The sequence below is a fragment of the Nonomuraea sp. NPDC050451 genome, from assembly GCF_044458585.1.
In genome coordinates, this window is record NZ_JBITHZ010000003.1 from 624,808 (window position 1) to 790,806 (window position 165,999).

Genomic DNA, 165,999 nt, shown 5'->3' on the forward strand with positions numbered 1-165,999 from the left:
GCGGCAGGAGCGGGCGCGCCCCCAGGGCCCGCAGCAGGAGTGGGCGCGTCCGCCGGTGGCGTTGTCGCGGGGGGCGCTGGGCGTGGGGCTGGGGTGCCGGCGGGGCCGTCGGTGGGCAGCCCGTTCGTCAGGATGATCGGGGGTGCGGTCGTCGGGGTGCTGGTCGGGTTCATGACCGGCCTGTTCGCCGCCGTGCTCGTCAGCGTGGCCGTCAGCGACGGGATGGCCCTCGTCACGCTCGTCATGTGCACCGCGCTCATGGGCGCGGTCGGCGCGGGGATGGGGGCCGGGTCCGGACGCCGGGCGGCCGTGGCGGCCTACCAGTCGGCGCAGGTCGCGGCGTACCAGTCGGCGGCCCAAGCGGCGGCGGGCTATCCACCGGCGGCTCAGGGCGCGGGCGAACCGCATGCGGCCCGGGCGACAGGCGGCGCGCCCATGGCTCCGACGATGGGCGGCCCGTCCGCGGGCCAGGCGGGCAGTCCGGCTGCGGGCCAGGCAGCGGGCAGTCCGGCCGCGGGCCAGGCAGCGGGCAGTCCGGCCGCGGCCCACACCACGGGCAATCACCCGGGTGCGGGGAGCCCGCCGGTTCCGGCGCCGTACCGGAATCAGGGAGGGCCGCCGCCCTACGTGCCGCCGCCCCTCTTCCCCAGGCCCGAGCTGCCCGACTCGCCCCGCTGGCTGCTGCCCGCGGCGGCCGGGGCCGGGGTGTTCGCGGCGGTGGCGTTGCCCGAGGCACAGGTCGGCCTGGGGATCGTGCTGGTCGCCATGGTCCTGGGCGCGGCGGCGCTGCCTGCCGTGTTGCGGCGGATGACGCCGTGGACGGTGGCGTTCGGGCTGACGGCGTACTTCCTGATCTCGATGGCGGCGGTGCGCGACGCCGACTGGCTGGTCGCGATCCTGCTCGTGGCGGGGGCCGGTCTGGGCGCGCTGGCCGTGTCGGGAGCCGGGGCCGGGTGGCTCGGCGTGATCAGGGGCGGCGTGTCCGTGATGCTCGCGCTCGGCCCGGTGCCGTGGTTCCTGGCCCAGCCGCTGAAGAAGCTGTCCGCCAAGCGGCGCGTCCTGCCGATGCTGGCCGCGCTGGGCATCACGGCTGTGCTCCTCCTGGTGTTCGGGCTGCTGTTCGCCTCGGCGGACGCGGTGTTCGCCTCCTTCCTGGAACGGCTGACGACCGCGCCGGACTGGGCGGAGTCGGCGCCGGTGCGGATCTTCCTGTTCGCGCTGTTCGCCGTGCTGCTGGCCGCCGTGGTGCTGGTCGCGCTCAGGCCGGTGGTCGACCCCGTGGGGCCGGAGCCGAAGTTCAGTGTGAGCAGGAGCGTCTGGATCGTGCCTCTCACGGCGGTGAACCTGCTGTTCGCCTCGTTCGTGGCGGTGCAGATCACGGCGCTGTTCGGCGGCAACACCTGGGTGCTGAAGACGGCCGGGCTCACCTATGCCGAGTACGCCAGGCAGGGGTTCTTCCAGCTCGTGGTGGTCAGCGTGTTCGTGCTGGGCATCGTGGCGGTCGCCAGCGGGATGCTCAAGGTCGAGCGGCGCGAACGCTGGCTGCTGGCCGTGCTGCTCGGCGTGCTGTGCGGGCTGACCATGGTGGTGCTGGCTTCTGCCCTGCACCGCATGAACCTCTACACCGAGGCGTACGGCCTGTCCAGGCTGCGCCTGTCCGTGCAGGCCACGGTGTGGTGGCTGGGCACGCTGTTCGCGCTGGTGCTGCTGGCGGGGGCGGCGCGGCTCCTGGGCCGGGGTTCCGGCTGGCTGCCGCGTACGGTCGTGCTGGTGACCGGGCTGGGCCTGGGCGCGTTCGCCATCGTGAACCCCGACCTCCAGGTCGCCCACACGCAGGTCGAGGTGCGCGGCGTGACCAAGCTGGACTCCGACTACCTGGGCGACCTCGGCGCGGAGGCCGTACCGGCGCTGGACAAGCTGCCGGAGCCGCAGCGCAGCTGCGTGCTGGCCGACGTGGTCGCGGCCAACGGCCTGGCCCGCCCCGACCCCTGGAACGGCTGGAACCTCGACCGGGCACGGGCCCGGGCCGTGCTGGCCGCCCGGCCGATCGACAAGTCCGTGCAATGCCCTCCGGCGTATTCGCGCGGCTCTGATTGAATCTTGGTGTGAGGTTCGACGTAGTCATCAACGGCGGCCGGGTGCTCGACGGGACGGGTGCCCCGCCGTACCGGGCGGACGTCGCGGTCGCGGGCGGCAAGATCGCGGCGATCGGGAGGCTGGGCGGCGCCGAGGCGGAGACCGTGATCGACGCGACGGGGCGGTTCGTCGCGCCCGGCTTCGTCGACTGTCACGCCCACGGTGACGCGGCCGTGTTCGACCCTGCGGTCCAGCGGGCGGCGCTCCGGCAGGGGGTGACCACGTTCGTGCTGGGGCAGGACGGTTTGTCCTTCGCCCCCGGCTCGGCCGCCACCGTCGCCTACGCCTCCCGCTACTTCGCCGCCGTCAACGGCCCGCTGACCGTCAACGGCCGGGTCGCCGCCGACGGGCCGCTGACCGTCGGCGAGCTGCTCGGCGGCTACGACCGCGCCGTGGCGCTGAACAGCGCGTACCTCCTCCCGCACGGCACCATCCGCTACGACGTCATGGGGCCCTCGCCCGAGCCGCCCTCCCGCGACGAGCTGGCGGCCATGCTGCGGCACGTCGAGCGGGGCCTGTCGGAGGGGGCGGTCGGCCTGTCGACCGGCCTCGAATACCTCCCCGGCCGCTACGCCACCGCCGAGGAGCTGGCCGCCCTGTGCGCCCCGCTCGGTGGCCTCCCGTACGTCACCCACATGCGCGCGTACGGCCCCCAGGCCGGCGTGGGCATGACCGAGGTCATGGACATCGCCGAGCGCTCCGGCGCCGCCGTGCACGTCTCCCACCTGCACGGCCCCGCGGACGTGCTGCTCCCGCTGGTCGAGGAGGCGCTCGGCAAGGGCGTGGACCTCACCTTCGACACCTACCCCTACCTGCGCGGCAACACGATCCTGGCCATGGTCGTGCTGCCCGGCTCCGTGCCGGGCGCCGAGACCGACCGGGCGCTGGAGATGATCGCGTCGGACGAGCTGGACGGCTGGTGGCCGACGCTCGACGCCGTCTGGCCGCGGCTGACCGTCTCGCACGCCCCGGGGATGGAGTGGGCCGAGGGCCTGACCATCGTGGCGGCGGCCGAGCGGGACGGGGCGGCGCCCGCCGAGTTCTGCCGCCGTCTCCTGACGGAGACGCGGCTGGAGGCGGGCGTCGTGTCCGCGCGCCCCGACGAGGGCCCGGAAGGGGAGGAGTCGGTACGCAGGATGCTCCGGCATCCCGCACACACCGGCGGCTCCGACGGCATCTATGTGGGCGGCCATCCGCATCCGCGGGGGTTCGGGGCGTTCGCCAGGTTCCTCGGCCGGCACGTGCGGGAGCTGGCCGACTGGACCTGGGAGCAGGCCGTGGTGCACCTGGCCTCCCACCCGGCCAGGCGCTTCGGGCTGACGGACCGGGGGCTGGTGAGGAGCGGGTTCGCGGCCGACGTGGTGGTGTTCGACCCGGCGGCGGTGGGCGACCGGGCGACCTACGAGGCGCCGCGCACGCTCGCGGCCGGGGTCGACGACGTGCTCGTGTCGGGGGTACGCGTGCTGGCCGGGGGAGAGCTGACCGGCGCCACTCCGGGGCGTGCGCTTCGTCCATGATTGGGGCGAAGGTCTGAGATAGGGTCGGACGCGGATGAAAGGGGTGTTGTGCTCGGGCAGCAGATCTTCGCGGGTGGGCTCGAACTCCCCCTCATGGTCGTGCACCGGGACGCGCTGGAGCACAACATCGAGACGATGGCGGCCTTCGTCCGCGATCACGGCATGGAGCTGGCGCCGCACGCCAAGACGCACATGTCCGCTGAGATCGCCGCACTCCAGCTCGAAGCGGGCGCCTGGGGGCTCACCGTCGCGACGCCGCGCCAGGCGCGGGTGGTCCGCGGGTTCGGGGTGGGCCGGATCCTGGTGGCCAACCAGCTCGTGGACCCCGCGGGGCTCGACTGGGCCGCGGGCGAGCTGGAGCGGGATCCCGCGTTCGAGTTCCTGAGCTTCGTGGACTCCGAGGCCGGGGTGGACATTCTCGCTCGGCATGCCACGTCCCGGCCGTTCCGGGTGTTGGTGGAGCTGGGGCACGAAGGCGGACGAGCCGGGTGCCGGTCGCTGGAGCAGCTGCTGAGCCTGGTGGCGTACGTGCAGCAGAATCCCGGCGTCGAGCTGGCCGGGGTCGCCGGGTACGAGGGCGCGCTGAAGACCGCCGACGATGTCCGGAAATATCTGGACTTGCTGCAGGAGGCCGTCGAGTACGTCCGCCTCAAGAGCCCGATCCTGACCGTGGGCGGCAGCCAGTGGTTCGACGTGATCGGCCGCGAACTCGTCACCACCCAGGCCAGGATCCTGCTGCGCAGCGGCGCGTACGTCACCCACGACGACGGCTACTACCGCGAGCGCACCCCGTTCAACCGCATCGACGGGGAGCTGCGCCCGGCGCTGGAGGTCTGGGCGCACGTGCTGTCCACGCCCGAGCCCGGGCTGGCGATCGTGGGCATGGGCAAGCGGGACGCGCCCTACGACGAGGGGCTGCCCATCCCGCGCCGCGACGGCGTCACGATCGTGAAGATGCAGGACCAGCAGACGGTCGTGCGCGCCGACGGGCTCAAGCCCGGTGACCTGCTGGCCTTCGGCATCTCCCATCCCTGCACCGCGTTCGACAAGTGGCGCGTGCTGCCCCTGGTGGACCAGGACTACCGTGTCGTTGGCCAGATAACCACCAACTTCTAGGGAGACACGGTGAAAAAGGAGCTCAGGACCACCGAAGGCGCGGCCCCGATCGGCGCCTACTCGCAGGGCCTCGTGGTGGGGGACTTCGTCTACACCTCTGGCATGGGCCCGCTCGACCCGCAGACCGGTGAGATCGTCGGCGACGACGTGGCCACCCAGACGCACCAGGTCATGCGCAACCTCGGCGCCATCCTGGCCGCCCACGGCCTCGGCTTCGACGATGTGATCAAGTCCACGGTCCACTTGCAGCACCTCAAGCGCGACTTCGCCGCCTACAACGAGGTTTACAAGTCCTATTTCAGCCAGCCGTACCCCGTTCGCACCACCGTAGGATCCGAGCTGATGAACATCCTGGTGGAGATCGACTTCGTCGCTCACAAGAGCGCTTAAGGTCTGGTTGTGGACAGTTCGGTGTACGTCTTCGTCGAGGACCTGCGCGGCGAGGGCGTCGAGCGGGTGCTCGACAGGATCAGCGCGTACGGCGTGAGCGGCATCACCGTCGGCGCCGTGCACCACGCCTCCCGCGACGTCACCCCGCACGGACTGTCCCGGCTGACCATCCGCCACGACGGGGCGCACTTCCCCCCGCCGTCCGATTTGTTCGCCGGGCTCCGCCTGTCTCCCGTGCCCGGCTATCTGAACGCCCTCGACGGGCTTCGCGAGGCTTGTGCGAAGCGGTCCATGAAGCTCCACGGATGGACGGTCTTCCTGCGCAACGCCACGCTCGGCACGAAGCATCCGGACGTGACCGTACGCGACTGCTTCGGCGACCGCGGCTCGCTCACCGACCTGTGCCCCGCCCACCCCGACGTGCGCGAGTACGCGGTGGCGCTGGCCAGGGCGGTGGCCAGGCTCGGGGTCGACAGCGTGGTGGCGGAGTCGCTGCACTTCAGGCCGCTCAAACCGCAGCGCTCGTTCGTGCCGCTGGGGCCGATGGACGCGTACCTGTTCGGGCTCTGCTTCTGCGACTACTGCATGCGTCGCGCCACCGACCTGGGCGTGAACGCCGAAGTGGCGCGCGACGAGTGCGCCAGGATCGTGGGCGGCGTGTTCGACGGCGACCCGCCCGCGCAGGGGGAGGTGACCCGCGCCGCGCTCACCGCGTACGCGGGGCCCGAGGTCGTGGCCTACGCGCGGGCCCGGTCCGAGACCGTCACCACGCTGGTGTCCGAGGTGGCCTCCGCGGTGGCCGACGAGGGCTCCAAGCTGGTGTTCATCGACTCGACCGGCGCGGTCAAGGGCTACACGGACGGGCTGCCCACGCCCGGGCTCGCGGCGCACGACGCCTGGCAGCTCGGGGTCGACCTGGTGGCGCTGGGCGACCTCGTCCCGGCCTTCGGGGTGCTCGCGTACGCGCGGGACGCGGCTCGGGTGGCCGACGACGTGGGCGCCTACCTGCGGTCCGTGGGCAAGGACCGGGAGGTGCGGGCGGTGCTGCGGCCCGGCTACCCGGACAGCGACTCGACGGACCGGCTGGTGGCCAAGGCCCGGGGCGCGAAGGCGGCCGGCGCCCTCGCCGTGGACTTCTACGCGTACGGGCTGGTACCCCACCCGGTGCTGGACCGCATCCCAGCCGCCCTCTCAGAAGCCGGCGTTCATGGCCTCACTTCGTGAGGCGGCTCGGTCGCTGGGGCGCCGTCGCCTTCCCTCGTCGCTCTGGTCGCTACGCTCCCGCCGCTCCTCAGTCCAGGCGACGGCGCTCCCTCGCGAGCCCGTCGAGCAAGGCAGAGACCGCCGCGGTGGGGAAGTCGTCGGCGACGGGCAGGCCGCGGAAGACCGCCCGCATCCACACGGCCCCGGCCAGCAGGTCGACGATCAGCATCGGGTCGACCGACTCCTTCAGCTCGCCCCGCCGTACCGCACGCTCGAAGATCTCCCGCTCCCGCGCGAAGCGGTCGGCGAAGAAGCGGCGGGCGTCCAGCTCGGGGTGGCGGACGGCGGCGGCCAGCGCGGCGACGGCGATGTCGCTGGACGGCGGCTCGGTGAGCAGCCGCTTCACCCCCTCGACCAGCGCGACCAGGTCACCGCGTAGGCTCCCCGTGTCCGGCGCCTCGAACCCCAGCACGTCGGCCTCCACCAGCGCCGCCCCCAGCAGCGCGGCCTTGGACGGCCACCAGCGGTAGATCGTCGTCTTGTTGACGCCCGAGTGCTCGGCGACCCCCTCGACGGTCAGGCCGTCGTAGCCCTTCTCCGCCACCAGCCGCAACGTCGCATCGAAGATCTCCTGCTGTTTCCTCGGCGCCATGGGGTCATTTTCTCCCGGCGAACGCCGTGGCCACTCCCAGTCCCAGGTAGACGAAGCCGCTGACGTACCGGAGGGTCCTGGCCCGGGCGGTGAGCCGGGTGCCGAGGGCGCCGGCGGTGCACGCGTACACGATGTCGGAGATCAGCCCCAGGAGCAGCAGCGTCAGGCCGAACAGCACCACCTGGAGCGCCGGCGAGCCCGCCTCCGGGTGCACGAACTGCGGCAGGAACGCCAGGAAGAACAGCGCCACCTTGGGGTTCAGCACGTTGACCAGCACGCCTTCGAGGAAGACCTTGCGCAGCGGCTGGGGCGGCGGCGCCACGCCCTCCGTCTCCTTGCCGGTGAACGCGCGGATGCCGAGATAGACAAGGTACGCGACCCCGGCCCACTTGACGACCGCGAACAGCGTCGCCGACTGCGAGATCACGTACGAGAGGCCCGCGGCGGCGGCCGCGATGTGCACGAGCGTGCCGGCCTCCACGCCGAACGCGCTGGCCAGGCCCGCCGCCCGGCCCTGGGAGAGGCCCCTGGCGGTGATGTAGAGGTGATTCGGGCCGGGGATGAGCACCAGGGCGAGCGAGGCCGTGACGAAGAGGGCAAAAGTCGTTGGATGGATCACGAAACAGCAGCGTAAAATGCCTTTGGTATGTAGATGAGGACCAATCTTGGTCCGGTTTCCTGGACCAATGGGATGTCAGTGGCGCGTGGCATAGTTTCTGGCGTGAACGGTCTTCTCGTCGGGCGCTCTGCGGAGTTGTCCGGACTTGTGCGGGTGCTGCGGTCGGCAGCCGAGGGCACGGCCGGGGTGGCGCTCGTCGGCGGAGACGCGGGCATCGGCAAGACCCGGCTGATCTCGGAGCTGGTGTCCGAGGCCCGCAAGCGCGGTTTCCACGTGCTGGTCGGCCAGTGCGCCGAGCTGGGCGACGCGCTGCCCTACCTGCCGCTGGCCGACGCGCTGCGCGGCGCGGAGCCCGCCGTGCGCGAGGCCGCCGCCGCCCATCCCATGCTGGGCCAGCTGCTGCCGGGCATGGAGAGCGCCCCTTCGGCGGGGCTCACCCAGCAGCGGCTGTTCGGCTCGCTGCTGGGTCTGCTGGCCGACGTGCAGCCGGTGGTGTTCGTGATCGAGGACCTGCACTGGGCCGACCGGTCCACCCGCGACCTGCTGGTCTTCCTCAGCCGCATGGTGCAGAGCGAGCGGGTCTGCGTGGTCGGCACCTACCGCACCGACGACCTCCACCGGCGCCACCCGCTCCGCTCGGTGCTGGCCGAGCTGCGGCGGCTGCCCACGGTGATGGGCGTCGAGCTGGGGCCGCTGGGCTCCGGTGACATGTCCGACTATGTCGCCACCATGGGGGAGGTGGGCGCTCAGGAGCTCGGCCTCATCGTGACCCGCGCCGACGGCAACCCGTTCTACGCGGAGGAGCTGTTCGCGGCGATGGCCGAGGGCGACAGCCTGCCCGACGGGCTGGCCAGCCTGCTGATGTCCAGGGTCGAGCTGCTGTCGGAGGCCGGGCAGCGGGTGCTGCGAGCCGCCGCCGTGGCGGGCCGGCGGGTGGAGGACGAGCTGCTGCGGGAGGTGTCGGGGCTGCCGCTGGCGGAGTTCGAGGAGGCGGTCAGGGAGATCGTCTCGCGCGGGCTGCTCAGGGTCGACGGCTACGGCTACACCTTCCGCCACGCCCTGCTGCAGGAGGCGGTCTACACCGATCTGCTGCCCGGCGAGCGCACGCGGCTGCACGCCGCCTTCGCCAAGCTGCTGACCTCACCCGCCGAGCTGGCCCACCACCACCTCGCCGGTCATGACCTGGCCGGGGCGCTGGCGGCCTCCGCCGAGGCGGGGCGCCTGGCCGAGCGGCTCGGGGCTCCGGCCGAGGCGCACAGCCACTACGACCAGGTGCTCGGCCTGTGGGACCGGGTCGAGGGCGCGGCGGAGCTGGCCGGGGAGAGCCGGTTCGCGCTGGCGCTCCGCAGCGCCGTGTCGGCGGCCGACAGCGGCGACAACCATCGCGCGATCACCCAGCTCAAGGCCCTGCCGCCGACGTCCGAGGTCAGCGAACGCCTGGCCTATTACCTCTACGAAGCCGACGACCAGCCGGGCGCCATCGCGGCGGCGGAGCGCGCGGTGGAGAGCGCCGAGGATCAGCCCGCGCTGGCCCGCGCCCTGGCCACGCATGCCCGCACCCTGCTGTGGAGCCCGCGCCACCGCGACATCGAGGCCCTGACCACGCGGGCGCTGGAGACCGCGCGCGCGTCCGGCGCCAGGGACGCCGAGGTGGGCGCCCTCCTCACGCTGGCCGTCTACGTGGAGCACCAGGGCGACGTGGCCAGGGCCCACGAGCTGGTCGAGAGCGCCTCCGCCGAGGGCACCGGCGACCTGGCGATGGACCTGCGCGCCCATTTCCAGCACGCCCGCATCCACTACGAGCAGGGCCTGCTGGCCAAGGCCGCCGAGGTGGCCGACGCCGGTGTCCGCATGGCGTCCGAGACCGGGCTCAAGTGGAGCACGTACGGCACCGACCTGCGCTTCCTGCGGTTCCTGATCCACTACGTGGCCGGTGAGTGGGACCAGGCCGAGGCGGTCGCGGCCGGCTTCGGCGCGCGGGTGGGCACGCTGCCGGAGGCGACCCTGTCGTCGTTCGCGCTGTTCATCGAGGTGGCGCGGGGTCTGCCCGCGGTCGAGGCGCGGCTGAGCTGGGTGCGGCCGTTCTGGTACGACGAGCTGCCCGCGTACATCTCCCGTGGCCTGGCCGCCGAGCACGCGCTCTGGCAAGGCGACCCCGCGACGGCGCTCGACCACGTGCGGGCGGTCATGGCGCCGATGGTCGATGGCTACGCGTGGGTGCTGCGGGTGGCCGCCGTCGGGCTGTGGGCGCTGGCTGAGCTCGGCACCACAGAGGGGGCCGACGAGCTGCGCGCCCGCGCCCGCCTCGCCGTCGACTCCGGGCCCACCGGCGTGCCCGGCCACCTGGGGCCCGAGGGGCTGGCCTGGGCCGCGCGGGTGGAGGCCGAGTGGCATCGCGTGCACGGGCGGCTCGACGTGGAGCTGTGGCGCCGGGTCGTGGACGCGTTCGACTACGGGTTCGTCTACGAGGTGGCGCGGGCCCGCTGGCGGCTGGCCGAGGCGCTGCTGGCGGCCGGCGACCGGGAGGAGGCGCAGGCGGAGTGGGCCCTGGCGCGGGAGACGGCGGAGCGGCTGCGGGCCACGCCGCTGGCGAACGCGCTGCTGGAGTTCGGGCGGCGGGCCCGGTTCGTGCAGACCGGCGGGCACGGCGGCGGTCAGGGTGACGGCGGGCTGACGGCCCGGGAGGCGGAGGTGCTGCGGCTGGTCGCCGAGGGCCTGACCAACCGGGAGATCGCGGAACGGCTGTTCATCGCGCAGAAGACGGTCAGCGTGCACGTGTCCAACATCCTGGGGAAGCTGGAGGTCTCCACCCGCACGCAGGCGGCCGCGGCCGGACGGCGGCTGGGGCTGCTGTCTTAGCGCTGGGTCAGGCGGGCCGGGTGAGGGCGACGGCGTCGAGGGCGTGCAGGGCGCCGTTGACCCGTACGGGGTCGGTGTAATACTCCCGGAACGCCGCCTCCGCCTCGCCTGCCGGAGGGAGTGGACTGGTCCACAGGCGGAGAAGATCGTCGACGTCGAATGCCATGCCGCCGGTGTGCGCCCGCCGTCCGGATCCGCCCAGAGGGGTCCGTTCAGGCGGGGCGGGTGAGGTGGTCGATGAGGAGGTCGATCCTGATCCCCTGATGCTCGGCCGGGATCCGCCGGTCGTGGGCCAGGGTGGCCTGGCCGTGCAGGGCGGCCCACACCACCTCGGCGAAGACGCCCGGGTGGTGCTCACCGGCCACCGGCTCCAGCGCGAGCACGAACTCGCCGAACGCCGCCCGCAGCACCTCCTTGGGCTCGCCGCCCGCCGTTCGCGCCGCTCGGAGCTTGCTCGTCAGCTCCGTGAACCCCTCGATCGCCACCTCCCGCACGATGGCGTCCTTGCCCTTGAAGTGGCTGTAGAGCACCGGCCGGCTGTATTCGACGCGCTCCGACAGGCGCCGGGTCGTCACGGCGTCCCGGCCCTCGGACTCGGCCAGTTCGCGGGCGGCGGTGACGATCAGCTGGTGATGGTGAGGTCGCGGAAGAGGAAGTAGTTCGCGATATCGCTCTGCAGGTACTGGTGGTAGTACGTGGCCATGGGCTTGGCGGCCTTGTCCGCGGTGAGGACCGTGATGACCAGGTACTTCTTGGACACGCCCGAGCGCATCTTTCCGTAGGCGTAGGTCTTGTGCGTCTTGTCCGTGTGCCACTTGACCGCGTCCGAGGTGAGCGACGCCAGGCGCGTGGCCGTCGTCTTGGCGGCACCCTCGCTGGGGAAGGACAGCACGAGTTGGACCGCCTTGATGTGCCCGCCGTACGCCGAGTACGCGAGCTGGACGGCGCGCTGACAGTCGTTCTTGGCCAGCACGCCCTTGCCGTCCACCGGGTCGCAGCTGTCGTAGGTCCAGCCGGCGACCTTCTTGGCCTGGAGCTTCACGTCTCCCAGCTTGAAGTCCCAGTCCTCGAACTCGTCGTCGGTGAGCGGCGAGCCGGGATCCGCGCGCTTCGAGGTGCTGGACGGCGTGTCGCTGGGGGCCGGTGAGGGCTCGGCGGGCTCGGAGGCGGGCGGGTCCGACGGGGAGTGGGACGGCGGTGCGGTTGTGGTCGTGGGGACGGGCTCGGCGGTCGGCAGCGCGACGGGCGGTTTCTGGCCGCTGTCGCGCATGTAGAGGAACGCGACGACGCCGCCACCGATCAGGAGGACCGAGACCAGGCCCACGACCAGGCCGATGACCAGGGCGTTGGTGCTCTTCGCCGGTGGGGCCGGGGGAGGGGGCGGCCCTGGGACGGGGCCTGGGGCGGGGAGCAGCAGCGTCCCTTGGGGCCCAGTCGGGTTACCGTACGGCGGCACGCCCGGTCCGGGCGGCTGCCCCTGGCCGGCCCCGTAGCCGCCCTGCCCGCTCTGCGGGCCGTATCCGGATGGAGGGGACCCCTGTCCAGGCCCGTACCCGGGAGATCCCTGCCCAGGGGGCGGGCCGTAGCCAGGTTGCGGGGCGCCCTGCCCGGGTGGAGCCGGGTGTCCGGGTTGGCCGTATCCCGGTTGTCCCTGACCGGAGCCGGGCTGCGGGGGGCCGTACTGCTGCTGTTGCTGCGGGCCGTACCCCTGCGGCGCTCCTTGCGCGCCCCACGGGCCTTCCGGCTGGGGCTGGGGCGGGGGAGGCTGCGGAGGGTATGCCATTGCTCCATTGTGGGGTAGCTGATCCCCATGTGCCCCAGCCACCCCCCAAATCACATCTGGCGCGCTCAGGAGGCCGTACGCGCCTCTTCGCACACTTGGCGGCGGTACTTCCCGGGCGCCAGACCGTACTGCCGCTTGAAGGCGTTCCCGAACGCGAACTCCGACCCGTACCCGACCCGCCGCGCCACCTCCGCCACCGAGACGTCGGACTCGCGCAGGATGCGGGCCGCCGTGGCCAGGCGCCACCACGTGAGGTACGCCAGCGGCGGCTGCCCGACGAGGGCGGTGAAGCGGCGGGCGAAGCCGGCGCGTGAGAGCCCGGCGTGGGCGCCGAGCGACTCGACCGTCCAGTGGCGGGCGGGGGCGCGGTGGATGGCGTCCAGCGCGCGGCCGATGGCAGGGTCGACCAGCGCGGCGGCCCAGCCTGAGTCCCTGCACGCCTCGGACTCCAGGTCGAACCAGGCCCGCAGGATGTAGAGCTGGAGGACGTCGAGCAGGGACGTGACGACGGTGTCGGCGCCCGGCCGGGGGTTGTCGATCTCGCCGGCGAGCAGCTCGACGGCGGCCCGGAGCTCGGGGTGGTGGCCGAGCGTCGTCGGCAGGTGGATCACGTCGGGCAGCGCGCCCAGGATCGGGTGGGTCCTGGTGGGGTCGAGCTGGTAGCCGCAGCAGAGGGTGACCGTCTCGGCCCCGTCGCCGCCCATGATGGTCGAGGCGAACAGCTCGGTGTCCAGGTACGGGTTGCAGGTCGGCGCGGCGAGCGGCGTACCGGGGCTGTCGGCCAGGCCGTACCCGTCGCCGTGCGGGAAGAAGACCACGTCGCCCACGCTCAGCGGCACGGGGTCGCCGCCGGGCGGGATGAGCCAGCAGGACCCGCGCAGCACCATCTGGAAACCGGCGGACCCGGGCACCTTCGGGAACTCCTTGCCCCAGGGGGCCCGCCAGGAGACGCGGACGGAGGTCGGGCGGCCGGTACGCATGAGGGCGACGACGTCGCTCAGCACGTCCATGCCCCCAGTCTAAGGCAGGAGACTCTCGCGTATAAAAAGTAGCTTTTGAAGCATTGGATATCTCAACCTCGGCTCCTACTGTGGGTCAGGCATTTCCTGACCCTCTGAGAGGACCGATTGACATGATCAGGGTTGGCATCATCATGGGGAGCACCCGTCCCGGCCGCAACGGCGAGGCGGTGGCGCAGTGGGCCCACGAGCTGGCGGCCAAGCGCGGCGACGCCGAGTACGAACTGGTGGACCTGAAGGACTACGACCTGCGCCACCTGGACGAGCCGAACGTCCCCGCCATGGGCGACTACGCGCACGACCACACCAAGCGGTGGTCCGAGAAGATCGCCTCCTTCGACGCGTTCGTCTTCGTGACGCCCGAGTACAACCACTCGATCCCGGGCGCGCTCAAGGACGGCGTCGACTTCCTGTTCGCCGAGTGGCAGAACAAGGCGGCCGGTTTCGTCGGGTACGGGGTGGACGGCGCGCCCCGGGCCGTCGAGCACCTGCGCTCGATCCTGTCCCTGGTCGGCGTGGCCACCGTGTCGCAGCAGGTGTCGCTCTCACTCTTCACGGACTTCGAGAACATGGCTCACTTCAAGCCCGCCGCCGTCCACGAGGACAAGCTGGGCGCGGTGCTCGACCAGGTCCTCGCCTGGGGCGGCGCCCTCCGTCCCCTGCGGGCGGCCTGACGGACCAGGCCCCCGCGATCCAGCCGGCCCGCCCCGCCTCGCCACTGTTCGGGCGGCCTTCGGCGGTACGGCAAGCTCGCCGCCCACCTACGGGCCGCACTCGCCCCCCTCGCCGCGGGGGGCGGGTGCTTTGGCGTGCGCCGTTCGCGGGGCTGGTCGGCAGGCTGAGGCGACGGGGTGGACGAGCACTGAGAGGCCGCCTCGGGGCTACACCGGACGCCGACGCGGGGGTGGCGGTGCGAGGACGGCGGTGTCGGGGACGGCGCGGGGCGGACGGCGCTGGGGCTACGGCTGGGCGCCTGGATTCGCGGCGACGGCTTCGCGGTGACCGCTTGGCAGGTCGGCGGCCGGCCGCCGCGCTGGAGGCGTTGGTGCCGCGGGCGTCCCGCTGGAGTCGCGTGCCGCGACTCCGAAGTGGCCGCCGCACTGCGCGCCGCCACCGGCGATCCGGACCCCGACGTACGGGCTTGTGCACGAAGAGCAGTCCATGACTTGACTCGATCTTGAAACTAATAAATCCTTAACCCTACTTGGATAGTAGGAAAGATAGGGAAAGGGGCGGTTGTGCGAGCGCTCATCCTGCTCGGGCTGGTCGGTTTCGCGGCCCAGCTCGTCGACGGAAGCCTGGGCATGGCCTACGGCGTCACGTCGACCACGCTTCTGCTGGCCATCGGCACCAATGCGGCGGCCGCCTCGGCGACCGTCCACCTCGCGGAAATCGGCACCACTCTCGCCTCGGGCATCTCCCACTGGCGCTTCGGCAACGTCGACTGGAAGGTCGTCGCCAAGATCGGCGTCCCGGGAGCGATCGGCGCCTTCGCCGGCGCGACGTTCCTGTCCAGCCTCTCCACCGAGGTCGCCGCCCCGGTCATGTCGCTCATCCTGCTCACGCTGGGCGTCTACATCCTCATCCGCTTCACCGCCTTCGGCCTGCCGCGCGGCAACCTGGGCAAGCCGCTGCGCAGGCGCTTCCTCGCCCCCCTCGGCCTGCTGGCCGGTTTCGTCGACGCGACCGGCGGTGGCGGCTGGGGCCCCGTCGGCACCCCCGCCATCCTGGCCAGCGGCCGCCTGGCCCCGCGCAAGGTGGTCGGCTCGGTCGACGCGAGCGAGTTCCTCGTCGCCATCGCCGCCAGCATCGGCTTCTTCGTCGGCATCGGCTCCGAGAACATCGACTTCGCCTGGGTGGCCGTGCTGCTGCTCGGCGGCGTCATCGCCGCGCCGATCGCCGCCTGGCTCGTCCGGCACATCCCGCCGCGCATCCTCGGCTCGGCCGTGGGCGGCGTCATCGTGCTGACCAACGTGCGCAGCCTGCTGCGCAGTGACTGGATCAAGGCCTCCGGCGGCGTCCAGGCGGTCGCGTACATCGTCATCGCCGTCATCTGGGCGGCCGCCATCGCCTGGTCGGTCCGCGAGTACCGCCGTGACAAGGCCAACGAGTCGGTCGAAGCGGTCGAGTCCGAGCTGCAGGTCCGTGCGGCGGCAGAGGAGGAGACGGCCTCCGCCTGAGGCCGCGCGCGCAGGCTCGGCTTCCCATGGGGGAGCCGAGCCCGACGCATTGATGCCTATGAGAATCTCTGCCCGCACCCAGTACGCTCTCGGCGCCATGCTCGCCCTGGCCGCGGCGGACGGCCCTTTGCACGCGGAATGGATCGCCGCCACCCAGGAAATCCCGCGCCGCTTCTGTGACAACATCCTGCTCCAGCTCCGCAGGGCTGGCCTCATCCACAGCCAGCGCGGCCCCGACGGAGGCTACTGGCTCGCCCGCCCGGCCAAGGAGATCGCCCTGGCCGACATCATCCGCGTCACCGAAGGGGTGGAGCAGGCGACCCGGCCCTTCCCGAAGGCCGCCGCGCCGCTGGCCGTGATCTGGGCCCAGCTGCGCAGCCACGAGGACGCCCTGCTGGGCGAGATCACGCTCGCCGACATCGTGGACTCCGCCGAACCCGCATAGCGCTCCCAAGGCGGATATGCCCGGCTGCGTGTCTATTTCCTGCTTTGTAGGTAGGTTATAGTGGTTTACGCCGATGGCTCCCGTACAACGAAGGGCAGATCCCCCATGTCATCCTCCAGACTGCGCACCACAGCCACGGCGAGCACCGCGATGCTCGCCGTCGTGGGGCTTCTCGGCGCCTGTGGCGGTGGCGGAGCTGCCCAGTCGGCCAGGAGCGGCGGGCAGCCGGTCTACGGCGGCACGCTCACCTACCTCGAGCACCAGCCCCCGACCTGCCTCTACCTGCCGGCTGCCGGGTTCTATCCCAACGGCGGCATCCTCAACCAGATCACCGACAAGCTCACCTGGCAGAACCCGAAGACGCTCGAGATCGAGCCGTGGATCGCCACCAAGTGGGAGGTGAACAAGGACGCCACCGAGTACACGTTCCACCTGCGCGACGGCGTGACGTTCAGCGACGGCAGCCCGCTGGACGCCTCCACCGTGGCGGCCAACTTCGACGTGTACGGCCTGGGCGACGAGAAGCTCAAGCTGCCCGTCGCCGAGTTCGTCAACAACTACGAGCGCAGCGAGGTCGTCGACCCGCTGACCGTGCGCTTCCACTTCGACAAGCCGTCGCCCGGCTTCCTCCAGGGCACCTCGGTCATCGGCGCCGGGCTGGTGTCCAAGAAGACGATCTCGCTGCCGTACGAGCAGCAGTGCCAGCTCAAGAACATCGTCGGCTCCGGCCCCTTCACGCTGAAGAACCAGGTCGTCGACAAGGAGGTGGACCTGGTCGCGCGCAGGGACTACAACTGGGCGCCGCCGGCGTCGAAGCACCAGGGCCGCGCGTATCTGGACGAAATCAAGATCATCGTGACGCCCGAGGACAACGTGCGCGTCGGCGCCCTCACCTCCGGCCAGGCCGACTTCGTCAGGTACGTCCAGGCGTACGACGAGAAGACCGTCAAGGACGCGGGCTTCCAGATCTACGCCGAGCCCACGCGAGGCGTCAACAACGGCCTCTACCTGCGGCCGCGCAACAGCATCCTGAAGGACATCAAGGTCCGCAAGGCGCTCCAGGCCGGCACGAACGCCAAGGAGGTCGTCGACACCCTCTTCACCTCCAGTTACCCGCCGGCCACCTCGGTGCTCAGCCACCTGGCGCAGGGCTACGTGGACCTGTCGAAGGACCTCGCCTACGACCCCGACAGGGCCAACCGGCTCCTCGACGAGGCCGGCTGGGCCAGGGGCGCCGACGGCATCCGGGCCAAGGACGGCGTGCGGTTGCAACTCGGCGTGTTCGTCTCCGGCCCGCAGCCGCTGTCGAAGCAGACGCTCGAACTCGTCGGCCAGCAGTGGGCCAAGCTCGGCGTGAAGCTGGAGATCCGCCCCGCCGACGCGGGCACCCAGGCCGTGGACATCAAGAACGCCGAGAAGACCGCCATCCAGCACGGCATGGTCGGGCGCGCCGACCAGGACGTGATCAAGAGCCACTTCCACAGCAAGAACCGCGACGTCATCCTGTCCGACGACACCAAGCTGGACAAGCTGCTGGAGGAGGAGTCGGCCGAGCCCGACGTCGCCAAGCGCAACGCCAAGGTCGCCGAGATCCAGCGGTACGTGCTCGACCAGGGCTACGCGATCCCGCTCTTCGAGGAGCCGCAGGTCTACGGCGGGGCCCCGTACGTCCAGGGGGTGGCCTTCGAGGCGGTCGCCAGGCCGTGGTTCTACTCGGTGTGGAAGTCGCAGCAGTGACCAGGTACCTGCTCGGCCGGGTCGGGCAGGCGGCGCTCGTGCTCTGGATCGCCTTCACGGCGAGCTACGTGCTGCTGCAGCTGCTGCCCGGCGACTCGGTCCTGATCAAGTTCCAGAACCCCGAGCTGGGCCTGTCGCCGCAGCAGATCGCCGAGATCCGGGCCTACTACGGCGCCGGGGACCCCCCGCTCCTCGACTACCTGAACACCCTGCTCGGCTTCCTGCGTGGCTCGTTCGGCTACTCGATCGACACCGGCACGCCGGTCGTCGAGCGGCTGGGCGAGGCGCTGCCGGAGACGGCGAAGCTGGCCTCGGCCGCGTTCGTGCTGGCGGTGCTGATCGCCGTGCTGATCGCGTTCGCGGCCGGCTACAGCAGGACCTCCTGGCTCAGGAACGCGCTGCTGTCGGTGCCGTCGGTGTTCGTGTCGGTCCCGGCGTTCTGGCTGGGCATCCTGCTCATCCAGGTGTTCTCGTTCCGGCTCAAGCTGGTGCCCGTCATCGGCGGCGGGCCGGTGCAGCAGCTCGTCCTGCCGGTGCTCACGCTGGCGGTGCCCATCTCCGCGCCGATCGCCCAGGTGCTGGCGCGCAGCATGGACCAGGTCTCCACGCAGGCGTTCGTGCCCGTGGTGGCGGCCAAGGGCGCCTCGCGGTGGTGGATCCTGTGGCGGCACGTGGCCCGCAACGCCGTGCTGCCGACGCTGACCGTGGCGGGGCTGACGCTGGGCGAGCTGATCGCCGGGTCGGTCGTGACCGAGACGGTCTTCGGGCGCGGCGGCATCGGGCGGCTGACCGAGCAGGCCGTCAACGCCCAGGACACGCCGGTGATGCTGGCGATCGTGGTGCTCGCGGCGGCCGTGTTCGTGCTGGTCAACCTGGTGGTGGACGTGCTGTTCCCGGTGCTCGACCCGCGGCTCAAGGCGGCCTCGTGAAGCGCGGGGGCGGGCTGGTGCTGGCGTGGGCGGTGATCGGCCTGGCCGTGCTCTGGGCGGTCCTGCCGGGCCTGTTCACCGGGTACGACCCGATCGCGGGCGTCCCGGCCGAGAAGCTGCAGGCGCCGAGCGCGTACCACCTGTTCGGCACCGACGCGGTGGGACGCGACCTGTTCGCGCGGGTGGTGCACGGGGCCGTGCACTCGCTGTCGGGCGCGTTCGTGGCCGTGGCGGTGGGCCTGGTGCTGGGCACGCTGCTCGGGCTGCTGGCCGGATCCGTCGGCGGGGTGCTGGACGAGGCCGTCATGCGGATCGTGGACGTGCTGCTGTCGGTGCCCGGCCTGCTCCTGGCCCTGACCGTGATCATCCTGCTCGGCCCCGGCACCGTGAACGTGGCCATCGCGGTCGGCGTGGGCTCGGTCGCGGCCTTCGCCCGGCTGTCGCGCTCGGAGGTGGTCCGGGTGCGGCGCACCGACTACGTGGAGGCCGCGTTCGGCAGCGGCGGCCGGTTCCTGGCCGTGCTGTGGCGGCACGTGCTGCCCAACTCGCTCGGCCCGGTCATCGCGCTCGCGGCGCTGCAGTTCGGGATGGCCATCCTGGCGATCTCGACGCTCGGCTTCCTCGGGTACGGCGCCGAGCCGCCCACGCCCGAGTGGGGCCTGCTCATCTCGGAGGGGCGCAACTACCTGGCCACGTCGTGGTGGCTGACCACCCTGCCGGGCGCCGTCGTGGTCACGGTGGTGCTCGCCGCCGGCCGCATCAGCCGTTCGATCGGGAGGCCGGAGTGAGCCTGCTGGAGGTCCGTGACCTGGCCGTCTCCTACGGCGGCAGGCACGCGGTCGAGGGCGTCTCCTTCACCGTGGAGCCCGGCGAGGTCGTCGCCGTCGTCGGCGAGTCGGGATCGGGCAAGTCCACCACCGCGCACGCCGTCATCGGCCTGCTGCCCTCGAACGGCGCCGTGGAGGCGGGCCGGATCCTGCTGGGCGACGCCGACCTGGCGTCCTGGTCGTCGAAGCGCATGGAGTCGGTACGCGGCGCGCAGATCGGCCTGATCCCCCAGGACCCGTCCAGCTCGCTGGACCCGGTCAAGACCGTCGGAGCGCAGATCGCCGAGGTGCTGCGCATCCACAAGCGCGGCGACCGGCGGGCGATCCGGAGCCGGGTCGTCGACCTGCTGGCCCGCGTGGGGCTGCCGGACCCGGAGGCGCGGGCCCGCCAGTACCCGCACGAGCTGTCCGGCGGCATGCGGCAGCGCGTGCTCATCGCCATCGCGATCGCGCTCGAACCCCGCCTGATCATCGCCGACGAGCCCACCAGCGCCCTGGACGTCACCGTGCAGCGGCGCATCCTGGACCTCATCGACGACCTTCGCGCGGAGTCCGGCACCGCGCTGCTGCTGGTGACCCACGACCTGGGCGTGGCCGCCGCCCGCTCCGACCGGCTGGTCGTCATGAAGGGCGGCCGGATCGAGGAACAGGGCCGGACGGCGGAGGTGCTGGCGTCCCCGGCGGCCGACTACACCAAGCGCCTGCTGAACGACGCCCCGTCGCTGTCGGCGTCCCCGTTCCGCGACCCCCCTCCCGAGGGCGAGCCCGCGATCGTGGTGCGCGACCTGGTCAAGGAGTTCAAGGGGTTCAGGGCGGTGGACGGGGTCTCGTTCGAGGTGGCCCGCGGCACCACGCACGCGCTCGTGGGCGAGTCCGGCTCGGGCAAGACGACCACGGCCCGGATGGTGGTGCGGTTCGCCGAGCCCACCTCGGGAACGGTGACCATCGCCGGGGCCGGGGAGGGCCGCGGGTTCCGCCGGCACGTGCAGCTCGTCCACCAGAACCCGTACGGCTCGCTGGACCCCCGGCAGCCGATCGGCGACATCGTGGAGGAGCCGTTGCGCAACTTCCGGCTGGGGGACCGGGCCGAGCGGCGGGCCCGCGTGCTCGACCTGCTGGACCGGGTCGCGCTGCCGCGGGACGTGCTCACCCGCAGGCCGCGCGAGCTGTCCGGCGGCCAGCGGCAGCGGGTGGCCATCGCCCGCGCGCTGGCGGCCGGGCCCGAGGTCGTCGTGCTCGACGAGGCCGTCTCCGCCCTCGACGTCACCGTGCAGGCGCAGATCCTCGACCTGCTCGAACAGCTCCAGCGCGACCTGGGGCTGACGTACCTCTTCATCTCGCACGACCTGGCGGTGGTGCGGCAGATCTCGCACACCGTCTCCGTCATGAACAAGGGAAGAATCGTGGAATCAGGAACGACCCGGCGGGTCTTCACCGACCCCCGGCACGAATACACCCGCGAGCTCCTGGCCGCCATCCCGGAGCCCGCGATATGAGGCTCGGCTTCTTCACCCGGCTGCTGGACGACGTGCCCGCGGGCGAGCGCTACCGGCTGGCCACCGAGCAGATCGCCCACGCCGAGGCGTACGGGTTCGACACGGCCTGGGTCGCGCAGCACCACTTCGACGGCGCGGAGGGCGGCCTGCCGGCGCCGCTGGTGTTCCTCGCCCACGTGGCCGCCCGTACCAGCCGCATCAGGCTCGGCACCGGGATCATCACGCTCCCGCTGGAGCAGCCGGTGCGGGTGGCCGAGGACACCGCCGTGCTCGACCTGCTCACCGGCGGGCGGCTGGAGGTCGGCGTGGGCAGCGGCGGGACGCCCGCGTCGTTCGCGCCGTTCGGGCACGACAGCGCGGAGCGCTCGGCCGTCTACGCCGAGCACCTGGAGGTGCTGCTCAACGCCTGGTCCGGAGGTGACCTCGGCGGTAACAACCGGCTCTACCCGCCCGCGCCGAGGCTGCTGGAGGCGGTCTGGCAGGCGACGTTCTCGGTCGGCGGCGGCGTACGCGCGGGGCGGGCGGGCCACGGGCTCATGCTGTCGCGCACCCAGCCCCGCCCGGCCGACGACCCGCAGGCCACGCTGGCCCAGATCCAGCGGCCCATCGTGGACGCCTACCTCGAACACCTGCCGCCCGGCGCGGCCCCGCGGATCATGGCCTCCCGGACCGCGTTCGTGGCCGACAGCCGGCCCGAGGCGCTGTGTTACGCCGAGCTCGGGCTGGGGCGGGGGCGGCTGCCGTTCGAGCTGCCGGACAGCGACCTCGACCGGCGCATCGCCGCGTTCGACGTGCACGTGGGCACGCCGCAGGACGTCATCGAGAGCCTCAAGGCCGACCCCACCCTCGAACGGGTCACCGACCTGGTCCTCCAGGTGCACTCGGTGGACCCGCCGCACCCGCTCATCCTCCGCTCGATCGAGCTGCTGGCGACCGAGGTCGCGCCCGCGCTCGGATGGGTTCCCTCCACAGAATTGAGCTCCACATGATCGCTGACGTCATCGACCACCTGGCGGGCATCCAGCCCGGCTCGCCGCTCGACCGGTTGCGCGGCCGCCGGCCCGCCGCCCGCGAGCACGCCCAGCGCAGCTACGACGCGCTGTTCAGCCCCGAGACGGAGGAGGAGATCACGCTCGTCGAGCGGGACGCGGTCGCCGCCTTCGTGGCCGGGCTGCACGACGACCCCGGCATCGCCCGCTTCTACGCCGACCGGCTGGCCGAGCTCTCGCCCGGACTGCTCGAGGCCGTCGAGTCGGAGGTCTCGGCCGGGGCCACGACCGGGCCGTACGGGGTCTACCCGGGCGAGGGCCCGCTGTCGGTGGAGAGCGACGAAGGGCTGCGCTACCGGGCGCGCCGCCCGGGTGACGTGGGCGTACGGCTCGCCGCCGCGTTCGAGCACGCCCACCTGCTCGTGTTCCGCCCCAGGGAGGCCGGCCGCGAGTCCCTGGACGCGCTGGCCCGGGCGGGCTGGAGCGCCACGGGCGTCGTGACGCTGTCGCAGCTCGTCGCCTTCCTCACCTTCCAGATCCGCGTGGTGGCCGGGCTGCGCCACCTGCAGAACGGAGCGACCTCATGACCCGACTGGCGTTCACGCGGGAGCAGCTCGGGTGGAAGCCCTGGCTGGCGCCCCTGGAGACGGACGAGCTGACCGACGAGCACTACGAGGCGCTGGTCGACAAGGCCCGCGCGAAGTCGCCGTACTTCCTGCTCCTGGCCAGGGACCCGGCGATCCTGCAGGCCAGGACGAAGACCGACAACGACATCTTCTACAACACCGACGGCGGGCTGCCGCGGGCCGAGCGCGAGCTGGCCGCGACGGCGACCTCGCGCCGCAACGGGTGCGTGTTCTGCGCCTCGGTGCACGCCCGCTTCGCCGCCCACTACTCCAAGCGGGCCGACGACGTGCAGCGGCTGCTCGACGAGGGGGTCAACGCGCCCCAGGACGGGGAGTGGCAGGCGATCATCGACGCCTCGGTGGCCCTGGCCGCCACCCCGGCCGAGTTCGGCGCGAACCACGTCGAGGCGCTGCGCGCGGCCGGGCTCGACGACCTGGCGATCAGCGACGTCATCCACGCGGCCGCGTTCTTCAACTGGGCCAACCGCCTCATGCTCTCGCTCGGCGAGCCCGTCGAGGAGCCGGCGTCATGACGGCGGAACTCGACCACCTCGTCTACGCGGTGCCCGACCTGGCCGCGGGTGTCATCGCGTTCGCCGAGGCCACCGGGGTGACCCCCGTGGCGGGCGGCAGCCACCCGGGCGGCACCGCCAACTACCTGATCGGCCTGGGCCCGGCCGCGTACCTGGAGATCATCGGGCCGGACCCGGCGGCGCCGGGCGCGCGGCCACGCGCGTTCGGCCTGGAAACCCTCACGGCGCCCCGGCTCGCCGGGTGGGCGGTGCGGCCCGACGACATCGACGAGACGGTACGGCGGGCCCGCGCGCTCGGCGTCGACCCCGGCGAGGTCCAGCCCCTCTCGCGCCGCACGCCCGCGGGAACGCTGCTGGAGTGGCGCCTGACCAGGTGGGCCGACCCGGCGGCGATCAACGCGGTGCCGTTCCTCATCGACTGGGGCCAGACAGTGCACCCGGCAGCCTCCGGGCTGCCGCAACTGGGCCTGGCCTCCTTCACCGCCATCCACCCCGACCCCGACGCGCTGCGACGTCAGCTGGCCGCGATCGACGCGGAGCTGGAGGTATCGAAGGGGCCGGAAGCGGTGCTGAGGGCGGTGCTGGACACCCCCCGCGGCCTCGTGACGCTGAGCTGAAGAGTGCCCGTGCCCGTCCCCGCGCGGACGGGCACGGGGCGTCCCACGGCTCAGGGCGCCTTGTACTCGGCGGCCCTGCCGCAGTAGCTGATCCCGATCGGGGTGCTGCTGAACCGGCACACCTGCACGACCACGCGATCGATGGCCGTGACCCCCGCCGGGTCGGACAGCGCGAGGGCGATCGCGACCTTGCCGTCGTCCGCCTTGACGGCCTGGGAGTCTACGAGGGTGGCGCCCTTGTAGGCGGAGAAGGTGGCCTGGGAGTACATCCCGTCCGGGGCGCACGACGAGACGGGCGCGTCGTCGGCCAGGGAGCCGTCGACCCTGACCGTGGGCCGGACGACGGGCCCTTCGACCCATTCCAGGGTTCCCTCCGTGACCCCGCGCAGGCACTGGTCCCCGGAGTCGGCGTGGAAGGTGACCGCGGCCTGGGCCGCGAGCGCGGGTTGAGCCGTCAGCAGGCCGGCGGCGAGCACCGCCCCTGACGCGAGCCAAGCACGTAATCGCATGGCGTCGACCTTTCGGGTGATGGATGGTTGTGCCGGGTCACGCGCCCACGAGGGTGACCAGGACGCGCGAGGGGTCGTTCCCGATGAGGGGGACGGCGAAGACCGCCGTCCGCTCGCGGGCCCCGAAGACGACGAACCGCAGGCCGTCCTCGTCCCAGGTGTCCTGGACGTCGGAGGTGATCTGCGCGGACGCCGAGCAGTAGGCGGGGCTGCGGTAGAGCAGGTGCAGCGAGGCGCCCAGCGGGACATGCTCTGACGGCGCCATGGCGAGCGGGCCGCGCAGCCGTACGCGCAGCCGCCGCAAGGGGGTCAGCCAGTAGCGGTCCAGCTCCGCCGAAAGCGCCATCAAAGCCACGGCCTCCGCCAGGCCGAGCGCCACCAGCGGCGGACCCGGGTCCGCCACGACGGCCAGCAGGCTCGCGGCCAGCAGGAGCCCCGCGCGGGCGAAGGCCCGCACGTCCACCGGCTTGGAGTGGGCGCCGAGGCAGCCGCACGACGCGGTGGGCGCGGCCACGTACGAATAGGTGAGATACGCCAGGAACCCGGCGGAGAGCAGCGCGGCGAGCAGCGCAGTGACAGGGCCCTCCCACGGAGAGATGGGCGGCAGCAGCAGGGCGGCGGCCACCGCGACCTCGGCCACTCCGACGACCCGGAGCGCCGGGACCGCGCGCGCCGCGCCGACCAATCGGGCCAGTGCGGTCTGCCCCGCCCGCGCCCGCATCCGCCGGCTGAACAGCTTCATCAGGCCTGCCCAGGCGAGGAACAGGGCGATCACGTACGGCTGCGTCGCGGCGATCCCGTGCATGCCAGGGCTCCTTGCTAGTGCGGGGAGAAGACGGTGGCGATGTCGACCTCGTTCGTGTCAGGCCGCCAGGCGCCGAGGATCTGCACGTGCTGGGCGACCTTCAGCATCGACAGGTCCGCGGTGGCCGGCGCCTCGGAGTGGATCGCGACCGACTTGCCGGCCACGACGTGGCACAGCACCTCTTTGCCGTTGTGGTCGAGGTGGATGGTCTGGTCGGTGATGTTCTTGATGTGGCCCTTGATGTTGACGATGTTGAGCCAGACCGACTCGGCGGCGAGGGTGCCGTCCGGCATCCGCACGCCGCGGGCGTAGAGGCCGTCGCCGGGCTTGGCCGCGTCGAACGCCACGGGGCCGAGCTTCCACAGGCTCGTGCCGTCCACGACCCTGATGTTGTGGATGACCATGTTCGAGCCGAGGACGAGCAGGGTGTTGTCCTTGATCGAACGGATCCTGCCCTCGGCGAAGTTGGGGTCGGGGGCGCCCGGCTCGACGTCGGGCGCCGAGTTGGCGAAGGCCGCCTCGGGGCCGAGCGAGCCCATCGCGGTCGCGGCCACGACGGTGGCACCGCCGCCGAGCAGGGCGGACTTGAGCATGTCTCTTCTGCTGGTCATCGTCGCCCCCTCACGCCGCGTCGATCGAGCAGGGACGCAGGCCGGTGGAGAGGCTGGCGATCTTGCTGTACGCCGCGGGCGTGAGGTCGATGATCCGGTCGGTGGCGCAGGTCGCGCCGCAGCAGCTGCGCTCGCCGCAGAACAGGTCGGTCTGCGGGCCGCAGTCGGCGATGGAGGTGACGACGCTGACGCCGCTGCACAGGTTGGTGGTGCGGTGCTGGAAACCGCAGGTCCGGCGGGAGAGGTTGAAGCCGCAGGTGTCGGGGTGGGTGATGGCCCAGCAGGCGTCGGAGGTGTTGGGCCAGGCGTGCTGCAGGCTGCCGGAGTTGCAGGTGCCGCAGGCGCCCTTGCCTGTGGTGCTGCACGGTCCCCAGGCGGTGCCGCAGCAGAACCAGGAGACCTCTCCTTGGACGGCGGCGTTTAAGTCGATGGGGGTTTCGGGGGGCTGGGTGCGCGCCATGCGCGTCCTCCTCGGGTGAGCTCTGGACGGTCTCGGTGGGGGGTCCTGAAACTTTCCGACTCGATCTATGAGTACCATGTAAGGATTTTTCGTCAATGCCCCTATTTTTCGGCCTTTATCCGATCATTGGGTCGTCCCATGATCTACTGAGCGCATGATGACGACGGGCGTGGCGCAGGTGGACGGAATCCGGTTGCACTACACGCGGGCCGGCGACGGGCCGCTGGTGGTGCTGCTGCACGGCTGGCCGCAGACCGGCCACTGCTGGCGGCACATCATCGAGCCGCTGACGGCCGAGTTCACGGTGGTGGCCCCCGACCTGCGGGGATACGGGCTGAGCGACAAGCCGGTCGGCGGCTACGACAAGCGGCGGATGGCCGCGGACATGGCGGAGCTGGTGGACACGCTCGGGTTCGGGCGGGCCGCGGTCGTCGGCCATGATCGCGGTGCCCGGGTGGCCCACCGCTGGGGGCTTGACCGTCCCGACCAGGTCGGCAAGGTCGCGGTGCTGGACATCGTTCCCACGCGCGAGATGTTCCGCCGCCTGGACGCGTCCGTGGCCGCGGGCTACTGGCACTGGCTCTTCCACCTGCAGCCCGACCTGCCCGAACGCCTGGTGGGGCACGACGTCCGGGGCTATCTGGAGTACTTCTTCGAGCGCTGGACGTACAACCGGCACGGCCTGCCCGCCGAGGCGGTCGACGTCTACGTCCGGGCGTTCGGCCGTCCGGGGGCCCTGCGCGCCGGGTTCGACGACTACCGGGCGCACGAGCGCGACCTCGCGCTCGACGACGAGGACGCCGCCGCGGGGCGCCGCCTGACCATGCCGGTGCTGGCCCTGTGGGGGTCGGTGGGGCTGCCGGCGCGGTTGCCGTCAGAGGAGATCTGGCGGGAGTACGCGGACGACGTCACCGCCGCCGAGATCCCCGAGTGCGGCCACTTCATCGCCGAGGAACGCCCGGAGGCCCTGCTCGCTCACCTGCGGGAGTTCCTGCGCCGCTGACCGGGATGCGGCCCGGGCGTGGCGTTCGCGATCGTGATGAGTTAGGTTAGCCTCACCTAATGGTTGCGGCGGGAGGCTGGCGCTGGTGGAGCCCTATCGCATGTTCGATGTGCGTGTGGCCAGGTTGGAACGGTTGAGCCCATCGTTCCTCCGGGTCACCTTCACAGGGGAGGACCTGGGCATATTCGCCGACAACGGCTACGACCAGCGGATCAAGCTCATCCTCCCCCTCCCCGGCCACGGCCTCGCCCACCTACCCACCGGCTCCGACTGGTTCCCCCGATGGCGGGAGCTGGACGACGACAAGCGCAACCCCATGCGCACGTATACGGCCAGGCTGGTCAGGCAGGCCGAGTGTGAGGTGGACGTCGACGTGGTCATGCACCCGGGCGGCGACGGGCCGGTCGCGCAGTGGGCGCAGGCGGTGCGGCCCGATGACGTCGCGGTGCTGTTCGGCGGCGACGCGCGGCACCCCGAAGCGCACGGGAACGTGGTGTTCCAGCCGCCGGACGGCACCAGCACGGTGCTGATCGCCGGCGACGAGACGGCGGTCCCCGCGATCTGCTCCATCCTCGAAAGGCTCCCGGACGGCTTCACGGGCACGGCGCTCATGGAGGTGCCCTGCGAGCAGGACTTCCTGGAGATCCGGACGGCCAGCCAGGTGAAGATCGAGTGGCTGGCCAGGGACGGCGCCGAGCGCGGCGCCCTGCTGGAGCCGGCCCTGCGCTCGGCCGCCGGCCGGCTGCTGCCGCCGCTGCCCGTGCCCGACACGTTCGACGACGTGGACGTCGACGTGGAGGAGCTGTGGGAAGTGCCGGAGGAGGAGAGCACGGAGCCGCTGTACGCCTGGCTGGCCGGCGAGGCGGCGGTGATCAGGTCCCTGCGGCGATACCTGGTCGCCGAGCGCGGCATGGACCGGCGCGCGGTGGCCTTCATGGGCTACTGGCGCCAGGGCCGCGCCGAGCACAACGAGTGAGGAGCGTTCCATGACCCGCACACTCGCCCTCGTGGCACTCGTCCTGATCACCAGCGCGGGCTGCGGCTCGACGGCCCCCGCCGCTCAGCAGGCACCCGCTGCCGCCTCGTCTTCCGCCGCCGCCGTCAAGATGGCGCACAAGTACGGCGAGACCACCGTCCCCGCCGCGCCCAAGCGCATCGTCACCGTCGGCCTGCTCGAACAGGACGCCCTGCTGGCCCTCGGCGTCACCCCGGTCGCGGCCACGACGTGGATCGGCGACTACCCGGGCGCGATCGGCCCCTGGGCCAAGGACGAGCTGGGCGGCGCGCCCCTTCCGCAGGTCCTCAAGGACACCGGCAGCGGCCCCCAGTTCGAGAAGATCGCGGCACTCAAGCCCGACCTGATCCTGGGCCTCTACTCGGGCCTCACCCAGGAGCAGTACACGACGCTGTCGAAGATCGCGCCGACCGTGGCCCAGCCCAAGGAGTACATCGACTACGGCATCCCCTGGCAGGAGCTCACCAGGAAGGTCGGCGTCGCCGTCGGCCGCGCCGCCGAGGCGGACAAGCTGGTCACGCAGGTCGAGGACCGGTTCGCCCAGGTGCGCAAGGAGCATCCGGAGTTCCAGGGCAAGGCCGCGCTGATGGCCACCGTCTATGAGGGCTACTTCGTCTTCGGCAGTCAGGACCCGCGCTCCCGCCTGCTCGCCTCGCTCGGGTTCAAGCTGCCCGACGGCCTCGACCAGGCGATCGGCGACAAGTTCGGCGCGAACATCAGCCGCGAGCGCCTCGACCTGGTCGACACCGGCGTGATCGTCTGGAGCGTCGCCGACGTCGCCAAGGACCAGGGCACGCTGCACGCCGACAGCGTCTACAAGGGGCTCGGCGTGGTGAAGGAGGGCCGGGAGGTCTTCCTGCAGGAGAACACCGACCAGGGCAACGCCGTCTCCTTCGTGACCGTGCTGAGCCTGCCGTACGTGCTCGACGGCCTGGTGCCGCGGCTCGCCGCGGCCGCCGACGGCGACCCTGCAACCAAGGCGTGAGACCCCTCGCACTGGCGGCCGGCGCGCTCGTCGTGGTCTGCCTGCTGTCGCTCTCGCTGGGCGCCCGCCAGATCCCGCCCGACCAGGTGGTGGGCGCGTTGGCGGGAACGGTGACCGACCGCGACGTCCTCGACGTGATCTGGTCCGTACGGGTGCCGCGCACGCTGGTCGGCGTGCTGGCGGGCGCGGCGCTCGGCCTGTCGGGCGCCCTGATGCAGGCGCTGACCCGCAACCCGCTCGCGGACCCGGGCGTGCTCGGCGTCAGCGCCGGGGCCGCGTTCGCGGTCGTCGTGTCCATCGGCGTGCTGGGCATCTCGGCGCTCGCCGGATTCGTCTGGTTCGCCTTCGCGGGGGCGCTGGTCGCGAGCGTGCTCGTCTACGCGCTGGCCGGGCTGGGGCGCGACGGGAGCACGCCGGTCAAGCTGGCCCTCGCCGGGGTCGCGGTGACGTTCCTGCTGAGCTCGGTGACCAGCGCGTTCGTGCTCGTGGACCCGGAGTCGCTGAGCCGCTACCGGTTCTGGTCGGCGGGGTCGCTGTCCGGCGCGGGCGCGGACGTGCTGCCGCAGCTCCTGCCGTTCGTGCTGGCCGGGTCGGCGCTCGCCCTGGCCTGCGGGACCGCGCTCAACAGCCTCGCGCTCGGCGACGACGTGGCCAGAGGGCTGGGCCGCCGGGTGGGACTGGTCCGGGCGCGGGCCGCGGCGGCCGTGATGCTGCTCACCGGGGCCGCCGTGGCGGCCATCGGGCCCGTGGTCTTCGTCGGGCTCGTCGTGCCGCACCTGGCCCGGTTCGTCGCCCGGCGCGGCGGCTCCGAGACCGACCACCGGCTGCTGCTGCCGCTGGCCGCGCTGCTCGGGCCCTGCCTGCTGATCGCGGCCGACGTGGTGGGCCGGGTGGTGGCGCCGCCGATCGAGGTGCAGGCGGGGCTGCTGGTGGCGTTCATCGGCGGCCCGTTCTTCGTCATGCTGGCCCGCCGCAGGCACCTGGCGGAGCTATGACCCAGCTGACCTTCAGGCTGTCGGTGCCGCCCGTCTCCGGGGTGCTGCGCCCGCGCGTCATCGTGGTCTGCCTGGGGCTGGCCGGGGCCGCATTCCTGGCCTTCTGTCTGGGCATCGGGCTCGGCGAGGTCCCGCTCGGCCTCGGCGAGGTGATCCAGGCGCTCGTCGGCGCGGGCGACCCGGGCACCGCGTTCGTCGTGGGCGAGCTGCGCCTGCCCAGGGCGCTGACCGGGCTGCTGGCCGGCGCCGCCTTCGGCGTGTCCGGCGCGCTGTTCCAGACGATGACGCGCAACCCGCTCGCCAGCCCCGACATGATCGGCGTCACCCAGGGGGCGGGCCTGGCCGTGGTCGCGGGGATCGTCATGGGTGCCGGGGGGCTGCAGGTGCTGGGGTTCGCGGGCGCGGTGGTCGTGGCGCTGCTGACGTACCTGCTGGCCTGGCGGCGCGGCGCGAGCGGCTACCGGATCGTGCTCGTCGGGGTGGGCGTGTCGTGGATGTGCACGAGCGCCACCGAGTACCTCATGGTGACCACCGGGAACTTCCAGGCGCAGCAGGCGCTGGGCTGGCTGTTCGGCAACCTGAACGGGCGCGACTGGGGTCACGTGGCGCCGCTCGCGCTCGCCCTGGCCGTCCTCGTGCCCGCCGCGCTCCTCCTCGGCCGCTGGACGCGGGCGCTGCAGCTCGGTGACGAGGTGGCCGTCGTGCTCGGGGCCCCGGTGCAGGCGGCGCGGCTGACGCTGCTGCTGACCGGGGTGGCGCTGGTCGCGTTCGGCACCGCGGCGGCCGGTCCCGTCGCGTTCGTGGCGCTGGCCGCGCCGCAGATCGCGCAGCGGCTGGCACGCACCGCCTGGCCGCCGCCGCTGGCCGCCGGGCTTGCCGGGGCGTTCATCGTGCTGGCCGCCGACGTCGTCGCGCGGCTGCTGATCCCGGACGTGGAGCTGCCGGTCGGCGTGGTCACCGGCGTGCTGGGGGCGCCCCTCCTGCTGTGGCTCCTGGCCCGCGCCCGCCGCCGCTAGATCGCTACCGCACCGGGGTTAGCAGTACGTGTCCACCAAGACACTCTACGGATTGTGTCAGCCTGACTACGTTCAGTGGTGAATGCCTCACGGACATCTGCTGTCACAGGCGAGCGATTGCGAGGGAACATGTCGACGGAGCCCCGGTTGAGCCTGGACACCCGGGCCGCGCGCAACCTGGCCACCACCACCAAGACACGCCCGCAGATGCAGGCCATCACCTCCCGCTGGCTCCTGCGCAGGCTGCCGTGGGTCGACGTGCGCGGAGGCACGTACCGGGTCAACCGCCGGCTGACGCACCACATCGGGCGCGGCCGGGTGAGCGTGGTGCTCAACGGGGCGGACGACGTGCTCATCGTCCCGCAGACGCTCCAGGAGCTCCCCTTGCTGCGCGGGTTGGACGACCTCGACGCGCTGGCGGCGATCGCCTCGACCTTCGCGCCGCGGGAGTTCCAGGCGGGGGAGGTCATCGCCGAGGCCGGCACGCCGGTCACCGACACGTACGTGATCGCCCACGGCCGGCTCGAACGACTGGCCTCAGGCAAGTACGGCGACGCGCAGGTCCTCGGCGTCCTCACCGACGGCGCGCACCTGGGCGACGACGCGCTCGTGCAGGAGGGCCCCCGGTGGCCGTTCACGGTCAGGGCCGCCACCTCAGGCACGATCCTGGTGGCGCCGCGACACGAGATCCAGCAGCTGCTCGGCGGCATCCCCACCCTGCGCGAGCACGTCGTCAGCTATCTGGAGGAGACGCGCAAGCCGGTCAACCGCCGCGGCGAGGCGGCCGTCGCGCTCGCGTCGGGGCACGTGGGCGAGCCGGTCATCGACGGCACGTTCGTCGACTACGACATCCGGCCCCGCGAGTACGAGCTCAGCGTCACGCAGACCATCCTGCGGGTCCACACGCGCGTGGCCGACCTGTTCAACGACCCCATGAGCCAGCTCGAACAGCAACTGCGCCTGACGGTCCACGAGATCCGCGAGCGCCAGGAGTGGGAGCTGGTCAACAACCGCGAGTTCGGCCTGCTGCACAACACTGAGTACGACCAGCGGATCAGCACCTGGTCCGGCCCGCCGACCCCCGATGACCTGGACGACCTGATCAGCATGCGCCGCAAGACCAAGATGCTGCTCGCCCACCCCAAGGCGATCGCCGCGTTCTTCAGGGAGTGCAACAAGCGCGGGCTGGTGCCGGGCAGCGCGGACGTGGACGGCCACGAGATCCCGGCCTGGCGCGGCATCCCGATCTTCCCCTGCGGCAAGATCCCGATCTCCGACCACCAGACCACCTCCATCCTGGCCCTGCGCACGGGGGAGGAGGACCAGGGCGTCGTCGGCCTCTACCAGACCGGCCTCCCGGAGGAGCACGAGCCGGGGCTCAACGCCCGCTTCATGGGCATCAACTCCCAGGCCGTGATGTCGTACCTGGTCAGCGCCTACTACTCGGCGGCGATCCTGGTGCCCGACGCCATCGGCATCCTCGAGAACGTCGACATCGCGACGCCGCGTTCCTGACCGCTCGACTCCGGCTCGACTCCAGGAAGGGGCGCGTCATGCCCGAGATCGCAGCAGGTCCCACCGGTCTGGGCACCTCCGCGCTGCGTTTCCCGCTCTTCGACCGCCATCCCGTGCCACGGCCCGACACAAGGGACGGGCACCAGCCGCCCCGGCCCGCCCCGATGGATCCCGCGCAGGCGGCGCGCGGCGCCGCGTACCGCCACAGTCTCGCCCCGCTGCCCTACCGGGAACGGCAGTGGGGTGACGGGTCCTATCCGCCGCTCTACTGCCCCGAGCTCGTCAGGAACGACCAGGAGCTGGCCGACGAGGTGGACCGGCGGCTGCTGGCGTGGGCGGAGCGGATCGGCCTGCACGAGGGGCGCATGGAGGAGTTCGGCGCGACCGGCTACGGGCGGCTGGCCATGCTCGCCCACCCCGACGCCGACGACCCCGACATGCTGCTGATCGCGGCGCAGATGAACGCCGCCTGGTGGGCGGCCGACGACTACTACGCCGACGAGACCGAGCTGGGGGCGACGCCGACGGAGCTGCCGCCGCGGCTCGCCCTCGTGACGTCGGCCATGGACCCGCCTCCGCCCGCGGGCGACTACACGCGCCAGCTCGAGGAGGCGATCGAGGCCGACCCCGTCCTGGTCTCCCTGAGGTCGTCCGTCAGCCACATCACCCGCCACGCCACCCCGTCGCAGGTCATGCGGATCTGCAACATCACCTCCCAGATGTACGTGAGCTGGGCCGCCTACGCCGCCTGGCGCTACCTGGAGACGCCGCCGCCCGTGTGGCGTTACCTCGCGGCCCGGCAGCACGACAGCTTCTACACGTCCATGACGCTCATCGACATCGTGGGCGCGTACGAACTGCCCGCCAATCTCTTCGCCGACAGGAGGTTCCACACTGCGCTCATGCAGGCGGGCACCGCCAGCGTCCTCGTCAACGACCTGCACTCCGTCGCCAAGGAGGCGGCCGACGAACTCCCCGACTCCAACGTGATCCTGCTGATCGCCGCCGAGGAGGGCTGCCCCATCCGTGAGGCGACCGAACGCGCCGTGTCCATGCACAACGACTTCGTCAGAGGTTTCGAGGCCAGCCGACGAGCGCTCGACACCATACCGTCCGTCGAGCTGAAGCGGTTCCTGCGCGGGGCGCAGGGCTGGATGGCCGGCTGCGTCGAATGGCACGACACCACCAGCCGCTACAAGTCCTAGAGAAAGGAGCATTGCCGATGACGGCCAGTCCCGTACTCAGCACCTACTACCAGCACTCCGTCGCCGACTACTGGAACACCGAGAAAAACCCGGTCAACCTCCGCCTGGGTGAGGTCGACGGGATCTACCACCACCACTATGGCGTCGGCGAGGTGGACTGGTCGGTCCTTGAAGGCCCGGAGGACACCCGCGAGAAACGCATCATCGAGGAGCTCCACCGGCTGGAGCACGCGCAGGCCGACCTTCTCATCGGCCAGCTCGGCGCCCTGCGCCCCGAGCACCGGGTCATGGACGCCGGCTGCGGCCGCGGCGGCTCCAGCCTTCTGGTCAACCTCAGGTACGGCTGCCAGGTCGATGGCGTGTCCATTTCCGAGTCCCAGGTGGCCTTCGCCAACGCGCAGGCCGAGAAGCGCGGTGTGTCCGACAAGGTGCGCTTCCATTTCCGCAACATGCTCGACACCGGCTTCGAGCCTGGATCGTTCCAGGCGATCTGGAACAACGAGAGCACGATGTACGTCGAGCTGTCGCTGCTGTTCGCCGCGCACGCCCGCCTCCTGAGCCGGGGCGGCCGGTACGTGTGCATCACCGGCTGCTACAACGACGCCTACGGCCTGCCCTCGCGTGCCGTCAGCCAGATCAACGCCCACTACATCTGCGACATCCACCCCCGCAGCACCTACTTCAAGGAAATGGCGGCCAACCGCCTCGTCCCCATCGACGTCATCGACCTCACCGCCGCGACCATCCCCTATTGGGAGCTGCGCGCCAAGACCCACCTCGCGACGGGGATCGAGCAGGCGTTCCTCGACGCGTACAAGGACGGCAGCTTCCAGTACCTGCTCATCGCCGCCGACCGCGTCTGACGATGGTAGTTCCCCCTCCATTCAACAAATCCAGCGCCAGGTCCGTCTGAGGGGAGACGGATCACGGAAAGGCGATGGTAAGTGGAAGACGACCCCCGGTTCGCGGAGTTCGTCGCCGAACGCGCCAACGCGCTGCTGCGCTACGGCTACGCCCTGAGCGGCAATCCGCACGACGCGGCGGATCTGACGCAGGAGGCGCTGGTCAGGCTGCACCGGGCGTGGGCGCGCGTGCGAAGGAAGGAGGACCCGGAGCGCTACACCAAGGCGATCATGGCCAGGCTGCACATCAGCGCCTGGCGGCGCCGCCGCCGCGAGCAGCTCGCCTGGGCCCTCCCGGAGACGCCGATCGAGGACGTGCTGCCCTCCGACGCCGACCAGGAGCTCTGGCAGGCGCTCGAAGGGCTGCCACGCAAGCAGCGTGCCGTCCTCGTCCTGCGCTTCTACGAGCAGCTCCACGACGCGGAGATCGCCGGCGTGCTCGGCATCTCCCAGGGGACCGTGCGCAGCCACGCCTCGCTCGGCCTGGCCAAGCTCCGTTCCGCGATCGCCCACCGTACCCCTGCGAGGAGGAGCGCCCCATGAGCACGGATCTGGAAGACGACCTGAGCCGGGTTCTCGGCCGCGCCGCCGAGGGGGCGCCGCAGGCCCCGACCGGCTTCCCCGGCCGGATCGCGGCCCGCTCCCGCCGCCGCAGGACGCGGACGCAGGCGCTGGTGGCGGCGATCGCCATGGTGATCGTCGGCGTGACGGTACGCGGCACCGTCGGGGCGCAGGTGGCGCAGACCAAGCTGCCCGAACCCGTCGAGACAGTCTGGCCCGACGCGGTCTGGAAGATCCCGCGGCAGCTCCCGGGCCTCCCGGATTTCCACCCGGCGATCTTCATCGACAGCCGCACGCTGCTCCTGGAGACGTCGAAGAGCGACGAGCGGGCCGACGCCGTTTACGCCTACGATCTCGGCAGCGGCCGGACCCGTAAGATCGCGGACATACCCTCCGCGAAGTGGGAGTACGCCTTCGCCTACACGGTCGGCGAAGGCCGGATCGTCTGGCAGACGATCGACAAGAACGATCACACGAGGTTCTGGTCGGTGCCGGTCTCCGGCGGGAAGCCCGCCGCCATCGACACCGGCGGCCCGGTCAAGGGGCGCGGCGAGGAGCTGACCGTGGTCGGCGACCGGGTGGCGTTCTCACTCGTCGAAGGCGGGGTCTTCACGTTCCCTTTGAGGGGCGGGCGCGTGACCCCCGTCGCGGGTGCGGAACGGCACCACATCCTGCGCTGGCCGTGGGTGGGGACCCCGAGCGATGACACGCAGGACCGCGAGCCCAGCTTCCGGGAGTTGCTCAACGCCGAGACCGGGCAGGCGAGCCGGGCGGTCGTCCGGCCGGGGGAGAGCTACGTCAGGTGCGGCGTGACGACGTGCGTCGGCCTGAGGCCCGACGGCACGCGCTTCTACCGGCTGCGCGACGGCTCGCGGGAACGGGATCTGCCGGGCTCGCCGGTGCTCGGACTGGGCGACGACCGGTTCATGGCCGTCGATCCGCCTGGTCCCGCAGCCGGTCAGGCGCTGCTGGATCTGGCCACCGGCAAGCAGGGCGACCTGGGCCTGCGGCCCAGCGCCGAGGGCCGGATGAGCGGGGTGGAGCCGGGGATCCTCCATGGCGGCCTGGTGTCCTACCAGCTCAAGGACCAGTACGTGATCATCGACCTCGCCAGGATCCGCTGATCTCCGTCGCAGGCGAGGGCGAGACAGGTCTCGCCCTCGCGGCTACTTCCCGCCGGCGGTTCCGGGCAGGATCAGGTTGTTCATGCGCCCGGAAGCATAGTCGGCCAGGTGCCGGGCCTTTCCGGTTTCGATGTCGACCGCGTAGGTGCCGGCCTTCTTGCCGTCGCTGAGGATCACGACCTCGGAGGGGCTCTGCCAGACGGAGGCGCCGTGGAAGCCGCCGCCCTTCGGCAGGCCGCGGATCGGCACCTTCCGCACGATCCGTCCGGTCTTGGCGTCGAGGACGGTGAGCGCCGGGGTTTTGTCCTTGAAGTCGTCGGCGACCAGCGTGCGGCCGTCCGGTGCGATCTCGCTGAAGTTGATGAACGTGCCGTTGAATCGCACCGGCTTGCCTCCGCCGGTGACGGGCATCAGCCACATGTCGGTCTTGACGTAGCGGACCAGCTCGGCGACGCCCCCCTTGATGCTGATGATCTCGAACTTGTCGGGGACCCGCACCGTCTTGCCGGTGCGCATGTCGATCAGCAGCCCGGTGTCCTTCTTGCTCCCCACGCGCGGATCGAAGCCCACGTACCGGCCGTCGTCGGAGACGACGAGCTGGCTGCCGATCTGGATCTGCTCCTCCTTCACCTTGAAGGGGGAGGTCGTCACGGTGCCGGTCACCAGGTCGCGGACCACGTGGGCCTGGGCCTCGCGGCTGTAGTAGGCCAGCATGCGCCCGTCCCGGCTGATCGCGACGGGGCCGTAATAGCCCTTGCGGGTGGCGGTCAGCGCCTGCGGCACCCGGTACGTCGTGTCGGCACGGGTGACCACCCGCCACTCCTGGACGCGGCAGTTGATGACCTGATGGTCCTCGGACACGTCGCAGGGCGTCTTGTACGCGTACCCGAGCGCCCCCACCTTGCCGTCGGGAAGGTCGGCCACCGTGTCCGCACTCTGCGGGGCGGCCGGGTAGGCCCCACGGGGCCAGACCACCGTCGCGACCGCCGCCGACGCCACCAGCGCCGCGACCGTCACGACGGTGGTCGCCGCCATCGTGACGCGCTGCCTGCGCCGGTGGCCGGCGATGGCCACGTCGGCCAGGCTCACCAGCGGCGCTTCCTCCGCGAGACCGCTCAGCGCCTCGCGCAGCCTGGTCATCGAACTACCTCCTGCAGATACGGGTCCGCCAGCTCGGGCGCGAGCGCGCGCAGGCGGGCAAGGGCATGATGGGTCTGGCTCTTGACGTTGCCGATCGAGCAGCCGAGCGCTTCGGCCGTCTGCGCCTCGGTGAGGTCCTCCCAGTAGCGCAGCACGATCACTGCCCGCTGCTTGCGGGTCAGCTTGGCCAGCGCCTGGCGCAGGACGATCCGGTCGAGCGTGGCGTTGTCATGCGAGGCGGCCTGCTCGGGTGGTGCGGCGCTCAGCACCTCGGGCCGTGGACGGCGCCGCCAGGCCAGGTACTGGTTGACCAGGGCCTTGCGCGTGTATGCCTCGGGATTGCCCTCCTTGGCGAGTTTGGGCCAGTGCTTCACGATCTTGGTCAAGACGCTCTGCAGCAGGTCCTCGGCGAGGTGGGCGTCCCCCACGAGCAGGTACGCGGTCCGCATCAGCGCTTGCTGGCGGGCGAGCACGAACTCGCGGAAGCCGTCGTGACGATCCAATGTGCTCTCTCCTCTCGCCCCTTACCAATGCGGCCCATGGGGCGAAAGGTTGCACATCCGTCTCTGTTTTTCACATGGTGAGGGGGCCCCGCTCTGGAGCCCCCTCGCATCTGATAGATCGCGTTTACGCGGGTGCGTAGACGCGGTGGACGAACTCGGCGAGCTTGTTGTCCGGCAGCTCCTTCGCCAGATCGGCCTCGGAGACCATGCCCACGATCCGGTGGTTGTCGATCACGGGCAGCCGCTTGATCTGGTGCTGCTCCATCTTCTGCAGCGCCTCCTCGACGCTGCTGCGGGCTTCCACCCAGACCAGCCCGTGAGCCAGCTCGCTCGCGGTGGTCTGGTCGATGTCCTTGCCCTCGGCGCAACACTTGATCACGATGTCGCGGTCGGTGATGATCCCTTTGAGCCGGTCGTCGTCTCCGCAGATCGGCAATGCGCCGACCGACAGATCACGCATCATCTGCGCGGCCGTGCGGAGGCTGTCGTGTTCGCCGACGCACTGCGCTCCGCGGTGCATCACGTCCTGGACTGTCTTTTCGACTCCCGATGTGCCCATTTCTACCTCCTCCGAGAGGGGACGAAGGAATCTTCAATCGGAGCCCTACCCCGCCTGCGGGAGATCGCACGAGGTTTGGCGAGGGCTCTGGGCGGTATGGTCCCATCAGGGGAAATATGAAAAAGATCGCCGCTGTCGCAGGGCTCGTGGTCATGGCCACGTCCGGCGTGACCGCCGCCTTCGGTGACGGTACCGCCCAACACGAAGTGAGTCAGCAACAGTACGACACCCTCATCTCCCAGTGCCGCTACGCCGACCAGGGCAAGGCGAAGTGCCGTGAGGCGGTCAAGGAGATGTACCGCATCGGCAAATACGACAAGACGCTCGACTGTCGCACGTATTCCGGCGTGACCGTATGCGGCACGCTCAAGCTCGGTAAGGCCGAACGCCAGTGCGTTCGCGAGGCCGTCTCCGCGGGGCTGACGTACCGCCGCGCCGAGGTGGAGTGCTACGCCTTCGCCTGAGGAGCCAGTTCCATGATCATCGTGGGCGTCGACGGCTCGAGAACCGGGCTGGACGCCGCCGGCTGGGCCGCCACGGAGGCGGCGCTGAGACAGGTGCCGCTTACCGTGGCGCACGCCGTTCCGAAGTGGGTGTGCGAGGAGACCGGCGGACACTACGCCGAGGTCGGCCGGTGGCTGCGCGAGGGCGCGAAATCGGTGCTGATCTCCGCGCGGGACCGCGCCCTGCGGGAGCGGCCGGCGATCACGGTGGAGACCGTCCTGCTGCCGGGCGATCCCCGCTCCGCCCTGGTCAGGATCTCGGAGAACGCCGAGCTGCTGGTCGCCGGCAGCCGGGGCGTCGGCGGCGTGCGCGGGCTGCTGGTGGGGTCCGTCGCGTACGGCGTGGCCGCGCACGCGGTCACGGACGTCGTCCTGGTACGCGCCCGTCCCTCGACCGCGCGCGGCGAGATCGTGGTGGGGGTCGACGGTTCGCCCGGGGGCGTGCGGGCGCTCGGCTTCGCGTTCGCCGAGGCCGAATTGCGCGGTACGAAACTGCGCGCCGTACACGCATGGGCCTGGCCGCATCCGAGCGGGTTCGAGCCGGCCGACCGCGACAGCGAGCTGGACCGGTCGCATGAGCTGAACGAGCTCCTGGCGGGGCACCGGGAGCGGCATCCGGGGGTGGAGGTGGTGGCGGAGGTCGTGCACGGCCACCCCGTCGAGGTGCTGCGGGAGGCGGCGGCCGGCGCGGACCTGCTGGTGCTCGGCACACACGGGCGCAGCCAGCTGGCCGGGATGCTCATGGGCTCGATCAGCCAGGCCATGCTCCACCATGCCCCCTGCCCGCTCGCCGTGATCCGCAGGGGCGAGGTCTGAAAGTTACACGCCGATCCCCGTGTTCCCGCAGGTCGCCGCCTTGTGCGTGGCTCGCCGCCTTCCCGCCGTACCTGAGCCGTCCTTACGATCTGCGCAGGCTACGACGGGAGAGCAGACGATGCGCAGGACCAGCACCTTGCTGGCGGCGATGCTGGCGTTCGCCGCGGCGGTGTTATTCGCGACGACCACGCAGGCCAGCGGTGCCGCCGCCACCCGGATCATGCCCCTGGGTGACTCGATCACCGGCTCTCCGGGCTGCTGGCGGGCCCTGCTGTGGAACCGGCTCCAGAGCACCGGCTACACCAACATCGACTTCGTCGGCACCCTCCCGCCTCAGGGCTGCGGCGTCTCGTACGACGGCGACAACGAGGGCCACGGCGGCTTCCTGGCCACCAACATCGCCAACCAGAACCAGCTGCCCGGCTGGCTCTCGGCGACCAAGCCCGACATCGTGCTGATGCACCTCGGCACGAACGACGTGTGGAGCAACATCGCGCCGGCGACGATCCTCAGCGCGTTCACCACGCTCGTGAACCAGATGCGGGCCAGCAACCCCAACATGAAGATCCTCGTGGCCAAGATCATCCCCATGAACCCGTCCACCTGCGCCGACTGCGGCCAGCGCGCCGTGAACTTCAACAACGCCATCCCCGCCTGGGCGGCCGCGACCACCACGCAGCAGTCGCCGATCACGGTGGTCGACCAGTGGACGGGGTTCAGCACGAGTACGGACACCTATGACGGCGTGCACCCGAACTCGGCCGGTGACCAGAAGATGTCCGACAAGTGGTACCCGCCCCTGGTGAACGCCCTGTCGGGGATCACCCCCACCTCGACGCCCACCGTCACCCCCACGGTGACCCCCACGGTGACCCCCACGGTGACCCCCACGGTGACTCCCACCACAGGTGGCGGATGCACGGCGACGTACAAGAACGCCAATCAGTGGCAGGACGGCTTCCAGGGCGAGGTCACCGTCAAGAACACCGGCGCCTCGGCCATGAGCGCATGGACGGTGCAGTGGACGTTCGCGAACGGGCAGCGGATCAGCCAGCTCTGGAACGGCACGCTGAGCGCGAACGGCTCCGCGGTGACCGTGCGCAACGTGGCCTGGAACGGCTCGCTCGCGCCGGGCGCCTCCACCACGTTCGGCTTCATCGCCTCGTGGAGCGGCATGAACACCGCCCCCACGCCCACCTGCTCCTAGTTGAGGGTGATGGGGGCCACTCTGGGCTCGGCCAGCCGTACGTAGTCGTCGGTGGCCAGCGCGACGGACCGGTCGAGCCTGGCGGCGTTGAAGTACAGCTCGGGCTGGTCGAGCAGCGTCGGGTCCGCGATCAGCTCGAGCCGGGGGTCGTAGCTGAACGGCAGCACGGTCCCGCTCATGCTGCCGGCCAGCTCCTCGGCCTTGTCCTTGGCGGCGAAGGCCACGTACGTGCCGGCCAGCAGCGACTTGACCGCCTGCAGATCGAGCCGGGCGTTGCCGGGCACGACAGCCAGCACGTGACGCGTCTGCTTCTTGCCGATCTTGACCATCACGACGAGGCACTTGGCGGCCTGCGCGGCGTCGTGCCCGCGCAGGGCGCTGACCTCGTCGGTCCGCCCCTCCGGCGCATGCTCGATCACCCGGTAGCGGGCGCCGGCGGCGTCCATGTCGGAGATCAGACGCTCGTACAGCTCACCAGCCACTGCTCAACAACTCCTTCGCCGCGGCGATCCGGTCCTCGTCGCGCTGATAGAACACCCACTGCTTGATCTTCTTGCCGCGGATCAGGCCCGCCTTGGCGAGCACCTTGAGGTGCTCGCCGCAGGTGGGCTGGCTCACGCCGAGCTTCTCGGCGATGAAGAGCGAGCAGACTCCGTCGCGTACGAGGTCGCCGTCGCGCTGTCGCGGGAAGTGGCGCTCGGGATCGCGCAGCCAATCGAGGATCAGCAGCCGCTTGTCATTGGCCAGCGCCTTGACCAGGTCGACGTCCAGCACAAAGGCATTATGGCAATTAGCTAATTACCTGTCTAGCTCTGGGTGACGATGGGCGCCCCTTCGCTGGCCTGCACCAGCACGAACCCCTGCCCGCTGAACGCCAGCTGCATGGCCTCCCCGCTGCCCCGCCCGATCAGCGCCCCCACCTTCATCGTCCGGTGGACGCCGACGTGCAGGCCGGTGCTCCAGCACACGGCCGACTGGCCGTCGGCGTACGTGGGCATGCGGGCGGCATCGAGCAGCACCGGCGTGCCGTGCGTGGTCACCGCCACCCACCCGGTCCCGGTGACCGTCGTGTTGAACAGCCCGCCCGCGGCGATCCCGGCCCCCTGCACGCGCTGGATGTCCCAGGTGAGCTGCGGCTGGAACGCCAGCAGGTTGCGCCCGTTGACGGTGATCCCCTCGTTCTCCAGGTAGAACAGGTGGATGTCGTCGGCGTTGTCGGCGAGGTAGAGCAGCCCTTCGCCGCGTACGCGCATGAGGGACGCGCCCTCGCCCGTCACGGCCTTCTTGAACAGTTTGCCGAGCCCGCCGCCCTCGTAGTCGAAGTCCATCTTCCCCTGGAAGGCGACCATGGAGCCCTGCTTGGCCAGGACCTCGTGCGGCAGCTGCACGCGCAGCATCTTGCCGTTCTGGAGCGCGAAGCCGGGTGGCAACTGCTGGGACTCGAGATTGCCGAAAATGGAGCTACGCACGGTTGACCTTCCTAGGTTCGGAGGGGACGCTACGGCCCACCGTACGCAAAGATTTCACAAAAGAAGCTGCCGGCTACAACCGCCCTCGGGCCTCTTCCACCCACCCCACGACGGCCGCCGCTCCCTCGGCCTTCGCGAGCTCAGCGGCCTCGTCGAGCATCGCCGCGGCGTCCTCCCGCCGCCCTTCGGCCACGGCGATATAAGTCAGCCCCACCAGATTGGCCGCCACCCCGGCCATGAACCCGAGCTCCCCGCGCAGCCGTACGGACTCCTCCAGCCGTTCGCGCGCTTCCGGCAGCCGTCCGGCCATGTGCTCGGCGATACCCAGGTGACGCAGGACGTAGGAGAGCGTCAGCTTGTCACCGGCCTGCGTCGCCAGCTCCTGGGCCCGCCCGAAAGCCGCCGCCGCGGGCGCTTCATCCCCCCGCACAACCTGATGAAAGATCCCCACCCAGAACAGCGCCTCACCCTCGCCCCGGACATCCCCGACGAGCCGGTAAAGCTCCACCGCCCTCTCGAACAGCCTCAGCTCTTCCGCGCCTTGGCCTTCCCCACCCTGCCCTTCTCGCCCGCCCTGCCCATCGACAAAACGCGCATGCAGCACCCGCCCACGCGCCAGCGCCAGATCAGCCTCCACGCCATCCAGCTCCCGATCGGCGGCCTCCAACCCAGCCACATCCCCGCCGAAAACGGCCCGCTCATAGAGCTCCCTGGCCCGCTCAAGCCGCCCGTCCACGCCCACCACCCCCATCGGATCCGGGGAGCGAGAACTCTCGGGCCGCCCTATCCCTTACCGGCCGCCGTCGCCAGATCCCGTACGACCTGGATCAACTCGGCCGGATCGAACGGCTTGGTCAGATAAGCGTCGACCCCGATCCCCAACCCCCGCCGCTTATCATCGTCCTGCGCCCGCGCCGTGATCAACACCACCTTGATATGACTGGTGGCCTCCTCGGTCCGCAACTTCTGCGCCGTCGTCCATCCATCCAGACACGGCATCATCACGTCCAACGTGATGACGTCCGGCATGACGTCGAGCACTCGATCAAGGCAATCCTGCCCATCGGTGGCGGTCGCGACCTCGAACCCCTCCAGGTTCAGGTTGACCGCGATGAGCTGCCGGATGACCTCGTCGTCGTCCACGACCAGTACTTTCCCAAGAACCTCGCCCACGGGCGCCAAGGTAACCTGTAGCGGGGTCGTCACGGGTGGTTTTCGCTGGATGTGTTCAAGGACCTTTATCCTGTGCCGAGTGGTGCCGGGATGCTGATAGCCTTATCACTCGTCGAGCCCCCTTAGCTCAGGGGATAGAGCACCGGCCTCCGGAGCCGGGTGCGCAGGTTCGAATCCTGCAGGGGGCACTCGCGATCTCCATCGCAAGATGGGCAAGGACCTGCGGAAACGCAGGTCCTTCTGCGTTCCGGGTGTGCCACCCGCTGCCGCCGATGGCAAGCATGTGCCCATGATCACGTACCAGATGTCCACTGATCATGGGCGGACCAGCCGGGGCCCTTCTGCCGCAACAAGTTGCAAGCCTCCTAGTGGCAGGCACGCGTTAGCTTGGGCGTCGAGCCGATGGCCACCATCTGCGCCCCCGTCCCCTGTACGGCAGTCCGAGATCGTGATCTGTGCGAGCGTCTTGATCGCGACACCGGTCCCCTACGTGCCCCCCTCAGTAAAGCCGGCGGGATCCGCCATCTGGCGTCACGGTCTGCTCAGGGGAGCAGTGCCGGCTTGCCCACGGTGGCCCATGCTGCCGGCTCCGCGAGCGCTTTCAGTCCCTCGGCCAGCTCATAGAGGGTGGGCTGGCCCGGGGGCCGAGCATTTCCCCTCGCTTACGAGCTGACGGGTGCTAGTTGCGCGATCTGGCGCTCGAGTACCTTGGCTGCGCCGTCGCGCCACAGGGCGGCCAAGGGCGCTGAGGCGGGATCGGGGAAGATTTCCTCCTCCCCGTTGTCGATCGCGTCGAAGATGGCCAGCGCGACCGATTCCGGGGATGCCTTTGGTATGTCGGCGCCTCGGGTCATATCGGTATCGACCGGGCCGGGCAGGACCGCGTGAACCCTTACCCCCTGCCCGGCCACCTGGGCGCGAAGCGACTGGGTCAAGGAGAACGCGGCCGCCTTCGAGGCGGAGTAGGCCGGGATTATGAACGGCTGGCGCCCCTGGCCAGGGCTTCGGCTGTCAGTGCCTGCCCGATGCCGCGGTTCGCCCCGGTCACCAGGATCGTCTTGTCCTTTATGGTCATGCCTGTTGCTCCTGTTGTTTCGGTGTGATCGGGCGGAAATCAGGGCAGCAGCGCCAGTTTGCCGATGGTGGCCCGCGCTTCCAGTTCCGCGAGCGCCTTCGGCCCCTCGGCCAGTTCGTACGCGGTGGGCTGGCTGGGGCCGAGCACCCCGGCGGCGAGGAGCTCGAACAACTGGCCCATGACCTCGCCGAACGTCTGCGGTGCGGCCTGGATCAGGATGCCGAGGTTCAGGCCGATGAGGTGGACCTGGTGCTTGTAGACGAGCTCCCAGTTGCTGATCGTGGCTTCGCCGCCGGCCAGGCCGTAGACGATGACCCGGCCGGTGACCCGCTTGGTTGCGGCCAGGCTGGCGTCGAGGGTGGCGCCGCCGACCGACTCCAGTACCAGGTCGGCGCCCGTGCCGCCGGTCAGTCGCAGGACCTCGGCGGCGAGGTCGCCGCGGCGGGAGTCGAAGACGTGGTCGGCGCCCAGCGCGTGTACCACCGCGTGCTTGCCTGGCGAGGCCGTGGCGATCACCGTCGGCCAGTTCACGACCAGGCCCAGCGCTTGCCCGTCGGTCCAGCCCGTCGGCACCGGGACCGCGGCGGCCGCGGGCAGCACCATGTACTCGGCGAAGGCGCCGCCTCCCATGCCGACGCCGATGACATGGGCGCCGGGCTCCAGGGCGGTCACTCCCTCGCCGATGGCGGTGACTTCACCGGCGCCCTCGATGCCCGCCAGATACGGCGGCTGCGGACCGCCTGCGAACGTGCCGCGGGCCTGCGAGATGTCGACGAAGTTGACCCCGGCGGCGGCGACCCGGATCAGGACCTCGCCTGGGCCTGGGCTCGGTACCGGCGCGTCGGTGATCAGGCGCAGGTCCTGCGGGCCGTTGAGTGACGTCTGCTGCAGGGCGCGCATGGTTGCCGGAATGCTCATGACGATCGGCTTCCTTTTTATTTTTCGAACGACCAACAAATCGTGGCAGGGCCGTGCGGTGCAGGTCAAGGTAAACTTGATCGAACGACAAACAAGTACGGAGACGCATCCCGATGGTTACTCGCGGCAGGCCGCGCACATTCGACCCGGACACCGCCCTGCGCCAGGCCCTGGACCTGTTCTGGGAGCGGGGCTACGAAGGCACCTCGCTCAACGACCTGGCCCAGGCCATGGGAATCGCCTCGGCCAGCATCTACGCCTGCTTCGGCAGCAAGGAGGACCTGTTCCGCAAGGTCATGGCGCTCTACGGCACGACCTCAGGCGAGCCGCCCAGGCGCGCGCTGCGCGAACAATCGACCACACGCGCTGCGATCCACGCCATGCTGCGCGCCACCGCCGATGAGATCACCCGTCCCGACACCCCGCACTACTGCATGCTCATCCTCGCCGCGCCCACCGGCGCCGTGGAAAACCACGCGGTCCGGGAATTCCTGGCTGGCCTCCGGCACGACATGCACACCTCCATCAAAGACCGGCTCGCCCGCGGCGTCACCGACGGTGACCTCAACGCGCCGCCCGCCAGCCTCGACGCCATCGCCCGCTACTACACCACCGTGGTGCAAGGCCTCTCCATACAAGCCCGCGACGGCGCCACCCGCGCCGAGTTGGAAGCGGTCATCACCTGCGCGATGGCCGCCTGGGACACGCTTACGTCCGCGCCGTCACACATCGGCGGTTGAGCCGTGTTGGAAGGTGGAACAGCGGGCGCGGGCTTGCTGGCGTCGTCGCCACATATGCCGGTGCAGGTGGTGCTGCAGGCCATGCCAGCTGCGGGTGCGTAGGTTGATCAGGCGGTTGACCTCGGACACGGGCTCGGTGCCGAAAGCGTCTCCGGAAGAGGTGGATGGCCGAGTGGCGGCGAGGCTGAAGCGCCGGGAACTGCGAGGGTTGCCGCAACCGAGGCTGGCGCGCAGCGCACCCTCAGGCACGTCGCCGACATCGGTATAGGCGGCAGCGCCGAAGCACCCGTCAGTGAAGGTGTCGGCTTCGCAGTCCAGCGGCGCGCCCCCGGCCAGTGCCAGTCGGGCCAGGCCGGAGTAGCGCTGGACGGTGGCCTGGCGCCGGTCCGCGGACTCGTTCATCAGGCGCCTCTGGGCGGGGGAGTACAGGCAGGTGGGGAGGGGGCCGGGCGGCCCATGACGAGGTCGGCCGCGCTGGGAAAGCACTCGACGCACGCCGTGTTGATCCGGTAGAAGGCCGAGGTGCCGACGCGGTCAACCAGCACGAACCGCACCTCGGACAGGACTTTCAGGTGGGCTGAGACGGTGGACTGGCCCACCTCTACAGCCTCGACGATCTCGCCGACGCTCATCGGCGCACCCCGGCGGGCCAGCAGCGAGACGATCTGCACCCGCGTGGCGTCGGCCAGAGCCTTGAACCAGGAAGCGTACGTGGCCGCGGTAGGCCGATCGAGCGGCCCCTTCTCGTCATTCATCGTTAATCGACGAGGCGTCGGCCGTGGTAAGGGCTGATCCTGGGGATGTCAGGCGATTACGGGGCTGCGGCGCTCGATCAGCACCACGTCCCGCCAGGTGCCGTGATGGCGGCCGATGCGCTCGCGAACGCCGATCACCCGAAAACCGGCGTGAGCGTGTAGGGCCAGGCTCGCGGTGTTCTCGGGGAAGATTCCCGACTGGATGGTCCAGATGCCGGCGGCCTCGGTGGAGCTGATCAGTGCCCGCAGCAGCGACAGGCCCACGCCGCGACGGCGGGCGCCGGGGTGTACGTAAACCGAGTGCTCCACCACCCCCGCGTACGCGCAGCGTTCCGAGACGGCCGACGCCGCGACCCAGCCGAGCACCCGGCCAGGAGCGCCGTCGAGGGAGCCGATGGCGACGTGGCGGTGCGCGGGCAGCTTGGCCGCGTCGAACCGTTGCCAGGTCGGGGCCGCGGTCTCAAAGGTGGCCTGACCTGCGTCGATGCCGAGCTGGTAGATGGCCAGCACCTGGTCGGCCTGCTCGGCACGCATGGGCTCGATCAGCGCTTTGCCGGCCGTCACGTCCATGTTCACCTGGTCGTGCCGCTTGCTGGAGCAAGGCCGGCGATCAGCGCGCGTACCCGGGCCTCGATCGCGTCCCTGATCGGCCGTACGGCCTCGATGTTCTGCCGGGCCGGGTCGTCCAGCACCCAGTCCTCATAGCGTTTTCCGGGGAAGACCGGGCAGGCGTCACCGCAGCCCATGGTGATGACCACGTCGCTGGCTTGGACGGCGTCGATCGTGAGCACCTTGGGGATCTCGGCGGAGATGTCGATGCCGATCTCTGCCATCGCCTCCACCACGGCGGGATTCACCTGATCGGCGGGTGCCGATCCGGCCGAGCGCACGCGGACGCGGTCGCCTGCCAGGTGGGTCAGGAAGGCTGCGGCCATCTGGGAGCGGCCGGCGTTGTGGACACACACGAACAACACCTGCGGCGGTACGTCGAGCTGATCGGGCACCGGTATCTCTCCTGTCAAGCAAGGTCGGCGGAGGCGGCCTGCCGTACGGGGTCAGGGGTGGGCTTCACATCAGGCTCCTGAGCCTTCGGGTAGAGCATGACCAGGAGCAGACCCCCGAGCGCGGCCCCTGCCAGCTGGGCGGCGATGAAGCTGGGCACCGAGGCAGGAGCGATCCCGGCGAAGGTGTCGGTGACGGCCCTGCCGAGGGTGACGGCCGGGTTGGCGAAGCTGGTGCTGCTGGTGAACCAGTAGGCAGCGCCGATGTAGCCGCCAACCACGACCGGTGCCAGGGCGGCGCGGCCCTGTCTCATCAGGGCGAAAATGACGACGATGAGCCCAGCAGTGGCCACCACCTCGCCAAGGAGAAGATGAGGTGCCGACCGGTCATGGACCGAGATCTCGACGGCAGGCAGAGCGAACATCGCGTTCGCCAACGCCGCCCCTGCGACGGCCCCGAGGGACTGGGCGGGTAGGTACGCGGCCAGGTCCCGTCCATGGACGGCCGGGGTGGCGTCGCGGCGGGTGAGGATCCAGGCGGCAATCGAGACAACCGGGTTGAAGTGGGCTCCGCTGACAGGCGCGAAAACCACGATCAGCACTGCCAGCCCCGCGGCTGTAGCCAGGCTGTTGGCCAGCAGTTGCACGCCGATGTCGCGTGAAAGGCCGGCGGCCATGATGCCGGAGCCGACCACCACGGCCACCAAAGCCGCGGTTCCCGCGAACTCGGCCAGCGCCCGGCGTGCCAGGCTCACGGGGCGTCCGCGGTCAGCGTCTCGGGCAGAGCGAGTACGCCGGTCAGACGCTTGAGCGTGGCCGGGATGATCCAGTAGTAGACCCAGGTGCCGCGCCGCTGACTGTCGATCAGCCCGGCTTCGCGTAGCACTTTGAGGTGGTGGGAGATCGTCGGCGCGGTCACCGCGAACGCGCCGGTCAGCTCGCACACGCATACCCCCTCGCCGACCTGGCGACCGCCCTCGTGTGCGCCGATCAGCGACAGAAGCCGCAACCGGATCGGGTCGCCCAGGGCTTTGAACACCCGTGCGAGCTCGGCGGCTTCATCCTCCGTGACCGGCTCCGCGACCAGCGGCGCGCAGCACTCAGAGGAGAGAACTGGCAGCTCTTGCTTCGACATATCCCTAATTTGACAGACTTCTAAGCAGTAGTGCAAACTCGGGACTGATTAGACATCCGTCGAAACAACGAGATGGGAGATCGTCATGTCTCGCGTCCAGCTCGCCCTGCGCGTCGCCGACCTGGAAGGCTCGATCACCTTCTATTCCAAGCTCTTCGGCACCGAACCGGCCAAGCGCCGCCCCGGCTACGCCAACTTCGCCATCGCCGAACCGCCGCTCAAGCTGGTGCTCATCGAGGGGGAGGAGGGGGAAGCGACCCGCATGGATCACCTCGGAGTCGAGGTCGAGGACACCGCCCAGGTCAACGCCGCCACTCAGCGGCTCAAGGACGCCGGCCTGGCCACTTTCGAGGAGAACGACACCTCCTGCTGCTACGCCCTCCAGGACAAGGTCTGGGTCCACGGCCCTGGAGCGGAGCCATGGGAGGTGTATGTGGTCAAGGGCGACGCCGACACCTTGACCAAGGAAACCGATTCGGTGTGCTGCGACCCGGCCACCGCATGGGATGGGAAGGAGGCCGCCGAGCCGGTCGGCGCGTCGGGTGGCTGTTGCTGACCCGCAGGCCTTGTCCCTTGCTGCGGCCCGCGCGCCCACCCGTGCGGGCCGTTCCCTGATCAGACGGCCGCATCGCGCCAACACGGGGCGCTGAAGTACGCGTAGAGCGGGGAGCCGGCGAGAGGGATCGTCCGGCTACTGCGACCGATCCCTGCTCCGCTCTCCAGCGCGTGGGGGCGGCAGCCGGATGACCAGCTTCTTGTCGCGCGAAAGCCGGTGCGCCACCTCGTTGAGCCGGGCGCAGACGTCCTTGATGTTCTGGTGGGCCTTGTTGCGCTCGGCGATGATCGCGGCGAGCAGCAGCGCGGTCAGCGCCGCGGAGCCGTTGAAGGCCTGGAGGGCGACCATGTTGAGGAGGAGGTCGTGCTGGGCGAACGGGCCGGAGTGGTGCGCGGCGGCAACGATCGCCACCGTCGACGCGATCAGCGCGCACGCCGCGGCCCCGAGGAGTTGGAAACGCAGCGCGGACCAGATCAGGAAGGGGAAGACGAGGAAGAGCAGGTTGATGGGGCCCACGGTCGCCACCAGCGTGACGAGGAAGGTGCCCAGCAGCAGCGCCGCCCCTTCGACCCAGCGGAGCGGGTGGGCGTTCCGCGGCATCCGGGTCGTGCGGCTCGCGAGCAGGAGCGGCGTGACCACGAGCACGCCCATCGCGTCGCCCGTCCACCACACCGACCACGCGGGCCAGAACTCGCTGGGCCGCAACCCGCCGGCGAGCGCCAGTGAGCCGGCGCCCACGGTCGCGCTGACCAGCATCCCGGCGAAGGCGCCGAGGAACACCAGGGCGAGCGCGTCACGCAGCCGGTCCAGTTCGATGCGGAAGCCCACGCGCTCGAGCAGGAGGTAGGCGCAGACCGGCGCGAGCGTGTTCCCCACGGAGATGCCCGCGACGGCGGCCAACGTCGGGCCGATCGACACGTTGATCAGGAAGGCGCCGAGGGTGATGCCCGGCCAGGTCCGGAGGCCGAGGAGGAGCAGGGCGGCCAGCCCGATTCCCGTCGAGGGCCACAGCGGCGTCACCTGCCCTCGGACCAGCTGTTGTTGCAGCCCCAGCTTGGCGGCCACGAAATAGGCGATCGCGACGGCGAGGATTTTCACGGCCGTCATGGCATGATCCCGTAGCCCAAAGTGGACGGCGACAGCCTTCATGGGAACACCTCCGGCCTGACCGAATCGGCGCCCGGTCTAGCGCGTACCGCGGCAACAGTCGTCTCTGCCCCCACCTGCCCGTTCAGTCTCGGATTCCGGCCTTTGGCGTGGCATGACCAGCCCTGCTTCGAAACTAGTCATAATCCCGCCAGGTGGGATCCAACGCCGGGTAATCGACATATAGGTCAAAGGCGATATCGCCATAGAAAAAGGAAAGGATGCCCTGTCGCGGCGATGTGGACGCGTGGCTTGGCGCCGGATTCGATTTCGATGTATCCAGCGTCCACTTGCTCCCGGACTCGGCGGGGATGGCGAAGACGGGTCCACATGTCGTGGGGCCGCGCCGCTGTCCGCTGCGTGGCCCCACCCATGGGTGCTTTCAGGCGTTGTGCTTGCCGAGGAAGTCGGTGATGAGCTGCAGCCACTCGTCGGTTCGCTCCAGCATCGGCAGGTGGCCGCCGGCGATTTCGGCGAGTCGGGCGCCGGGGATGGTCTCGGCGAGCTGGCGGTGCAGGGCGGTGGAGGTGACCCAGTCGTCGGTGGTCGAGATGACCAAGGTGGGGGCCTCGATGCCGGCCAGGTCGTCTCGGACGTCGACCTGGCCGACCAGGTCGACTTGCTCGGGGGAGCCGTCGGCTGCGGTGGCGGCGGCGAAGCCGAGGGTCTCCTGCAGTTGCTCGTACGACATCAACTCCAGCGCCTGGGTGCCGAGGGCCATCATGAGCAGGAATTCGGCGAGCATCTCGCGGTCGCCGGACGCGGCGATCTTTCTCCAGACAGAGGAGGCAAGAGCGAGCCGGTTGTCGCGGTGCGGGAAGGTGGCGGTCAGGACAAGTGCGGTGACGCGCTCGGGGTGGCGGGCAGCAGCGCGGATGGCGACCGAGCCGCCGAGGGAGAAGCCGGACAGAGCGAAGCGGTCGAGACCCTCTGCATCGGCGGCGGCGACGAGTTGGTCGGCAAGGTCGTCGACGGACAGCGGGGTGGTGGAGCGGGGAGTGTCGCCGCTGCCGGGGTAGTCGATGCCGACGACGGTGTGGCGGGCGGCGAGACCTTCCAGGATGGGGCCGTAGGTGTTGGCCAGGCTGCTGCCGGCGCCGTGGGCGAGGAGCAGGCCGGGGCCAGAGCCGAGGCGAGTGCGAGCGAACGTGGGTTCGGGCAGGGTGCGAGGTGACATGGTCATCCAGCTTTCGGATACGTCGGTCGGCGAGGATCTTGGTGCTGACGGGGGGGCGTGGCGAGGGCGTGCAGGATGATTCCGTTCCACTTTCTGGCGCAGGACCTTGAATGCGGTGGCGAGGTCCGCGTCCGCAATCGGCCGTGGGATCGTGCAGGCGGCGGCCTCGTCGAGCTCGGGCGGGGCGGTGGCTGGGGATCAGGGCAGGAGGACGACCTTGCCCTGGTTGCGGCGGGCTTCGATGTCGACGTGGGCCTGGGCGGCTTCGCCGAGCGGGTACGCCCGCCAGACCGAGAAATCGAACGCGGCGGTGGCGATCAGGTCGGCCAGCTGCGGCAGCGCCTCGGGGAAGCGGTCCTTGGGGTCCATGCCGGTGAACCGCACGCCGTGCTGGGCGAAGGACGGGTCGGCGATGGTGATGACCTTGCCCGCATCGCCGACCAGGGTGACGGATTCGGCGAGCACGCCCGCGCCGCAGGCATCGAAGACGAAGTCCACACCGCTCAAGGCCGCGCCCTTGACCCGCTCGACCCAGCCCTCGCCATAGCGCACGGCGGTCGCGCCGAGGCGGTTGATCCGCTCGATGTCCTGCTCGGCGACCGTGCCGATCACGGCGATGCCGCGGGCGGCGGCCAGTTGCGCCGCGATGGTGCCGACGCTGCCGCCTGCGCCGTGGATCAGCAAGGTCTGGCCCTTCTCGATCCCCAGGTGCTCCAAGGCCCGGTAGGCGGCCTCGCCGACCGTGACCAGGCCGGCCGCGGTCTCGAACGACAGCTGCTCCGGCTTGGCGAACGGCCTGTCCAGCAGTGCATACTCGCTGTAGCCGCCCACCGAAGCGACGCCGAAGACCTCGTCGCCGACCGCGAAGCCCGCGCCCTCGCCGACCTTGTCGACCACGCCTGCCACGTCCCACCCGGGCAGGTGCGGGAACTCGACGGGGAAGGCGTCCCGCATGATCCCGGCGCGGATCCGCACATCGATCGGGTTGACGGCGGCCGCCCGTACCCGGACACGGATCTGACCCGGAGCCGGCTCCGGCGCCGGAACCTCCGACAGGGTGAGGACCTCCGGCCCGCCGTACTCGGAGAAGGTGATCGCAGTGGACATCAGGCACTCCCTGAGGAGGGAACCGCACACGCAAGAATCATCCAGTGCGTGTGATTACCCTGCCTGTGTATCACACACGGTGTGTGATTTGGGATGTGATGTCAATCACACATAGTGTGTGATTGACTGTTAGGGTGGTGGCATGAAGCAGCCGGTCCACCGCCGTCAGCCGACCCCGAGCAACCCGCGCGTCCAGCGCACCCGCAACCGTGTGCTGGCCATCGCGCGAGAACTGCTGCCTGAGGTCGGACCGGCCGGGTTGACCTATGCCCTGCTGGCCGAGCGGGCAGACGTCACCCGCCAGACCCTCTACCGGCACTGGCCGAACCGAGCCGCACTGCTCTTCGATCTCATCCTCGAAGGCCCCGACCTCGGCACGTATCCCGAACCGGGCAGCGACGTGCGCGCCGTGGCCACCGCCTGGCTGAAGAGCCTGCGCGCCGGCGTCAGCGTCCCCGCCATGCGCACCGCGGTGCTGGCCGTCACTTCCCAGGCTGACCACGACCCCGACAGCGCCCAGGCGCTCGTCCGCATCGGCGAAGACCGCCACGCCGCCTTGAACAAGCTGCTGGAGCCTTCGGGCGTCCGGATCAGCGACGACGAATACACCCTGCTGTACGGGCCCGTCCTCGCCAGGCTCTTCCTCGACCGCGGCCAGGTCACCGACGCCTTCATAGACGCCGTCGTGGCCCAGTGGCTCACCACCCTGCAGCGCGCGGGCGCACCGCAGGCGAACGACGGCAGCGGCCCGATGGAGGACTGACCGTCTCGTGCAGGGGCGTGACGGGCGCTGGTCGCACGAACCCGGGCGCAGGGACCGGAACGGCCCCGGTCCACATGGATGGACCGGGGCCGTTCGTCGTCACCGGGCTTGGTCTGCCTCTCTTTCGGAGGCTGCGGGTCACAGGCTGCGGGCGGTGATGTCGCCGCTGGAGGTGGTGGCGTGGATGTCGAGTTCGGTGGTGCCGTCGTTCTTGAGGGCGTTGGTGATGCGGCCGTGGCTGGTGCCGGCGTCCAGGGCGGCCGAGACGCCGGCGGCGGCGGCGATCGAGATGTCGCCGGACTGGGTGCTGAGCACGACCTTGCCGCCAGTGGCCTCGGCGATCCGGATGTCGCCCCGTGCGGTGCTGATCTCCGCGGGGCCGCCCAGCCGGCCGACCTCGACGTCGCCGTCGGTCGCGGTGAGGCGCAGGCTCGCGGTCTCCTCCAGCTTGATCTGGCTGTACGCGCCTTCGAAGGAGACGTCGCCGAGGCGGCCGACGGCCCGGAGTTCGGCGCTGGCCGTCTTGGCCTCGATGCGGGAACCGGTGGGCAGGTTGACCGTCACGTCGATGGATCCGGACGGGCCGAGGTACTGGTTCTTCGCCGTGGCGGTCTCGATCCGCAGGACGCCGCCGGCGTATGCGACCGTGGTCTGCTCGGCCGCCTTCACGTCGCGGCTCTTGGAGGCGTTCGTGGGCCGCACCTCGACCGTGGTGTCGGCCTGGTCGGCGGCGATGAACTGGACGCGTCCCGCGGGGATGTCAAGGACGGCGGAGATCGCGGCGGGGGTGTCGAACTTCTGCATGGTGTGCTCCTTGTGCGGCGTTTCTTTCGATGCCCCTACGATCGCCAACCGCTCTGATACCGGGCTGTCGCCGTCCTGACACCGCCGCTGACATACGGCGGAGAGCAGCCAGCTCCTGGAGACCCTGCCTCGTCGCCGACGCCCTTGGCCACCACGACGGGACCACTGCCGGTCTCCTCAAAGAAGGAGCCGATACGCCGCCGGTGAACACGGAAGGCCACCATCACGTCCTACGCGCAACTCCGGCTGCTGCACACGCTCGCCCCGGGCGGCGGTCCTGCCCAGCTGCCCGGGGCCTTCGCGGTTCGGGTCCTCGGGTTGCCAGGGGGATGACCACCGGTCTCAGCCGACGCAGTCCTTTCGGTCGGTCTGGGTGGGGGCGGGGCACCCCTCGGGAAGCTGAGCGGGGGTATCGGTCCAGGTGGCTCGCTGGTAGACGAGTGCGTGGTAGACGGTTCCCGCGGGCAGCCCCGCGAGCCCTTCGATGCCCGCCGCATCCTGCGACCAGGGCTTCACGACGACGTTCTGCAGCGTGAGTAGCCGGCCGCTGGATTCCTCCACGATGAGTTGCTGCTCGCTCTGCCCGTCCCCTACAGCCTGGGTCCATCCGATGCCGACCCCTAGGCGTCCCTCGGCATCGGGGATCTGGCCGAGGGCGCGGGAGCCGGGCAGGTTGGCCACCATCCGATAGAGGGCCCCGCGGGTGCCCGCTGAGATCGGGGCGTGCTGGAGCAGTTCCAGGGAGATGCCGAGGAGCCAGGAGTCCTTCGTGGGCAGCGAGCTTCCCTCGGGCGGTGACGGCCAGTCCTTCATGGACTCGCTGTAGGCGGGCCAGAACGCCAGCAGGCGCTCGCGCAGCGCGTCCGGCTCCTTGGGCAGATCGAGCAGCTCAGCGGCGGGAAGCGTGATCCCGCCATCTCCGTAGGGCCAGGTGCCGGGCATGAACATGAACCTCGTGCGTCCGAGCGGAGCCGTGTCGTTCCTGCAGTCGGTGTCGTTCCCGCACAGCTTGGGCTTCCCTGCTCGCCGCCACGCCTGCTCCTCTTGTCCGGACGCCGGCACGGTGGGCATGCCGCGTTCGGTGAGCACGGTCAGCGTCGCCGGGTCGCGCGGGGACCATCGGCCAGTCTGGACCCGAGTCTTGATCCGGTACCGGTTGCCCGGCGCGCCGATGATCTCCTCACCCAGGATCAGGCCCTCGGTGTACCAGAACCGCCCGGGCGTCTGCTGCTGCGCGGCCGCGTTGCGGGCCGCCGTGTCCAGCGCGTTCCCGGCTGGACCGGTGGACACGTGCCCCGTGGAGACGCCGGGGTCGAGCAGGCGGGGGAAGGCCAGCACCCCGATCACGGAGGCCGTGGCCAGCGACGCGGCGACTGCCCCGACCCACCGTGCGCGGCCCCGCCGCACCGGCGTGGGCAGCTCTTCCATCCGCGGACGGGGTGAACCCGGCAGGTCGAGGTCGGCGGGCCGGGCCGCTGCCAGCAGATCGAGCGCGTTCTTCCGCTTCACTTGTCCTCCTCCGGGATGAATGCGGGCCGGGGGTCGGCCGCCGTCACGTTGTTCATGGCGGCCTCCAGTCGCCGGCGGGCCCGATGCAACCGGACGAAGAACGCCGACCGCGAACTTCCCACCACCGCGGCCGCCTGCGCCGAGGTCAGCCCATGCCACGAGACCAAGGTCAGCACCTCTTTGTCCGCGTCGCTCAACGTGGACAGGGCTTTCATCGCGGTGGCCCGCTCGGCCACCTGGTCGGCCACGTCCCCCTCCAGCTCCTCGGTCCAGATGCGCAGCGCCTCGTCCAGCGCCGCCCGCCGGAACTCGTCGCGATAGAGCTCGCGGATCACGTTGTGCGCCACACCAAGTAACCAGGGCAAGGGCGCCTTGGCCGGGATGACGTCCCGCCGTCGCCACACGACCACGAACGTCTCGCTGACCACCTCCTCGGCCAGACCGCGACCACATCTGCTCACCGCGTACGCGTACACCCGGGGGCGGTACGCATCGAACAAAGCGGCGAACTCCTCATCATTCAGCACGCAGGCTCCTTCTATGACCCTTACACCAGGTAATGGTCAATGGCGGGCCGGTCTTACATCCGACGCGAGAGACCGTTTCCTCGCAGCTGTACCGCGGGGTCCGCTCGGGCCGGCCCGGAGTCCTGCAAGCACTGCGCGGCGGCTGGCCCTCCGGGTGCGCTCCACCGCCGCGGTGTCGAAGATGCCGCCGAGGGGAGCGCTCACCACACCGACCCGAGCAGAGCTTCTCAGAACCGGCCTTCCACAGTCACCGAAAAAGTGATATCACTTTGCTAGCAGGATGAAGTCACGTAGAAGGGACGGACGATGGCGAACACATCGGGCGAGGCCGCACTTGAGGCCGCCGTCGTGGACATGCCCGCACCGCGCACGAGCGAGCACCCGGTGCGGGCGGCCAACGGGTTCGTGATGCTGGGGGTGGCGATGGCGCTGGACCTGGCCGGGATCGCGCTGCTCGTCGTGGGAATCGTCATGCTCGCCTCGGGGGCCGGGCAGGGCGGCATGTGGGTGCTCATCGTGAGCATCCTGATGATCCTGCTCGGGTTCTTCATGTACTTCGGCCTCACCGCGGTGGCGCCGGGCGAGGCCAGGGTGGTGCAGCTGCTCGGCCGGTACGTCGGCACCCTGCGTACCCCCGGCTTCCAGTGGGTCAACCCGATCACGGCGCGCCGGCGGGTGTCCACGCGGATCCGCAACCACGAGACGGACGTGACGAAGGTCAACGACGCCGACGGCAACCCGATCCAGATCGCGACCGTGGTGGTCTGGCAGGTGCGGGACACGGCGCAGGCGGTGTTCGAGGTGGACGACTTCATGGAGTTCGTCGCGATCCAGGCGGAGACGGCCGTGCGGCACATCGCGGGCACCTACCCGTACGACTCGCACGGCGAGCCGCGGCTGTCGCTGCGGGACAACGCCGACGAGATCAACGAGCGGCTGTCCGCGGAGATCGCGGCCAGGGTGGCCTCGGCCGGGGTGAAGGTCATCGAGTCGCGCATCATCCACCTGGCGTACGCGCCGGAGATCGCCCACGCCATGCTCCGCCGCCAGCAGGCCGGGGCGGTGGTGGCGGCCCGGCAGCGGATCGTCGAGGGGGCGGTCGGCATGGTGGAGATGGCCCTGGCCAGGCTCGCCGAGCACGACGTGGTCGAGCTGGACGAGGAGCGCAAGGCGGCCATGGTCAGCAACCTGCTCGTGGTGCTGGTCGGCGACCGCGACACCCAGCCCGTGGTCAACGCGGGCACGCTCTACCAGTAATCACCGTGGAGCGGAAGAAGATCCTGCTGCGGCTCGACCCGGTGGTTCACGACGCGCTGGCCAGGTGGGCGTCCGACGAGCTGCGCAGCACGAACTCCCAGATCGAGTTCCTGCTGCGCAGGGCCCTTTCCGAGGCCGGGCGTCTGCCTGACGGGGTGGGGCGGATGCGCCCACGCGGACGGCCGAGGAAGGCGCCAGAGGACGGCACAGATCAGGGAGAAGAAGAGGAGCGGGCGGATGGAGACGCGAGTGAAGCAGGGTGAGTCACTGACCCGATCGGCCTTCCTGCTGGCCTTCGACCTGCGGAAGGAGAAGCTGGCCCACCGGAGCGAGCTGGGCTACCTGCTGCGCGCGGCCACCCTCGCCGAGCTGCTGCTGGCGGGCAACCTGGCGGACGAGTCAGGCAAGGCGCGAGCTCTCGTCGCCCCGGCCGCCGAGCCGGGTTCCCTGCAGGCCTTGGTCTGGGAGCAGATCTCGAGCTCGCCGCCCCGCTCGTGGCAGCGGTGGGTGCAGAAGGACAACTGCAAGGCCGTCCGCGTGGTACGCGACGAGCTGGTGGCCGCCCGGATGATCAGTGTGGAGCGGCGCCGGATCCTGCTGTTCCCGGTCGAGCGGATCACGCCGCGCAAGGCGTACCTGTCGCGCAGGCTGGCCGAGCGCGTCGGCCAGGCCATCCTCGGCGGCCAGCCGGTCGGGCGCCTGGACGAGGACGTCCGCGTCCTGGCGGCGCTGGCCACGGCGGCCCAGCTCAAAACGGTGGTTCCCTCCTGGCGGGAGACGCGTCTGCGCCGGGACCGGATCCAGCAGCTGTCCGCGCCCGTCGAGCCGATCGCGACCGCATTGCGCAAGAGCGTCGAGGCGGCCAGGTCGGCGGCGGCGGGTTAGGGCGGCTGACACGACGAATCACGGCGGCTCCCACCGCCGGCTCTCGGGGGAGATCACTTGACCACGTCAATCGAAGCACCGGCCCGGCGCGCCAAGGCGAACGGCTCGGAAACCTCGATTGACCCATGACGAAGGAGAGGACCTGATGCTCGAGATCAGCGAGCTGCGCAAGCGCTTCGCGGGCGGTCCCGACGCTCCCGACGGCAAGCTCGCCCTGGACGGGATCAGTTTCGTCGTACGGCCGGGGGAGATGTTCGGGTTCGTCGGCGCGAACGGCGCGGGCAAGACGACGACCATGCGCATCGCGATGGGTGTGCTCCAGGCCGACTCGGGCTCGGTGAGCTGGCAGGGCCACTCGCTCGGCTACGACGACCGGCGCCGCTTCGGCTACATGCCGGAAGAGCGTGGCCTCTACCAGAAGATGCGGGTCGCCGAGCAGATCGAATACTTCGGCCGCCTGCACGGCATGAGCGCCGCCGCCGCCAAGAAGGCCACCGAGGACCTCATGGAGCGCTTAGGCGTGGCCGAGCGCAGGAACGACCCGGTGCAGGCGCTCTCGCTGGGCAACCAGCAGCGCGTGCAGCTCGCGGTGGCGCTGGTGCACGACCCCGAGGTGCTGGTGCTGGACGAGCCGTTCTCCGGGCTCGACCCGATCGCGGTGGACGCGCTGGCCACGGCGCTGCAGGAACGGTGCAGGGGCGGCGTGCCGGTGATCTTCTCCAGCCACCAGCTCGAGCTGGTCGAGCGGCTGTGCGACTCGGTCGGCATCGTGGCCGCCGGGCGGATGGTGGCCACGGGCACGGTGGCCGACCTGCGCTCGGCCGAGAACGACACGTTGCGGGTGGTCGTCCGCGATCCGTCCCCCGGCTGGGCGGACGGCCTGCCCGGCACGGTCACCGTGTCCGGCGAACGGCACATTCTGCGTACGACGAACGGCGACGACCAGGAGATCCTGCGCCGCGCCAGCAAGGCCGGGCACGTCGAGCACTTCGGCCACGAGCGCCCGACCCTCACCGAGATCTTCAAGGAGGCCGTGGCGTGAACAGGTTGATGCTGGTCGCCCGCAGGGAGATCGTGACGCAGATCCGCACGAAGTCGTTCGTCATCGGCCTGATCATCACGGCCGTGGTGGTGGCGGCCGTCTCCTTCGCGCCGAAGCTGTTCGACGGGCCGAAGTCCTACACCCTCGGCACCGTCAACTCCCAGCGGCTCCCGCTGGAGGCCGCCGCCCCGGACGCGGAGTTTACCTGGCGCGCGTTCCCCGACGAGGCCGCCGCCAAGCAGGCCGTGCTCGCAGGGGACGTGGACGCGGTGCTGGTCAACGGCACCAAGGTGTTGACGGACGGGGGGATCGACGACCAGCTCGGCGTGCTCCTGCAGAGCGTCAACCGCGAGGTGAAGCTCGGTGCCGCCGGCGTGTCGATCCCGCCGCTGCAGGTGGTGTCCGTGGGCGCCGACACCCGCTATCAGGCCGCGCGCACCGGGCTCGCCGTGGTGCTGGTGATCGTGCTCTTCATGCTGCTCATCGGCCAGGTGGGGATGGTCGCCGGCGGCGTGGTGGAGGAGAAGGGCAGCAGGATCGTGGAGATCCTGCTGGCCACGCTGCGGCCGTGGCAGCTGTTCGGCGGCAAGATCGTCGGACTGGGCGTGGTCGGCCTGATCAACCTGGTCACGATCCTGGCGGTCGGCCTGGCCGCGTCCACGGCCTCGGGGGCCGTCGGCGACTTCCCGCCCGGCATGCCCGGGCTGGTGGCCGGGGTGCTGGTGTGGTTCGTGCTCGGGTACGCCTTCTTCGCCACGCTGGCGGGGGCGATGGCCTCGCTGGTCTCGCGCCTGGAGGAGGTCAACAGCGTGCTGATGCCGGTCATCATGGTGATCATGGCGAGCTACTTCGTGGGCTTCTACGCCACCGGCGACCCCACGGGCACGCTGGCCACGGTCATGTCGTACGTGCCGCCGTTCTCCTCGATCGTCATGCCGGTGCGGACGGCCGCGACCGAGGTGCCGCTGTGGCAGGTGGGGCTCTCCATGGCGGCGATGGTGGCGGCGGTGCCCGCGGTGCTGGCCTTCGGCGCCAAGGTGTACCAGCGGGCGGTGCTGCGGACGGGCGCCCGGGTCAAGCTCGGCGACGTGGTCCGCGTGCGCTGAGCGGACGATCTCAACGCCGTCGCATGGAGTGTTTCCATGGACCAGCCGCCCGCACCGGGTCGGCTCAAAATCCGGTTCTCCCTGGACAAGGCCGTTCAGTAGGGTCGGGTCATGACGATCTTCGGTCCGGTCATCGACGTACGTCCCCTGTTCCCACGTGAGCGGCAGGCCATGCTGGACCTGCTGCGTGCCCTGGAGCCGGCGGACTGGGCCGAACCGACGGTCTGTCCAGGCTGGGACGTGCACGACGTCGCCAGTCACGTCCTCAACGACTACATGCGGCGCCTGTCGGGCAGCCGCGACGGGTACGGGGGCGCCGTCTTCGCCGACGACGAGACGCTTCCCGCCTATCTCGCACGGACCAACGACGAGTTCGTCCAGGCCGGCCGCCAGCTCAGCCCGCACCTGCTGATCCACCTGCTGGAGCACCTGGGATCACAGCTGGACGCCCTCTGGGCGGCACGCGACCTGCAAGCGCCCGCCGACCTGAACGTGTCCTGGGCCGCCACGGACGTCGACAGCCCCGCCTGGCTCGACATCGGCCGCGAATACACCGAGTTCTGGGTCCACCAGCAGCAGATCCGCGACGCGGTCTCCCTGCCCGGAGCCACGCAGCCCGATCTCATGGCGCCGGTGCTCGGCGTCTTCGCCCGCGCCCTGCCGCAGACCTTGAGGACGTACGAACGCCCCGACGGCACAGTGGCTCACCTGGAGGTGCTCGGACCGGCCGGCGGACAGTGGAGCGTGGCCTGGCAGGGCGGCCGATGGCGGATGGCGACGCCCGGCGACCGGCCGGCCGCGCGGGTCTCGATGGACCAGGACACCTTCTGGCGGCTGGCGACCAGGGGCATCACCGTCGAGGAGGCCCGCGCACGCTCGACCCGGAGCGGCGACCAGGAGCTCACCGCGGCCATGACGACCTTGCTCGCGGTCGTCGCCTAGAACACCTGGTGTGCTCGCTGTCATTGGCCGAGCGTCCAGTGCTCCGGGTCGGTGGCCGCTTCGTTCACCCTGGGGAGCGATCTGTGTTTCTGGGGGCGGTGTCACGCAGAAGAAAACTGATTGCCTCGGGTACAGGGCTCATGTTGGCTGGGCAGCATGGCTGAACTGCGTACCGATCGCCTCATCTTGCGCCGATGGCGTGACTCCGACCTTGAACCGTGGGCGGCGATGAATGCCGATCCCGAGGTCCGGGAGCACTTGGGCGACCTGCTTACCCGCGAACAGAGCGATGCCTCCGTGTCGCGATTTCAGGCCGAGTTCGACCAGCGAGGCTACGGGTGGTGGGCGGTTGAGGTGGAGGCCACGGGCGAGTTCATCGGCTTCGCAGGCTTGGATGAAGTGGACGACCACATGCCGTTCACAGGAGTGGAGATCGGCTGGCGGCTCGCCCGCTCGGCCTGGGGCCAGGGCTACGCTACCGAGGCTGCGCTGACAGTCCTGGCCCACGGCTTTGACGCTCTCGAGCTTCCTGAGATCCTGGCTGTCACAACGGCCACCAACCTTCGTTCCCAGGCGGTGATGCGCCGGATCGGCATGACCCGGGACCCGGCCGACGACTTCGACGACCCCACCGAGCCCGAAGGGCCACTGCGTCCGAACGTGCTGTACCGCATCGCCCGTGGTGCGAGGATCTGACGTTCTCCGCTGGGGTCGTTTGATCAGGTCCGGACCGCCAAGGTCCCGTTCGGTGCCGGGCGGCAGGCCCAGTTCACCGAGTGGAAGACGCCGGGGCTCGGAGACATCCTCGGCAAGGCCGTCTGGAAGTAGGGCCGGCGGGTTCTGGAACCCGTCCGGGACGCGGCGGCCCAGGAACCCGTCCAGAGTGCCACCCGCCCCCGCCCCCGCCCCCGACCGCCGACCGGCGTCGACGTGAATGGGATCGTCGCCTGCCCGGTCGCACGGCCCCGTTGACTTTGTCGCAAGTTATGACGCAACATGTTGATACAAAGCTTGTGACAAAAGGAGGACGCATGGCGAACAGCTCCATGACGGGCTCCGGCCCACGGTCGTTGGGCGGCCAGTGGGCGGCGACCTGGCTGGTGCGGCACGGTCTCGGTGACGGCGTGCCGACGCCGTTGCTCACCGCGCGACTGGCCGCGCGCTGGCGGGCCCGGCTTCTCGGCAATGTCCTGCTGGCCGTGCTGTTCGTCGCGGCCGCGCTGGTGCAGGTCACCGACCGCCTGGCTACTGCCGCATCCGGCGGGGTCGGGCCGGGCATGTCGACGCCGGTGCTGGTCCTGAGCGCGTCGATCGTCGCGTTGCTGCTGGTCCGTACGTTGATCGACGCCTGGGTACGGCGCGTCGACCGGGAGGCCGGGGCGGCGCTGGCGCGGCGGGTGGCCCATCCGGTGCAGCCCGGCTGGCGGGACCTGCTCGGCCAGCCTTACGCGGTCTTGGTGGTGGGCACCTTCGCGGGTGCGTTCGCGCTGGGGGCCGGCGCACTGGCCGTCGGCGAGGGCGCCGCGCGGCAGGCAGCCGTCGTGCTGCTGGTCGCCGTGGCCGGGGTCGGCGTGGGCGCGGTGCTGCAGTTGCGCGAGCTGCTGGCCCGGCCGGTCGTGGCCGAGGACGAGGTCTCCCTGACGGCCGACGTCATCATGCGCATCGAGGACGCGCGAGAGAGCACCGCGCCGAGCGTGCTGTGGGCGCTGCCAGTGGTGTTGCTGTCCGGGTACGCGCCCGGCTGGTGGGTCGCCGCCTCCTTCGGCTTCCTGGTGGTGGGCGTGGCCGCCTACATCGCCGTCCATGTCAGGACACCGTGTGTCGCGGCCATGGCGCGACACATGGTGGGCGTCCGATGATCGTCATCGACGCGGGCTCGCCGGTGCCGCCGTTCGAGCAGCTGCGGGCCCAGCTCGCCCGGCAGATCCAGGACCGTACGCTGACCGTGGGCTCCCGGCTGCCCACCATCCGCCGGCTGGCGGCCGACCTGGGCCTGGCCGTCAACACGGTTGGCCGGGCCTACCGGGAGCTGGAGGAGGCCGGGCTGATCGAGACCCGCGGGCGGGCGGGCTCGTTCGTGTCGGCGTCCGGCGAGGAGGCCCGCGAACGAGCTCGCCAGGCGGCCGCCGACTATGCCGCCGTCGTGGCGAGTGTCGGCATCGACAGGAACGAGGCGCTCAGCATCGTCGAGGCGGCCCTGAGGTCCGGCTTCGCGGCGGCGCCCGCCTCGTCGTGAGGTCCTCGTATCCTCATCCGTGAGCCTCCGGCAGGGCCTCGCGGACGAGCCAGGTCAGCCCCGCGAGGAGATGGACGCGCCACCAGTAGGGGTCGTGGCCGCCGACCCATTCCTCGTGCCGATGGGGTATCCCGGCCTCGGCCAGCGCCGAGGCCAGCCAGCGTGCGCATTCGCGGAAGCCGGGGCCGCCCTCCAGCGTGCCGGCGGCCAGATAACGGGGGATGCGGACGCCGGCGGCGGCAGGTTGGTGGCTGAGCGCCACAGCCGCCGCGATGAGGTCCGGCCGCCGGTCGGCGGCGGCCAGCGCGAAGCTCGCGCCGTTGGAGAACCCGGCGTTGATCACGTACGTGACCTCGTCAAAAGTGGGCAGGACCTCCTCCACGGCGAAGGCCAGATGCACGGTGAAGCGGTCCGGGTCCATTCCCGGCAGGTACTCCCTCGTCCGGCCGTCGGGCCATGGATCGGGGGTCGTGTCGCAGTGCAGGCCGGCCAGTACGAGGGGCGGCAACGCCCCGGAGGCGATCGCCGGCTCCAGCACGCGGGCGTACTCGGGCACGGCCTGCCCATCGGCGAACAGGCACACAGGCATCGGCCCCGCGGGGGCGGATCCGGACCGAAAGCTGCCACAGGTCGTCGGCGCCCTTCACCGGCCACATCGGCAGTTGGACGCCCGCGACCAGGCGCGGCTCGGGGCCCTGCCAGAGCACGACGTCGATCCCGGTGGGGTCCTCAACCCCGGGGCCGGTACAGCCGCGCGAGCTGACGGTCGTGCAGGCGGGTGAGGAGCAGGAGGGACGTGACGGCGCCGATGAGGGCGCAGGCCATGTCCCATCAAGTCGAAGGCAGGGGACCGCTCCCTTCAGGGGAGCGGGGGAATGCCGAGCGGGAAGGCGCTCTAGCGCCTGAGCGTGCGTTAACCTGCGGATTTCGGCTTTCAGAAACCGCTGCTCCTATAGGAGCGCAGATCTTAAAATGATCGAGTGTCTCGTCAGGTGCGCACTTCTCCCGGTGCGGCGTACGACCTGGGCTACCACGTGGTGTGCCCCCAGTACCGGCGCCGTGTCCTGAACGGCCAGGTCAAAGCCCGGCTGGAGGAGTTGATCCGCGCCAAGGCCGCAGAGCCCGACTGGGAAATCATCGCCTTGGAGGTGATGCCCGACCACGTGCACCTGTTTGTGGGGCCGCACCAGAAGCACTCGCCCTCGTACGTGGCCAACCAGTTCAAGGGATTCGCCTCTCACCACCTGCGCCGAGTTCCCGCACCTGCGCGCCCGGCTTCCGACGCTGTGGTCACGCTCGTGCTTTGTGGCGAGCGTGGGAGCGGTCAGCGCGGCGAGCGTGCAGCGCTACATCGAGACCCAGGACGGGCGTGTCCCCGACAACAGCGGGGCCGCTGATGCGTAGGTCGTTCAAGTTCCTGCTGCGTCCCACGGTCAAGCAGCAGATCATGCTGACGGCGATGCTGGACGATCACCGGGCGCTGTACAACGCGGCGCTGCAAGAGCGTCGCGAAGCCTACCGCCGGGTGAAGATCTCGATCCGGTACGGGGAGCAGTCCGCGCAGCTGACGGAGATCCGCGCCGATGACCCGGCAGGCCAAGGCCGCTGGTCGTTCACCAGCCAGCAGCAGACGCTACGCCGGTTGAACAAGGCGTTCGAGGCGTTCTTCCGCCGTGTCAAAGCGGGTCAGAGGCCTGGCTACCCGCGGTTCAAGGGGCGGGGCTGGTTCGACACGGTCACCTTTGTGGAGGGTGACGGCGCGAAGTGGGACTCCGAGCCCCGCCACCCCGGTGCGACGTTCGTGAAGCTGCATGGGATCGGGCAGGTGCGGGCGCATCAGCATCGTCCGGTGCGCGGCCGGGTCAAGCAGATCGAGGTCAAGCGGGAAGGCTCCCGCTGGTTCGTGGTCGTCTCCTGCGACGATGTGCCCGCTGTGCCACTGCCCGCGACCAGCCGCGAGATCGGCGTGGACATGGGCGTGGTTCACTTCGCCACCGCCAGCGAGCCGATTGCCGGGGTGACCGACGAACACGGCCACATCCCCAACCCGCGCCACCTCAGGACCGCGCAGGAAGAGCTGGCGGCCGCACAGCGCGCCTACGCGGGCACGACACGCGGTTCGCAGCGTCGCCGCAAGGCAGCGCAGAAGATCGGCCGGATTCACCGTGCGGTGGCCCGGCAGCGAGCCGACCACGCGCACAAGACCGCGCTGGCACTGGTCCGGAACGCGGACGTGATCGTGGTGGAGGACCTGCGGATCGCCAACATGACCAAGAGCCCCAAGGCCAAGCCCGACCCTGAACAGGCGGGCGTGTTCCTGGCCAACGGGGCAGCCGCCAAGGCCGCACTGAACAAGAGCATTCTGGACGCGGGTTGGGGGGTGTTCCTGGGCATCCTCGCGCACAAGGCTGAAAGCGCCGGTCGAGAGCTGATCCCGGTGAACCTCGCCAACACCTCCCGCACCTGCCCCCAGTGCGGGCACGCGAGTGGAGAGAACCGCAAGGTCCAAACCCATTTCGCCTGCGTGGCATGCGGGTATGCCGCCAACGCGGACGTGGTCGGGGCGAGCAACATCAAGAGGGCCGGGCTGGCCCTCCGCGACGCCAGCGCGGTGTAGCGAGAAGCCCCCTCGTTTACGAGGGGGAGGAGTCACTGGGTGTCCCACTGGTCGCCCTGGACGGCGAGGAAGGCGTCGGCCGCCTCCCCGGCCGCGAGCGCCGACCACCACTCCAGCATCTCGAAGAAGGCGCTGAAGGCCAGGCAGACGCAGACGGTCAGCGGGGCCAGCCACGCGCTGCCGCGCAGGGGAGACGTCCGCGCCAGCACCTCACGGAACAGGATCGCGGGCACGAATCCCTGCATCAGATGGCCGATGCGGTCATAGGGGTTGCGCGACAGCGCCAGCACGTCCTGCAGCCAGTGCCCGAACGGGACCCGCGCATAGGTGTAGTACCCGCCGACGATCAGAACCAGCGCGTGCACGGCCAGCAGGCAGCACAGCAGCGTGGTGAGCGGGAAGCGCCGCCAGAGCACCACCAGGAGCGGCAGACCGCCGATCACCCAGAAGGTCTCCAGGAGCCAGGTGAGCCGGTCGTAGGGCCGCACGCCCGAGACGACCAGAGCGATGAGCACCACGGCGGCCAGGACCAAGGGCAGCCGCCGGGCGGCGGAAGCAGGAGTCATGCGATCAGCCTCGAAAGCGGTGGGGGTGAGAGCACGGCACAGTACCGGAAGCGACAACCTCGCGGTCAGACGGCACCGCGGCCCGCGCAGGCGAAAACGACCAAACGCGCCCCTATGTCCGGATCCGTGGAATAGGCGTCCTTGTGGACATTCGTTGTGCGCCACAGACTACCCATGTGATGACGAATCGGTCCGACGAAGTGGTCTTCGCTGTGTCCGACGGAGTGCTGCTGCTCGATGTGGCCGGCCCCGTTCAGGTCTTCAACGACGCCGGTGGGTATCGGGTGCGGCTGGCTTCGCCGGACGGGCAGCCTGTTCGCAGCGACGTCGGCATCTCGCTGAGCGTGGATCGCGCGCTGTCGGATCCGGACCTCGCCGTGGACACGCTGGTCGTGCCGGGCTATCCGAGGGGGTCGTCAGGAGTCCTCGGGTCCGCGCTGGTCGACAGGCTGCGGGAGCTGGCGCCGCGGGCCTGGCGGGTGGTGTCCGTCTGTACGGGCGCGTTGCTGCTCGCCGAAGCCGGGCTGCTCGACGGCCGGCGGGCCACCACGCACTGGGATGCCTGTGCCGAGTTCGCGGCGCGGTTCCCGAGCGTCACGGTGGAGCCGAACGCCATCTACGTACGCGACGGCTCGATCGTCACGTCAGCGGGTGTCACCGCCGGGATCGACCTCGCGCTGGCGCTCGTCGGGGAGGACCACGGCGAGGAACGGGCCCGTGCGGTGGCCAAGCACCTCGTCGTGTTCCTGCAGCGGCCCGGCGGGCAGCGCCAGTTCAGCGTCCCGGGCGCCGCTCCCGCACCGCGCAACCCGACCGTACGCCGGGCGCTCGACCTGGTCGCCGCGGACCTGTCCGCGGACCATCGCCTCACCACGATGGCCGCCGTCCTCGCCGTCAGCGAGCGTCACCTGACCCGCCTGTTCCGCCGTGAGCTGGGGTCGACGCCGGCCCAGTTCGTGGAGCGGCTGCGGGTGGAGGCGGCGCAGGCGCGGCTGGAGTCCGGGGACGCCGTCGTGAGGGAAATCGCCAGGGCGTGCGGCTTCGGCTCGCAGGAGACGATGCGCAAGGCGTTCCTGCGGGTGCTCGGTGTGGCGCCGTCGGCGTACCGGCACCGGTTCCGGCTGTCCGGCCACCGGCCCGTAGCGGATCCTCAAGCCAGAGGAGTGTGATCACGCCCCCGCCCGCGCCGGTCGACGGGATCGTCGCCCATGCGAAGTCCGATCCGCGCAAGGCTCCGCCGATGACCCCGCCCGGCGAGATCCTGCACCAGCGGCGCCCGTCCCCGCCGTACGAGAGACTCCGGCGGGACGACACCCGCGTTCAGTACATCTTCGTGGTGGTGCGCTGGACGGCGGCGGGAGTCAGGCGGACGCCGTTGGCGGTGACCCGGTGGCCGCGGGTGTCGGTGACCCGCACGGAGAAGGGGCCCTGGCCGGCGCCGGACTCGGCGACCCAGTAGTTGTAGTCGGCCCGGGCCAGCTTGCGCCACGCGCCGCCGGCGGACTTCACCTCGACCGAGGTGAGCGGGTTGCCGTGGTCGATGACCAGCAGGGCCAGCCACCACTGCGACGAGCCCTCCTTGACGCGGAAGGCGAGCGGTTTGGCGAGCTTCGGGTTGGCGGCAGGGCTGTAGGTGACCCCCACCATGCCCTTGCCGGGGTCCGCGACGCGGGCGAAGGCCTTACGGCTCAGGTCGATGTGCCCGGCAGGGCATTCCGGACACTGGTCGACAACCTTGACCTGCACGGAGCCCTTCGGGCCCTTGACGTTCAGGTAGCCGCCGCAGGCTCTCGCGGCGGCGTACTCGCTGCGGGAGAGCGCGACGTAGAGGTCGCCGGCGGGAGGCGACGGATAGGAGCAGTTGCCGCCCCCGGAGCGAAGTTCGTAGAAGGTCGCCTTACCGCTGATCGCCTTCGCCCGCGCACTGGTGGCCGCGTTGCTCTCCCCGCTCCGGCCGGATCGGGCCAGGGCGGAGGCAGGGAGGAGCGAGGTCGCGGCGAGCGCGGCGGCGAGAATGGCAGTTAAGCGTCGCATCCACGTGTTTCCTCTCGTATGTGATGGATGTGACAGTAGCGAAATCGGTATATCTCGGTACGGTAAAGCGTCAGATCTTCCGTGATATGTCCGGGAAATAGCCGGTTATTGCCCTGGATGTTCGGGCGGTGGCAATCGACACTCGCGTCATGAAATCGATGACGAAAGCACTGCTCGCCGGATCGGCGCTGGCCTGCCTGACGCTGGCGGGCACGACAGGCACGGCGCAGGCGGCCACCGGACGGCTGACGTTGATCAGCGGGACCGCCAGCGTCAGTTTCGTCTACGGGACCTGCCAGCCGCCCCGGGACTACCCGGTGGAGCTGTTCCAGGTCGACACGTTCGACAACCAGCCGGTTCCCGGCTGCCAGGCCGTGCTCACCGGCCGTTCGGGCGCGAGCCTGGTGCTCTGCGTGGGGCGCGGGAGCGTGCCACCCGAGCTCCGCCAGGTGCTCGGCGTCCGGATCCAGCCGGGCACGGCCCCGCCGTGCGCTTACGGGCCGGCCGCGGGCAACTGATACGAATCGGCCGACGCCAGGTGGGCGCGGATGCTCTCGGCGTCCACCCCCGCCTCCTCGGTCCGGTCGATGCCGAGGGCGGACAGGATGGCCAGGGCCTCGGTCCAGTGGCGCCGGGCGTGGTCGTGCCGGCCGAGCGCGGCGTGGGCGTGGGCGAGGCCGTCGTGGGCGCGGGCCTGGTCGCTCGGCTGGCGCAGGTCCGAGGCCAGGTCCAGCGCCTGGCGGTGGCAGTCGAGCGCCTGGCCGGCCTGGCCGCGTACATGCTGAAGCCGGCCCATGCCGTGGAGGGCTTCGAACTGCCAGTTGCTGTTGCCGATCTCGCACGCCAGACGGAGGGCCTGGTCGTAGCAGTCGTACGCCTGCTCGTACCGCCCTTGGACGCGGTGCAGGTGGCCCAGGCCGTTGAGGCTGTCGAGCTCGCCGAGCCGATGCCCGGTGCCGCGGGCCAGGCCCAGGGCCCGCGTGAAGTAGTCGGTGGCCGGGTCGTGGGCGTCCTGCCCGAGGTGGATGAAGCCGATGCCGAGCAGCGCGCGTAACTCGCCGGTGCGGTGGCCGATCGAGCGGGCGATGACGAGAGCCCGCGCCAGCTCGTCGGCGCTCTTCTCGTACCATCCCATGATCCGGTGGACGTTGCCCGCGGCGATCAACGCGTCCAGCTCACCCGTACGGTGACCGATCGCCCGGGCGATGTCCAGCGCCTGCGCGAAGTGCTCGGAGGCCCGCGCGTACTCCCCCTGGAACCCGCGGACCATGCCGATGCCGTTCAGCGCCCGTAACTCGCCCGCTCGATGGCCGATGGCGCAGGCGATGGCCAGGGCGCGGGAGCTGTCCTCCAGAGCCGCCTCGTACCGGCATTGCATCTGACGGATCTCGCCCAGCCCGAGGAGGGCCTCCAGCTCGCCCGTACGGTATTCGGCGGCCCGGGCCGCTGACAGCGCCCGCTCCAGGAGCGTCTCGGCCTCGGCGTACCGGCCGCGGGTGCGCAGGCACCGGTGCAGGGTGGCCGACAGGTGCCGGACGTGTTCGGAGAACCCGTGCTCCGTGGCCAGCTGCGCGAGGCTGAGCAGGTTGGACAGCTCGGCCTCGAGCCACGCGCCGGGGTCGGCCACCGCGGGCGGCGCCACCTCGCCCGGCGCGAGCCGCGGCCGCATGTCCGCCTCGTAGGGATAGAGGAGGTCCATCGCCGCCGACGCCGCGCGGCTGTAGTGGTTCAGCAGTCGCGCCGACGCGGCGCGCCGGTCGGACTCGGGCTCTTCGCCGGCGGCCCGTTCGGCGGCATGTGTCCTGATCAGGTCGTGGAATCGGTAGCGGCCCGGGACCGGTTCCTGCAGCAGGTGGACCTCCAGCAGCCGATCCAGCAGCGTCGAGGCCTGCTTGACGGTGGTGGCCAGCAGCGCGGCGGCCGCGTCGGGCGCGAGGTCCACGCCGGGATGCAGCCCCAGCAGCCGGTACGCCCGCCGCTCGGCGGTGGTGAGCTCCTCGTAGGACAGGTCGAGCGCGGCGGTGACGCTGTGCTGCCCGGCCCGCAGCTCGTTCAGCAGGTGCTGATGCTCTTCCAGCCGCTGCAGCAGGTGCCGAACGCTCCAGGCCGGATGGGCCTTCAACCGGGCCGCGGCCAGGCGGATGGCCAGCGGTAACAGCCCGCACCGCCGTACCACCGAGGCCAGCACCTCCCGCGGCACGCCCGCGACCCGCTCCTCGCCGGCAGTGCCGGTGAACAGCGCGATCGCGTCCGCGAGCGGCAACACGTCGACCGACACCGTACGGGCGTCGTCCAGCCCGACCAGCCGCCGCCGGCTCGTCACCAGCACCAGGCAGCCGCCCGCCCCCGGCAGCAGCGGCCGCACCTGGGCCTCGTCGGCGGCGTTGTCCAGGACGATCAGCATCTTCCGGCCGGCCAGCACGCTGCGATAGAGCGCGGCCCGGTCGTCGAGGTGCTGCGGAATCGACTCCCCGGGCACGCCCAGCACCCCCAGCACGCGGGCGAGCGCGTCGGCCGGGTCGGCCGCGGCCATGCCCCGCGTGTGGCCGTGCAGGTCGACGAACAGATCACCGTCGGGAAAGCGCGGAGCCAGCTGGTACGCGGCATGCACGACCAGCGCGGTCTTGCCCACCCCCGCCATGCCGTCGATGGCGGTGACCACCACCGTGGCCACGTCACCGACGTCGTCGAGAACGGCCAGCTCCCGCGCCCGGCCGACGAACGCCGCCGCGTCGGCGGGCAACTGCCGGGGTGTCGGCCGCGCGCTCTCCTGGAAGCCGTTCGCGGCGCGCGTCAGAACGGACACCTCCGCGGCGTCCAGGCCCAGTGCCTTGGCCAGCGACCGCACCGACGCGCTGCGTGGCCGCCGCAACTCATCCGCCTCCAACCGGCGAACGGTGCGGACGTTGAGCCCGGCACGCGCCGCCACCTGCTCCTGAGTCAGCAGCGCCCGCTCACGCCAGCCCCGTAACAACGCGCCCAGGCCCGGCCCCCCGACCGGACGGCCCGCCTCGGCACCGTCGCGTACTCCTGACGGCATGAACCCATCTCCCCATGGTCAGCTGTCCGGATCAAGAACGAGCCTATGTCATTCTTCATCGGCCTGCTGGCCCAGGCGGAGGCGCTACAGCAGGTTGTCGCGCGCGTACGCGGCGGCCTCCGTGCGGTTGCGGACGCCGATCTTGGCGAAGGCGTTGTTGATGTGCGTCTTGACGGTCGTCTCCGCGATGAAGAGCGCCGAGCCGATCTCCGCGTTGCTCAGACCCCCGGCGACGAGCCTCAGCACCTCGACTTCCCGTACGGTCAGCCCGTCGGGACACACCGAGACCGGCGGCGGCGCGGCGCGGGACAGCGCCTCGACCAGCCGGCGGGACACCGCGGCCGAGAACGTCGACTGCCCGGCGGCGGCCGAGCGCAGGGCGGCGGCGATCTGCGCGCGCCCGGCGTCCTTGGTGAGGTAGCCGCAGGCCCCGGCCAGCAGGGCGGAGTCCACGGACCGGTCGTCGTCGTACGTCGTCAGCACCACGACGGCCACCTCCGGATGCTCGCGGGCGATCCGCCGGGTGGCCTCGACACCGTCCATCACGGGCATGCGCAGGTCCATGAGCACCACGTCGGGGCGCAACTCGGCCACCAGGCGCAGGGCCTGCTCGCCGTCCCCGGCGTCGCCCACCACGTCCACGTCGTCGACCAGGTCCAGCAGCGCCACCAGGCCCTCGCGCATGAGCTGCTGGTCGTCCACGACCAGGACCTTCACTCCGGCACCTCCGCCCGTACCTCCCACAGGCCCTCCGACGGTCCCGCGTTCAGGGTCCCGCCCGCGAGCGCCAGCCGCTCGCGCATGCCCTGCAGACCGTGCCCGGATGACGGCGCCGCGCCCGCGGCCGCGTACGGATTGCGCACCATCAGCCGGACGGCGCCCTCACCGTAGCCGATCTCGACCGTGACCGGCTCGCCCGGCGCGTGCTTGGCGGCGTTGGTCAGCGCCTCGCGTGCCGTACGCAGCAGGCAGACCTCCGCCGCCGGGGTGATCGGCCGCCGCGTGCCGGTCGTACGCAGCTCGGCGGGCACGTCGTGGTCCCTGCGGTGCTCGGTGACCAGCAGGCTCAGCGCGTCGGGCAGCGGCGGCACGTCCTCGCGCAGCGCCGCCACCGCCGAGCGGGCCTCGACCAGCCCTTCCCTGGCCAGCGCCCGCGCTCTGCGGACGCGCGCCACCGCCCCCGCCACGTCGCCCCGCTCGGTGAGCATGGCCTCGGCCACCTCCAGCTGCACCCCCAGGGCGCCGAGGGAGTGCGCGAGCACGTCGTGGAGCTCCCTGGCGATGCGGGTCCGCTCGTCGAGCGCCATGGCCCTGGCACGATCGTGCTGGGCCTGCCGGTACTGGCGCCGCTGCAACGCGAAGAGGACGGTGAGCATCACGACCGTCCCGCGGACCACGATCGCCGATCGCGGCTGCTCCCACCACAGCAGGCTGCCGGCCATGAGCGCCAGGTCGGTCACGGTGACCGCGACGATCGCGCCCATGCTCGGCGTCATGTGCGCCGCGAACAGCAGCAACATCGCGAACACGAACACCGTGGGCGCCGACTCGGCCGACCCCGACACCGACGCCGCGACCGCCGAACCCGCCGCCAGCAGAGCCACGGCCACGCGCGGGAACCGGCCGTCGAGCAGGACGAAGGCCAGCCAGCACGCCATCGACACGCCGAGCGCAGACCACATCAGCGCGGGGAAGCGATCCGGCTCGGCGACCACGAGCGACCAGGCGAGGACCAGGCTCAGCAGCAGCCTGACCAGGCGGCCCGTCTCGGGGTCGTCGGCCGCCAGGAGCCGTACGACCCGCGCCCACACCTCTCGCATCGCCTAGCGCGAGTCCTTCAAGGTCAGAATCATGTCCACCAAGATAAGCCGGAAGGCCACGAATCCGACGACCACCAGCAGTGCCACGACGACGATCGCGAGCAGGAACTTTCCGTTCATCTTTCCCCCGTTGGCGTCCAGGAGCCGGCGCAGCAGTTCGAGCCAGAGGCTGCCCGGCTGTCCAGAGTGCTTGTCCATACCTGGGACGGTAGGGACGGGGCGGGGTGGAGCGGCACCTCCGAAGGGTGGAGCGCGGGGTGGAGCGCGGGGAACTCGCCCGTGACGGATGTCGCCGCAGGTGCCGTCGCGGTCAGACGGCCACGGGGGTGAGCTTGCGGGACGGGGTGAGCCGGTTGCGGACCCATGAGGCGGCGGCCGCGGCCGGCCAGAACCGGCTCGCCAGGTTGCGCGCGACGATCCCGGCGCGGGTGGCGGGGACCATCATGGCCGCGGCCGTCGCGACGTTCCCCTGACGCGGGTTCACCAGGGTGCGGTGCTGGGCCTCGTACCGCGCGAAGGCCGACTGCGGGTCGGCGGGGGTGGCGGCGAGTTCCTCGGCGAGGGTGTGGGCGCCGGCCATGGCCAGGGTGGAACCGTCGCCGAACAGTGACACCGACGAGGCGGCGTCGCCCAGCAGCGCGACGCGCCCCTTGGCCCAGGAGTCGAGGCGCACCTGGCTGACGGAGTCGAACCAGAGGTCGTCGGTGGCGCGGGCCTGCTCCAGCAGCTCGGGCACGCGCCATCCGTCGCCGGCGTAGGCGTCGGTCAGGATCCGCTTGTGCTGCGCGAGGTCGCGGTGGTTGAAGCCCCGCACCTCCGGGTGACGGAAGATGAAGGCCGCCAGGGCACGGCCGTGGACGGGGTGGACGGAGGCCAGCCGGCCGGGGGCGTTGTGCAGGACGACGTCCTGCTGGTTGTCGGCCGGGCCGTCGAGCTGCATCGTCGCGACGTAGAGCCCCATGTGGCGGACGAACTCGGACTCGGAGCCGAAGGCCAGCCGCCGGGTCATCGAGTGGAGCCCGTCGGCTCCGATGACGAGGTCGAACCGGCGCGGCGCGGCCTTGTCGAAGGTGACGTCCACGCCGTCGCCGTCCTGGCTCAGCGCGGTCATCGTGTCGCCGAACAGCACCTCGGCCGAGTCGCGGCTCGCCTCGTACAGGATCGCCGCCAGATCGGTACGCGTCACCTCCACCTCCCGGCTGCCGGACGCCTGCTGCAGCGCCCGCATGTTGACCCGCCCGACCTGGCGGCCGGAGGCGTTGACGAAGCTCATCGCCGTCACTTGCGTGGCCGCCTGGCGCAGTCGTGGCATCACGCCCATGCGGTCGGCCACATTCACGGCGGGGCCGCGGACGTCCACGGGGTTGCCGCTGGAGCGCAGGCCCGCGGCGCGTTCGACGATGGTGGGCCGGAAGCCGTGCCGCGCCAGCCAGTACGCCAGCGTGGTGCCGCCGATGCCGGCTCCGGAGATCAGGACTGTCGGGTTGGCCTTCATGACTCACTCCTTGGGTTGCCGTGGTTCGACGTGACCATATGACGAGATTCGAAAGTTAGTCAATCGCCAGTTAGTGAGTTGACCAGATTTCGCATTTGGTCATATGGTCTGCGTGTGAGTGCCGAACGACTCCGAGACCCGCGGCAACGAGCCGAGCGGGCCGCACGGATCCTCGACGTGGCGGCGGACCTGCTGCTGCGCCACGGCTACCGGCGGGTGACCATCGACGACGTGGCCGCCGGGGCCGGCATCGGCAAGGGGACCGTCTACCTGCACTGGAAGACCCGGGAGCAGCTGTTCAGCGCGGTCTTCGCGCGTGAGGTGCTCCGGGCGATGGACGAGCTGCGGCAGGCGCTCCGGGAGGACCCGGGGGCATGTCTGCTGCACAGGTTCGCGCGTACCTACTTCCTGGCCATCGCGGACCGGCCGCTGCTGCTCAGCTTCCTCCTGGCCGACCCCGACCTGGTCGGCAAGCTGACCAGCTCGCCCGACCCCGCCCGCGACGAGCGCCACGGCGCCATGGCCCGCGACTACCTGGGGCTGCTCGCCGGGCACGGCCTGCTGCGTGACGACATGAGCGTCGAAGAGCTCGGGTACGCCTACCAGGCGACGTTCGAGGGGTTCCTGCGGGCCGGAGGCGCCTCGGACGGCAGGGAACAGCAGGCGGACCTGCTCGCGCGGACCGTCCGGCGGGCATTCGAGACAGAGTCGGCGGCCCCTGAAGGCACCCTGCGGGACGTCGCCGCGGCCGTGGTCACCTTGCTCGGCGATCTGATCGACGCCGACCGCGCCGAGTCCGGCATCCCCGAGGGGTAGACCGCCGGCGCGCTGGTCACGGTTGGGAGATGAGCTGGACGCGGATGCCGTTGTCGTACGGGACCACGATCGTCTGGTCGCGGCCGAGCTTCCACTCCGGGTTGACCAGGAACAGCCGGCCGCCGGAGGCGAGGAGGAGCCGGAAGCCGCGGTAGCGGTGCGCGAAGCTCGGGTCCTTGCCGGTGGTCTTCAGCCGGATGTGGGTGATGCCGACAGGTACGTCCTGCAGCGGCTCCTTCACGTCGAGGATGACCTCGGCGCGTTTGGGCAGTTCGCGCGCGTCCTGCTCGCCCCGGCCGGTGCCGTAGGCCCACGCGACTGTGGTCGAGGCCCAGAACAGGCCGGCGACGGCCAGGCCCAGCACGCTCACCACGCCGTTCCTGGCCAGGCGGGGTGACATGAGCGGGCGGCCGCGGTTCTTGCCGTGGACGTGGATCCCGTACGCCACGGTGGCCGGGCCGGACGCCAGCGCGAGCGGCGTCGTGCCGATGACGACGCTGGTGCTGGCGTCCTCGAGGAAGATGCCGATCACGGCGCGGCCGACCAGGAGCAGGCCGACGAGCGTGATGCCGGCGGCCAGGAAGGTGTTGACCAGGTCGCCGGGGCGGCGGGCGAGCTGCCGGGAGACGGCGGCGTGGACGCAGATGACCAGCAGGGCGCCGAGGCAGATCAGGGCGGCCGGGACGTACACGACTTCGAGGCCGTCGAGGAGCAGGCTCTGGTTGGACAGGCCCGTCATGTCGAGGGATATGCCGAAGTAGTCGAAGCGGGCGCGGGTCGCCACGTAGCCGAAGTAGATCAGCAGCGCGGTCGCCAGCGTGGTGGGGCCTATGGCTTCGGCGAGCTGCCTCACCCGCGCCGAGACCGCCTCCTGCCCGCCGGCCGCCTCCTCCTGCCCGGTCGCCGTCTCCTCCTGCCCGGATGCGCTCTCCTGCCCGGTCGGCGTCTCCTGCGCGGTTTCCGTTTCCTGCCCGGTTTTCGTCTCCTGCCCGGTTTTCGTTTCCTGCGCGCCCGCTGCCTCCTGCGCGCCCGCCGTCTCTCGCTTGGGCGCCGTCCTCTGGGCGCCCGGCGCGTCCCGCCTGGTTGCGGTGTCGCTCGCGGGCTCGTGCGTGGTGGTCACTCTCCCTCCGGAGCCGCAGTCGTGCCGTCATCCGACGGGTCCGGCTCGTCGTCCTGCGATCCGGGGTCCGAGTCCTCCTGCGATCCAGAGTCCGAATCCCCCTGAGAGCTGCCCGAGTCGTCGGTGGAGGGGCCGGTGTCGTCGTCCGGCGACGGCGTCGGGGACTCCTCAGGGGAGGTGCCCGAGTCGCCGATGTAGTAGTCGAACCGCGGGACGTTGTTGGAGGTCTGCCCGCTCACCTCCACCGGCGCCTCCGCCGTCGGCGGCGGGCCGCCCCAGTCGCGGACCTCGTCGCAGGGCGCGTCCTCGACGTTGACGCACAGGTACCGGAAGCGGACCACCGCCTGGATGACGTACGGGCGGTCGGAGGCGTCACCCGTGATGATCGCCCCCGCGAGGCACTGGGAACCGGCCCTCAGCAGAACCCCCTGGCACAAGGGGTCGCCGGTGGGGTCGCAGTGGCCGGGGGCCGATCGGGCGGTGGCGCGGCCGGGGCCCGACTGCACGGTGAAGGAGACGGACTCGATCGTCCCGACGGTGGAGGTCTTGTTGATGATGGTGACGCAACCGTCGTCGCCGGGGGAGCCGTCGAGGTGCACGCCGTTCCAGTGGACGCTGCGGCGGTTGTTGCGCGTTCCCGGCGGCGGCGTGGACCTGTCGCCGGTCGGCTGCCCGCCGTCGGCGTCCTTGCCCTGGCCGGTCGAGTCGCCGGGCACGCCGGTCGCCGAGCCGTCGTCGTCGGGCGCATCCGTCGAGCCGTCAGCGTCGGGCGCGTCCGCCGAGCCGTCCGGGGCGTCCGCAGGGGCGTTCGTCCCGGTTCCGGCCAGCGGCTCCGCGCCGTTGCCCGTGGCGACGCCCGCCAGCCAGGCGATCCCGAGGACCGCCACGAGGCCGAGGATTCCGGCCATGATGAGCACGCGTGACCGCGATGGCGCCATGGATCCCCCTGGAGTACGCCGCAGATCCCTCATGTAGCTCCAGAATCGGCTCCTCCGGCTGGGATCGCATGAGTACCCCCTTACTCAAAGCGCCGGTCACCTTCTCCGCGGGTATCTCGGAGTCGCGGCTCTCCCCGTGACTCTCGCCGGCATCACTGACAGTAGGTGTCACGAGCCGTCCTTAGCTTCTGCCCATGAACACCAACACCTTCGACTTCTTCGTCGGCACCTGGACCTCCAAGCAGCGCCGCCTGCGAGAGGCGCTCGCCGGCAGCGACGACCCGGTCCGGTGTCGCCGCGCGACCTGCAGCGCCGTTCGGCCACGGTCAGCGGCTTCTGGCTGATGAACGCCCTCGCCTACCCGGAGCCTCGGCAAGGCGTACCTGGAGATGTCCGGGCAGGTCGTGGCGGGTGAGCTGCGCGTGGTCCACGGCGGCGACCGTCCGATGCCGGAGGTACGGTGCGCGCACGCGGACCTGCGTGGCCCGCCGGACCGTCGGCAAGCTCGTCCTCGACCCGACGAGATAGAACCGATAGGTTCGATCTCTGTTAGGATCCAGACTTATGGCGACATTTGTCTTGATTCCCGGTATGTGTCATGGCGGCTGGTACTTCGACGAGCTCGCCGAGCAACTGCGGAGCCGAGGGCATCGCGCGTACCCGCTGACCCTGACCGGCGTCGCCGAGCGCAGCCACCTGCTGACCGGCGGGGTGAACCTCGACACGCACATCCAGGACGTGACCGCCGTCCTGGCCGCCGAGAACATCACCGAAGCGATCCTGGTCGGCCACAGCTACGGCGGGATGGTGATCACCGGGGCCGCCGACCGCGCGCCCGAGCGGGTGCGTGACCTGGTCTACCTCGACGCCGTCGTCCCGGGGCACGGGGACTCCTGCTGGAGCCTCGTCACCGAGCAGGAGCGGGGCTGGTACGTGGACGTGGTGGACAGCGGCTACGCGACCCGGCCGCTGCCGTTCTTCGACCCGCGCGCCACGGCCCATCCGCTCGCCTCGCTGCTCCAGCCGCTACGGCCCACCGGAGACCTCGCGCACGTGCGTCGCAGGGAGTACGTGTACGCGGCGGGGTGGGAGGGGGAGTCGCCGTTCACCCCCGTCTACGAGCGGCTGCGCCGCGACCCCTCGTGGACGACCCACGCGTTGGACAGTGCGCACAACCTCCTGCGCGACGCGCCGGACGACCTGCTGAAGATCCTGCTCGGCGTCGCCTGACGGCTCGGACGATGGCCGTCGGCGCCCTCACCACCGCCAACGCCAGAACCTGCGCTGCCGCCGGACGAGCAGCCGGCCGGCCCACTGCTTGCCCCGTACCACGAAATGCCGCTCACCTGCCGGGACGGGTGACGCCCGCACCCCCTTCACCCGGGCGGGGCTCGCGACCAGCTCGACGTCGTCGATGTCCACGGTGGCGCCGGGCGGCAGGACGAGCGTGGTGGAGCCCGCGTACACGTCCAGCTCGATCTCCACGACCTGATGGGGGATGACGGCGTCGGTGAAGTCCAGCTTCACCGACCCCGCCTTGGCGGACGCCCGCAACACCCGGGGCACCACCCAGCGCCCGCGCCGCTTCAGGGAGGCCGCCACGCTGCGCAGCTCGGTGCGCTCCGGCGCCCGCGCGGCCAGGGGAGCTCCGGGGAGGTCTTCGACGTACGGCGCGGCCTCGCCGAACGTGCGAGCTCCGAGCACCCCGCTCAGCCGCTGCTCGAACTCCTCCAACGTCAGCCGCCCGTCGCCGACCGCCGACCGCAGCCGGGCGGCGACCCGTTCGCGATCGGCGTCCGACATCCGCGACTCGGGCGGCTGCGGGACTAAGTCTCCGCTCACACCCGCAACTCTAAGTCGGGAATCCGACGTCAGGGAGTCGAGGTCAGGGAGTCCACGAAGCGCGACATTCCGGCCAGCCACCGGTCAGGGTTCTCGGCCTTGCGGTGGACGAACTCGGCCACCTCCGGGTGCGGGAAGATGTGGAAGCGCTCGGCTTCCAGGCCCTCGACGACCGCGGTGGCCACGTCCGACGGGTCGAGGATGGTGCCCGAGGCGGCCACGGCCCTCGCCGTCAGATGGTCTTCCTCCAGGCCCTGCTCCAGCATGCCGGTACGCACGCCCTGCGGGCACAGGACGCTGACCTTGACGCCCTGGGAGGCGTAGTGGATGGACAGCCACTCGGCGAACGCGATCGCCGCCGCCTTCGTCACCGCGTACGGGGCGTCGCCGGGGCAGCTGATCAGGCCCGCGGCGGAGCAGGTGTTCAGCAGATAGCCGCCGCCTCGGGCGACCATGGTGGGTACGACGGCGCGGGCGGCGTACACGTGGGCCAGCACGTTCACCGCGTACAGGCGGCTCCACTCCTGGTCGGGGGCGTCCAGGCCGTGGCCGCCGATGATGCCGGCGTTGGAGCAGAACAGGTCCACCGGCCCGAACGGGGTCTCGGCCAGGGCGGCCACCTCCGGCTCCGAGGAAACGTCCACGCGTACTGCGGTGGCGCGGTCACCGATCTCCTCGGCCACCGCGATCGCCCCGGCCTCGTCGAGGTCCGCGACGACGACTCCGGCCGCTCCTTCGGCGGCGAACCTGAGCGCCATCGCCCTCCCGATTCCACTGGCGGCACCCGTGACGACGACGACCTTGTCCCGTACCCGCATCTGCACTCCTTCCGGTTCCGAGCGCGTCCGCCCGTCCCGGGAACGACTCGCCCTTGCGCATCTTGACCGCCTGTGGCCGCTTCGGCAGAAACCCGACTCCGCAGGCAGAAGCGGCGAACCCACCTCCCGTTGGGAACCCCCGCCCGAGAACAGGCGGTTTGGGCGGCGAAGCCCAGTAATTAGAACGCGATTCTACTGCGGCTCGGCGTGATCAGATGAGAGGTTTCTCATCTGGGCTTCAGCGTGGTCTCCTCGAAGGGCGTCAAGGTCAAGGTCATGAAGCATCGGGGAACGTTGGTCCTCTTCGCCTTGGCCGCGGCGATGGCGGGGTTCATGTTGGTGGGGCTGGTGCGCGCGGCCGACAGCGAGCCCGATCTGGGCGAGGCCGTCGTGGTGTCACACACGCCCGCGCCGGGCGAGGCAGGCATGTCGGCCCCCGCCGGAAGCGGCGCCCCCGGGCCGGGCTCCAGCCCGCCGACCCCGAGCGCCGAACCGGACCTCACCCCGGGCGCGAGACCAGGGCTCACCCCCGGCACGAAACCGGAGCCCACCTCGGGCGCGACACCACCGCCCGGCACGGGCACGGCATCACAGCCCGCCGCCGACGCCGGACGCCGGCCCGCCGCCGACAGTGGATCCCAGCCCGCCGCCGACAGCGGATCCCAGCCTGCCGCCGACAGCGGACGCCGGCCCGCCGCCGACGCCGGGCCCCAGCCCGCTGCCGGTGCCAGACCACAGCCCACCACGGGTGCGAAACCGAAGCCCACCACGAGTGCCAAGCCGAAGGCCGCCACGAGCACCGGCCCGAGGCCCACCAGGAGCACCGGGTCGCGCGACGGCGACGAGGCCGCGGCGCGTGAGAGCGTCGTGCCGCCCACCCCTCGCCAGACCACGGCCGAGCCGGTCAGACCGCCGGCGCCGAGACCGGGTGGCGGTGACGATGACGACGACGGTGGCGGTGGAGACGACGATGACGCCGACGATTGACCGGGTGATCGAATGCGGGTGAGCGCCCGTGCCCGGATCGTGGGCTGGATGCTCGCCGTCGTCGGCCTCGCCCTCGCGGTCTCGATCTTCGCGACCTGGACCATCCTGCTGGCTCGCCTCGACGACCGTACGAACCTCGAGCTCAGCAACGAGGCGGAGAAGCTGCGCCGGTACGCCGCGACGGCACGCGACCCGGAGAGCGGTCGCACGATCACCGACGTGGGAGAGCTGCTCACGGGATACCTGGCGCTCAACGCGCCCGACAGATGGGAGACGTTCTTCAGCATCGTCGACGGCAAGGCCCACAAGATCACCGCGATCCCGCCACCCGTACGCCTCGACACCGATGACGCGCTGGTCGCGCGGCTGGCCACGGCCACCGGGCCCGATTGCGGGGAGATCGACAGCTCGAAAGGAACGGTCCATTACGCGGTGATCCCCGTGACGGTGAAGGCCGACCCCCGACCGGGCCACTTCGTCGTGGCGATCCTCTACGATCGCCACCGCGACGAGATCGTGGACGCGGTGCGGGTGCTCGGGCTGTCCGCGCTGGCGGCGCTGGCGTTAGCGGGGGCGGCCGGATGGTTCGTGGCGGGGCGGGTGCTGGCTCCGGTCCGGCTGATCAGCCAGACGGCCGAGCAGATCAGCGACTCCACCGATCTCACGCGCAGGCTCGACGTGCCGGGCGACGACGACGTGGCCGCGCTGGCCGCGACGTTCAACCACATGCTCGACCGGCTCGAGAACGCCTTCGTCGTGCAGCGGCACTTCATGGACGACGCCGGCCACGAGCTGCGTACACCGATCACCGTCATCCGCGGCCACCTGGAGCTCATGGGCTACGATCCGCGCGACCGTGCGGAGACGCTCGCCCTGGTCACCGACGAGCTCGACCGGATGAACCGCATCGTCGAAGACCTCCTCACCCTCGCCAGGGCGGAGCAGCCGGGCTTTCTCGACATGCACGACGTCGAGGTGGCCGACCTCACGGTCAGCGTCGTCGCCAAGGCCCGCGCGCTCGGCAACCGGCGCTGGCGGGTCGACGAGGTGGCCGAGGCCCGCGTGCCCGCCGACCGCCAGCGGCTCACGCAGGCGCTCATGCAACTCGTGGCCAACGCCGTCCGCCACACCACCGACGACGACCTGATCGCCGTCGGCTCCGCCGTCCGCGACGGATGGGTCGAGCTGTGGGTACGCGACAGCGGCCCCGGGGTGGCGCCCGCGGAGCGCGAGCGGATCTTCGGACGTTTCGTGCGCGGCGCGGGCCGCACCGTGACGTACGAAGGCGCCGGTCTGGGCCTGGCCATCGTCAGATCGATCGCCGAGGCCCACGGCGGCAACGTCAAGGTGACGGAGGCCCCGGGCGGCGGAGCCCGTTTCGTCATGTCCATCCCGCTGTGGGAGCTCTGGAGACTGGGATGAACCGGATACTGATCGCCGAGGACGAGGCCAGGATCGCGTCGTTCGTGGAGAAGGGGCTGCGGGCCAACGGCTTCGTGACCGCCGCGGTCGCGGACGGGGTCGCGGCCTACGACCTGGCCTGCGCGGGCGGGTTCGACCTGCTGATCCTGGACATCGGGCTGCCGTTGAGCGACGGGTTCACGGTGTTGCGGAGGCTGCGGCAGTCCATGGTGACCATGCCGGTGATCATCCTGACCGCCCGCGACAGCGTGAGCGACACCGTGGCGGGGCTGGAGGGCGGCGCGGACGACTACATCGCCAAGCCCTTCGCCTTCGAGGAGCTCCTGGCGCGGGTGCGGCTGCGGCTGCGCCTGCGCGCCGACCGCACGCCGGAGGTAACCGTGCTGCGGGTGTCGGATCTGTCGCTGGATCTGCGTACGAGACGGGCATACGTCAGGGATCGGGCGGTGGACCTGTCCACGAGGGAGTTCGCGCTGGCGGAGATCTTCTGCCGCCACCCCGACCAGGTCCTGACGCGCGAGCAGCTCCTCAGCCACGTGTGGGGCTTCGACTTCGACCCCGGCTCCAACGTGGTGGACGTCTACGTCCGCTACCTACGCCGCAAGATCGGCCCCGACCGCATCGAGACCGTCCGCGGCACCGGCTACCGCATGAGAGCCGCCTAATCATCACCTCACCCTCGCCTCACCCCGCCCCGACAAGCTGTTGTCAGCAGCACAACGGAGGGAGCGCCGTGACAGCCGGACTGGTAATGGATCTCGCGTCGATCGTCGTCCTGGCCTACGGCCTCTACTACCGGCGACATCACCGGCGCGACCTGCTCTTCGCCTACGTGGCACTCAACGTGGGCATCTTCGCGGTGGTCTCACTCCTGCTCGTCCAGCGCGTCGACGTCGCCGTCGGCTTCGGCCTGTTCGGCGTGCTGTCGATCATCCGCCTGCGCTCCAGCGAGATCACCCAGCAGGAGATCGCCTACTACTTCATCGCCATCGTGCTGGGCCTGGTCAACGGCATCGCGGGGGCCTGGACGCTGACCGCCCTCCTGCTGGACGGCGTGCTGCTGGCGGTGATGTACGTCGCCGACCACCCGTCCCTGCTCGGCCGCACCCGCCACCAGGTCATCACCCTGGACGTCGTCCACTCCGACCCTGACCTGCTCCGGGTCGACCTGGAGAGCCGCCTGCGGGCACACGTCCTCCACTACGTGGTCACCCAGATCGACTACGTCCGCGACATAACGGTGGTCGACGTCCGCTACGTGGCCCCTTCGCAACGGGCCGGCGTCCGCTGAGCCCCCGGGCCGGCGGACGGAGTCATGCACAAGGTGGTGGAGGTGCGGTGATGCGTGAGTTGGATGCGGATGTGCTGCTGGCCGGGGTCGCGGCCGAGGTGGCGCCGATCGGGCTCGAGGACGTGCCGGAGCTGATGAGCCGGGTCGATCGCAAATACATCGTGACGGCCGCCACCATGGCGGCACTCGCGGCCGAACTGGGCGACCGGTTCGCCGTGCTGCGCATCGGGGCAAGACGTCAGTTCCGCTACACGTCGACCTACTTCGACACGCCTGACCTGCTCACCTTCCACCAGCACCGGCAGGATCGGCGGCGCAGGTTCAAGCTGCGCACCCGCACCTACCTGGACGGTGGCGGGCGGTGGCTGGAGCTCAAGCTCAACGGCACCCGTGGCAGCACCGACAAGCACCGCATCCCATACGACGACGCGTCGGGCCGCACCCTCACCCGGGAGGCCCTCGACTTCGTGCGCGACACCCTTCTCACCGAGCTACGCCTGATCGCCCCGGAGACGCTGGGACCGGTGCTGTCCACCGACTACAAGCGGGTGACCTTCATCGACCCCTCGGGCGCGGCCAGACTCACCTGCGACACGGGCCTGCTCTGCCACGACGGCCGGTCCAGCGCACCGGCGCGCCGCGACCTGGTGCTGCTGGAGTCGAAGTCCGCCGACGGTAAGGCGCTGGTGGACAAGGTCCTGCGAGGGCTGGGGGTGCGACCGGTCACCGTGAGCAAGTACTGCCTGGCGGTCGCGGCGCTCCGGCACCTGCCTGCCAACCGCTGGCACCCGGTGCTGCAGCGCTATCTCGTCCATCGCCCCGAATCGGGCGCGCAGCGGCTGGTGTCCAGGGGCTCGGCAGGGTGCTGGGGTCAGGCGGCCGCGCGGGGCGGCCGGTGGGTGACGCCTCGGGGAGCGCACGCTGGGGGGAGGAGCAGCGGCCTCGGCATTCAGCGGTGAACGGGTTACGGGGTCCAGGCCGGGTCTCGGCCGATGATGCCGAGGAGGCGGTCGAATTGCGGGGCGTGGTCCGGCACTTCCACCGGTGGGCCGAAGGCGCCGCGTTGCCTGCCCATCTCGGCCATCTGGTCGGTGAAGTGGAATGCCCGGGTGACGGCCTCGGGGTCCGGCTGGTAGTCCTGGCCGGTGGCTATGGCCAGGTCCCAGCCGTGTACGACCATGTCGACGAGATACATGTGGGCCAGCGTGGCCATCGGCAGGCCCATGGCGGGGCTGGTGCCCTCCCATGCCTCGGGGCGCGCCCAGGCGGCCAGTGTGCGCTCCGCTCGCTCGGGGAAGTCGCCCGCGTACGGTTCCTGCTCGATTCTCTCCCCCTGGCAGCCCAGCGACTCGAACAGGTCCGCCACCCACTCGAGATGGTTGATCAGGTCCTTGACGTCGAACTTCGCGCAGGGCGTCGAGGAACCGAGCTGCTCCGGCCGCACCGCGCGGACCAATCCCGCGGTCCGTTCGGTGGCGCGCGTCATCAGCGGCATCATGTCGTCCATGGCAGCCATGATGCCCCGTCCGCCCCAGGCGCGGCTTGTAGAAACGCGACAGCGCGGCTGGGTCAACCCGTACGCGGGGCTCGACGCGTTCGATTTCTTCAGGCAGGCGCCATCAGCGGAAATTGCGCCGTTTGTGGAGCACTTCTGGGTCGTCACGTGGACCGACCTGGACGAGCCGTACGAACAGCGCATCGTCTCGCACCCCACCGTGAACCTGACGATCACCAAGGACTTCCATCAGTTCGCGGGCGTGATCAAGGGCGGGTTCTCCTACACGATGCGGGGCAGCGGCCGCGTGCTCGGCACCCGCTTCCGCCCGGGCGGCTTCCGGCCGTTCCTCGGCGGTCCGGTGTCGCAGTTGACCGACCGCTTCGTGGAGATCGGCGAGATGTACGGCGCGGCGGGCGCCTCGCTGGTCGAGCAGGTCCTGGCCGAGTCCGATGCCCGGGCCGCCATCGGGCACGTCGAGAGGTTCCTGCTGGGTCTGGGGCCGGAGCGGGATCCGCTGGCCGAAGAGGTCGCGGCGCTGGTGGCGATGGCCGAGAACGAGGTGTCCGTGACCAGGGTCGATGAGCTGGCCGCCAGATCGGGGCGGTCGGTGCGCTCGCTGCAGCGGCTGTTCCGGGACTATGTGGGCATCGGTCCCAAGTGGGTGATCCGCCGCTTCCGGCTGCACGAGGCCGCGGAGCGGGTCTACGAAGGGCTCGACCTCGCGACGTTGGCCGTCGAACTCGGCTATACGGACCAGGCTCATTTGACCCGCGACTTCACCGCCGCGGTCGGGATGCCACCCGCCGCCTATGCCCGCCTCAGAGGCTAGGCACGCCGTCTCCTTGGGTGAGGTAATTTGCCGGGGTTCGGGTGGATTTATGGTAATTGCGGATTTCTGTGCATTCGAATGTTTCGGATAGCAGCCGTCGCACCGTTTTCTCGAGCGAGCTGTTCTGATCGATGACGGTTTCATAAGCCCCCGGCAGCAGATCCCGCTCGATGTACCACTCGCGCATCACGTCCGGGCCGAACTCCGCGCTCTGCGGGCGGGTGGCGTGGCGGCGCAGCGTTTCCTCGAAGGGGATGTCGAGGTAGAAGAAGCGGCTGCGGCCGGGGAAGTCGTCGCGCAGGGACTGGAGCATCGGGGCATACCGGCTGGCCGTGAGGATGCCTTCGAGGACGACGTGGTGGCCGTGGTCGAGCGCGTAGCGGGTCACGGTGTCGATGAGGCCGATGTTGACGCCGTCCGGGACGTCGAGTTCGCGGAGGATGTCGCGGCGCAGCACGTCCTGGCTCACCACCGCGAGGCCGCGCTTGCCGTACGCCTTGCGGAGGGCTCGGGCCACGCTCGTCTTGCCCGAGCCGGAGTTGCCGCGCAGGACGATCAATTGTGTGAGCATCCCGGCCAGCGTAGCCGCTGGTCACGGGTTCGTGCCGTGAATCGGATGGGTACGGTCGTCATATGCTTGAGCGCATTCACGAGATATCGGGCGTCTTGCTAAGTGCGGACGGATATCTTGACGATTTTTGGCCGAATTTCCGGAACATTGATGACGTGTTCTGGAAGCTCCAGCGTATTCAGCGCTTCGAGGCCGGGGAGCCGAGCTGGCTGGCGATGATGGACGGCGACTGGGAGCGCTCGCTCAAGCTGGTCGACGACACGGGTGCCGAGGGCCGGGGCGGGGCCTACCCCTGCCGGCGGATCCGGATCGTCGAGCAACCCGTCACGCCGTACCTGCAGTGGGAGATGCACGTGCTGGCGCTGCGGGTGGAGGTGGCCGAGCAGGTGCGGGTGCTCGACGCGGGGGAGGTGTCCGACCTCGAGATCGACCGGCTCCTGCCCGAGCTCGTCGTGCTGGGGTCGTCCGTCATGTACGAGGTGACGTACGACGCCTCCGGCACCCACAGCGGCGCCAGGAGGATCGACGACCCTGATGTCATCGCGGCGTGCCGGGGCGAGCTCGACAAGCTGTTCGCGGCCGGGGAGGACTTCCGGGCCTACTACGAGCGGGAGATCGTGCCGATGCCGGCTCCCCGCGTGACGGCCGTCTGAGGCCGCGGCCCCCGCGTGACGACCGTACGGGGCCGCGGTCTCCGGGTGGCCGTCTGAGGCCGCGGTTCCCGGGTGGCCGTCTGAGGCCGTGGTCGCGGGAGACGGCCCGCGTTGTCGTCACAGGGGGAGGCCGCCGGTGGCCGAGCTGGTGGAGCCGGTGGCCTGGTAGGCGGCTATGGTGCGTTCGGCGATGCGCATCTGGTGGATCTCGTCGGCGCCGTCGGCGAAGCGGGCCCAGCGGGCGTGCTGGAACATGGCGGCCAGCGGCGTGTCCGTCGAGTAGCCGAGCGCCCCGTGCACCTGGATCGCCCGGTCCACGATCCGGTTGAGGCTGTTGGCCACGAAGTGCTTGGCCATCGACACCTCCGTACGGAAGTCCTCACCCTTGTCGATCTTGGATGCGGCGTGCAGGACCATCAGCTTGCACTGGTACAGCTCCATGGCCGAGTCGGCGATCATCCACTGGATGCCCTGCTTCTCGGCCAGCAGCGAGCCGTGGCTGTAGCGGTTGAGCGCGCGCTCGACCATCATGTCGAGGGCCGTCTCCGCCTGGGAGATCCAGCGCATGCAGTGGGCGAGCCGGGCCGGGCCCAGGCGGTACTGGCCGAGGCGATGGCCGTTGCCGCGACCGCCCAGGATCTGGCTGTCGGGCACGCGGAGATCGGTGATGGCGATCTCGCTGTGGCCCGTGGAGCCGTGCATCGTCTCGACCTCGCGTACGTCGTTCCAGCCCGGGTCGGGCAGGTCGACGAGGAAGGCGGTGTTGGCGCCGCGCGAGCCCTCCGGCACGTCCGGCTCCGTCCGCGCGATGAGGATCGCGAAGTTGGCCCGGCGCGCGTTGGAGATGAACCATTTGTGGCCGTTGATCAGCCACTCGTCCCCGTCCCGGACGGCCGTGGTGCGGATCAGGGTGGGGTCGGAGCCCGCCACCTCCGGCTCGGTCATGGCGAAGCAGGACATCTGCGTGCCCTCCAGCAGCGGCCGCAGGTACTTCTCCTTCTGCTCGTCCGTCGCCCAGTGCAGGAGGGTGTGCATGTTGCCCTCGTCCGGGGCCATGCAGTTGAGCACCCACGGCCCGACGCGGGTCTTGGCCGCCTCCGACTGCACCATGGCCAGCTCGACGTGGCCCAGCCCCATGCCGCCCCACTCCTTCGGCATGTGGGGCAGCCACAGCCCCTCGGCCTTGGCCTGGGAGCGGAGCCGGAAGATCGTACGGAGGTAGGCGTCCCGGTCGGCCTCCTTCACCTCCTCCATGGCGGGAATGACGGTCCCCTGGATGAAGGCGCGGACCCGCTTGCGGATCTCCTCGTGCTCGGGAGCGAGGGTGAAGTCGATGGCCATACCCGACACCGTGTCACGGCCGGCGGAGCGGCGTGAAGGCCCAGGACATGCGCGGCTCCACGGCCCAGTGGAAGAGCGTGCGGACCGGCGGCGTGCAGAGCAGCGTGGCGGCGGCCACGCCGAGCAGGATCGACAGCGGCACGCCCAGCTCGAACCGCTCGGCGACCTTGACCACGAATCCGTGCAGCAGGTACGCGTACATGGTGGCCGCGCCCAGCCCGCTGAACCACGTGTGCCGCGCCGGGGTCACCGCCAGGAACGCCGCCACCAGCACCGCCCCGGCCACCAGCAGTCCCAGCCGGACGGCCGTGCCGGTGAGGTCGTCCACGTGCAGCGCCGGGTTGGGCAGCCGCCATCTGATCCACTCCGTCGGCACCTGTTCGTGCACGAGCAGCGCCGCGGCCAGCCCCAGGCCGAGCGTCAAGAAGCCGGCCAGCCGCATGTACGGCCTGCGCAGCCACGCGAAGTGCTCCGGCTTGAGCATCAGCCCGAGCACGTAGAACGGCAGCAGGCCGAACGTCCGGTTCATGGCCAGCTCGTCGGGCAGCGCGCTCATCCCGGTCAGCAATGACAGCACGACCGCGACCGCCAGCGGCCATCTCAGCTGCTGCCACACCGGCGTCGACAGCCGCCACAGGAACAGCGACAGCAGGAACCAGGTCAGGTAGTACGGGTCCAGCAGGCTCAGCTCGAACTTCCCGTACAGGATCAACCGCGGCAACGAGTACGCCACCTCGAAGATCAGATACGGCACCGCCAGCGTGGAGATGAGCTTGCGCGCCTTCCCCGCCGAGAACGTGAACCGGCGCGACAGATAGCCGCTCAGCACGATGAACAGCGGCATGTGGAAGACGTAGACGTAGAAGTAGAGCGCGTGGGCGATGGGGTGATCCCGCTGGTCCTCGATGAGGTGACCGCACACCACGAGCACGATGGCCAGGTATTTGGCGTTGTCGAAGAACGGGTCCCTGGCGGTCACGGACCGGGCGTCGAGGGTGACGGGTGAGTTCACAGATCCCGCACCCTAGCCACCGGTCGCGTAACCGCCAGGAAACGCCGAGTGAGGGCTTACCGAAGGGCCGGTGTCGCTTCGCGTACCGTCTCCTCCAGCGCGGACGCGGCGGCGGCGTCGAGCCTGCCGTCCACCACCGCCGTCACGACCCGCCTGGTCAGCGTGTCCTCGACGACGAGCGGCCGGTCCCAGGCCAGCGCCTGTCCCACTCCCGGATAGTGCTCGACCCGCACGAACCACGGGTCGCCGTCCGACTGCACGAAGACGAGCGTCCAGTCCCGCCCCTCCGGCGTGGTGCCGGACAGGGCGACCCAGGGGTCGCGGCTGCCGTGCACGGCCTCCTCGTCCCCGGGCAGGGCGATCCGGGCGGTGGAGGTGCCGGGGGCGCGCCAGAAGAAGCCGCCGTACCCCGCGCCCACGCGGCCCTTGGTGGCCGAGCTCTGGATCTCCAGCGGCGCGCCGGTGAGGTTGGTGAGCGTGAACGCGAAGTCCAGCGCCCAGAAGTCCCCGAACGGCCGGGCCGTGACGGTCCGCTCCTCGCGCGCCATCAGCCGCCCGCCGGGCCCCGCCCACTCCAGGTGCTCGACGAAGCCGGCGTCGTCGAGCCGGGAGAACGACAGGTGCCGCTGCGTCCCGTGATCGCCCAGCCAGGCGGGCCCCTGGTCCTTGACGTACGTGCGGCCGCCCCAGAAGTTCACCCCGCCCAGGTCGGAGATCGCCACCCCGACCCCGAGGTGGTGCACGTGGTCCTCGGGACGCACCTCGGTGACCTCGACGCCGCCCAGCGTCCGCACCCCGTGGAGATACGGCCGGGGCGAGTCGGTGACCGGCAGATCGGGCCGCAGCTCGTACGAGGCCACCTCCCGCCCGGAGGCCAGCAGCTCCACCCGGGTCCAGGGGACGTCCAGCTCGGAGTAGAGCGACAGCGTCTCGGCGCTGCGGGCCGTCAGGTCGGCGACGCCCGGCAGGAACCGGTGCGTGACCTCGCCCGAGTCGGCGTCCCGCTCGACCTCCTGGTACCGCTCCGGGATCGGCAGCGGCTCGGGAGCCAGCCGCACCGCGTCCAGCACCTGCGTGAACGTCTCCGTGGCGGACAGCGGCACCATCAGGTCGGCGCCCGTGCGGAGATGGTCGATGAGGTTCTCCAGCAGGTCGGTGCGCTCGTACACGGTCGTCGTGACCGTGCCGTCCGGCAGCTCGACCTTGAGCTGGTCCTGCGTGTAGACGAGCGTGGCGCGGCCCGCGTCGCCGTGCACGACCAGGTACGGCTCGCTCCGGCCGCTCGCGCAGAGCGTCACCGCGATCGTGATCACGAAGCCGTCGTCGAAGCGGATCCGCAGGCAGGACGTGTCGTCCGACTCGATCGGATGGGCGTGGTAGAGCTCGGTCTCGATCTCCGCGACGGGGCCGTCCACCAGGGCGAGGGCGGTCGCGACGGCGTGCGCGAACGGGTTCGTCAGCGCGCCGTCCACCACGTCCACTCCGTCGAGCCGGCGCTTGCCCGACCAGGCCGACCTGGTGAAGTAGGTCGAGGGCCGCTCCCAGGCGCCCGCGCCGCCGATGCCGCGCACGCGCCCGATGGTGCCGTCGGCGATCAGTTGGCGCAGGGCGGGGACCGCCGCCGAGCCCAGCGACTGGAAGCCGACCTGGCAGGCCAGCCCCGTCTCCGCCACGGCCGCGGCGATCCGGGCGTGCGCGGAGGGGCTCGCCGCGGGCGGCTTCTCCAGCAGCACGTTGGATCCCGCGTGCAGCGCGGTCACCGCGAGGTCGGCGTGCGTGTGGATCGGCGTGCAGATGACCGTGATGTCCGCGCCGGTCTTCGCGAGGAGCTCGCCCAGGTCGGGCGACTGCAGCGGCGAGCCGAAGTCCACCTCGACGGGCACCACGTCGCAGATCCCGGCCAGCTCGATCAGCCCCTGGTTGGACAGCCTGCGCAGATTGCCCAGATGGTGCCGCCCATGGCCGTGCGCACCAGCGAGTACCACCTTCATCGCGACCACCTCAGTCCGAGCCCCGCGTGCGCGCCCGCCCGCAGGACCCCGTCGGAAATCTGCACCGGGTACGGCTCCTCCAGCAGCCCGAGCGTCGCGAACGACGCGTCCTCCACGTCCTCCGCCATGACCGGCAGCGGCAGGGTCAGCGCGAGCTGCCCGGATACCTCGCTCAGCAGATGCGGATAGACCGGCACGTCGTACGTCCTGGCCAGCTCCACGATCCGCAGGAACGGCGTGATCCCGCCGACCCGCACCACGTTCGGCTGGACGACGTCGCACGCCCCGGCCGCGAGCAGGTCGCGGAAGCCGTAGGTGGTGTAGACGTTCTCCCCGACCGCCACCGGCACGTCGATGGAGCGCCGCAGCTCCACGTGCGCCGCCACGTCGTCGGCGGGCAGCGGCTCCTCGATCCAGTGCAGCCCGAACTCCCGCAACGCGGAAAGAGCCCGCCTGGCCCGGTGCAGGTCCCACCGCTGGTTGGCGTCGATCATCAGCAGCCGGTCGGGCCCGATCACCTCGCGAACGGCGGCCACCCTGGCCACGTCCTCCGCCAGGTCGGGCCGGCCCACCTTGATCTTGACGCCCCGGTACCCGGCCGCCACCCAGCGCCGCGCCTGCTCCACCAGCTCCTCCAGCGGGTAGTGCAGGTTGACGCCGCTGCCGTAGACCGGGACCTCGTCGCGTCGCCGGCCCAGCACGTCGGCCAGGCCGCCGTCGCCGCAGCGCAGGTCCCACAGCGCCAGGTCGATCCCGGCCAGCGCGATCGTGGTGATCCCGCCCGGACCCGCCTCGCGAAGGTGCCGCCACAGCCGGTCCCAGACCACCTCGGGGTGCGCGGGCAGCCCGATCAGCGCCTCGCGCAGGTCGTGGTCGAGCAGCGCCTGTACGGCGTGCGCCCCGATCTGCGGCGTCCACGAGAACCCGGTGCCGGTCCGCCCGTCCTTCAGCGTGACCTCGCACACGACCACGTGGTTGGCCGGCACGTCCGCGCCCCAGGGCCGCGGCAGCGGAGCCGTCCGCAGCGAGGTACGCAGGTCGGCGATCGTCATGACGCGGCCAGCTCCAGCCCCGTCTTGATCAGCGCCTCCAGCTCCGCCAGGTGCTCGTCGGTCGGCTCGACCAGCGGCGGGCGGACGGCGCCCACGTCCAGGCCGCGCAGCCGTACCCCGGCCTTGACCAGGGCGACCGGGTAGCCGGGGACCTTGCCGCGCAGCCGTACGAGCGGGGCGTAGAACCCGGTGAGCAGCCGCTCGTCACCGTTCAGATAGGCCAGCGCGATCTCCGGCGCGAACGCGAACACCGCGCTGGAGTACAGCTCCACGCCGATGCCCCGGTAGGCGGGCATGGTCAGCTCGGCCGTCGGCAGCCCGTTGAAGAACAGGAAGTCCGGGTACGCCTCCCGCACCGCCAGCACGGTCCGCTGCATCCGGTCGATGTCGCCGAGGCCGTCCTTCAGCCCGATCACCCCGGGGATCCCGGCCAGCTCCACCACGGCCTCCGGCTCCAGCACCACGGAGCCCCGCTGGTAGACGATCACCGGCAGCTCCGCGGCCACCGCCGCCACGTAGGAGGCGAAGCCGTGCCCGGGCCCCTGAGCCAGGTACGGCGGCATGAGCAGCAGCCCGTCGGCGCCCGCCTCGCGGGCGGCCCGCGCCTGGTTCAGCGCCGTGCCGAGCGGGCCGCCCGCGCCCGCGAACACCGGCACCCGCCCGCCCACGACCTCGGCCGCCACCCGCACCGCCCGCGCGTGCTCGGCCTCCGACAGCGCGGAGAACTCGCCGGTGCCGCACGCCACGAACACACCGCCGGGACCGTGCTCCATGCCCTGCCGGATGTGCTCGGCCAGCACCTCCTCGGCGAGCCGGCCGTCGGCGTCGAAGGGGGTCACGGGGAAGAACAGCACACCGCTCAGATTCATTCGGCTTCCTTCATTTCCGTGCGCCAGCTCCGCTTGGGCTGCCAGCCGAGCAGGCGCTCTGCCTTGGTGGTCGAGAAGGCGGGGGTGGTGCCGGTGAGACCGGCGGCGAACGGTTCGGTGCTGGGCACGACCTGGGGCAGCAGGTCGGCGAGCGGCTTGCGGGCCAGCGCGTCCCCGGCCCCGGCGAAGAAGACCTCGCCGTTGGGCAGCTCGGGCAGCGCCTCGGCCAGCACCGTGATCATGTCGGCGCAGTCGCGGGCGTCGATGTAGTTGAACAGCGACACCCCGCCCAGCTCCGGCCGGTCGAGCCGCTCACGCACCGTGTGGCCCGACTGGGTGGGCGCGCCCGCCCACTCCTCGGGCGGGATGACGAAGCACGGCCTGATCGCGGCCATCCTGGTCGTCCCGGCCAGCGCGAACGCCTTCATGGTCTGCTCGGCCACGACCTTGGACAGGTTGTAGGCGTTCCACGGGCGCACCGGATGATCCTCGTCGATCGGCAGGTACGTGGGGGCCCAGCCGCCCGGGGCGCCGTACCCGATCACGGTGGGGCTGCTGGCCACCACCACGCCGCGCACGCCCAGCGCCACGGACGCCTCGCAGACGTTGAACGCGAGCTGGGTGTTGACCTTGAAGATCACCGATTCGGGGAGGCTGAACGGGGTCGCGATCGCGGCCAGATGGATCACGGTCTCGGGCCGGAACCTGGCGATCACCTCGAAGGTCTCGCCCGTGTCCGTGAGATCGGCCGGTAAGGCCATCGCGGCCTCGGATGGCGTGCCAGGCGTTCTGTCGACGCCGATGACCTCGTGCCCGGCCGCCGCGAGCGTGGTGACCACGCTTCGGCCGAGGCGTCCTGCGCTTCCGGTGACGAGGACTCTGCTCACCGTGAGGGCTCCTTCAAGACTGCAAACAGTTGCACTAAACCTTTGTGTCCTCAGGGCGAGGTCGTCAAGGGGTGATTTCGCCCCCCGTGCTCGAGCAGGGGTTTCCCGATGCAACGGGGCGGCAAGCGCTTTCATGGTACTCAGGGATTCTGCAAGCGGTTGCGTTAGGGTGGGCGACTGTGACAGTGACGATTCGTGATGTGGCCCGGGCTTCCGGTGTGCATGTATCGACCGTGTCGCGGACGTTCTCCGCGCCGCACATGGTGAACGCGGCCACTCGCACCAGGGTGCTCACGGTGGCCGAGGAGCTGGGATATCGCCCCAACCGGGCGGCCAGGGCGCTCACGACCGGCCGTACCCACAACCTCGGCCTGATCGTGGCCGACATCGCCAATCCGTTCTTCCCCCCGCTGATCAAGGCGGCCCACTCGGCGGCCAGGCAGCGCGACTACCACCTGTTCGTGGCCGACACCGACGAGGAGGCGGCCACCGAGGAGGAGCTGGTGCAGGCGTTCTCCAAGCAGGTGGACGGCCTGGTGCTGTGCAGCCCGCGCTCCTCCAACAAGGCGCTGGAACGGCTGGCCGCGCGGGTGCCGTTCGTGGTGATCAACCGGCGGCTGCGCGGCGCCGCCACGGTGCTGATGGACGTCGGCCACGGCGCCAGGCTGGCGGTCGAGCACCTGACCGGGCTCGGGCACCGCCGCGTGGCGCTCGTGACGGGCCCGGCCGGCTCGTGGACCAGCGCGGAGATCCGTACGGCCGCCGAACAGGTGGAGGGCGTCGAGCTGGTCGTCATCGGCCCCAACGCGCCCACCGAACGCGGTGGACTCGCCGTCGCGCGGCGGGTGCGGGACTCCGGGGCGACCGGCGTGCTCGCCTACAACGACCTGGTGGCCATCGGGCTCATCGAAGGGCTCGGTGACCTCGGGTTGAGCGTGCCGGGGGACGTCAGCGTGGTCGGGATCGACGACATCGTCTCCGGACGGCTGAACCGCCCCAAGCTCACCACTGTCGCCATGCCCACCGCCGCGGCCGGCCGGCTCGCCGTGGACCTGCTCATCCAGGAGGTGACGGCCACCACGTCGCTGGAGACGCGCCTGGTCATCAGGGACTCCACCGCTCCGCCACGATAGCGGGCCTTCTGCAAACGGTTGTACTAACTGCGCAGCGAATTCATCTGACTTCTCGGCCGGGCAAGCTCTCTAGCTGGGCAAACGTGGTAACGATATATCGGTAACGGCTATGTAACGTCTGCAAAGGGTTGACGTAACTTTCCCGCCAGCTATAGGAAAGCGCTATCCATTCACATCTCGCCGGAAGGTCCGTGAATGACGAATGAGTTCCGTCATGGCTGACACGGTGGCGGTGAAAACCCGAGCCCCGCGCGAACCGGCCACGCAGGCCGGTGGAGGCGGACGCCGCTCCCTACGTGCCCGCCGCGAGGCCAGGGCCGCCTACCTGTTCCTGGCGCCCTGGTTCGTCGGCCTGCTTGTCATCACGGTCGGCCCGATCGTCGCCTCGCTCTACCTGTCCTTCACCGACTACAGCCTCCTCAAGGAGGCCAAGTGGGTCGGGCTGGACAACTACATCAGGATGTTCACCGAGGACGACAGGTTCATGTCCTCGCTGAAGGTGACCACGATCTACGTGGTCGTGTCGGTCCCGCTGCAGCTGGCCTTCGCGCTGGCGCTGGCCCTGGTGCTCGACCGGGGGCTGCGCGGGCTGTCGTTCTACCGCTCGATCTTCTACCTGCCCTCGCTGCTGGGCGGCAGCGTCGCGATCGCGATCCTCTGGCGCAAGGTCTTCGGCGCCGACGGCCTGGTCAACGCGGTGCTGTCGATCTTCGGGATCCAGGGGCCCGGCTGGGTCGGCGACCCGGACACCGCGCTGGGCACGCTGATCCTCCTGCACGTGTGGACGTTCGGCGCCCCGATGATCATCTTCCTCGCCGGGTTGCGCCAGATCCCCAGCAGCTACTACGAGGCGGCGGCGGTGGACGGCGCCGGGACCCTGCGCCAGTTCCGCTCGATCACGCTGCCGCTGCTGACGCCGATCATCTTCTTCAACCTCGTGCTCGAGGTCATCAAGTCGTTCCAGTCGTTCACGCAGGCGTTCATCGTCAGCAACGGCAAGGGCGGCCCGGCCGACTCCACCCTCTTCTACACGCTCTACCTCTATCTGAAGGGGTTCAAGAGCTACGACATGGGCTACGCCGCGGCGATGGCGTGGGTCCTGCTGGTCATCATCGCCGCCCTGACCGGAGTGAACTTCCTCGCGTCTAAGTATTGGGTCTTCTATGGCGACACCAAGTAGGCCGGTCCCGGTGCTGTTCCGTCCCCTCAAGGGCGGGCCGGTGGTCAAGCACATCCTGCTGATCGGCTTCGGCCTGGTCATGCTCTATCCGCTGCTCTGGATGATCTCCAGCTCGCTCAAGCCAGAGGAGCTGATCTTCCGGGAGCCGGGGCTGTGGCCCAGCCAGATCACGTTCGAGAACTACACCGAGGGCTGGACGGCGCTGAAGCACCCCTTCGGCTACTACCTGTGGAACTCCGCGGTCGTCACCGCGCTGTCCGTGGTGGCGAACCTGGTGGCCTGCTCGCTGGCGGCCTACGCCTTCGCCCGGCTGAACTTCCCGCTGAAGAAGTTCTGGTTCGCCATCATGCTGGGCACGATCATGCTGCCGCACCACGTGGTGATCGTGCCGCAGTACATCATGTTCTCGAAGCTTGACCTGATCAACACGATCTGGCCGCTGGTGATGCCCAAGGTGCTGGCGACGGACGCGTTCTTCGTCTTCCTCATGGTGCAGTTCATCCGTACGCTGCCGAGGGAACTGGACGAGGCGGCCGAGATCGACGGAGCTGGCTATTGGCGCATCTTCCTCAGGGTGGTCATGCCGCTCTGCCTGCCCGCGCTGGCCACGACCGCGATCTTCACGTTCATCTGGACGTGGAACGACTTCCTCAGCCAGCTCCTTTACCTCAACAACCCGGACAACTTCACTGTCCCGGTCGCGCTGCGCACGTTCCTGGACGCCAGCAGCGACTCGCAATGGGGACCCATGTTCGCCATGTCGATCATCGCGCTCGGTCCCATCTTCGGCTTCTTCCTGGCCGGCCAGAAGTACCTGATCCGTGGCGTGGCCACGACGGGACTGAAGTAGTTCCGTCCACCCCCCAACAAGATGAAAACCCCTAGGAGGTAGAGCCGTGAGCTCTGGCAAGAAGGTGTGGTCGGCGGCATTGCTCGCCACCGCGATGCTGGCGGTCACCGCGGCCTGCGGCAGCGGCAGCGGCGGCGAAAGCGCCGATGGCAAGGTCAAGCTGCGCTTCTCCTACTGGGGTAGCGCCGCGCGGCAGCAGATGACCGAAGAGGCGATCAAGAAGTTCGAGGCCAAGAACCCGAACATCGACGTCGAGGGCGAGTTCTCCGACTTCGCCGCCTACTACGAGTCGCTGTCCACGAAGGTCGCGGCCAACGACGCGCCCGACGTCATGACCCTCGAGATCCGCGGCCTGCGCGAGTACGCCGACCGCGGCACGCTGGCCGACCTGGCCAGCAAGGTCAACACCGCCGACATCGACGCCAAGGTACTGACCACCGGCGCCATCGACGGCAAGCAGTTCGCCATCCCCACCGGGGTCAACGCCTTCTCCCTGGTCGTCAGCCCGGCCGAGGTGGAGGCCGCGGGGCAGAAGCTCCCCGACGACACCAAGTGGACCTGGGACGACTACGTCGCCCTGGCGTCGAAGATCACCGAGAAGAGCGGCGGCAAGATCTACGGCACGCAGCAGAGCTTCAACCCGGCCTACCTCCAGATCTTCGCCGCGCAGAAGGGCGAGCCCTTCTACAACGGCAACAAGATCGGCGTCTCTCCGGAGACGATCAAGGCCTGGTGGGCCACCGCCCAGAACCTGATCAAGACCAAGGGTTCGCCCGACGCCGCCAAGACCGCCGAGATCGGCGCCCAGAGCGTGGACCAGTCGCTGCTGGCCACCGGCGCCGGCGGGATGGGCATGTGGTGGAGCAACCAGCTCGGCGGCATCGCCAAGAAGTCGGGCAAGGACGTGGACCTGCTCCGGATGCCGAAGCTGCCGGGCGCCACCACCGGCGGCATGTTCCTGCAGCCCGCGATGTTCTACACCGCCTCGTCGAAGTCCGAGCACGCGGCCGAGGCCGCCAAGTTCATCGACTTCATGATCAACGACCCTGAGGTGGGCGGGATCATCCTCAGCGACCGCGGCCTGCCGGCCAGCTCCAAGGTGCTGGCGGCGGTCAAGGACAAGCTGCCGCCCACGGACAAGAAGACGCTGGACTTCCTCGACAAGGTCAAGGGTGAGCTGGCCGACCCGCCGGCCGCTCCGCCGAAGGGCGCCAGCGCCATGGAAGACATCCTCACGCGCTACTCCGAGGAGGTCCTGTTCGGCAGGATGACCCCCGACGACGCCGCGCAGAAGTTCATCACCGAGGCCAACGCCTCGATCGCAGGCTAAAGGAGAGACATGAAGTACGCGTTCGTCGGGCTCGGGCACCGCGCGCAGATGTATGTCGACGCGCTGCTCGGGGAGTGGCGCGACGCCGGCACCATCGTCGCCCTGTGCGACACGAACCGGACCCGCATGGACTACTACGCCGAGCGGATCGGTCACGAGGTGCCGCGCTTCACGCCAGATGAGTTCGACAAGGTGCTCGAGCTCGCCGACGCGGTCATTGTCACCACCGTCGACGCCACCCACGCCAGGTACGTGTGCGCGGCGCTCGACGCCGGGCGCGACGTCATCGTGGAGAAGCCGCTGACCGTCGACGCCGAGGGCTGCGCGGCCATCGCCGAGGCGGCCGAGCGCAGCAGCGGCAAGCTGATCGTCACGTTCAACTACCGCTACTCGCCGCGTAACTCGGCCGTTCGCCGCCTGCTGCAGGAGGGCGCGATCGGCCGGGTGACGTCGGTGCACTTCGAGTGGACGCTCGACACCATCCACGGCGCCGACTACTTTCGCCGCTGGCACCGCGAGCGGGTCAACTCGGGCGGGCTGCTCGTCCACAAGTCCACCCACCACTTCGACCTGGTCAACTGGTGGCTGGCCGCCGCCCCGCAGACCGTCTTCGCCCAGGCCGACCTGCGCTTCTACGGCTCGGAGAACGCCCGCGAGCGCGGCGTGACCGGCCGCCCGGTGCGGGGCCAGGGCGCTCCCGGCCTCGGTACGGACCCGTTCATCCTGGACATCTCCAAGGACCCCCGGCTCAAGCGGCTCTACCTGGACGCCGAGCACGAGGACGGCTACCTCCGCGACCAGGACGTCTTCGGCGACGGGATCACCATCGACGACACCATGTCGGTGATGGTCCGCTACACCAACGGCGCCGTGCTCACCTACGCGCTGAACGCCTACGCGCCCGCCGAGGGCTACCGGGTGGCCTTCAACGGCACGGCCGGACGGCTGGAGCTGGAGGTCGTCGAGCGGGCCTGGACCCCGCCGCACGCGGCCATCGACCCGAGCGCCGCCTCCAAGCAGCACAAGGCCGACGCCTGGGAGAAGCTCACCCTGCACCGCCACTGGAGCGAGGCGGAGGAGGTGCCGATCGAGAGCGGCGCCGGCGGGCACGGCGGCGGCGACCGGCTGCTGCTGAACGACGTCTTCCGCGGCCCCGGCGACGACCCGCTGGCCCGGCAGGCCGGCTACCGCGACGGGATCCGCAGCGTGCTGACCGGCCACGCGGCCAACGTGTCGGCCGCGACCGGCGAGCCGGTGCACCTGGTGGACGACGGCACGCGTGTTCGCTGAGCTGGCCGAGGTCGCCGCCGCGCAGCTCGGGCCGTACCCCTCTCTCCCGGGGCCCGAGCTGCGGCAGGCTGCGCGCGCCGCGATGGGGGTGCTCGACCTGACCGCCGCCGACGTGCGGGTGGAGCGCTCGTGGACGGACGGGGACCTCGCCGGGGACGAGCTCTCCTGGTCGGTGGGCTTCGGGCCGCGCACCCACGCGTACCTCCTGCGCCCCAGGGACGCGGCCGGGCCGCTGCCCGGGGTGGTGGCGCTGCACTGCCACGGCGGGATGAAGTGGGTGGGCAAGGAGAAGGTCGCCGACGGTCCCTCTCAACCTTCCCCCGAGGTGCGGCGGGTCCGCGAGCTGCTCTACGGCGGTCGCGCGTACGCGAACGAGCTCGCCCGGCGCGGCTTCGTGGTGCTGGCCCCCGACGTGCTCACCTGGGGCAGCCGCCGTTTCCCGCTCGGCGTCGACGAGCCCGGCCCTTACGACGCGGCGGCCAAGGACCACGAGCACGTGGTCGCCAAGTACTGCGCCGCGCTCGGCACGTCCTTCGCGGGCGTGGCGGCGGGCGAGGACCTGGCCGCGGCGGCGTACCTCCGGTCGAGGCCCGACGTGAGCACCGTCGGATGCGTCGGGCTCTCCGGAGGCGGCCTGCGAGCCGCGCTGCTCGGCGCGTTCGACCCTGAGATGCGGGCCGTCGTGGTCGCCGCGATGGTCTCGTCCTTCCGCGACATGATCGACGGGTACGTCGAGAAGCACACCTGGATGCTCTGGCCGCCGGGGCTGCCGCGCCTGGGCGACTGGCCCGACCTGGTGGCCGCCCGCGCGCCCGAGCCGCTCATGGTCCAGTACGCCCTGCGCGACAGGCTCTTCCCCGAGCCGGGCATGCGCCGGGCGCACACCATGATCGAGGAACGTTATCGCGAGGCTCCTGACGCCTACGAGGCGGTGTGGGCAGACGTGCCCCACAGCTTCGACGTGACCAGGCAGGAGCAGGCCTTCGACTGGCTGGCTCAGCGGTTGAAGGCCTAGGAGAACCGCCGCCGCCCGGGACCTGCCCCCGGGCGGCGGCGCTCCTGAACGGGGGCTAGTTACCCGACTTCCACGTGGCGATGAGCTTGTCGTAGTCGAGCGTCTCCGGCTTGCCCCGCTCGTCGGCCAGCTTCGGCGCGGGCGCGCCCGGCTGGTCGAGCCAGTATTGGGCGGGCCGCTCCGGGTTCAGCTTCGGCGCGCAGTTGCCGCCGTAGCCGCGCCGCTCCAGCCGGGCCAGGATGTCGTCCTGCTGCTTGGCCAGGTTGTCCATCGACTGCTGGGCGGTCGTCTCACCGGTCACCGCGGTGGCCACGTTCTGCCACCACAGCTGGGCGAGCTTGGGATAGTCGGGGACGTTCGTCCCGGTCGGGGTCCACTGCTTGCGGGCCGGCGAGGCGTAGAACTCGATGAGCCCGCCGTACTTCTTGGAGTTCTCGGAGAAGAAGTCGCTGCGGATGTCGGAGTCGCGGATGAACGTCAGACCCTTGATCGACTTCTTCAGCGACACCGACTTCGACGTGACGAACTGCGCGTACAGCCAGGCCGCGGCCCGGCGGTCCTGCGGGGTGTTCCTCAGCAGCGTCCACGAGCCGGCGTCCTGGTAGCCGAGCTTGTTGCCCTGCTTCCAGTAGGCGCCGTGCGGGCTCGGCGCGATGCGCCACTTGGGCGTGCCGTCGCCGTTGACGACCGGCAGGCCCGGCTTGGTCATGTCGGCCGTGAACGAGGTGTACCAGAAGATCTGCTGGGCGATGTTGCCCTGCGCCGGGACCGGGCCCGCCTCGCTGAAGTTCATGCCCGCGGCCTCTCTGGGCGCGTACTTCTTCAGCCAGTCCACGTACTTGGTGAGCGCGTAGACCGCCGCGGGGCCGTTCACGTCGCCGCCGCGGGTGACCGACGAGCCGACCGGGCGGCAGTTCTCGACTCTGATGCCCCATTCGTCCACCGGCAGGCCGTTGGGGATGCCGGGGTCGCCGTTGCCCGCCATGGACAGCCAGGCGTCGGTGAAGCGCCAGCCCAGCGACGGGTCCTTCCTGCCGTAGTCCATGTGGCCGTAGACCTTCTTGCCGTCGATGGTCCCGTTGCCGTTGACCTTGCTGGTGAAGAATTCGGCGATGTCCTCGTAGGCCGCCCAGTTGACCGGGACGCCGAGGTCGTAGCCGTACGCGGCCTTGAACTGCTTCTTGATCTCCGGGTCGGTGAACCAGTCGTAGCGGAACCAGTAGAGGTTCGCGAACTGCTGGTCGGGGAGCTGGTAGATCTTCTTGTCCGGGCCGGTGGTGAAGCTGATGCCGATGAAGTCGTCCAGGTCGAGCGTGGGCGAGGTGACGTTCTTGCCCTCGCCCGCCATGTAGTCGGACAGAGGGAAGACGTAGTCGCCGCGCGAGTGGGTGCCGATGAGGTCGGAGTCGTTGACGTACGCGTCGTAGATGTTCTGGTTGCCCTGGATCTGGGTCTGCAGCTTCTCGATGACGTCACCCTCCTGGATCAGATCGTGCTTGATCTTGATCCCGGTGATCTCGGTGAACGCCTTGGCCAGTGTCTGCGACTCGTACTCGTGGGTGGTGATCGTCTCGGAGACCACGTTGATCTGCATGCCCCGGTACGGCGCCGCGGCCTTGATGAACCAGTCCATCTCCGCCAGCTGCTGGTCCTTGGACAGGGTGCTCGGCGTGAACTCCTCCGTCACCCACCGCTGCGCCGCGGCCTTGCCGTCGGACTCCTTGAAATCACTCGTGGGCTTCTTCGCGCCCTGCGTGCAGCCGGCCACTACCAGGACGAGCGCGGCCAGACCTACCGCCGCGGACCTGCCTGCCCGATGCCTCATCGCTCGGCTCCTCCTCTGTTAGCCCCATATCCCGATCACGACCGCCACCAGCAGCGCGCACCCGAGTGCGAGCCACATGGACAGGTCGGTGACAGCTATCCAGCCGGCCAGCACGACGGCCGCGCTGATCAGGCCGATGTAGAGCCGGTCGCCACGGTCGGTCTCGATGCGCAGGAAGCCGCGCCTGGCCACGGGAGGCGAGATGCGGGCCCAGACCGCCATGACGACCAGCAGCAGGGCGAGCCCGGCGAACACCAGCGCCGTCGGGACGGTCCAGACCATCCACTCCAGCATCCCTAGACCCTCCCCATGGTGAATCCCTTGGCTATGTAGTTCCGGACGAACCAGATGACGATCGCGCCGGGGACGATGGTGAGCACGCCCGCCGTCGCCAGCAGCCCCCAGTCCACGCCCGCCGCGCTCACCGTCCGCGTCATCGTGGCGGCTATCGGTTTGGCGTTCACCGAGGTGATCGTCCTGGCGATCAGCAGCTCGACCCAGCTGAACATGAAGCAGAAGAACAGCGTCACGCCGATCGCGGACCGGATCATCGGCAGGAATATGCGGATGAAGAAACGCGGCAGCGAATAGCCGTCGATCGCCGCGGTCTCGTCGATTTCCCGGGGAATTCCCGACATGAAGCCCTCGAGTATCCACACGGCGAGCGGCACGTTGAACAGCATGTGCGCGATGGCGACGCCGAGGTGCGTGTCGAAAAGGCCGACACTCTGGTAAATCTGGAAGAACGGCAGCAGGAACACCGCCGGCGGCGCCATGCGGTTCGTCAGGAGCCAGAAGAACAGGTGCTTGTCCCCGGCGAAACGGAACCGCGAGAACGCGTACGCCGCCGGCAGCGCTACGACGAGCGACATCACCGCGTTCATCGAGGTGTAGATGATGGAGTTCAGATAGCTCGAATACCAGGAGGAGTCCGTGAAGAAAGTGGCGTAGTTGTCGAACGTCACGCGCTGCGGGATGAGCGAGAAACTGCCGAGGATGTCCTCGTTCGGCCGGATCGACATGCCGAACATCCACAGCAGCGGCAGCATCAGCGTGGCCACGTACAGCCAGAAGACCGTCCGTGCCCAGGGCAGCCGCCGTTCGGTTCGCCTGGCCATCGGGTCACCTCCCCGACCTGGTCAGCACGGTGAAGAAGACGTAGCAGAGGATCTGCACGATCAGGAAGTAGAGCAGCGAGAACGCGCCCGCCGGGCCCAGGTCGAACTGCCCGACCGCGATCTTCGACAGCAGGATGCTGAGGAACGAGGTGGCGTTCCCCGGGCCGCCGCCCGTCACCACGAACGGCTCGGTGTAGATCATGAAGCTGTCCATGAACCTGAGCAGGATCGCGATCGTCAGCACCCCGCGCAGCCTGGGCAGCTGGATGTGCCGGAACGTGGCCCACGCCGACGCGCCGTCGATCTGCGCGGCCTGGAAGTACGGCTCCGGGATGGAGCGCAGGCCCGCGTAGGCCAGCAGCGCCACCAGCGGCGTCCAGTGCCAGACGTCCATGACCAGGACCGTGATCCAGGCGTCCGTGGAGTCCAGCGTGTAGTTGAAGTTGATCCCGAGGACGTTGTTGATCGTCCAGCCGCCCAGCCCGATGTCGCCGCGGGCGAAGATCTGCCAGATCGTGCCCACCACGTTCCACGGGATGAGCAGCGGCAGCGCGACCAGCACCAGCGCCACCGACACCCAGACGCCGCGGCGCGGCATCACCACCGCGAGCGCCACCCCGAGCGGGATCTCCAGCAGCAACACCTGCGCCGAGAACAGCAGGGTCCGCACGAACGCCGAGCGCACCTCCGGGTCGCGCGAGATCGAGCGGAACCAGTCCAGGCCCACGAAGATGCGGTCATTGGGGTTGAAGACGTCCTGCACGGAGAAGTTGACCACGGTCATCAGCGGGATCACGGCGGTGAACGCCACCGACACGACCACGGGCAGCACCAGCCACCAGGCCCGGTTGTCCTTGCGCTTCAGATCCGCGGCCCGCGGCTCCTCCTGGACCTCGGTCACGCCGTACCCCTTCCGTTCAAGGGCGCGAGGGAGCCGCACCTGACCTCGTCCCGGAACAGGAACGTCCGGTCCGCGGGGAAGTGGAGGAACTCGACCGAGTCGGGCCGGTAGGGCGAGCCCGCCTCGGTCCTGGCGATCAGCGGATGCTCGCCGACCCTGGTGTGGACCAGGTCGTACGCGCCCATCCGGTCGATCCCGGTCACCGTGGCCGCCACGCCCGGCGACCGGCCCGCGCCGATGATCTCGACGAACTCGGGGCGCACCCCGATCCTGACCGGCCCCGGCGGCAGCTCCCCGTCGGCCAGGCCCACGTCCGCCTGGCCGACGCGTACGACGTCGCCGACGATCTCGGCCGGGAGCATGTTCATGCCGGGCGAGCCGATGAAGTGCCCCACGAACTCGTGCGCCGGCGACAGGAACAGCTCGGCCGGCTCGCCCGCCTGCACGATCGCCCCGTCCTTGAGCACCACGACCTCGTCGGCGAACGTCAGCGCCTCCGTCTGGTCGTGCGTGACGTAGACGAGCGTGTGGCCGGTGTCGCGGTGGATCTCCTTGAGCTTGCTGCGCAGCGTCCACTTCAGCGCCGGATCGACCACGGTGAGCGGTTCGTCCAGCAGCACCGCCGCCACCTGGGAGCGCACCAGGCCACGGCCCAGGCTGACGATCTGCTGGCGGCCCGCGTCCAGGCGCCGCGACCTGCGGCCGAGCACCTGGTCGAGGCCGAGGAGCCGGGAGACCTGGCGGACCCGCTCGTCGATCTCCTTCTTCGGATATTTCCGGTTCCGGAGGGGGAAGGCGAGGTTGTCGTAGACCGACATCTCCTCGTACAGGACCGGGAACTGGAAGACCTGCGCGATGTTGCGGCCCGAGGTGGGCACGTCGGTGACGTCGCGGTCGTCGAAGAAGATCCGGCCCACCGTGGGGGTGAGCAGGCCGGAGATGATGTTCAGGAGTGTGGTCTTGCCGCAGCCGCTCGGGCCGAGCAGCGCGTACGCCCTGGAGCTCTGCCAGGTCCAGGTCATCGGCTTGAGCGCCCAGGTCTCGCCGCCGTCGTAGCTGTGGCCCACGCCTTCCAGGCGGATGTCAGCCATGCAGGTCGACCTCCGCGGCGCTGGTGGCGAGCAGGCGCCCGCCGTCCTCGTCGAAGACGAAGACGTGGGCCGGGTCCACGTACGCGACCGCGGACTCGCCGGGCGTGAACAGCTGGGTGCCCGGCAGGTGCGCGACCAGGTGGACGCTCCCCTGCAGGAGCAGGTGCACGAACGTCGCGCTGCCGGTCACCTCGGCCAGCCTGATCTCGGCGGGCAGCTCCAGCGCCCCGGGGCCGGCGCGCTGGATGCTCACCTGGTGGGGGCGGATGCCGAGCATGACCTCGCGGCCCGACGCGTGCGCGCGGGGCGCGGGGAACGACGTGCCCAGAACCTCGATCCGGCCGTCGCGTACGACGCCGGGCAGCAGGTTGAGCGGGGGATCGCTGAGCGTGGCGGCCACGGCCAGCGTCGGCGGGTGCGCGTACATCTCGGCCACGTCGCCGACGTGCTGGATCCTGCCCTCGCCCAGGACCACGGTCGGGGCGGCGAACGTCAGCGCCTCGTTCGGGTCGGCCGTGGAGTAGAGGACCACGCCGGGGGAGTCGGCGAACATGGTCTTCAGGTCGGCGCGTAACTGTTCGCGGAGCTTGAAGTCGAGATTGGCCAGGGGCTCGTCGAGCAGCAGCAGGTCCACGGGGCGGGCCAGCGCTCGGGCGATGGCGGTGCGCTGCTGCTGGCCGCCCGACAGCTCGGCGGGGCGGCGGTCGAGCAGCCCCGCGATGCCCATGAGCTCGGCGACCTCGCGCACCCGGCGGTCGATCCCCGCGCCCCGGAACTTCGGGTCGAGGCGGAGGGGAGAGGCGATGTTCTCGTAGACGGTCAGCGACGGGTAATTGATGAATTGCTGATAGACGAAGGCGACCGAGCGTTTCCGCACCGAAATCGCGGTGACATCTTTTCCGTCGACCACGACGCGGCCCGAATCCGGCGGTAACAGTCCGGCGGCGACGCGCATCAATGTCGTTTTTCCCGCGGTCATCGGGCCGACGAGTGTGGTCATTCCGTTGGATAATTCCAGGCGAACGTCGTCAAGCCAGGTCTCCCCGCGCTGCCGTACGAAGACGCCATCGAGAATCAGCGTCACTGTGCCGGTCCTCTCTGCTCGCCTCCATCTAACATGATCTGTAACTGTGTGCAAAGAGGGCATGTGGTGTTGCTGTGCAGAATGTGACGGATGAGTAATCACGATTCGATGTCGGGGCAGCCGTGAACGGCCCGGCCTATCACTCCGGCGGCTTTTTCCCTGCTCATCGGCAGGTTGTTCAACCGGTGAAGATCTTCGTGATCAGCTCGTGGAGTCGCTCCCGCTCGTCCGCCGTCAGCGGTGTCAGCGTCTCCCGTTCCACGCGCTCCACCAGGGTCTGCCCCCGCTCCAGCGCGTCGCGGCCCGCGGGCGTCAGCGAGACCCGGTAGCGCCGCCGGTCGGCCGGGTCGCGGTCGCGCTCGGCCAGCCCCGCGCCGATCAGCTCGTCCATCAGGCGCACCATGTCGCTCGGATCGAGCCCCAGCCGGCCGCCGACCTCGCGCTGGGCGGCGGGCCCGAAGTCCGACAGCGTGGCCAGCACGGCGAACTGCCACAGGCTCAGCCCGGTCTCGTCCGCCAGCCGGGCCGCCACGGTGCGGCGGCTCCCCACCCCGACCTTGTGCAGGACGAAGGTCGTGATCGCGAGCAGGGTGGGCGGCAGGTCCATCCCCTTAGTGTAGGTTGTCACCAATAATTGGTAGTTACCAACTATTTCTCGCTGGAGGCCCCCGATGGACGCGCTCTACCCCCGCCTGCTGGTGCGTGACTTCCCGGCCAGTGCCGCCTTCTACCAGGCCGTGCTGCGCGAGCTGCTCGGCGTCGAGCCGGTGAAGGTTCTGCCCGGATACGCCAACTGGGACATCGAGGGGGAGGCCGGGCTGGTCCTGTTCGGCCGGGACCGGCTCGCGGCCGCCGTCGGCACCGCGGACCTGCCTCAGGCGGCTCAGGACACGGCGATGCTGGTCATGAAGGTGGACGACGTCGACGCGGCCGCCGCCTGCCTGGCCCGCCACGGCGCCACGGTCGTCGCCCCGCCCCAGGACCGCCCCGACTGGGCGCCCACCCTGCGGACCGCGCACCTTCGCGACCCGGAAGGCAACCTCATCGAGCTGCAGTCGTACTGATTCAGGGCAGGATCGAGTCCACGTAGCCGCCGTCCACCCGCACCGCGCCACCCGTGGTCGCGGAGGCGAAGGGCGAGCTGAGGTAGACGACCATGTTGGCGATCTCCTCGGGCTCGATCAGGCGCTGCAGCAGCGACTGCGGACGGTGCTCCCGCATGAACGTTCGCTGCGCCTCATCCCACGGCAGGTCCTTGTCCACGAGCTGGTAGACGAACTCCTCCACGCCCCCGGTGTGCGTCGGACCGGCGATGACCGAGTTGACCGTCACCCCCGTGCCCGCCGCCGCCTTGGCGAAGCCCCGGGAGACGCCCAGCAGCGCGGTCTTGGTCATGCCGTAGTGGATCATCTCGACGGGGATGACCACGGCGGAGTCGCTGGCGATGTACTGGATCCGGCCCCAGCCGCGCTCGATCATGCCCGGCAGGTACGTACGGGTGAGCCGGATCGCGGCCAGCACGTTGACCTCGAAATAGCGCCGCCACTCGGCGTCGTCGATCTCGAGCGCGTCCCTGGCCCCGAAGATCCCCAGGTTGTTGACCAGAATGTCCACCCGCGGCAGCGCCTCCAGCACCGCCGCGCAGCCCTCGTCCGAGGTCACGTCGCCGGGCGCCTCGATCAGGTCGCCGACGCCGATCTGCTCCATCGCCATCGCGACGGAACTCTCGGTGCGGCCGTTGATCCCGACGCGGGCCCCGGCCAGCGCCAGCCCCTCGGCGATGGCCGCCCCGATGCCCTGGGTCGAGCCGGTGACCAGCGCGGTCTTGCCGCTGAGATCGATGCGCACGATGTCATTGTCCGTGATCAGGTGCCGGAGGTCACGCCGCGGCACGTGCACGGCGCGCCGGATGCGTAGGCTTGGGGTGGCGTGGAAGGGGCGTGGGTGCACCGGATCATCCTGTGGCTGGTCGTGGCGGTCGCCTTGGTGGGGAGTCTGGTCGTGCCCCACGGCTCCGAGGTGGAGGAGTGCCAGTCCCGCGACACCCGGGTCGTCGCCCCGTACGCCGTCACCGGCTACTGGGTCATCCCCCGGGCCGATCCGTGCGTGACGCGGCGCATGGTCGAGGCCGTCCACGCGATCGGCGGTGACACGCTCATCACGTTCGGGCCGAGGTTCAGCGCACGCGAGGATCCCGTCTTCGCCGACTGCCTCGTGGACGGGCGGCCGTGCGCCGAGGTGCCCGGGGTCCGTCACGTCTACACGTACGTGACCAGCGAGGAGTTCGGGAAAGGGCTGCTGCGCTGCCCGGGGCTGGACCGGCGGATCGAGAGCCGGGGCCGGATCTTCTACCGGGTCTCGCTGGCCGGGTCCTGCGCGGAGCCCGTCCAGGATCTCGTGCTCATCTCCACGGACGGCGACGGGCTCGGCAACCTGATGACCGAGGCGGCCGCGTACGGGATGACGGTGTTCCCCGGGCTGCCCGCCGCGCCCCAGCAGGAGGGCAAGCCGTGGGAGCCCGACGCCGCGCACATCCCCGCGCTGAACGCCTTCACCGCGCGGGTGCTGGCCGACTACCGGGAGCGGTTCGGGAGGTCGGCGGCGTTCGGCGGGGTCTACCAGTCGTTCGAGCTGGCCATGCGGGGGCGGGGGCCGAAGGATCCGATCATCGGGCTGTACGCGGCCCAGCACGCGGTCGTCGCCGCGGCCCTGCCCGGGAAGAAGATCGTGGTCAGCCCGTACATCGACGCCCGGAGGGGGCGCGGCTTCCCGCCCGGGCAGGTGGAGAAGGGGCTGGCGGACATCGCCGCGACCCGGGCCGGGGCACCCATGGCCGTCGCCGTGCAGGACGGGCGGGGGACGGGGAAGGTGCCGGTGTACGGGGTTCATGAGGAGGAGGCGCTCGTCGCTCCGCGATTGGCGCCGGTTGTCGGGGATGTGAGCAATGCGCGGGCGTACTACGGGTCCACGCGGGACTACATCGAGGCCGCGGCGCGGCGGGTGCCGTCCGGGGTGGAGCTGTGGGTGAACGTGGAGGGGTTCGAGCCGACGCCGGTGGACGGGGAGTGCGGGCGGGTCGATCCGCTGCCGTTGCGCGGGCGTACCACGAAGAGCCGGATCGACTCGCAGGTGATGGCGGCGGGGACCCACGCCGGAAAAATCATCTCTTATGGGTGGGACCCGTTCTTCACCTGCCAGGCCCGCTACGACACCCCCTCGCTGGCCGACGACATCGTGAACGGGTGGCGGCAGCCGATCATCGTCGGCGCCACCCGCAAGGAGATGAACGGGCGGCCCGGCATCCTCGTCGAGGGCTACAACCTGCGCGGCGGAACGCTCCGCTTCGACCCGCAGGGGGCGGTGGTCAAGCAGGAGTGGTACGCGCGGGGGCGGCTGGAGTCGGCGTGGGTCCCGTACGTACCCACGGGCCCTTGGACCTCGATCACCGCCACGAACGAGGCCGGCCACTCCAGCACGAGCGGCTACGTGATCCGTTAGCTCAGCATCCGTTAGCTCAGCATTCGTCAGGTCAGCGCCGACACGAGGATGTCCGCCAGCAGGGCGGCCTGGCTGCCGTCCTCGTCCAGGTCGGGGTCGAGGATCGTCACCTCCAGTCCGGCGGCTCCCGGCAGTCGCGCCAGCCCGCGGATCAGCTCAGTGAGCTGCGCGGCGTCGAGCCCGCCCGGGGTGGGGGAGTCCACGGCGGGCAGCACGGACGGGTCGAGCACGTCGGCGTCCACGTGGATCCAGAACCCGTCGAGCTCGTCACGCACCAGCACCTTGCTCGCGTCGTCGAGGGAGATGTCGGTGCCGGGGAGGTGGGCGATGCCGCTGTCCGCGATGTCCCGCAGATCCTCCGCGTCCCGGACCCCGAGCACGATCACGTCCTCGTCCCTGACGTACGGCCGTAGCCCGTCGATATCCGCCAGGTAGTCGTCACCGCGCCCGGTGATCAGGGCCAGGTCCTCCCCGGCCGCCGCTCCCACGTGCGGGCTGTTGCCCAGGTGCCGGAAGTCGGCGTGCGCGTCCAGGTACGCCACCCCGTACCGCCCGCTTCTGCGCAGGGCGAGGGCGGGGCCGAGCAGGATCGAGCAGTCACCGCCGAGCAGCACCGGGAACCCTCCCGCCGCCCGGATGCCGGTCACCTTGTCGGCCAGCCTGCGGGCGTAGGCGGCGATGGCTCGGCCGTTGCGCACGCCGCTCCCGGGCTCCCACGTGGCGACGTAGCGGGGCGGCACGAGCGACCCCGCGTCGGCGGCGCCGAGCCGCTGCACGAGCCCCGCGTTCCGCAGCGCCCAGGGGGCTTTGTAGCAGCCGGGGATGGTGTCGGGGGCGAGCGGGCGCAGGCCGAGATTGGACGGGGCGTCGAGGACCGTCAGGTGTCTGTCAGGGGTTATTGTGGTCATAGTCGTGACGGTAACAGAGGGGGGATGGATGCGCCAGTTCGCTGAAACGGGTCTTGTGGCGCTGGATCTGGCCAACACGTTGGACGAGTACCTGGACGATCCCGAGCGCCTGCCAGACGCTGAGGCCCTCCACCGCTTCTGCCTTGAGCTGGGCGAACACGGTGAGCTGGGCGAACACGGTGAGCTGGGGGTGCACGGCGAGCTGGGGGAGGGTGGCGAGTCGGGCGTTGATGACCTGCGAGCGGTGCGGGCGGTCCGGGAGCGGCTGCGTGCCGTGCTGTCCTGCGACCCTCCCGATCGGACGCGCGCCCTGGCGCAGTGGGTGGGCGAGTTGCCGATACGGGTGGTGGTGGAGGAGTCGGACGGGGCGCCACGACAGCGGCTCACCGCACCGCGGGGCGCCGACCTGGCCGAACGGCTCGCCGTCCGATCCGTCGCCGAGCTCCTCGACCTCGCCGCCTCGGGCGACTGGGAACGCCTGCGCCTCTGCGCGGCCGACCCCTGCAAGGACGCCTTCGTGGACCACAGCCGTCCGGGCAAGCGCCAGTTCTGCTCGACCCGCTGCGCCAACCGCGCCCACGCCGCCGCCTCCCGCGCCCGCCGCCGCTGAGACCCCTACCCGGCGCATGCGTCTGCCGCTCTTGAAGGTCCTCGCCCGGCGCCTGCGCCCACACTGGGGGACATGGCTACCTTGTCGCCTCGGAGAGCCGAAGGTCGGTGGCTCGTTGAACACGGCCCTGACGCGCTCGTATAGATCTTGCTGGCTCGGGAGTGGGCGTATCGGCCTGTCCAACCAGAAGTCCCTCATCGCTGGGTACTTTGGTCGCGCCTCTCGCACGGTCGGCCGAGATAGCGGGCAGGAAGACGACGATGGGGCCGAGCGTCGGTCAGATGCCCAAGGTCATCAAGGAGAATTCCAGCGAGCAAGACGTGCTCATCATCAACACCGAGCCAGCACGCTAGACGCGTTTCGCCGCGTCCTGCATCCGCGCCGCATAGACCGCCAGGTCGCGAGGATAGCCGGTCAACTTGGGCAGCGTCGCCCGGAAGCCTTCGGCGGCCACGTGCCAGTCTCGCACCGCGTAGGCGGCATTGGCCTTGTGCAGGCGTGCCCGTACAGGGTCCAGCCAGTACAGCCAGTTCGGTCGGTCCTGCTCATCGGGGGTGCGTAGAGCCAGTTCATAGGCCTGATCAGCGAGGCGGCGGGATTCGTCGCGCTCGCCCACGGCTGCCGATGCCAGACTCGCCTGATGCGCCGTAATCGACGCCGTGGTGGGGGATGCGCCGATCGCCTCTTGGCAGGCCACTTTGGCGATCCTGTAGGCGCGTTTAGGGTCGCTGTGCTTGAGCATGTAGTAGCTCCGAACCCTGGTCACCCACGCTGCCATGTCGGCTGATCCGGCGTCCACAGCCCATCCGTGGGCGAGGTCGAGCCAGGCCAGAGCAGGCCCCGCGTGTCCTTCCCGATGAGCCACCCATGACAGCCAGTGGGCATGCTCGGCTGCGAGGATCAACAGCCGATCCGCCACAGGCCCAGAGGTGCCCGGCAATAGGCGCGTGACCGTGTCGAGTTGGGAGCGAACCACGGGCCATAGCTCCCTGCCACCCACCGCATCCTCTGCCCTGCGATGTTCGGTCAGCACATGTGCTATCCAGTCAGCGATGCGCACGTCGGCACGGCCGGTGGTGTGCGCTCGGGAGATCCTTTCGCGCAGTTCCGGGTCAGGCGACCATTTGGACATTTCGGGACGGTGTGCCCCGCCCAGTTCTTCCGGCACTTGCAACCCCTCTGCGATCCGCTGAATGAGATCGGCGTCCATGATCCGTCTGTGGCCGTTCTCAACTGCTGAAATATGGGGCTGTGGCATGTCGATGAGCTGTCCGAGTCGCGCTTGCGAAATGCCGAGAATGTTCCGATAAGTACGGAAAATGACCGGCCAGTCTTTGCGCAGCCATGCGGCACGAAGACGCCCCTCTATCCAGGGTTGTGGACCTGTCATATGCCGGACGATACCCCCTGCGTATACAGCCTCGGTATTGGTTTCGCCGCTTTGATTTCCCAGGATGAGGGCGGTTCTGAAAAGCGAAACCCGCCGAACGCGGCGAACGTTCGACGGGCTCCTTGATCAGGAAGGACCTCCTGACCTGTGGGCAACTTTAGGGCATCACCCCATTCCCCCCGCCTCGATCAGCTGACGACCACGACCACCAGCAGGGTTGTCCGCACGCCGCATGCCCCCCTCTTGACGGAAGGCGCGTGAGATGGCCACAGAACAGGCGCTGCCGGACGCCGAGCTAGACGCGCTGCTGCGGGTCGCAAGCGAGAACGTGCGCCAGGTTGTCGCGCAGGCGGCGGCCTTGCAGGACTGGACGGCCCGCCAACTGTCGGTGCTGCGCAGCACCTATCCCTTGTGGGACATCGACCGCGAACGCGACCCGTCCGGACAGGTGCTGTGGACGGCGCGGCTACGCCAGAGGCTCACGGTCGAGATGGTGACGGCCGGGGCCGTGCAAACCGTCCGGCGGCCTGACGCCATCGCGCTCGCGTCCGCCCTGGCGTGGCAGTCCTACCTGATCCACAGCGGGAGACGGCCCCGCCTTGGGCCATCCTGAGCCGCCCTGGCCCGCCGATTGCAGGTGGCGGCGGGCGGCGGGCCGGGGGTTCCAAACGCCCAGGCGCGTCCGCGTCTGGGAAGCCCGCCCCGCGACCCCAGGGGCCGAACGAGAGGAGAACCGCACCATGGAGCTGTACCGGCAACAGCTCGGCGACGTGCCGTTCAGCAGGCTGTGCGGCGGCAACCAGGACAACGACGAGATGGAGTCCTGCGTGGAGATCGCCCCCATCCCGGGCGTTGACGACGCCTACGCGCTGCGTGACTCGAAGAACCCCGATGCTGGGACCCTCCGGTTCAGCGGTGCCGAACTGCGTGCCGCTGGCGTGACCACCATCTAGCACCACCGCAAGGTGCGGCCCCTGCTCAGTCTCAGTAAGCAGGGGCCGCCCCCGCACTCTACGGAGCACCCTGACCATGCATTGGCATGCCTACCAGTGGACGGGCAACGGCGCGGATCGCGCCAACGAGGCGGAGCGCCGCCCGTCATCGCCTGACTTCCCCACCTCGCCGCTACCGCCGATGCGGACCGGTGATTGGCTGGCCAAGCCCGCATCCCGCATCGCGGCCACGTTCCACGAGGTGAACGAGGCGGCCGAATGGCTGGCAGCCGAGTACGGCAAGGTAGCTGGCGCGCTGCTGCTGCCCGAGGGCATCCCCCTTGAGGAGCGGCTGGAATACGCGCGTGATGCGCTGCCGCGTGGCGTTGACGTGCAGTGGGGCGAGTGGTTGCAGGGCGCGCGGTTCGCCAGCCTCGGCGCTATCTGCTGCCCGAACCGCCACGTGACCCATCCCTGCCCGATCCGGCCAAGCGTCGGGACCAGCACGTCATGAGCAGGAGTGACGACGAGGGCACGGTTCCCGCAACCCCCGTGGTCGCCTCGGGTATGCCTGGCCTTGAGTGGTTCCCGTACGACTCCCCGGGGACGCGAACGAGGGTTAGGGAGTACCTCACCCGTGGGAATGTCGAGTACGAGCAGTGCATAGAGGGCGGCGCGTACCTGATCCGCCGTACGCAGCGGAGCAACGTCACAAAGCCCACGGTCATGGAGATAGGCCGTGGCAGGACACGGATCGTCGTACTTGATCTATGGAAGCTGATCGTCATGGGGGACATCGGCTGACAGGTTCTGCACGGTGCGTAGTCACAGCCGCTATGGTGCGCCGTACCCCCATTTGATCTAGACCGCAGGCAGGAGCGCGCGCCGATGAACGCGAGGGAGACCGACTGGGCGTACGCGGCCCGGTCTCTCGTCAAGGTCCTGGCCGTCACCACGGCGCTGTACCTGGCCTTAAGCGCGACCGACCGGTTTCTGGGGCTGGTCATCGACTCCGACGATGAGCGGATGGCCATGGTGTACGGCACGGCCGCCCGCGTCGCGAACCCGGACAAACGGCTGTCGGACGGTTACGGCCACATCGGATCGCTGCTGAACACGACCTACACGCTGCGAGGAGAGCCGCGCCGGGCCGGTCCCAGCGAGGGCGCGAGGGAGTACGACATCGAGCAGAACCTGTTCGGCACCGTCCGTGCCCCTTCCCTTGCCGGGCCGTCCGGCAGCCTGGCCGACGCGCTTGACGCCGTCGAGTCGGACCCCGACACCGCTCCGGAAGATGTTCGGACGACCATCGACGAGCTTCCCCAGACGCTCAACGCCGTCGCGGTCGTGGAGTTCGAGCAGCCGATGACCAGCGAGCGGCTCGTCGCCTTCAACCGGAAGCACAAGATCTGCGGAGGGGTGAGCGTCTCCTACATCTACTCCCCGTACTACTACGAAGACTCGAGCGGCGACCCTCCGTTGAACGCGATCGTCTGGAACCGCGAGATGCCCGAGAAGACCACCTGGGAGGACGTCATCTATCAGTGCGAGACCGAGCCCGAGGCGGCGCTGACGGAGTTCCGCAAGTGGGTCAGGCAGCTTGGCGAGGGGACGACCTCAGCGAGTTCCAGCTGTCCGTCGGATGGCTCACCGGGGCGGCCAAGGAGGGGCTGGTGTACGGGCTCGTCGTCGACCGCTGGAAACTCGCCGACCTGCGCAAGCTCCTGGACGACTCGGAGGTCCGGACGGTCCGCCTCGCCGACGTCGCCTTCGATCTCGACGGGGATGAGTAGCGTGAAGGTGTACATCCTGTGGCATGTCCACCGCGTCGCACGGGCGAGACCCGCAAGCACGGCAGCCGGCGGAGCCTGCCGCTCATAGCCACTCCTCACGCACCACCACGAGCTGACCGCCAGAGCGGCGGGATCGACATCTGAACTACTTCAGATAACCTGCTGAGGTGACGACCAAGAGCTTTCCGTACAGCGCGTTCCTGAGAGGCCCTTCAGAGGTCCTTCCCACACTGGACAACGCCGATGTCGTCCTCGAACGGCGCGATGACGAGAACCTCATCCTGATGCGCGCCGAGCGATTTCAGGCGGGGATGACCAGCCTGCGTATCGCCGCTCGCGCGCTGGCCATCGTGGCCCGCCGCAACAGCGCACTCGCGGAGGAAGTTCTGGCGGAGGAGCTTCCCTGGCTCACCTGGCTCCCCGACACGGAACGTCAGGAGTGTGTACGCGAGCTCCTCAGCAACCTGATCGCGGGGGCGGACACGGGAGAGTTGCTGCCGTTCGGGAGGTCGTTGACCTCATGGCGCTCCACCGCGGTGATCTGGAGCGATCCGCGTCTCGCCGGCGAGTTGCAGGGGCCCTTCGCCGGCGACGGACCAGACGTCGCCCGTCCGAAAGACGATTCCTGATGGCAGGCCGGGGAGACGACGTTCCGCGCCCGAACCCATGGCATGTTCGATTCGCCGATCGCCGCGCCGCTGAGGGGCGGACACATCTGCTCGCCCAGGCTCCGGAAAACCTGGACCGGGCATGGGTGGCCATCACCAGCGATCCTCGACGTGTGGACTGCCGCCAGCACCCGCTCAAAGGTGCGCTCGGCATCGTGAAAGTGGCCGGTGCAGCACTCGAACAGTGGCAGTACGAAACCACGTCCGGCGGTCGGCTGTGGTACGCGATCGACGACGGGGAACGCACCTTGTGGATCACCCGTGTGGGGACTGGACACCCGAAGCAGACCGACCAACGGCGTTGACCGCCGCCATCCCGCAGTCCTGGGCCCGGCAGGTTCCGTTCCTGGCGGCCGGGCTTTGTCGGGACGGCCATCACAAGGCGCGGCATCATGGCCGAGCTTCGCCCCCGAGGGGCAGGCCGTCCGGTGATTGTCATTGGGCGCCGGTAAGAACCTTGCCATGAGCCCCAAACCGAGTCGGCTGGCGCCTGTCGGGCTATGGCGGTGGCAGGCCAGCACGTCGGCCGCAAAGCTACGACCACGCACGCCACGGCCGAGCAGGCACTCCTTCGGCCGGGTTCGTCGACCGCTTGTGCGTGCTCGGCTGGACGTCCGTGCATGTGGACCGGCCACGTCGAGCTCAGCAAGCTCGGCGTGGCCTGGTTGGTGCTCTAAGGACCGTAGGGGGTCCCTCTTCAAGTTGTACGGGTCTACTGGGTCGGCTTGGCCTCGTCGGCTGATCCGGCCTGCCCGCCGCAGAACACCTGCTTGATGAGCCTGTTCAACGCCTTCGGGAACACCACTGCCTGGTCGACTGGGGTGTCCCCCATGGTCAGCGAGGCGGTCAGGGTCTTGCTGCCGTCGGGCGTGCTGTACATCAGCGACCCGTACCCACCCGGAGGGCTGCCGTCGTGGTTGAGGATGATGCCGACGCAGTCCGGGCCCGTGTCCAGCACGTACATCCCGAGGCCGTAGCGGCCGAAGAGGCCGTCGCTTCTCGGGTCCGGCTTGCGCATCTCGGCCAGCAGCGGGGCCGGCAGGAGCTTGCCGCCCACCAGCGCGGAGATGAACGTCTGGAGATCCTGGGTGGTCGAGATCATGTCACCGGCGCCGGCCAGCAGGGAGAGGTTCTGGCGGGTGACGTCGACCACCTTCCACTGGTCGGCGTCCTGGTAGCGGTAGTAACCGTGGGCGTGCGGCCCGGGGAGGTCCGGCCGGGCGCCCGGCACCACAGTGTCCCGCAGCCCGAGCGGCCGCAGGATCCGCCGCTTCATCTCCTCGGCGTACGAGTGGCCGGTGACCTTCTCGATCAGCAGCAGGGCCAGCGTGTAGTTGGTGTTGGCGTAGCTCCAGCCCGCCCCCGGCGCGAACTTCGCCGGCTTGGACAGCGCCAGCCGTACCAGCTCCTCGGGCTGGTAGGTGTGGAACCGGTTGTCCACCCACTCCTTGCCTGTGGAGGGGATGCCCGGCACCCACGTCCCGTCGGGGCCGAAGTCGCCGGTGTAGTTGAAAAGCCCGCTGGTGTGCTGCAGCATCATCCGCACGGTGATCCGCCGGTCCAGCCCGAGCTCGGGCAGGTAATCGGCCACCGCGGCGTCCAGCCCGATCTCGCCATCGGCCACCAGCTGCAGCACCAGGGTCGCGGTGAAGGTCTTGGTGGTGCTGCCTATCCAGTACCGCCCGTTCGTCGGCGGCTTGGCGCTCTGGCCCAGCTTGCGCACCCCGGCGCTGCCGACCCAGTCGCCCCGCTCATCGTGCACGCGCATCTGCATCCCGGCGTAACCGTCATCGACCCACTCCTGGATGGCCTTCTGCAGATCCGGGCGATCCTGCCCGGCAGCGACCTTCGGCACGGCCACGCTGCTGTCCGCGATGGCCACCCCGGGTGCGGTTGCCCCGGCCAGCAGCGTGGCCGCCAGCGCCGTGACCGCCACTCGCCGGAAGACCTTGCCGCGGAGGACCGGGCGCCGGTGCAGCGCCGTGATCGCTGGTGGGGATTGGGTTGTCATGGTTCCTCGTCTCTGGTGTCGCAATCAGGCGAACAGCTCGCCGAGCAACTCGGGATCGATGGTGCGGGGGCGCTAGGCCGGGGGCTGGGTGCTCATCAGCTCGCGTACCAGGAAGTCCCAGGCGCGTTTGCGGACGTCGTGCAGGCAGCGGGCACGATGAGCAGCTCGAAATCCTTGGTCGGCGGGGATGAGCCGGGGTCCGGAGAGGACCCCGTGACACGGCTGTGGCGTCGGCATCCCATCAAGCGGCGTCGAGGGCTGCGGTGATCTTGCGGGCCATGTCGGCCAGGGTGGGGCTGGGCTGGCCCCGGTGGGTCCCGGCGGCTGCCTCGATGGCGACGACGACGGTGCGGCGGAAGTTGTCGGCCTCGGCCGGGTCCTGCTGCTTGAGCAGGCTCATGGATGCGGTCAGCGCGGGCAGGACCTGGTCGGCGAGTTCGGCCACGGACTTGCCGTACTTGACGCCCTTGGGCGCCTTGGTGAGCACGTGTCCGGCCAGGCCGGTCGCGGAGGTCAGGGCGATGGAGCCCTCGGTGGCGACCTTGTGGGCCGAGCCGGCGGCGCCGGCGGCCGACATCAGCGAGACGGCGCCCCAGGCGGCGATGCGCAGGGTGGTCTTGTCCTGGTCGGTGAGGGTGATCGACATGGTGGTGAGCTCCTTCAAGCTGTTACGAGATTCAACTGAACGGACAGGCGCTGAACCGTTCATGGCATTTACGGTCGCCGACCGCTCTGATACCGCGCCGTTGTCGTACTGACGCGGCCGCTGACACGACACCGCAGCCGACCTGATCGCCCGCCGGAACCCCCGCCGACCTGACGCGGCCTTCATCACCGGCTCCCACAGTGGGACCGTCGGCAGCAAGGCATGTAGCGATCACGAAGGCGCGCCAAGCAGGCGATCGCCCTGCGCGGTACCCGGGACGTCGTTCGAAGCTGGTGGCCGGCACGAGCGCCGCGCCGAGCGCCGCCGCCATCGCCAAGGTCACCGAGGTCCCTCCACGCGGAGGCGACGAAGCAGCGTCGGCGTGGGTCGGCTATCACGGCTCCAGGCGGGTGAGGCCGAGCCGGGCCAGCCGGTCGGGGCACGACAGGATGTCGATCGTGGCGATCCTGCCGTCGGAGATGGCGAAGCTCGTGACGGAGATCAGCTGGTCGTCAAGGGTGTTGACCAGGCCGGCGACACCATTGATCAGGGCAGGACGCGCGGTGGCGTCGGTGGCCATGCGCTGGAAGATGGCGAGCCTTCCCGGCCACGGCCGCGACACCCCGGATGCCCTTCAGACCGCCGACGAGTCCACCGCCGTCGGCGCGCAGCACCACGTCGGGGTCGAGGATGGACACCAGCGCGGCGGCCAGGAACGCGTCCACCACCCGGCGCTGATCGACCAGGTCGGGATCGGGGCTCGGCGCAGCGCTGCGGGCGCGGCTGGAGTGTCAGTACGCGGCGTCGAGTTTCGCCCGCTGTTCCGCCGTCAACTCCAGGTCCACCGCGGCCAGGCTCTCCTCCAGTTGCTCGACGGAGGAAGCGCCGACCAGCGGGATCACCGGAATGTCGCCGCCTATCAGCCAGGCGAGCACCACCTGGTTGACGGTCGCTCCCGTCTCCTTCGCCACTTCCCGCAGCGCCGCGAGACGCCGAGGTGTGCCCGGGTGGTCGAACGCGGCATCGAGCGGCTTGTCGTCACGTACGTAGCCGCCGCCCAGCAAGGGGGAGTAGGCGACCAGCGTGATCTCGGGCTCGGCTCGCAGGTAGCTGAGCAGGTTCCCGCCGACCACGCCGAGGTTGCCGTCCTTGGACCGCAGGGTCGGCAGATCGGTACGCGGTCGCAGGTAGGAGTGGTGATATTGCAGGACCTCATAGCCGGGGAGCCCGGCCGCGGCTGCCAGGTTCCTGGCCCGCTCGAGTCGCCACGACCAGTGGTTGCTCGCCCCGAGGAGAGCCACGGTGCCGTCCTCGACCAAACCCGCGAACGCCTCGACGGTCTCCTCCAGCGGCACTGTGGAACCCTCGAGGTACGCGTGCGCGTACAGCAGGTCCAGCTTGTCCACACCGAGCCGTTCCCTGCTCCGCTCCGAGGATTCCCGGATCACCTGGGCGGACAAGCCTTCAAGGTCGTGGCTCAGGCCGGTCGCCGGAGCGTTGGGCCGCCCTCCGAGCTTGGTGGCGATGACGATCTCGTCGGTGACGTTGCGGCTGCGTCGCCAGCGGCCGAGCAGCGCTTCGCTTTCACCTCCCTGAGTGCCATTGACCCAGTAGGCGTAGTTATTGGCGGTGTCGATGAAGGTTCCGCCGGCCTCAACGAAATGATCGAGGATGGCGTACGACGTCGCCTCATCCGTAGCGGTGCCGAACAGCATCGCGCCGAGGCTCAGCACACTGACTTCACGGCGGGTCTTCGGATCGCTGCCGATCGTGCGGTACTTCATGCGGAATCCTTTCCTGCCCATCCATGTCGGGCGTCGGGCGGAAGGATTATTCATCCTAGAGTCGACTCGAGGTCAACCAGGCGGCCAGATAATCACGTTGAGGTCCACCTTTCGAGTTGCCCGGCGTCCCTCGAAGACGCGCTTCAGCTCGAATGCCGATCACCAGCCGGTCGCATAAAAGCGCATAGCCGCCTGAATTGCCCATCTAAAGATTGAGCCCTTTCATCCTGAGTAAGGGCTCTCTTCGACGAGTTGCAGGACGAGGACGGCCCGCACGAGTGCGGTCGCGCGATATGCACAGCAGCGCAGCCCTTCCAGGTAGCGGGTACGTTCGGGGCGGATGTCTCATCGCTGGCAAGACTGGTAGGTGTAGAAGTGCGGGATAGGTGGTGGGCAGAGTTGTCCCCGCAGGTTCGTGATCGAATCGACGAATTCCTTCGTCGTGGACAGCTGATTGCAGCCATCATGTTCTTACGGTCCGAGGGCGGCTTTGAACCTGTGCCTGCGCGGAGGCCGCTCTCAAGCACGCCCACTGCGAGATCGCCTTGCAGCGCACTCATCCAACAAACGCACCGTCTGCAGGAGCGGCTTACGGCGGCCCGTGACAACAGCCGGCTCCCGGACAATCGGATCGCCGGGCTGGAAGCCCAACTCGCCGACCGGATCGTTCTCGACGCGTCTCGATCCTGGCCACTGTGTTCTCGCGGGATGAACCCGGAAAGCCCATCCCTGACAGGTGTAGCGTCTGACACGCGAAGTTGATCACTGCGCGGCGAACGAAGGGTGCCTGCCATTGGACCTGCAAAATACACGGTTGGACATGTCGCAAAGTGAGCGTGTCCATCGATACAGCGATGTCGCAAGTGCATTGGCGTTGCACAGTGACCGGCAGCTCGGCGAGCTATTGGAGCAGGCGCAGACTCTGGGCTCGGGGATCGGCGGTACCTCGGTACTGTTGGCCATCGATGGCGTGCCGGTCTTCGCCAAGCGAATCCCGCTGACCGACCTGGAGCGCCAGGCGGGCAACGTGATGTCCACCGCGAACCTGTTCGGGCTGCCTCCGTTCTGCCAGTACGGGATCGGTGGGCCGAGTTTCGGTGCGTGGCGTGAACTCGCGGCCAGCGTCATGACGACCAACTGGGTCCTGGCCGGGCGCAGTGCGGCCTTTCCGCTGCTGTATCACTGGCGGGTGCTGCCGGGAGCGCCGCCACCCATCGATGAGCACGCCGACGTCGAGGCGGTCGTGCAGTATTGGGATGGATCGGCGGCGGTACGGGATCGTCTCCACGCCCTTGCCCGGGCCTCGGCCGGCATCGTGCTGTTTCAGGAGTTCATCCCCTACAACCTCCGCGACTGGCTCGCCGCTCAGCTCACCGCCGGCCAGGACGCTGCGATAGCGGCAAGCGCCATGGTCGAGTCGTGCCTGCTCACCGACGTGGCCTTCATGAACGGCCAGGAGTTGACGCACTTCGACGGCCACTTCGGCAACATCCTCACCGATGGCGAACGCCTGTACATCGCCGACCTCGGACTGGCGACCTCCACTCGGTTCGACCTGTCCACGCAGGAGATCGGATTCCTGGAGCGCAACCGGACCCACGACATCGGTTACGCGCTGATGCGGCTGGTCAACTGGCTCGTCACCGAAATCTGCGGGGTGAAGACGCCGCCGAACGGCATACCGGCACAACGCAACGAGTACATCCGCGCGTGCGCAGACGGAGCGGACCCCGCTGGTGCCCCGCCGGCTGTAGCGGCAGTGATCCGCCGGTACGCTCCCGTGGCGGCGGCCATGAACGACTTCTACTGGGACCTGTTCGGCACCCGTAGGACCACGCCGTATCCGAGCGAGAAGATCGAACGCGCCATGAGCGCAATGCGCTGACCCTCATCAGACACGGCAGCACGAGCACCAAGCCGACATGCCGCACATCAAGACCCCGGCAACGTCACATCTCGCCGGGGTCTTCTCGCTCCCTCACATCGCCATCCTGAATGCCGCCCGCATCACCATCTTGAACGTTGGCGCACAATCACAGACGTGCTTTTCAACCCGCCGGTCATGCCCCGCCGGGCAAGCGTATCGACCCGACTTCACGATCTTTGTCGGTGCGGAATACCAGCAGGATTTGGCCCCACCATGTGGCCCGGAACTCTTCGCGTCGCCGTCGATGGGCGCGGACACGGACGATGAGAGAAATTCCGGCGCGGCCTCGAACCAATGGTCGTGTCGCGGCATCCAACAAGATCACAGCATCAGAAGGGACTCATGTGATCATGTGGCTGAGCGGCACTTCCGGGCAGGCGACCATGTCACCGTGGAGGGGCCTTTCGCCAGGCGACCGGGGCCGCTCATGACGCAGGGTGCCCTCGCAGCCGTGAGCGTGTCCCAGGCATGATGATCCGCAAACGCGCTCCACGCTCCACGCAGCGAATCGACGTGACCCGCCTTCCCGAAGACGTCGTGGCGCTCATCGACGCCCTCGAGCCTGGCGAGAACTTGGTCCTCACGCGTGACGGCGCGTCGATCGCGACGATCTCCAGCACCATTGACGTGGTCCAAGGCGCTGTCGTCGATCGCGAAGCGCCAGATGAGGCCGACGATCAAGCACCGATCGACTACGAGAGCGTGACAGTCGTGGCCACCGCGATGGAGCTGTCGACTGCGGCTCGGGTTGCGCTGTCCACCCAGCTCGGGGCGGACTACGTAGTGCTCGATATGCATGCGGCTCCCGCGACCACCGATGTGCTGCTGGTACCTGCAGGCAGCCCGCAGTTGATTGCAGGGCTCCGCTCGATGTTCCCCAAAGCTCGCGTCATCGTCACCGAAATCGAGGACCACGAGCTCGGAGTTCAGTACCACGGCCCGGTCCGACGCCTGCTCGACGCCGGCGCTGACGGTTATCTACCTCCGGCGACCCTCCCGCTCCTGGCCAGGCAGCTTGACTACACGTTGAATCAAGGGCGCGAGATCGCCGGCGGGGCCGCGACACCACTGCAGATCGCACCGACCGTGGAGCCGGCAGATCCAGACGACGAATGACCCCGTGCCTCTTCGCTGGAGTTCTGGGCCATCGTGGGTGGCTGGCCCTCAAGCAGCGACGATGCAACCAAGGCGCCTACGCCGGCGTCCTGGGGGAGTGGGCGCGTCCGCACGTGTATCGCCGACCAGTCGCTGGTGATCGCCTCGTTCGTGCGCGGCTTGTCCGTCCGTGACGTCGAGGCCACCCTCGCTGACGCGCTCGGCGACCAGGCCGCGATCTCCAAGTCCACCGTCAGCGAGGTCTGCAAGGCCATCAGAGCCGAGTACGACGCCTGGGCCCGCCGGAAGCTGGATGACGTCCTGGATGCCTCGTTCTTCCGGATGCACCCTGGTTTGCCGACCGAACCGATCCTGGCGGCATGGGGCAGCACCACCGACGGCAAGCCGGCCTTCGTCGGCCTCGCCCCGGGATAGGGCGAGTCGACCGACGCATGGGCCGACTTCATGACCGACCTGCGCGACCGTGGGCTGGCCTGCCCGCTGCCAGTCATCTCTGACGGTGCCAAGGGCCTGATCGCCGCGATCGAGCAGGTCTTCCCCGCCGCGCTGCGCCAAAGATGTCTGATCCATCGCCTGCGCAATGTCATGGCGAAGACCCCTGCGGGGATGCGGGCCGAGATCCGCGACCGCTACTGGGCCGTCTTCGACACCAGCGACCTGAAGGCCGAGCCCGGTCCGCAACTGGTCGAGCTGATCGACCACCGCCTGCGCGAGTTCATCGACCGCTACCGCGCCACCTACCCGGCCGCGCCTCCCGCGGACTGACCATGACACCCGCAGGGCTCCGGCTCCTGCGGGACCTGCGCCACTCGCTCCTCGACCTCGCCAGCTCCGCCCCCACCCTGCCGATCACCAGACCATCACCGCGACCGCGTAACCAGCTTGCGGACGGTCCGGTGATCGTGGCCAAGGTCTTCAGGATTGTGCGTCATCCGGCCCTGGCCCGGCGCCAACTCGTTAGATCATGCCTCCGGCGGCGTTGATGGTCTGGCCGGTGATCCAGCGGGCGGCGTCGGAGGCCAGGAACGCGACGACGTCGGCGATGTCGGCTGGTTCGCCCAGGCGGCCCAGCGGTGTGCGGGCCTTGGCGTCGTCAATGACGTGCTGGGGCACGGTGTCGATGACGTCGGTACGGGTCAGGCCGGGCAGGACGCTGTTGACCGTGACGGATCTGGAGCCCACCTCCCAGGCCAGCGTGCGGGCGAGCTGGTCACCGGCGGCCTTGCTTGCGACCAGCAGTGCCATGCCGGGCAGCGGCGACACGGTCAGCGCGGAAGAGATCAAGATGATCCGGCCGTGGTCGCTGATGCGCTGCGCGGCCTCGCGCAGCGCCACGAACGTGGACCGCACGTTGGCTTGCAGGAACTGGTCGAAGTCGTCATCGGTGGCGCGGGCCAGCGGTCCAGCGGTCGCCGTGGCCGCGTTGTTCACCCACACGTCCACCCGGCCGTACTGGCTCTCGGCCGCATCGAACAACTCCTTGGCCGCCTCGGGGCGGGTGATGTCAGTGCGGACCGCGGTGGCCAGCCCGCCCGCGTCCTTGATCTGGTCCACCGCCTGCGCGGCCGTCTCCTGGTCGCGGGAGCCGATGACGACGCGCATCCCCGCCGCGGCGAGCCGGTCGCTGATCGCCCGTCCGATGCCGCGCGATCCGCCGGTGACGACTGCGACCCGATCCTCGATACGCATAACCTCTCCAATTAGTCGATGCTATGGATAGTCCATAGCATCGACTAGTTTGGTAGAGGGTGTCAACTGTCCAGGTAGTAGACTGCCTGCCATGGCCGCCGCACCCGATGACGAACTCGTCGAGACGCTGATCGGCGTCTTCATGGAGATCGACGGCCTGTTCAGCACGGCGAGCCGCCGGCTGGGACTAACCCCCCAGCAAGCGCAACTGCTGTGCTTCGCCCAGCATCTGCAGCCGTCCTTCGGCGAGCTCGCGACCCTGCTGCACTGCGACAAGACCAACATCACCGGCCTGGTCGACCGGCTTCAGCGACGCGGCCTGCTCACCCGCCAACCCGACCCCAACGACCGCCGGATGACCCGCGTCCACCTCACCCCCCAGGGCGAGGCGGTCACCGGCCAATTCCGCCAGGTCATCAACACCACCCTGACCACCCGCTTCAGTGCCTGGCCCAGCACCCAACGCGACAGCCTTGTCCACCTGCTCCAATCCGCCACAACAGCACTACGTTCCTGATCTCAGCGGCCACCTCCGACCCCAACACGCCTGATTTACACCGGCCTCCGGACGCCACCGGTTACAGCCCAAGCCGCATGAGCCGTTAAGACGGTCCTTGCCACCCGCGTCGCTCCTGCCGTTGATTTCCGCGACAACCATGCAGAACCTGGTGGTGACGATCACGCCCGTCCCAAGGGTGCGAAACGGCCAAATGGGACGCGCAGGCGGCTGAGCGGCGCGAAGCCCTACAGGGGTCGGGGCTTGGCCCGACTGGAAGCGGCGCCTGAGCTCCCATGCGCGAAGCGCCCCCTTGCGAAGACCTTTGGCCCGGGGGTGGGGGCCAGCGGGCCCACCCGGTAAACGGGGCGCGGGTGGGTGCTGCCGCTGATCAGCCGAAGAGGGTGCGTCCCCAGTAGTCGCCGGCGTCGCGGACCCCGGGTGGGCAGGCGAACAGGCCGCTGGAGACGTGTTTGATGTACTCGTTGAGGGTGTCGTTCTTGGCCAGGTTCATCTGTACCGGTACGAACTGCTTGCGTGGGTCGCGCTGGTAGGCGATGAAGAACAGGCCCGCGTCCAGGCGGCCGAGTCCGTCGGAGCCGTCCACGAAGTTGTAGCCGCGGCGCAGCAGGTGCGCGTTGCCGTTGGAGGTCGGGTGGGCGAGCCGTACGTGGGCGTCGTTCTTGATGTGCGGCTGTCCGTCGGCCCCCTTGGACGCGAAGTCCACCGGGTCGAACTCGGCCTTCTTGCCCAGCGGCGCCCCCTCGCCCTTGTCCCGGCCGAAGATCTGCTCCTGTTCGACGAGCGACGTGCGGTCCCAGGTCTCGATCGCCATCCGGATCTTCCTGGTCACCATGTAGGAGCCGCCCGCCATCCAGTCGCTGCCGTCCTGCGCGGAGGCCCACAGTTGGTCGCGGAGCAGGGCGGCGTCCTCCAGTTTGAGGTTGTTGGTGCCGTCCTTGAAGCCCATCAGGTTGCGCGGGGTCGACTGGGAGCGGGACGTGGACGACGTACGGCCGAAGCCGAGTTGCGACCAGCGTACGGAGACCTTGCCGAAGCCGATCCTGGCCAGGTTGCGGATGGCGTGCACGGCGACCTGGGGGTCGTGAGCGCACGCCTGCACGCAGATGTCTCCACCGGAAATTTCCGGAATGAGCTGCTCTCCCGGAAATTTCGGCAAATCGGCGAGAGCGGCCGGCCGCTTGTCCTTCAGCCCGAAGCGGTCGTCGAACAGCGACGCCCCGAACCCGATCGTCAGCGTCAGCCCCGACGCGGGCAGCCCCAGCGCCTCGCCCGTGTCGTCGGGCGCGGCCTCCGGCGCACCGCCCACCGCCCCGTACGACCCGGCCTCCTTGCCCTGCGTCAGCCGCGCGGCCGCCGCCGTCCACTCCTGCAGGAGTTCGACCAGCTCGGCCCGCTTGTCCGTGGTGACGTCGAACGCCACGAAGTGCAGGCGGTCCTGCGCCGGCGTGACGATGCCCGACTGGTGCTCGCCATAGAAGGGGAACGGGTCGGAGGTCGAGGAGGCGTGCGCGACCGGCGCCTCCTCGAAGAGCGTGTTCGCGGCCACGACACCGGCCCCGACCACGGCGGCGCCCGCGGCCCCCAGCCCGAACAGCCCCCTGCGGCTCACCCGCTGGCTCATTGCCGGCACCTCCCGCTACTTGGTGATGACCGGCGCGATCTTGCTGATCGGCTCGGCCAGCGCGTTGATCGCGTCCGACAAGGTCTTCAGGTCAGCCTTGGACAGCTCGTTGTGCAGCTTCCAGCCGTCGCCCTTCTGGTGCGCGTCGAGCGCCGCCTCGGCCGCGGCGAACTTCTCGTCCAGCGTCTTGACCAGGTCGGGAGCCCGATCCTCCAGCACCGGCCTGAGCGACTGCACGGCGGCCTTGGAGCCCTCGACGTTGGCGTCGAAGTCCCACAGGTCGGTGTGCGACCAGATGTCCTCCTCGCCGGTGATCTTGCCGGTGGCCACCTCGTCTAGCAGCTCCTTGGCGCCGTTGGCCAGGTTCAGGGGGGTCAGCTCGGCGGCGTTCGACTTGTCCACGATCGTCTTGACGTCGGCGATCAGCTTGTCGGCGATGGCGCCGTCCTTGCTGATGTCCTTCTTGATCCACAGGTCCTTCTCGATCCTGTGGAAGCCGGTCCACTCCTCGCCGTCGGCCAGGTCCGCCTCGCGGGCGTCGATGGCCGGGTCGAGGTCGCCGAAGATCTCGGCCACCGGCTCGATGCGCTCCCAGTACGTACGCGCGACCGGGAACAGCTCCTTGGCCTTGTCGATCTTCCCGGCCTTGACCGCGTCCACGAACTCCTGCGTCTTGACCAGCAGCGTGTCGCTCTGCGACTTGACGTAGCGCTTGTAACTGGCGACCGCGTCGGCGAGCTTGGCGTCCTCGGTGAGCGCCTTGTGCTCGCCGGTCACCTTGAACGCGTTGCGGATGCCCTTGCCGACCATGCCGGGCTTGCACGCGGTCTCGTACGCGCCCGCCGGCAGCTCGGCGATGAGCTCCCTGGTCAGCCCGGGAACGATGTTCTCGACCTCGGCCATGACGCGGTCACCGGGGGCGTACACGTAGAACTCGGTCACCTTGCTGCCGCCGTTCGTGATCGTGAACGTCGTGGTGCCGGCCGCGACCTCGGAGGCGCCGACCTTGCACTCGGTGTCGGACGCAGCCACGGTGATCTTGCCCGGCTTGGCGGCGGCGGCGGAGGCGGGGCCGGAGGAGGCGGCGGGGGTGTTCCCCGAGCCGCAGGCGGCCAGCGTCGCCAGGGCGAGCGCCCCGAAGGACAGTCGAATGGGGGTGCGCATGGTGCTCCTGTTCAGGCCGCGGAGGAAGCGGGCGACGGCGTGGACTTCACCCGCGTGTTGCGCAGGAAGAAGAAGAGGGTGGGGACGAGGTAGCAGGCCCAGGCGATGACCTCGGCGACGCTGGGCTGGGGGGTGATGTTCAGCATGCCCTGCAGCAGGGTGCCGTACCAGGAGTCGGCGGGGATGACACTGCTGATGTCGAAGGCGTACGTGCTCAGGCCCGGCAGGATGTTGGCCTCCTGCAGGTCGTGCACGCCGTACTTGAAGATGCCGGCGGCCACGAGGATCAGCAGCAGGCCCGTCCAGGTGAAGAACTTGGTGAGGTTGATCTTCACGGCGCTGCGGTAGAGGCCCCAGCCGATGAGTACGGACGTGAGCAGCCCCAGGCTGATGCCGATGAGCGGCTCCGGCGTGGTGACGGCGCCCTGCACGGAGGCGAAGAACAGGATCGCCGTCTCCAGCCCCTCGCGGGCGACGGCGAGGAACGCCATCACGACCACCGCGATCGAGCCCAGTTCCAGCGCTTCGGAGAGCTTGCCCCGCAGCTCGCCGGAGAGCGCGCGGGCCGCCCGACGCATCCAGAAGATCATCCAGGTGACGAACACGACGGCGAGCAGCGAGGTGATCGCGTCGAACAGTTCCTGCCCCGTGTGCCCCAGGTGGGCGGCGGTGAACGTCAGCAGTGCCCCGAACCCCACGGACAGCGCGACGGCCGCGCCCACTCCCGTCCAGACCTGCGGGAGCTTGTCCTTGCGGTCACTCTTGACCAGGAATGCGACCAGGACTGAGACGACGAGTGCCGCCTCGAGACCTTCACGCAGTCCGATGAGGTAACTGGCGAACACCGTTACTCCCGTTTGCTGAGGTTTTGCTTGGCATTCCCTGAGGAAAGGCTTACCTAAATTAGGGCAGGCGAAGCATACCTAGCGCAAGAGCTGGAAGCGACAGTGTGCGGCGAGTCACGTCCGCAGGTGGCAGGTGATCACCCCTTCGTCGCGCCCGCGGTGAGGCCGCCGACCAGGTGACGTTCCGCGACGGCGTAGAACCCGAGCGCGGGCACCATGGCCAGGACCAGATAGGCCAGGATGCGGGCGGTGTCGGAGGCATACTGGCCCTGGAACTGCTGGATGCCCAATGGCAGCGTCCAGCTCGACTCCTCGGTGAAGACCACGAGCGGGAGCATGAAGTTGTTCCAGCTCCCCACGATGGCCAGCACCGAGACGGTGGCGATGGCCGGCCTGGCCATCGGCAGCAGGATCCGCCAGAAGAACCCGAACGGACTGCAGCCGTCGATGATGGCCGCCTCCTCGATCTCGCCCGGGATGCCGCGGAAGAATCCGCGCAGAATGATGATCGTCAGCGGCAGCCCGAAGGCCGCCTGCGTCAGGATCACGCCGAGCGGGTTGCCCAGCAGCCCGAACGTGCGCAGCAGCACGAAGATCGGCAGGATGGCCACCGCGAACGGGAACATCAGGCCGGCCGTGAACAGCGTGAAGAACAGCTCCCTGCCGCGGAAGGCGAACCTGGCGAAGACGAATCCCGCCAGCGCCGACACCCCGACGGTCAGCACGGTCGTCACGACCGCGATGAACGTGCTGTTCCACAGCTGCAGCCAGAACGAGCCGGAGCCGATCACGTCGGTGTAGTTCTCCGTGGCCCAGGTGTTGGGCAGTCCGAGCGGGTTGGTGGACAGCTCGCTGGTGGACTTGAAGCCGCCGATCAGCGCGTACACCACCGGGATGATGATGAACAGGCCGACGACCCACGCGACCAGGTGCAGCGGCAGGGTGTTGCGCCGCGGCGAGGACTTCTTCCGATGGATCATCGGCGCTCTCCCATCGAGGTGGTCGCGCCCTCCAGGTCGCGGCGCATCACGAACCGCTGGTAGACGAGGGCGAAGACGAGGCTGAGCGCGAACATCACCACGCTGATCGCGCTGGCGTAGCCGACCTGGGAGCGCTTGAAGCCCCAGTCCATCATCGTGACGGCCATCGTCTCGGACGAGTGCGACGGCCCGCCCTGGGTGAGGATCCACACCAGGTCGAAGAGCTGGATCGTGTAGATGACGGACAGGAAGACGCTGATCCGGATCGTGGGCCCGAGCAGCGGCAGCGTGATGTGCCGGAAGGTCTTCCAGCTCGTGGCCCCGTCGATCTGGGCGGCCTCGATGAGCTCGTTCGGGATGCTCTGCCGCCCCGCGAGATAGATCATCATGTGGAAGCCGAAATATTTCCACATCATCACCAGGAAGAGCGACGGCATCACGGTGTCGGGATCGGCCAGCCACTCCGAGTCGAACCCGAACACCGACAGGAGCTGGTTCGCCATGCCGGACTCGGGCGAGAGGATCAGCGAGAACAGCACGCCGGTGATGACCTCGGAGAGCACGTACGGCGCGAAGAACACCACCCGGTACAGCGCCCGCCCGCGGATGCGCTGGTTCAGCAGCATCGCGATGGCCAGCGAGAACGGGAGCTGCACGCAGACCGACAGCAGCACGAGGACCAGCAGGTGCCACAGGTCCTGGCCGAAAATTTCGGTGCCGAAAAGCCGGGTGAAGTTGTCGAGCCCGATGAAGTTGGTCGGCAGGCCGCCGAAGCCGTTCCATTTGAAGACGCTGGCGTAGAACGCCACGAGGATGGGTGCGACGACCAGCAGCAGGAAGAGGACCAGGGCGGGGAGCAGGAACAGGGCGATTGTCACCCAGAGGCCGCGCCGCCTGGCGGCAGGGGCGGGGGCCGGAGGCGCGACCGCCTCCGGCCCCTTGAGGAGGGTCGTCATCCTTCGCTCTTGGCCACTTCGGTGATGGCCTTGCCGACTTCCTCCGGTGTCTTCGTACCGGCGATGAGCTCGGCCACGCTGTCGTTGACCTGCTGGCCGACGGCGGGCGGGTAGGCCTGGTCGAGGTAGAGCTGGTAGCCGCCGGCCGCGGCCAGCGCGGTCGCCACCTGCTTGAGGTTGGGGTCCTTGACCGCGCTTTCCTCGCCCTTGAGCACCGGCAGCACGCCGCCGGCCTCCACGGCCTTGGAGTGGTTGCCCAGCTCGGTCATGAACTTCACGAACTGCACGGCCTCCGCGGGGGCGTCCGCGCCCACGGCCAGGCCGCCGCCACCGCCGAACGCGTCGGAGATCGAGCCCTTGCCGCCCTCGACCGCGGGGAAGGGGAAGAAGCCCAGGTCGTCGCCGAGGCCCTTGCCGGCGTCCTTCTGCACGGCGGGCGCCCACTGCCCCATCAGCTCCATGGCGGCCTTGCCGTTCGCCACGGTGGCCGCCTGGCCGTCCGGGGTGCCGTACCCCGCGCCGAGGAAGCCCTTCTGGAACGGCTGCAAGTCTGCCAGCGCCTTGACCTGCTGTCCGGCGGCCACGAAGTCGGGCTTGGTGAAGTCGTGGTCGACGGCCGCCTGCTTGAGCGCGTCGAGGCCGGCGATGCGCATGGCGAGGTAGGCCCAGTAGTAGTGGCCCGGCCACTTCTCCTTGCCGGCCAGGGCGATCGGCGTGACGCCTGCCGTCTTGAGCTTCTTGACGTCCTCGAGGAACGCCGACCACGTGGCGGGCGGCTGCGTGATGCCGGCTTTGGCGAAGAGTTTCTTGTTGTACCAGAAGCCGACCAGGCCGATGTCGGTGGGGAGCCCGTACGTCTTGCCGTCGACCTGGTACGCGCCCAGCGTGGCCGGCGTGAAGTTGGGCAGGACGTCGGCGACGTCGGCGGAGATGTCCTTGACCAGCCCGGCGTCGATCTGCTGTTTGAGCACGCCGCCGCCCCACGTGGCGAACAGGTCGGGAGCCTTGCCCGACTGCGTGATCGTGGTCAGCTTGGCCTTGTACGCGTCGTTCTCCAGGACGGTCGCCTTGATGGTGACGTTGGGATGCTTGGCCTCGAACTCCTTGGCCCGCTGCGCCCAGAGGGACTTGAGCGGCTCCGTGGTCGACAGGTGCCACCATTCAAGAGTGACCTTGGCGGCCGGGCCGCTCTGCTGGGGGGCCGTGCTGCTGCCTCCACCGCCCCCACCGCCGCAGCCGGTTATGAGCACTGCGGTCGCGATCAACACCAGACTGCGTTTCATCAGGGGTCCTTCCTCAGACTGGCTCGGCCTGCCGTACGGACCCCTGCACGTGATTTGCGGGACTCAGCGTGACTCATGGGGCACGGTACGGCGTACCGCGCGAAAGTTTCTTTAGTTCCCCGATAGTTTCGCTGCCTGGATCGTAAGTAAACGCTGCGTAAAGCGTCAACACCTTGAGTGGGAGCGATCCCAAACCGAAACTTTCGGATACACTCCCGAACGTGTCAGCGAAGCGGCGGGTGACGATCGCACTGATCGCGGAAGAGGCCGGGGTCTCCATTCCGACGGTGTCCAAGGTCATCAACGGACGTCCAGAGGTCGCTCCGGCGACCCGCCATCGAGTCGAACGACTCCTGCAGGAACACGGCTACCAGCGGCGCATCAGTCAGGACGACACCCCGGCCGGCCTGGTCGACCTGGTCTTCGCCGAGATCGAGTCGCCGTGGGCCATGGAGATCGTGCGCGGCGCGGAGGGCGCGGCCCACGAGGCCGGGGCCAGCGTGGTCATCTCCGTCCTGCACACCCATGCCGGACCGGGCCGCGACTGGCTCGAACGCCTGGCCGCCCGCCGTACCGACGGCGTGGTCATCGTCGCCTCGCGCCTGTCCACCGGCATCCAGGCCCAGCTCAGCGCGCGCTCGCTCCCGTTCGCCGTGGTCGACCCGGAGGGCGAGCCCGCTCCCGGCGTCGTCTCGGTCGGGGCCACCAACTGGAACGGCGGCCTGGCCGCCACCCGCCACCTGCTCGAACTCGGCCACCGGCGCATCGGCATGATCAGCGGCCCCACGGACATGCTGTGCAGCCAGGCCCGCGTGGACGGCTACCGCGCGGCCCTGGAGACGGCCGGGGCGCCGATCGAGCCCGAGCTGATCCGCCGCGGCACGTTCCTGGTGGAGTCGGGCCACGACGAGGGCCACGCCCTGCTCTCCCTGGACGCGCCCCCGACGGCGATCTTCGCCGGGAGCGACCTGATGGCCTTCGGCGTGTTCGAGGCGGCCCGCCAGCGGGGCCTTCGCGTCCCCGAGGACCTGAGCGTGGTGGGCTTCGACGACCTTCCCCTGTCCAAGTCGGCCTGGCCACCCCTGACGACGGTACGCCAGCCGCTGCAGGAGATGGCCGCCCTGGCCACCCGCACGGTCCTGGCGATGGGCCGCGGCGAGGCTCCGGAGACCAAGCGGGTCGAACTGGCAACAGAACTCATCGTCCGCGAAAGCACAGCCCGCCACGAGTAGGCATCCGGGTAGGTGGGCCGAGCTCACCCACCCGTCGCCCATCTGGGCGGTGGGCCTGCTGGACCCCACCCCGAGCGGTAGTCCGTCGCAAAGCCCGATCCACTTCGCGGCCGTGCAACGGCGACGCCGACACCCGCGTGGTGAACTGCGATGAAGTCGCGCAGGGCCCAGTGCCCGGCTCAGCTGCTCAAAGCCGCGACCAGCCGTGCGACCAGCGCGCGCGTCTCCTCGAAGGAGGCGTCGCTCAGGGCGGGGCTGCCGATCAGCGAGCGCATCACACCCATGCCGAGCAGGAGCGCGCCCACCAGCTCGGCCCGCAGGGCGGGGTTCTCGCCGCCCATCCGCTCGGCGAAGTCGGGCAGGTAGCCCTCGCAGATCTGCGTACGCAACCGGTCGCGGATGGCCGGGCGGCCCGCGGAGCGCAGCATCACCAGAAGCGGGTGCTCGCCGGCGAACTGCTCCCAGTCGGCGAAGACGACATCGTGCAGCAGCTGGTCGGTGATGTGGGTGAGCGGACGTGCCGGATCGTCCGTGAGGCCGGCCGGGATCTCCACGCGTACGGCCTCCTCGTGGAGTTGCTCCTTCGAGCCGAAGTAGCGGAAGACCAGCGCCGGATCGACACCCACGTCGGCCGCGATTTCGCGCACGCCGGTGCCGTCGTAGCCCTGGCGGGCGAAGCGCAGGCGGGCGGCGTCGAGCAGCTTGGCGCGGGTGGCGGCTTTGTCGCGGCGTTTCGGCTGGTCCATCAAATCATCATAAGTCATCACTCGTTGACTTAACTAGTCGCCGGGCCTAGCATCCTTGTCACCGACCGATGACTTAGAGGGGCTCGGGAATGCGTACATACGTGATCACTGGCGGCACGGACGGCATGGGCAAGGGCCTGGGGCTGCATTTCCTGCGGCGTGGGGACCGCGTGATCGCCGTGGCCAGCGGGGAAGGCAAGGGGCGGGCCTTCCTCGCCGAGGCGCACCGGCTCGGTGCCGAGGGCAGGGCCGTGTTTCTGCGGGCCGACCTGAGCACCGTCGCGGGAATGCGGCAGGTGGTCGAGGAGGTGACGGCGACGGCCGAGGCCGTGGACGGGCTGGTGTTCGCAGCCCAGCGTTTCCGCCCCGAGCGCGAAGAGACGGCGGACGGGCTGGAGTTCACCTTCGCACTCGCATACCTGAGCCGCTTCGTGATCGGCCACGGCCTGATGGATCACCTCGAACGCGCGGCGGCGCCCGTCGTGCTGAACATCGCCGGGCCCGGCGGCCTGCCGGGCCGCATCAACTGGGACGACCTCCAATGGCGCGACGGTTACACGGGGATGCGGGCGGCGATGCAGTCCTCGCGCTGCAACGACCTGCTGGGAGCCGGTTTCCCCGCTCGCCACCCGGCCGCCCGCACGCGTTATGTCCTCTACAACCCCGGCTTCGTGAACACGGGCATGGCCGATCCGCTGCCGCAGCCCAAGCGGGCCGTCACCAAGGCCCTCGCCCGGCTCTTCGCGATGCCGGTCGGCAAGGCGATCGAGCCGATCGCCGCGCTGCTGGACGCCGCGCCGGGACCCGCCGTCACCGCCTACCTGCGCGGCAAGCCGTTGCCGCTGTCCGGCAAGGATTTCGACCCGGTGGCCGCGGCCCGCCTCGACCGCGTGACGACGGACCTGCTTGGACAGATCACCGCAAACCGGTAACGCAGTAAGACGCAAGTGAGCGTACTCCATCACCGCGCCTGTGATACCTTCGGCGGCGCCGTGCATCGCTGCGAGCTCAAGGAGGTGAGACCGATCAACGCTGTGACAGGTCGGGGCTCCCTCCCGCGCATGGTCTAGGGAGCGCCGCAAAAGGCATCCCGAAAGGCTTGAAACGCTGTGCGCTTCACCTCTCAGACGTCGTCGAACGGCGTCACCGAACAGCTCTTCACGCTCGACGAAACCCTCGGCGAGATCCCCGGTGTGCTGTGGACGCCGGAAGACGCCCCCGGCGCTCGTCCCCTGATCCTGATGGGACACGGCGGCGGGCAACACAAGAAGGCGCCCGGCATCCTGGCCCGCGCGCATCAGTTCGTCGCCGAGGGCGGGTTCGCGGTCGCCGCGATCGACGCGCCCAACCACGGTGAGCGGCCGAAGAGCGAGGAGTTCGGCCGGATCGCAACCGAGATCCGGGCCAGTGTGGCCGCCGGCGAGGATGCGGCCGCGCTGGTCGTCGCCATGCACGACCTCGGGGCCGGGCAGGCCGTCGCGGAATGGCAGGCGGTCCTCACCGCGATCCAGCAGCTCGACCACGTCGGCGCAGGTCCGGTGGGTTATTGGGGGATGTCGATGGGATGCGGGCTCGGTGTCCCGTTCGTCGCCGCGGAACCCCGGGTCCGGGCCGCGGTGCTGGGCCTGCTCGGGGCTACCGCGCTGGCCGAGACCGCGACGCGGATCACCGTGCCGGTGCGGTTCCTGCTGCAGTGGGATGACGAACGGGTTCCGCGGGCCGAGGGCCTGGCGTTGTTCGACGCCTTCGCTTCGGCCGAGAAGACGCTGCACGCCAATCCCGGCAAGCACGGAGATCTGCCGCGGTTCGAGACGGACAGCTCGCTGCGGTTCTTCGCCCGGCATCTGGGCTGACACCCGTTCGTAGTCCTTGACGTGCCGGCCTGGATCCGTTCCCGGCCGGCGCGTTCGCGCCAGACCAATAGCGGCGTTGCCGATCGCCGCCCCCTTGCCGAGGGCACGGAAGACGGCGACAGACTGATGAAAGCGTGGCGAAAGACCCTCCCGCCAAACTGTTCGGGTGCATGACTGGCGGCCGATATCGCGTATCGCCTTGGTGTCGCTCGGGGGTTTCACGCTGGGAGCGCTCGTGGCGTTCGGCGTGCTCGCGGTCCAGGCCGCCGGCGTCGCCGGCGCGGAGTCTCGCGCCACGGCCAGGGCCGCGGCGACGGTCCAGTACATCGACTTCGACGACCGGGGCGTTCCGGAGATGTTCTACCTGGACTGGTCCGACGGCAGGAACGATCACCAGACGATGATCCAGGCCGACTCCGAACATTTCGTCCAGGGCTCGGTGCTTCCCATCCGCTACGACCCGGCAGAGCCCGGCGGTCTGGTGTTCCCCGCGGAGCATGAGGACGTGCCCCTCCTGGGGACATGCTCAGGCGGGCTCCGTTCGTCGTCGTGGGGGTCTACGGGCTCGGGCTCGTTCTGGTGCTGGGCCGGTTTCTGCTCAACCGCCGGGCGGCGTCGGCAGCCGAGGTGCGGTGGCAGGCCCGGCGACTGGTCCTGACGTACGGCAGGAAGGGGGTCCGCTGGTTCAGCCCGTACCTGGAGCTCGTCCCCGAGCGCGGGGCGAGGCCGTACTACCAGCGTGTCCACTGGGATCCGGCCTTCGACGAGAGGGCGGAGGGCCTGAAGGCGCAGGTGCGGATCGGGGGAGGGCCGTTCCGGCGAGCGGTCGTGATCACCCCGGACGGCACGCGGCTGTGGCCGGCGGGGCGGCTCCGGCGGCGCACGCCAATGGGCTGGCAGGAGTCGGACAGGCCGTTGGGGAAACCGTACTGGCACGGGCCGAGCTGGGTGCTGGTCGTGTCGATCTCGGGGGTGACCGCCGCCGGGCTGCTCCAACTCGACGCGCTGCTCTACCTGGTGCCGGTCCTGGCCCTGCTCGCGGGGCTGGTCTGCCTCATGTGGGGCTGGTACGGAGGCCGGCCCCTGTATCGCTCACCCGGGTATCCGCCGGGAGTCGAGCCCCGGCGCGGGCCGCCGCAGAATCCGCGCGGATCGAGCCCTCGCCGCGGCCGCAGGAAGAAGACACCCCCACAGAACAGGTGACATCTCAGCGGAAGTCGCCTGCCGCGATCGCCGGCCGCCAGCAGGCCGGCGGCGACATGCCGCCCCACGCTGCCCTCGGGCGAGAGCGGGTCGTCGCCGAAGATGTCCCGGACGAACTGCGGCATCGTGATCGGCGCGAACACCACCGCATGGGCGACCAGCAGCGCGAACGCCGGATCGACCCGATCGGTGACCTCCCCGGCCACCTGCCGCCCGCGCATCCGCTCCAGCGATTCGGCCATCCGGGCGCGTTGTGCCTGCGCGTACCGCTGTTCCTCGTCGGCGAACGGGCAGTCGCCCAGCGCCTGCCACACCACCAGCCGCGCCCATTCCGGGTCGTCGAGCGTGCGGTCCAGCTGGGCCCCGACCGACTCCGCGAACGAGGTGGAGGAGGCGCCGGACGAAGCCTCGTCCACCTGGCGCCGCCGCCGCAGCTCCTCCAGCAGGCCCTGCTCCCGCGTCAGCTCCGCCGCCTCGCCGCGCTCCTCAGGGCGCGGCGCCCTCCGTGCCGCCATGTGAGGGACGGTAGGGCATCAATCATTTGAGAAGGGGGTCAGGCGGCGGGACAGCCAGGCCAGGGCGAGCGGGTAGCGGTACTCGATGGCGCCGTGGCCGGCGTCGAAGAGCTCAAAGTAGACGTTCTCGTCCTTGACGCCCGCCTCCTCCAGCGCCCGCCGGAACGCCACCGCCCCGAAGTCCAGGAAGTACTCGTCCCTGCTCCCGGCGTCCACCCAGATCGCCCGCATCGAGCGCAGGGCCTCGGCGTGCCGCGGAGCCATCAGCACGGGATCACAGGACAGCCAGCGCTCCCACACCTGCGGCACGATGGCGCCCGTGTCGTCGAAGGGCACGCGTACGGTCCCGTCGAGGTCCGCGGAGTAGGCGGCCGAGTACGCGTACATCTCCAGCAGTTCCAGGTCCCCCTCCTTGGTCCCGGCCAGGCGGCCGCGGAAGTCGGCGAGGAACGTGTCGTACGAGCCGTCGTACATGTCCCGCAGCCTGCGCGCCACCTCGGGGAACGACCTGCGCGCGCTCACCTCGAACAGCGCGTCACCGGCGTGCGTGGCCAGCGCGCCGAACACGTCGGGCGCCAGCATCGCGGTGACCATGGCCCCGTAGCCGCCGCTCGACTTGCCGGTGACCGCCCGGTGGTCGCGGTCGGCGATCGTGCGGTAGCGGGCGTCCACCCACGGCACGACCTCGTCGCGCAGGTAGGAGTGGTAGCGCCCGGTGCCGGGGGAGTCGAGGAACTGGCTGCCGCCGAGCGAGGTCCACGCGTCCACGTACACGACGATCGCGGGCAGGGCCTCCCCGGAGGCGAAGACGGCGTCCGCGAGCTCCGGGTACGGCTGGCGGAACGGAGCCCGGTTCAGCCACATGGCGACGTGGCCGGTGTAGCCGAGCAGCACGTAGATCGAGGGGTAGCGGCGGGAAGGGTCGTCGTCGTAGCCCGGAGGGACGTACACCATGATCGGGCGCTCGTGCGGATCCCCCAGGGGATTGCCGCGCAGCAGGGCGCTGTCGACGACGTCGTGGTCGAGACGGCCGGCCAGTTCGGCGGACCAGGGCAGCATGAGGAATCCTCTCAGCCGACGGACGAGATCACCGTGTCGATGTCCGCCTGCGTGACGGCACGACCGGAGACCAGGACGAGTGCGAGATTGCGCAGGTCGGCCAGGCGTTCGAGCGGATCGCCCTTGACCGCGATCAGGTCGGCCCGCTTGCCCGCCTCCAGGCTGCCGGTCAGCCCGCCCACCCCGCAGGCGTCGGCGGCGCGCACCGTCGCCATCTCGATGATCTCCGCGTGGCCGAACCCGGCCTCCGCGAACACCTCCAGGCCGGCGACGTACCCGTCGGTCTCGTTGGCGATGCCGCCGTTGGTGAACCCGGCGTCGGTCCCCGCGATGAGCCGGATCCCGGCCTCCCTCATGGCGGCCACCCCGTGCAGCCAGGCGTCGATCATCTCGGGCCCGTAGACCTCGCGCATCCGCCAGAACACGCCGTGCACCGTCGGGCACACGTACGTGCCGCCGGCCGCGACGAGGTCGGCCAGCTCGGCGTCGTAGTCGTGCCCCGACGGGCCGAAGAACGTGCAGTGCTCTACGGTCGTGACGCCCGCCTCGACGGAGCTGCGGATCGAGGCGTGCGCGTGGGCGTGGGCGGCGACCCCCTTGCCGCGCGACGCGGCCTCCTCCACGACGACCCTGAGCTGCTCGGTGCCGTACTGGGGGACCCAGCTCGGCGGCGCGCCCGGCGTCATCAGGCCGCCGGAGGCCATCACCTTCAGGCAGTCGGCGCCCGCCCGGAGGTTCTCCCTGGCGACGCGGCGGATGGCGGGCTCGTCGTCGGCCTCGCCGCCCATGTACCAGCAGTGGCCGCCGGTGATCGTGATGGGCCGGGTGGCGGCCACGATGTGCGGGCCGACCGTGAGGCCCTCCTCGATCGCGTCGCGCAGGGCCAGGTCGAGGAAGCCGCGCGAGCCCAGGTCGCGGGCGGTGGTGACGCCGGCGGAGACGAGCTTGCGCGCGTTCTCGGCCATGCGTAACAGCAGGTGCTGGTCGCTCTCGGAGCTGCGCCGGGTCACCGGGTCGACCTTCGCGTCGAACCCCAGGTGCACGTGCGCGTCGATCAGCCCGGGCAGCACCGTGTGGCCCGGCAGGTCGAGGACCTCGGCGGCGTCGCCCCCGCTGCCGCGCGGTCCCACGGAGACGATCCGGTCGCCGTCGACGAGGACCTCGCCGTCGGCGATCACCTCTCCGGGCCGGCCGGTGAGCACTCTGGCGGCGCGAACGATCCTCATACGGCCAGCCTGCCACGCGCCTTAAGGCCACGAGAAGGAGATCTGAAGCGCGCCCTGCGACCTTGGAGCCATCGAACAAACGAGAAAGGACACGACGATGACCCAGACCGCCGAGTACGAGATCACCTGCCTCTTCGACGCCCCCCGCGAGCAGGTGTGGGCCGCCTGGACCGAGCCGGAGCGCTTCTCGCAGTGGTTCGGGCCGCGGATGTTCAGCACGCCGGTCGGCCGGATCACCCTGGACGCCCGCCCCGGCGGCAGCTGGCGGGCCACGCTGGTGGGCGAGGAGGGGTTCGAGGCGACGCTGGACGGCACCTACCGCGAGGTGGCGGAGCCGCAGCGGCTGGTGTTCACCACGGGCGACCCGGACAACCCGGGCGAGGGGCCGGCGTCGGTGGTCACGATCGACTTCACCGAGGCGGGCGGCAAGACGGGGATGCGCTTCCACCAGTACGGCGTCAACACCGACCCCGCGCACGCCGAGCAGGCCAAGGCGGGCTGGATCGAGTTCTTCGACCGGCTGGCCGAGCACCTTGCCTAGCCCTCACAGCAGGTCGGCCGCCTCGTCGAGCTTGCGGGTGGCGCCCTCCCGGTACGCGGCCGCGAAGGCCTCCTCGCCGAGCGCCTCGCGTACCCTTGCCGCCGCCCGCTCGACGTCGGCCTGCTCGGCCGCCCCCGCGGGGGTCTGGTTCCGCTCCCTGGCCGCGGCCGCCAGCCCCAGCAGCACGGCCGCCTTCTCGGTCGGCCCCGCGGCCGAGGCCGCGCCCTCCACGGCGAACGCCATCGTCCTGACGTCGCCCATCCTGCGGGCCGCGGCCAGCGCCTCCACGTGCAGCTCCATGGCCGCGGCCGGGTCCCCGCGCAGCTCCGTGAGATAGCCCAGCTCGACCAGCGTGTCCGGCAGGTACAAGGGGGGCTCGACGCCCGGGCCGCGCGGCACGCCCTCGATCAGCCGGCGCAGGTGCGTCTCGGCCAGGTCCAGCCGCCCGGCCCGGCGCGCGGCGAAGGCGAGACCCATCTCGCCCATGATCGTGCCCTCCACGTAGCCCTGGCTCTGCGCCAGCTTCATGGCCCGCTCGCAGAACTCCATGGAGCGGTCGTAGTCGCCGGTCTGCATCGCGATCCAGCCCAGCCAGGCGATGCGCGTGGAGACCTCCGGCCACAGCCCCAGGTCCTCGGCCATCCGCAGCCCTTCGCCGAACAGCCGGGTGGCCCGCTCCGCGTCGGTCGCCATCTCGGCCAGCGACGCCAGCCAGGCCGTGGCCTGCAGCAGCCCCCACCGGTCACCCAGCTCGGTGAACAGCCGGGCGCTCTCCTCACCGATCCGTTCGAGGGCCTCGATGTCCCGCGTCGTGAACGCGTCCCTGGCCTGCCTGGCGAGCGCCGCCGCGACGCCCCACCGGTCGCCGGTCTCCCTGAACGTGGCCAGCGCCCGGGCCACCAGCTCCTGCCCCGTCGGCATGTCCTTGACGTGCATGCTCACGAACAGCTCGGCCCTGGCCCGTTCGCCCGGGTCCTCGACCGCCGCCAGCACGGGCGCCCAGTCGACCTCCTCGCCCAGCATGAGCGCGAACCCGGCCTCCCAGGCCGCCGCCCTGGCCCGGACTGGGGCGGCGGCCCCGTCGACGGACAGGGCCGCCGCCAGCGCCCGCCGGCCCTCGGCCAGCCGGCCGCGCAGGAACCAGTACCAGGCCAGCGCGTTCACCAGCCGGGCCGCGTCGTCGGCGGCCTTCCGGGCGACCGCCGTGTCGAGCGCCGCCCGCAGGTTGGCGGCCTCCGCGTCCAGGCGCAGCAGCCAGTCCCGCTGGTCGTGCCCGTACAGCTCCGGCTCGGCCTGTACGGCCAGCGCCAGGTAGTGGCGCAGGTGCGCGAGACGTACCCCGTCGAGCTCGCCCGCGTCGGACAGCTTGGCCCGGCAGTACTCCGACACCGACTCCAGCAGCCGGTAACGGACGCCCGCGGGGGCTTCGACGACGACCACGAGCGAGCGGTCGACCAGGCGGGCCAGCAGGTCGAGCACGTCGAGCTCGGAGGCGTCGCAGACGGATTCAGCGGCCTCCAGCGTGCAGCCGTCGGCGTGCACGGCGAGGCGGCGCAGGACCTGGCGCTCGTCGTCGGACAGCAGGTCCCAGCTCCAGTCGATCACCGCGGTGAGCGTCTGCTGCCGGGCCGGCGCGCCCCGCTGCCCCGAGGCCAGCAGCTTGAACCGGTCGTCCAGCCTGGCCACCACGCCCTGGACGCCCAGCGCCCGCACCCGGGTCGCGGCCAGCTCCAGCGCCAGCGGGATCCCGTCGAGCCGCCGGCAGAGCTGCGCCACGGCCGCCGCGTTGCGCGCGTCGAGCGCGAACCCCCGGGCGGAGGCCGCGGCCCTGGTCACGAACAGCCTGACCGCGTCCGAACGCGCCATGACCGCCAGGTCGGCGCTGCCCGGCACGTCGAGCGGCGGCACGCTCCACAGCACCTCGCCGGCCACGGCCAGCGGCTCCCTGCTCGTGGCCAGGATCCGCAGGTCGGGACAGGCCCGCAGGAGCGCCTCGGCCAGCTCGGCGACCTGCTCGACCACGTGCTCGCAGTTGTCCAGGACCAGCAGCATCCGCCTGGCCCTGAGCGCCGCGCCGAGCTGCCGCCCCAGCGCCAGGTCCCCCTGGGAGGCGGGCTCCCCGGCAGGCGCGCCGGCGTCCTCGCGGATGTCCAGGGCGGCCAGCACGGCCTCCGCGGGGGAGCGGGACGCCTGGTCGAGCGCGACCAGCCAGGCCCCGTCCGCGAACCCGTCCACCAGCCGGTTCGCGGCCTCCAGCGCCAGCCGGGTCTTGCCCACCCCGCCGCTGCCGGTGAGCGTCACCAGCCGTTCCTCGCCCACCAGCGCGCACACCTCGGCCAGCGCCTCGTCCCGGCCGATGAGCTTGCTGACGGAGGCGGGCAGGTTCGTGACGGGACGGTCGGCGGGCACGCTCAGGGCCGGGTCCTGCCCGAGTATCGCCTGGTGCAGGGCGACCAGGTCGGGTCCCGGGTCGAGGCCGAGCTCGTCGGCCAGCCGGTCCCGCAGCTCGCCGTACGAGGCCAGCGCCTCGCTCTGGCGTCCCGCGCGGTACAGGGCCCGCATGTGGACGGCGCGCAGGCGTTCCCTGAGCGGATGCCTGGCCACCAGGTCGCCCAGCTCGCCCACCAGCAGGCCGTGCTCGCCCAGCTCCAGTCGCGCCTCGGCGTGCTGCTCCAGTGCGGACAGCCGCTGCTCCTCCAGGCGCAGGATGGCCGACCTGGTGTACTCCTCGTCGGCGAAGTCGGCGTACGCGGGCCCCCGCCACAGCGCCAGCGCGTCGGCCAGCAGCCCCGCCCTGGTCCGCGGGCTGTCGGTGGCCTCCGCCCGGGCCAGCAGGTCGGCGAAGCGCGCCGCGTCCACGGCGCCGCCCTCGTGGCGCAGCAGGTAGCCGGGCGCGCGGGAGACGACGAGGTTCTTGCCGCCGGGCTCGGCGTCCTCGAACGCCTTGCGCAGCTGCGAGACGCGCACCTGCAGCGCCCCGGCCGGGTTGCCCGGCGGTTCCTCACCCCACAGGTCGTCGACCAGCCGGTCCACGGACACGGGATGGCCCTCGTGGACGAGCAGGTCCGCGAGCAGCGCCCGTACCTTGAGCCCGGGAACCGTGACGCTCTCGCCGGAGTCCGTCCACACGGCCAGCGGGCCCAACACCCCAAAACGCATGCTGGTCACCTTATGCGCGGCCTTAAGCCCGCGAAAAGAACATCGGAAGCCCCTTACAGCACTGTGAAGGCATCTGAAAGGGGAACGAGATGAACGCCACCACACTCGAGGACACGTCCACGGGCACCCGCGCGGGCCGCCGGGAATGGATCGGGCTGGCCGTCCTGGCCTCCGTGGCCCTGCTGCTCTCGGTCGATGTCAGCGTGCTCTACCTGGCGCTGCCGCACCTCAGCGCCGGCCTCGGGGCCGGCGCGCCGCAGCAGCTCTGGATCATGGACATCTACAGCTTCATGCTGGCCGGGTTCCTGGTCACCATGGGGACGCTGGGCGACCGGATCGGGCGGCGCCGGCTGCTGATGATCGGGGCGACGGCGTTCGGCGCGGCCTCGGTGGTGGCCGCGTACTCGGTGAGCGCCGAGATGCTGATCGTCGCCAGGGCGCTGCTCGGCATCGCGGGGGCGACGCTGATGCCGTCGTCGATGGCGCTGATCAGGAACATGTTCCAGGACGCCAAGCAGATGGGGACCGCGATCGGGCTCTGGTTCAGCTGCTTCATGCTGGGCATGGCGGCCGGGCCGATCGTGGGCGGGGTGCTGCTCGAGCACTTCTGGTGGGGGGCGGCCTTCCTGATGGGCGTGCCGTTCATGGTGGCGCTGCTGGTGGCCGGGCGGACGTTGCTGCCCGAGTACCGCGACCCGAACGCGGGCCGGCTCGACCTCGCCAGCGTCGCGCTGTCGCTCGCGACCATCCTGCCGGTCGTGTACGGGCTCAAGGAGATCGCGAGGAGCGGCTGGCACCCGGTGCCCGTGGCGGCGGCCGTGGCCGGGGCGGCGTTCGGCGTGGTGTTCGTACGGCGTCAGCGCCGGCTCGCCGACCCCCTTCTCGACCTGCGCCTGTTCGGCAACCGGGCCTTCGCCACCACGCTCGGGACCATGCTGCTCGGCGGCGTCGTGATGGCCGGGACGACGCTCATGACCACCCAGTACCTGCAGACCGTCGAGGCCATGTCCCCGCTGGAGGCGGGTCTCTGGCTCGTGCCGCAGAACCTCGCCATGATCGTCGCCCTGACGCTGGCTCCCGCCCTCGCCCGCCGCGTCGGCACCGCGTACGTGATGGCCGGCGGATTCGCCGTGGGCGCGGTGGGGCTGTTCCTGCACACGCAGGTGCCGAGCGCCGGCGGCACCGGGCTGGTCGTGGCCGGGCTCGTCCTGGCCTCCGCGGGCATCGCGCTGCCGATGGGCGTGGGCAACGGCGTCATCATGACGGCCGCGCCCGCGGAGAAGGCCGGCTCCGCGGCCTCGCTGTCGGAGACGGGCGGGGAGTTCGGCGTCGCGGTGGGTGTGGCCGCGCTGGGCAGCCTCGGCAGCGCCGTCTACCGCGGGCAGCTCCCCGAGCACCTGCCGGTGGAGGCGGTCCGCGAGAGCATCACCGCCGCGGTGACCGCCGCCAAGGACCAGCCCGACCTGCTGGAGCTGGCGCGGGCCGCGTTCACCACGGGGCTCAACACGGTGGCGGTGGTCAGCGCGATCACCTTCATCGGCCTGGCCGCCCTCACGCTCGCGATCCTCAGGCGCCACAACCCGACACCGTGACCCCTCGCACCGCGACTCACGCCGGACCGGCCCCGAGGCCGGTCCGGCGTCGTTCTGCCGCACGGCCCCTCAGCGGGGTGCGGTAGCCGTTTACGCGATCGAGCCGGTCCAGGCCGCCGCGGCGGCCTGGTAGATGACGTTCACCGCGCCGTCGAAGTACGGCGAGACGCCGGTGTCGTAGCGGTCGTCGCCATCGGTGTCGGCAACGCTGATCGTGATGCCGTTGAGGTAGCCGGCACGGTAGTCGCTGCTGTAGCGGTACAGCCAGGAAGAGCCGAGGGAGCCTTCACCGGTGAACGGGGACTCGACGCCGATGAACAGGTCGGCGGGGAGGCCGGACAGCGTCATGGTGGAGATCGACCCGGTGGACCATTCCAGGTTCTCGCCCGTGTAGGGCCGCCGTCCGTCAGGGTTGGGTCCGGCCGGGTAGCCGAAGACGTCCATCATGGAGTCCGTCGGCTGATTCCAGGCGAAGCCCTGCCCGCCGACGTTGTCGACCAGCCTCCCGGTGTTGGTCAGCACGTCGGGGGAGGGCGAGACCACGCCGTTGTAGACGTTCACGAAGGCGAAGTCGCGGTCGTAGTCCTTGTACGTGGAGAAGTCGAAGTGGGCGAAGGCCTGCTTCCCGACGTACAGGCCCCACGGGGTGGTGCCGGCGGTGTAGCCGGGGACGAAGACCCACTTGTCGAGTGTGGTGTCGGAGCGCTGGAGGTCGTACACGCAGTGACCGGCCGTGGCGACGAGGTTGCGGTACTGCGACTGCTGTGCGGTGCCCGTACACCAGTGAGGCTGCCCGTCACCACCGATGAAGAACACCTTGCCCGAGGTCGTGGGCATTTTGCCCTTCGGCTCGGCCGGACCCGGCGCCGGCGCGATCGAGCCGGGCTTGGTGTCCGGGACGACGGGGGTGGACACGCGTTCCCCCTGGACCTCGGTCTGTACGGCGTAGGGTGTGGCGTTCTTCAGATTGGCGGCTCCGTCGGCGAGCCAGAACCGCGCGATCTCCTGAGCGGTCGACGCAGTGGCGAGAGGGGCCACCGTTATCACGTCCTCGGCCTGCGCCGGGGTGGAGATGACGGTGGATCCCAGCAGCCCCAGGCCGATGCCTAACGCGGTCAGTGTGCGTCTCATGGTTGAGCTTTCCGTTCTTGTCACAGATAAGGCGGATCTAAAGATCTCCCGGGACACAACGCCATAAAGTGACACATTCAGTCAAGAAGCACGGAAAGTGATGCACCTGAAGAATCGAACACAATGTCGAACCGGGTTGGGTGGCTCTCGTGCTGCGAAGATCCACTCCAGGGTGGAGTTCCGGCCGATCCGGCCCGGCGGTCACGCGGAGTGAAAGGTCCAGGTCGCCGCGACGGCTCGTCATCGCGTCCTTGATCCGATTCCCAGCGAACTTACAGCAAAGGGCGCAGTCTGTAAGGTCGCGAGTGCTGCCGCGTCAGCCGGAGTGTGAGGAGGGCGGGGCTTTCCTGGCCGAGCCGCGATATCGGTCGGCGTCGTAGCGGCGGTCGTTGTCGTCCAGCTTGGCCTGGGCCGCCTCCATCAGGTCCACGCCCAGTACGTCGGCCAGCCGGATCAGGTAGAGGGTCACGTCGCCCAGTTCGGTACGCATCCGGGCGAGCGCGTCGGGATCGGGCTTCACGGACTCCTCGGCCGTGAGCCACTGGAACTCCGCCACCAGCTCCCCGACCTCGCCCGCCAGTGCCATGGCCAGGTTCTTGGGCGTGTGGAACTGCTCCCAGTCCCTGACCCTGGCGAACTCGCGCAGGCGTTCGGCAAGGCGTTCCAACTCCGTCGTCACGTAGCACGACCTTACCCATCCCCGCCGGTATGTTGCTGACCGTGAATGGGGTCGAGCTGTTCCTGTTGGGCCGGATGCTGATGAAGATCGGCGAGGAGGCCATGCCGGCCGAGGGCATCGGTGAGCACTCCACGAGCGTGCGCACGGTTCTGATCGTGGTGAGCGACCTGCGCGGACACCCCGACACCACCGTGGGTGAGATCGCCGCCCGCACCGGGCTGCCGCAGAGTGCCGTGTCGGCGGCCATCGCGCGGCTGCGCTCCGCGGGTGCGGTGATCGCCGAGACGGATCCCGCGGATCGGCGGCGCACGATCCTCCGTGAGGCGCCCGAGGTGTCCGAACGGGTGACGCAAGTCAGGGATACCCCGGTCGACGCCGCTCTGGGGGCCGCGCTGGGCACGGACGACCCGCGGCGCGTGGCGGAGACCGTGGCGGTCCTGGAGGAGCTGGCCGCCAAACTGATCCCGGGGAAAATGCATCGAACTTGATGTATCAAATTTGATGGATTACCCTGGAGGGCATGAACGCAGACATCTTGCGCATGCCGGACGCCGACATCTACTACGAGGTGCGTGGCAGCGGTCCGTTCCTGCTGATCTCGCAGAGCGGCGAGGGCGACGCCGGTCGCACCGTTGACCTGGTCGATCGGCTGGTGGACGCGTACACGGTGATCACGTACGACCGGCGCGGGCTCAGCCGCAGCACGGTCCCCGGCACCGGCGTGAGCGTGCGGGAGCACGCCGACGACGTGCACCGGCTGCTGGCCCACCTCACCGACCAGCCCGTGATCATGCTGGGGCAGAGCCTGGGCGCCTCCATCGGGCTCCACCTGGCCGTCGAGCACCCCGACCAGCTCAGCCTGCTCATCGCCCACGAGCCCGTCTCGCCGTGGCTGCTGCCCGAGGCCGAACGGGCCGAGCACCGCAAGGAGCTGGCCGAGCTCCAGTCGCTCTACCGCGAGGGTGGCCTGCCCGCGGCGATCGGCCAGGTGAAGCGGGTGCTCGGCATCACCGAGGACGCCGAGACCGGCCTGACCCCGCACCCCATCACGCCGCAGCGGCAGGCGAACTTCGACTTCTTCGTCCTCCACGACTTCACCGCCGTCGTGGAGGACGAGCTCGACCTGAGTGCCTGCCGTACGCGCATCCTGCCCGCGGCCGGCCACACCACCCCGCACCACGTCTTCGACCGCCGGTGCGCGGTCGAGCTGGCGGGGTTGCTGGGCACGGAGCTGGTGGAGTTCCCGGGTGGGCACAACGGCAACACCAGCCATCCCCGGGCGTACGCGGCCAGGCTCCGCGAGGTTCTCCAGACCGTCGGCTGAATCACCTCGCTTCGGGCGGGTGTCACCCCGAACCTGTACGCTTCCGCGCGTGTCCGAATTATCGGTTTCTGGCTATGAGATCAAGGGTGTTCTCGGCCAGGGCGGCTTCGGTGTCGTCTACCTCGCCCTGCAGTCGGCCGTGGGCCGCGAGGTCGCGCTCAAGGTCGACAACCGGGTGCTGCTGTCCGAGCGCGACCGGCGCCGGTTCATGCGCGAGGTCACGGCGGCCGGGGCCCTGTCCGGTCATCCGCATGTCGTGGCCGTCTACGACGCTGGGCTGCTGCCCGACGGGCGGCCGTACATGGTGCTGGAGCTGTGCCCTGGCGGGTCGCTGTCCGGACGGAGGCTCTCGCCGGTCGAGGCGCGTGACGTGGGCGTGCGGATCGCCGACGCGCTGGCCGCCGCGCACGCGCAGGGGGTGCTGCACCGGGACGTGAAGCCGGGCAACATCCTGGTCAACCGGTACGGCCAGGTGGCGCTGTCCGACTTCGGGCTGGCCACCATGCCCGCGTCCGGGCCCGAGGCGTCGGTGACGCGCGAGTCCCTGACGCCGTCGTACGCCCCGCCCGAGGCGTTCGAGCTGGCCGAGCCGACACCGGCCGGTGACGTGTACGCGCTGGCCGCCACCGTCTACGCCCTCCTGAACGGCCGCCCGCCGCGCTTCCCGGAGAGCGGCGTGCCGAACCTGGCGATGATCCTGGCCCTGCACCGCCTGCCCGTTCCCGACATTCCCGGCGTGCCGCCCCAGTTGACCGCCGTGCTGCGCCAGGCGCTGGCGAGCGACCCGCGCGAGCGCACGCCCACCGCGGAGGCGTTCCGCGACGCCCTCGCCGCCGTCCCGCTCGGCCCCGCTCCGGTACGTGACGCCGCCCCCGCCGGGGGACGTCACGCCGCGCCGCTGCCCCCCTCCCAGCCGATCGGGCAGCCGGTGGGACAGCCGATCGGGCCGCACGTGAGACACCCTGGGCCGCCGCCGATGATGGGCTCGCCGGTCACCGGCCCGCCGCCGGGCGTTTACGCGGACACCATGCCACCCGCCCCGCGCGGCACCTCGAGGGCGCTGGTCTCGATCGTCGCCGCCCTGGCCCTGGTGATCTCGATAGGCGTCGGCGTGGTCGTCTACACGTACGTCACCAAGGAGCCGGGCGGCAAGGAGGCGTCGTCTCCCAGCGCTTCGGCCTCCGCCCGATCCACGGAGGAAGAACCGGTGAAGACCGTGTTCAAGGGGCTGAAGACGTACACGGAGAACTGCCCGGCGAGCAAGGTGCGCGGCGGGGAGGCGGCGTGCGTGCAGGAGTCGGAGTGCTGGGGCGGCCTGGTCATCATCTCGGGCGACACGAAGGCCAGGCGGGTCGGGTGCGAGGAGGAGCACTCGTGGGAGACGTTCGCGGTCGCCCCGATCCCGTCGGACGCCGACACGTACGTGCAGCAGGACCTCGCCAAGCACCCCACGGTCAAGCGGATCTGCAGCCGGGCGGTGCTCCTGGCCAGCCGGGTCGGCACGGCCAGGAACTTCGGCGCGGCCAAGTGGATGGCGGACGTGATGCCGCCGTCGCAGGCGCAGTTCGAGAACGGCACGCGCTTCCTCCGCTGCATCGGCAGCCTGACCGGCCAGGCGCCGCGCCGGTCCTACTTCCATCGAGGAGCTTGACGGTATCTCCACATTCGGCGGCCACTGTCTGCACAAGTGATCCCTAGCCTCGGATCGTGCGGATTCCTCCCTGGGCACTCCTGCTGTGGATGTCCGTGTCGTGCCTGGTGTTCGTCGCCCTGGCCCTGCACATGGGCTGGCTTTTCAGCCAGTTGTGGGTGCTCGCGCCGTTCGCGCTGATCGGCGCGCATCTGATGCACATCCTCCTCGCCATGCCGCCCTGACCGTCATGGCGGTGGCTCGATGCGGGTGGTCAGGACGGCTAGGCTGCCCGAATGGACTTGAAGGATCGGGTACGCGAGCTGCGCGCCGAGGGCCGCTCCCCGAAGGAGATCGCCAAGGCGCTGAAGGTGTCGCCGTCCGTCGTGGCGCCGCTGGTGCGGGCCATCGCCTCGGAGGCCCCCGCCCCCGAGCCCGAGGTGGTCGGGTGCTGGGTCAACACCGGCTGGAGCGAGGGGCTCACCGTCGACCCGGCCCGCGGATGGGTGGACGAGGCTCCCGGCTCGGGCATGGGCGGCCTGGTGTGCGTGCTGGTCGCGCGGCGGCACACCTGGGACAGAATGACGGTGGCCGGCTACCTCGCCGACGTTCACTGCCTCGGGGCGAAGAACGCGATCGGTCCCGACGTGCTCGACGACCGCGACCTGCGGCGCTTCCGCCAGTACTTCTTCGGCGAGTACGCGGGCTTCCAGGAGGCGCCGATCGAGCTGGCCCAGCACCTGGTGTTCGGGTCCGTCGACTACGCGCGGACGCTCGGGTTCGAGCCGCACGAGGACTTCGCTCCGGCGGCCGACGTGCTGGGCAAGTGGGAGGGGGACGCGGCGATCACGTTCGGCCGTGACGGCAGGCCCTTCTACACGCAGGGGCCGGACGACGACCCCGCGAAGGTGCTGCGGACGCTGCGGCGCACGCTCTCCGACGAGGACTTCGACTACGTCACCGAAGGCCCGTGACGCGCATCGTGATGTTGAGGCGGCCGGAGGCCAGGCCGGTGGCGGGATCGCCGGTGCCCGGATGGACCTTCGGCACGCCGTGGTAGGCGAAGCGCGACGACCCGCCGAACACGAACAAATCACCTGAGGCGAGTTCGACATCCGTGTACGGGCGGCCGCGCGTCTCGGTGTTGCCGAAGCGGAACAGGCAGCGGTCGCCGATGCTCAGCGACACGACCGGGGCGTCGGACTTCTCGTCCTTGTCCTGATGCATGCCCATCCTGGCCTGGCCGTCGTAGAAGTTGATCAGGGCGGTGTCGGGTTCGTACGTGTCGCTGGGGCGACCGTACGCGTCGGCCAGGGCGCGCCGCCCCAGCTCGCCGAGCCACGCGGGGAACTCCGCCACCTGCCGGCCGTTCACGTCGTGGGCGACGCGCGTGTAGCGGTACGGCTGCCAGTGCCACCCCACGCACACCGTCCGGACCGACATCACGCCGCCCCGGGGCAGCACGGTGTGCCGGATCGGCACGGGCCCCGTGGCCCATGCGCGGCACGCCTCGACGAGGTGGCGCTGCTCGTCCAGCGTCAGCCATCCGGGCACGTGTACCGCGCCCGGCGCGATCTCCCGCGTCACGATGTCTCCCGGCCCTTCCATACCTGGTACGCCTCCGGTAAGCACTTCGAACACGGCCGATACCCGGCCGCCACCGCGTCACCGGCGTCCGCGAAGAAGACGCGATGCCGGATATATCCCCCGCGAGCGATGGCGCGCAGCGCCGAGGGGCAGTCCAGCCGCCCGTACAGCCGGGCCCCTCGATGCCCGCCCAGCGTGCCGGGCACCGGGCTCGAATACGGGCGGCCGTCGGCCCCCACCAGCGTGTACGTCACTTCGCGTCGTGAAAGACGAGCCCCAGCGTATGCCGCAGCCCGGACCGGACGGTGCTCACCCCGTGCCGCACGGGGGAGGCCGACCAGCCCCGCGAGGAGCGCACGGGCCGGTCGCGCGTGGTGAAGATCAGCCCGTGCCCCTGCGGCAACAAGGTCACCGTCCCCCGCGACTGGGCCCGCGGCCGCTGCTCCACCAGCAGGAACTCGCCGCCGGTGTAGTCCTCGCCCGGCCGGTCCAGCCCGATCACGACCTGCAACGGGAACACCAGGTCGCCGTAGAGGTCGCGGTGCAGCGCGTTCCAGCCGTCGCGTCCGTACCGCAGCAGGATGGGCGTCGGCCTGGTCTGCCCCGCTCTGTGGCACATGTCCAGCCAGTCGTCGAAGTCGTCCGGCCACGGCGCCGGCTGGCCCAGCTTGGCCGCCCAGTCGCGGGCGATCGGCAGCAGCCGCGGGTAGAACTCCGCCCGCAACTTCTCCACCAGCGGCGGGAACGGCCTGCTGAAGTAGCGGTACTGCCCGGCGCCGAACCGGTGCCGCTCCATGTCGATCGTGGACCGGAACAGCCCGACCTCGTCGTACAGGCCGGCGATCTCCTTGCACTCCTCGGGGGTGAGCACCGGCGGCGTCAGCGCGCACCCGTACGAGTCGACCTCTTCCGTCAGTTTCGCCCAGTTTGCTCGGTTCATCAGACGGCGCTCCAGAGCTGCGGCTGCAGGGCGCCTTCGAGCGTGAGCAGCTCGTGCTTGCGCTCAATGCCGCCCGCGTACCCGGTCAGCGTGCCGTCCGCCCCGACGACGCGGTGGCAGGGGCGGACGACGAGCAGCGGGTTCGCACCGACGGCCGCGCCGACCGCGCGGATCCGGTCACGTGGCGCGCCCACCCGCGCGGCCAGCGCGCCGTAGGTCGTCGTGGTCCCGTACGGCAGCTCCGCCAGGGCCGCCCACACCCGCTCCTGGAACGGGGTGCCGCGGGTGGCGAGCGGCAGGTCGAACGAGACCCGCTCGCCCGCGAAGTACTCGGCGAACTGCCGCTCGACCTCTGCGAACGCGGCCGGCTCCCACCGCAGCCCCGCTCCTCCGCCCACGTCGAACGACACGCGCGTCAGCGCCGAGCCGTCACCGACGAGCATGATCTCGCCCAACGGGCTTTCGATGATGCTGTGGATGTCCATACCTTCTTCAACACCGCCGCGTTCTCAAAAGTCAGCGGTTTTCGGACGTCACAGCACCCTCCGGTCGGTGGACGATCACGCGATCATGGGCGTACGCTCGGTGACCATGGCCGAGTCGCGCGAACACACCTTCACCGGCACCACAGGCCTCAACGCGGTCCGCATCTGGCCCCATGGCCGCCCGCGCTACGTGGCCGTCCTGATCCACGGCTACGGCGAGCACATCGGCCGCTACGAGTACGTGGCTGACCGGCTCGTCCGCCACGGCGCCGCCGTCTACGGCCTCGACCACATGGGCCACGGCAGGTCGGCGGGCGACCGGGTGCACATCGCGGACTTCGAGGACGTGGTCACCGACGTCTACTCCGTCGAGGAGCAGGCCAGGGACGACCACCCCGGCGTCCCGGTCGTGGTGATCGGCCACTCGATGGGCGGCATGATCGCGGCCCGCTACGCCCAGCGCTACGGCGACGGCCTGGCGGCGCTCGTGCTGTCAGGCCCGGTGATCGGCGATTGGGCGATCGTCCCGACCCTGCTGGCCTACGAGGAGCCCCCGGACATCCCGATCGACCCGGCCACGCTCTCCCGCGACCTCTCGGTGGGCGCCGCGTACGCCGCCGACCCGCTGGTGTGGCACGGCCCGTTCAAGCGCGCCACGCTGGAGGCGTTCGCCACGACGCTGGCCACGATCGCCAAGGGCGGCCGGCTCGGGCCCCTGCCCACGCTGTGGGTGCACGGGGCCGACGACGAGCTTGTCCCGCTGGGCGGGAGCCGTCCGGGGGTCGAGGCGATCAAGGGTACGGACCTGACCGAACGGATCTACGAGGGCGCCAGGCACGAGGTCTTCAACGAGACCAACAAGGACGAGGTCCTGGACGACGTGACGGCCTTCATCGACCGGGCTATTTGACCGGCAGCCACACGTACCCGGAGCCCCGCGTACGGGTGAGCTCGATCTTCCAGCAGCCCCGCTTCGGGAAGACGAACCCCGTACCCCACTCCTCGCCGGGTTTGTGCCAGCTCGACCCGCCGTGCTCCTCGGGCCCCCAGGCGAGCTTGGCGGGCGTACCGTCCGGAAGCGTCGCCTTGACCTGCAGCGGGCCTTCACCCGTCATCCGCCACACGATCTTGATCTCTTTGCCGCGCGCGAGCGGCGGACCCCCCACGAACAGCAACCCCCACAGCTCCGCATCCCGCCCCACCCCCCGCACCTCGGGGAACCCTCCGGTGAAGAGCACCGAAGTCCCGTTGCACCCGGCACCGGTGGCCGTCGGGCTGGAGCCGGGACTCACGGGGCTCGGACTCACGGGGCTCGGGCTTACGGAGCTGGGACTTACGGCGCTCGGGCTTACGGCGCTTGGGACGGCCGATCGCGCCCCGGGAGCGGGAGCGGGGCCTTCGGCGGAACACCCGGCGCCGACCACCACGAGCAGCGCCACCATCATCAACCACTTCATGCAACCTGTACTCCGGGCGACACCGGGAGGTTCCGGCCGGCGAGCCGGACTGGCCGGGGCGCGGCATTACAGGGTGCGGGACCGGTCAGACCTTGCGCCAGCCTGGTACCCAGGCTCCGTCCTCGACGACGTAGTCGCCGAAGAGGGCGGGCGCTTCCTGGCGCATGAGCTCGCCGATGCGCTGGAACAGCAGTCGGATCTCCTCCTCCGCGCCAGCGGCGGTGCGGGCCTCGATCGTGTGCCGCAGCGTGCGAACGTTCGCAGTCCACACCAGCCCCGTCGCCACGCCCTCCGGGGCGAACCTGCGCATGAACGACGTGCGGTGCTTCTTCTCGGAGAACGGCACGCCCTCCTGGTCGAGCCCGAAGTGCTCGGCCATCCACAGCTGGAACTGCTCGAGCTGTTCCAGCACGGCTGTGGCCCGCTTCATCAGCTCGTCGTCCTCCCGTGCCCACTCGGGGAACCAGAACGGCAACTCGTCCAGCCGGACGAAACGCAGCGACTCCTGCGAAATGGCCACACCCGGGCGGTGCCGCACCAGCTCGTGGGTCAGCACCCGGCTGACGTTGTGCAGCACGAAGCTGAAGCTGACGTGCTCCAGGACCGATCCGTGCGCGCTGGCCAGGATGTTACGGAGGTAATCGTCCTGGTCCTCCCTGATCCGGACCACGTTGGGATTGAGGCCGGGTTCGAAGGAGCGGTAGCAGAGCCGACCGGCGAACTCGGCGAGGTTCTGCGCGTCGAGGTCGCCCCGATCCATCCGCTCCAGCCAGCTCTCCCCGCCGACCTCGGCCAGGTAGCGGGCCAGCTCGTCGTAGTCCAGCGACGGACGGGCGACGATGAAGACCTCGGGTTCGACACTGCGCATGGAGAGCCCCCGCTCGGATCGACCGCTTTTTACGGCCCCAAGCCAACCAGCTCCTGCGGCTCGGCGCGAGTCGATCGCCCCCCGGACGCTCCTAGCTGCGTGAGCGATCTCCGGCAAGGTCGTCCACCTGCCGATCTGGCGACCGTTGCAGGTCTGGAGCCGCGGGCTGCTCTAGCGATGGGTCGCCGATCCGTCGGCGGCCGCCTGCGCGAACGATCGTAGGGTGTGGACGGTGGTGTCGGGGATGGCCAGCACGTCGAGATCGGCCCGCGCGAGGACGTCGGGTTGCGGAAACAGCCTGGTGAGGCCGACCGGGGCGAGGCCGGGCACGACCGCGCCGAACCGGCCGGCGAGGTCACCCAGGATCGCCTGTGCCCGTGCGGCGTCCGGCACCCCGGCACGCACGATGTCGTGTACGCCGACCTCGAACGGATCCCAGGAACCGCACGTCTTCGCGGCGTCGTCGAGGGCGAAGATGCGCCGGACCCGGTGGACGTGGTGGATGAGCCCGTTGAGCCGGGGGAGATGGGCGACGAGCAGCAGTTCGGCCGGGGACCGTTGGGTGATCTCGATCATGCCGGGGTCGTGATCGATCAGGATGGTGCGCCGATAAGAGGCGCACGAGACTGCTTCGACGTTCGGTGTCGCGCGTGCGGCCAGGTGGCGCAGGGCGTCCGCGAAATCGAGTGACTTGTCGTGCGTGAGCCGGATGGCCAGTCCGCCGTCGGCCTGGAGGCGGTCGGTGACTCGCCGTCGGGCCCGCAACTCACGCGGGGTGCCGTGGAAGATCTCGGCGAGGACGCGGTTGAGCTGTCGAACGCTGCCGAAGCCCGCGGCGAAGGCGATGTCGGCTATGCGCAGGTCGGTGTCGTCGAGCAGCCGGCGGGCGAAGTGCGCGCGCCGGGAGCGGGCGAGCTGGTCGGGCGTGACCCCGGCATGCTGCAGAAACATGCGCCGCAGGTGACGTGGCGACACGCCGAGCCGGCGGGCGAGACTGCTCTCCGTCGTGTCGTCCAGAGCCCCGTCGGCGATGAGCTCGACCCCGCGGCACACCAGTTCGGGCATGTCCGCGACGGGGGCGAGTTCCTGCCGGTACGGGCGGCACCGATGGCAGGCGCGGTACCCGGCCGCCTCCGCCGCGGCCGCGGACGGGTAGCGGGTGGTGTTCGCCGGGCGGGGGCGGCCCGGGCAGCCGTCCCGACAGTAGATACCGGTGGTCAGGACGGCGCCGACTGCGTTCACGCTTCCAGCGTTGCACCGATCGGCTCGCTGGATCGGACGGATCCGGACCGGCTGCCAATGCTGGCCGAATGTGACCAGACCTGCTGATCAAGGATCCACGAGAATTCGGGCTCACCCATCTACACAAGGACATCCCGTGAGTGCAGCATCGAACAAGCAACTCGTCATCGACGCCTGGCAGGTCTTTGCCACGCGTGACGCTGACCAGGTCCGCGACGTCTTCGCCCCTGACGCGGAGTGGCTCGCCCCTGCCGACAACGCGACCTCCCGCGCCATCGACGGAACACACCATCTCGTCGGGCGGGACCGCATCGTGCGCTTCCTGACCGAGGAATTCTCCACGGTCTTCGTCGACAACGTGTCCATCGAGTTCGGCGGCTTTTACGCCGACGGCGACACCGTGATCGTCGAGATGCGACTGCAGGCCACCCTCGCCCACGGCGGCCATTACGACAACGAATACTGCTTCGTCTTCGAACTGGAGTCCGGCCTGATCAAGCGGGTTCGCGAATACATGGACACCCAACGCGGCGAGGCATGGTTCCGTTCACCCGCGTCGGCGGACCGGCAGGGCCGATCTGAAACGACGATCACCCGTCACTAGTCGGGAAGCCTGCGGGGGGAGGCTCTTTGCGGCGGACGTGGGCGACGGCGGCGCCTTTCGGCTGGTGCTGTGCCGTTCCCGGCCGCCTTGCCCGGCACGGCACCCCACACAGATGATCAGCGGGGCCGCCGCGCTTTCCAATGGGCCATATAGGCCTTCGGCCAGGAGTCGGCGGTTGAGCACGTAGAGGGCGAAGGGGTGCTCGAAGCGGCGGCCTCTGGTTGCAGTAAGCCGCCGACCAGGGGTTCAGCCGTTGTGGCGGCGCCCCGCGTGGGCCGTACGCAGCACGGAGAGGAAGGCGTCGGACAGGCCGCAACCGCAGTCGATGACCCGGTGATGCGAAGGTTCCGTGCCCGGCGGATGTCCGCTTCCACGGCGTCCGCTTAGACTCGGACCAGCCGGGTTCTCGTCCTCGGGGATGCCGAGCTGGGCCAGGACATCGGGTCCGTCGACGATTGCGCCCTCGATCAGATGGACGCGGAGTAGCCGCTCGGCGCATCTGCCCGTCCAGACCGTGTTCCGCCGCCAGGTGGGGTCAGCAGGTGGGCGTCGACGGTGTTGACCTTGTCGAGTGCTCAGGTCAGACCTTCGGCGGCGGCGAGGTCGGTGACGTGCTGGATCATCGACCGCAGCCGGGTGAGCGGGGCACCGGTCTTCTTGGCGAGGGTCTTGAGGACGGGCACCCGCCGGACGACGGCCTGCTTGACCGCGACGCGACCGCGGCCAGTTCCGCGACCCGGGGATCAAATCTAACCCCCTCGACACCGAGCCGCTCTGCGACATTGCGCGTGCTGACCGCCGTGACGCCCCGCCTCCTCGGCGACGGCCACCGCTGCCTCGATCCCGCCGCTGCCGGCTGAGCGGTGGGTGGGGTGTCGACACTCCGGGCACCCGGACCTCTTTCTGCGGCAGAACTCTTGCGGCCTTACGCATGTAAGGGTAGCGTCGGTAGCAGCCTTACGGGTGTAAGGAGAGGCGTGGCCGGCCCGCGCCGACATATACGGAAAAGGTGTGATGGATAAAAACAGGCGAGCAGCCGCAATTGCCGGCGCACTGGTCATCGTGGGCATGATTGCCGGTATGCTAAGTATTGTTCCCGTTCTCGAGGAGTCGCACTACCTCGCTCTCATTTCCGCACATGAGAACCAGGTCATCGTCGGCGCAGTTTCTCAGTTCATCATGATCCCCGCCTATGTCGGGTTTGCGCTATACCTGTATCCGACATTGAGAATGGAGAACGAAGCACTCAGTCTGGGTTTCCTTGGATTCAGACTGATCGCAGCCACGTTCCATTTCATAGGCGTGATTCTCTTACCTTTGTTTCTTGTGCTGGGTCAGGAATTCGCCCAAGCCGACACTTCGGGAGCATCCCACCTGGAGGCCTTGGGCGAGTTGCTGCGGACGGCGCGCGACCTGGTCAACCATGTCGCGCTAATCATCTCGCTGGGCCTTGGAGATCTCCTGCTGTTCTATATGCTGTACCGGTCGAGATTTGTACCTCGCTGGTTGTCCGCGTGGGGGCTTGTCGGGGCCGGATCAGCTATTTTGGCGAGCTTCTTGGTGCTGGTTCGCCTGACTGATGTCGTCACGCCGCTCTACCTGGCCATAAATGCACCATTGGCCCTGCAAAGCTTGGTCTTGGCCATATGGTTGATCGCAAGAGGCTTCGATACGAAGACGTTAGCGGGTTTCAAAGGCTGAGATTACGGCGGTTTAGCGTCCAAGCCGGTCTTGGCGACGAAGCCGCCGATCAACTGAGGCCGGCACTGCATCTTCTTCAGCCGGGTCTTGAGCAGCCGGGTGAGCTCGCTCAGCGTCGTCTTGACCAGGTTGGCCAAGAATCGTTTCAGGTGGGCCCAGCCGCCCTCGACCGGGTTGAGTTCCGGGCATCTGGATGACTGTCAGCCAGGTCCGATGCCCGACCAGCTCGCGCATGGCGGCGCTGGTGCGGATGTTGAGGTTGTCCCAGAACACCACGAGCGGGCCGCGTAGTTGCTGATGGGCGGCATCGAGCTCGGCCCTCGGAGAGGGACTTGCGTTCGCCCCTGCGCCCCCGCAGCAACCGGATGCAGTAGATCAGCCGGGGCGGCCGGCCGGGCTTGGTGGCGATCAGCGCGGCGATCATCACCGTACCCGAGCCACTGCCCGACACTGCCACTACCGGCGTGCCCCCGCGCCGTCTCCAGCCACGACCGCGGGTGGTCTCAGACCTTGACCGGCCTCATCTTCGCACTCATCGCGAGCGGCCCGCGCGAACAGTAGCTTCGGCATGGCGGAACCCTCCTGCCATGGGGATCCCCCTGCTCAAGGCTCCTGGCCAGGGGCAATTCCACACACTTCGAGGAACGCAGCACTAGGGAGCGCCGAGCACCGGCAGCGTGAGCGACGAGCCGTCCAAGAAGATCTCGAACCGCGTGGGCCGCGTCCGCACGGCCTGCCCCACCGGCTCGCCCGTCCCGTGGTTGCGTGCGAACCGAGGGAACGCCCCGCCCGCCACCTGCACCCGCAGCCGGTGTCCTCGCATGAACCGGTACCCCGTCGGATGCAGCTCGATCTCGGCCCTGACCACGCCCTCGCTTCCCGGGGGCAGCCGCAGGATGCCATCTGTGACATTGCGGGAGACACCGGACGCATCGACGTCGCAGAGCCGTACGAAGAGGTCGGCATGACCGGTGTCGGTACGAACGTGCACGGTCGCGGAGACGGGGCCGACCAGGTCGAGATGGCGGGGAAGCGGAGCCCCGGTGTAGACGAGCACGTCGGGGCGAGCCTCGATGTCCCGGTTGTCGCGCTGCTTCGACTCCCTCATGTCGAGCAGCGGCCCACCGACCGACCGCGTGGGGCGCGCAGGATCGTACGTGAACGTATCCGGACTACCTGCCCCGCCGGGCGCGTCCCAGCCGAGCCGGCGCTGGGGGAGCAGATAGAGGGGTGTGGGCGCGGACTGCGGGGGAGGCCAGGCGTCGAAGTCGAGCCACCGGTTGGCCCGCTGCAGATAGAGGCGTACGGGGGAGCGGTGGAGCTGCGCGGTGTCGCCGAGCAGCTGCGCCGACAACCACGACACCTGATCGACGAGAACCGCCCGAATCGCCCCCAGATCATGCCCCCAGGGCCCAATCACAATCCTGGCCCGCCGAGCACCCAAACCCCGCAACGCCCCCTGGCCCACCCACCCGCCACCAGCACCAACAACCTCGATGGCTCCACCAGCCTCAATGACCCCACTTCCCCCAGCCGCTCGGGCCGCCACATTCGCGCTACCTTCGTCGGCCGCTCGGGCCACCACACTCGCGCTACCTTCGTTGGCCGCTCGGGCCACCACACTCCCGCCGCCTTCTCCCGCCACTCCGGCCGGCGTGCTCGCGCTGCCTTCCTCCGCCGCTTGGCTCGTCGCGCCCCCGCCTTCTACCGCCGCACTCGCGCCGCTTCCCTCTGCCGCTCGGGTCGCTACACCCGCGCCGTCCTCCTCCGTCGCTCTGGTGGGCGCGTCCCCGCCACCCTCCTCCATCGCGCCGGTGCTCTTCCCCCAGTCGACGGCGGACCCTTGCAAAGCCACGAAGTCACGCAGTTGCGCGGGCAGGAACAGATCCCACCAGCCAGTGACCATACTGACCGGCGTGGTCATCTTGGCCACCACCGCGCTGTTCTCGGTGTCGCTCCAGAACCCGTCGCCCGGCTCGGCATGCGCGGCCACCTCACGCAGGAACGGCACCGCCTTCCCGATCGCGGCCAGGTCGGACGTCTCGATCGGCACGTGGGCCATGGCTCGCCGCAACCGGCGGGCCTGGCGCGGGTCGGGCAGCAGGCCGCCCAACCGGGCCTCCTCCTGGGTGCCGATCAGCGCGGACCAGGTCAGCATGTTGTGCAGGGACAGCACCCCGCCCGGATAGAACGTCGTGGTGAACTCGCTCGCCGTGACCCCCAGGCACATCGCCTCCAGCGGCGGATCGAGGTACGGCCCGACCGCCCACTGCGTGTATCCCAGGTAGCTGGCCCCCGCCGTCGCCAGCCGCCCGTCACACCACGCCTGCCCGCGCAACCAGGCGGCCGTGGCCAGCCCGTCCTCCCTCTCCTGGTGGAAGGCCGCGAACCGGCCACCGGATCCGAACGTGCCGCGCACGTTCTGCACGACAACCTGCATACCGCGCCTGGCCAGCACGCGGGCGGTGCCCTTGACGTCGAACTTGTGCTTGCCGTACGGGGTCCGTACGAGCACCACGGGCAGCGGCCCCGCACCGCGCGGTCGGTAGCGGTCGGCGAGCAGCACCACGCCATCGGGCATCGGAATGCTCAGGTCGTGGGTGATCTCGATGTCGGGTGTCGTGGCCTCGGGCAATCCGAGGAAACGGTCGAGCAGTCCGCTGAGCAGGCCCATAGCAGATCCCCTTCGGCTCCGGCCCCAAGCGTACGCGGAGCCGATGACTTTTCCCGGGCACGCGGGTCTGCATGTGAGAGAGGAGGCGATATGTGCGATCAAGAAAAGGCACTGGCCGCGGGGGTTGCACTGCTGGAACGGGCGATCGACTACGCGCTGGGCAGCCTCCGCGTCGTCACCCCGGCCACCCTCTGCCGTCCCACTCCCTGCGCGGACTGGAACCTCCAGCACCTGCTCGACCACATGGCCGACTCACTCCGAACCCTGAACGACGCCGCCTCCGGCCACATCCCCCCACCGCCGCCACGAATGCCCGTCATTCTTGCCTCAACATCCAGACCCCCAAACCCGCGCACGCCGCCCACCCCAGCCCCTCAAAGGCCGACCACCCCCACACCAGGCGACGGTGGTGGCGCTCCTTCACAGTGCAGCCTTCGCAGGCCGACGGCACCCGCGTCCGGCGGTGCAGACACCGCCTCATCGCGCTCCAGTGTTCGTGGGTCCGCTGCGTCTGCGTCGGGCGGAGGGGGCGGTGCCTCATCGGGCACTGGCCTTAGCGGGTCGGCCGTACCCGCGTCCGGGGGAGGAGCGAGCGCCTCTTCGCGTTCTGGTGTCCGTGAGGTGGGTGTGTGCGCGACCGGAGAAGGAGACAGGGCCGCTTTGCGCTTCGCTGGCTTTGCGCCGCGGAGGGAAAGGTGCGGGGCCAACCCGGCGCTCCTTCTCAGGGACCGCGCCACAGAGGCGCTGAGTGTGTGGGTGGGCACGGTCACCCATCCCGGGATGGTGTCCATAGGTGATCGCCACTTGACCGCCCCCATGGTGGCCGCCGCGGGTGCGATCGAGATCGCCGTGCACGGCTGGGACGTCGCCAGAGCCTGCGGCGAGCACCACCCCATCCCGGCCCCCATGGCGGAGGAACTGCTGGACCTGGCCCACCTGTTCGTCACGGACGTTGACCGGCCGCACCGGTTCGCCCCGCCGAGGACCCGGCCCGCGCACGCCTCAGCCCAGGACCACCTTCTGGCCTATCTCGGCCGTGACCCGAACTGGCCAACAACCCTCTGACCAGCTCAACGACCCCAACCTCAAGGACAGAACAATCCAGCCCATCCAGCATTTCCCGCTCACACGCCGTACGATCACCCTGTACCGCAACCACGTCGGGGACACCGACCACGGAGCCCAGCACACGTCCGGCCGGTCGTCAGCGGGGCGGCGACACCCGATCGCCGTGACCCGGCCGACCAACGTGGTGGCGACGACCGTTCTTCGTGCGGCCGTCGCCACCACCACGCCCCGCCCTTCCTGCACAAGGTGGATGGACGCACGCCTGAGGCCTGCACCCGGGCCGACGTCTGGGGGGGTATCACTCTAAGTGTGGAAATGATCACTCTGGGTAGATGATCGAAGGTAAAGATCAACCACACAGCATTCGGGGGAATGTGGATCATGTC

The 165,999-nt window shown here is 70.1% G+C and carries 178 protein-coding genes, 1 tRNA gene and 3 pseudogenes (1 of these 182 only partly in view); 92 read left to right on the plus strand and 90 right to left on the minus strand.

Features of this window, described 5'->3' with window-relative positions; all coding sequences use genetic code 11:
* The 5 genes in view from ACIBI9_RS14095 to ACIBI9_RS14115 are tightly spaced (at most 48 nt apart) and all read left to right on the plus strand, a layout consistent with a single transcriptional unit that may run on beyond the window.
* A protein-coding gene (locus ACIBI9_RS14095; protein ID WP_397222400.1) for a DUF4153 domain-containing protein crosses the window boundary here: on the plus strand, window positions 1–2,097 show its 3' portion. The gene continues 1,437 nt to the left of window position 1, outside the view; the window shows 2,097 of its 3,534 coding nt (coding positions 1,438–3,534); its start codon lies beyond the left edge, outside the window; the stop codon is at window positions 2,095–2,097.
* A gap of 8 nt (window positions 2,098–2,105) precedes the next feature.
* Entirely contained in the window at window positions 2,106–3,653 is a 1,548-nt protein-coding gene (locus ACIBI9_RS14100) for an amidohydrolase family protein (protein ID WP_397222401.1), read from the plus strand.
* A 48-nt stretch (window positions 3,654–3,701) separates the two neighbouring features.
* Window positions 3,702–4,769, plus strand: coding sequence for an alanine racemase (locus tag ACIBI9_RS14105; RefSeq protein WP_397222402.1), 1,068 nt, complete (start codon window positions 3,702–3,704; stop codon window positions 4,767–4,769).
* Window positions 4,770–4,778: 9 nt separating this feature from the next.
* Complete coding sequence (locus ACIBI9_RS14110) at window positions 4,779–5,159, plus strand: RidA family protein (RefSeq protein ID WP_397222403.1); 381 nt, start codon at window positions 4,779–4,781, stop codon at window positions 5,157–5,159.
* A 9-nt stretch (window positions 5,160–5,168) separates the two neighbouring features.
* Entirely contained in the window at window positions 5,169–6,383 is a 1,215-nt protein-coding gene (locus tag ACIBI9_RS14115; protein ID WP_397222404.1) for a hypothetical protein, read from the plus strand.
* Between the two features lie 67 nt (window positions 6,384–6,450).
* On the opposite strand, the gene ACIBI9_RS14120 is transcribed toward ACIBI9_RS14115, so the two are convergent.
* Window positions 6,451–7,014, minus strand: coding sequence for a TetR/AcrR family transcriptional regulator (locus ACIBI9_RS14120; RefSeq protein WP_397222405.1), 564 nt, complete (start codon window positions 7,012–7,014; stop codon window positions 6,451–6,453).
* A gap of 4 nt (window positions 7,015–7,018) precedes the next feature.
* Window positions 7,019–7,633 (minus strand): LysE family translocator, encoded by a 615-nt coding sequence (locus tag ACIBI9_RS14125; protein ID WP_397222406.1) that lies wholly within the window; start codon window positions 7,631–7,633, stop codon window positions 7,019–7,021.
* Window positions 7,634–7,735: 102 nt separating this feature from the next.
* On the opposite strand from ACIBI9_RS14125, the gene ACIBI9_RS14130 reads away from it, so the two are divergent.
* On the plus strand, window positions 7,736–10,492 hold the full coding sequence (locus ACIBI9_RS14130; protein WP_397222407.1) for an ATP-binding protein: 2,757 nt from the start codon (window positions 7,736–7,738) through the stop codon (window positions 10,490–10,492).
* 7 nt (window positions 10,493–10,499) lie between these two features.
* Here the strand turns inward: ACIBI9_RS14130 and ACIBI9_RS14135 are convergent, their stop codons facing one another.
* From ACIBI9_RS14135 to ACIBI9_RS14150, 4 genes are all read right to left on the minus strand, one after another.
* Entirely contained in the window at window positions 10,500–10,658 is a 159-nt protein-coding gene (locus ACIBI9_RS14135) for a hypothetical protein (RefSeq protein WP_397222408.1), read from the minus strand.
* A 46-nt stretch (window positions 10,659–10,704) separates the two neighbouring features.
* Window positions 10,705–11,118: a TetR/AcrR family transcriptional regulator gene (locus tag ACIBI9_RS14140; RefSeq protein ID WP_397222599.1), complete on the minus strand. Its 414-nt coding sequence runs from the start codon at window positions 11,116–11,118 to the stop codon at window positions 10,705–10,707.
* A complete protein-coding gene (locus tag ACIBI9_RS14145; protein WP_397222409.1) occupies window positions 11,115–12,275 on the minus strand; it encodes a hypothetical protein in 1,161 nt (386 codons plus the stop codon). Before ACIBI9_RS14145 ends, ACIBI9_RS14140 begins: the two co-directional genes overlap by 4 nt.
* A 65-nt stretch (window positions 12,276–12,340) precedes the next feature.
* Window positions 12,341–13,285 carry an AraC family transcriptional regulator gene (locus ACIBI9_RS14150; protein WP_397222410.1) on the minus strand — a complete coding sequence of 315 codons (945 nt, stop codon included), beginning with the start codon at window positions 13,283–13,285 and terminating at the stop codon, window positions 12,341–12,343.
* Window positions 13,286–13,407: 122 nt separating this feature from the next.
* Here ACIBI9_RS14150 and ACIBI9_RS14155 point away from each other — a divergent pair, with 122 nt between their 5' ends.
* The 11 genes from ACIBI9_RS14155 to ACIBI9_RS14205 all read left to right on the plus strand — a co-directional run bounded on the left by ACIBI9_RS14155 (window position 13,408) and on the right by ACIBI9_RS14205 (window position 23,673).
* A complete protein-coding gene (locus ACIBI9_RS14155; protein ID WP_397222411.1) occupies window positions 13,408–13,968 on the plus strand; it encodes an NADPH-dependent FMN reductase in 561 nt (186 codons plus the stop codon).
* A 564-nt stretch (window positions 13,969–14,532) separates the two neighbouring features.
* A complete protein-coding gene (locus ACIBI9_RS14160; RefSeq protein ID WP_397222412.1) occupies window positions 14,533–15,474 on the plus strand; it encodes a sulfite exporter TauE/SafE family protein in 942 nt (313 codons plus the stop codon).
* 58 nt (window positions 15,475–15,532) lie between these two features.
* Window positions 15,533–15,919 (plus strand): RrF2 family transcriptional regulator, encoded by a 387-nt coding sequence (locus ACIBI9_RS14165; RefSeq protein ID WP_397222413.1) that lies wholly within the window; start codon window positions 15,533–15,535, stop codon window positions 15,917–15,919.
* 105 nt (window positions 15,920–16,024) lie between these two features.
* Window positions 16,025–17,656: a TIGR04028 family ABC transporter substrate-binding protein gene (locus ACIBI9_RS14170; RefSeq protein ID WP_397222414.1), complete on the plus strand. Its 1,632-nt coding sequence runs from the start codon at window positions 16,025–16,027 to the stop codon at window positions 17,654–17,656.
* Window positions 17,638–18,585 (plus strand): ABC transporter permease, encoded by a 948-nt coding sequence (locus tag ACIBI9_RS14175; protein WP_397222415.1) that lies wholly within the window; start codon window positions 17,638–17,640, stop codon window positions 18,583–18,585. The genes ACIBI9_RS14170 and ACIBI9_RS14175 overlap by 19 nt, the downstream gene beginning before the upstream one ends.
* Window positions 18,582–19,373, plus strand: a complete 792-nt coding sequence (locus ACIBI9_RS14180; RefSeq protein WP_397222416.1) for an ABC transporter permease — start codon at window positions 18,582–18,584, stop codon at window positions 19,371–19,373. Before ACIBI9_RS14175 ends, ACIBI9_RS14180 begins: the two co-directional genes overlap by 4 nt.
* Window positions 19,370–20,908 (plus strand): dipeptide ABC transporter ATP-binding protein, encoded by a 1,539-nt coding sequence (locus ACIBI9_RS14185; RefSeq protein ID WP_397222417.1) that lies wholly within the window; start codon window positions 19,370–19,372, stop codon window positions 20,906–20,908. Before ACIBI9_RS14180 ends, ACIBI9_RS14185 begins: the two co-directional genes overlap by 4 nt.
* The gene (locus ACIBI9_RS14190; RefSeq protein ID WP_397222418.1) at window positions 20,905–21,897 is read left to right on the plus strand and encodes a putative FMN-dependent luciferase-like monooxygenase; all 993 of its coding nucleotides are present in this window, start codon (window positions 20,905–20,907) and stop codon (window positions 21,895–21,897) included. The genes ACIBI9_RS14185 and ACIBI9_RS14190 overlap by 4 nt, the downstream gene beginning before the upstream one ends.
* On the plus strand, window positions 21,894–22,484 hold the full coding sequence (locus ACIBI9_RS14195) for a CMD domain protein (RefSeq protein WP_397222419.1): 591 nt from the start codon (window positions 21,894–21,896) through the stop codon (window positions 22,482–22,484). The genes ACIBI9_RS14190 and ACIBI9_RS14195 overlap by 4 nt, the downstream gene beginning before the upstream one ends.
* Window positions 22,481–23,056, plus strand: a complete 576-nt coding sequence (locus ACIBI9_RS14200; protein WP_397222420.1) for an alkylhydroperoxidase domain protein — start codon at window positions 22,481–22,483, stop codon at window positions 23,054–23,056. The genes ACIBI9_RS14195 and ACIBI9_RS14200 overlap by 4 nt, the downstream gene beginning before the upstream one ends.
* The gene (locus ACIBI9_RS14205) at window positions 23,053–23,673 is read left to right on the plus strand and encodes a VOC family protein (protein ID WP_397222421.1); all 621 of its coding nucleotides are present in this window, start codon (window positions 23,053–23,055) and stop codon (window positions 23,671–23,673) included. The genes ACIBI9_RS14200 and ACIBI9_RS14205 overlap by 4 nt, the downstream gene beginning before the upstream one ends.
* Window positions 23,674–23,723: 50 nt before the next feature.
* Here ACIBI9_RS14205 and ACIBI9_RS14210 read toward each other — a convergent pair whose 3' ends face one another.
* The 4 genes from ACIBI9_RS14210 to ACIBI9_RS14225 are packed head-to-tail and all read right to left on the minus strand — an operon-like array spanning window position 23,724 to window position 26,058.
* Window positions 23,724–24,182 carry a hypothetical protein gene (locus tag ACIBI9_RS14210; RefSeq protein WP_397222422.1) on the minus strand — a complete coding sequence of 153 codons (459 nt, stop codon included), beginning with the start codon at window positions 24,180–24,182 and terminating at the stop codon, window positions 23,724–23,726.
* 37 nt (window positions 24,183–24,219) lie between these two features.
* Window positions 24,220–24,987 (minus strand): MauE/DoxX family redox-associated membrane protein, encoded by a 768-nt coding sequence (locus ACIBI9_RS14215; RefSeq protein ID WP_397222423.1) that lies wholly within the window; start codon window positions 24,985–24,987, stop codon window positions 24,220–24,222.
* Between the two features lie 14 nt (window positions 24,988–25,001).
* Window positions 25,002–25,598, minus strand: a complete 597-nt coding sequence (locus ACIBI9_RS14220) for a cell wall protein (RefSeq protein WP_394505512.1) — start codon at window positions 25,596–25,598, stop codon at window positions 25,002–25,004.
* A gap of 10 nt (window positions 25,599–25,608) precedes the next feature.
* Window positions 25,609–26,058 carry a hypothetical protein gene (locus ACIBI9_RS14225; protein ID WP_394505510.1) on the minus strand — a complete coding sequence of 150 codons (450 nt, stop codon included), beginning with the start codon at window positions 26,056–26,058 and terminating at the stop codon, window positions 25,609–25,611.
* A 154-nt stretch (window positions 26,059–26,212) separates the two neighbouring features.
* Between ACIBI9_RS14225 and ACIBI9_RS14230 the strand changes: the two genes are divergently transcribed.
* The 10 genes from ACIBI9_RS14230 to ACIBI9_RS14275 all read left to right on the plus strand — a co-directional run bounded on the left by ACIBI9_RS14230 (window position 26,213) and on the right by ACIBI9_RS14275 (window position 36,379).
* On the plus strand, window positions 26,213–27,061 hold the full coding sequence (locus ACIBI9_RS14230; protein WP_397222424.1) for an alpha/beta fold hydrolase: 849 nt from the start codon (window positions 26,213–26,215) through the stop codon (window positions 27,059–27,061).
* 100 nt (window positions 27,062–27,161) lie between these two features.
* Complete coding sequence (locus ACIBI9_RS14235; protein WP_397222425.1) at window positions 27,162–28,037, plus strand: siderophore-interacting protein; 876 nt, start codon at window positions 27,162–27,164, stop codon at window positions 28,035–28,037.
* A gap of 10 nt (window positions 28,038–28,047) precedes the next feature.
* Entirely contained in the window at window positions 28,048–29,061 is a 1,014-nt protein-coding gene (locus ACIBI9_RS14240; protein WP_397222426.1) for an iron-siderophore ABC transporter substrate-binding protein, read from the plus strand.
* Entirely contained in the window at window positions 29,058–30,056 is a 999-nt protein-coding gene (locus ACIBI9_RS14245; protein WP_397222427.1) for a FecCD family ABC transporter permease, read from the plus strand. Before ACIBI9_RS14240 ends, ACIBI9_RS14245 begins: the two co-directional genes overlap by 4 nt.
* Window positions 30,053–31,072: a FecCD family ABC transporter permease gene (locus ACIBI9_RS14250; protein ID WP_397222428.1), complete on the plus strand. Its 1,020-nt coding sequence runs from the start codon at window positions 30,053–30,055 to the stop codon at window positions 31,070–31,072. The genes ACIBI9_RS14245 and ACIBI9_RS14250 overlap by 4 nt, the downstream gene beginning before the upstream one ends.
* A 129-nt stretch (window positions 31,073–31,201) precedes the next feature.
* Entirely contained in the window at window positions 31,202–32,587 is a 1,386-nt protein-coding gene (locus ACIBI9_RS14255; RefSeq protein WP_397222429.1) for a family 2B encapsulin nanocompartment shell protein, read from the plus strand.
* A 38-nt stretch (window positions 32,588–32,625) separates the two neighbouring features.
* Window positions 32,626–33,792, plus strand: a complete 1,167-nt coding sequence (locus ACIBI9_RS14260; protein WP_397222430.1) for a family 2 encapsulin nanocompartment cargo protein terpene cyclase — start codon at window positions 32,626–32,628, stop codon at window positions 33,790–33,792.
* Between the two features lie 17 nt (window positions 33,793–33,809).
* The gene (locus ACIBI9_RS14265) at window positions 33,810–34,655 is read left to right on the plus strand and encodes a geranyl diphosphate 2-C-methyltransferase (RefSeq protein ID WP_397222431.1); all 846 of its coding nucleotides are present in this window, start codon (window positions 33,810–33,812) and stop codon (window positions 34,653–34,655) included.
* Between the two features lie 81 nt (window positions 34,656–34,736).
* Window positions 34,737–35,237 carry a SigE family RNA polymerase sigma factor gene (locus tag ACIBI9_RS14270; RefSeq protein ID WP_366309760.1) on the plus strand — a complete coding sequence of 167 codons (501 nt, stop codon included), beginning with the start codon at window positions 34,737–34,739 and terminating at the stop codon, window positions 35,235–35,237.
* On the plus strand, window positions 35,234–36,379 hold the full coding sequence (locus ACIBI9_RS14275) for a hypothetical protein (protein ID WP_397222432.1): 1,146 nt from the start codon (window positions 35,234–35,236) through the stop codon (window positions 36,377–36,379). The genes ACIBI9_RS14270 and ACIBI9_RS14275 overlap by 4 nt, the downstream gene beginning before the upstream one ends.
* 42 nt (window positions 36,380–36,421) lie before the next feature.
* Here the strand turns inward: ACIBI9_RS14275 and ACIBI9_RS14280 are convergent, their stop codons facing one another.
* The 3 genes from ACIBI9_RS14280 to ACIBI9_RS14290 all read right to left on the minus strand — a co-directional run bounded on the left by ACIBI9_RS14280 (window position 36,422) and on the right by ACIBI9_RS14290 (window position 38,581).
* Entirely contained in the window at window positions 36,422–37,519 is a 1,098-nt protein-coding gene (locus ACIBI9_RS14280) for a hypothetical protein (protein ID WP_397222433.1), read from the minus strand.
* The gene (locus ACIBI9_RS14285; RefSeq protein ID WP_363962615.1) at window positions 37,516–38,022 is read right to left on the minus strand and encodes a SigE family RNA polymerase sigma factor; all 507 of its coding nucleotides are present in this window, start codon (window positions 38,020–38,022) and stop codon (window positions 37,516–37,518) included. Before ACIBI9_RS14285 ends, ACIBI9_RS14280 begins: the two co-directional genes overlap by 4 nt.
* 124 nt (window positions 38,023–38,146) lie before the next feature.
* Window positions 38,147–38,581: a CBS domain-containing protein gene (locus ACIBI9_RS14290; protein ID WP_397222434.1), complete on the minus strand. Its 435-nt coding sequence runs from the start codon at window positions 38,579–38,581 to the stop codon at window positions 38,147–38,149.
* A 116-nt stretch (window positions 38,582–38,697) separates the two neighbouring features.
* Here ACIBI9_RS14290 and ACIBI9_RS14295 point away from each other — a divergent pair, with 116 nt between their 5' ends.
* The 3 genes from ACIBI9_RS14295 to ACIBI9_RS14305 all read left to right on the plus strand — a co-directional run bounded on the left by ACIBI9_RS14295 (window position 38,698) and on the right by ACIBI9_RS14305 (window position 41,107).
* Window positions 38,698–39,045, plus strand: coding sequence for a hypothetical protein (locus ACIBI9_RS14295; RefSeq protein ID WP_397222435.1), 348 nt, complete (start codon window positions 38,698–38,700; stop codon window positions 39,043–39,045).
* Between the two features lie 12 nt (window positions 39,046–39,057).
* Window positions 39,058–39,900 carry a universal stress protein gene (locus ACIBI9_RS14300; RefSeq protein WP_397222436.1) on the plus strand — a complete coding sequence of 281 codons (843 nt, stop codon included), beginning with the start codon at window positions 39,058–39,060 and terminating at the stop codon, window positions 39,898–39,900.
* Between the two features lie 118 nt (window positions 39,901–40,018).
* Window positions 40,019–41,107 (plus strand): cellulose binding domain-containing protein, encoded by a 1,089-nt coding sequence (locus ACIBI9_RS14305; protein WP_397222437.1) that lies wholly within the window; start codon window positions 40,019–40,021, stop codon window positions 41,105–41,107.
* Here the strand turns inward: ACIBI9_RS14305 and ACIBI9_RS14310 are convergent.
* From ACIBI9_RS14310 to ACIBI9_RS14330, 5 genes are all read right to left on the minus strand, one after another.
* Window positions 41,104–41,589, minus strand: a complete 486-nt coding sequence (locus tag ACIBI9_RS14310; protein ID WP_397222438.1) for a YbaK/prolyl-tRNA synthetase associated domain-containing protein — start codon at window positions 41,587–41,589, stop codon at window positions 41,104–41,106. The two genes, ACIBI9_RS14305 and ACIBI9_RS14310, sit on opposite strands and share 4 nt — an antisense overlap.
* Window positions 41,579–41,881, minus strand: coding sequence for an ArsR/SmtB family transcription factor (locus ACIBI9_RS14315; RefSeq protein WP_397222439.1), 303 nt, complete (start codon window positions 41,879–41,881; stop codon window positions 41,579–41,581). Before ACIBI9_RS14315 ends, ACIBI9_RS14310 begins: the two co-directional genes overlap by 11 nt.
* Before the next feature lie 32 nt (window positions 41,882–41,913).
* Entirely contained in the window at window positions 41,914–42,576 is a 663-nt protein-coding gene (locus tag ACIBI9_RS14320; protein WP_397222440.1) for an AIM24 family protein, read from the minus strand.
* 73 nt (window positions 42,577–42,649) lie between these two features.
* On the minus strand, window positions 42,650–43,312 hold the full coding sequence (locus ACIBI9_RS14325; protein WP_397222441.1) for a hypothetical protein: 663 nt from the start codon (window positions 43,310–43,312) through the stop codon (window positions 42,650–42,652).
* A gap of 47 nt (window positions 43,313–43,359) precedes the next feature.
* Window positions 43,360–43,749 carry a response regulator transcription factor gene (locus ACIBI9_RS14330; RefSeq protein WP_397222442.1) on the minus strand — a complete coding sequence of 130 codons (390 nt, stop codon included), beginning with the start codon at window positions 43,747–43,749 and terminating at the stop codon, window positions 43,360–43,362.
* 116 nt (window positions 43,750–43,865) lie between these two features.
* Between ACIBI9_RS14330 and ACIBI9_RS14335 the strand changes: the two genes are divergently transcribed.
* A tRNA-Arg gene (locus ACIBI9_RS14335) sits at window positions 43,866–43,937 on the plus strand.
* 474 nt (window positions 43,938–44,411) lie between these two features.
* Here ACIBI9_RS14335 and ACIBI9_RS14340 read toward each other — a convergent pair.
* On the minus strand, window positions 44,412–44,726 hold the full coding sequence (locus ACIBI9_RS14340) for an SDR family NAD(P)-dependent oxidoreductase (protein WP_397222600.1): 315 nt from the start codon (window positions 44,724–44,726) through the stop codon (window positions 44,412–44,414).
* Window positions 44,727–44,863: 137 nt separating this feature from the next.
* Window positions 44,864–45,742, minus strand: coding sequence for a zinc-binding dehydrogenase (locus ACIBI9_RS14345; protein WP_397222443.1), 879 nt, complete (start codon window positions 45,740–45,742; stop codon window positions 44,864–44,866).
* A gap of 113 nt (window positions 45,743–45,855) precedes the next feature.
* Between ACIBI9_RS14345 and ACIBI9_RS14350 the strand changes: the two genes are divergently transcribed.
* A complete protein-coding gene (locus ACIBI9_RS14350) occupies window positions 45,856–46,482 on the plus strand; it encodes a TetR/AcrR family transcriptional regulator (RefSeq protein WP_397222444.1) in 627 nt (208 codons plus the stop codon).
* Here the strand turns inward: ACIBI9_RS14350 and ACIBI9_RS14355 are convergent.
* From ACIBI9_RS14355 to ACIBI9_RS14380, 6 genes are read right to left on the minus strand one after another with little or no spacing between them, the layout of a single operon-like run.
* Window positions 46,465–46,884 (minus strand): hypothetical protein, encoded by a 420-nt coding sequence (locus tag ACIBI9_RS14355; protein ID WP_397222445.1) that lies wholly within the window; start codon window positions 46,882–46,884, stop codon window positions 46,465–46,467. The two genes, ACIBI9_RS14350 and ACIBI9_RS14355, sit on opposite strands and share 18 nt — an antisense overlap.
* Complete coding sequence (locus ACIBI9_RS14360; RefSeq protein WP_364835970.1) at window positions 46,884–47,237, minus strand: metalloregulator ArsR/SmtB family transcription factor; 354 nt, start codon at window positions 47,235–47,237, stop codon at window positions 46,884–46,886. Before ACIBI9_RS14360 ends, ACIBI9_RS14355 begins: the two co-directional genes overlap by 1 nt.
* A 48-nt stretch (window positions 47,238–47,285) precedes the next feature.
* Entirely contained in the window at window positions 47,286–47,807 is a 522-nt protein-coding gene (locus tag ACIBI9_RS14365) for a GNAT family N-acetyltransferase (protein WP_397222446.1), read from the minus strand.
* 2 nt (window positions 47,808–47,809) lie between these two features.
* Window positions 47,810–48,241 (minus strand): arsenate reductase ArsC, encoded by a 432-nt coding sequence (locus tag ACIBI9_RS14370; RefSeq protein ID WP_397222447.1) that lies wholly within the window; start codon window positions 48,239–48,241, stop codon window positions 47,810–47,812.
* A 14-nt stretch (window positions 48,242–48,255) separates the two neighbouring features.
* Entirely contained in the window at window positions 48,256–48,993 is a 738-nt protein-coding gene (locus tag ACIBI9_RS14375) for an aquaporin (RefSeq protein WP_397222448.1), read from the minus strand.
* Window positions 48,990–49,373, minus strand: a complete 384-nt coding sequence (locus tag ACIBI9_RS14380) for a metalloregulator ArsR/SmtB family transcription factor (RefSeq protein WP_364835982.1) — start codon at window positions 49,371–49,373, stop codon at window positions 48,990–48,992. Before ACIBI9_RS14380 ends, ACIBI9_RS14375 begins: the two co-directional genes overlap by 4 nt.
* A gap of 85 nt (window positions 49,374–49,458) precedes the next feature.
* Between ACIBI9_RS14380 and ACIBI9_RS14385 the strand changes: the two genes are divergently transcribed.
* Window positions 49,459–49,929, plus strand: coding sequence for an ArsI/CadI family heavy metal resistance metalloenzyme (locus tag ACIBI9_RS14385; RefSeq protein ID WP_397222450.1), 471 nt, complete (start codon window positions 49,459–49,461; stop codon window positions 49,927–49,929).
* Between the two features lie 135 nt (window positions 49,930–50,064).
* Here the strand turns inward: ACIBI9_RS14385 and ACIBI9_RS14390 are convergent, their stop codons facing one another.
* The 3 genes from ACIBI9_RS14390 to ACIBI9_RS14400 form a co-directional block, all read right to left on the minus strand.
* On the minus strand, window positions 50,065–51,036 hold the full coding sequence (locus ACIBI9_RS14390) for an MASE1 domain-containing protein (protein ID WP_397222451.1): 972 nt from the start codon (window positions 51,034–51,036) through the stop codon (window positions 50,065–50,067).
* A gap of 421 nt (window positions 51,037–51,457) precedes the next feature.
* Window positions 51,458–52,252, minus strand: a complete 795-nt coding sequence (locus ACIBI9_RS14395) for an alpha/beta fold hydrolase (protein ID WP_397222452.1) — start codon at window positions 52,250–52,252, stop codon at window positions 51,458–51,460.
* Between the two features lie 198 nt (window positions 52,253–52,450).
* The gene (locus ACIBI9_RS14400; protein WP_397222454.1) at window positions 52,451–53,359 is read right to left on the minus strand and encodes an NADP-dependent oxidoreductase; all 909 of its coding nucleotides are present in this window, start codon (window positions 53,357–53,359) and stop codon (window positions 52,451–52,453) included.
* A 142-nt stretch (window positions 53,360–53,501) separates the two neighbouring features.
* Between ACIBI9_RS14400 and ACIBI9_RS14405 the strand changes: the two genes are divergently transcribed.
* Complete coding sequence (locus ACIBI9_RS14405) at window positions 53,502–54,122, plus strand: TetR/AcrR family transcriptional regulator (RefSeq protein WP_397222455.1); 621 nt, start codon at window positions 53,502–53,504, stop codon at window positions 54,120–54,122.
* Between the two features lie 138 nt (window positions 54,123–54,260).
* Here ACIBI9_RS14405 and ACIBI9_RS14410 read toward each other — a convergent pair whose 3' ends face one another.
* The 3 genes from ACIBI9_RS14410 to ACIBI9_RS14420 form a co-directional block, all read right to left on the minus strand.
* Complete coding sequence (locus ACIBI9_RS14410) at window positions 54,261–54,926, minus strand: DUF4097 family beta strand repeat-containing protein (RefSeq protein WP_397222456.1); 666 nt, start codon at window positions 54,924–54,926, stop codon at window positions 54,261–54,263.
* 342 nt (window positions 54,927–55,268) lie between these two features.
* On the minus strand, window positions 55,269–56,435 hold the full coding sequence (locus ACIBI9_RS14415; RefSeq protein ID WP_397222457.1) for a CU044_5270 family protein: 1,167 nt from the start codon (window positions 56,433–56,435) through the stop codon (window positions 55,269–55,271).
* Window positions 56,432–56,962 carry an RNA polymerase sigma factor gene (locus ACIBI9_RS14420; protein ID WP_397222458.1) on the minus strand — a complete coding sequence of 177 codons (531 nt, stop codon included), beginning with the start codon at window positions 56,960–56,962 and terminating at the stop codon, window positions 56,432–56,434. Before ACIBI9_RS14420 ends, ACIBI9_RS14415 begins: the two co-directional genes overlap by 4 nt.
* A gap of 306 nt (window positions 56,963–57,268) precedes the next feature.
* On the opposite strand from ACIBI9_RS14420, the gene ACIBI9_RS14425 reads away from it, so the two are divergent.
* From ACIBI9_RS14425 to ACIBI9_RS14465, 9 genes are all read left to right on the plus strand, one after another.
* Window positions 57,269–58,219 (plus strand): SPFH domain-containing protein, encoded by a 951-nt coding sequence (locus tag ACIBI9_RS14425; RefSeq protein ID WP_397222459.1) that lies wholly within the window; start codon window positions 57,269–57,271, stop codon window positions 58,217–58,219.
* Between the two features lie 5 nt (window positions 58,220–58,224).
* Window positions 58,225–58,482, plus strand: coding sequence for a hypothetical protein (locus tag ACIBI9_RS14430; RefSeq protein ID WP_397222460.1), 258 nt, complete (start codon window positions 58,225–58,227; stop codon window positions 58,480–58,482).
* Window positions 58,457–59,104: a GPP34 family phosphoprotein gene (locus ACIBI9_RS14435; RefSeq protein ID WP_397222461.1), complete on the plus strand. Its 648-nt coding sequence runs from the start codon at window positions 58,457–58,459 to the stop codon at window positions 59,102–59,104. The genes ACIBI9_RS14430 and ACIBI9_RS14435 overlap by 26 nt, the downstream gene beginning before the upstream one ends.
* Window positions 59,105–59,249: 145 nt before the next feature.
* Window positions 59,250–60,146, plus strand: coding sequence for an ABC transporter ATP-binding protein (locus ACIBI9_RS14440; RefSeq protein ID WP_397222462.1), 897 nt, complete (start codon window positions 59,250–59,252; stop codon window positions 60,144–60,146).
* On the plus strand, window positions 60,143–61,252 hold the full coding sequence (locus ACIBI9_RS14445; RefSeq protein ID WP_397222463.1) for an ABC transporter permease: 1,110 nt from the start codon (window positions 60,143–60,145) through the stop codon (window positions 61,250–61,252). Before ACIBI9_RS14440 ends, ACIBI9_RS14445 begins: the two co-directional genes overlap by 4 nt.
* 111 nt (window positions 61,253–61,363) lie before the next feature.
* On the plus strand, window positions 61,364–62,194 hold the full coding sequence (locus ACIBI9_RS14450; RefSeq protein WP_397222464.1) for a maleylpyruvate isomerase family mycothiol-dependent enzyme: 831 nt from the start codon (window positions 61,364–61,366) through the stop codon (window positions 62,192–62,194).
* Between the two features lie 156 nt (window positions 62,195–62,350).
* Window positions 62,351–62,890 (plus strand): GNAT family N-acetyltransferase, encoded by a 540-nt coding sequence (locus ACIBI9_RS14455; RefSeq protein ID WP_397222465.1) that lies wholly within the window; start codon window positions 62,351–62,353, stop codon window positions 62,888–62,890.
* A gap of 335 nt (window positions 62,891–63,225) precedes the next feature.
* On the plus strand, window positions 63,226–64,053 hold the full coding sequence (locus ACIBI9_RS14460; protein WP_397222466.1) for a hypothetical protein: 828 nt from the start codon (window positions 63,226–63,228) through the stop codon (window positions 64,051–64,053).
* Window positions 64,050–64,430 carry a GntR family transcriptional regulator gene (locus tag ACIBI9_RS14465; protein WP_397222467.1) on the plus strand — a complete coding sequence of 127 codons (381 nt, stop codon included), beginning with the start codon at window positions 64,050–64,052 and terminating at the stop codon, window positions 64,428–64,430. Before ACIBI9_RS14460 ends, ACIBI9_RS14465 begins: the two co-directional genes overlap by 4 nt.
* A gap of 13 nt (window positions 64,431–64,443) precedes the next feature.
* Here ACIBI9_RS14465 and ACIBI9_RS14470 read toward each other — a convergent pair whose 3' ends face one another.
* Entirely contained in the window at window positions 64,444–65,019 is a 576-nt protein-coding gene (locus ACIBI9_RS14470) for a hypothetical protein (protein WP_397222468.1), read from the minus strand.
* A 448-nt stretch (window positions 65,020–65,467) separates the two neighbouring features.
* On the opposite strand from ACIBI9_RS14470, the pseudogene tnpA reads away from it, so the two are divergent.
* Together tnpA and ACIBI9_RS14480 are read left to right on the plus strand one after the other, a co-directional pair.
* Window positions 65,468–65,834: pseudogene (gene tnpA, locus ACIBI9_RS14475) on the plus strand (IS200/IS605 family transposase).
* Window positions 65,827–67,047 (plus strand): RNA-guided endonuclease InsQ/TnpB family protein, encoded by a 1,221-nt coding sequence (locus tag ACIBI9_RS14480; RefSeq protein ID WP_397222469.1) that lies wholly within the window; start codon window positions 65,827–65,829, stop codon window positions 67,045–67,047. The pseudogene tnpA and the gene ACIBI9_RS14480 overlap by 8 nt, the downstream one beginning before the upstream one ends.
* A 32-nt stretch (window positions 67,048–67,079) precedes the next feature.
* Here ACIBI9_RS14480 and ACIBI9_RS14485 read toward each other — a convergent pair whose 3' ends face one another.
* Window positions 67,080–67,613, minus strand: coding sequence for a DUF2238 domain-containing protein (locus ACIBI9_RS14485; protein ID WP_397222470.1), 534 nt, complete (start codon window positions 67,611–67,613; stop codon window positions 67,080–67,082).
* A 179-nt stretch (window positions 67,614–67,792) separates the two neighbouring features.
* On the opposite strand from ACIBI9_RS14485, the gene ACIBI9_RS14490 reads away from it, so the two are divergent.
* Window positions 67,793–68,782 (plus strand): GlxA family transcriptional regulator, encoded by a 990-nt coding sequence (locus ACIBI9_RS14490; RefSeq protein WP_397222601.1) that lies wholly within the window; start codon window positions 67,793–67,795, stop codon window positions 68,780–68,782.
* 151 nt (window positions 68,783–68,933) lie between these two features.
* On the opposite strand, the gene ACIBI9_RS14495 is transcribed toward ACIBI9_RS14490, so the two are convergent.
* Window positions 68,934–69,647, minus strand: a complete 714-nt coding sequence (locus tag ACIBI9_RS14495) for an expansin EXLX1 family cellulose-binding protein (protein ID WP_397222471.1) — start codon at window positions 69,645–69,647, stop codon at window positions 68,934–68,936.
* A 149-nt stretch (window positions 69,648–69,796) separates the two neighbouring features.
* On the opposite strand from ACIBI9_RS14495, the gene ACIBI9_RS14500 reads away from it, so the two are divergent.
* Window positions 69,797–70,165 (plus strand): hypothetical protein, encoded by a 369-nt coding sequence (locus ACIBI9_RS14500; protein WP_397222472.1) that lies wholly within the window; start codon window positions 69,797–69,799, stop codon window positions 70,163–70,165.
* On the opposite strand, the gene ACIBI9_RS14505 is transcribed toward ACIBI9_RS14500, so the two are convergent.
* The 5 genes from ACIBI9_RS14505 to ACIBI9_RS14525 all read right to left on the minus strand — a co-directional run bounded on the left by ACIBI9_RS14505 (window position 70,141) and on the right by ACIBI9_RS14525 (window position 76,002).
* Complete coding sequence (locus ACIBI9_RS14505; protein ID WP_397222473.1) at window positions 70,141–72,687, minus strand: ATP-binding protein; 2,547 nt, start codon at window positions 72,685–72,687, stop codon at window positions 70,141–70,143. The two genes, ACIBI9_RS14500 and ACIBI9_RS14505, sit on opposite strands and share 25 nt — an antisense overlap.
* An 84-nt stretch (window positions 72,688–72,771) precedes the next feature.
* A complete protein-coding gene (locus ACIBI9_RS14510) occupies window positions 72,772–73,404 on the minus strand; it encodes a response regulator (protein WP_397222474.1) in 633 nt (210 codons plus the stop codon).
* A complete protein-coding gene (locus ACIBI9_RS14515; protein WP_397222475.1) occupies window positions 73,401–74,507 on the minus strand; it encodes a sensor histidine kinase in 1,107 nt (368 codons plus the stop codon). Before ACIBI9_RS14515 ends, ACIBI9_RS14510 begins: the two co-directional genes overlap by 4 nt.
* A 3-nt stretch (window positions 74,508–74,510) precedes the next feature.
* Entirely contained in the window at window positions 74,511–74,705 is a 195-nt protein-coding gene (locus ACIBI9_RS14520; RefSeq protein WP_397222477.1) for a hypothetical protein, read from the minus strand.
* Window positions 74,706–74,817: 112 nt separating this feature from the next.
* Window positions 74,818–76,002: an FAD-dependent monooxygenase gene (locus ACIBI9_RS14525; protein WP_397222480.1), complete on the minus strand. Its 1,185-nt coding sequence runs from the start codon at window positions 76,000–76,002 to the stop codon at window positions 74,818–74,820.
* A gap of 114 nt (window positions 76,003–76,116) precedes the next feature.
* Here ACIBI9_RS14525 and ACIBI9_RS14530 point away from each other — a divergent pair, with 114 nt between their 5' ends.
* On the plus strand, window positions 76,117–76,818 hold the full coding sequence (locus ACIBI9_RS14530) for a TetR/AcrR family transcriptional regulator (RefSeq protein WP_397222481.1): 702 nt from the start codon (window positions 76,117–76,119) through the stop codon (window positions 76,816–76,818).
* A 16-nt stretch (window positions 76,819–76,834) separates the two neighbouring features.
* Here ACIBI9_RS14530 and ACIBI9_RS14535 read toward each other — a convergent pair whose 3' ends face one another.
* Both ACIBI9_RS14535 and ACIBI9_RS14540 read right to left on the minus strand, forming a co-directional pair.
* Window positions 76,835–77,938 carry a hypothetical protein gene (locus ACIBI9_RS14535; protein ID WP_397222483.1) on the minus strand — a complete coding sequence of 368 codons (1,104 nt, stop codon included), beginning with the start codon at window positions 77,936–77,938 and terminating at the stop codon, window positions 76,835–76,837.
* Complete coding sequence (locus tag ACIBI9_RS14540) at window positions 77,935–78,876, minus strand: hypothetical protein (protein WP_397222485.1); 942 nt, start codon at window positions 78,874–78,876, stop codon at window positions 77,935–77,937. Before ACIBI9_RS14540 ends, ACIBI9_RS14535 begins: the two co-directional genes overlap by 4 nt.
* A 194-nt stretch (window positions 78,877–79,070) precedes the next feature.
* Here ACIBI9_RS14540 and ACIBI9_RS14545 point away from each other — a divergent pair, with 194 nt between their 5' ends.
* Together ACIBI9_RS14545 and ACIBI9_RS14550 are read left to right on the plus strand one after the other, a co-directional pair.
* Window positions 79,071–79,220 (plus strand): hypothetical protein, encoded by a 150-nt coding sequence (locus ACIBI9_RS14545; protein WP_397222487.1) that lies wholly within the window; start codon window positions 79,071–79,073, stop codon window positions 79,218–79,220.
* Between the two features lie 220 nt (window positions 79,221–79,440).
* Window positions 79,441–80,106 (plus strand): alpha/beta fold hydrolase, encoded by a 666-nt coding sequence (locus tag ACIBI9_RS14550; RefSeq protein ID WP_397222489.1) that lies wholly within the window; start codon window positions 79,441–79,443, stop codon window positions 80,104–80,106.
* Window positions 80,107–80,133: 27 nt separating this feature from the next.
* Here ACIBI9_RS14550 and ACIBI9_RS14555 read toward each other — a convergent pair whose 3' ends face one another.
* The 3 genes from ACIBI9_RS14555 to ACIBI9_RS14565 form a co-directional block, all read right to left on the minus strand.
* A complete protein-coding gene (locus ACIBI9_RS14555) occupies window positions 80,134–80,718 on the minus strand; it encodes a DUF1707 domain-containing protein (RefSeq protein ID WP_397222490.1) in 585 nt (194 codons plus the stop codon).
* A 29-nt stretch (window positions 80,719–80,747) separates the two neighbouring features.
* Entirely contained in the window at window positions 80,748–81,536 is a 789-nt protein-coding gene (locus ACIBI9_RS14560; RefSeq protein WP_397222492.1) for an SDR family oxidoreductase, read from the minus strand.
* A gap of 227 nt (window positions 81,537–81,763) precedes the next feature.
* The gene (locus ACIBI9_RS14565) at window positions 81,764–82,429 is read right to left on the minus strand and encodes a hypothetical protein (protein WP_397222493.1); all 666 of its coding nucleotides are present in this window, start codon (window positions 82,427–82,429) and stop codon (window positions 81,764–81,766) included.
* 112 nt (window positions 82,430–82,541) lie between these two features.
* Between ACIBI9_RS14565 and ACIBI9_RS14570 the strand changes: the two genes are divergently transcribed.
* From ACIBI9_RS14570 to ACIBI9_RS14585, 4 genes are all read left to right on the plus strand, one after another.
* A complete protein-coding gene (locus tag ACIBI9_RS14570; RefSeq protein WP_397222495.1) occupies window positions 82,542–83,945 on the plus strand; it encodes a sensor histidine kinase in 1,404 nt (467 codons plus the stop codon).
* Window positions 83,942–84,610 (plus strand): response regulator transcription factor, encoded by a 669-nt coding sequence (locus ACIBI9_RS14575; RefSeq protein ID WP_397222496.1) that lies wholly within the window; start codon window positions 83,942–83,944, stop codon window positions 84,608–84,610. The genes ACIBI9_RS14570 and ACIBI9_RS14575 overlap by 4 nt, the downstream gene beginning before the upstream one ends.
* 68 nt (window positions 84,611–84,678) lie before the next feature.
* Window positions 84,679–85,236 carry a DUF4956 domain-containing protein gene (locus tag ACIBI9_RS14580; protein ID WP_397222497.1) on the plus strand — a complete coding sequence of 186 codons (558 nt, stop codon included), beginning with the start codon at window positions 84,679–84,681 and terminating at the stop codon, window positions 85,234–85,236.
* Window positions 85,237–85,286: 50 nt separating this feature from the next.
* Entirely contained in the window at window positions 85,287–86,195 is a 909-nt protein-coding gene (locus ACIBI9_RS14585; RefSeq protein WP_397222498.1) for a polyphosphate polymerase domain-containing protein, read from the plus strand.
* Between the two features lie 5 nt (window positions 86,196–86,200).
* On the opposite strand, the gene ACIBI9_RS14590 is transcribed toward ACIBI9_RS14585, so the two are convergent.
* Window positions 86,201–86,743 (minus strand): TIGR03086 family metal-binding protein, encoded by a 543-nt coding sequence (locus ACIBI9_RS14590; RefSeq protein ID WP_397222499.1) that lies wholly within the window; start codon window positions 86,741–86,743, stop codon window positions 86,201–86,203.
* Between ACIBI9_RS14590 and ACIBI9_RS14595 the strand changes: the two genes are divergently transcribed.
* Window positions 86,742–87,563 carry a DUF6597 domain-containing transcriptional factor gene (locus tag ACIBI9_RS14595; protein WP_397222500.1) on the plus strand — a complete coding sequence of 274 codons (822 nt, stop codon included), beginning with the start codon at window positions 86,742–86,744 and terminating at the stop codon, window positions 87,561–87,563. The two genes, ACIBI9_RS14590 and ACIBI9_RS14595, sit on opposite strands and share 2 nt — an antisense overlap.
* Here the strand turns inward: ACIBI9_RS14595 and ACIBI9_RS14600 are convergent.
* Entirely contained in the window at window positions 87,553–88,134 is a 582-nt protein-coding gene (locus tag ACIBI9_RS14600) for a kinase (RefSeq protein WP_397222501.1), read from the minus strand. The two genes, ACIBI9_RS14595 and ACIBI9_RS14600, sit on opposite strands and share 11 nt — an antisense overlap.
* A 62-nt stretch (window positions 88,135–88,196) precedes the next feature.
* Between ACIBI9_RS14600 and ACIBI9_RS14605 the strand changes: the two genes are divergently transcribed.
* A complete protein-coding gene (locus tag ACIBI9_RS14605; RefSeq protein WP_397222502.1) occupies window positions 88,197–88,787 on the plus strand; it encodes a DUF6879 family protein in 591 nt (196 codons plus the stop codon).
* 117 nt (window positions 88,788–88,904) lie between these two features.
* Here ACIBI9_RS14605 and ACIBI9_RS14610 read toward each other — a convergent pair whose 3' ends face one another.
* Genes ACIBI9_RS14610 through ACIBI9_RS14635 form a run of 6 tightly spaced genes read right to left on the minus strand, consistent with a single transcriptional unit; the run spans window position 88,905 to window position 95,939 of the window.
* Window positions 88,905–90,128 (minus strand): acyl-CoA dehydrogenase family protein, encoded by a 1,224-nt coding sequence (locus ACIBI9_RS14610; RefSeq protein WP_397222503.1) that lies wholly within the window; start codon window positions 90,126–90,128, stop codon window positions 88,905–88,907.
* Between the two features lie 13 nt (window positions 90,129–90,141).
* Window positions 90,142–91,140, minus strand: a complete 999-nt coding sequence (locus ACIBI9_RS14615) for an acyltransferase family protein (RefSeq protein WP_397222504.1) — start codon at window positions 91,138–91,140, stop codon at window positions 90,142–90,144.
* Between the two features lie 56 nt (window positions 91,141–91,196).
* A complete protein-coding gene (locus ACIBI9_RS14620) occupies window positions 91,197–93,131 on the minus strand; it encodes a DUF6807 family protein (protein WP_397222505.1) in 1,935 nt (644 codons plus the stop codon).
* Entirely contained in the window at window positions 93,128–94,183 is a 1,056-nt protein-coding gene (locus ACIBI9_RS14625) for a mandelate racemase/muconate lactonizing enzyme family protein (protein ID WP_397222506.1), read from the minus strand. Before ACIBI9_RS14625 ends, ACIBI9_RS14620 begins: the two co-directional genes overlap by 4 nt.
* The gene (locus ACIBI9_RS14630) at window positions 94,180–95,052 is read right to left on the minus strand and encodes a 5-dehydro-4-deoxyglucarate dehydratase (protein ID WP_397222507.1); all 873 of its coding nucleotides are present in this window, start codon (window positions 95,050–95,052) and stop codon (window positions 94,180–94,182) included. Before ACIBI9_RS14630 ends, ACIBI9_RS14625 begins: the two co-directional genes overlap by 4 nt.
* Window positions 95,049–95,939 (minus strand): NAD-dependent epimerase/dehydratase family protein, encoded by an 891-nt coding sequence (locus ACIBI9_RS14635; RefSeq protein ID WP_397222509.1) that lies wholly within the window; start codon window positions 95,937–95,939, stop codon window positions 95,049–95,051. Before ACIBI9_RS14635 ends, ACIBI9_RS14630 begins: the two co-directional genes overlap by 4 nt.
* A gap of 179 nt (window positions 95,940–96,118) precedes the next feature.
* On the opposite strand from ACIBI9_RS14635, the gene ACIBI9_RS14640 reads away from it, so the two are divergent.
* The 6 genes from ACIBI9_RS14640 (at window position 96,119) to ACIBI9_RS14665 (ending at window position 102,737) form a co-directional block, all read left to right on the plus strand.
* On the plus strand, window positions 96,119–97,072 hold the full coding sequence (locus tag ACIBI9_RS14640; protein WP_397222510.1) for a LacI family DNA-binding transcriptional regulator: 954 nt from the start codon (window positions 96,119–96,121) through the stop codon (window positions 97,070–97,072).
* Between the two features lie 214 nt (window positions 97,073–97,286).
* The gene (locus ACIBI9_RS14645) at window positions 97,287–98,252 is read left to right on the plus strand and encodes a carbohydrate ABC transporter permease (RefSeq protein ID WP_397222511.1); all 966 of its coding nucleotides are present in this window, start codon (window positions 97,287–97,289) and stop codon (window positions 98,250–98,252) included.
* Entirely contained in the window at window positions 98,236–99,102 is an 867-nt protein-coding gene (locus ACIBI9_RS14650; RefSeq protein ID WP_397222512.1) for a carbohydrate ABC transporter permease, read from the plus strand. Before ACIBI9_RS14645 ends, ACIBI9_RS14650 begins: the two co-directional genes overlap by 17 nt.
* Before the next feature lie 46 nt (window positions 99,103–99,148).
* Window positions 99,149–100,432: an ABC transporter substrate-binding protein gene (locus ACIBI9_RS14655; RefSeq protein ID WP_397222513.1), complete on the plus strand. Its 1,284-nt coding sequence runs from the start codon at window positions 99,149–99,151 to the stop codon at window positions 100,430–100,432.
* A 9-nt stretch (window positions 100,433–100,441) separates the two neighbouring features.
* Window positions 100,442–101,722, plus strand: coding sequence for a Gfo/Idh/MocA family protein (locus ACIBI9_RS14660; protein WP_397222514.1), 1,281 nt, complete (start codon window positions 100,442–100,444; stop codon window positions 101,720–101,722).
* Entirely contained in the window at window positions 101,712–102,737 is a 1,026-nt protein-coding gene (locus tag ACIBI9_RS14665; RefSeq protein WP_397222515.1) for an alpha/beta hydrolase family protein, read from the plus strand. Before ACIBI9_RS14660 ends, ACIBI9_RS14665 begins: the two co-directional genes overlap by 11 nt.
* Before the next feature lie 55 nt (window positions 102,738–102,792).
* Here the strand turns inward: ACIBI9_RS14665 and ACIBI9_RS14670 are convergent, their stop codons facing one another.
* From ACIBI9_RS14670 to ACIBI9_RS14700, 7 genes are all read right to left on the minus strand, one after another.
* The gene (locus ACIBI9_RS14670) at window positions 102,793–104,562 is read right to left on the minus strand and encodes an ABC transporter substrate-binding protein (protein WP_397222516.1); all 1,770 of its coding nucleotides are present in this window, start codon (window positions 104,560–104,562) and stop codon (window positions 102,793–102,795) included.
* A gap of 18 nt (window positions 104,563–104,580) precedes the next feature.
* Complete coding sequence (locus ACIBI9_RS14675; protein WP_349450651.1) at window positions 104,581–104,856, minus strand: DUF2160 family membrane protein; 276 nt, start codon at window positions 104,854–104,856, stop codon at window positions 104,581–104,583.
* A 2-nt stretch (window positions 104,857–104,858) separates the two neighbouring features.
* A complete protein-coding gene (locus tag ACIBI9_RS14680) occupies window positions 104,859–105,611 on the minus strand; it encodes a carbohydrate ABC transporter permease (RefSeq protein ID WP_397222517.1) in 753 nt (250 codons plus the stop codon).
* 73 nt (window positions 105,612–105,684) lie between these two features.
* Window positions 105,685–106,581: a carbohydrate ABC transporter permease gene (locus tag ACIBI9_RS14685; protein WP_397222518.1), complete on the minus strand. Its 897-nt coding sequence runs from the start codon at window positions 106,579–106,581 to the stop codon at window positions 105,685–105,687.
* Window positions 106,578–107,672 (minus strand): ABC transporter ATP-binding protein, encoded by a 1,095-nt coding sequence (locus ACIBI9_RS14690; RefSeq protein WP_397222519.1) that lies wholly within the window; start codon window positions 107,670–107,672, stop codon window positions 106,578–106,580. Before ACIBI9_RS14690 ends, ACIBI9_RS14685 begins: the two co-directional genes overlap by 4 nt.
* On the minus strand, window positions 107,665–108,819 hold the full coding sequence (locus ACIBI9_RS14695; RefSeq protein ID WP_397222520.1) for an ABC transporter ATP-binding protein: 1,155 nt from the start codon (window positions 108,817–108,819) through the stop codon (window positions 107,665–107,667). The genes ACIBI9_RS14690 and ACIBI9_RS14695 overlap by 8 nt, the downstream gene beginning before the upstream one ends.
* A gap of 115 nt (window positions 108,820–108,934) precedes the next feature.
* Window positions 108,935–109,384: a MarR family winged helix-turn-helix transcriptional regulator gene (locus tag ACIBI9_RS14700; protein WP_397222521.1), complete on the minus strand. Its 450-nt coding sequence runs from the start codon at window positions 109,382–109,384 to the stop codon at window positions 108,935–108,937.
* A gap of 43 nt (window positions 109,385–109,427) precedes the next feature.
* On the opposite strand from ACIBI9_RS14700, the gene ACIBI9_RS14705 reads away from it, so the two are divergent.
* A complete protein-coding gene (locus ACIBI9_RS14705; RefSeq protein WP_397222522.1) occupies window positions 109,428–109,820 on the plus strand; it encodes a VOC family protein in 393 nt (130 codons plus the stop codon).
* A 1-nt stretch (window position 109,821) separates the two neighbouring features.
* Here the strand turns inward: ACIBI9_RS14705 and ACIBI9_RS14710 are convergent, their stop codons facing one another.
* On the minus strand, window positions 109,822–110,604 hold the full coding sequence (locus tag ACIBI9_RS14710) for an SDR family NAD(P)-dependent oxidoreductase (RefSeq protein WP_397222523.1): 783 nt from the start codon (window positions 110,602–110,604) through the stop codon (window positions 109,822–109,824).
* A gap of 96 nt (window positions 110,605–110,700) precedes the next feature.
* Here ACIBI9_RS14710 and ACIBI9_RS14715 point away from each other — a divergent pair, with 96 nt between their 5' ends.
* Window positions 110,701–112,254: a DUF4434 domain-containing protein gene (locus ACIBI9_RS14715; protein ID WP_397222524.1), complete on the plus strand. Its 1,554-nt coding sequence runs from the start codon at window positions 110,701–110,703 to the stop codon at window positions 112,252–112,254.
* A gap of 26 nt (window positions 112,255–112,280) precedes the next feature.
* Here the strand turns inward: ACIBI9_RS14715 and ACIBI9_RS14720 are convergent, their stop codons facing one another.
* On the minus strand, window positions 112,281–113,162 hold the full coding sequence (locus ACIBI9_RS14720; protein WP_397222525.1) for an arginase family protein: 882 nt from the start codon (window positions 113,160–113,162) through the stop codon (window positions 112,281–112,283).
* Between the two features lie 28 nt (window positions 113,163–113,190).
* On the opposite strand from ACIBI9_RS14720, the gene ACIBI9_RS14725 reads away from it, so the two are divergent.
* Window positions 113,191–113,772 (plus strand): CGNR zinc finger domain-containing protein, encoded by a 582-nt coding sequence (locus ACIBI9_RS14725; protein ID WP_397222526.1) that lies wholly within the window; start codon window positions 113,191–113,193, stop codon window positions 113,770–113,772.
* A 349-nt stretch (window positions 113,773–114,121) separates the two neighbouring features.
* On the opposite strand, the gene ACIBI9_RS14730 is transcribed toward ACIBI9_RS14725, so the two are convergent.
* Window positions 114,122–115,162 (minus strand): helix-turn-helix domain-containing protein, encoded by a 1,041-nt coding sequence (locus ACIBI9_RS14730; RefSeq protein ID WP_397222528.1) that lies wholly within the window; start codon window positions 115,160–115,162, stop codon window positions 114,122–114,124.
* Between the two features lie 262 nt (window positions 115,163–115,424).
* Here ACIBI9_RS14730 and ACIBI9_RS14735 point away from each other — a divergent pair, with 262 nt between their 5' ends.
* The 7 genes from ACIBI9_RS14735 to ACIBI9_RS14765 all read left to right on the plus strand — a co-directional run bounded on the left by ACIBI9_RS14735 (window position 115,425) and on the right by ACIBI9_RS14765 (window position 118,860).
* Window positions 115,425–115,775 carry a hypothetical protein gene (locus ACIBI9_RS14735; RefSeq protein WP_397222529.1) on the plus strand — a complete coding sequence of 117 codons (351 nt, stop codon included), beginning with the start codon at window positions 115,425–115,427 and terminating at the stop codon, window positions 115,773–115,775.
* Between the two features lie 127 nt (window positions 115,776–115,902).
* Window positions 115,903–116,115 carry a DUF397 domain-containing protein gene (locus tag ACIBI9_RS14740; RefSeq protein WP_397222530.1) on the plus strand — a complete coding sequence of 71 codons (213 nt, stop codon included), beginning with the start codon at window positions 115,903–115,905 and terminating at the stop codon, window positions 116,113–116,115.
* A gap of 76 nt (window positions 116,116–116,191) precedes the next feature.
* Complete coding sequence (locus ACIBI9_RS14745) at window positions 116,192–116,608, plus strand: hypothetical protein (RefSeq protein WP_397222531.1); 417 nt, start codon at window positions 116,192–116,194, stop codon at window positions 116,606–116,608.
* Window positions 116,605–116,898 (plus strand): hypothetical protein, encoded by a 294-nt coding sequence (locus ACIBI9_RS14750; RefSeq protein ID WP_397222532.1) that lies wholly within the window; start codon window positions 116,605–116,607, stop codon window positions 116,896–116,898. The genes ACIBI9_RS14745 and ACIBI9_RS14750 overlap by 4 nt, the downstream gene beginning before the upstream one ends.
* A gap of 84 nt (window positions 116,899–116,982) precedes the next feature.
* The gene (locus tag ACIBI9_RS14755) at window positions 116,983–117,975 is read left to right on the plus strand and encodes a hypothetical protein (protein ID WP_397222533.1); all 993 of its coding nucleotides are present in this window, start codon (window positions 116,983–116,985) and stop codon (window positions 117,973–117,975) included.
* Between the two features lie 79 nt (window positions 117,976–118,054).
* Window positions 118,055–118,516, plus strand: coding sequence for a hypothetical protein (locus ACIBI9_RS14760; protein ID WP_397222534.1), 462 nt, complete (start codon window positions 118,055–118,057; stop codon window positions 118,514–118,516).
* A complete protein-coding gene (locus tag ACIBI9_RS14765; protein WP_397222535.1) occupies window positions 118,516–118,860 on the plus strand; it encodes a hypothetical protein in 345 nt (114 codons plus the stop codon). The genes ACIBI9_RS14760 and ACIBI9_RS14765 overlap by 1 nt, the downstream gene beginning before the upstream one ends.
* A 407-nt stretch (window positions 118,861–119,267) precedes the next feature.
* On the opposite strand, the gene ACIBI9_RS14770 is transcribed toward ACIBI9_RS14765, so the two are convergent.
* The 4 genes from ACIBI9_RS14770 to ACIBI9_RS14785 all read right to left on the minus strand — a co-directional run bounded on the left by ACIBI9_RS14770 (window position 119,268) and on the right by ACIBI9_RS14785 (window position 122,996).
* Window positions 119,268–120,566 (minus strand): serine hydrolase domain-containing protein, encoded by a 1,299-nt coding sequence (locus ACIBI9_RS14770; RefSeq protein WP_397222536.1) that lies wholly within the window; start codon window positions 120,564–120,566, stop codon window positions 119,268–119,270.
* Between the two features lie 241 nt (window positions 120,567–120,807).
* Complete coding sequence (locus ACIBI9_RS14775; RefSeq protein ID WP_397222537.1) at window positions 120,808–121,212, minus strand: hypothetical protein; 405 nt, start codon at window positions 121,210–121,212, stop codon at window positions 120,808–120,810.
* A gap of 394 nt (window positions 121,213–121,606) precedes the next feature.
* Window positions 121,607–121,792, minus strand: a complete 186-nt coding sequence (locus tag ACIBI9_RS14780; protein WP_397222538.1) for a hypothetical protein — start codon at window positions 121,790–121,792, stop codon at window positions 121,607–121,609.
* A gap of 211 nt (window positions 121,793–122,003) precedes the next feature.
* Window positions 122,004–122,996, minus strand: coding sequence for an aldo/keto reductase (locus ACIBI9_RS14785; protein WP_397222539.1), 993 nt, complete (start codon window positions 122,994–122,996; stop codon window positions 122,004–122,006).
* Between the two features lie 820 nt (window positions 122,997–123,816).
* On the opposite strand from ACIBI9_RS14785, the gene ACIBI9_RS14790 reads away from it, so the two are divergent.
* The 3 genes and pseudogenes from ACIBI9_RS14790 to ACIBI9_RS14800 all read left to right on the plus strand — a co-directional run bounded on the left by ACIBI9_RS14790 (window position 123,817) and on the right by ACIBI9_RS14800 (window position 126,804).
* Entirely contained in the window at window positions 123,817–124,881 is a 1,065-nt protein-coding gene (locus ACIBI9_RS14790) for a serine/threonine protein phosphatase (protein WP_397222540.1), read from the plus strand.
* Window positions 124,882–125,391: 510 nt separating this feature from the next.
* Window positions 125,392–126,039, plus strand: a complete 648-nt coding sequence (locus ACIBI9_RS14795) for a hypothetical protein (RefSeq protein WP_397222541.1) — start codon at window positions 125,392–125,394, stop codon at window positions 126,037–126,039.
* A gap of 135 nt (window positions 126,040–126,174) precedes the next feature.
* A pseudogene (locus ACIBI9_RS14800) lies at window positions 126,175–126,804 on the plus strand (transposase).
* 192 nt (window positions 126,805–126,996) lie between these two features.
* On the opposite strand, the gene ACIBI9_RS14805 reads toward ACIBI9_RS14800, so the two are convergent.
* Window positions 126,997–127,728 carry an SDR family NAD(P)-dependent oxidoreductase gene (locus ACIBI9_RS14805; RefSeq protein ID WP_397222543.1) on the minus strand — a complete coding sequence of 244 codons (732 nt, stop codon included), beginning with the start codon at window positions 127,726–127,728 and terminating at the stop codon, window positions 126,997–126,999.
* A gap of 91 nt (window positions 127,729–127,819) precedes the next feature.
* Here ACIBI9_RS14805 and ACIBI9_RS14810 point away from each other — a divergent pair, with 91 nt between their 5' ends.
* A complete protein-coding gene (locus ACIBI9_RS14810) occupies window positions 127,820–128,245 on the plus strand; it encodes a MarR family winged helix-turn-helix transcriptional regulator (protein ID WP_397222544.1) in 426 nt (141 codons plus the stop codon).
* A 370-nt stretch (window positions 128,246–128,615) separates the two neighbouring features.
* On the opposite strand, the gene efeB is transcribed toward ACIBI9_RS14810, so the two are convergent.
* From efeB to ACIBI9_RS14840, 6 genes are all read right to left on the minus strand, one after another.
* Window positions 128,616–129,869 carry an iron uptake transporter deferrochelatase/peroxidase subunit gene (gene efeB, locus ACIBI9_RS14815; RefSeq protein WP_397222546.1) on the minus strand — a complete coding sequence of 418 codons (1,254 nt, stop codon included), beginning with the start codon at window positions 129,867–129,869 and terminating at the stop codon, window positions 128,616–128,618.
* A 15-nt stretch (window positions 129,870–129,884) separates the two neighbouring features.
* Entirely contained in the window at window positions 129,885–131,033 is a 1,149-nt protein-coding gene (gene efeO, locus ACIBI9_RS14820; RefSeq protein WP_397222547.1) for an iron uptake system protein EfeO, read from the minus strand.
* Window positions 131,034–131,044: 11 nt separating this feature from the next.
* The gene (gene efeU / locus ACIBI9_RS14825) at window positions 131,045–131,878 is read right to left on the minus strand and encodes an iron uptake transporter permease EfeU (RefSeq protein WP_397222548.1); all 834 of its coding nucleotides are present in this window, start codon (window positions 131,876–131,878) and stop codon (window positions 131,045–131,047) included.
* 137 nt (window positions 131,879–132,015) lie between these two features.
* On the minus strand, window positions 132,016–132,858 hold the full coding sequence (locus ACIBI9_RS14830; RefSeq protein ID WP_394502472.1) for a carbohydrate ABC transporter permease: 843 nt from the start codon (window positions 132,856–132,858) through the stop codon (window positions 132,016–132,018).
* Window positions 132,855–133,814, minus strand: coding sequence for a carbohydrate ABC transporter permease (locus ACIBI9_RS14835; protein WP_397222549.1), 960 nt, complete (start codon window positions 133,812–133,814; stop codon window positions 132,855–132,857). Before ACIBI9_RS14835 ends, ACIBI9_RS14830 begins: the two co-directional genes overlap by 4 nt.
* Entirely contained in the window at window positions 133,811–135,097 is a 1,287-nt protein-coding gene (locus ACIBI9_RS14840; protein WP_397222551.1) for an extracellular solute-binding protein, read from the minus strand. Before ACIBI9_RS14840 ends, ACIBI9_RS14835 begins: the two co-directional genes overlap by 4 nt.
* 221 nt (window positions 135,098–135,318) lie before the next feature.
* On the opposite strand from ACIBI9_RS14840, the gene ACIBI9_RS14845 reads away from it, so the two are divergent.
* Complete coding sequence (locus ACIBI9_RS14845) at window positions 135,319–136,329, plus strand: LacI family DNA-binding transcriptional regulator (protein ID WP_397222552.1); 1,011 nt, start codon at window positions 135,319–135,321, stop codon at window positions 136,327–136,329.
* Between the two features lie 179 nt (window positions 136,330–136,508).
* Here ACIBI9_RS14845 and ACIBI9_RS14850 read toward each other — a convergent pair whose 3' ends face one another.
* On the minus strand, window positions 136,509–137,075 hold the full coding sequence (locus tag ACIBI9_RS14850) for a TetR family transcriptional regulator (RefSeq protein WP_397222553.1): 567 nt from the start codon (window positions 137,073–137,075) through the stop codon (window positions 136,509–136,511).
* An 89-nt stretch (window positions 137,076–137,164) separates the two neighbouring features.
* Between ACIBI9_RS14850 and ACIBI9_RS14855 the strand changes: the two genes are divergently transcribed.
* The 3 genes from ACIBI9_RS14855 (at window position 137,165) to ACIBI9_RS14865 (ending at window position 139,586) form a co-directional block, all read left to right on the plus strand.
* The gene (locus tag ACIBI9_RS14855; protein ID WP_397222554.1) at window positions 137,165–138,007 is read left to right on the plus strand and encodes an SDR family NAD(P)-dependent oxidoreductase; all 843 of its coding nucleotides are present in this window, start codon (window positions 137,165–137,167) and stop codon (window positions 138,005–138,007) included.
* A gap of 177 nt (window positions 138,008–138,184) precedes the next feature.
* Entirely contained in the window at window positions 138,185–138,928 is a 744-nt protein-coding gene (locus ACIBI9_RS14860; RefSeq protein WP_397222555.1) for a dienelactone hydrolase family protein, read from the plus strand.
* A 199-nt stretch (window positions 138,929–139,127) separates the two neighbouring features.
* Window positions 139,128–139,586, plus strand: coding sequence for a hypothetical protein (locus ACIBI9_RS14865; RefSeq protein ID WP_397222556.1), 459 nt, complete (start codon window positions 139,128–139,130; stop codon window positions 139,584–139,586).
* A gap of 352 nt (window positions 139,587–139,938) precedes the next feature.
* On the opposite strand, the gene ACIBI9_RS14870 is transcribed toward ACIBI9_RS14865, so the two are convergent.
* From ACIBI9_RS14870 to ACIBI9_RS14880, 3 genes are read right to left on the minus strand one after another with little or no spacing between them, the layout of a single operon-like run.
* Window positions 139,939–140,646: a hypothetical protein gene (locus ACIBI9_RS14870; RefSeq protein ID WP_397222557.1), complete on the minus strand. Its 708-nt coding sequence runs from the start codon at window positions 140,644–140,646 to the stop codon at window positions 139,939–139,941.
* A gap of 18 nt (window positions 140,647–140,664) precedes the next feature.
* Window positions 140,665–141,705, minus strand: coding sequence for an alpha/beta hydrolase (locus tag ACIBI9_RS14875; RefSeq protein WP_397222558.1), 1,041 nt, complete (start codon window positions 141,703–141,705; stop codon window positions 140,665–140,667).
* Window positions 141,706–141,716: 11 nt separating this feature from the next.
* The gene (locus ACIBI9_RS14880) at window positions 141,717–142,931 is read right to left on the minus strand and encodes an amidohydrolase family protein (RefSeq protein ID WP_397222559.1); all 1,215 of its coding nucleotides are present in this window, start codon (window positions 142,929–142,931) and stop codon (window positions 141,717–141,719) included.
* 97 nt (window positions 142,932–143,028) lie between these two features.
* On the opposite strand from ACIBI9_RS14880, the gene ACIBI9_RS14885 reads away from it, so the two are divergent.
* A complete protein-coding gene (locus ACIBI9_RS14885) occupies window positions 143,029–143,472 on the plus strand; it encodes an SRPBCC domain-containing protein (protein ID WP_397222560.1) in 444 nt (147 codons plus the stop codon).
* A 3-nt stretch (window positions 143,473–143,475) separates the two neighbouring features.
* On the opposite strand, the gene ACIBI9_RS14890 is transcribed toward ACIBI9_RS14885, so the two are convergent.
* Window positions 143,476–146,631: a BTAD domain-containing putative transcriptional regulator gene (locus ACIBI9_RS14890; RefSeq protein ID WP_397222561.1), complete on the minus strand. Its 3,156-nt coding sequence runs from the start codon at window positions 146,629–146,631 to the stop codon at window positions 143,476–143,478.
* An 89-nt stretch (window positions 146,632–146,720) separates the two neighbouring features.
* Here ACIBI9_RS14890 and ACIBI9_RS14895 point away from each other — a divergent pair, with 89 nt between their 5' ends.
* On the plus strand, window positions 146,721–148,223 hold the full coding sequence (locus tag ACIBI9_RS14895) for an MFS transporter (protein WP_397222563.1): 1,503 nt from the start codon (window positions 146,721–146,723) through the stop codon (window positions 148,221–148,223).
* A gap of 90 nt (window positions 148,224–148,313) precedes the next feature.
* Here the strand turns inward: ACIBI9_RS14895 and ACIBI9_RS14900 are convergent, their stop codons facing one another.
* On the minus strand, window positions 148,314–149,354 hold the full coding sequence (locus ACIBI9_RS14900) for a trypsin-like serine peptidase (protein ID WP_397222564.1): 1,041 nt from the start codon (window positions 149,352–149,354) through the stop codon (window positions 148,314–148,316).
* Window positions 149,355–149,670: 316 nt separating this feature from the next.
* Entirely contained in the window at window positions 149,671–150,033 is a 363-nt protein-coding gene (locus ACIBI9_RS14905; protein WP_397222565.1) for a nucleotide pyrophosphohydrolase, read from the minus strand.
* A gap of 41 nt (window positions 150,034–150,074) precedes the next feature.
* On the opposite strand from ACIBI9_RS14905, the gene ACIBI9_RS14910 reads away from it, so the two are divergent.
* The 5 genes from ACIBI9_RS14910 to ACIBI9_RS14930 are packed head-to-tail and all read left to right on the plus strand — an operon-like array spanning window position 150,075 to window position 153,961.
* Window positions 150,075–150,521 carry a MarR family winged helix-turn-helix transcriptional regulator gene (locus ACIBI9_RS14910; protein ID WP_397222567.1) on the plus strand — a complete coding sequence of 149 codons (447 nt, stop codon included), beginning with the start codon at window positions 150,075–150,077 and terminating at the stop codon, window positions 150,519–150,521.
* A 32-nt stretch (window positions 150,522–150,553) separates the two neighbouring features.
* Window positions 150,554–151,357: an alpha/beta fold hydrolase gene (locus tag ACIBI9_RS14915; RefSeq protein ID WP_397222568.1), complete on the plus strand. Its 804-nt coding sequence runs from the start codon at window positions 150,554–150,556 to the stop codon at window positions 151,355–151,357.
* Window positions 151,358–151,406: 49 nt separating this feature from the next.
* Window positions 151,407–153,008, plus strand: a complete 1,602-nt coding sequence (locus ACIBI9_RS14920; RefSeq protein WP_397222569.1) for a serine/threonine-protein kinase — start codon at window positions 151,407–151,409, stop codon at window positions 153,006–153,008.
* Window positions 153,009–153,064: 56 nt separating this feature from the next.
* Complete coding sequence (locus ACIBI9_RS14925) at window positions 153,065–153,232, plus strand: hypothetical protein (protein ID WP_397222570.1); 168 nt, start codon at window positions 153,065–153,067, stop codon at window positions 153,230–153,232.
* 51 nt (window positions 153,233–153,283) lie between these two features.
* Entirely contained in the window at window positions 153,284–153,961 is a 678-nt protein-coding gene (locus ACIBI9_RS14930) for a helix-turn-helix domain-containing protein (RefSeq protein ID WP_397222571.1), read from the plus strand.
* Here the strand turns inward: ACIBI9_RS14930 and ACIBI9_RS14935 are convergent.
* Genes ACIBI9_RS14935 through ACIBI9_RS14950 form a run of 4 tightly spaced genes read right to left on the minus strand, consistent with a single transcriptional unit; the run spans window position 153,945 to window position 155,999 of the window.
* A complete protein-coding gene (locus tag ACIBI9_RS14935; RefSeq protein WP_397222572.1) occupies window positions 153,945–154,595 on the minus strand; it encodes an alpha-ketoglutarate-dependent dioxygenase AlkB family protein in 651 nt (216 codons plus the stop codon). The two genes, ACIBI9_RS14930 and ACIBI9_RS14935, sit on opposite strands and share 17 nt — an antisense overlap.
* Window positions 154,571–154,828: an Ada metal-binding domain-containing protein gene (locus ACIBI9_RS14940; protein WP_397222573.1), complete on the minus strand. Its 258-nt coding sequence runs from the start codon at window positions 154,826–154,828 to the stop codon at window positions 154,571–154,573. Before ACIBI9_RS14940 ends, ACIBI9_RS14935 begins: the two co-directional genes overlap by 25 nt.
* Window positions 154,825–155,514 carry a 2OG-Fe(II) oxygenase gene (locus ACIBI9_RS14945; protein WP_397222574.1) on the minus strand — a complete coding sequence of 230 codons (690 nt, stop codon included), beginning with the start codon at window positions 155,512–155,514 and terminating at the stop codon, window positions 154,825–154,827. The genes ACIBI9_RS14940 and ACIBI9_RS14945 overlap by 4 nt, the downstream gene beginning before the upstream one ends.
* On the minus strand, window positions 155,514–155,999 hold the full coding sequence (locus ACIBI9_RS14950; RefSeq protein WP_397222575.1) for a methylated-DNA--[protein]-cysteine S-methyltransferase: 486 nt from the start codon (window positions 155,997–155,999) through the stop codon (window positions 155,514–155,516). Before ACIBI9_RS14950 ends, ACIBI9_RS14945 begins: the two co-directional genes overlap by 1 nt.
* 106 nt (window positions 156,000–156,105) lie before the next feature.
* On the opposite strand from ACIBI9_RS14950, the gene ACIBI9_RS14955 reads away from it, so the two are divergent.
* Window positions 156,106–156,909 (plus strand): lysophospholipase, encoded by an 804-nt coding sequence (locus tag ACIBI9_RS14955; RefSeq protein ID WP_397222602.1) that lies wholly within the window; start codon window positions 156,106–156,108, stop codon window positions 156,907–156,909.
* On the opposite strand, the gene ACIBI9_RS14960 is transcribed toward ACIBI9_RS14955, so the two are convergent.
* From ACIBI9_RS14960 to ACIBI9_RS14970, 3 genes are all read right to left on the minus strand, one after another.
* A complete protein-coding gene (locus ACIBI9_RS14960; protein ID WP_397222576.1) occupies window positions 156,902–157,237 on the minus strand; it encodes a hypothetical protein in 336 nt (111 codons plus the stop codon). The genes ACIBI9_RS14955 and ACIBI9_RS14960 overlap by 8 nt on opposite strands.
* 304 nt (window positions 157,238–157,541) lie before the next feature.
* Window positions 157,542–158,324 carry an FAD-dependent thymidylate synthase gene (thyX, locus tag ACIBI9_RS14965; protein ID WP_397222579.1) on the minus strand — a complete coding sequence of 261 codons (783 nt, stop codon included), beginning with the start codon at window positions 158,322–158,324 and terminating at the stop codon, window positions 157,542–157,544.
* Between the two features lie 171 nt (window positions 158,325–158,495).
* Window positions 158,496–159,566 (minus strand): helix-turn-helix domain-containing protein, encoded by a 1,071-nt coding sequence (locus ACIBI9_RS14970; protein WP_397222580.1) that lies wholly within the window; start codon window positions 159,564–159,566, stop codon window positions 158,496–158,498.
* Window positions 159,567–159,702: 136 nt separating this feature from the next.
* On the opposite strand from ACIBI9_RS14970, the gene ACIBI9_RS14975 reads away from it, so the two are divergent.
* On the plus strand, window positions 159,703–160,170 hold the full coding sequence (locus tag ACIBI9_RS14975; protein WP_397222581.1) for a nuclear transport factor 2 family protein: 468 nt from the start codon (window positions 159,703–159,705) through the stop codon (window positions 160,168–160,170).
* Between the two features lie 1,014 nt (window positions 160,171–161,184).
* The gene (locus tag ACIBI9_RS14980) at window positions 161,185–161,871 is read left to right on the plus strand and encodes a DUF4386 domain-containing protein (protein ID WP_397222582.1); all 687 of its coding nucleotides are present in this window, start codon (window positions 161,185–161,187) and stop codon (window positions 161,869–161,871) included.
* 2 nt (window positions 161,872–161,873) lie between these two features.
* Here ACIBI9_RS14980 and ACIBI9_RS14985 read toward each other — a convergent pair whose 3' ends face one another.
* Window positions 161,874–162,008, minus strand: coding sequence for a hypothetical protein (locus ACIBI9_RS14985; RefSeq protein WP_397222583.1), 135 nt, complete (start codon window positions 162,006–162,008; stop codon window positions 161,874–161,876).
* Between the two features lie 515 nt (window positions 162,009–162,523).
* Window positions 162,524–164,545: a CocE/NonD family hydrolase gene (locus tag ACIBI9_RS14990; protein ID WP_397222584.1), complete on the minus strand. Its 2,022-nt coding sequence runs from the start codon at window positions 164,543–164,545 to the stop codon at window positions 162,524–162,526.
* Between the two features lie 90 nt (window positions 164,546–164,635).
* On the opposite strand from ACIBI9_RS14990, the pseudogene ACIBI9_RS14995 reads away from it, so the two are divergent.
* Both ACIBI9_RS14995 and ACIBI9_RS15000 read left to right on the plus strand, forming a co-directional pair.
* Window positions 164,636–164,848 (plus strand): annotated as a pseudogene (locus ACIBI9_RS14995) (maleylpyruvate isomerase N-terminal domain-containing protein); the annotation flags it as partial.
* A 501-nt stretch (window positions 164,849–165,349) separates the two neighbouring features.
* On the plus strand, window positions 165,350–165,610 hold the full coding sequence (locus ACIBI9_RS15000; protein WP_397222604.1) for a hypothetical protein: 261 nt from the start codon (window positions 165,350–165,352) through the stop codon (window positions 165,608–165,610).
* Window positions 165,611–165,999: the final 389 nt, after the last annotated feature.

Bases quoted from the DNA above. Each gene is read 5' to 3' on its own strand.
- ACIBI9_RS14765 (WP_397222535.1), top strand. From the start codon at position 118,516: ATGGCAGGCCGGGGAGACGACGTTCCGCGCCCGAACCCATGGCATGTT.
- ACIBI9_RS14915 (WP_397222568.1), top strand. From the start codon at position 150,554: ATGAACGCAGACATCTTGCGCATGCCGGACGCCGACATCTACTACGAG.
- ACIBI9_RS14740 (WP_397222530.1), top strand. From the start codon at position 115,903: ATGGAGCTGTACCGGCAACAGCTCGGCGACGTGCCGTTCAGCAGGCTG.
- ACIBI9_RS14460 (WP_397222466.1), top strand. From the start codon at position 63,226: ATGGCGAACAGCTCCATGACGGGCTCCGGCCCACGGTCGTTGGGCGGC.
- ACIBI9_RS14650 (WP_397222512.1), top strand. From the start codon at position 98,236: ATGGCGACACCAAGTAGGCCGGTCCCGGTGCTGTTCCGTCCCCTCAAG.
- ACIBI9_RS14225 (WP_394505510.1), bottom strand. From the start codon at position 26,058: ATGGCGCGCACCCAGCCCCCCGAAACCCCCATCGACTTAAACGCCGCC.
- ACIBI9_RS14520 (WP_397222477.1), bottom strand. From the start codon at position 74,705: ATGGACAAGCACTCTGGACAGCCGGGCAGCCTCTGGCTCGAACTGCTG.
- ACIBI9_RS14470 (WP_397222468.1), bottom strand. From the start codon at position 65,019: ATGCCTGTGTGCCTGTTCGCCGATGGGCAGGCCGTGCCCGAGTACGCC.
- ACIBI9_RS14295 (WP_397222435.1), top strand. From the start codon at position 38,698: ATGAAAAAGATCGCCGCTGTCGCAGGGCTCGTGGTCATGGCCACGTCC.
- ACIBI9_RS14790 (WP_397222540.1), top strand. From the start codon at position 123,817: ATGTCGCAAAGTGAGCGTGTCCATCGATACAGCGATGTCGCAAGTGCA.
- ACIBI9_RS14365 (WP_397222446.1), bottom strand. From the start codon at position 47,807: ATGGACGTGACGGCCGGCAAAGCGCTGATCGAGCCCATGCGTGCCGAG.
- ACIBI9_RS14405 (WP_397222455.1), top strand. From the start codon at position 53,502: ATGAAGCAGCCGGTCCACCGCCGTCAGCCGACCCCGAGCAACCCGCGC.
- ACIBI9_RS14930 (WP_397222571.1), top strand. From the start codon at position 153,284: ATGGACTTGAAGGATCGGGTACGCGAGCTGCGCGCCGAGGGCCGCTCC.
- ACIBI9_RS14705 (WP_397222522.1), top strand. From the start codon at position 109,428: ATGGACGCGCTCTACCCCCGCCTGCTGGTGCGTGACTTCCCGGCCAGT.
- ACIBI9_RS14485 (WP_397222470.1), bottom strand. From the start codon at position 67,613: ATGACTCCTGCTTCCGCCGCCCGGCGGCTGCCCTTGGTCCTGGCCGCC.
- ACIBI9_RS14870 (WP_397222557.1), bottom strand. From the start codon at position 140,646: ATGGCGGCACGGAGGGCGCCGCGCCCTGAGGAGCGCGGCGAGGCGGCG.
- ACIBI9_RS14395 (WP_397222452.1), bottom strand. From the start codon at position 52,252: ATGTCACCTCGCACCCTGCCCGAACCCACGTTCGCTCGCACTCGCCTC.
- ACIBI9_RS14725 (WP_397222526.1), top strand. From the start codon at position 113,191: ATGCGCCAGTTCGCTGAAACGGGTCTTGTGGCGCTGGATCTGGCCAAC.
- ACIBI9_RS14775 (WP_397222537.1), bottom strand. From the start codon at position 121,212: ATGTCGATCACCCTCACCGACCAGGACAAGACCACCCTGCGCATCGCC.
- ACIBI9_RS14690 (WP_397222519.1), bottom strand. From the start codon at position 107,672: ATGGCTGACATCCGCCTGGAAGGCGTGGGCCACAGCTACGACGGCGGC.
- ACIBI9_RS14135 (WP_397222408.1), bottom strand. From the start codon at position 10,658: ATGGCATTCGACGTCGACGATCTTCTCCGCCTGTGGACCAGTCCACTC.
- ACIBI9_RS14305 (WP_397222437.1), top strand. From the start codon at position 40,019: ATGCGCAGGACCAGCACCTTGCTGGCGGCGATGCTGGCGTTCGCCGCG.
- ACIBI9_RS14235 (WP_397222425.1), top strand. From the start codon at position 27,162: ATGTTCGATGTGCGTGTGGCCAGGTTGGAACGGTTGAGCCCATCGTTC.
- ACIBI9_RS14220 (WP_394505512.1), bottom strand. From the start codon at position 25,598: ATGACCAGCAGAAGAGACATGCTCAAGTCCGCCCTGCTCGGCGGCGGT.
- ACIBI9_RS14390 (WP_397222451.1), bottom strand. From the start codon at position 51,036: ATGACGGCCGTGAAAATCCTCGCCGTCGCGATCGCCTATTTCGTGGCC.
- ACIBI9_RS14575 (WP_397222496.1), top strand. From the start codon at position 83,942: ATGAACCGGATACTGATCGCCGAGGACGAGGCCAGGATCGCGTCGTTC.
- ACIBI9_RS14275 (WP_397222432.1), top strand. From the start codon at position 35,234: ATGAGCACGGATCTGGAAGACGACCTGAGCCGGGTTCTCGGCCGCGCC.
- ACIBI9_RS14585 (WP_397222498.1), top strand. From the start codon at position 85,287: ATGCGTGAGTTGGATGCGGATGTGCTGCTGGCCGGGGTCGCGGCCGAG.
- ACIBI9_RS14280 (WP_397222433.1), bottom strand. From the start codon at position 37,519: ATGACCAGGCTGCGCGAGGCGCTGAGCGGTCTCGCGGAGGAAGCGCCG.
- ACIBI9_RS14600 (WP_397222501.1), bottom strand. From the start codon at position 88,134: ATGCTCACACAATTGATCGTCCTGCGCGGCAACTCCGGCTCGGGCAAG.
- ACIBI9_RS14260 (WP_397222430.1), top strand. From the start codon at position 32,626: ATGCCCGAGATCGCAGCAGGTCCCACCGGTCTGGGCACCTCCGCGCTG.
- ACIBI9_RS14900 (WP_397222564.1), bottom strand. From the start codon at position 149,354: ATGAGACGCACACTGACCGCGTTAGGCATCGGCCTGGGGCTGCTGGGA.
- ACIBI9_RS14945 (WP_397222574.1), bottom strand. From the start codon at position 155,514: ATGAACCGAGCAAACTGGGCGAAACTGACGGAAGAGGTCGACTCGTAC.
- ACIBI9_RS14255 (WP_397222429.1), top strand. From the start codon at position 31,202: ATGTCGACGGAGCCCCGGTTGAGCCTGGACACCCGGGCCGCGCGCAAC.
- ACIBI9_RS14780 (WP_397222538.1), bottom strand. From the start codon at position 121,792: ATGGCCACCGACGCCACCGCGCGTCCTGCCCTGATCAATGGTGTCGCC.
- ACIBI9_RS14630 (WP_397222507.1), bottom strand. From the start codon at position 95,052: ATGAATCTGAGCGGTGTGCTGTTCTTCCCCGTGACCCCCTTCGACGCC.
- ACIBI9_RS14205 (WP_397222421.1), top strand. From the start codon at position 23,053: ATGACGGCGGAACTCGACCACCTCGTCTACGCGGTGCCCGACCTGGCC.
- ACIBI9_RS14560 (WP_397222492.1), bottom strand. From the start codon at position 81,536: ATGCGGGTACGGGACAAGGTCGTCGTCGTCACGGGTGCCGCCAGTGGA.
- ACIBI9_RS14290 (WP_397222434.1), bottom strand. From the start codon at position 38,581: ATGGGCACATCGGGAGTCGAAAAGACAGTCCAGGACGTGATGCACCGC.
- ACIBI9_RS14595 (WP_397222500.1), top strand. From the start codon at position 86,742: ATGGCAGCCATGATGCCCCGTCCGCCCCAGGCGCGGCTTGTAGAAACG.
- ACIBI9_RS14345 (WP_397222443.1), bottom strand. From the start codon at position 45,742: ATGAGCATTCCGGCAACCATGCGCGCCCTGCAGCAGACGTCACTCAAC.
- ACIBI9_RS14525 (WP_397222480.1), bottom strand. From the start codon at position 76,002: ATGAAGGCCAACCCGACAGTCCTGATCTCCGGAGCCGGCATCGGCGGC.
- ACIBI9_RS14955 (WP_397222602.1), top strand. From the start codon at position 156,106: ATGGCCGAGTCGCGCGAACACACCTTCACCGGCACCACAGGCCTCAAC.
- ACIBI9_RS14670 (WP_397222516.1), bottom strand. From the start codon at position 104,562: ATGAGGCATCGGGCAGGCAGGTCCGCGGCGGTAGGTCTGGCCGCGCTC.
- ACIBI9_RS14355 (WP_397222445.1), bottom strand. From the start codon at position 46,884: ATGAACGAGTCCGCGGACCGGCGCCAGGCCACCGTCCAGCGCTACTCC.
- ACIBI9_RS14770 (WP_397222536.1), bottom strand. From the start codon at position 120,566: ATGACAACCCAATCCCCACCAGCGATCACGGCGCTGCACCGGCGCCCG.
- ACIBI9_RS14435 (WP_397222461.1), top strand. From the start codon at position 58,457: ATGGAGACGCGAGTGAAGCAGGGTGAGTCACTGACCCGATCGGCCTTC.
- ACIBI9_RS14265 (WP_397222431.1), top strand. From the start codon at position 33,810: ATGACGGCCAGTCCCGTACTCAGCACCTACTACCAGCACTCCGTCGCC.
- ACIBI9_RS14385 (WP_397222450.1), top strand. From the start codon at position 49,459: ATGTCTCGCGTCCAGCTCGCCCTGCGCGTCGCCGACCTGGAAGGCTCG.
- ACIBI9_RS14200 (WP_397222420.1), top strand. From the start codon at position 22,481: ATGACCCGACTGGCGTTCACGCGGGAGCAGCTCGGGTGGAAGCCCTGG.
- ACIBI9_RS14350 (WP_397222444.1), top strand. From the start codon at position 45,856: ATGGTTACTCGCGGCAGGCCGCGCACATTCGACCCGGACACCGCCCTG.
- ACIBI9_RS14785 (WP_397222539.1), bottom strand. From the start codon at position 122,996: ATGAAGTACCGCACGATCGGCAGCGATCCGAAGACCCGCCGTGAAGTC.
- ACIBI9_RS14880 (WP_397222559.1), bottom strand. From the start codon at position 142,931: ATGAGGATCGTTCGCGCCGCCAGAGTGCTCACCGGCCGGCCCGGAGAG.
- ACIBI9_RS14750 (WP_397222532.1), top strand. From the start codon at position 116,605: ATGAGCAGGAGTGACGACGAGGGCACGGTTCCCGCAACCCCCGTGGTC.
- ACIBI9_RS14885 (WP_397222560.1), top strand. From the start codon at position 143,029: ATGACCCAGACCGCCGAGTACGAGATCACCTGCCTCTTCGACGCCCCC.
- ACIBI9_RS14400 (WP_397222454.1), bottom strand. From the start codon at position 53,359: ATGTCCACTGCGATCACCTTCTCCGAGTACGGCGGGCCGGAGGTCCTC.
- efeB (WP_397222546.1), bottom strand. From the start codon at position 129,869: ATGAGCCAGCGGGTGAGCCGCAGGGGGCTGTTCGGGCTGGGGGCCGCG.
- ACIBI9_RS14855 (WP_397222554.1), top strand. From the start codon at position 137,165: ATGCGTACATACGTGATCACTGGCGGCACGGACGGCATGGGCAAGGGC.
- ACIBI9_RS14850 (WP_397222553.1), bottom strand. From the start codon at position 137,075: ATGGACCAGCCGAAACGCCGCGACAAAGCCGCCACCCGCGCCAAGCTG.
- ACIBI9_RS14540 (WP_397222485.1), bottom strand. From the start codon at position 78,876: ATGGCGCCATCGCGGTCACGCGTGCTCATCATGGCCGGAATCCTCGGC.
- ACIBI9_RS14620 (WP_397222505.1), bottom strand. From the start codon at position 93,131: ATGAAGGTGGTACTCGCTGGTGCGCACGGCCATGGGCGGCACCATCTG.
- ACIBI9_RS14465 (WP_397222467.1), top strand. From the start codon at position 64,050: ATGATCGTCATCGACGCGGGCTCGCCGGTGCCGCCGTTCGAGCAGCTG.
- ACIBI9_RS14830 (WP_394502472.1), bottom strand. From the start codon at position 132,858: ATGATCCATCGGAAGAAGTCCTCGCCGCGGCGCAACACCCTGCCGCTG.
- ACIBI9_RS14610 (WP_397222503.1), bottom strand. From the start codon at position 90,128: ATGGCCATCGACTTCACCCTCGCTCCCGAGCACGAGGAGATCCGCAAG.
- ACIBI9_RS14645 (WP_397222511.1), top strand. From the start codon at position 97,287: ATGGCTGACACGGTGGCGGTGAAAACCCGAGCCCCGCGCGAACCGGCC.
- ACIBI9_RS14950 (WP_397222575.1), bottom strand. From the start codon at position 155,999: ATGGACATCCACAGCATCATCGAAAGCCCGTTGGGCGAGATCATGCTC.
- ACIBI9_RS14935 (WP_397222572.1), bottom strand. From the start codon at position 154,595: ATGGAAGGGCCGGGAGACATCGTGACGCGGGAGATCGCGCCGGGCGCG.
- ACIBI9_RS14745 (WP_397222531.1), top strand. From the start codon at position 116,192: ATGCATTGGCATGCCTACCAGTGGACGGGCAACGGCGCGGATCGCGCC.
- ACIBI9_RS14360 (WP_364835970.1), bottom strand. From the start codon at position 47,237: ATGAATGACGAGAAGGGGCCGCTCGATCGGCCTACCGCGGCCACGTAC.
- ACIBI9_RS14410 (WP_397222456.1), bottom strand. From the start codon at position 54,926: ATGCAGAAGTTCGACACCCCCGCCGCGATCTCCGCCGTCCTTGACATC.
- ACIBI9_RS14145 (WP_397222409.1), bottom strand. From the start codon at position 12,275: ATGGCATACCCTCCGCAGCCTCCCCCGCCCCAGCCCCAGCCGGAAGGC.
- ACIBI9_RS14450 (WP_397222464.1), top strand. From the start codon at position 61,364: ATGACGATCTTCGGTCCGGTCATCGACGTACGTCCCCTGTTCCCACGT.
- ACIBI9_RS14190 (WP_397222418.1), top strand. From the start codon at position 20,905: ATGAGGCTCGGCTTCTTCACCCGGCTGCTGGACGACGTGCCCGCGGGC.
- ACIBI9_RS14895 (WP_397222563.1), top strand. From the start codon at position 146,721: ATGAACGCCACCACACTCGAGGACACGTCCACGGGCACCCGCGCGGGC.
- ACIBI9_RS14590 (WP_397222499.1), bottom strand. From the start codon at position 86,743: ATGGACGACATGATGCCGCTGATGACGCGCGCCACCGAACGGACCGCG.
- ACIBI9_RS14425 (WP_397222459.1), top strand. From the start codon at position 57,269: ATGGCGAACACATCGGGCGAGGCCGCACTTGAGGCCGCCGTCGTGGAC.
- ACIBI9_RS14675 (WP_349450651.1), bottom strand. From the start codon at position 104,856: ATGCTGGAGTGGATGGTCTGGACCGTCCCGACGGCGCTGGTGTTCGCC.
- ACIBI9_RS14980 (WP_397222582.1), top strand. From the start codon at position 161,185: ATGGATAAAAACAGGCGAGCAGCCGCAATTGCCGGCGCACTGGTCATC.
- ACIBI9_RS14505 (WP_397222473.1), bottom strand. From the start codon at position 72,687: ATGCCGTCAGGAGTACGCGACGGTGCCGAGGCGGGCCGTCCGGTCGGG.
- ACIBI9_RS14735 (WP_397222529.1), top strand. From the start codon at position 115,425: ATGGCCACAGAACAGGCGCTGCCGGACGCCGAGCTAGACGCGCTGCTG.
- ACIBI9_RS14240 (WP_397222426.1), top strand. From the start codon at position 28,048: ATGACCCGCACACTCGCCCTCGTGGCACTCGTCCTGATCACCAGCGCG.
- ACIBI9_RS14230 (WP_397222424.1), top strand. From the start codon at position 26,213: ATGATGACGACGGGCGTGGCGCAGGTGGACGGAATCCGGTTGCACTAC.
- ACIBI9_RS14695 (WP_397222520.1), bottom strand. From the start codon at position 108,819: ATGCCCTCTTTGCACACAGTTACAGATCATGTTAGATGGAGGCGAGCA.
- ACIBI9_RS14835 (WP_397222549.1), bottom strand. From the start codon at position 133,814: ATGACGACCCTCCTCAAGGGGCCGGAGGCGGTCGCGCCTCCGGCCCCC.
- ACIBI9_RS14810 (WP_397222544.1), top strand. From the start codon at position 127,820: ATGGCCGCCGCACCCGATGACGAACTCGTCGAGACGCTGATCGGCGTC.
- ACIBI9_RS14170 (WP_397222414.1), top strand. From the start codon at position 16,025: ATGTCATCCTCCAGACTGCGCACCACAGCCACGGCGAGCACCGCGATG.
- ACIBI9_RS14155 (WP_397222411.1), top strand. From the start codon at position 13,408: ATGATCAGGGTTGGCATCATCATGGGGAGCACCCGTCCCGGCCGCAAC.
- ACIBI9_RS14660 (WP_397222514.1), top strand. From the start codon at position 100,442: ATGAAGTACGCGTTCGTCGGGCTCGGGCACCGCGCGCAGATGTATGTC.
- ACIBI9_RS14605 (WP_397222502.1), top strand. From the start codon at position 88,197: ATGCTTGAGCGCATTCACGAGATATCGGGCGTCTTGCTAAGTGCGGAC.
- ACIBI9_RS14380 (WP_364835982.1), bottom strand. From the start codon at position 49,373: ATGTCGAAGCAAGAGCTGCCAGTTCTCTCCTCTGAGTGCTGCGCGCCG.
- ACIBI9_RS14490 (WP_397222601.1), top strand. From the start codon at position 67,793: ATGACGAATCGGTCCGACGAAGTGGTCTTCGCTGTGTCCGACGGAGTG.
- ACIBI9_RS14250 (WP_397222428.1), top strand. From the start codon at position 30,053: ATGACCCAGCTGACCTTCAGGCTGTCGGTGCCGCCCGTCTCCGGGGTG.
- ACIBI9_RS14300 (WP_397222436.1), top strand. From the start codon at position 39,058: ATGATCATCGTGGGCGTCGACGGCTCGAGAACCGGGCTGGACGCCGCC.
- ACIBI9_RS14625 (WP_397222506.1), bottom strand. From the start codon at position 94,183: ATGACGATCGCCGACCTGCGTACCTCGCTGCGGACGGCTCCGCTGCCG.
- ACIBI9_RS14150 (WP_397222410.1), bottom strand. From the start codon at position 13,285: ATGGACGTGCTGAGCGACGTCGTCGCCCTCATGCGTACCGGCCGCCCG.
- ACIBI9_RS14805 (WP_397222543.1), bottom strand. From the start codon at position 127,728: ATGCGTATCGAGGATCGGGTCGCAGTCGTCACCGGCGGATCGCGCGGC.
- ACIBI9_RS14545 (WP_397222487.1), top strand. From the start codon at position 79,071: ATGAACACCAACACCTTCGACTTCTTCGTCGGCACCTGGACCTCCAAG.
- ACIBI9_RS14440 (WP_397222462.1), top strand. From the start codon at position 59,250: ATGCTCGAGATCAGCGAGCTGCGCAAGCGCTTCGCGGGCGGTCCCGAC.
- ACIBI9_RS14495 (WP_397222471.1), bottom strand. From the start codon at position 69,647: ATGCGACGCTTAACTGCCATTCTCGCCGCCGCGCTCGCCGCGACCTCG.
- ACIBI9_RS14480 (WP_397222469.1), top strand. From the start codon at position 65,827: ATGCGTAGGTCGTTCAAGTTCCTGCTGCGTCCCACGGTCAAGCAGCAG.
- ACIBI9_RS14500 (WP_397222472.1), top strand. From the start codon at position 69,797: ATGAAATCGATGACGAAAGCACTGCTCGCCGGATCGGCGCTGGCCTGC.
- ACIBI9_RS14215 (WP_397222423.1), bottom strand. From the start codon at position 24,987: ATGCACGGGATCGCCGCGACGCAGCCGTACGTGATCGCCCTGTTCCTC.
- ACIBI9_RS14210 (WP_397222422.1), bottom strand. From the start codon at position 24,182: ATGCGATTACGTGCTTGGCTCGCGTCAGGGGCGGTGCTCGCCGCCGGC.
- ACIBI9_RS14840 (WP_397222551.1), bottom strand. From the start codon at position 135,097: ATGAAACGCAGTCTGGTGTTGATCGCGACCGCAGTGCTCATAACCGGC.
- ACIBI9_RS14680 (WP_397222517.1), bottom strand. From the start codon at position 105,611: ATGCTGCCGCTGCTGTGGATGTTCGGCATGTCGATCCGGCCGAACGAG.
- ACIBI9_RS14195 (WP_397222419.1), top strand. From the start codon at position 21,894: ATGATCGCTGACGTCATCGACCACCTGGCGGGCATCCAGCCCGGCTCG.
- ACIBI9_RS14875 (WP_397222558.1), bottom strand. From the start codon at position 141,705: ATGCTGCCCTGGTCCGCCGAACTGGCCGGCCGTCTCGACCACGACGTC.
- efeO (WP_397222547.1), bottom strand. From the start codon at position 131,033: ATGCGCACCCCCATTCGACTGTCCTTCGGGGCGCTCGCCCTGGCGACG.
- ACIBI9_RS14120 (WP_397222405.1), bottom strand. From the start codon at position 7,014: ATGGCGCCGAGGAAACAGCAGGAGATCTTCGATGCGACGTTGCGGCTG.
- ACIBI9_RS14550 (WP_397222489.1), top strand. From the start codon at position 79,441: ATGGCGACATTTGTCTTGATTCCCGGTATGTGTCATGGCGGCTGGTAC.
- ACIBI9_RS14455 (WP_397222465.1), top strand. From the start codon at position 62,351: ATGGCTGAACTGCGTACCGATCGCCTCATCTTGCGCCGATGGCGTGAC.
- ACIBI9_RS14515 (WP_397222475.1), bottom strand. From the start codon at position 74,507: ATGCGAGAGGTGTGGGCGCGGGTCGTACGGCTCCTGGCGGCCGACGAC.
- ACIBI9_RS14795 (WP_397222541.1), top strand. From the start codon at position 125,392: ATGATGATCCGCAAACGCGCTCCACGCTCCACGCAGCGAATCGACGTG.
- ACIBI9_RS14165 (WP_397222413.1), top strand. From the start codon at position 15,533: ATGAGAATCTCTGCCCGCACCCAGTACGCTCTCGGCGCCATGCTCGCC.
- thyX (WP_397222579.1), bottom strand. From the start codon at position 158,324: ATGCGCAGTGTCGAACCCGAGGTCTTCATCGTCGCCCGTCCGTCGCTG.
- ACIBI9_RS14730 (WP_397222528.1), bottom strand. From the start codon at position 115,162: ATGACAGGTCCACAACCCTGGATAGAGGGGCGTCTTCGTGCCGCATGG.
- ACIBI9_RS14890 (WP_397222561.1), bottom strand. From the start codon at position 146,631: ATGCGTTTTGGGGTGTTGGGCCCGCTGGCCGTGTGGACGGACTCCGGC.
- ACIBI9_RS14720 (WP_397222525.1), bottom strand. From the start codon at position 113,162: ATGACCACAATAACCCCTGACAGACACCTGACGGTCCTCGACGCCCCG.
- ACIBI9_RS14755 (WP_397222533.1), top strand. From the start codon at position 116,983: ATGAACGCGAGGGAGACCGACTGGGCGTACGCGGCCCGGTCTCTCGTC.
- ACIBI9_RS14990 (WP_397222584.1), bottom strand. From the start codon at position 164,545: ATGGGCCTGCTCAGCGGACTGCTCGACCGTTTCCTCGGATTGCCCGAG.